Genomic DNA, 227,230 nt, shown 5'->3' on the forward strand with positions numbered 1-227,230 from the left:
CGGTCAAGCTCAGAACTTGCTGGTCCCAGTCCGGCGTTTCGCCGTAATGGATGGTGGCCCAGGCGCCCAGTTGGCGGGCACGTTCCAGCTTGGCATGCGAGGAGGAGGTGACGATGACACGAGCCCCGACCGCAGCGGCCAGTTGCAGGCCGAACAGCGCCACACCACCGGTGCCTTGCACCAGCACCGTCTCGCCGGCCTTGACCTGGCCGCGCTCAAACAAGGCATGCCAGGCGGTCAAGCCGGCACAGGGCAGGGTGGCGGCTTCTTCATCGCTGAGGTGCGCAGCGGGTGCCACCAGCGACTGAGCCGACACCAGCAGCTTCTGGCTCAAAACCCCGTCGGTGTTGCCGCCGCCCAGGGCCTCTTGCAGATGGGCAGGGTCAAAACGGCCATCCACCCAGGCCGGGAAGAAGTTGGGGCTGGCGCGATCGCCCACCTGCCATCCCTGCACGCCGTCGCCTACGGCCAGCACCGTCCCGACGGCATCAGACAGAGGCACAAGGCCATCGCGTGCCGCCCCGCTGGCAGCGCCTTGCAAGGTGAGCAGGTCGCGGTAGTTCAGGCTCGCCGCGCTCACCTGCAGAAGCACCTGGCCGGCAGCGGGCTCGTGATGGGCTGCGCCGGTATGCGCCTGCAGCTGCGCTTTGGCGTCCTTGATGCGAATTTGAAATTGCTGATTCATGATTTCCGATTTATGTAGTGATCGATACATAAATAGTAGCGTTCGAAAGCCGGTCGCGGTGTTCCGCGTGGCGAAAGACTGAATTGCTCGCGCCTGCAATCTCCGCACTGTCATTTGTGTAGGGATCAATACAATTCATCCATGCCTAAGCCGAGATCAGCCACCACCTCTACCCATGACTCAGAGGGCAGCCGCCTGCCTGGGCGCCCGCGCGGCTTTGATCGTGCCGCGGCCCTGGACTTGGCGCTGGATCTGTTCTGGCGGCATGGCTACGAGGGCGTGTCCACGGCCACGCTGGCGAGTGCGATGGGCATCGCGCCGCCCAGCCTGTATGCGGCCTTTGGCAACAAAGAATCGCTCTATCGCGAATGCCTGGATCTCTACGCGCAACGTCATGGCGCTTTTCTCGGCGACGCCCTGCTGTCCGATTTGCCGGCGCATGCTTGCATGGAGCAGGCCTTGCGGGCGGCCTGTCGCCAGTACACCGACCCTAGCCACGTCGCCGGCTGCATGGTGTCGGCCGCCGGCCTGCAGGGTGCGCCCGCCCATGCAGCTCAGCACGCACAGACCGAAGCCATGCGTCTGCAGGCCAGACAAGCCATCGAGCAAAGGCTCAAGCGCGCTCGCGCCGAGGGTGAGTTGGCCGCAGGCACCGACTGCGCGGCCCTGGCCGGCTACTTTGCGCTGGTGATCCAGGGCTTGGCGATCCAGGCGCGCGATGGCGCCAGCACCAGCAGCCTGCTGCGCATGGTGGACGTGGCCATGGCGGCCTGGCCGGCAGAGGCGAACACAGGTTCTCTCGGCCGCTAACTCGGGGTTTCCACACGCAGTCTTGCGTACGCCCGAGTTGCGGCCGCCTAAGAAAAAAAAAGGGCGCCCCAGCTGGGGCGCCCTGTGGCGAGAGCTCGTCTGAAGTCAGGCCTGTATGTTCACAGACCCAGATCACTCAGCGAGGGGTGATCATCCGGGCGGCGGCCTTGGGGCCAGTGGAACTTGCGCTCTTCGGGCTTGATGGGCAGGTCATTGATGCTGGCATGGCGCACCGCCATATAGCCCAGGGCATCGAATTCCCAGTTCTCGTTGCCGTAGGCGCGGTACCACTGGCCCGAGTCGTCGCGCCATTCGTAGGCGAAGCGCACGGCGATGCGGTTTTCGCTGACGGCCCACAGTTCCTTGATCAGTCGGTATTCCTGCTCCTTGGCCCATTTGCGTTCCAGAAAGGCCTGGATGGCCTCGCGGCCCTGGAAGATCTCGGCCCGGTTGCGCCATCGGCTGTTGGCCGTGTAGGCCTGGGTGACGCGCTTGGCATCGCGCGTGTTCCAGGCGTCTTCGGCCGCGCGGACCTTTTGAATCGCCGTCTCGCGGCTGAACGGGGGCAGAGGGGGGCGCGGCGCGTCGGGGGATGTGGTGCTCATGGTGCTCGCAAAGCTGGGGTGGAGAAATCCGGCGGCGGTGCTTGCGGCGCCAGCCACAAGCAAGTCCCGCCGGGTGAGATCGGGGTGATGGGTGTTGTTCATTCTTGAGGACTGGGGCGCCACAGGCCCGGCATGTCCACATGGCCAGGCAGGGCCTGAATGCGAGCCAGCCAAGCCACCAGATGGCGGTGCGGAGATAGATCCAGGCCGCCCTCGGGTGCGAGGGCGATGTAGGGGTAGACGGCCAGGTCGGCGATGCTGGGCTGATCGCCCTGCACCAGCCAGGGCTGATCGCGCAACTGCGCATCCAGCAGCTTGAGCAAGGCCTGGCTGCGCTGCGTGGTGGCCTCCAGATCGATGGGGCGGCCGAACTTGCGGTGCATGCGCATCAGGGACGGCCCATGCGCCACCTCATTGGCGGCCGTGGACAGCCAGGCTTGAATGGCCGCCAGGCGGACCGGGTCCGCCGGCCACCAGGCCGGGCCGCCGTAGCGAGCCGCGAGATAGACCAGGATGGCCTGGCTGTCACGCACCACCACCTCGCCGTCCACCAGCACCGGCACTTGGCCGAAGGGATTCAAGGCGAGGAACTCGGGCTGCTTGTGCGCGCCGCCGGTGGGTACTTCCGCCTCATGGGGCAGCCCCAACAGGGACAGCATGAGGCGCACCTTGTGTGCATTGCCGGACAGGGGGAAGTGGAACAGCTTCATGATCATCCTCAGGCGGCATGGACAGGATGGAGAGCTCGCTGAACAGCGGGCCGACTTGCGATGCGCTGGAGCCAGTCCTGCACCGCGGGGTAGGGTTCGAGCCGGACGCCGGCATAGTCGGCCACGCGCAGCCAGCCGAAGTGGGCAATATCGGCCACCGAAAAGCTCTCGCCGGCCAGCCACCTGGCTTCTTGCAGCCGTGTCTCCAGCACGGCAGTCAGGCGGCGCGATTCCGTCTGATAACGCTCGATGCCCACGGTGATTCGCTCGGGCTGGCGCATGAACCATCCTGCTTGCCCGAACATGGGGCCGACGCCGCCGACCTGGAAAAACAAGTACTCCAGCGCACGAATGCGCTCCCTTGGATCGGCAGGCATCAAGCCGCCAAATTTGTCGGCGAGGTAGAGCAGGATGGCGCCGGACTCGAACACCGACACCGGCTCGCCGCCCGGCCCATCGGGGTCGACGATGACCGGGATGCGGCCATTGGGATTGAGCGCCAGAAAGTCCGGGCGCTTTTGCTCTTCACGGCCCAGATTGACGGGCACGAGGCGATAGGGAGCGCCCAGCTCTTCGAGTGCGATGGGGATCTTCACGCCGTTGGGCGTGGGGGCGTAGTAGACGGCTATCATGGTTGACGGTGTTTGGGAGGTGATCAATGGGTGGCACTCAAGCGCCCGGTCCGCAGTCCTGGCAACGTTCCACGGGCGGTGGGCCCATGCGCAAGTCGCGCTGCAACAAGCGCAGCGCGGTGCGCAGGCCTTCTTCGATGACCGGGTGGTAGAAGGGGCTGTCCACCATCTGCTGCACGGTGTCACCGCGCTGCACCGACCAGGCGAGCAGATGGGCGAGATGTTCGGCGCGTGGCCCCAGCATTTCTGCGCCCAGCAAGCGCCCGCTGCCCACTTCGGCGTAGACATGCAGCGCGCCGCGGTTGACGCCCATCACGCGGCTGCGGCCCTGGTCGGCAAAGGACGCCTGGCCGGCGAGAAACGGCGTGCCCGCCGCCTGCAATTCGGCGTGGCTGCGCCCGGCGATGGCCATTTGCGGATCGCTGAACACGATGGCCAGGGGCGCACGGCGTGGCCGCACGCGCACATCGGGCCAGCGGCCGGCGTTGTCGCCCGCAATGCGGCCTTCGTCGGCGGCCTCATGCAGCAGCTCCCGCTCACCATTGGCATCGCCAGCGATGAAGATCGGGCTGTTGCCGACCTGCCCGGTGTGGGGGTCGAAGGGCAAGCGTCCATCGGCTTGCAGGGGCAGACCGCTGTGCTCCAGCCCCAGGCCCGCCAGCCGCGGACGGCGCCCGGCGGCAGCCAGGGCATAGTCAAAGCGCTCCACACGCCCGTCCAGTTCCAGCAGGACTTCGTCGCCCTCGCGCCGCAGACGGGGCGTGGCTTGGTTCAGCGACAGCGCCAGTTCGCTGCTGAACAGCTCGCCTGCCAAGGCCTGCAGTGCCGGGTCGGTCAGCGGGCCCACGCGCTGGCTGCGGCCGAGCACGCGCACCCGAACACCCAGGCGATGCAAGGCCTGGGCCAGCTCCAGCGCAATCACACCGGTGCCCAGCACCAGCACCGCTTGGGGCAGGGTCTGCCAATCGAACAGTTCATCGTTGCGGATCAGCCGGTCACCCAGCGCTGCCGACCAGGTCGGCTCGATATGAGGCTCGGAGCCGGTGGCGATGACGATGCGCGCCGCATGCACCCGATGCAGCTCGCCGTCATGGCCTTTGACTTCCAGTGTCTGGGGTGCGGTGAAGCGCGCCCAACCGTGCAGGCGGTGTTCCGGCGCCCAGGCCTGTACGGCTTCGGTGACAAAGCCCACAAAGCGATCGCGCTCGCTGCGCACCCGGGCCATCACGGCCGCGCCATCGATACGAGCAGGCCTGTCGATGTGCACGCCAAAGCGCCCGGCCTCGGCCACGGCATGGGCCGCCTCGGCGGCCGCGATCAGCAGCTTGCTGGGCATGCAGCCCACACGGGCGCAGGTGGTGCCGTAGGGGCCGCCTTCGATGGCGAGCACGCGGGGGGTATGTGCCAAGGCTGCGCGGTAGGCGGACATGCCGGCCGTACCGCTGCCGATGATGGCGACGTCGACATGGTGCTCACGCATGCAGCATTCCTTTGGAGGGCGAGGTTGTCAGCCAAGCGCCAGCCGCTCGGCAAGGCCTCCACTGTGCGCAGTTGTCGCCCTCAAGAGAAGCCCCATTGCAGCGAAGTCACTGCTACGCAGAGCGGAACAATGGCTGGCTTGAGGCTGCCGCCGTGCAATCCGTGCGCCAAAGACTTGCCGGCATTGTTCCGGTGACGGAAACACTGTCGTCAGCTCCGCGTGGATTCACAGACCGACCGAGTTCGCGCACAGTGGCAGGCCTCACCATGCCAGCCGCCAGGGCTGTCTCACCCCTACTGCTGCTGAAGGACCCCTCATGAGCCGAGCCTATTCCGACCTCGCATTCACGCCGACCGTGCGGGCCATGCAAACCCGCATGGGCAGCCGCTCCGCCTACGAAGCCCTGGATCACACCGAGGATCGCCGCGACGCACTCACTGAGCGTGAGGCTGAGTTCATCCATGCCCGCGATGGCTTCTATCAAGCCACGGTGGGAGAAACCGGCTGGCCCTATGTGCAGTTCCGCGGCGGGCCTGCTGGCTTTGTCCAGGTGCTGGACGCCAAGACCCTGGGCTATGCCGACTTTCGCGGCAATGTGCAGTACATCAGCGTCGGCAATCTGCAGGGCAATGACCGCGTTTCCATCATCCTGATGGACTACGCCCATCAACGCCGGCTGAAGATCCTGGGGCGCGTGAGGCTGGTGACGGCCGATGAAGACCCGGCCCTGCTGGCCCGGCTGGCCCTGCCGCAGTACGAGGCGCGTGTGGAGCGCGCCATGCTGATCACGGTCGAAGCTTACGACTGGAACTGCCCCAAGCACATCACACCCCGTTTCACCGAGGCCGAGGTGAATGCAGCGGTGGAGCCGCTGCGCGCCGAGCTGCTGCAAGCCCGCGAGGAATTGAAGCGCTTGCGCGAGGCGGCCTCTGCATCAGGCGCCGAACCGGCGCGCGGAGCCGAGCCTCTGGCTTGATGCTGCAGCGGCGTGCGCCGCCTCACCGGCGGGGCCGCTTTCAGTCCAGCGCCTTGCTGGCGCGCAGACGCTCGATCGCCAGATCCAGGAAAGCGCGCGCCTTCTGAGAGGCATGGCGGCCCTCGCGGTGCACCAGATGCACGGGCAAAGGCGCCGTTTCAAACTCGCTCAGCACAATCTGCAGCCGCCCCGCTTGCACATGCTCGGCCACCTGGTAAGACATCAGCCGGGTGAGACCAAAGCCGGCTACGGCAGCCGCCACGGCAGAGTCATTGGTGGTGGTGCTCATGCGCGGCTGCAGCTTGACGAGCTTGGGCGCGCCGTTCTCCACCAGACGCCATTCTGGCGTTGGGGTGACACCGCTGGCCGACACGATGGTGTGTGCTGTCAAATCGTCCGGGGTTTGCGGGGCACCATGGCGCTTCAGATAGCTGGGCGCCGCACAGATCACGCGGCGCACCCGTCCCACCCGGATCGCTTGCAAAGAAGAGTCGGGCAGTTCGCCGATGCGAACGGCGATGTCTACGCCCTCGTCGACCATGTTCACCACCCGGTCGAGGAACCAGCAGGACGCTGTCACCTCCGGGTAACGCTGCAAATACTCGGTCACGATGGGGGTGACGAACAGCGCCCCAAACAGCACCGGTGCGGTCAGCGTCAGGCGGCCGCGTGGCGCGGCGTGCAAGCCGCTCACCGATTCATCCGCCTCGGCCAACTCCGCCAGGATGCGGCGGCAGTCCTCCACATAACGCGCCCCCGCCTCGGTCACACGCACCACGCGGGTCGTCCGTGTCAGCAGGCGCACGCCCAGATGAGCTTCCAGCTCGCTGATGGCGCGGGTCACAGCGGGCGGCGAGATGTTGAGCTTGCGCGCAGCGCCCGCGAACCCGTTCGCATCGACCACCGCGACGAAGACATTGATCAGGTGCAATCGGTCCACTGTTTCTCCTCGCGCAATGGTGTCTTGAATTCCCGGGTGATTCTAAATGCCGGGCGATTCAAGGACAGTTCACCCATTCGCTGAAACCGCAGCGAATCGATCCCCAACCCTGTCACCCCAAGCCACTCAAAACCGGAGTTAGACCATGTCCCGTCTCAGCATTCCCAGCCTTGAAACCTCGCTCGACGCCGCCAAACCACTGCTGGCCGCCGTGCAGCAGCAACTGGGTTTGGTGCCCAATCTGATGAAGCTCCTGGGCCACAGCCCTGCCGCATTGGAAGGGTATCTGTCCTTGAACTCGGCCCTGGCCAAAGGCAAGCTGAGCGTGCAACTGCGCGAACGCATTGCCCTCGCGATCGCCGAATTCAATGCCTGCGACTACTGCCTGTCCGCGCACAGCTACCTCGGCACCCACGTCGCCAAGATCAGTGCTGCAGAAATCAGTGCCGCCCGCGATGGGCACTCGGAGGATGCACGCAGCGCTGCGGCTCTGCGCTTTGCCCTCCAAGTGGCCGAGCAACGGGGCCGCGTCACGGACGCTGACCTGGCCGCCTTGCGCGCCGCTGATTTCGATGAGGCCAGCGTGCTGGAGATCGTGCTCCATGTGGCCTTGAACGTCTTGACCAACTATGTCAACAACGTCGCGGCCACGGACATCGACTTCCCTGTGGTCCAAGCCAAGTCAGAGCAAGGGCGCTGAGGCGAGCCGATTGTGGCGACGGACGGCTGGCTGGCCGCCGAGCCCGCAAGCCGTGCCTGAGTCACTCCGGGCCGGCAATCGCGTCCGCCCAGTCGAGCACCAAGGCCTCGATCTGGGCGCGGTCCAGACCCGGCTCCAACTCCTGCGCGCTCGCGCGCTCCCCGGTGGGAACGGCCCGCAAGTCCTGGTCAGCGTGGGTCCACACAAAGCGTGCTGAGCAGGCCGGGCAGCCTAGGTGATCACCGGCACGCACCGCGCGTGTGCGGACCAGCGTCGGCCCGCATGCCGGGCAATGTTGCAGAGGGATGCCCTCGTCACTGTGGCCGACGATGGCGTCGAAGGCAGCGTCGCGCCCCATGCGAACAAACAGGGCTCCGAGGGACGGGTCGAACTGCCTGCCGAGTTCGGACTCGATGATGTTGAGTGCCTTGAAGATGGGCATGCCTGCACGGTAGGGCCGCGTGCTCGTCATGGCGTCGAACGCGTCGCAGATGCCGACCAGGCGGGCATCCAGAGGTATCTCGGCGCCCACCAAACCCATGGGGTAGCCCAGACCATTGGGCATTTCATGATGGTGGTGGACCACGCCGACGACCAATTCCGCCAAGGGGTGGCCGGACAAGATGCGCGCCCCGACCCGAGGATGCGTCTTGATCGTTTCGAACTCCGCTTCAGTGAGCCTGCCCGGCTTGCGCAAAATGGCGTCAGGAATTCCAACCTTGCCCAGATCGTGCAGAAAGCCGGCCATGGCGATGCGGCTGGCTTCGCGCGGTGCGCAGCCGGACTCGAGGGCCAGGGCATGCGCCATGCGTGCCACCCGCCAGAGGTGCCCGCCTGTGTAGGGGTCTCGCGCTTCGACCACCCAGGCTGAAACCAAGAGGCTGGCCAGCAGCGCCTGCCGTTGAGCCGCCAACTCCTGGCGGAGGCCACCCAGTTCATCCTGTTTCGCTTCCGAACGGGTCATTGCGTACTCCTCCCGGTGGTGAGCCGGGCATGCTGGCATGGTATCTCCAAGGCTTCGCGAACGGAGGAGTCCTTCGAGCCCGAGTTCAACGATGGCGACGGGCAAGGCGAGCTCTTGTTCGCCGGTGAGCCCGGTATGGCGCCCGTCATAATCGTGAGCCCGTTACCCTTCGTGTTTGAGTCGCCTCTCCTACTTCATGGACAAAACTCTGCTGCAGCAGCAGGTGCTGGATCGGCTGACCGAAGACCTGCTGCAAGTGGAGCAGGCGGCGCGGGCAGCGCATGAGACGGCGACTCACGAAGAGAACATCGCCGAGAACAAGTACGACACCCTGGGTCTGGAGGCCGCCTATCTGGCCACCGGCCAAGCTCGACGCGCCGAAGCCATCCGCCAGGCGATGCTCAGCTGGCACCGCTTCCGCCCGCAGCCCTACGACGCCGGCAAAGGTGTCCAACTCGGCGCCTTGGTCTGCCTGGTCGATGTCGAGGACGCGCGGCAGCAACGGCTGCTCTTTCTCGGCCCGGCAGGCGGCAGCATGACCTTGCTTTGTGGCGAGCAAAGGGTTCAGGTCATCAGCAGCGACGCGCCCCTGTGCAAGGCGGTGCTGGGCAAGTTCGAAGGCGATGAGGTCTCTCTCCAGATCGCTGCGCTTCGCCAGCACTTTGAGCTGCTGTGGGTGCAATGAACCGCAAGCCGGCTCAGGCCGAGCTCTGCAACCGCAGCGCCCCTCCCTCGTTCGGTTCAGATCGGGAGCCCCTTGCCCAAGGCCGGCAGGCCGTGAAAGAGGACAATCGCGCCCTCGACAGCCCCTGGTCGGATGGACATCCTGCCTCCATCGCCAGTTGGCGCCGTCAGGCCGCCCCATGACCGACGTCTCATCCCCCTACACGACCCTGCCGCTGTGGCCCAAGGCCTATGCGGCCAGCGGTGCCAGCGCCACGCTGAAGCTCCTCAACGAGGACTTCACCGTGACCGAACTGCCGCTGCAGCTGCCCTCGGGGGCGGGCGAGCACATCTGGCTGGACGTCGAGAAGAATGGGGCCAACACCGCCTTCGTCGCGCAGCAGCTGGCCGCGGCCGCAGGTGTGCAGGAATGGGATGTGGGCTATGCCGGGCTCAAGGACCGCTACGCCATCACCCGCCAGTGGTTCAGCATCTATCTGCCCAAGGGTGAGACCCCTGACCTGACCCAGCTCCAGCACCCCGAGTTCAAGGTGCTGAGCCAGAGCCGCCATGTGAAGAAACTGCGCCCCGGTGATCTTCAGGGCAACCGCTTCCGCATCGTGCTGCGAGATATGGTGGGCGATCGTGCCGCCATCGAAGCCAATCTGCAGGCTGTGGCCTCTCAGGGTGTGCCCAATTACTTCGGCGCGCAGCGCTTCGGCCATGAGGGCGGCAATGTCGAGCAGGGGCGGGCCATGCTGGCGCGCGAGATCCGCGTGCGCAATCCGAAGAAGAAAGGCATCTACCTGTCGGCGGTGCGCTCTTTTGTCTTCAATGAAGTGCTGGCCCTGCGCATCCAGCAAGGGATTTGGGGTCAGACCTTGCCTGGCGATGTGTTGGACGCCGCGGGCCGGCCGACCGGGCCGCTCTGGGGCCGGGGCCGCGTGAGCAGCAGCGAACAAGCACAGGCACTGGAGAACGGCGTGGCCGCCCGTCATGCCGCGCTGTGCGAGGGCATGGAGCATGCGGGTTTGGATCAAGAGCGCCGCGCCCTGGTGGCGAGCCCGGGTGAGCTGTCATGGGATTGGCCGCAGGCCGATCAGCTGGTGCTCAGCTTCAGCTTGCCCGCTGGAAACTATGCCACCTCGGTGCTGAACGAGATCCTCCACACCACGGAGCCCGAACGGCACACCGAGGGCGAGCCGTCTGCGGCGGTTGAGTGAGCGTCGTGCCGCCGCAGCCATGGCCGGCATGGGCGGCTGATAGTGCTCAGCATTCGGGTAGTCTTGCTGCTTCAACCTCATCGGAGAACTGACATGGCTTACGTCGATGGATTCGTGGCTTCCGTTCCCACCGCCCGGCGGGCTGACTTTCTGGCGCATTCGCAGCAAATGGGCCAGATCTTCAAGGAATACGGCGCGACCGCTGTTGTCGATTGCTGGGGCGACGATGTGCCGCAGGGCAAGCTGACTTCGTTCCCGATGGCCGTGCAGTGCCAGCCCGAGGAGACGGTCGTGTTTTCCTGGATCACCTGGCCCTCGCGCGAGCTCCGCAATGCCGCCTGGGACAAGGTCATGGCCGATCCACGCATGGCCGCCGCGGGCGAGCCACCCTTCGACGGCAAGCGCATGATTTTTGGCGGGTTTGAGGTGATCTCGGAGTCCTGAGGCACGGCCTCCTCGCTGGCGCCAGCGCGAGGCCGGGTTCGGGGTCGCTTGCCGCTCAGGCGGCGGCCGCCTCGGCTGCCGTTTCTTCCCAGCCCGGATAGGGGTCGGGCAGCTCACGCCACGCGGCCATGCCTTTTCGGGTTTCGGTGAAGTTGAGCAGGCAGCGGTCCAGTGCGGCGCTCAGGGCCTGGCGGTCGAGTTGCTGGCCGATGATGACGAGCTCTTGCTTGCGGTCGCCGTAGGGCTCGGTCCAGTGGGCGAGGATGGCTTGGCGCGTGGCTTCGTCTTCCGGCCAGCGGCTTCGGGGCGCAGCGGCCCACCAGCGGCCGACGGGCTGCACATCGCACATGCGGCCAGCGCCCGAGACGCAAGCCACCCAGTCCGGTCGGCTCGCCAGCCAGACATAGCCCTTGTAGCGCAGCACGCCGGGCAGGGGCGTGGCGAGCAAGTCATGCAGGCGCTGGGGGTGGAAGGGTTTGTCCGCGCGGTAGACGAAGCTTTCGATGCCGTAGGTGTCGGCCTCCGAGTCGTGGTGGCCCTCCAGCTCCTGGGCCCAGCGCGGCATGGCTGCGGCCTTGTCGAGGTCGAAGAGGCCGGTGCCCAGCACTTCGTCCAGGTCCACCGCGCCGTGGCGCGCGTCGATGATTTCCGCCTCGGCGTTCAGGGCCTTGATCAGCGCATGCACCTGATCGAGTTGCTCCAGGCTGACCTGATCGGTCTTGCTGACGACGATGACGTTGGCGAACTCGATCTGCTCCACCAGCAGGTGGACCAGACGGCGTTGGTCCTCCTCGCCCGCAGCTTGGCCGCGGTCGGCCAGGAACTCGGCGCTGCTGTAGTCGCGCAGGATGTTGAGGGCATCCACCACGGTCACCATGGTGTCGATGTAGGCCACATCGTTGAGGCTTTCCCCCGCCTCGCTGGTGAAGTCGAAGGTGGCGGCAATCGGCATGGGCTCCGAGATGCCGGTGGATTCGATCAGGAGGTGATCGAAGCGGCCCTCGGCGGCCAGGCGCCGGACCTCCTGCAGCAGATCGTCGCGCAGGGTGCAGCAGATGCAGCCATTGCTCATCTCCACCATCTTTTCCTCGGTGCGGGACAGGCCCACGCCGGCGGCCCTGGCGCTGTCGCGGACCAGGGCTGCGTCGACATTGACTTCGCTCATGTCGTTGACGATCACGGCCACGCGCTTGCCTTCTCGGTTGCGCAGGATGTGGTTGAGCAAGGTCGTTTTGCCGGCGCCGAGAAAGCCGGACAGCACGGTGGTGGGCAGGCGCTTGGGGGCGGAGTGAGACATGCAGATCACCTTTGCGGGTCGTGTGGAATGGCGTGAGCGTGGCTGCCGCTCAGTGCAGCCAATGGCCCACCACGGGAACGCAGGCCAGGCCGGCGCTCAACATGGCGGTCTGAGCCAGGAAGCCGTCTTGCCGGTGCCGGCGGTGCAGGGCTGGCAGCAGATCGGCCACGGCGATGTAGAGAAAGCTCGCCGCGGCCACGGCCAGCACATAGGGCAGGGCGGCCTGGGCGCTTTCCAAGGCCAGCCAGCCCAGCACACCGCCCACGAGCGAAGCCAGGCTGGACAGGCCATTGGCCAGCAAGGCCCGCCGCTTGCTCCAGCCGGCCGACAGCAGCAGGGCAAAGTCGCCCAGCTCCTGCGGCACTTCATGCAAGGCCACGGCCAGGCAGGTGCTCAGGCCCAGCCAAGGGTCAGCGAGGAAGGCGGCGGCAATCAAGACCCCGTCGACCAGGTTGTGCAAGCCATCGCCCAGCAGCACCACCCATGGGGTGCCAGTACGGGCCGAGCCCGGCTCGCCAGCATGGGCGTGACGCCACAAGGCCAGGCGCTCCAGCAAGTAGAAGCCGATCAAGCCGGCCAGCAGCGTGGCCAGCACGGCCTCGCTGTGGCCGGGCGCCAGGCTCAAGGCCTCGGGCAGGATGTCCAGCAGGGCCGCGGCCAGCATGGTGCCGGCGGCAAAGGCAATCAGGCGATGCAGATGCCGCCCCTGCAGCCGAAAGGCCAGGATGGCGGCCAGCAGCAGGCTGAGGAGCCCACCCGCAATGCAGGCGGCGAGGATGGCGGCAAGGCTGGACATGGGGTGGCGAGAGGTGGCTGCGGTGAGAGGGTGATGGGCGGTGTTGAAGGGCGCCGAGGGGGCGTCCATGGGGCTTGAGTGCGCTCGCTTCCGAGGGCCGTGGCGCCTCCTCAGGCTCCGGCCTTTTCATGCTTGGCATTGATTTGATTTTGCAAATGATAATTCATTCGCAATAATGACGTCATGCCACGTCCACGTTTCTGCCCGCCCTCAAGCCGCCCCTCCACCTGCCGCCACGCGTGTGTACGCACGCTCGCTGGGCGCGCGGTCGGTCGGCATTCCTGAGCCTTCTCGCTTGAGGCCCTGCCATGCCCTGGCCGGGCTTGCCGAATTGGGGCTGTTTACCTGAGCTGGCCTTTTCTTTCCTCCTCCTGTTCTTTCTTCTCCCCACCCTCTTCGTGAGCCGCTTCCCCATGCTGACCCATTTCTGCCCGGCGCCTGGCGCCCGTCTTCCCTTGCTGCTGGCGCTGGCCAGCTGCTTCGCGGCCAGCGCCCGCGCCCAAACGCTGGCGCCCGAACGCGCGCCGGCTGAAGCCGCCCAGCCTGCGCCGACCGCTCCGGCTGCCAAGAGCGCCCAGTTGCCCGCCGTCAACGTGGTCGGCCGCGCCGAATCGGGCACCTACCATGCGGCCGATGCCGCCGGCGCCAAGACCGAGCTGGCCCTGCGCGAGCTGCCGCAATCGGTGCGCATCGTCACCCGTCAGGCCATGGACGACCTCGGTGCCACCAAGCTCGACGATGTGCTGGATTACGTGGGTGGCGTCTCGCGCCAGAACAGCTTTGGCGGCCTGTGGGACAACATTGCCATTCGTGGCCTGCCGGGCAACGAGAACACCGGCATGGCCACCTTGCTGAACGGTTTCTCATCGAACCGCGGCTTCAATGCCCCGCGCGATCTGGCCGGTGTCGAGCGCATCGAGTTCCTCAAGGGAACAGCCGCTGCGCTCTACGGCAGCAGCGAGCCGGGCGGCACCTTGAACATCGTCTCCAAGCGCCCGCTCTGGCAGGCGGCCCATGCGGTGGAAGCCTATCTGGGCAGCTATGGCCTCAAGCGTGGCGCTCTGGACAGCACCGGCCCCTGGGGTGAGAACTTCGCCTACCGCCTCAATGTGGCGGTGGAAGACCGCAGCAGCTTCCGCGACCATGTCAGCGCCCGGCGCGAAGTGCTCGCCCCGGCCTTCACCTGGAAGCTGGGCCCTGCCACCCAGCTCGACTATGTCGGTGAAGCCCTGCGCCACGCGACACCCCTGGACCGTGGTGTGGTGGCCGTCAACAACCGCCTGGGTGCGGTGCCGCGCAGCCGCTTCCTCGGCGAGCCTGCCGATGGGCAGGTGACCGTGCGCAACCAGACCCACCAGCTCATCCTCTCGCACGAATGGAGCACTAACTGGCGCAGCCGTCTGGGCCTGTCCTACCGCGAGACCGGGGTGAATGGCTATTCCACCGAGCCCACGGCGCTGCGCCCCGATAACGTCACGCTGACGCGGCAACGGCGCCATCGCGACTACGACTCCAACGATGCCGCCGTGCAGGCGGAGCTGCAAGGCCTGGTCAAGCTTGGCGCGGTCGAGCATGAGCTGCTGATCGGTCTGGAGAGCTTCCGCTTCCGCATGGATTCGGTGATGCGGCGCGTCAACCCCAGCGCCGGCAAGCCCTATGCCATTGACATTCAACAGCCGGCCTACGGCCAGGCGCCGCCCGAGCCGGGCCCCAACACCAGCACCCTGGAGCATCAGCGCAACACGGCCGTCTATCTGCAGGACGCCATCAAGCTGGCCCCCGCCTGGCGTCTGGTGGCCGGCCTGCGTTTCGATGACTACCGCCAGACCCTGGCCAATCGCCTGAACAGCACCACGGCAGGCCAGCAGCCGAGCTCCCGCTCGCCCCGCATCGGCCTGTCCTGGCTGCCCTCGCCGCAATGGACGGTGTATGCCAATGCCGGCCGCTCCTTCCGCCCCAATGTCGGCGCCGATGTCGCGGCCCAAGGCTTCAAGCCCGAGACCGGCCGTGCTCTGGAGCTCGGCAGCAAATGGGAAAGCGCGGACCGCCGCATCGGTGCGACCGCTGCGCTCTTCGACATCCGCAAGCGCCAGGTGCTGACCGCCGACCCGGCACATGCCGGCTTCTCGATCGCTGCCGGCGAGATCCGCAGCCGAGGCCTAGAGTTCGACCTGGCCGGACAGCTCAGCGCGCATTGGCGCCTCAACGCCAGCCTGGTGCTCAACGATGTGGAGGTCAGCCAGGACAACACCCTGGAGCGCGGCGGCCGCCTGCTCAATGTGCCCAAGGTCAATGGCAGTGTGCTGGCCGTGTACGAGGCCAGCCTCTCGCAGGGCCAGCGCTACAGCATCGGCGGCGGGCTCACCCATATGGGCGCCCGCTTGGGCCAGGCCCGCACCCAGGCCGAGGCCAATGCGGGCACGCCGGCCTTCGAGTTGCCCGCCTACACCACGGCCAAGCTGGTGGCCTACTGGCGCGTCAGCCCGACGCTGCGCTGGACGCTCGATGTCGACAACCTCTTCGACACCACCTACTACACCAGCTCCTACAGCCGTTTGTGGGTGACGCCGGGCACAGCCCGCAGCTTCACCCTGGGCCTGCAGGCCAAGTTCTGACGCGAGGCCCGCCATCATGAGCGAAACCCTGAACCCTGATCCACCCGCCGCTGCGGCAGTGCCCCCTGCGCTGGAGGCCCGCGCGGTGGTGGCGGGCTACCGCGAGCGCACCATCTTGCGCGGCCTGGACCTGACCGTGCAGCCAGGCGAGATCTACGCCCTGCTGGGCGCCAACGGCGCCGGCAAGACCACCACCCTGAGCCTGTTCCTGGGCTTTGTGCGGCCGGCCAGTGGCCAGCTGCGCGTCCAGGGCATCGACCCGGTGAACGAGCCCAGCCGCGCGCGCCGCCAGATCGCCTACATCCCCGAGAACGTGGCGCTGTACGAGCACCTCAGCGCCCGCGAGAACCTTGCCTACCTGCTGCATCTGGCCGGCCAGCCGGCCAGCGCGCAAGCCATCGATGAGGCCTTGTCCGCAGCCGGGCTGGATGCCGCGGCCCATGGCCAGCGCGTCGCCGGCTTCTCCAAGGGCATGCGGCAGAAAGTCTCGATCGCACTGGCCTTGGCGCGCCATGTGCCCGTTCTGCTGCTGGACGAGCCCAGCTCCGGCCTGGACCCACAGGCCAGCAGCGAGCTCAGCCGCCTGCTGCGGATGCTGCGCGGGCAGGGTGTGGCCATGCTGATGGTGACGCACGATCTGCTCGGCGCCGCCGATGTGGCGGACCGCATCGGCTTCATCGAGGCCGGCCGGCTGATCGAAGAGGTGGCCGCCACGGGCGAAGAGCGCTTTGACGTGCGCGCGCTGCACCGTCGTTATGCCGGTGCGGGGGCTTCATGAGGGCGAGCGTGTTCCGAATCGCCGTCGAAGAATGGCGTTTGCTGCGCCGCGATCGCGTCGCCGCGCTGGGCCTGGCTTTGTTGCTGCTGCTGAGTGCCGTGGCCTGCTTCACCGCCTGGGAGCAGCGCAGCAGCGCGGCGGCCGCACGGGCCCGCTACCAGGCTCAGGTCGATCATGAGTTCGAGTCCCAGCCCGAGCGTCACCCCCACCGCATGGTGCACTACGGCCACTTTGTGTTCCGGCCCCTGAGCCCGCTGGCGGCTCTGGATGCCGGTGTGGATGCCTACACCGGGCACACCCTCTACCTGGAGGGCCACCGCCAGAACAGCGCCAACTTTGGCGACGTGCGGCAGTCCTCGCTGCTCCTGCGCTTTGGCCAGCTGACGCCGGCCTTTGTGCTGCAAGTGCTGGCGCCGCTGCTGCTGATTTTCCTGGGCCATGGCGCGCTGGCGCGCGAGCGCGAATCCGGCACCTTGCGCTTGCTGCTGGCCCAGGGCATACGCCCCTGGCAGCTGGTGGCCGGCAAGGTCCTGGCGCTCAGCGGCGTGGCCGCGCTGGCCCTCTTGCCCGCCTGGCTGGCTTTGCTGTGGATGGCGGCGGCCACATCGGCCTCGGGCATCTTGCTGCTGACGCTGGCACTCGGCTATGGCCTGTGGCTTCTGCTCTGGGCCCTGGGCATCGTCGCGCTGTCGGCCTGCCTGGCCCGCGCCCGTGACGCCCTGGTGGCCTTGCTGGCCGTCTGGTCCCTCGGCGTGGTTTTGCTGCCGCGCTGGGCGCCCGAGCTGGCGTCTGCTTCGCTGGCCCTGCCCACCCGCTTTGAGACCGACATCGCGGTGGCGCGCGAGCTGGCGGCGCTGGGCGACAGCCACAACCCCGATGACCCCTACTTCGCCGAGTTTCGCAAGCAGGTGCTGGCCCGTTACGGCGTGGCCCGCGTGGAAGACCTGCCGGTCAACTACAAAGGCTTGGTGGGCATGGAGGGCGAGCGCCTGAGCAGCGCGCTGTTTGCACGTTATGCCCACGCCAGCTTCGAGCGCCAGGCCGCGCAGCTGCAGCAGCTCGACCGCTTTGCCTGGTTGAGCCCGGTGCTCGCGCTGCGTCGACTGTCCATGGCCGCGGCGGGCACCGATCTGCATAGCTTCCGCCGCTTTGTCGAGCAGGCTGAAGCCCATCGCTACCAGCTGGTGCAGTCGCTCAACCGCTTGCAGGCCGAGAAGTTGAAGTTCGCCAGCGACCGCTCCAGCCGCGACAACCGCATCAGCGCCACGCATTGGCAGGGCATGGCCGGCTTCGAGTACGAGCCGGTGCCACCGGCCGAGGCCTTGCAGCGCGCGGCACCGGCCGCCGTGGTGCTGCTGAGCTGGCTGGCCGCCTTGATGGGCGCTCTGGCCTTGGCGACGCATCATTTGGGGAGACGCACGCGATGAGCGCGATGGCATGGATGACACCGCCCGCAAAGCCGAAGGAGCCGAGACCCGCAGACGCCTGGCGGCATGAGCTGCGCTTGCTGCTGCGCTCGCGCCTCGTGTGCGTGGCGCTGGCGCTGCTGTTTCTGCTGGCCTCGCTGGCGGTGTGGTCGGGCCTGCGTGAGGTGACCCGCCAGCAGCAGACCATCGCCCGCCTGGCCGATCTGCAGCAGCAAGACCTGGCGGCCCAGGCGCTCAAGCATGGGCGCAGCGGTGATGCCGGTTCGGCCGCGTACTACACCTTCCACAGCAGCTGGGACCCGCCGTCACCCGCGGCCTTCTTGGCGCTGGGTTTGCGCGATGCCGTGCCCTATGTGCTGCGCATCCGCGCTCTGGCCCTTCAGGCCCAGCTGCACGAGGGTGAGAGCTTCAACCCCGAGCTGGCGCTGGCCGGGCGTTTCGACTTCGCCTTTGTGCTGGTCTATCTGGCGCCGCTGTTCCTGATTGCGCTGCTCTACGAGCTGGTCTCGGGCGAGCGTCGCGCCGGCCGGCTCGGCACCTTGCTGGCCCTGCCCGGCGGCGGCCGCGGCCTGTGGCTGCGCCGTGCAGGCCTGCGCGTGGGCTTGGTCTTCGCCTGTCTGGTGCTGCCGGTGCTGGCCGGCGCGGCATGCAGCGCCATGCCTCTGCCTGCCCTGGCCAGTGTGCTTCTCTGCACAGCGGCCTACCTGGCATTCTGGAGCGGCCTGTCGCTGTGCCTGGCCGCGGGCGGTCGCAGCTCGGCCGCCCAGGCGCTGTCGCTGATGGGCTGCTGGGCGCTTCTGACCCTCGTTCTGCCGACGCTGGCTCAGGCCGTGCTGGCGCGGGCTGTGCCTGTGCATCAGGGGGTGGACTTGATGCTGGCGCAGCGTCAGGCCGTGCATGGCGCCTGGGATCTGCCGCGCGAGGCCACCCTGGCGCAGTTCTTCCGCAGCCACCCCGAGTGGCGGCAGACGGCGCCCTTGCCGGCGGGCTTCCATTGGAAGTGGTACTACGCCTTCCAGCAGCTGGGCGACGAGCGTGTGGCGCCCCAAGTGGCGGACTACCGCCAGGGCCTGATCGCGCGGCAGGCCTGGACCGAGCGCCTGGGATGGCTCTTGCCCGGCGTGGGGGTTCAGGCTGCGCTGCACCGTCAGGCCGAGACCGACCTGCGCGCCCAACTGGCCTATCAGGACGCGGTGGCTGAGTTCCATGCCCGGCTGCGCGCCTTCTACTACCCCTTCCTGTTTCAGGAGCGGCGCTTCACACCCGAGGACTTTGCGGCGCAGCCGGTGTTCCGGCCGCGGCCTGCGGACTCGTCGTGGCCGGCCGGCTCTCTGCTGGGCCTGGGCTTGATCGCTGGCCTGGCCTTGGGTTTGGCGCTGCGGGCCTTGGGCCGGGTGCGCCCAAACCGGTCTTGATCCAGACTTGATCCAGGCGTGTTCAGTGCGCTTTCAGGGCGCCCTGGTCGCGGATCTCCTGTTGCATCGCCCGTACCGTGACGGCAGAACAGAGCCAGGCCTGGGCTTCGCTGAAGCCCAGTGCCAGCAGCTCGGCGTCGGGCGCTTCGCGCGCCGGTGCGCGGCAGGAGGCATGCACCTCGTGCACCCCGGTCGCGGCCAGCAAGCCGGCCACGTTGTCGGGCCGAATGCCGCTGCCGGCGAGGATGCGGATGCGGCCCTGGCTTTGGCGGACCAGGGCCGCCAGCTGCGCGGCGCCCCCCGGGGCGGTGGGGGCGCCGCCCGAGGTCAGCACGCGCTGGAAGCCCAGTGCGATGGCCGCCTCCAGCGCCGCGCCGGGTTCGCGCACCAGGTCGAAGGCGCGGTGCAGGGTCAGCTGCAAGCGCCCGTCTGCCGCGCGGATCAGCCGCTCCAGCAGGGCGAGGTCCAGCTGGCGTTCGGGCGTGAGCGCGCCAATGGCCACGCCGGCCAGGCCCAGCTCGGCGGCGCGGGCGATGTCGTGCTGCATCATGCGCGCCTCGGCCTCGCTGTAGACGAAACCACCGCTGCGCGGGCGGATCAGGGCGATCACCGGCAGGCTGCGCCGGGCGGCTTCGGCCATCAAGCCGGCCGAGGGCGTGAGCCCGCCGCAGCCCAGGCTGCTGCAGAGCTCGATGCGATCGGCGCCGCCTTGCTGTGCGACCTCCAGGCCGGCGATGTCGTCCACGCAGACTTCCAGCACACAACTCATGGGCGCTCCTCCGGGTGGCTGGTCTCGGGCTCGAAGGCCAAGGCGGCGCCGATCAGGCCGGCCTGGTCGTTCAAGACACTGGGTCGCAGCAGGGGCAGGTCTTCCGCGTCGCGGCGCAGGATCTGCCGGCGCACGGCGGCATCGAGTGCTGCGATAAGGGGTGTACAACGGCTCAGCCCGCCGCAAACCGGCACGACGCTGGCGCCTGTGACATTGAGCACCAGGGCCAGCGGGCCCGAGAGCAGTTCGATCCAGGCGGCGACCGTGGCGCTGGCCGCGGGCTCCCCGGCTTGCCAGTCGATCAGCAGCTGATGGCTGTTGCGGGGCGCGCCGGCGTTCAGCGCCAGATGCAGGCGTTCCAGGCCGCGCGCGCCGCCCACGGTGTCGAGGCAGCCGATTTGCCCGCAGCCGCAGGCCCAGCGCGGCAGCTGCACGGGCTGGTCGTGGCCGTTCCACAGCGTGGTCTCGCGCAGGATGGGCCCATGGCCCCATTCGCCACACAGGCCGCCCGCGCCCCGCACCAGCTGCCCGCGCACCACCAGGCCACCGCCGACGCCGGTGCCCAGCACGGCGCCGAACACCACCTCATGCCCGGCGCCCACGCCCACCCGGGCTTCGGCCAGGGCGGCGCAATCGGCGTCGTTGTAGGCCTGCACCGGCAGGCCCAGCCGGGCCGTCAGCTCCCGCGCCAAGGCATGGCCGCGCAGCGCGGGCAGGTTGGCGGCCTGGACCTCGCCGCTCGCCGGCGAGACCACGCCGGCGATGGCGATGGACAGGGCGCTGTGCGGGCCGGCGTGCGGCGCCACGGCCGCGTGCAAGGCATCGCAGAAGGCCGACCAGTCCTGCGCCGGTGTGGCCCTCTGATGCAGCAGCTCGCAGTGGCTGCCGCCGAGGTGGCGGGCGATGCGGATGTGCGAGCCGCCGATATCGGCCACCAGCAGCTCGTGCGGCGGTGTGGCGTGGATCGAGCTGGGCGCAGCGGCAGCAGAAGAGGCGGCGGCGGGGAAGGAGAAAAGGGGCTTCAAGCTCATGGATCGGGGCTGTTGCACAGCGGCGCCCGCCGCTTCTGCGGCGCAGAGGAAGAGGGGGCCTGGCGCGCAGTCTAGGACCCGCTGCGCGGCCGCGTCCAGGCCGAATCGCCCCATTTCATGCGCTGTCGCAAGACCGCCTCGTTTCGTTTACTAAACAAAACTAAACTGAATCCAAACTGTGAAAGTTTGTTGAAGGCGTCTGCCATCCTTTGTATAAATTTCCCTGGGTGGAATGCACTGCCCAGCGAGAAGTCAGCGGTTTTTGCGTCGTTTAGTAAATCTACAGGGTTCTCCCGAAACTGCGCCGGGCGCGCCCTGAAAAACGAGCCGCAGCTGCTGCCGATCCCAGGCCCCGGCCTGGTCTGCTGGACCTTGCATCGAACTAGGAGTTGGAGAGCTCGCGTGCTGGAGTCATTGAGCGCCGGGCTGCCGAAACTTTTTATGCCTTGGGAAGCGAGGCGTGCCGCCGGGCCCGCTGGCGATGTGGATCTCGCTTCCGCCAATCAAACAAAGCCCGCCACAAGGGCACGATCAGGAGACGACAGACCATGACAAGCAAGAACACGTACGAATCTCGACAGCGTCGCTGGGCCTTCACGGCGAAGACGCCGATTGCCTCGGCCGCCACCCTGGCTTTGCTGGCCCTTGCCGGCGGTGCACAGGCGCAAAGCGCTGCGGCCGACAAGCCCGCCGACAAGAAAGCTGAGGCCAAGGCCGCGCCCGCCCAGATGGACACGGTGGTCATCACCGGCTACCGCAGCTCGATCGAGAAGAGCCTCGACCAGAAGCGCAATGCCAATGCCATCGTCGAGGTGGTCAATGCCGAAGACGTGGGCAAGTTCCCCGACAAGAACGTGGCTGACGCACTGCAGCGCGTGCCCGGCGTGGTGGTGGACCGCAGCGGCGGCGAAGGCAAGAACGTCAGCGTGCGTGGCCTCTCGTCCGAGCTGACCCTGACCCAGCTGAACGGCAACTACATCGCCACGGCCGAGTCCAACGGCGACCCGACCCGCTCCTTCAATTACATGCTGATGCCGGCGAACATGCTGTCCAGCGCCGAGCTGTTCAAGTCGCCGGAAGCGCGGCTGGACGAAGGTGGCGTCGGCGGCACGGTGATCCTGCACACCCGCCGCCCGCTGGACATGAAGTCGGGCAGCGGCTTCTTCACCGCCGAGGGCACCTGGGCTGACACCACGCACAAGACCGACGGCCAGTTCTCCGGCCAGTACGCCTGGCACGACGAGGCCAGGCGCTTCGGCGTGCTGGTGGGCGTGACGCAGCAAAAGCGCACCACCCGCACCATGGGCGCCAGCACCGAAAACTGGCAGTGGTACGGCGACAACTACAAGACCCACCCCGCTACCGATGTCAACGGCAAGCCCTCGGGCATGAGCAGTTACTGGTGGGGCCAGTCGGGCTTCTACGACCAGAGCGGCAAGTACTACCAGAACTTCATGATGCCGACCTCGGTCAACCTCAACGTGAAGAGCGAAGAGCGTGAGCGCCAGGGCGGCCAGCTGACCCTGCAGGCCAAGCCCATCGACCGGCTGACCCTGACCGGCAATTACTTCCGCTTCAACCTGTCGCAGAACTCGCAGACCAACATCCTCAAGGTGCCCGAGTGGAACCTGGCCCGTTACGACGGTGATGGCAACTGGCCGAGTGGCCGCCTGCTGGATCGCCTGACTTTTGATCCCAGCGGCACCATCGTGACCGGAGCGCAGTACAGCGCCCACCCCGGCAAGACCTATTACTGCAGCGAGGCCGCCGCGGCGGCGGGCGGCCAGAAGCCCGGCGGCTGGGGCCCGGACGATTGCACCGTGCCCACGCCGCAGATCACCGGCAGCTACAACCGCGAGAAGGCCTTGTCGCAAACCGCCGACATCGCCGCCGAGTGGAAGGGCGACAGCATCGACGCCAGATTCAAGCTCGGCCGCACCTGGGCCAAGGGCGGGCCGGACATGCAGTTCACCATGCCCATCAAGCCGCGCCTGCAGAACGCCAACGGCAGCTGGACCATGGGCAACACCGCCAGCGCCTGGAGCCTGGTCGGCACACCGACCATGACCTTCGCGCCCGAGCTGATGGCCAATCTGCAGAAGGGCATTGGCGAGATCGACCTGGGCTCCACCTCCTCGTCCTGGACCAAGAACGGCACCGAGCAGAAGTACGCCCAGGCCGACTTCACCTGGCGCCAGGACAGCGAGTGGCTCGACTCCCTGCAGTTCGGCCTCAAGTTCCGCGATGGCGGCACGCGCCGCAGCACCGGCAACAACTACTGGGTCTGCCAGGGCGCCGATCCGGCCAACTACGACAAGCGCTTCCAGAACGGCTGCGATGCCACCGCCTCCAAGTTCCAGTCCTCCTTCCTGTACGGCGACTCGCTCAGCCATCTGGCCGGCGGCCTCAATGCCAGCGCCTTCCCGGCGATTGACTACCCGGCCTACATCGCGCACCTGAACAAGACCTACGGTGCGATGCAGACCCGCCAGGAAGACAACTTCGTCTACAACGTCGGCGAGAAGATTTCGGCGGCCTACCTGCAAGCCAATATCAGCACCGATCGCCTGCGCGGCAATATCGGCCTGCGTTTCGTTCGCACCAAGCAGCATGCCGATTCGACCGACCAGGTCGATTACTACAACGACTACTTCTTCGACGGCCCGGATGGCAACCCCGCGCCTTGCCTGCCTGGCGGCCTGCCTGCGGCCGGTGCACCGGCAGGCTCGGGCTGCGTCAGCGGCTTCACCAAGCTGCCGGACAGCAACAGCAACCCGGCCACCGGCCATGTCTCCTCCTTCGTGGTCAGCTCGCTGGACCGCAGCTACACCGATGTGCTGCCCAGCCTCAACCTGGCCTATGACCTGAGCAAGAACCTGCTGCTGCGCGCTGCGGCGTCCAAGGTGGTGGCCCGCCCGAGCTATGGCGACATCGCCACGCCCGGCGGTCTCAAGTCCTACAGCCAGGAGTACGTCAATGACCGTCGCCTGATCGGTGGCGCTGACAAGGTGGGCTGGTTCGGCCAGGGCAGCAACAAGAGCCTGGAGCCCTACAAGGCCACGCAGTACGACCTGGGGCTGGAGTGGTACTTCCATCGCGGCTCGGTGCTGGGTGCCGGCGTGTTCCGCAAGAACGTCAGCAACTTCTCGGTGCCCGTGGTGCGCGATATGGTGATGGACGTGGGCGGCACCAGCGTCACCGTGCAGAACTACGCCACCAGCGCCGGCGGCCGCGATGCCGTCTCGCAAGGCATCGAGCTGTATGGCCAGCACACCCTGGACTTCGGCCTGGGCTTCCAGTTCAACTACACCTACAACAAGACCAACCAGGCCGAGATCACCCTGGCCGATGGCAAGGTGATCGGCAAGTCGCCCCTGGTGGGCAGCGCCAAGAACCAGGGCAATCTGACCGTGTTCTACGGCAACGACCAGTACCTGCTGCGCGCGTCCTACAACCGCCGCGGTGTGGTGGTGGGTGGCCTGATGAACGGCCTGAACGTCTACGAAGATCCCTACAGCCAGATCGACCTGAACGCCGCCTACAACGTCAGCAAGGCGCTGAGCCTCACGGCCTCGGTGCTCAACCTGACCAAGCAGGAAGCCCGCTCGCACCTGGGCAATGACACGCAGGATCGCTTCTACGGCAACAGCTACGCTGGGCGCGTTGCCTATGTGGGCTTGACCTACAAGTACTGACGCACCGGCCGATTTGACGATGTTCCTCGACCCCTCGCGCTGACCTCGTGAGGGGGCTCCCGGTCGGCATGGGCTGCAACCCAGGCCGACCTTTTTCTTTGTGGGTCCGGGCGTGTGCCGCGCTCGTGCCCGGCAGAAGGGTTCTCCAGCATGAGTGAGAGCAGCAGTCTCGACAAGGACGGCAGCAGCCGCAGCCCATCGCCGCCCCACGGCCCCATCCGCCGTGTGGTGGTGGTCGGTGGCGGCAGCGCCGGCTGGATGGCCGCGGCCACCCTGGCCACCTACTTGGGCCGGCAGGCCTCGGTGCGGTTGATTGAGTCCGAGGAGATCGGCATCGTAGGCGTCGGCGAGGCCAGCGTGCCGCACATCCGCATGTTCAATGGCCAGATGCTGGGTATCGACGAGATGGAGTTCGTGCGTCGCACCCAGGGCACCGTCAAGCTCGGCATCGAGTTCCGCGACTGGGCCCGCATCGGCGACCGCTACACCCACGGCTTCGGCGTCATCGGCCGCTCGCGCGGGCCGCTGCCGTTTCACCAGTTCTGGCTCAAGCTGTTCCTGGCCGGCCGCGCCGGGCCCATCGGCGATTACTCCCTGCAGACCGTGATGGCGCCGCAGGGCAAGTTCATCCCGGGCGACCCCAATGCCGCGCCAGACTCGCCCCTGGCGGACATCGCCTACGCCTACCATTTCGACGCCAGCCTCTACGCCCGCTTTCTGCGCGAGATCTCCGAGCGCCGCGGTGTGCAGCGCATCGAAGGCAAGATCGTGCGCGCCCTGCAGCGCACTGACGACGGCTTCATCGAAGCCGTGCAGCTGGAAAGCGGCGAGCGCGTCGAGGGCGATCTCTTCATCGACTGCTCGGGCTTTCGCGGACTGCTGATCGAAGAGACCCTCAAGACCGGCTATACCGACTGGTCGCATTGGCTGCCTTGCGACCGCGCCCTGGCTGTGCCTTGTGAAGGTGTGAGTCCCATAACGCCCTATACCCGCGCCACCGCCCAGGCCGCCGGCTGGCAATGGCGCATCCCGCTGCAGCACCGCATCGGCAATGGCTATGTCTTCTCCAGCCAGCACCTCAGCGAGGACCAGGCCGCCGCCACCTTGATGGCCAATCTCGACGGCAAGCCCTTGGCCGACCCGCGCCTGTTGCGCTTCACCACCGGCATGCGCAAGCAGGTCTGGAACAAGAACGTGATCGCCCTGGGCCTGGCCAGCGGATTCCTGGAGCCGCTGGAATCCACCAGCATCTACCTCGTGCAATCGGGCCTCAGCCGTTTGCTGAGCCTGTTCCCGGGGCGCGAATTCAACCCGCAGCTGGCCGAGCGATTCAACCGCGAGACCGCGTTTGAGTACGAGCGTGTGCGCGACTTCCTGATCCTGCACTACCACGCGACCGAGCGCGACGATTCCGATTTTTGGAACGACTGCCGCACCATGTCTGTGCCTGACAGCCTGCGCGAGGCCATGGACCTGTTCCGCGCCGACGGCCGCTACTTCCGCCACGGCGAGGATTTCTTTGCCCTGCCCAGCTGGGTGCAGGTGATGCTGGGCCAGCGCATCCTGCCGCGCAGCTACCACCCCATCGTCGACGACATGCCCGAAGACCGCCTGCACGCTTTCGTGGAGGGCACGCGCCACATCCTGAGCGATGCCGTGGCCGCCATGCCCACTCACCAGCAGTGGCTTGAGCGTTACTGGAGGGCCGCATGAAGTTTCAGAACTTGCTTCGTCGCGCAGCCTGTTTCTTGTCCATGCTCTCGCTGGCCATGCCCGCCTCCGCCGCCGAGCTTCTGCCCCTGACCCAAGCCTGGCAGTTCCGCCTCAGCCCCGCCAGCAGCAAGGCTGCCACCCATGCCGCAGCCACCGCCTGGCGCCCGGCCCAGGTGCCCGGCACGGTGCACACCGACCTGCTGGCCGCTCAGCTGATCCCCGACCCTTTTTTCGGCGCACCCGAGGCAGCCCTGCAATGGATAGGCCTGGCCGATTGGGAGTACCGCACGCGCTTTGATGTGCCGCGCGCCCAGCTGGCGCAGGTGCGACAGGAGCTGGTCTTCGAAGGGCTGGACACCTTTGCCGAGGTGCAGCTCAACGGCCGCAGCTTGCTCCGTGCCGACAACGCCTTCCGCCGCTGGCGCTTGCCGGTTGAGAAGGGCCTGCTGCGTGCGTCTGGCAATGAGCTGAGCATCGTCTTCCGCTCGCCGATCAACAAGCTCCTGCCCCAGGTGCAGGCCATGCCGGTCAAGCTGGCCGGCAACTACCCCTCGCCCTACGGCGACGAGCCGCCCGATGCCATGACGGGCAACTTCGTCCGCAAGCCGGGTTACCACTACGGCTGGGACTGGGGCCCGCGCTACGTCACTGCCGGCATCAGCCAGCCGGTGACCCTGCGGAGCTGGAGCGGCCTGCGCATCGAATCGCTGCAGCTGCTGCAGGATGAAGTCACGGCCGAGCGGGCCCGCTTGCGCGCCATCGCCACGCTGGAGCTGGCGCGCGCCGGGCACTATCAGCTGCGCCTCTGGCAGACCGGCCCCGACGGCCGCCGCCAGCTGGCCGCCGAGCAGCGGGGCCAGGCCGCGGAGGCTGGCCTGCAGAAAATCGAGATGCCTCTGCAGGTCGAGCAACCGCGGCGCTGGTTCCCTAACGGCTACGGTGAGCAGGCCTTGTACCGCTACGAGCTGGAGGTTTTGCAAGCCGGCCGGCGCGTCGATGCGCTGAGCCAGCGCACCGGCCTGCGCAGCGTGGTCTTGAAGCGCGAGCCCGACGCGCAAGGCCGCGGCTTCCACTTCGAGGTCAACGGCATCCCCGTCTTCGCCAAGGGTGCCAATTCCATTCCTTTCGACATGTTCCAGCCGCGCGTCAGTGCTGCGCAGCTGCGCCGGGTGATGCAGTCCGCGCGTGATGCCAACATGAACATGATCCGCAGCTGGGGCGGCGGCTACTACGAGAGCGAGGCTTTCTTCGACCTGGCCGATGAGCTGGGCCTGATGATCTGGCAGGACTTCATGTTCGGCGGCGGCATGCAGCCGGCCTACGACCCGGCCTTCCGCGCCAGTGTGGTGGTCGAGGCGCGCGAGCAGGTGCAGCGCCTGCGCCACCACCCCAGCCTGGTGCTCTGGTGCGGCAACAACGAGCAGGAGATCGCCTGGAAGTACTGGGGCCATGGCCGTGACATGAAGGCCGCCGACCCGGCCCTGGCCGAGCGCGTCTGGCAGGGCTATGTGCAGCTCTTCGGCCGCGATCTGCGCCAGGTGGTGGCCGAGGAGGGCGGTGGCATCGCCTACTGGTCCAGCTCGCCCGGTGATGACCTGGCCGAAGTGGCCAACACGCCCGCCAGCGGCGATATGCACTACTGGGAGGTCTGGGGCAACCCGGCCCACCCGGTCAGCAAGTACCTGGAGATCACGCCGCGCTTCATGTCCGAATACGGCCTGCAGGCCTGGCCGGTGCAGGCCACGGTGGATGCGTTTGCGCCGCGCAGCGAGCAGGCCATCCACGCGCCGCTGATCACCGCGCACCAGAAATTCATGGCCGGCCAGGGCAATGAGCGGCTGTTGAAATACATCCGCGAGGAGTTCGGCGAGCCGCGCGATTTTGGCGACTTCATCTACCGCAGCCAGCTGATGCAGGCCGAGGGCATCCAGCTCGCCGCTCTGCACCACCGCGCCAGCCGGCCCTTCACCATGGGCTCGCTGTACTGGCAGCTCAACGATGTCTGGCCCGGCGCGTCCTGGTCCAGCATCGACCATGTCGGCCGCTGGAAGGCGCTGCACTTCCAGGCCCGGCGCTTCTTCGCGCCGGTGGCGGTGGCGGCGCTCCGCGAGGCCTCGGGCCAGACCCGGCTGCATGTCATCAACGACCGCACCGAGGCCCACCGCGGCGAGCTGCGCCTGCGTGTGATGACGCTGCAAGGCCGCACCCTGCGCGAGGAGCGCCAGGCCCTGACCCTGGCCCCGCTCTCGTCCCAGCTGCTCACGCGTTATGCCGATGCCGATTTGCTCGGCGATGCCGACCCGGCCTCCGCCGTGGCCGTGTTCGAGCTGCAGGCCGAGGGCGAACCGCCTTCGCGCAGCGTGGTGTATTTCAAGCCCGCCAAAGACCTGGCTTGGCCACAGGGCTCGGCCGTGCAGGCCCAGGTCGAGCGCGTGGGCGGCGAGCTGCAGCTGCATGTGCAAGCGCGCAATCTCGCGCGTGGCGTCTGGATTGATTTCGAGGGCTTGGACGTGGATGTGGCTGACAACGCTTTGACGCTGCTGCCCGGCGAGTCGCTGCGCCTCAAGCTCAAGCTCAGCGGAAACGGCAAAGCCACCGTGGAAGACCTGCAGCGCGCCCTGCGCCTGCGTGTGCTGGGGAGTGCGGCGCTGTGATGATCATATGGAGCCCTCTGTGCGCCGCGGCATTGCTGCTCGCCGTGTTCGCACCGCTGCCTGCCGAGGCGGCCCCGCGCAGCCTCGGCCCGGTCACGCAGTCCAGCCTGCGCGAGGACGGCGTGGATCTGCGCCTGGCGCGTGGCGCCCGGGCCCGCATCAGCTTCGTCACGCCCGAGGTGCTGCGCGTGCGCATCAGCCCCAGCGGCGCGCCTTTCGAGCCCGACACGGCCAGCTACGCGCTGACTGAATCGCCGCCGCAGGCCAAGGCGGAGCTGCGCCGCATTGGCCCGCAATTGCTGGAGTTGCGCTCGGCCAGCGGCACGCGGGTGCAGATCCGCCGCACCCCTGAGCTGCAGCTGAGCGTGTTCGACAGCGCCGGCCGCCTGATCAGCGCCGATGACCCGGCCCGGCCCATCGTCTTCGATCCGCAAGAGGGCAGTGTCGAGGTCACCAAGCGCCGCGACGACTACGAGCTCTACTACGGCTTTGGCGAAAAAGCCCTGCCGCTCTCGCGCCACCAGCAGCATCTGGTGATGTGGAACGCCGACGTGCCCGACTACGCGCCCGGCCACGACCCGTCCTACCAGGCCATCCCCTTCTTCATCGCCCTGCACCAGGGCCTGAGCCACGGCGTCTTCCTCAACAACAGCAGCCGCAGCTGGTTCGACATGGGCAAGACCGAGCCGAAGCGCTGGCGTTTCGGCGCGGCGCGTGGCGAGCTGGATTACTTCGTCTTCACCGGCGGCCCGGAGCGCAGCCCGGCCCGGGTGCTGCAGGACTACACCGCGCTCACCGGCCGCGGCCCGCTGCCTCCCGTCTGGGCCCTGGGCTATCAGCAATCGCGCTGGTCCTACAAGACGCAGGATGAAGTTCTGCGCGTGGCGCGGGAGTTCCGCCAGCGCCAGATCCCGGCCGATGTGCTCTACCTCGACATCGACCACATGGACGGCTTCCGCGTCTTCACTTGGAACCCGAGCACCTTCCCGCAGCCGCGCGAGATGCTGGGCCAGCTGCATGCGCAGGGCTTCCGCGCCGTCACCATCGTCGACCCCGGCATCAAGCGCGACGAAGGCTTTGCCATCTACCGCAGCGGCCGCGAGGCCGGCGTGTTCATGCGTGGCGCCGATGGCCAAGAGCTGCATGCCAAGGTTTGGCCCGGCATCTGTGCCTTCCCGGATTTCACCTCGCCGGCCGCGCGCGACTGGTTCGGCCAGCTCTACGCCGCGCCGCTGGAGCTGGGCGTCGATGGCTTCTGGAACGATATGAACGAGCCGGGCGTGTTCGCGCCCGATGGCTTCAACCAGCCGGAAATCTCGCTCGGCCCGCAAAAGACCCTGCCGCTGGACGCTCGCCATGCCGGCGACGGCCGGCCCGGTGATCATGCGCGTTATCACAATGTCTACGGCCTGCAGATGGCCCGCGCCAGCTTCGAGGGCCTGCGCCGCCTGCGCCCCGAGCAGCGGCCCATGGTGCTGACGCGGGCCGGTGCCGCCGGTGTGCAGCGCTATGCGGCGGTCTGGACGGGCGACAACTCGCCCACCTGGACGCATCTGGCGCTCACCATTCCCATGCTGAGCAATCTGTCCATCTCGGGCGTGCCGTTTGTGGGCGCCGATGTTGGCGGCTTCATGGGCAGCCCCAGCGCCGAGCTGCACAGCCGCTGGCTGCAGGCGGCCGTGCTCACGCCCTTCTTCCGCACGCATTCCAACGATGTCTCGGCGCCGCGCGAGCCCTGGGCTTTTGGCCCCGAGTTCGAGCGCATCAACCGCGCCACCATCGAGCTGCGCTACCGCCTGCTGCCCTACCTCTACAGCCTCTTTGAGGAGAACGAGCGCAGCGGCCTGCCGCCGCTGCGGCCGCTGTGGTTCAACTTCCCGCGCGATGTGCGCGCCAGCCTGGTGGACGATCAGTTTCTTCTCGGCCGCGACCTGCTGGTGGCGCCGGTGCTGCGCGAGGGCGAGCGCCAGCGCCGCGTCTACTTCCCCGCCGGCGAAGCCTGGCTGGACTGGTGGACCGGCCGCCGCTTCGAAGGCGGCAGCGAGGCCACCGTGGCCGCGCCACTGGACCGCCTGCCCCTGTTCATCCGCGTGGGCGCCGCCGTGCCCACGCAAGCGCTGCTGCAGCACACGGGCGAGATGCGCGCCGCGCCGCTGGCCCTGACCGTGGCCTGGGGCCGCAGCGGCCGCAGCGAGGTGTTTCAAGATGCCGGTGAGGGCTATGGCTATCGCCGGGGGGCGGCACGCCGCATCGGCATCCGCCAGGATGGCCAGGGGCTGACGCTGGAGCTTGATCTGCCCCCGAACGCTGGATTTCAGCGGCTGGCGCGGCTGGAGATTCTGGGCCTGGATCGTGCATCGCCCTGGCGTTTCGACGGCCAGCCGCTGCCTGCTCAGAAGGACGAGACCGGCCGGCTGCGCCTGGAGCTGCCCGCCGCGGCAGATGAGGGCCTGCACCAGCTGCGGCTGGCACACTGAGGCCAACGGCCGAATGCCGAGAGCAACACGACGACAAGATTGAGGACGACGATGCGAGCCATACGCCCGATGTTCAACAAAGCCCACCTGGCCGGCGTTCTGCTGGCGACCCTGGCCGCCCTGGCGCCCAGCCTCGCCCTGGCCGCGCCCACCGAGGGCTGGAAGCTGCGCTACCAGCGCAGCTACAACGGCAAGCCGGTCGAGGGCCAGGACCCGATCTGGGTGTTCGCCGCCAAGGGCGAGGCCTTGATCAGCTCCGAGGCCATCCTGGCCGGCAAGGCCGGCTTTCCCTTCGAGCAGCAGTTCATCAAGCCCGCCGCGCAAGAGCTGCTGCAGCTGGCCCGCCTGAGCCCAGGGGAGGGCATCGCCACCCTGGACCGCGAATCCCTGTCCAAGCAAAGCTACGAGTTCAGCGAAGAGACGCGCACCATCCTCGGCTACCGCTGCAAAAAGGCCAAGACGGTGGTGAACTCCAACACCATCGAGCTCTGGTACACGACCGAGCTGCCCGCGGCCGGCGCGCCCACCGTGCTGGGCCACCAGCTGGGCCTGGTGCTGGAGCTGGTGCGCAACGGCAACTTCGTCATCAGCGCCACGCAGATCGAGCCTTTCCAGGGGTTGGATCTGGCCGAGATGGCCCAGGGTGGAAAGCTTGAGGCCGCGCCCCTGCTCGACGGCCTCAGCTACAAAGACCGCGTCTGGCGCAGCCGCTTCACGACCATTCCGGTGTTCCAGGACCAGATCGTCAACTTCTCGGGCGAGGACCGCGAGCCGCGCGAGGGCGTGACCCGTTACGCAAACGGCACCGTGGTGCTCAAGACCGTGCAGCTGCCCGAGATCGCGCCGGGCAGCCAGGTGTTTGTGGACCTGCTGGCCCGCTCCAATGGCGATGCGTATGACCGCACCGGATCGGTCTTCGTGATTCCGCTGGGTACGAAGGAGTCAGAGAAGGGAAAGAAGGCCACGCGCAACTTCCTCGATGGCCTGCAGCGCGGCGTAGCCGCCCTGCCGGCTTATCAGAACGGCAATGGCCGGACCTACCGCGGCGTGGTCGCCACCGAGGGCTACGCGCCCCTGATCGAGCTGATGCGCTTCTTCACGCCCTTTGGCGTCAAGCACTACAACCACCTGCAGCTCAAGGGCAAGACCTGGCACGAGGCCGCGCCTTACCGCATGGACATCACCGACCTGGCCCAGCGCCTCTCGGGCCAGCAACTGGCCCTGGGCGTGTTCATCGGCAACTACGACAAGGGCGGCCACAAGCTGGACCTCAACCTCACCATCCACCCCAGCGATGCCGCCACCGCCATGTTCTCCAAGCCGGTGAGCCCGAGCACCGGATCTACGCCTGCCGCTTCTGCGGCAGCATCGGCACCGCGCCTGATCCCGCTGTTCAACACCACCAATGTGATGGAGATGGCCGAGCAGGACTACGCCACCATGTTCGACAAGCCCAAGGGCCTGGAGGTGGATTTCACCCTCGACCGCCCGCTCAAAAACGCCCGCCTGCGCTACATCAGCACCGGCCACGGCGGCTGGACCAATGGCGACGAATTCGTGCCCAAGAAAAACACCATCCTGTTGAATGGCAAAGAGGTGTTCTCCTTCGTGCCCTGGCGCCAGGACTGCGGCGCTTTTCGCCTCTTCAACCCCGCCTCCGGCAACTTCAACGACGGCCTTTCGTCCTCCGACATCAGCCGCTCCAACTGGTGCCCCGGCACCGCCACCAACCCGATCTACATCGACCTCGGTCACTTGAAAGCCGGACGGCACCGCATGACGGTGCGGATTCCGCAGGGGCCGCGTGAGGGGACGAGCTTCAGTTCGTGGAATGTGTCGGGGGTGTTGGTGGGGGAGTGAGGCAGCCGAAGGTCAGCGCTGTGCGCTGATCTGTGTGAACTGGGGTCAGGTATTGCCTCGAAATGCAAGGCCTGGCTCCGATGACTTGCGATCTAGCTCGCCCTGGCAAGCCGTCGCGCCCATCGGGTGCGCTCTCGCGGTATGTGATTCACCCAGGATTTCACCAAGGTCAGACCGCCGCCATCGCCCCTATCATCGGCGGCGATGGACACGCCGGCTCCCTCCCATTGCCCCAACTGCGGCAGCGCGCTGTCTCTCCCCAAGCCGCGTTATTGCGGCGAATGCGGTCAGGAAACGACCTTGCAGCCGCCCTCCGTCCCCGTGTTTGTTCGGGAGTTCACCGGCCAGTACCTGTCGACGCAAGGGGCCTTGCTGCGCAGCTTGCTCACCCTCCTGAGGCCGGGTGAGCTGACGCAGGAGTACCTGCGCGGGCGCCGTCGCCACTATGTGTTGCCCTTGCGCTTGTACATGGCCACCAGCATGGCAGCACTCCTCTCGATCTGGTTGATCAGCGTGCTGCTGCCCTTGCCCGAAAGCCATCGCCATGCCCGGACATATGACCCTCAATTTGCGCGGCACAACAACCTGGACCGACGCGAAGCCACCTACCTGACTTATGGTTTGATCGTGCAGGTGGGGCAACGTGCTGGCGAGTTTGTCTGCAGGGGCCTTCCAGCATCGCGTTGCCAGGATCTGCGCCATCAGTGGGAGCAAGATCCTCAGTCCCTCGCTCGCGAGCAAGCCCTGCGCACCACCCAGCTGAGCAAGCAGGCACACCTGCTGTTCTTGCTGCTGGTGCCATTTCTCGCCCTGGGCACCTACTTGGCCTACTTCAGCCGCAAGCTCAGCTATGGCACCCACCTGGTGGCTTCGCTGCATGTGCATGCGGCTGGCGCCTTTATTTCACTGACCTGGTCCCTGATCTTCCACATCACCGCCGCCTCGAGCAACGTCATCATGGCGGGCTCATTGCTGAGTAGCCTGCTGTACCTGACGCTGTCCTGCCAGCGCTGGCTAGGGGGGCGCAGGTGGGCCACGCTGATACGGGTCCTGCTGACCATGGTCATCTGGCAGATCAGCTACTTTGCCCTGTACTTGCTGTGGCTGGACGCCCTGTGGTGGCGCCCCATGTCCTGAGGCCAGGGCGGCCCCTCAGTCCGGTGCCTGCCGGGTCATGTCCATGGTCCAGTTCTGCACCCTGCTGCGCCCCAGGAGCGGAGGGTCACAGGAGCTGAGAACAGAGCTGAGCGAGCGGAGGGCCAAGCGAGCTGAGGGCCAGGGCCCCATGCCTGATCCGGTGCCGCACACGATCAGGGGCGGCGGCCGCAGGCGGTCGGTGAGATCACTTGCATGCTGGCAAGGCTCAGGCTGTGCGGCGATTGCAGCGCGTCCATGCTCAGCTCGAACATCATCAGCCCGGCAAAACCCTGGTCGCGGGCGAACTCGGCCTTGGCTTTCACCAGCGCCGGGGTTTCAAAGTAGGTGTGTCCCAGTTGGCCCTTGGCGAGCGGCGCGAGATCGGCGCCCATGCGGCTGAGGATGTCGCGATAGGGCTGGTCGCGCACCTCCTGCGTGCGGCCCTGGATGAACTCCTTGCCGTAGAAGGGCAAGCCCAGCAGGATCTTCTCGCGCTGGAAGCCGCGCTTCAGCAGATCCTGGGTGGCGGCCTTAAAGGTCTCCAGATCGGCGTGGTGTCCGACCGCCGAGCCCGACCAGGCGCCGGTGAAATCGTAGGACATCAGCGCCACATAGCTCACATGCTTTTGCAGCTCACTCAGGTACTGCGGGCCGATCCAGGGCCCGGCAAACACCGATGCGCTCAGTTCCACCGAGGCCGGCAAGGCGGCACGCAGCTCGGCCATCAGCTGCACCAGCATGGCGCTCTCCACCGGGTCATTGCCACCCTGGCCCAGCTGGTGCTGGCGGGTCCAATGCTCCCAGTCGATGTCAATGCCGTCGAGCTGCTGTGTGTCAACAAAGCGCCGGACCTGTTCGACAAACTTCTGCCGCTTGCCCGCATCGCGGCCCAGGGCCTGAAAGGCGTCGCCCACACCGTTCGCGCCACCGATCGAGACCCACAGCTTGCGCCCGTGCTTGCGCGTTTCCGCCCGCAAGCCCGGCAAGAGCTCGTCCAGCTCCTGGGTGCGCAAACCACCGTCTGCTGTTGGCAAGGCGAACACCAGGGCCAGATGCGTGAAGCGCTCCCAGGGTATGGCAGTCAGCGGCAAGGCCAGGGCCTTCCAGCTCGGGTAGACCGCGACCACCGGCCGGCAGGCTGCGGCTGGTGCGGCCGGCGCAGGCCCTGCTGCAGCGCGGGCCGAGGAGCCGGCTGCGAGGATCACGCATGCAGCCGCAAGCCCAAGGCTGCCGCTCAGCCTTGCGATGAAAGACAGCAGCCCGTCGGGTCTATGCAAGTGGTGCGTCATTTGAGTGCCTTCACTGGTTTGCGCTGCGAAAGGGTCGAGCGGAACCGTGCATGGGCCGGTGGGTGCCTTCAGGGCCGGTGGATTGCTCAACTCGCGCAATGTAGCGAGGCACCTGCTTTGCAGCGCCGGGAGGTGCGACAGACTGCATGCAGATGTGGATGGGCCGTTGATGGCATGGACGGGTTGCGCTGAAGCACGGGCCGGCAAGACCTGACCCTCGCCGTTCTTCAACCCGCCCGAACCCGGCACTCACCCGGCGTCACCCCAAAACGCGCCCGGAAGCTCCGGCTCAGATGGGGCTGGTCAAAGAAGCCGCAGTCCAGCGCCACCTCGCTGAGGCTGAGCCAGCTGTGGGCCAGCAGCTTCGCGGCGCGCTGCAGGCGGTGCTGGCGCGCGAAGTCGCCGGGTGAGCAGCGGAAGTGGTTGCAGAAGGCCCGCGCCAGATAGACGGGGTGCAGGCTCAGCTCCTGCGCCAGTTTGCACAGCCCATGTGTTGCCTACGGTTTATTGGCTTCGACAAGCCCAAGGCCCTGGAGCTGAGCTTCACCTCGACCGCCCGTTCAAGAACGCCCGCCTGCGCTACATCAGCACCGGCCACGGCGGCTGGACCAACGGCGACGAATTCGTGCCCAAGAAAAACACCATCCTGCTCAACGGCAAAGAGGTGTTTGCCTTCGTCCCCTGGCGCCAGGACTGCGGCGCTTTCCGCCTCCTCAACCCGGCTTCAGGCAACTTCAACGACGGCCTTTCGTCCTCCGACATCAGCCGCTCCAACTGGTGCCCCGGCACCGCGACCAACCCGATCTACATCGACCTGGGTAACCTCAAAGCCGGACGGCACCGGATGACGGTGCGGATACCGCAAGGGCCGCGCGAGGGGACGAGTTTCAGTTCCTGGAATGTGTCGGGGGTGTTGGTGGGGGGAGTGATACCGCAGGTGCCCTGCGGTGTGAACTCGTCTCGTAGTTGTAGCGGCAGGTCTTGCCTTGAAGCAAAAGGCCTTACGCTCTGACCTGAAGGCGCCGTTGTTGGCCGAGGCGAAACTTTTCTTGCACTGCAAGGCGTCTAATTGTGGCGTTATCCACATGGTGCATGGCATGGCTTTAGCGCGAGCAGGTGAGCACGCACTCATTGCCTGGCGCATAACTGTCGCTCGTATCAATCAGTCAAAATTGCACACATTGATGCATTTGAGGTTGGCAGATGCCGGTCGTCGTTTGTGATCTATCTGCCTATGTCGCATAACTGGCAATCAACTCAGTATTGCTGGAGCCAGGCGTATCCATCAGAGTGAAATCGTTGACGCAGCGTCACGACCGCGTCACGCCGACCTACCAATATCGGCCAAACAGACTCGGGAGCTCGCATGTCAGATCGGTCTCTTTTTTCGCACTGGAAGATTGCACTCTGTGCCGCAGCGTTTTTGCTCGGGCCCGGGCTAGTCCGCGCGGGGCTGCCCGTGCCGCTGAAGTCCGAGCATCCGCGCATTTTTCTAGACACGCAGAAGGTGGCGAGACTCCGCGCGATGCTTCCCCAGCAAGTTTCCTTTCCTTCCAAGGGAAGCCTGCAGTTCACGATCACACCTCGGCGGCCTTCCGAAGGTGAGGGCGGCGACCTTGGCGTCTTCGATGGCTACAGCGATCAGCGCAATCACATTTTCGTGCGCCACATTCGCAGCTATGACCGGCTGGACATTTCAACGCCGACCATTGGGTTCCAACTGGCCTTTCAGGCGGTCAGTCTGCCGTCTTATGTGGCCGTCGCGCGCGTGGACCTTCCTGTGGACCAACCGGTGCAGCTGCGCATCCAATGGGATGCCAACAAGCACCAGGCGGACTACGCAATCAACGGCAGAGTCTTTCCGCTGGTCTGGCGGACAACGAACGGCGTTCCGCTTGCATGGCAGCCCGATGGTCAGCTGATGGCTATCTCCGGACGTGCCGGTGAGAATGTCTCAGCTTTGAAACTGACCGACGAGCTCACCGGCCAGGTGCTGGCGGACTATCCAGAGCTCGATCACGAGTTGCTTCGCCAGTGGCGCAACACCCAGCGCGATGCCGAGGCTTTTGCGAGCATATTGAACACCTGCGCTGTTGCAACCGACCCGATGAGTTGCGGCAAGCCCGTAGTGCTGACCGGCCCGGAGAACACCCTGTCGCATCCGACAAGGCTGCAGGACATCGCACAAGTACTCGCGTTCTCGCACCTGATCACGGGCCAGATGCAGTACAGGAGCGCAGCCCTGAACTATGCCAGCCAGCTGTTGGCCACGCCCTGGGGCGAGGGGGGCGAGTTCCCCATGCGTGGCCGTGTGGCGGCGATGGGCATTCTGTATGACTGGCTATACCCCGTGGTCACGACGACCCCATTGCCAGGGGCTTCGGAAAGTATGTACGCGGATGCTCTGGCGCATGGCATCCAGAACACCATCCTGGCCCGGAATGCGGCGGGGACTTACCTGCTCGGCAGCTACATTTGCGGCCAGCAAGCGCTGAAGAACTTGCCCCTGCTGGACTGCGCAAGCAGACCCATGATCGAGAACTGGGATCCGATTCAGCATGCCCCGGTGCCCAGCATAGCGCCCTATTACATCAGCGGCCATCATCGAGGCGCAGTAGCAGCTATGGCCTTGGGCTTGGCGGCCATCGGCACCGAACATCCTCAAGTCGCTCCTTTGTTGAATCTTGCCTACGACCATTTCGACAAAGGCTTTTACAAGGCACGCAACTGGATCAACCAGAACGGCGGCACCCATCTCGGGTGGTCATACGGCGCCAGCAACCCAGGGCCCCTGGAGCTATGGCGTACGGCACTGGCCTGGGGCGATGCGCCTGCGACGCCGCCCGACTACGCCCGGCACGCCTTCCTGTTCTATCTCTACGGGGCGCGCGGCTCTACACAAGCCGTGTTTCCGGCAGCAGGTGACAATTTTGTGATCAATTGGGACGATCAGGTGGCCAGCATGGCCCTGTATGGTGCCCTGTACGGCAACGCGCACGAAGCCCCTGCTGCCCGTTGGCTCTACGAGCAACATGTAGCACCGGCCCGCGGAAGCGGCGGCCTGCTCGACATTCTGCTTTGGTCGCCGGGCAGCAAGAATGCTGCGTCGCCTGACGCGCTGAACCTACCTCTGTCCCGGCATTTCAAGGTCAGCGGCAATGTTGTGATGCGCGACAGCTGGGACTACAAGTCCGCAACACTGGCCGAATTCCACTCAGCGTCCTTCACCAGTGAGAACCACCAGCATTTCGACCAGAACAGCTTCTCGCTGTTCTACAAAGCCCCCTTGCTGCTGGACTCCGGCGTGTATGACTTCTACGGATCCGATCACTGGTGGAACTACTACATTCGCAGTGTGGCCCACAACACGGCCATCGTGACGGACCCGGCGGAGACTTTTTCCTATGCGGGCAAGACCTACGCCAACGATGGCGGCCAGTGGTTAGCGCCTTCGATGGCACGCTACCCAACCCTGGAGCAGGCCCAGGCAGGTCCGAACAAACTGGATGGCATCGTTCGCTTTGAGGCCGGCGTCGATTACAGCTATGCCGTGGGGGATGCCAGCAAAGCCTATGCCAGCACCAAGCTGGAACGCGAAGGTGGGTTCGTGCGCCAGTTGGTGTTTCTGCGACAGCCGGAATTCTGGGCCAAGCCCGTGCTCATCACTTACGACCAGATCAAGGTTGTGAATGGCAAGGAATCCCTGCCCAAAACCATCTTGCTGCACACGGCGAAGGAACCACTCGTAGCCAGCGACGGGCCGCAGCAAGCGGGCGTCACCAACATCGCCCTGGTCAACGGCCGCGCACCGCTGCTTGAGATCAGGAACGGCGGCGCCATGGCCTTTGTCGAAACCCTGATTCCGCTGGCCCCTCAGATGCGCAAGATCGGCGGCATTGCCTCATCCGGCAACAGCTACCGATTCGCTGTGCGCTCGCCGCAGAGCAATGTATACACCGGCTATGCGCCAGTGAACTACGGTAGCGGCCAAACGATGACTGAAGTGGAGTTGGACAAGGTTGAGGACGCGGGAAGCTGGCGCGTCGAGATCACTGACACGTCTCCGACCAAATTGGCGCGATTCTTGAACGTGATTAGCGTCGCTGATGACGGCAGCGTTGCGCCGCCAGCGGCCACGCACCTTCTCGCTGACTCGACAACCGAGGCGATCCAACTCGGCCGGACTGGCATGTCGCTGGTTCTGGTGCTGCCAAAGCAACCGCCACAAGTGAAATCCCATGGTTTGCGTGTTGCATATCCCTATGCGACTCGCTATCTCGTCACCGGGCTGATCCCGGACCAGTACTACAGCGTCTCAGTCACGCCTGTCGCGGGTGACCCAGTACCCCGGGTGTCCTTCGCACCCAGTGGAAGCATGACTCCCTACCGCAGCTCGGTGAACGGAGTGCTGAGCATTGAAAGACTGCCGCAGCCAAGCGAGCTGCGCTGAGTTTCAAGTCTCGTCCTCGCCTGACCCGAGCTTGAGCCAGGATAGGGTCGGCTCGGGGTCAAGGGTCGGCTCGGGGTCGGGTCGGCTCGGGGTCAGGCCTTAAACCTGAAAGCAAGACCTGACCCTTGCCGAGCTTCACCCCGCCCGAACCCGGTACTCACCCGCCGTCACTCCAAAACGCGCTCGGAAGCTGCGGCTCAGATGGGGCTGGTCAAAGAAGCTGCAGTCCTGGGCCACCTCGCTGAGGTTGAGGCGGCTGTGGGCCAGCAGCTTGGCGGCGCGCTGCAGGCGGTGTTGGCGCGCGAAGTCGCCCGGTGAGCATCGGAAGGGGCACTGAGGGTCAAAGGGGCACTGAGGGTCGGCACTGAGGGTCCGGCACTGAGGGTCAGACCTTAAATCTCAAGGCAAAACTTGACCCTTGCCGTTCTTCAACCCGCCCGAACCCGGTACTCACCCGGCGTCACCCCGAAACGCGCCCGGAAGCTCCGGCTCAGATGGGGCTGGTCGAAAAAACCGCAGTCCAGCGCCACATCGCTGAGGCTGAGGCGGCTGTGTGCCAGCAGGTTTGCGGCGCGCTGCAGGCGGTGCTGGCGCGCGAAGTCGCCGGGTGAGCAGCGGAAGTGGCTGCGGAAGGCCCGCGCCAGATAGACGGGGTGCAGGCCCAGCTCTTGCGCCAGCTTGCACAGACCATGGTTGCCGACGGTGTACTGGCTGTCATCCCGCAAGGCATCGCGGCATTGCAGCAGCCAGGGCGGCGGGCGGCCGTGCTGGCGCTCCTGGTCGCCGGCCACCGCTGCGGTCAGCTCGGCCGCCAGGCTGTCGAGGTCCAGTGCTTCACTGTCGGGGCTTTGAGTCAGGCGGAGCGCCCGGGCCAGCAGCTGCCGCGCCACCGGGCCCGACAAGGCTACGGGTTCGGGCGGCAAGACCATGGTCTGGCTGAGCGAGCCCCAGAGGCCAAAGCCCAGGTCCAGCGAGATGAAGCGTGCCTCGGCCAGCGGCTGCGAGGCGGCAAAGCAATCGGCGTGCACCGTGCCTGGCGGGTTGAACACCAGCAGGGGGTCGCCTTCGCCTTTGCCTGCGCCTTCGTCAGCCGCCCCGCGCGCTGTGCTGGCATAGCGGCCGCGTGCCACCAGCACGAACTGGGGCTCGATATGGCAATGCTCGGGGACCTCATGCGCGGCCAGCGAGGGCACGCAGTGGCTGAGCGCCAGGTCGTGGGCGTGCAGGGCGTTCAAGCGGTGGCCGATGGGTTGGGGCAAAGGCATGCGGGCCAGTATGTCAGCGGCGGTCACCTGGCCCAAAAGCCATGGGCCTGCCCTGCTAGCAAGCGAACAAGAAAACAAAAGAACAAGCACCCGCTCAGGTTGCTTGCGTACAAGCCAGCAGCTCAGGGCCTTTGCTAGGCTGGCCCCCAAGTTCAACGCCCTGGAGCCCTGTGTGAAGCGACCCGTCCATCTTGTCGTCCTGTCCTGCTCTTTGCTGTTCTTGTTGGTGTTCAGCGCGGAAGGCGCCTCCGCGCAGACGCCACCGCTGCAAGCGGCCGATGCCGCGGTGCGGGCCGGCCAGTTCCAGGCGATCACCAGCATCGTGATCGCCCGCAAGGATCAGCTGGTCTTCGAGGCCTACTACGACCCGGAGGGGCGCGAGGCGCTGCGCAACACGCGCTCGGCCACCAAGTCGGTGGCGGGCATGTTGCTGGGCCTGGCCATTGCCGATGGGCATGTGGCCAGCGTCAAGGCCAGCGTGCTGGAGCACCTGCCGCGCCAGGCCGAACACGGGCGCCGCGAGCCCCGCAAAGCGGCCATCAGCTTCGAGGACCTGATCACCATGAGCGGGCCGCTGGAGTGCAATGACTGGAACGAATGGTCGCGCGGCAATGAGGAGCGCATGTACCTGGTCGAAGACTGGGTGGGCTTTTTCTGGGAGCTGCCGATGCGCGGCTTTCCGGCCTGGGCCACCGCGCCCAAGGACTCGCCGCACGGCCGCGCCTTCAGCTACTGCACGGCAGGGGTCAGCACCGTGGGCGCGGCCTTGAGCGCGGCGGTGCGCGAGCCCCTGGCGCAGTACGCGCAGCGCCGCCTGTTCGAGCCGCTGGGCATCACGGCGGCCCAATGGCAATTCATGCCGGCCGTGCCGCAGCAGCAACCAGCCGGGCCTCCGATCCCGCAAGCCGGTGGCGGGCTGGGCTTGCGCAGCCTCGATTTGCTCAAGCTCGGCCAGCTCTACCGCGATGGTGGCCGTTGGCAAGGCCGGCAGCTGATGCCCGCCGCCTGGGTGGCGGCCTCGCTGAGCCCGCAGGCGCGCATGGAGGATGGCACGGACTACGGCTACCTGTTCTGGGGCCATCAGTTCCAGGTGGGCGAGCGCCGCATCCGCAGCTGGGCCATGAACGGCGCCGGCGGCAACACGGTGCAGATCATTCCCGAGCTGGACGCCGTGGTCGTGATCACCAGCAGCAACTACCAAGTGCGTAACGCCCCGAAGCTGACCATGGATTTGCTGGCCAAGCACCTGCTGCCGGCCTTGCTGGCGAATTGATGGAGGGATCGGGGGGGGGGCATTGAACCGCCAAGGCCTGGCGCGCCAGTGAGAGAGGGTCAGGTCTTGCTCAAGCCAGGGCTTGAGGCGGGAGGCCTGACGCTGGGCCAGGCGTGGTAACGCCGAGCTTGCGAGCCTGATCCCGGAGTGGGATTCGGCCGGCCCTCACACCTTGGCGAGAAACGCCGCCGCGTCGTCCGCTTCACAGGGCCAGTCGGCGAAGACACCGACCAGATTGCATTCCACGCAGTGGCAGCCGATGTAGTACCAGCGAACCTTGTGGCTGCCCTCAACCACGGAGACGCCGGACATCAGCTCGAACACCTCGTTCTCGCACACGCACTCGTGCGTCTCAGGCTGGGCGCCTTCCAGATGGTCGGCGCTGTCGCCCATCAGGTGTTCCTGGCCGCAGTCGGTGCAGGTGCGGATGGCCACGCCGGCTTCTTCATCGCTCTGCAGCGCGAAGCTGCGGCAGCCGCAGCTGCTGCATTTGGATGCGGCGAAACGAGTGGCCTCGTGGCGATTCGCGATGCTGTAGCTGCGCAGCTCGGCTTGGGTGTCACCCGAGGTCGTGCCGTACCAGAACTCGCCTTTTTTCGTCAGTGCCATGGATGCGGCTCCGTTCTTCGTTCGTTCATTTACTCATTCATTCATTTATTCAGGATGGGCTGAGCGGCGGGCCTGACGCCCCGCTTGCCCTGATCTGCCGGATTCTGCCTGGAGGCCCGGCGAATCGGCATCCAGGGCTCCCGGGGCGAGTGGTCGCCTGGCGGCGTGTCGCTGGATGATGAACAGAAAACCTGAAGGCGCGGTCCGCGGCCTGGCCTTCTTGTTCACGACGCAAGCCCTGCGCTGACGCCACCCCGCTGCGTCCAAATTCGCCTGTCGAGATTGAGTGCTTCGCGCTTGTTTAGTAAACCGCGCTAAAAACGCCTGTCTTCCGTCGCTTTGGTTGACGCTCAAAAAGGCGCTGGATATAAACATCACCCATGAACAAAGCCGGGTGAAGTGCCTTCGCCCGCGCCTTGCAAGCGCACGATGATGCGTTTATTAAACCCAAGACCGAGAACACCGGAGACACCGTGTTGCTGCTGAAGATGATTTCAGAATCGCCGCTGCTGGGCTTGTTGCGCGTTCGCGCAGCGCCGATCGGCGCGCCGTCTTGCCTGCTCCGGCAACCCGGAGTGCCGGCATGAGCGGAAACGGCAGCGGGGTCACCATCCGCGACATTGCCGAGGCCACGGGCTTGTCGATTGGCACCGTGTCGCGGGCGCTGAAGAATCAGGCCGGCATGACCGAGGTGACGCGCAACAAGGTGCGCGAGGCGGCGCAGCGTCTCGGCTATGACCTCTCGCAGTTGAAGAAGGGACGCATCCGGCGTATCGCCTTCCTGCTGCACAGCCAGCACAACACGCTGGCCTCCAGCCCCTTCTTCTCGCCGGTGCTGCATGGCGCCGAAGCCGCTTGCCGGCGCGAGGGGATTGCGCTGTCCTTCATCGTCGTGGGCCCGGCCGAGCCAGTGCTGGAGCAGGTGCGGGTGCATGCGCCCGATGCGATCCTGTGCGCCGGCTTCTTCGAGCCCGAGGTGCTGAGCGCGCTGATGCTGACAGGCAAGCCCATGGTGCTGGTGGACATGAACCGGCGCGGCATGTCCTCGATCAACCCGGACAATGTGCTGGGCGGCTACCTGGCCACGCGGCACCTGCTGCGCAATGGCAAGCGGCGCATCGCCATGCTCTCGGGCTCACCCGCGCACTACAGCATCCAGCAGCGCATCCGCGGCTTTCGCCGTGCGCTGTTCGAGGCCAAGGTGCATGCCGACCCCGAACTCGAAGTCATCGTGCCCACCATGGGCGAGGGCGACGAGGGCGTGATGGAGGCCATGCGCAGCCTGCTGGCTCTGCCCAAGCGGCCCGACGCCGTGTTTTGCTACAACGACAGCACCGCCCTGGTGGCGATGAAGACCTGCGTCAACGAAGGCTTGAAGATTCCCTACGACATCATGGTTGTCGGCTTCGACGACATCAGCAGCGCGGCCGTGGCCGTGCCGCCGCTGAGCACGGTGCATGTGGACAAGGAGGCGCTGGGTGCCTCGGGCGTGGAGCTCTTGCTGCGCCTCAAACCCGATGAGCCCCCCACCGAACTGGTTCTGCCGGTCGAGATGATCGTGCGTGAAAGCAGCAGTGACGATTGATTCATTCATGGACCCATTCCCAAGCATGCAAGGCATGGCCATGAAGCGATCGACACCCGCCTCACGCCTCTAACTTTTCAATTCACCACCATGTCCAATCTCCCCGACTTTCGCTCTCGGGCGGTGCTGCTCGCCCATGCGCAGCACAGCATGAGCTTCTACCACCCGCGCTGCATCGACTGGAGCGGTGGCATGTACCACTTCTTCAAGGACGATGGCCGGGTCTACGACGCCGAGCAGCGCCATCTGGTCAGCAGCACGCGCTTTGTGTTCACCTACGCCATGGCCTACCGCCATTTCGGCCAGCCCGAGTACCTGGACGGCCTGCGCCATGCGCTGAAGTTCCTGCGCGAGGCGCACCGCGACACCGAGTTTGGCGGGTACAGCTGGCTGCTGCGCTGCCACAGTGGCGGCCGTGAAGTGCTGGACGGCACCCAGCATGCCTACGGCCAGGCCTTTGTGCTGCTGGCCTACTCGCATGCGCTGATGGCCGGCCTGGAAGAAGCGCGGCCCTGGGTGGCCGAGACCTTCGAGCTGATGGAGCGCAGCTTCTGGGAGCCCGAGGCCGGCCTCTATGCCGACGAAGCCAGCCGCGACTGGCGCGAGCGCGGCAGCTACCGCGGCCAGAACGCGAACATGCATGCCTGCGAAGCGCTGCTGGCCGCCTACCGTGCCACGGGCGAAACGCGTTATCTGGAGCGCGCCTACACCGTGGCCTTCAACATCACCCAGCGCCAGGCCGAGCGCTGCGGCGGCCTGATCTGGGAACACTACGACAGCAACTGGCAGCCCGACTGGCAGTTCAATATCGAGGACCCGGCCAATCTGTTCCGCCCCTGGGGCTACCAGCCCGGCCATTTCACCGAGTGGGCAAAGCTGCTGCTGCAGCTGGAGTCGCTGGGCGGCGCCCTGGAGCGCGACCTGAGCTGGGCCCTGCCCACGGCCGAGCGCCTGTTCAAGGTGGCGGTGGAGAAGGGCTGGCATGCCGAGCATGGCGGCCTGTGCTATTCCATCTCGCCCGAGCTGAACATCTGCGACGCGGACAAGTACTTCTGGGTGCAGGCCGAGAGTGCGGCCGCCGCCGCCATGCTGGCCCAGCGCACCAAGCACCCCTTCTACTGGGACTGGTACGAGCGCCTCTGGGCCTACAGCTGGACGCATTTTGTCGACCACGAGCATGGCGCCTGGTGGCGCATTCTCGATGCGCAGAACCGCAAGTACAGCGACGAGAAGAGCCCAGCCGGCAAGGTGGACTATCACACCATGGGTGCCTGCTATGACATCGTGGCGGTGCTGGATGCTGCGGATGCGGCCGGGGAGCGAGGCCATGCATGACGCACCGCTGATGCTCTGCGCCGGCGAGGCGCTGACCGACATGATCCACCAGGGTGGGGCGCAGTGGCTGGCCCGCGTGGGCGGCTCCACCTGGAATGTGGCGCGTGCGCTGGCGGCGCTGGGCGAGCGCACGGCTTTTGCCGGGGCCGTCAGCGCCGACCGCTTTGGCGATGAGCTCTGGGCCGCCAGCGAGGCCGTGGGCCTGGACCTGCGCCTGATGCAGCGCGCGCCGCGCTCGCCCCTGCTGGCCATGGTGGAGCAGGGCGAGCCGCCGCGCTACTTCTTCATCGGCGACGACAGCGCGGACCTCTATTTCGACCCCACGGCCCTGCCCGAGGGCTGGTCGCGCAAGCTGCGCTGGGCGCACTTCGGCGGCATCAGCCTGGCGCGCGAGCCGCTGGCCGGCCGCCTGGTTGCCCTGGCCGAGCATTTGAAAGAGCAGGGCGTGGCCATCAGCTACGACCCGAATTACCGCAAGGTGATGGACGAACGCTACACGCCGACGCTCCATCGCATGGCCGCCGTTGCCGACCTGATCAAGGTCTCGGACGACGACTTGCGCGGTTTGTTCCCAGGGCTGGAACTGGATGCAGCGCTGCAGCGCCTGCGCGCGCTCAACCCCAGTGCGCTGTGCCTGCTGACCCGCGGCGGCCACGGTGCCAGCCTCTACCGTGGCGAGGAGCGCGTGGACGCCACAGCACCGGCCGTGGCGGTGGTGGACACGGTGGGTGCGGGCGATGCCAGCGCCGCCGGTCTGCTCTACAGCCTCAGCCGCCACCCCGATCGCCTATTGCAAGCCCATCTGCACGCGGCCCTGGCCGCCGGCTCCGCCGCCTGCCTGCAGTCGGGCGCCACCCCACCGACACCGCTGGCCATGGGCCAGTTGTTCGATCAGCTTCAAGAACAGCACGCGAAAGAGAAGGTTCCCTCATGAGTCACCATTTCTTGCCCTTGATTTCTTTGCCCTCGATGTCCTCGTCCTGGGTTCCGGCTCCGGCGCGCCGCGCGCTCAGCGGCCTGTGCCTGGCTGCCGTGGCCACCCTGGCCACCTCGGCCCAGGCCGCGCCGCTGCCCGCGCTCAAGCCCGTCAGCGAGGCCGAATCGGCCCAGCTGGCCCAGCGCGTCAAGGAAGAAACCCGCCACGCCTGGCGCGGCTACAAGCAGTACGCCTGGGGCCAGGACGCCCTCAAGCCCCTGAGCAAGAGCAGCCACAACTGGTACAAGAGCTCGCTGCTGATGACCCCGGTCGATGCGCTCAGCACCTTGCTGGTGATGGGCCTGAAGGAAGAGTCCGACGAGGCGCGCGAGCTGATCGCCAGCCAGCTGAACTTCGACCAGGACCTCTCGGTGCAAAACTTCGAGATCACCATCCGCCTGCTGGGCGGCCTGGTGTCCGCCTACCAGCTCAGCGGCGATGCCCGATTGCTGGCCAAGGCGGAAGACCTGGGCAAGCGCTTGCTGCCGGTGTTCGAGTCGCCCACCGGCCTGCCCTACACCCATGTCAATCTGCGCAGCGGCAAGGTCAGCGGCACGATCAGCAACCCGGCCGAGACCGGCACGCTGATCATCGAGTTCGGCATGTTGAGCAAGCTGACGGGCCAGCCGATCTATTTTGAGAAAGCCAAGCGCGCCCTGGTGGAAACCTACCGCCGCGCCTCACCGGACGGCGTGGTCGGCTCGGCCATCAACGTCGAGACCGGTCGCTGGGAGCGCACCGATGCCCACATCGGCGGCGGTATCGATTCCTACTACGAGTACCTGTACAAATGCTGGCGCCTGTTCGGTGACAACGAGTGCAAGGCCATGTGGGACCACAGCATTGCCGGCGTCAACAAGGTGCTGGGCGACGAGACCAAGACGGGCTTCTGGTACGGCCACGCCGACATGAACACCGGCCGCCGCACCAAGACCCAGTACGGCGCGCTGGATGCCTTCATGCCGGCCCTGCTGGCCATCGGCGGCGACATCAAGCGCGCGCGCAAGCTGCAGGAGTCGAACCTGCGCATGTGGCGCTTGCACGGCATCGAGCCTGAGTCCATGGACTACAAGACCATGAAGGTGTTGTCGCCCGAATACGCGCTGCGCCCCGAGATCGTCGAGTCGGCCTACTACCTGCACCAGCTGACCGGTGAAGCGCGCTACCGCGCCATGGGCCGCGAGTTCTTCGAGGACTTCGTGCGCCACTGCCGCACGGAAGCAGGCTATGCGGCACTCAAGGATGTGCGCACCAAGGTCCATGAAGACTCGATGGAAAGCTTCCTCTTCGCCGAGACCTTCAAGTACTTCTACCTGCTGTTCTCGCCGAAATCGGTGCTGGACTTTGACGCCGTGACCTTCAACACCGAAGCCCACCCGATGCGCCTGTCGGCGCCGGTGCAGGCGCGCTGAGCAAGGAGTTTGCCATGAAGCAATTGGCTAGGTTGTGTGTTCGGGTGCTACTGCGTGAGACGCAGGCTGGCGACGCACCCCTGCGACTCCATGTCCTCCGCCCGCTTCGCGGGCTCCCCCTTGACTTACGTCGCAGGGGCACGCCTCCAGCCTGCTTGGCGCCTGTAACAAACGGGGCTTTTGCGGAACGCCAGATGGTGGGCCGCGGCGGACGGTGGGTGGGTGCGGCCACGGAAGTCAAGGAGGAGGCCGCGGAGCGGCCGGGGGACATGAAGTGGACGTACCCAGCCGCCGTCCGCCGCAACGCCTGGCCTTTGCGCATGCGCAGCCTACTGGGCTTGCTGGCCGGCTTCTGCCTGCTGCCGGCCGCCGTGCCACTGCAGGCCGAGGCGGCACCGCTCAGCGTGGGCAGCATGCCCGTCAACACCTTTATCGGCACCCAGGACGACGGCAACACCTTCCCCGGAGCGTCCGCGCCCTTCGGCATGATCCAGGTCAGCCCGACCGGCGAACATTACGCCGGCTGGCGCTACAACGACACCCGCATCCGCGGTTTCGGCCATTCCTACCTGTCCGGCGCGGGCTGCTGGGAGCAGGGCGGCCAGCTCTCGGTGCTGCCGGTCACGGGGCGCATCGCCCCGGGCGGTGATTTCGACACGGCCAAGGTCGGCAGCTTTGACCACAAGCGCTACGCGGCCGAGTACACACATGCGGGCGAAGTGGGCCAGGCCGGTTACTACAAGGTGCAGCTGACCAGCTACGGCGGCATCACCGCCGAAGCCACGGCCCTGACCCGCGCGGCGGCCGAGCGCTACCGCTTTGCCGCGGGCGCGCCCACCGGCCATGTGCTGGTCAATCTGGGCCAGGCCAACGAGAAGCACTCGGTGGTCGGCAGCGAGCTGCGCGTGGGGGACGACCAGCGCAGCATCGAAGGCAAGATCACGACCAAGAGTTTTTGCGGCGGCGCTCAGTACACCACCTGGTTCCGCATGGTTTTCGACCGACCTTTTGTGGCCCATGGCATCTGGGACGGCGCCGGCGCCTGGCCCGGCGCCAAGGGGCCCAGCCACCAAGGCGAAGCGCGCCCGCACGGCGCCTGGCTGAGCTTTGATCTGCAAGGCGGCAAGTCGGCGGTGACGGCGGTCAGTGCCATCTCGCATGTCGATGCCGAAGGCGCCCGCATCAATCTGCGCGCCGAGGGCCTGGCCCCAGGCGGCGAGCCGCTGAGCTTCGACGCCATGCGTGCCAAGGCCGAGGCCAACTGGCAGCGTGAGCTGAGCAGCGTGCGCATCGAAGGCGGCAGCGTGGACGACCGCACCGTGTTCTACACCGCGCTCTACCACTCGCTCTTGCAGCCCCTGACCGGCAGCGATGCCGACGGGCGCTACCGCGGCTATGACGATGCGATCCACACGGCCAAGCATCACGGCAAGGACTGGACCTATTACGAGTTCTTCTCGCTCTGGGACACCTACCGCACGCAGAACCAGCTGCTGGCCCTGCTGCGGCCCGAGCGCGCGCGCGACATCGCCTACTCGGTGCTGAAGATCCGTGAGCAGGGCGGCTGGCTGCCGCGCTGGGGCTATGCCAATTTCGAGACCAACATCATGACGGGCGATCCGGTGACGCCTTTCCTGGTGGACCTGTGGCGCCTGGGCGCGCTCAAGGGCCGCGAGCGCGAGGCCTACGCTGCCCTGCGCGAGAACGCCTTTGGTGTGCCGCCACACGGCATTCGCGCGCAGGGGCGGGCGGGCAACCCCAGCTATCTGAAGCAGGGCTTCGTCCAATACGACCGTGGCTTTGTCTCCAAGGGCATGGATGTGGACCCGCACCACGGCGCCTCGTCGACGCTGGAATACGCGCTGGCCGATGGCGCCCTGGCCGAGATGGCCCAGGCCCTGGGCCACAAGCAGGATGCCCAAGTGCTGGCCCAGCGTGCCCTGAACTGGCGCCGCATCTGGGACGAGCGCGTGCTGGATGCGCCCACCGGCCAGCGCGGCTTTCCGCGCCCGCGCCGTGCGGACGGCAGCTGGTTCACCGAGTTGAACGGCGGCTATGACCCGCGCTCCGAGCGTGGCTTCCACGAGGGCACGGCCTGGCAATACCAATGGCTGGTGCCGCAGGACATCCCCGGTCTGGTGTCGGCCATGGGTGGCCCGGCGGGGGCGGCGCAGCGCCTGGACCACTTCTTCGACTACGAGGCCCTGCTCGCCGATCCGGCGGCCGCAGTGCGCAAGTCCTGGGTGGTGGGGCCGTACAGCTATTACAGCCAGTTCCGCTACAACCCGAACAATGAGCCCGATCTGCATGCGCCCTGGGTCTACACCCTGATCGGCCAGCCCTGGAAGACGGCCACCGTGCTGCGCGCCGCCGAGACCTTGTTCGGCAATGCGCCCAACGGCGTGACCGGCAATGACGATCTGGGCACCATGTCGGCCTGGTATCTGTTCAGCGCCCTGGGGCTTTACCCCGATATGCCGGGCAGCGGCCGCTTCCTGCTGCATGCGCCGCGCTTCGCCCGTGCGGAGATCGACCTTGGCAGCAGCGGCCGCAGCCTGCGCATCGAAGCGCCGGAGGCGAAACCGGGCGAGCGCCGCTTTGTCGAGGCCGTCACATGGGCGGGTGGCGCACACCATCCGGTATGGCTCTCATGGGAAGCCCTGCAGTCGGGTGCTACCCTGAGCTTCAAGCTGAGCCCGCAGCCCGACCCACAAGGTTGGGGCACGCGCGCCCGCGATTTGCCCAAAGCGCCAGCAGGGCTCAAGCCCTGAGCCCTGGCTCCGAGCCTGGCGCTCGGAGCCCGCAGCGATCCACACCACAAGCCACACCCGACAAGACCCACAACAGGAGACAGATTCAATGGCAAACATGGCACACCACAGCGCGCCTCAGGCGGCGGACATCCAGGGAGGCAGCGGCGCCGAGCCCGGGCAGCACACCAGCGCCCTGGTCATCGTCACCCTGCTGTTTTTCATGTGGGGCCTGATCACCTCGCTCAACGACGTGCTCATCCCCCACCTCAAGGCCATCTACACCTTGAGCTATGTGCAGGCCATGCTGGTGCAGTTCTGCTTCTTCGGCGCCTACTTCATCGTCTCGCTGCCAGCAGGTGCGCTGATCCGCCGCATCGGTTACCAAAAGGGCGCGGTCGCCGGCCTTTTGATCGCGGCCTGCGGCTGCGCGCTGTTCTACCCGGCGGCGTCCAGCGGTTACGGCGTGTTCCTGTTTGCCTTCTTCGTGCTGGCCTCGGGCATCACCGTGCTGCAGGTGGCGGCCAACCCCTACGTCACCGTGCTCGGCCCGGCCCGCACGGCGTCCAGCCGCCTGACCCTGACGCAGGCCTTCAACTCGCTCGGCACCACCATCGGGCCGGCGGTTGGCGGCCTGTTGATCCTGTCGGCCGTGGGCACGGCGGCCGATGCGGCCACGGTGCGCGGCCCCTACCTGGGTCTGGCAGCGGCCCTGGCCTTGTTGGCCGTGCTGTTCTGGGCCGCCAAGCTGCCGCAGATCAGCGACAGCGAAACCGTCAGCACCGGCGCGGAAGACAAGGCTTCGGCCTGGTCGCACCGCCACTTGGTGCTGGGTGCCATCGGCATCTTTCTGTACGTGGGCGCCGAGGTCAGCATCGGCAGCTTCCTGGTCAACTTCCTCGGTGAATCGCACATCGCCGGCCTCTCGCATGGCGACGCTGCGCATTACGTCAGCGTCTACTGGGGCGGCGCCATGATCGGCCGTTTCATCGGCTTTGCGGTGATGCGCACGGTCAGCCCGGGCAAGACCCTGGCTTTCAACTCGCTGGCGGCCATCGCCCTGGTGCTGGCGGCCGTGTTCGGCAAGGGCAGTGTGGCCATGTGGGCCATCCTGGCCGTGGGCCTGTGCAACTCCATCATGTTCCCCACCATCTTCAGCATGGCGCTGAACGGCCTGGGCAAGCACACCGGCCAGGGCTCGGGCATCCTCTGCATGGCCATCGTCGGCGGCGCCCTGGTGCCGTTTGCGCAGGGCGCCATGGCCGATGCCATGGGCGTGCAGACCTCCTTCCTGCTGCCTGCCGCCTGCTACGCCTTCATCCTCTACTTCGGCGCCAAGTACGCGTCCATGTACGCGGCCAAGTGAGGCGCGCGCACTGAACCGGCGGGGCGAGCGAACATCGCCCCGAGCTGGAGCAAAAAAGAAGAAGCCGCCGCGCGGGGCACCGCGTCGGCGGCTTTCTTTTTTGCGCGGCGTGACTGCATGACTTTCGACCCACCAGGCGCGGCACGGACGACCTTGGTGGCCTGACCGACTGTCCCCGAGATTTGCCGCTTGATCCGCGGATTTGCGAGCTCTGTCTCGTGCCGGCTGACGCGCACCGATGCTCTGCGTAACTTGATGCTCCCCCGGTGCGCTGCCTGGCTGTCGTTCGGCCGCGCTGGGGCGTCGTCCTGGAGTACGCATCATGTTGTTGAAGTCACCCACCCTCCGTGCCGCTCTCGGCGCGCTCATGCTCTCTGCAGTCAGCTTGTGCGGGGCGCCCAGCGCCCGAGCCTCGGCACTGACGCCCGAGCAGGCGGCGCAGAGCGGCCGCCCGTCGGTCTGCCCGGCAGTGCAGGAGCAGCTGGCCGAGTTGCTGGCCAGCAGCCAGCAACGCAACGGCCGCGAGGCGGATTTGAGCGCCGAGTTTGAAGTCGATGCCCAGGGCCGCGCGCGTGCGCTCACGGTCCAGGGACCTCGGCGTTATCACAGCCCTGTGCGCATCGCCGTGTCCAGCCTCGACTGCCAGGGCGGCCGGCCGCAGCGCTATGCCCTGAACCTGCGCTTTGCGGACAGCTTCAGCGCCAAAGCCGACAAGCGCTGAATCCGGCGCAGCGCTTCACCAGGGCACGGCCTCGAAGCGCGCCACCAGAAAGTCCAGCAAGGCCCGCAGCGCCGGCGAGAGGTGGCGGCGCGAGGGGTAGAGCGCGTAAATGCCCATCTCGGGGGGCGACCAGTCCGGCAGCACCTCGCGCAGCCGGCCGCTGGCCAGGTGCGGGTTGGCCAGATAGCGCGGCTGCAAGGCCAGGCCGCCGCCGGCCAGGGCGGCCTGCAGCAGCGAGGTGGCTTCGTTGGCGCTGAAATGGCTGCGCAAGGTCACGGCGCTGCGTTCCTCGCCGCGGCTGAGCAGCCAGGTGCTGCGGCCGAAATTGGCGTAGCTCAGGCACAGGTGGCGCTCCAGATCGGCGGGCTGCTGCGGTTCGCCCTGGCGGGCAAGGTAGTCGGGCGAGGCCACCAGCACCGAGGCGCAGGGCGCCAGGCGCCGGCCGATCAGGGCCGGGTCGGGCTCGGCGCTGATGCGGATGGCCAGGTCGATGCGTGCTTCGACCAGATTGAGTGCGCCCTCGCTGGCATTGAGATCGATCTTGAGCATGGGGTGTTGGCGCAGAAAGTCCACCACCGCTGCCGCGAGCTGGGCGTAGGCGAACGACATGCTGCAGGTCAGGCGCAGCTGGCCGCGCAGCTGGCCGCCGCGGCCGTCCGGCCCGTCGCCGAGGCCGCTGGTTTCTTCTTCCACATCCTGCTGCAGGGCCAGCATCTGCTGGCTGCGGCGCAGGCAGTGTTCGCCCGCATCGGTCAGGGTCAGGCTGCGCGTGGTGCGCTGCAGCAGACGCGCTTCCAGCCACTCTTCCAGCGCCGCCACATGGCGGGTGACCATGGCGCGCGACATCTCCAGCCGCTCGGCTGCGGCGCTGAAGCTGCCGGTGTTCACCACCTCCACAAACACCTGCATGGCGCGCAGTCGATCCATGATTTGCTCGAAACGTGAAACAGTGATGTGAAGTTTAGGTGGTTTATCTGATCGTTTTGCGAAATTAAAGTTCGTTTCATCGCGTAGAGGCCCGGGCCCAACCCGGTCCTCGCCGCTTTCGCTGAACCTCAGACCCCCGCGGCCCCGGCCGCCACCGATTGGAGAACCCACCATGAACTTCCGCAGCACCGTTTTGGCCACCGCCACCGCCCTGAGCCTGGGCGCCACCGCTTCGCTGGCCCAGGCCGCCGATGTCAGCCCGGCCAGCACCCCGGCCTCCGCCCCGGCTCTGAGCCTCAAGGTCTACAACGCCGACAGCCGCAGCTTCAACGTCAACTCGACCCTGATCTACGGCGAGAAAGAGGCCATGGTCATTGACGCCGGCTTCACCCGCGCCGACGCCTTGCGCATCGCCGCCCAGGTGCTGGACAGCGGCCGCAGCCTGCGCACCATCTACGTCAGCCAGGCCGACCCGGACTACTACTTCGGCGTCGAGACCCTGAAGCAGATCTTTCCGCAGGCCGAGGTGCTGAGCACGCCCGCCGTGCTGGCCAAGCTGGCGCCCAAGATGGCCGGCAAGCTGGCGTTCTGGGGCCCCAAGATGGGCGCCAATGCGCCGAGCCAACCGGTGCTGCCGCGTGCCATCGAGGGCAACACCTTGACCTTGGACGGCCAGTCCATCGAAATCCGCGGCACACAAGGCCTGCTGGCGCACCGCCCCTACGCCTGGATCCCATCCATCAAGGCCATCGTTGGCAATATCGCCGTGGTCGGCCAGATGCATGTCTGGACGGCCGACACCCAAAGCGCCGCTGAGCGCGCCGCCTGGGTGGCCCAGCTGGACGAGATGGCCGCCCTGAAGCCGGCCCAGGTGGTGCCCGGTCATATGGCGGCCGGCACCCCGCTGGATGCCAGCGCCATCCGCTTCACCAAGGACTATCTGCTCAGCTTCGAGAAGAACCTGGCCGCCCACACCCAGAGCGCCGATCTGATCGCGGCCATGAAGAAGGCTTACCCCAACTTGAGCGAGGGCGCGCTGTCCCTGGACATCGGCGCCAAGGTCAACACCGGTGAAATGAAATGGTGAGCCGCGGTGCAGCCACGGGCCTGAGTCTGCACTACCTGTTCGACCCCCTGTGCGGCTGGTGCTACGGCGCCGCGCCCTTGATCGATCGCCTGGCGGTGCATTTGCAGGGCGTGCCGGGCACCGGCCTGAGCCTGGCGCCCACGGGCTTGTTCAGCGGCAGCGGGGCGCGCCGCATGGACGCCGGCTTTGCCGACTACGCCTGGGCCAACGATGTGCGCATCGAGCAGCTCACCGGCCAGCGCTTCAGCGAGCGCTACCGCCGCGAGGTGCTGGGCCAGATCGGCGCCAGCTTCGATGCCGGGCCGGCCTACCTGGCCTTGAGCGCCGTGGCCCTGACAGCGCCCGAGCGCGAGCTGGAGGCTTTGCGCCACATCCAGCAGGCCCGCTATATCGAGGGCCTGGACATCACCGCGCGGCCGCCGCTGATCGACTTGCTGCAAGCACACGGTTTGCATGCCGCGGCCGAGCGGCTGCAGGAGGCCGATGCCGATCTGTTGGCGCTGGAGGCGCAGCGCCGCGAGCAGATCCAAGCCCTGATGCGCGAGCTGGGCTTGCACGGCGTGCCGGCCCTGGTGTGCGAAACGCCGGCGGGCCGTCGCGTGATCCGCGGCCAGGCGCTGTACGGTGAGTTCTCGGAGCTGCTGGCCGAGCTGGGGCTTGTGCAGGTTTGACGGGCTTGCGCCGGGGAACCGGGGGCAGGGACGGGGTCAGTGCCAGCCCCGCACGAGCTGCCCGATGCGCGCCCGGCGCGGCAGCTCGGAGCTGCGGTGCCGGTAGGGGTTGCGCTCGTGGGCGTGGCGCTGGCGCTCGCTGAGCCGGCTCAGGGCGACCCGCCCTTCCCAGCCGCATTGCCGGTCGCGGCAGCGGTAGCGCCAGGATGGCACCAGCCAGCTCCAGATCCGGTCCAGGGAGCGGCGGCTGACACGGTGCACGCCGCTGTTGCAGCAAGGGCAGCGCCAGGCTTCGTTTTCGCAGGGAGCGAACTGGGTGTCTGAGCTGAACGAGAGCTTCATGGGGCTGCTTTCCTGGGCGGTGTGTCTGCGCGAGGGGCGGGGCCGTGCCTGGAGGCCATGCCCGTGCTGACGATGGATGCAACGATAGTCCGCGCGGCTCATGCGGTCTGTGCGTTTCGTCACAGATGCCATGCGGCCTTTTCCCACGCGCCACCGGGCTTCACGGCGCTTTGCTGCGGCTTTTGACCCCGGTCACAAGTCCGCTCTGGCTTTGGCGTATCGTGCCGGCATGAAGGAAAAGTCACGCAGCGAGGCGCCGGGTTCTTTTCGCGGCAACAAGGCCAGCCTGCCGTCCAAGCCCTGCCTGGCCTGCGGTCGGCCCATGAGCTGGCGCCGCAGCTGGGCCAAGAACTGGGCCGAGGTCAAGTACTGTTCCGAGCGCTGCCGACGCAGCCCCGCGAAGGCGGGCTGAGTCACCCGGCCACCCCGAGCGAAAGACGCTTTCACCATGTCCCGCTTGTTCCAGAAGCTCCCAGGTTTTCACAAGGCCGCGCCGGGCCTGGAGCAGCGCATCTGGCGCCGCCTGCCGGCCCTGCTGTTCTGGGGCACGGCGCTACCGCTGCTGGCCCTGGGTGCTTTGTGGCTGGCCAGCTGGTCCTCGGTCGATGCGCCGGCCGGCCCGGCCGAGCGTGCGCTGGGCCTGTGGATGTACGGCCTGCTGGGCTGGCTGTTGCTGCACTGGAGCTTGTGGATTGCTGTGGCCACTGGATGCTTTGTGGTGCGGGTGATGAAGGGGCCGGCCTATGTGGCCGATGCCTACCCCTTGCCGGATGCCGCGGCCATGGCTTCGGTCGACGCGCCACCCAAGGACTGACGCCCGGGCGGCGAGAATGCCGCCCATGCAAGCGCTTCTCCACGCCATCGCCCAGATGGCTTCTCTGCCCAGCGAGGCCCAACGCCTCTTCCATGGCCGCGGCGGCCTGTTCCCCGGATGCGAGCAATTGTCGCTCGATGCTTTTCCGCCCGTTTTTGTGCTGACCAGCTTCGCGCCGGCCGGTGAGGACCAGCTGGCCGCCGTGCATGAGGCCCTGGCCCGACGCCTGGCCGAGATCGCGCCCGGGCAGGCGCTGAACTGGGTCTACCAATGCCGGGCAGAGGGCCAGCTGGAAACCCGGCTGATGGCCGGCCAGGTGCCCGAGCCCCATGTGGTCAGCGAAGGCGGCCTGCGCTACCTGGTCCATGTGCTCAAGGGCCAGAACCACGGCCTGTTTCTGGACATGGCCGAGGGCCGGCGCTGGTTGGCCGAGCAGGTGGCGGCACAGCCTCAGCCCGAGCGCCTCAAGGTGCTCAATCTGTTTGCCTACACCTGCGCCTTCTCGGTGGTGGCCCTGCGTGCCGGGGCCGGCCAGGTGATCAATGTGGACATGAGCGACGGTGCCCTGGCCACCGGCCGGCGCAACCATGTGCTCAACGGCCTCAGCAGCGGCGCCAGCTTTCTGGCCCACGACATCTTCAACTCCTGGGGCAAGATCGGCCGTGCCGGCCCGTATCCGCTGATCATCTTGGACCCGCCCAGCTACCAAAAAGGCAGCTTTGTCGCCACCAAGGACTACGCCCGCCTGATGCGCCGCCTGCCTGATCTGCTCACGCCTGGGGGCCAGGTCTTGCTCTGTCTGAACACGCCCAAGCTGGGCATGGCTTTTTTGCAGGATCAGATGGCCGAGCTGGCGCCGGACCTGCGCTTTCTGCGCCGGCTTGAGAATCCCCCCGCTTTTGCCGATATCTCGGACGAGCGGGCGCTCAAGGTGCTGGTCTACCAGGCGCCGGCCTGACACCTGCCGCTGCTACCATCGCCGCGCCCATCCTGACCGAACCGGCCCGTCTCCCGGGTTCCTTGATCTTGCCAGCCTTGCTTTCCTGTCCGCGCCGGCTTCGGCCCGCGCTTCTTGTGGCCTCGCCCTGCGAGCCCCTGTGTTGTGTGGGCGCCTGCGCCCCAAGCCGCCTCGGGGGGCGTGGCGCGCTGGCGCCGTGCCTGACGGTATGAAGGGCAAAGACAGCCTGCAGGGCGAAACGCCCAGCCTGGCCGCGCGCCTGACTGCGATCAAGCGCACGTTTCTGGAGCGCCTGTGGGGCGGCCTGCTGGTGATCGCCGGCATCGGCATGCCGTTGTCGGTGATGCGCAGCCTGGGCACGGGTTGGTTGCCGGTCTACTGGCTGCACATCCTGCTCGGTGCCTGCGTGCTGGCCGTGTATTGCTGGCGCAAACGGCTGTCTGAAACCACCTTGTCGGGCCTGTTCATCGGCCTGTGCTGGGTGGTGGGGGTGTCGGGGGTGTTCAGCTTCGGCATTGCCGCATCCAGCATCTTCTGGCTGGTGCTGAGCTGCCTGATCGCCGGCATCGTTCACTCGGTGCGCATCACCTTGATGCTGGCTTTCAGCTTGGTGTTGGTGCTGTCGGTGGCGGGTGCCGGCCATGTCGGCGGCTGGTTGCAAGCGTCCATCAATCTGGAGCGCTACCAAACCCTGCCATCGGCCTGGCTGAGCTTGATCTTCGTCAGTCTGATCTTTGTGTACTTCATCATCCGCGCGGTCGGGGCGCAGAACGCCGCCTTGCTCGACCTGCTGGGCGAGCTGGAGGCGCAGCGTCAGGTGATCGAACGCAGCGCCACACACGACCAGCTGACCGGTCTGCCCTCGATGCGCCTGGTCGAAGACCGCATCGGCGTGGCCATGCACCAGGCGCGGCGCAGCGGCGGCAAACTGGCCGTGCTGTTCGTCGACCTGGATGGCTTCAAGGCCATCAACGACAACCACGGCCACCCGGTCGGCGACCAGGTGCTGCGCGAAGTGGCGCAGCGCATGCGTGGCTGCCTGCGGGCCCAGGACACGGTGGCGCGCATCGGTGGCGATGAGTTCCTGGTCATCCTGCCGGCCATGAGCGAGCTTGGCGCAGCGGCCAAGGTGGCGCAGAGCCTGATCGCGGCCGTCTCCCAGCCCTGCCCGATCGAAGGCCGGGTGCTGCAGGTGGGCGCCAGCGTGGGCATTGCCGGTTTCCCCGACGATGCCGACAGCGGCGCCGAGCTGCGCCGCAAGGCCGATGCCGCCATGTACCGCGCCAAACGGGAAGGCAAGGGGCGCTATCGGTTTTTCTCGCAAGGCTAGCCGCCGGTCTACACGGATTGCACACGACGTGAATCCTCGGCACCACAGCCCGGCTTTTCCTTGGGAATGGATCCTCGCCTGCTCGTATAGTTGAACGAGCCTCAGCCCAACTTGCTTGAGAGGATGCCCTGCATGCCTTTGCTCCGCGCCCTTGCGAATGGCTCCCGCTCCGCGGTGCCCGTTGTTCCGAAGACGGAGCGGCGCCAGAGTCTGCGATGGGCCGGCGCTGCGGTGTTGGCGGGAAGCTTGGGCCTGCCTTTGAGCGCCTGCCGCGCGCCGCAGCCGCCGCTGCGGGTGGGCAGCATCGTCTTCCCAGGCTATGAGCTCTTGTTTCTGGCACGCGAGATGGGGCTGCTGGACGAGCACCTGCTGCGTCTGGTGGAGCTGCGCTCCAACACCGAAATCTTGCGCGCCCTGGCCACGGGTCAGTTGGAGGCCGCCGCACTGACCCTCGATGAGCTGCTCACGGCACGCGCCGATGGTGTCGATCTGCGTGTGGCTCTCGTGCTGGATCAGTCGGCCGGGGTTGATGTGCTCATGGTCCGGCCCGGCGTGGATCAGCTCAGCGCCTTGAAGGGTCTGCGCATCGGCGTGGAAGACAGCGCCACGGGGGCGGTGATGCTGGGTGCTGTACTGGATGCCGCGCGGCTGCGCATCGACCAGGTGCACAAGGTGAGCATGACGCTGGGTCGCAGTGTTGATGTGTACCTCAGTGGTGCGGTCGACGCGGTGATCAGTGCCGAGCCCTGGGCCACGCGCCTGGAGCAGCAGGGGGCCCTGCGCCTGTTTGACAGCAGTGCCATTCCCGGGCGCATCATCGATGTTCTGGCGGCGAAGGGCGCTGTGTTTGAGCAGAACGGTCAGGCCTTGCGCCGCTTGATCGACGCGCATTTCGCGGCGCTGGCGTTTTTTCGCTCGGAATCGGCGCAGGCCTTTCCCCTGCTGGCGCCGCGGCTGCAGTTGCCTCCAGACCAGGTGCACAGTGCCTTTCGCGGCATGTTGTTTCCCGACTTGCTTGAGAACCGCCGACTGCTCAGCGCGGGCGGCTTGGTGCAGCAGGCGGGGCGCGGTCTGATGACGGTGATGTTGCAGCAGGGCTTGCTGGCCAAACCACTCGACCTGCAGTCCTTGGTGGATCTGCGAGGCTTGCCGGCGTCATGACCCGGCTCAGCAGCTCTTTGCGTATCACGCTGCCGCTGGCGGTGCTGGCGGTCTTGGTGCTGGCGCTGGTGCTGGCCTTCGCCGACGCGGTCTCGCGCGGGCGCGAAGCCGCGCTGGAGCGGGCTCGGCAGGATGCCATCCAGCGGGCCGCGGCTTTGGCCCGTGCGGCTGAACAAGACTGGATCGATCGACCCGACCATGTGGCCTCCGATCTGTCGGTGGAGTCGGCAGAGCCGCGCATCGCGCAGTTGGCTCTGGTCGATGCCTCCGGCATGGTTCGCCTGGCTCATCGTCTGGCTTGGCAAGACCGGCCAGCCAGCCAAACCTTGCCCGGCTTTGACGCAGTTCGCTTTCAGCGCGTGGTGGACAGCCGTCGGCCTGATCTGGCGGTGTCGGCGGATGGTTTGCGGGTGTCGGTCATGCAGCCCTTTGCTTCGGGGCGTGACGCGAACCAGTTGCGCGATCTCGGCCGTGGTGTGATCTGGCTGGAGTATCAACTCAGCCATGAGTACGCCCACATGAAATACCAGGCCATGCGGCGCTTCTGGCCGCAGGTGGGCGTGTCGGTCGGCTTGATGCTGCTTTTGGCCTGGCTCTTGCACCGACGTGTGATTCAGCCTCTGGCGCGCCTGGAAGAGGCGGCATTGCAGTTTTCGGAGAGTGGTGACATCAAACAGCCAGTGCCGGAAGCTGGCTCGCGCGAGGTCATGCGCCTGGCTCAGAGTTTCAACACCATGACCGAGCGCATCCGCGAGGCGCGACAGGAACTGGAAGACGGTCGTGCTCGCCTTGCAGCCATCTTCAACACGGCCATGGATGCCATCATCACGGTGGACGCCGAGCATCGCATCACCTTGTGCAATGCGGCTGCTGCACGGATGTTTCGCTGCGAGGAGCATGAGCTGATCGGGCTCGCGATTGATGAGCTCTTGCCAGAGCGGTTCCGTGCGGGCCATGGCGCGCAGATGGATGCCTTTGCCATCAGTGGCCAGAGTGCGCGAGCGATGGGGCGATTGACGGTGGTCTACGCCCGGCGATTCGACGGCCAGGAGTTCCCGGCGGACGCTTCGATTTCTCACATGACCGTCAAGGGTGAACGCTTGTTCACCGTCATCTTGCGTGATGTCACCGAGCGGCAGCGGGCCGAAGATGAGATTCGCGCGTTCAACACCGAGCTGGAGGGCCTGGTCGCGCAGCGCACGGCCCGGTTGCAAGAGACTGCAGCCGCGCTGGAGGCCGAGCAGAGCCGGCTGCGCCTGGCATCGCAGGAGCTGGAGGCCATTTTCGAAACCGCCTCGGTCGGCATCGTGCTGGTCAGCGAGCGCCGCATGCTGCGCTGCAACCGGCGTTTTGAAGAGATCTTCGCATGGGAGCCTGGCGAACTGATCGGTCAGTCCACACGCGCGCTCTATGCCAGCGAGGACGATTTTGAACACAGTGGTCGCGAGGTCTATCAGGCCCTGGCCGCGGACAGCTTGCATCACTACGAGATACAGATGGTGCGCAAGGACGGGCAGCTGTTCTGGGCTCGCATCGCCGGCAAGCGCTTCAGTCTGGGTGATGGCCGTGAGGGCGTGCTGGCCATCTTCGAAGATGTCAGCGCCGAACATGCCAGTGCCGAGGCCCTGCGTCAGGCCAAGGAGCAAGCCGAGCTGGCCAACAGCGCCAAGAGCACTTTCCTGGCCAATATGAGCCACGAAATCCGCACACCGATGAATGCCATCATCGGCATGACCCATCTGGTGCTCAAGACCGAGCTGGACAGCAAGCAGCGAGACTATCTGGGCAAGATCCAGTTGTCGTCCCACCACTTGCTGGGCATCCTCAATGACATCCTCGATTACTCCAAGATCGAGGCCAACAAGCTCAACCTGGAGCGCATCGAGTTCCAGCTCAGCGCGGTGCTCAGCAACTTTGCCAACCTGATCGCCGAGAAGGCGGCGAACAAGGGGCTGGAGCTGATCTTCGATGTCGCCCGCGACGTGCCCGATCAGCTGGTCGGCGACCCCTTGCGCCTGGGTCAGGTGCTGATCAATTACGGCAACAACGCCGTCAAGTTCACGGCGCGGGGCGAGGTGGCCGTGCAGGTGCGCAAGTTGCGCGAGAGCAGTGATGAGGTGCTGCTGAGGTTCGAGGTTCGCGACACCGGAATTGGCATGACCCCGGCGCAGATCGGAGGCTTGTTCCAGAGCTTCCAGCAGGCCGACAGTTCAATCAGTCGGCAGTTCGGAGGTACCGGCCTGGGCCTGGCCATCGTGCGCAAGCTGGTAGACATGATGGGCGGCGAGGTCGGCGTTGAGAGTGAACCCGGCCAGGGCTCAACTTTCTGGTTCACCACGGTGCTGAGCAAGGGCCAGCAAGCCTTGCCGCTGGAGGCCTCGCCCGTCGATCTGCAGGGGCGGCGCGTTCTGGTGGTGGATGACAACGACAGTGCCCGCACGGTGCTTCGAGAGGTCTTGGATGGTTTTGGTCTGCAGGTGGACGCCGTAGCCAGCGGTGGCGAGGCCTTGGCGGCAGTGGCGGCGGCTGAAGACCAGGCGCAGCCGTACGAAGTGGTCATGCTGGACTGGCAGATGCCCGGGCTCGATGGCCTGGAGACTGGACGCCGCATGCGGGCCGAGCAGCGCGGCAGGGCGCCGCATCTGATGCTGGTCACCGGCTTTGGCCGCGAGGAGGTGTTGCAGCAGGCGCGCAAGGAGCGCTTCGATGCCGTGATCGTCAAGCCCATCAATGCATCGGTGCTGCTCGACAACCTGATGTTGCTGCTCAGTGGTGGCGAGCGTAAATCGGTCGAGCGCAGCGCGGGCTGGAGCGAAAGCCCGGCGGCAGCCCGCCTGGCTGAGCTGCGCGGCGCGCGGGTGCTGCTGGTGGATGACAACGAAATCAATCTTCAGATTGCTGCCGAGCTGTTGCGCGAGGCTGGCCTGGAGGTCGATTGCTGCGACGATGGTGAGCAGGCCTTGCTGGCACTTCAAGCCCAGACGTATGCGCTGGTGTTGATGGACATGAACATGCCGCGCCTGGATGGGCCCGAGGCCACGCGGGCGCTGCGCGCCATGCCAGGCCTGGCCGATCTGCCCGTGGTGGCGATGACGGCCAATGTCATGGCCGCGGACCGTCAGACCTGCCTCGACGCGGGCATGAATGATTTTCTGGCCAAGCCGGTCGAGCCGGATCTGCTGTACCAAATGGTGGCCCGCTGGATTCAGCCGGGCGGGCGCGGAACCGCCCAATCGCAGCCCCATGACGCGCCGCCGCAGCAGCGGCTGGCAGAGCCGGATCCGCTTGATCTGCAGGCCTTGCGCGCCGTGCATGGCTTGCAGGCCGCCTTGGGCTTGAGCCGCACGGGTCAGAAGCTGGCGCTGTACCAATCGCTGCTGGCGAAGTTTGTGCAAGGGCAGGGCAAGGCGCCGGCCGAGATCCGGCGGCAGCTGCAGGCCGCGGACGGCCAGGCGGCGCGCATGCTGGCCCACACCCTCAAGGGCGTGGCCGGCAACTTGGGTGCGGTCGACGTACAGCAGCGTGCCGAGCTGCTGGAGCATGCGCTGCGCCAACGCGAGGAGGTGGACTTGTCCCGTGACGCTGAGCTGCAAGCCCTGTTGCTCGCTCTGGAGCAGGGCATGGAGCAACTCCTGGAGGGTTTGCAGGCGGCCATGCCCAATCTGCGGGCGAGCGCCAGTGCGCCTGTGACGCAGAGCACCGACGGGCCGGGCCTGAGCCAAAGCCAGTTGCATGAGCTGCGGGCCCACGGCCCCGTGTTGCTGCAACAGTTGCAGGATGGTGACCCCGAGGCGCTGGCCTTGCTGGCGGAATACGACACTTTGTGGCAGGCGGCTCTGGGCGCTGGCTTCGAGGCTTTCGCGCGCGAATTGCGGCAGTTCAACTTCGATCGGGTGGCGCCCATCTTGCAAGCGCTGTTGCAGCGGTATGGCCTGCTTGGTGGCAGAGCGGGTGCCCCCGCTGCTTGAAGCAAGACTGCAGGTCGCAAGTCGGATCAGGAAGGGCTCTCAGCGTGATCAGCATTCCCACCCTCCCCAAAGCCACGATCCTGGTTGTGGACGACACGCCTGACAACCTGGAGCTGATGTTCGGTCTGCTCAAGGACGAGTACCGCGTGACCGTGGCCAACAGTGGCGAGCGCTGCCTGCATCTGACCCAGGGCGCGCAACTGCCAGATCTGATCCTGCTCGATGTGATGATGCCCGGTATGGACGGCTACGAGGTCTGCCGTCGCCTCAAGGCCGAACCACGTTCGGCCGCCATTCCGGTGATCTTCCTGACTGCCAAGACCGAGGTGGATGACGAGACCCAGGGCCTGTCGCTGGGCGCAGTGGACTACATCACCAAGCCCATCAGCCCGCCCATCGTCCGCGCTCGCATCCGCACGCACCTGGCGCTCAAGGCGGCCACTGATTTTTTACGCAACCAGAGCGACTATTTGGCCGCCGAGGTGTCGCGCCGCACCCAGGAGATCGAGGCTCTGCAGGACGTCGTGGTGCTGGCGATGGCCTCGCTCGGCGAAACGCGTGACAACGAAACCGGCAACCACCTTCGCCGCACCCAGCACTATGTGCAATGCCTGGCGCGGCAACTGCAGACCCACCCGCGCTTTACCGCGCTGTTGACGCCGGAGAACATCCATCTGCTGTTCAAGTCGGCACCCATGCACGACATCGGCAAGGTCGGCATTCCGGACCGCATCCTGCTCAAGCCGGGCAAGCTCGACGAGGCCGAGTTCGAGATCATGAAGACCCACACCACTCTGGGTTTCGAAGCGATCGCCCGGGCTGAACAGGGACTGGGCCATGAGGCACCGTTTCTGCGCTTCGCCAAGGAGATTGCGCTTTCGCATCAGGAGAAATGGGACGGCAGCGGCTATCCCCAGGGCCTGAGCGGCGAGGCCATTCCCACTTCGGCCCGGCTGATGGCCCTGGCCGATGTCTACGACGCCTTGATCAGCCGTCGCGTCTACAAGCCAGCCTTCAGCCACGAAACCGCACTGAGCATCATTGCCGAGGGGCGCGGCCGCCATTTCGACCCCGATGTGGTGGACGCCTTCATGGCGGTGCAGGAGGAATTCCGCCATATCGCTGCGCGCTATGCGGACCCGGCGGCCGAGGAGGTGGGCTGAGGCGCAGCCAAGGCCTCGCGGGCCGGCTTACACTGGGCGCATGAACACCGTTTTCTGGCGCGCTGTTGTCGCCGCACTGCTGGCCCTGGCCTTGCCCTTGCAAGCGCTGGCGGGCCTGAGCCAGTGCGGCATGGCGGCGGGGCCAGCGATGGTGTCCGTGGCCGTGGAGGCTTCGGCCCCGATGGCGGCACCCGAGGCCATGCCGCCTTGTCATGAGATGGCATCGGCCGAAGAGGCCGGGGTTCATGAGGGCGCCTCTGCGGACGCGAACTCAGGCTCGGACACCGGCTGCAGCGCCTGCGCGGCGTCCGCCTGCTGCCACGCGCCGGCCCTCTTGCCCAGCCTGCCCAGCTTGCGCCTGCCGGCCCCTGCCTCGGTGCCCGTGAGCGCGCCCGCGGCGGCACGTGAGCGCATGCTGACCGGCGGCCTCGACCGCCCGCCCCGGCTCGCCTGAATCTGCTTCGGCCGCTGCCGCCCGCCTGACGCTGTGCCTGGATGCCACGTCGAAGGCCCGGCAGCACTGTTCGTTTCGATTCGATTCACGCTGCGAGACCTGTCGCATGAAACCCTTTTTGTTTGCCCCGCTGGCCGGCTTGCTGCTGGCCGCGTTCTCGCCCGCACAGCCCGCCCTGGCTGCAGATCGTGCTGCAGATCGTGCTGCCGATCTGCTGGCGCCCTTGAACCCGCAGGCCGCCGTGCCGCCGGTGGTCTACCGCCCCGTGCTGCCGCCGGCGCGCGCGCTCGACGAGCCCAGCGCCGGTGACTGGCCCGCCCTCAACGAACAGGTGCGCCGCGTCGGCGGCTGGCGTGCCTATGCCCGGCAGGGCTTGCCGCCCGCGGCATCCGTGGCCCCGCCAGCAGCCGCCAGCGCCGCAGCTTCGTCGGGAGGCCGACCATGAGGCCCCCTCACTTCTCTCGTAGCCTGCTGCTGGCCGCGGCCGCCGCCCTGAGCGGCTGCGCAAGCCTGGATCCCGAGGCCGCCTACGCCCCTTTGCGCGAGCTGGCCCAGCAGCAGAGCGGCCAGCCTTTGCAGCTCACCCGCGCCGCGGCCGACCAGGCCCGTGTCGATGCCCAGGTCGAGGTCTTGCTGGCCGCGCCGCTGACCATGGACGCCGCGGTGCAGCTCGCCTTGCTCAACAACCGCGGCCTGCAAGCCAGCTTGCAGGAGCTGGGCCTGGGTGAGGCCGAACGCGCCCAGGCCGGGCGGCTGGCCAATCCGGGCTTCAGCATCGCCCGCCTGCGCCGCGGCGATGAGCGTGAACGCGAGCTGGGCCTGGGCCTGAACCTGGGCCAGCTGCTGGCGCTGCCGCAGGTGCGCGAGATCGAGGCCCGGCGCTTGCGCGCCCTGCAGCAGCGCACCGGCCTGGCCCTGCTGGCGCTGGCGGCCGACACCCGCCGCGCCTGGGTGAGCGCGGTGGCGGCCGAGCAGGCCCTGCGCTACCAGCGCGATGTGCTGGAGGCCGCCGAGGCCGGCGCCGAGCTGGGCCGTCGCATGGTCGGTGCCGGCAACTGGAACCGCCTGCAGCTGGCGCGTGAGCAAGGCTTTGCCGCCGAGGCCGCCCTGGGCCTGGCCCGGGCCGAGCAGCAGCGCCTGCAGCAGCGCGAGCGCCTGGCCCGCCTGCTGGGCCTGTGGGGCGAGCCGCTGGCGCGCCTGCGTCTGCCCACGCAAATGCCCGATCTGCCGGATGGCTTGCCCGAGCGGGCCGGGCTGGAGCAGCAGGCGCTGGCCCAGCGCCTTGATGTGCAGGCCGCGCGTGCCCAGACCGAGGCCACGGCGCGCAGCCTGGGCCTGAGCCGCATCAGCCACTTCATCAATGCGCTGGAATTGGGCGTCATGCGCAACAGCAGCAACGAAGCGCCGCTGCAAACCGGCACGGAGCTGCACTTCGAGATCCCGCTCTTCGACTGGGGTGAGGCCCGCCAGGCGCATGCCGAAGCGCTCTACTTGCAAAGCGTGCACCAGGCGGCGCAGACCGCCATCCAGGGCCGCTCCGAAGTGCGCGAGGCCGAGCTGCTCTGGCGCAGCAGCTACGACATCGCGCGCCACCACCGCGACGAGCTGCTGCCGATCGCGCGCCGCATCTCGGAGGAAAACCTGCTGCGCTACAACGGCATGTTCATCAGCGTCTTCGAGCTGCTGGCCGACGCGCGGGCGCAGATCGCGGCCGTCAATGCCGCGCTGGCGGCCCAGCGTGATTTCTGGCTGGCCCAGGCGGCGCTGGATCAGGCCTTGCTGGGCCCCAGCTCGGCCGTGGCCGTGGGCGAAAGCCCTGTGTCCAGCGGCCTCGCGCCTGCTGCGCACTGAGCCTGCTTCGTCCATCCTTACTGAAAATTCCAACGGAGTCCCGACCATGGTGTCTCGACGCGATTTGTTTGTCCGCAGCGCCGGTGCCCTGGGCGCGGCGGTCTCGGCCACGGCGGTCAGCCGTGTGGCGATGGCCGCCTTGCCCGAGCCTGTGCTGCAAACCTCGGCCACGACGGCCCCGCCCCTGCTGCCGCCCAATGGCCGGCCCTATCAGCCGGTGCTCACCCTCAATGGCTGGACCTTGCCCTGGCGCATGAACCAGGGCGTGAAGGAATTTCATCTGGTGGCCGAGCCGGTGCTGCGCGAGCTGGCGCCTGGCATGAAGGCGCATCTCTGGGGCTACAACGGCCAGTCGCCAGGCCCGACCATCGAGGTGGTCGAGGGCGACCGTGTGCGCATCTTCGTCACCAACCGCCTGCCCGAGCACACCAGCGTGCACTGGCATGGCCAGCGCCTGCCCAATGGCATGGACGGCGTCTCGGGCCTGACCCAACCGGCCATCCAGCCGGGCAAGTCCTTTGTCTACGAATTCGAGGCGCGCCGGCCTGGCACCTTCATGTACCACCCCCATGCCGACGAGATGACGCAGATGGCCATGGGCATGATGGGCTTGTGGATCACCCACCCGCGCGGCCGCCACCCGCAGATCGACACGGTGGATCGCGACTTCTGCTTTTTGCTCAATGCCTTCGACATCGAGCCCGGCGCCGCCACGCCCCGGCCCAGCACCATGCTGGACTTCAACCTCTGGTGTTGGAACAGCCGGGTCTTCCCCGGCATCGATTCGCTCCATGTGCGCCAGGGCGACCGGGTGCGCATCCGCGTCGGCAACCTGACCATGACCAACCACCCCATCCATCTGCATGGCCATGAGTTCAGCGTCACCGGCACCGATGGCGGCCCGGTGCCGCGCAGCGCGCGCTGGCCCGAGGTGACCACCGACATCGCCGTCGGCCAGATGCGCCAGATCGAGTTCCTGGCCGATGAGCCGGGTGATTGGGCTTTTCATTGCCACAAGAGCCACCACACCATGAATGCCATGGGCCATGGCCTGCCCAATCTGATCGGCGTGGACCACAGCGGCTTGGCGCAGAAGATCCGGCGCCTGGTGCCCGAGTACATGGTCATGGGCGAGCGCGGCATGGCCGATATGGCCGAGATGGAAATGCCCCTGCCCGACAACACCTTGCCCATGATGACGGGGCAGGGGCCGTTTGGCGGTGTCGAGATGGGCGGCATGTTCTCCATCCTCAAGGTGCGCAAGGACCAGAAGCCGGGCGACTACAGCGACCCCGGCTGGTACGCCCAGCCCAAGGGCAGTCGTGCTTTCGAGTGGAGCGGCGCGCCTCTGCCCACACCGGCCCGCTTTGCCGCCGAGGGCGGCCAGTCCATGCCGCGCCAGCAGGCGGCGCCCGCCGCGAGCAATGGCCCGACCGAGCTGCGCGCGCGCAAGCCCCAGGGCGGTGGCCACGGCGGGCACAGCGGGCACAGCGGGCATTGAGCCCGACACCGGCCAAAAGAACGCATCACAACCCTTATTTCGAGACGCCTCATGAAATTCAATCCCTCGCGCGCTGCGCGCCACGCCTTCCCGGCCGCAGCCTTGCTGGCCTTCTCCTTCACCGCCCCGGCGGCCCTGGCCATGGACCATGCGGCCCATGCACCGGCTGCCTCCGTCCCCGCGGCCCCGGCGCCCTGGACCCTGGGCGAGCTGCGCAAGATCGACGCCGCCGGCGGCAAGATCACGCTCAAGCATGAAGAGATCGCCCATCTCGACATGCCGCCCATGACCATGGGGTTTCGTCTGCGCTCGCCGAGCTTGCTGGAGGGCCGCAAGGTCGGCGAACGGGTGCGCTTTCGGGTCGAGATGCAGGCCGGCGGCCTGGTGGTGACGGCGCTGGAGCCGGCGCCCTGAACCCGCCGAGCCTTGAGCGCATGCGGGCGCAGATCGCTCAGCGTTTGAAAAAGCTGCGCATTTCTGCCTTCCGGCTCGCGCGCGACTGCGGCTAGAATGTGTCTCGACGCGCTGGAAACAGGGCGTCACCGCCGATTTACCAACTACTTGCGGGCGGGCTAACAAATACGGCTAAAGCGTTGCGGCTCCGAGATGCCCCGGGCCGGCAACTGCCGGTGTCAGGGCTCTCGGAGTTTTTCATTCATCATGCAAGGTCTCGCTTCTTTCGACCGTTGGCTGACCCGCCGCGCCGCCGGCCACCTCAGCGCCGTTCGCACAACGCAGCCCAGCCTGCGCCATTTGGTGCCCGTCACCAGCCCTGCGCCTCAGCCTGCCACCCTCTCGTTCACCGCCCAGCCGGCGCCGGCCGCGCAACAGCACTTGCTCGGCCCCACGGGCGAGCACCTGGCCACGCTGCCGCGTGGCGCCAGCGCGGCGCAGGTCCTGCGTGCGGCCCTGGGCCTCAAGGCCGGTGACTGGATTGGCGTGCTGGCCGATGAAGGCCGCAGCCGCGGCCTGCAACAAGCCTGGCGCCTGGCCCTGCTGCGCCAGCAGGGCGCGGCGCTGCAATGGCTCAGCGAGCCCCTGTGGGCCCGCCCAGGCCAGCGCCCGGCGCAGCTCCAGCAAGCGGCCCAGCGCCTGGCGCTGCAAGCGCTTTGGCAGCAAGGTTTTCGCCTGCGCGACGCGACGTTTGCCCTCGACCTGCACTGATCCATCGGGGCGGCACAAGCCCCCAGCTTGAAGTCCGCCACAGGCTGGCTGGCGCGCTGTTGCCGGCCCACAATCGCCGGGCCGAAATGTCTCGGCCTTTGGAGATCGGGCCATCATGCGTGCATTTCGGAACGACAGCAGGACTTGGACGATGGCCCAGCGCGGCGCGCTCGTCGCCGCATTCACCGCCGCCCTTGCCGTGCCAGGCTGGACGCAAGCCGCCGTCGATTGCGGCATGTCGCCTGCGTTTGAGCAGAAGGACGGCAATGCCAAGGGCGGCCGCACCGCCGTCTGGGCCGATGCGCAGAACCAGGCGCTGATGTTCATCGACGGCCTCAACGTCAACACCGACGGCACCCGCCGCAGCTACAGCGTCAGCGATTTCTGGGGCGAGCGGGTGGCGCTGAACAACCTCTGCAATGCCATGAGTGACGCCTGCGCCGGCCTGGGCAAGGCTGGCCTGCAAGCGCGCCGCGAGCTGGTGCAGCAGGCCGCGGCCCAGGGCTGGCCGGCCGAGATGTGGAAGCGCAGCAAGCTCTCGGCCGACATCATCCCGCTCAAGAATGGCAAGCCCTGCCCCGAGGTCGATGGCTTTCTGGTCTCGGCCACGGCCTTGCGCAAGCCGGGTGTCAGCGATGCCTGTGACCTCACGGCTTACGCCGATGCATTGGTGACGCCGGCCCTGGTGCTGCCCAAGGGCCCGAAGCGCGGCCAGCCATCCGAGTTCGCGCAGCGCGGTGCCCGCATCGGCGATCTGGTGGTGGCGCTGCGGCGCGATGCCATGAGCCCGGTGTTTGCCGTGGTCGGTGATTCCGGTCCTTCGGACCAGCTGGGCGAGGGCTCGGTGGCGCTGAACGGCAAGCTGCTCGGCAAGACCGAGCCGCCGCTCAACTACCAGGAGCTGCGTGGCAAGGGCGCGTTCAAGGGCAAGGCCTGGACCGTGCCGCCCACCGTGGTGCTGATCTTCCCGGGCAGCCGCAATGCGGCCGATCCCTGGCTGACGCCCGATCGCATCGATGCCGCGGCACGCGAGCGCTTCGAGGCCTGGGGCGGACTGGCGCGCGCCCAGGCCTGCGCAGCGGCCTACCCGCGACCCTGAGCGGAGTCCAGTGAGCCCGCGGCCACGGTGCGCTGGTGCACAGTCGGCGCCGCGCCGAGGCTTGCATGATGGCGCCGATCACGCGGTTTTGCCCGCGTGCGGGGGGATCGTCCATGAACATGCCATCGCTTGTTTTGCCCACCGCAGGGCGCGCCCTCGGGCCGTCCTTGCCACCTCCAGCCGATCTGGAGGGCTGGAGCAACACCATGAGCCAGGCTTCGCTGCCCAGCTCATTTGGGGTGTTCAATCCGGTCGGCCATGTGATGGTGGGCCTGCCCAGCCAGGCGCAGCTGGAGGCTTTGGTGGATGCCTTCCATCACGCGGGCCGGCCGGCCAGCGGGCTGCTGCACTTTCCACCGCGTGACACGGTGGCCGAGTTGGCCGCCCTGGTCGAGCGGGCCGGGCCCCTGGCTGGCTTTGGCTATGAGATCACCTTGCTGCGTCGCTACCTGGCCTTGGCCGAAACAGGCCATCGCTGGCTTCTGGTCAAGGTGGACGGAGCGGCGCAGGCCGCCCTGGTGGCAGCGACCGCGCGAGAGGGTGGGGCCGATCTGGCAGTCCACTACCGCGACTGGGTGGTCGAGGAGTTGATCTGATGGCCGGGAAGCGTGAGGTGCCCGCATGAGCAGGACGGCGGTCATCGAAGGTCGGGTTGAGTTCCGTGAAGGCGATGGCCCCAGCATCGCCATCCGACCTGGCCTGTGCGAGGTGGAGCAGGGCTTGCAAGACGCCACGCTGAGCTGGGTGGAGGGCGACAGCCACGGCGCCGCTGCCATGCCGCTCAGTGATTTCAAGCGCTACCTGGTCAGTGCCGCCATTCGCTGGTGGGTGGATGCCCCGGTGCCGCCCACTGTCAATCGCGCGGCCTGAGCGCTGCGGCTTCAGCGGCCAGGTCCTTCGTACGGAGAGCGCCCGGGTTTGAGGGCGGCGACCCTAGAATGCGCGCATGCATTTCCGCTGGGTTCATCGTGTGTGGGTCTCCTGGGTCGCCTGTGCCGCGATCTTGTTGAGCGCGCTCGCGCCAGCGATCTCGCATGCGGTGGTGCAGCGCGATGCGGCCGATGTCTGGGTTGAAATCTGCTCGGTCACCGGTGCCAAGCTGGTGCGCCTGGACACGGACTCCGCCTCGGCTGTGGATTCTCAGCAGGCAGATTCGCCGTCACCGCACGAGTCCACCCCGGTCCACACCTACAAGCATTGCCCCTACTGCGCCATCCACAGCGATGGCCTGGGCCTGCCGCCGCCGGCCATGGTCGAGCCGGCCTTGCTGAGCCTGGGACACGCCGTCCCGGCGCTCTTTCTCCACGCGCCGCGAACCCTGTTCGCCTGGGCCAGCGCCCAGCCGCGCGCGCCCCCTCTGAACTCCTGACACCGCAGCCAGCCGGCCTGTGGCGACGCTGAAGCGCGTTGCCGCGGTCGCCATTTCTGTCTTTGTGTCGCGCACCCGCCGTGGGCCTCTTTGCAGGTGCTCAGCGCGGCTGCGCTGGAGTGATTCCATGTCTTCCTGGATCGAGCGCGTCCTGCGCGCCATGACGCATTTCAATGTCGGGGCCGCCTTGGCCTGCATCGCCTACGCGCTTGTGCAGCTCAGCGGAGGCCAGCCATGAACGAGCTGCCAGCCGATGCGTACGCGCAAGAGTTGGGCGCGGCCCTGCGGGCCATGCTGGGTTTTGCCGTCGTGCTGCTCGCGGCCGCGGCTGCGGCTTTGACCCTGACCGGGGCGGCGCGCCCCGATCGCTTCGATCGCATGCAGGCGCCCGCATCGGCCATGGCGCCGCATGCCTGCCCCTGCAGCGCCCCCAGCGGCTCACGCTGAGCCCCGTCGCGAGCGGGCGCCCCGCCGCGCCCGCTCGCGCTCCGCCTGGCGTTCCCATTTTTGTTTCTTTCTCTCCCCTCCTTTTTTCCTTTTCTCTCTCATGCCTATCTTGAAACCGATCGCCCTGGCCGTTCTGGCCCTGTCCTCCACCCAGTTCTGGGCCCGCGATGCCCATGCGCAGAGCTCGGCGCCGGAGGCGCAGCTGCTGGGCCGTGTCAACGTCAGTGGCGCCGCCGCCAGCCCGGCCCTTGAAGGCCCCAGCGGCAGCAGCTCGCGCCTGGCCCTGAGCCTCAAGGAGACGCCGGCCAGCGTCACCGTGATCGACCGTGAGGCCATCGAGATGCGCGGTGCCAGCAACACGCAGGAGATCCTCAAGAGCGTGCCCGGCGTGGTCTTCGCCGACCCCCCGGGTTCGGCCGGCAGCGTGTTCTACCGTGGCTTCGGCTCGGGCTCGCTGGCTCAGCTCTACAACGGCATCAGCGTGCAGTACGACGCCATCGCCGCCCGCCCGGTGGACAGCTGGATCGTCGAGCGCGTGGAGGCCATCGGCGGCCCATCCAGTTTTCTGAATGGCTCGGGCGCCGTGGGCGGCACGCTCAACGTCATCACCAAGACGGCCGACCGCAGCGGTGACATCAGCCGCCTCTACCTGGCCCAGGGCGACCGGGCTCAGGCCGCCGCCAGCCTGCAGCGCGATCTCAAGGCTCTGGGGGCCGAGGGTCAGGTCTTGCGGGTGGAGTTGAACCGCAGCGAGGGCGCACTCTGGACCCAGGGCCGCGACCGCAGCGCCTGGCAGGCCGCCGCCTCCTGGCTGGCGCCGCTGGGTGCAAACATCACCCACACCCTGGCCTTGGAGCGCCAGCATGAGAAGGTCTTGCAGCCCTACTGGGGCACGCCCATGCTGCGCGCGGCCGACGGCACCGTCAGCGGCGCCTTCCGCCTGGACCCGGGCACCTTCGGCATCAACTACAACGTGGTCGATGGACGTTATGAGCAGGATGTCAGCTGGGCGCGCTCCATGCTGGACTGGCGCCCGAGCGAGCAGACTGCGCTGCGCCACACCTTCTATCACTACGACGCGCTGCGCGACTACGACAATGTCGAGGTCTATAAGTTCGTGCAGAACAACAGCCAGGTCGAGCGTTCCAGCGCCTTGCTGCAGCGCCACGACCAGCAGGTCTGGGGCAGCCGCATGGAGCTGAGCCACCGCAGCCAGATCGCCGGCCACCGCTCTCACTTTGCTGCCGGTTGGGACTGGAGCTACAACCGCCAGACCCGTTTCCCGCTCTCGGTCAACGGCCCCTTCGATGTCACCAGCCCTTACACGCCGCGTGACAGCTATTTCCTGCAGACCCCCGGTGTCAGCCGCGTTTACACGCCCGGCGCCACCAATCTGCTGCACACCGTGGCGGCCTTCGCCGAGAACCGCACCGAGTTGGGCGAGGGCTGGGCCTTGGTAAGTGCCTTGCGCCTGGACCGAATCAGTCTCGATGTGCGCAACCATCGCACGGTCACCGCCACCAACCCGGCCCTGTTCCAGGCACGTTTCAAGCCGGTGACCGGTCGCCTGGGCCTGGTCAAGGACCTGTCCAAGGACTGGCAGGTCTACGCGCAAGCCAGCACGGCAGCCGATCCGCCGTCCGGCGTGCTGGCCACGGCCGGCTTCAATGCCTTGCGTGACTTCGAGCTCACCCGCGGCCGCCAGTTCGAGCTGGGCAGCAAGCTCAGCTTCGACCAGGGCCGTGGCTGGGCCACGCTGGCGGTCTACGACATCACGCGCAAGAACCTGTCCATCACCGACCCCAATGACCGCACCAAGGTCATCCCCGTGGGCGCGCAAAGCAGCCAGGGCCTGGAGCTGAACATGTGCTGGCGCGCCAGCAGTGCCTGGACCCTGGCTGGCCAGGCCAGCTACACCCGCGCCCGTTTTGATCGCTTCGTCGAGACCGTGGGCATGACGCCGACCTCGCGTGCCGGCAATCGCCCGGCCAATGTGCCCGACGTGATCCTGGGTCTCAGCGCTGACTGGCGCGCGAACGCGGCCTTGACCCTGTCGGCCGACTGGCGATATGTGGGCAAGCGCTATGCCAACACCGCCAACACAATCTGGGATGAGGCTTACTCCCTGCTGGGTTTGGGGGCGCAGCTGCACCTCACGCCGCAGCTGACGGCGCGCTTGCGTGTCGACAACGTCACCGATCGCCGTTATGTCGCCAGCCTGAGCAGCGATCTGCCATTCTTGGGCGCACCGCGCAGCCTGAGCGCTGCCCTAGATTGGCGCTTCTGAACGGGGCGCAGCCATGAAACGCTTCATCTACCTGCTGCACCGCTGGGCCGGCATTGCGCTCTGCCTGGTGATGGCGCTGTGGTTCCTGTCCGGCATGGTCATGCTCTACGTCGGCTACCCTAAGCTGACGCCAGCTGAGCAACTGCAAGGTCTGCCGGCGCTGGACGGGCAGGGCTGCTGCGTGCCGGTGGCGCAGGCCTTGCAGGCCTCGGGCCTGGAGAGCGCCAGCCAGTGGCGCCTGAGCAGTGTGGCCGGCCAGCCGCGCTACACCTTCAGCGATGGGCGCGGCAAGCACCTGGTGGCCGTGGATGCGCGCAGCGGTCAGCGCATTTCGAGCGTCAGCGCGGATCAGGCGCTGGCGGCCGCACGCCACTTTGCGCGGGATGCGCCGGCAGAGCTGCTGGCGCGGGTGGAGGAAGACGCCTGGACCCACTCCAAAGCCATGGACCCACACCGCCCGCTTTACCGCGTGGCGGTGGCCGATGAGGCGCAGCGCTGGTTGTACGTCAGCGGCGCCACCGGCGAGGTGGTGCGCGACGCCAGCTTCTCTGAGCGCAGCTGGGGCTGGCTGGGTGCCTGGCTGCATTGGCTCTACATCTTCCGCGGCGGCGCGGTGGATGCCTGGTGGACCGACATCGTCATCTGGCTGTCCATCGCCGGCGGTGTGCTGGGCCTCAGTGGCCTGGTGGTGGGCCTGTGGCGCTGGCGCTTCCGGGGCCGCTACAAGAGCGGCTCGCGCTCGCCCTATCGCGAGGGCTTCGCCCGCTGGCACCACATCCTGGGTCTGGGCGGCGGCGTGCTAGCCCTGACCTGGGTGCTCAGCGGCTTGTTCTCCATGAACCCCTGGAAGGTGTTCGAGCCCCCAGGCCCCAAGCCCGATCGAGCCGCCTATGCCGGTGGGCCGCTGCGGGCCGATCAGGCGGGCGATGTCGGCGCGCTACTGCGCCGCTTGGCCAGCGAGGGTCAGCCCGCGCGTCAACTCGAATGGCGCCGTGTGGCCGGCGAGATGCACGTGCTGGTGCAGACCGGTGCGGCCAGCTATGCGCTGGATCCGAACGGTGAGCGCCGGCCAGCCTGGAGCAACGCGGCCATGCGCGAGGCCGCGGCCCGCCTGCTGCCCCAGGCCCGCATCGTCGAGCAGGAGTGGCTGCAGCGCTACGACGCTTACTACTACAGCCGCGAGCCCCACACCATGACGGGCCAGCGCGAACGCCCCTTGCCGGTGCTGCGACTGCGCTTTGACGACCTGCAGTCGCACTGGGTGGTGATCGACCCGGCCAACGGCCACATCGTGCAGTTGAGCAGCAGCCGGCAGCGAACAGAGCGCTGGTTGTTCGCCTTTCTGCACAGCTTTGACCTGCCCTCCTTGCTGAACACCCGGCCCTTGTGGGATGGCTGGATGTTGGGCTTCAGCCTGGCCGGCCTGGGCCTGAGCCTCAGCGGTGTGGTGCTGGGCTGGCGACGGCTGCGTCGGCATGAGCCCGGGCGTAGCCTCCCGGTGTCTGGCCGATCAGGCACCGAAATGCTGCGCTGAAATGCGCCTGGTCGAAGAAGCCCAAATCCTGCGCCAGCGCCGCCCAGGAGATGGTTTCTCCGGCCTGCACGCGGGCCACCGCCTCGTGCATGCGGTAGCGCTGGATCACCCATTTTGGCCCGACGCCGACGTACTCTGAAAACAGGCGCTGCAGCGAGCGCAGGCTCATCTGCCAGCGAGCAGCCAGGGCCTCTGCGCTGTGCAGGCTGAGCTCCGCAGCCACGCTGTCGACGATGCGGCCGGCCAGCAGCGCCTGCGCGTCGGGCGCGGGCAGGCGGGCCCGCAGAAAGTCCAGGACGTGCGTGGCTGCGTCTTCCATCGCCTCCATCTCCAAGGCCGCATTCAGCGTTTGGGACTCAGGCCCGAACAGCTCCTGCAGTGGCCGCGAGCAATCGCTCAAGGCCGACACCGGGCCGCCCAGCCAGGGGCGGAAGGCGCCGGGCCTGAACTTGATGCCCAAGGCCAGCGATCGTCCCGCCAATTCACGGGACCAGCGCCGGCTGTGCACGCCCCAGACGGCCGCGGCTCCGGGCTCCAGCACCAGATGAATATTGGGGTGGGGCAAGGTTTCTTGCAGCTGCGGCGCCAGGCCTTCAAGATTCCAGCGCACGCGCCAGACATGCTCGATCCAATCGGCCAGGTCTTCGGGCGGCGCCAGGCGCTGGTGTTCGAACTCGCCGACCGGTACGCGGTGCAGCACGCCGCGCGGCGGGGTGCGCAAGGTGGGCAGTGCCGCGTGTCGTGTTTTTCCAATCTTGTCTTGGGACATGGCGGGTTCAATGGCGGCCGGATGGATTCGCACCGAATCAGCTTGAAAGAAAGTTCATCTTGCCATGAGGCCTCTGCACCTCTTCACCTCTATCCTCTGGGCTGCCGCGCTGGCTACAGGCAGCAGCCTGTTGCTTGCGCAAACCCAGCCAACCAAACCCGCAATTCAAACGGAGCGCGCCATGAGCGACCGCAGCAATTTCAGCCATCAAGTCAGCGGCCCCTTCGAAGTGAAGCTCGCGCCTCAGGAGATGAGCGCTGTGGCCGCCAGCAGCGGCCTGGGGCGTATGTCGCTGGACAAGCGTTTCCACGGTGCGCTGGAGGGCAGCAGCACCGGCGAGATGATTGCTTTCCGCAGCGCCGTCAGCGGATCGGCTGGCTATGTGGCCATGGAGCGGGTTCAGGGCACGCTGGACGGCCGCGCTGGCAGCTTTGTGCTGCAACACAGCTCCACCCTGGACCGCGGCGCACCGACCCAAAGCATCACCGTGGTGCCCGATTCGGGCACCGAGGCTTTGACGGGCCTGAGGGGCCGCATGGTCATCGACATCGCCCCGGGCGGCGCACACAGCTATCGTTTTGAGTACAGCCTGCCGGAGGCGGGCGTGAGTCCCTGATTCGGCGGGGATGTCGGTTCTCGGCACATTGCGGACCTCTGTGGGGTTGTCGTTCTCGCTGCGGTGTCTCGTCCCGCCGCCGGGCTCATGGTTCGCGGGTCGGCTCTATGAGCCGACTCCCCTCGGTGCTCACTCCGCGGCTCAGCGGCGCCAAACTCCCTCCGTTCGCTGCGCTCACTACGGTCAAACAGTGGCGCCGAGTCAGCGCTTGAAGCGCGCGGGTACGCGCGCCTGAGCCGCTCCGCTGCGCCCTCGGCCGCGAACAAATCGCCCATCGGCGGGCCGAGCCACCTCCGGATTCGGCGGGCTCCACCGTGGAAGGGGCACGTCGACCGCGATGCAAGCGCCCTGCAGCCCGTGCCGCTGCCGGGCGATTTGTGAAGGGCCGAGCAGCGCAGCGCCTCGGGGCGCACACGTACCCGTGCGCTTCAAGTTCTGACTTGGCGCTTCTGTCTGAACGAAGCGAACGCAGGGAGCGAAGTGAGTTATGCGCCAGCCCCGAGGCGCGAGCAGCGCAGGGAAGTCGGCCCGCCAGGGCCGACCCCGGAACCATGAGCCCGGTGGCGGCGCGGGCTGCAGGGCCTCACGAGCAAAACCACCAAAGGCTGCTTTGTGCCGCAAGCCGCTATCGCCGCCAATGCGAGATTCAGCGCTTGATGCGGCTGATCTTGGTGCCTTCGATGCTTAGGCTGGCCATCAGGCCTTGCTGGTCGGTGATGAAGGCGTAGGCGTCGTCTTTCAGGGTGGAGGTGCTGAGATTCTTGGCCACACCTTCGTTGACCAGCACCAGGCTGGGGCCGACACCGAACTCCCATCCCTTGGATTTGGCCAGGTAGCGCACCGCCTTGTCGCTCATCAGGAAGACGACGTAGGCGTAGGACTCGGCGCCGGCTTGCCAGCCCCAGGAGGCAGACACCGAGTTGTAGTACTCGCTGACGGCGCCGCTTTTCATCAGCACCCCTTCGCCGTAGCTGCCGCCGAAGACCAAGCCGGCCTTGACGATCTTGGGGAAGACCAGCACGGCACGCGCCTTCTTCGAGATGGTTTCCGCCACCGGATTGCTCTTGTAGAGCGCGGCGAGGGCTTGTTGGGCATCTTTGTTCAGATCTTCGGCGCTGGCCGCTGAGGCGGACAGGGGCGACAGCCCGCCCAGCACGCTGAGGCTGGCGGTGAGCATTGCCGCGCTGATGCGCAGGAAGGGGCGGCGGGTGGAGATGGATTGCGTATGGATCATGGCAGGCCTTGAGTTGGCGGCGGCGCGGCAGGGGCACCGACACAGTGCTTGTAGATTGCCTGGCTTGCGCGGTCTGTTCGCCGACGAACGCACAATCGAGGGTTTCGGTCCGAGGCGCTCGTCGTGTTGGGCCGGTTCTGTGCCCTGCCAGTCTTCTTGCGCCCCGAATGAGTCCTCTTGCCCTCGCCCTGGTGCTTGCCGCCGCCATCTGCCACGCCAGCTGGAATCTGATCGCCAAGCGCAGCGGTGGGGGCGGCAACGAGTTCGTGCTGATGAGCTCCATCCTGGTTGGCCTGGTTTGGGCGCCGGTGGTGGCATGGACTGGCGTCGAGGGTGTGGCGATCTGGGGTTGGCTGGAGTGGGCGGTTCTGGCCGTCAGCGCTGCCGTGCATGTGCTGTATTTCCGTTGCCTGCTCCATGGCTACTCGGTGGCCGACCTGACCGTGGTCTACCCGCTGGCACGCGGCAGCGGGCCCTTGTTGAGCTCGGTGGCCGCAGTCTTCGTGCTGGGTGAGAGTTTGAGTTGGCTGGGCGCCGCGGGCGCCTTGGCGGTGGTCTCCGGGGTGTTTCTGATCGCCGGCGGCCCGGCGCTCCTGCGCCAGCTGCTGGGGCGAGGCGAGGCCGGGGCCTTGAACGAGTCGCGCGCCTTTGTGCGCCAGCGCCTGCATCGCGGCCTGTTCTGGGGCGCATTGACCGGGGTGTTCATTGCCACCTACACCGTGATCGATGGGTACGCGGTCAAGGTGCTGCTGATCTCGCCCATCCTGGTCGACTACGTCGGCAATGTCTTGCGCATCCCGGTGATGGGGCCGTTCGCGCTGCGCGATCCGGCCCGCTTCAAAGCGGTCTGGCGGACGCAGTGGAAGCCCGCCCTGGCCATTGCCGTGTTGGGGCCGATGAGCTACATCATGGTGCTCTACGCCATGCAGCTGGCGCCGCTCAGTCATGTGGCGCCGGCGCGCGAGGTGTCCATGCTGTTCGCCGCCCTGGCCGGCGGCAGCCTGCTGGGCGAGGGCGACCGTTGGCTGCGCCTGCTGGGTGCCGCAGCCATTGCGCTGGGCGTGGCGGGCCTGGCGCTGGGGTGAAGGGCACGACAGGAGACGGCAAGGTGAACCTTGCTCTCCATGCGACAAACTGATGCGGGCCACCGCAACAAACTCAAGGCCAGCGCGCCGAACCGGGGGGGAAATCATGATGGAAGCGGTTCTTCGTTTGCTGGACAGGCTCCTGGGCTTGTCGAAACCGGTCATTCCGGAACCTCCACCGATGCCGGCCAGACTGAGCCCGGAGCGACAGGCGAGGTTGAGCGATCTCTACCTGGAGCTGGGTTCCGAGATGCGTGCCCTGCGGGCCACCGAGGCGTCCATGGCGTGCTTGTTCTTCACCGTGGTCGGTTTGCTGTTCGCGGGCGGTATCAGCTTGCTGGGCAGCGAGAAACTCAGCTGGGGCGTCAAGCTGTGGGGCATCGTCGGATCTTCGCTTTTCTTGCTTCTGTTCTGGTTCGCCCTGCATGCCCGGATCTTGCATGACCATGTGTCCTACAGCCATTTGATGAGTCGTCGCAGCTTCCTGGATGCGCAGTGGTTCTGGCCCGGGATGCCGGGCCGGCCGCCTCATCTCGCGACCGGTCACGGCGGCCCGGGGTATCGAAAGACGCAGGCCCTCATCGCCTTGTCTGCCTTGTCGGTGCTGATCCTGCTCTTTGTCATGCTGATCTCGGCCTACAGCGCGGGCGCTGAAGCGAAAGACAGCGGCCCGACACGGGATGGCGCGGCGCCACCCGGGGCAGCTGCGAGTGCCAGCGCCTCCGCGCGCCCTGCCAGTGAGGCTCCGGCACAGCCCACGGCCGCCGCCGCATCGCGCCCAAGCTCAGCGCCTGGCCAACCTGTTCGCGGCAGCTAGCCAGCGCCCAGGTCGTCGCGAGGCGCATTCGCCCGTTCTGTCGCTGCCCCTGTTTCAGGGGGCGGTGTTCGCACGCGACGGTGCTACAGTGGATCGAACTGCAGGGATCCACCCCCTCTGAGCCGCCGGGACAGGCAGCCAGGACGAGACAAACAGCCAAGACTGCGTGTCCGGCGCCTGCCGCCGGTCTGCGTGCTGCAGCGATGGACCCCGCCGACTTTCCCCTGTCCCGCCGCCGCCTCTGCGCCTGGGCTCCCTGCCTGCCTGTCAGCGCCTGCGCCAGCTGGGCTGCGACCAGCCACGCCGCCAGCGCGGCCGAGCCTGCGCCCTTGCGCTGGGTGGCCGGTGACCTGCCACCGTTTGCCTGGCAGAGCAGCGAAGGCCCGCAAGGTTATGCCTACGAGCTGGCTCAGTTGATGGCCGAACGCCTCGGCAGGCGCGATGCCGTGCAGTTCTTCCCCTGGGCGCGAGCGGTGCGCATGACCGAGGCGGGCGAGGCCTTGGGCGTGTTTCCGCTGGCGCGCACGCCGGACCGCGAGCACAAGTTCCGCTGGCTGATCCTGCTGATGCATGTCAGCTATGCCTTGGTGGGCCGGGCCGGTGGCGGCGCGCTGAGCCTGGAGACTCTGCGCAGCCGGCGCGTCGGCGTGCTGCGCGGTTCGCCCATCATCAAGAATCTGCAGGCCGAGCGCTTCAGCCAGATCATCGAGGCCAAGGACTACAAGGATTTGCTGCGCATGCTGCGCAGCGACATGCTGGATGCGATTTATGCCGGTGCGCCCATGCTCAATGCTGCCATCGAGTTGAATGGTTATGCGCGCAGCGCGTTCCGGACCCTCGCCCATCTGGGTGAGGCCGACCTCTACATGGGCTGTTCTCTGCATGTCAGCGAGGTTGAGACTGATCGCTGGTTGCACGCCTACCAGCAGCTGGTGGCCGACGGCAGCGTTGCCCGGCTGCAGCAGCGGTATTTCAGATAGGGGTCTGCGCCCAGCCCCGTTCGGGCGGCTTTGCGTTATGGTCCGGGAATCGCTGGCCGCAGGCGCAGCGTTTTTGACGCCGGTCGCTCCGCTCGTGAACTGTCTCGCTTCATCCCGCTTTCATCGCCGTTCGGCGGCGCTGAGTCTGCTGCTTTTGCTGGCCATGAGTTCAGCCTGGAGCGCGGGCTGCCGCCATGCTCTGCGCGTCACCCGTGCGAGTTGGCCGCCTTACCTGGTCAACCATGAGGACGGTCAGCACAGCGGCATGGATTTCGAAATCCTGCAGGCTTTGATGAACGAAAGCGGTTGTCGTCTTCAGTGGGTGGATCCGCTGCCGCGGCGGCGGCGCATCCTGCAGCTGCAAGAGGGCGAGATCGACCTGATCCTGGCCGCCACGCCCAAGAATCCGCCCGCCGCCGGCGTGCGATACACCCGCGTCTACCGCGAGGAAGTGCTGGGTGTGCTGGCCTTGCGCAGCCTGCAGGGGCGCGAATTGCCCGCGCCTGCCGCCCGCCTGAGCAGCTTCGAGGATGTGCTGCGCACGCGCACGCCGTTGCTGGTGCTCAACGCCGGGCGCCTGGGGCCGGACTTCGAGCCCTGGCGCGCACCGCTGCGCGAGGCCGGCCTGTTGGAGCTGTTCGAGACCCATGGCAAGGGCGTGGCCATGCTGCAGCGCCAGCGCGCACCCCTGATCCTGGGCGATGTGGCGTCCTTGCTGGATCTGGCCCGCAAGCAAAACATGGTGCTGCAGCTCATGCCCTTTGGCACGGTGCGCGGGCCGGTGGCCTTCATGCTGAGCGAGAAAAGCGTCAGCGAGGCCGATGCGCAACTGCTGGATCAGGCGCTGGGCCGGCTGGAGGCGCGTGGTGTGCTGCGCGAGATCCGGCGCCGCTACGGCCTGGATTGAGCGGAAGGCTCGCCAGGCCGCGCGCTGAGCGGCCGGGTTCAGGGCGCAGCGTTCTGCACCGGCAGGCCTTCGGCCTCCCATTCGGGCAGGCCGCCGCGCAACCAGTGCACCTTCTTGAAGCCTTTTTGCTGGGCCACGCGCGCGGCCTTGTAAGACTTCCAGCATTCCGCGCCGTTGCAGGCAAAGATCACAGCGCGGTTGACGTCGAGCTTGTCCACCTTGGCCAGCGCGCTGAAGTCGTCCTGGGCCGCATTGAAGGCGATGTCTTTCAGGCTCTTCTCGACATAGGGCACCCAGATGGCGCCGGGGATGCGGCGGGCCTGGAATTCTTTCTCGGTGCGGGTGTCGATCAGCAAGGCCCCCTGGCCTTGCAGCTTCTGCGCTTCGCGCGCGCTGACACGGGTCACGCCAGGCAGGCTGGTGGGCGTGAACAGGCCCAGCTCGGAGACGCGCTTGTACTCGCCGCTGTCGGGTTTGAACTTGGTGGGCGGCAGGCCCACAGCCGCAGGCGGCGCATTGAAGAAGCTGCTCAGACGGCCGCGCACGTCTGCCGGCAGGTCTTTTTTGATCACCACGCTCAGGCCGGCCGGGACGCCCTCGGTCTTGGCCAGCACGCGGCCGATTTGCGGGTTCTGCGCCGACCATTCATTCCAGTCGCTGGCCGTCACCACGGTGGCATCGGCCGCGCCCAGCATCAGGGCGGTCAGGCCGGCTTGCGGAAAGCGCTCATGGGCCACCTTCATGTCCTGCATGGACAGGCCGCCCTGGTTGAGCAGGCCGCGCGCCATATAGGTGTAGATCGAATCCTGCTGCGGCAGATAGATGCGGCGGGTCTTGAGCCCCGGGATGTCGGGCACTTCCTTGCGCACCACCAGCAAGAAAGGCTCGGATGCCTGGGTGGCACCCACCAGCTCGTAGCCGCGGTGCAGGGCCGAGGCGGCCACCTGAGCCGGGCCGATGAAGATGTCGAAGCCCGCGCTGCGGGTGGCGCGCATGACATCGGCCATGTCTTCGCTGGCGGTGGTGGCCACCGCTTGAGAGGCCGCTCGGCTGAGGGCGGCGTCGAGGGCGCTGTAGTGGATGCTGTAGCTGGCTTTCTTGGCGGTGGGTTCAACCGCGACCACGGCGCTCAAGCCGGCCTGGGCCGAGCCGCAGGCCCAGAGGCCCATCACCATGGCGGCGCGCCACATATTTGCAAGTGGTTTCATCGTCAACATCGGGCGGTTTTCTTGATAACAGGCTGGTCCGGCGTCTCAGTCCGGTTGCAGCCGCCAGAAGTCGTCGCCCCTCCCGATGGCGATGACTGGGACTCGGGCATCTTGCCCAAAGCCTGAAGTGTGCCCGTATTTCATGTCGTCACAGAGTCGAATGCAGAATGGGCGCGCGTCGCCCTCTAGGGCTATATCCTGAGCGGCGGCATGGCCGCCAGCCCCCAGAATGGCGCGCTTGCAAGAAAGATGCACCGGTTTCGAGCTTGCATTTCAGAGTCTGTTCTTTAGCCCAAACTTCCCTTCAAACACGCACCCCGGGAGACGATTGCATGAGCACGAAGAAGAACCCCTCCGCCCCCCTCCATGCCCGCCGCCAATGGCTGACTGGCACGGCTTCGGCCCTTGGCGCCGTCGGCCTGGGCAGTTGGATGGGCCCGGCCGCGGCCCAGACTGCTGCGGCTGCACCCGCCGCAGCGGCCGCCGCCAAACCGCTGCCGGCCTACGCCGCCTGGAAGAACGCCGCCCAGCTGATCCAGCACAGCAGCAGCACCCTGGAGACCCGCCGTTCGGCCTTCGGCACCAGTGTGATCACCCCGGCCTCGCAGCTTTACGTTCGCAACAACCTGCCCGCGCCCGACGCCGCCATCCTGGACGACCGCGATGCCTGGACCCTGTCGGTCGAGGGCGTCAAGAATCCGCGCAGCCTGCGTCTGGCCGAGCTCAAGACCCTGGGCCTGGAAACCGTGGCCACCGTCATCCAATGCTCGGGCAATGGCCGCGGCTTCTTCCCCAGCAAGCCCAGCGGCACGCCTTGGACCGTGGGCGCGGCCGGCTGCGTGCTGTGGAGCGGCGTGCCGCTGCGCAATGTGGTGACGGCGCTCGGCGGCGTGGCCGACGGCATGCTCTACATCACCGGCACCGGCGGTGAAAAGTTGCCCGAGGGCGTGGACCCGGCTTCGGTCATTGTCGAGCGCTCGGTGCCGATCAAGGCCTTGGAAGACGCGTTGCTGGCCTGGGAGATGAACGGCGAACCGCTGAGCCTGGCTCACGGCGGCCCGCTGCGCCTGATCGTGCCGGGCTACCAAGGCGTGAACAACATCAAGTACGTCAAGAGCCTGGCCTTCACCGCTCAGGAGTCCAAGGCTCGCATCATGTCGCACGGCTACCGCATGACGCCCGCCGGCGCCAAGGCCGCGCCGGACCAGCCCTCGGTGCTGGAGATGGGCGTCAAGTCCTGGATCAACGGCCCGCTGCCCGAGACCGGCCCGGTCAAGGAAGGCCTGGTGCAGATCCACGGCGTGGCCTTTGGCGGCACGCAGGCGATCAAGGGCGTCGAGGTCTCGGTGGACGGCGGCAAGAACTGGTACCCCGCCCGCCTGGTCGGCCCCGATCTGGGCCGCTTTGCCTGGCGCCAGTTCGTGCTGTCGGTACGCCTGCCTGCGGGCAGCTACACCCTGGCCAGCCGCGCCACCGACGCCCAGGGCCAGGTGCAGGCCGAGCTGCGCGAGGAGAACCTCAGCGGCTACAACAACAACAGCTGGCGCGACCATGCCGTCGCCATCACGGTGGTTTGAGTTGCGCGTCTGGCTTGGCTTGATCGGCGGCCTGGCCGCCATGCCGCTCGCGCTGGCGGCTGACGAGCCGCAGCAGCTGGCGCGAGGCAAGGCCTTGTTCACCCAGACCCAGCCGGCCTGTGCCGTCTGCCACACGCTGGCGGCGGCCGGCTCGGAAGGTCAGGTCGGGCCGGTGCTGGACGAGCTCAAGCCAGACGCCGAGCGGGTGCGCAAGGTCTTGCGCGCGGGCCTGGGCGCCATGCCCAGCTTTGCAGACAAGCTCAGCGCGGCCGACATCGAGGCTTTGGCGGTGTTCGTGGCCCGCTCGACCGGCGGCGCTGTGCAACCACCCAAAGCTGCCCCATGAAGCGCAGGGCCGCCGCCGCGATGCGGCAGAGCCTGATTCGCAGCTTGTGGGCGGTCGGCGGCCTGCTGCTGGCGGCTTCCGCTTCGGCCTGGCCGGACCAGATCTTTCTGGTGCGACATGCCGAGCGGGCGGGCGAGCCTGCGGCCGACCCGGGCTTGAGCGCCGCCGGCCAGGTGCGTGCCCAGTCCTTGGTTGAGGCGCTGGTCGCCGCTGGGGTGCGGGAGATCATCACCAGCCAGTTCCGTCGCACCCGTGAGACGGCGGCGCCGCTGGCGCAGCGGCTGCAGATCGAAGCCCGACCGGTGCCTGCCCGGCGCGGGGAAGGCGCCGCACATATCCAGGAGATCGTGGCGCTGGCCCGTGCTCAGTCCGGCGGGGCGCTCTTGATCGTCGGTCACAGCAACACGGTGCCGGCCTTGATCGCGGCCCTGGGAGGGCCGCAGGTGGCAGAGCTGTGTGAAAGCAGCTATCAGCACCTCTTCGTCTTGCGGCCGGCTGTTGCCGCAGGCGTTCAGGCTTCACTGGCGCAGCTGCGCTACGGCGAGCCGAGCCCGGCCGCGCAAGCGGGCTGTCTTTGAGCGCGGGTCAGGCGCTCACTTGCCGACCGAGGGCGTGCGCGGCAGACGCGGCGCCTTGATGCTGGGGCGGCCAGCGGCAGTCGGATAGGCGGCCATCACGCGGGTCGGATCCACGGTGTTCAGATAGGCGGCGTACTGGCGTTCGGTGCAGTCCAGGGTCTGGCCGGCGACATGCTCACCCTTGTATTGCCCCTTGTGATAGACAAACACGTACTCGTCGGTGTCCGACTTGGCGGCGGCGTCACGGGCCGCGTAGCCCGCGCTGTACTTCTGCGCGCATTCGCTGCGCAGTGCCAGGCCTTCGGGGCTGTCTTGCGGCGCGGCGGCGGCGTGCGAGAGGGCGCTGAGGCTGATCAGGCTGAGGGCGAGCAGGGTGGTTTTCATGGCGATTCCTTGCAATGGGCGGGTGCAAAACTGGTGCCGCTGCAATGCACAGCGAGAGTCCAGGCGATGCACGCAGCTTAGTCCTCGCCCGCCCGGCGCGCCAGCCCATGTCTGCGGGCCAGGTTTTCCCGATTTCGTGACATCGCTCACGAAGTGCGGCTGCCGCGCACTGCGGGCAGGCCCCAGGTGGCGCCCGGGCGCGCCGCGCTACATTTCAGCCTGCCCCGCCGAGCCTTGCCGGGCGCGAACGTCTGCCCGCCCCGCTTTCAATGCTCCGATTTCCCGCCTTAGCCACCGTGAATGCCCCGGCCCGAAGCGCTGGTGTTTCGGCCATGGCTGCGTGGCTTCAGCAGCCGCGTCAGCCGCCCACACGCATGCAGCAATGCCTGACCCTGGCCCTGCTGCTGCACGTGTTGCTGTTGCTGGTCTTCGGCAACACCCAAGGTGGCACGGCGCCGGCGGGTGAGGGCGTCTGGGGGCGCATCAATGTGACCTTGCGTGGCCCCCGCCTGGAAGCGGGTTCGGGCGAGGTCGGCGCCGGGGTGCCGCAGCAGACGGGTCCGGTGGGTCAGGCGCGACAGACTCGACACGGGGGCAGCGTGCGGCCCGAAGCGCCACGCGAGACGGGGCCGGGGGCGGCGCGACTGGGCGATTGGAACCCCACGCCGGCCGCGCAGGAGATGGAGCAAACCGGGCAGGACCAGGCTCGGCCGGTGGAGGGCCCCAAGCCTGCTCCCGAGCTCACGCCGGCCACCGCTCCCATGCCAAAGTCCGCACCCGCACCCGCACCCGCACCTGCGCCCGCGCCCGCGCCCGATCCAGCCCCGGCGCTGGAGCGCCTGCCCGAGCCGATGGCCTTGCCTTCACCGGACCCCACACCGCTGCCCGAGCCCTTGGCGGCGCGGGCGCTGAATCGATTGCGGGAAGCAGCGCCGCCCGTGAACCGGGCACGCGCCGAGCTCATTCCCTTGCAGTCCAGTGCCGAAGCCGCCCCCCTCGCGAGCTTGCCGGCCCAGGCGCCCGTGGCCTTCGTCCCGCCGGTGCAAACGCGCAGCCTGCCGGCGGCCAGCAGCCGCCTGAGTCGAGCCTCGGCGCAAGATCTGAGCCCCACCCAACCCCTGCCTGCCCCGGCACAAACGGTGCAGCCCTTGCCGGCCTTCGAACCGGTGACGGCGCCGGTTCGCACGCGCCAACTGCCCCAGCCGAACCCGGCTGCGTTGACAGCTCCCACCCGATCCGAGGCCCTGCCTTTGCCGCCGCAGCGGGCGCCGGTGGAAGCGGCCGCAGCGCTGCCTCAGCTGCCAGCGCTGCCTGTTAACAACCCTCAGATAGGCGGTGTGCCCAACACGGCGATCAGTGACGCCAAGGCCGAGCCCGCGGCCGCCCAGGTGCAGAGCAGCCCCAGCCCCAGCGCTCAGGCTGCCGACAGCAGCGCGGCCCGCAGCCCGGAGGCCGGTGCGCAGACTCAAGCCAAGCCCAGTGCCAGCCCGAACAACCCGGTCCACGCGCCCCCGGCGTCATCGAATGGCAGCAATGCCCAGCCTGGCAGTCCCGTCACGGCCACGCCCGCGTCATCGAGTCGCCCCGGTCAAGGCGCACCCGATGCCGGCGCGCAACTGGGGCACGATGTGGCGACGCCGGCCTCCACACCGCCCGATGCACCGCGCCTCAATCTCAATCTGCCGCGCGATATGCGCGGCGGCGCACTGCCCTCGCGCAGCAGCTCGGGCTTGCTGAACATGGTGCCGCCGCCGCCCGAGCGCAAATCCAAGCTGGAAGAAAGCATGGAGGCCGCCGGCAAGAAGGATTGCCGCAAGGCCTATGGCGAGCAGATGGGGCTGCTGGCCGTGATCCCGCTGGCCGCCGACGCGGTGCGCAAGAACGGCTGCAAGTGGTGAGCGGGGGCTGGATGCGCGCAGGCGGGCCCGCGGCCTGCTGCGGGCTTTCAGTCCTTGGGTTGGAACAAGGCCATGATGCAGGCCACCAACTGGGCCGGCCCGAAGGGCTTGGCCATGAATTCATCGGCCCCGACCTCATCCAGCTGCTGCCGCACCTGATCGCGCGGCTTGGCGCTGACCAGCAGCACCTTGGGCGGCAGGCCGTGGTCCAGGGTCAGCTGTTTGATACGGCGGCAGGCCTCCAGCCCGTCGAACTCGCCCGGCATCATGATGTCCATCAGCACCAGATCGGGTTTGATGATGGCCGCCTGTTCGACCGCGGTGACGCCATTGGTGGCCTCGTGGATCTCGAAGCTCTGGGCCAGGTCCAGGGTGGCGTGCAGCAGGGCCCGGATGTCGGGGTTGTCGTCAACGATCAGGATCTTTTTCATTGAGAGCAGTCCGGTGGGGCCGGAAGCGGCGGCGCCAAGCGCATGGCTGGACGGTAACTCAAGTGCGTGCGCCTCGGCAATGCAGATCTATCGGCCTGTGGCATATCAGGGAGTGCCGGCCCGTGCTTTGGGCTGGCGCAGGGCGGCCGCTTGCTGCTGGATGGCTGCGCGTTCCTCTGCGCTCAACCGCGTTGCATTGCGCACCTGCATGACCATGCGCGGGTTGGCGGCCAGCAGGGCTTCGTGGCGGATCAGAAAATCCCAGTACAAGGTGGTGAAGGGGCAGGCGCGCTCGCCGAGGCGCTCGGCCGGGTCATACGGGCAGCGCCGGCAGTAGCTGCCACTGCTCATGCGCTGGATGTATTTGCCGCTGGCGATATAGGGCTTGCTGGCCAGCAGGCCGCCGTCGATGAACTGGCTCATGCCCAGGGTGTTGGGCAGTTCCACCCACTCCACGGCGTCGACATAAACGGCCAGATACCAGGCATGGATCTGCGCAGGCGCCACGCCGTAGAGCAGGGAGAACAGCCCCGTCACCATCAGGCGCTGGATGTGGTGGGCGTAGCCATGGTCCAGGGTCTGGCGCAAGGCGGCGCTGACGCAGACCATCTCGGTCTCGCCGGTCCAGTACCAGGCGGGCAGGTCCTGCTTGGCCTGCAGGCTGTTGTGCTCCAGATAGCCCGGCATCTGCGTCCAGTAGACGCCGCGCACATACTCGCGCCAGCCCAGGATCTGGCGGATGAAACCCTCCACGCAGGCCAGCGGCGCGCGCCCGGCGCGGTACTCGGCCTCGGCCGCAGCCACCACCTCGCGCGGGTTCAGCAGCTTGAGGTTGAGCGCAGCGGCCAGATGGGAGTGGTAGAGCCAGGGCTCCTCGGGCCACATGGCGTCCTGGTAGTGGCCGAACAAGGGCAGGCGCTCGCTGAGGAACTCGCCCAGCGCCTGCAAGGCCTGTTCGCGCGTGACCGGCCATGCAAAGCTGTCCAGCCGGCCCGGGTGATCGGGCAGTTGGCGCTGGACCAGGGCGATCACCTCGCGGGTCAGTGCATCGGGGGGGAACTGGCTGCGGGCCGGCAGAAAGCCGGGGCCGGCGGCACCGAAGGCCTCACGGTTCTCGGCATCGAAGTTCCACTGCCCGCCCAGCGGGCGGCGGCCATCGGGCTCCATCAGCACACCGTGCTTCTGGCGCAGCTCGCGGTAGAAATACTCCAGGCGCAAGCTGCCGCGGCTTTGCGCGTGGGCGGCGAACTCACGCACGGTGCTGAAGAAATGCCGATCGTCGCGCAGCTCCAGCGGCAGGTCGGCCTCGGCGGCCACGGCGCGCAGGGCCTGCAGCACGCGCCAGTCGCCCGGCGCCGTCATGATCAGGCGCTGCGGCTGCAGCCGGGCGATGGCGGCGCGCAGTTCGCCGGCCAGGCTGCCCTGGTTGTCGGGGTCGTCGAGCCAGCGGTAGTGCAAGGGGCGGCCCAGGCGGCGCAGGGCCAGGGCGAAATGGCGCATGGCCGCCAGAAACATCACCGTGCGCGGCTTGGAGGACCAGACATGGGTCGACTCCTCGCGCACCTCGGCCATCCAGACGGCGTCTTGTGCCGGGTCGAAGTCGTCGAAGGCGGAGGCGTCGCTGTTGAGCTGATCCCCCAACACCAGAACCAGATGGCGCAGAGTTGCAGTCATGAGAGTCCGCCGGAATAAACCGTCATGTGCAGGGTGTCCAAGAGGTGCATGCGCGCAGCATACGCGCGGAAGATGTGCGCCGGGCAGAAAAAAGCCGGCGCTTGGGGCGCCGGCTTCTGCTTCGGGACGAAACGCCGATCAGCCAGCCTGGATGCGCTGCGCCAGATGGGCCAGGGCTTCTTCCACCTGGTCCACCAGCACCAGGCAGAGTTCGCCCGGCTGCAGGCGCGCCAGGGCGGCGTCGATGGCGATGAACTCGCCGCGGATCTCCTCGATGTAGCGGGTGCGGCTAGCGCCCTCCAGACCCTGGCGCAGCAAGGCCAGCACCTCGCCGTCCTCGCGGCCGCGCTGACAGGCGTCCTGGAACAGGATCACCTCGTCAAAGGCGGCGCCCAGGATGACGGTCTGCTCGCGGATGTCTTCGTCGCGCCGGTCACCGGCACCGCTGATCACGACCGAGCGCTTGCTGGCCGGCAGGGCTTCGACCGCAGCCACCAGGGCGCGCATGGCGTCGGCGTTGTGGCCGTAATCGGCAATCACGGTGGCGCCGCGGTAGTCCATCACATTGAAGCGGCCGGGCGCGTTGTCGGCGTCATTGGCGAAGCTGGCCACGCCGCGGCGGATGGTGTCCCAGTCCAGGCCCACGCCCCAGGCGGCGGCCACCGAGGCCATGGCGTTCTCGACCTGGAAGCCGATCGCGCCACCGCGGGTGATGGGAATGTCACGCAACGGGATGGTCTCGCGCCAGCTGCCCTGGGCGGCCACCAGCTGGTCGCCGTCCACATAGACGCAGCGCTTGCCTTGCGCGCGGTGGGTGGCCATCAGCGGATGGTGGCGGTCGGCGGCGAAGAAGATGATCTGGCCCGGGCAGGTGCCGGCCATGTTCGCAACGATCGGGTCGGCCGCGTTCAGCACGGCATAACCGCTCGGCGCCACGTTCTGCACGATCACGCGTTTGACCAGGGCCAGCTCTTCCACGGTGTTGAGGAAGTTCATGCCCAAGTGGTCGCCAGCGCCGAGGTTGGTGACGACGGCCACCTGGCAGCGGTCAAAGCCCAGGCCCTCGCGCAGCACACCGCCACGCGCGGTTTCGAACACGGCCGCTTCCACATCGGGATGCATCAGCACATTGCGGGCGCTCTTGGGGCCAGAGCAATCGCCGCTGTCGATCTGGCGGCCATCGACGTAGACGCCGTCGGTGTTGGTCATACCGACCTTGAGACCGCAGGTGGCGAACAGATGGGCGATCAGGCGCGAGGTGGTGGTCTTGCCATTGGTGCCGGTGACGGCGACCACGGGGATGCGGCCGTCCTCGCTCTTGTGGCCGTGGCCGTAGAGGTGGGCAATGATGGCCTCGCCGACATTGCGGCCCTTGCCGTAGGAGGGCGAGAGGTGCATGCGCAGGCCCGGCGCGGCGTTCACTTCGACGATGCCGCCGTTGATCTCTTCCAGTGGGCGCAGCACGCTCTCGGCCACCACGTCGACGCCGCAGACATGCAGGCCCACGACCTGCGCCGCGGCGATGGCGCGCGCCGCCACGTCCGGGTGCACGTCATCGGTCACATCGGTGGCGGTGCCGCCGGTGGACAGATTGGCGTTGTTGCGCAGGATGACGCGCTGGCCTTTTTCCGGCACCGAGTCGGGGGTCAGGTTTTGCTGGGTCAGGCGCGCCACGGCGATGTCGTCGAAGCGGATCTTGGTCAGCGAGGTGGCGTGGCCGTCGCCGCGCTTGGGGTCGGCATTGACCTTGTCGACCAGCTGCTTGACGGTCAGCACACCATCACCGATGACATGCGGCGGGTCGCGGCGGGCGGCGGCGACCAGCTTGTCGCCCACCACCAGCAGGCGGTAATCGCTGCCGGGCAGGAACTTCTCGACCATGACCTGGCCGATTTCATCGGCGGCCTTGTAGGCAATCTCCATGTGCTCGCGGGTGACCACATTGACGGTCACGCCCTTGCCCTGGTTGCCGTCCTGCGGCTTGACGACCACGGGCAGGCCGATCTCCAGCGCGGCCTCCCAGGCGTCGTCGATGGAGCTGACCGGGCGGCCGGTGGGCACCGGCACGCCGGCCGATTGCAGCAGGCGCTTGCAGAGGTCTTTGTCCTGGGCGATCGATTCGCTCACTGCGCTGGTCGCGTCCACTTCGGCGGCCCAGATGCGGCGCTGCTTGGCGCCCCAGCCGAACTGCACCAGGCTGCCCTGGGTCAGGCGGCGGTAGGGCACACCGCGGGCCACGGCGGCGTTGACGATGGAGCCGGTCGAGGGGCCGAGGCGCACGTCCTCGTCCAGGTCGCGCAGGGCTTTGAGGGTGGCGTCGGCATCGAAGCTGCCGCCATCACGTGCGGCTTCCACCAGCTTGCAGGCGGCTTCGAAGGCCATGCGGCCGACGTCTTCCTCGCTGTACTCCACCACCACCTGGTAGCTGCCGGGCTCGGAGGTGATGTGGGTGTGGCTGAAGGTCACCGGGCAGCCGGCCTGGGCTTGCAGGGCCAGTGTGGCTTGCTCCAGCACATGGGCCAGGGTGATGGGCGTGCGCTGGGCGCTGGCGGGGCGCAGGGCACCGATGCTGGGGAAGAGGGCGCGCAGCCGGGCTTCAAATTCGGGCATGTCGGCGATCGACTGCTCGGCCGGCGTGCAGTGCACGACCGCTTCGATGGCCGTGTGGCGGCTCCACATATTGGGGCCGCGCAGCGCGCGTGTGCGGGAAACTTCCATGGTGCGTGTTCCAGAGCTTGGAAAGGTATGGGGAGCGTCGCGCAGGCCGAGGTCAGGCCTGCAGTTCGAGAACAAAGGTGTCGAGGCCGGCCGAGATCAGCTCGGGCGGGATGCCCAGCGCCCAGGCCGTGGCCACGGCGGCCAGCACGGTGGCGGCATCGACCTCGGCGCCGGCGCCGGCCGGGCTGGCGGCAAAGCGGCGCAGCAGGGCGTCGACATTGGCGCCCACGGTTTCCGAGTGGCCTTGGGCCAGCACCGCGGCACCACCTTGCAGGAAGACGGCACGGCCGCCTTGCTCGCGGTGGGCCTTCAGGCTGTCGGCCGCGCCGTCCAGGGCGTAGAGCACGACCTCGCCGTCGCTGAGCTCGGCCATGTCCAGCAGGCGGGCGACATCGGCATTGAGCACCGCGGCGCCTTCCGACAGCACCACGTCCACCTGGGTGCGCAGCACCTTGTAGAGCTGGTCTTCGCTGTGCACATCGAATTCGGCCAGGCCTTCGATGCCGCCCATATCGGTGACCACGCCGACCTGGCAGCGGTCGTAGGCCAGGCCGTCGCGCAGCACATTGGCGGCGCTGTTCTCGATCACCACGGCGTCAACGCCGCGGTTCATCAGCAGGCGGTGGGCCGCGTCCCAGCGGTTGGAGGGGCGGCGCTCGACCCGGCGCGTGCCCAGGAACAGGCCGTCGCGGCAGGCCAGGCCGACATGGCGGCCGTTCAGGTGCAGCAGCCAGGCGACCAGGCGGCTGATGGTGTGGGTGCCGCGCGAGCCGGCCACGCCGACCACCGGGATGCGGCCGGTTTCGTCCTCGGCGAACAGGTGGTCGATGATGGCCTGGCCGACCGGCTGCGGGCTGCCCGCAGCCGGCTTCAGGTGCATCAGCAAGCCCGGGCCGGCATTGACCTCGACGATGGCGCCGCCGGTCTCGGCCATGGGCTTGGAGATGTCTTCGCTGACCAGGTCGACGCCGGCGATGTCCAGGCCGACCACGCGGGCGGCCAGGGCCACGGCATGGGCCACATCGGGGTGGACCTCGGCCGTGCAGTCGATGGCGACATTGCCGTTGCGCTGGATCAGCACCTGGCGGCCGGCGGCCGGCACCGACTCGGGGGTCAGACCTTGCCTTTGCAGATCGAGAATTACCACCGGGTCTTCGCCCAGGGTGATGCGGTTGAGCGGGAAGTCTTCGGTCAGGCCGCGGCGCGGGTCGGTGTTGATCTGGCTGTCGACCAGCTGGCGCACGGTCTGCTGACCGTCGCCGGTGATCCAGGCGGCCTCGCCGCGCGCGGCGGCCACCACCCGGCCGCCGACGACCAGGATGCGGTGCTCGTTGCCGCGGATGTAGCGCTCGACCAGCACCTCGGAGCCTTCTTCGTCGGCCACCTTGAAGGCGGCTTCGACATCGGCCTGGGTCTGCAGATCCAGGGTCACGCCGCGGCCATGGTTGCCGTCGCTGGGCTTGACGACCACGGGCAGGCCCAGGTCCTGGGCCACTTCCCAGGCCTCGGCCGGGGTCTTGACCGCCTGGCCCTCGGGCACGGGCACGCCCACGGCCTTGAGCAGGTTCTTGGTCAGGTCCTTGTCGCTGGCGATGCCCTCGGCGATCGCGCTGGTCATGTCGGTCTCGGCCGTCCAGATGCGGCGCTGACGGGCGCCATGGCCCAGCTGCACCAGATTGCCTTCGTTCAGGCGGATGTGCGGGATGCGGCGGTCGGTGGCGGCGGCGACGATGGCGGCCGTCGAGGGGCCGAGGTAGGAGTCATCCAGCTCGTCACGGATGCGCGCGACGGCGGCGTTGACGTCGAAGGGCTCGTCGTTGATGGTGGCCATCAGCAGGGCATGGCCTTCGGCCAGGGCGCTGCGGGCGACTTTCTCGTCCCGGGCGCGGAACACCATGCGGTAGACGCCGCGCTGGCTGGTCGAACGGGTCTGGCCGAAACCGGTGGGCATGCCGGCCAGATTGAGCAGCTCGATGACGATGTGCTCCAGGATGTGGCCGCACCAGGTGCCTTCTTCCAGGCGTTGCAAGAAGCCGCCGCGCTCGCCCACGCCGCAGTGGTGCTCGACCAGGGCCGGCAGGGCGGCGGTCAGGCGCGGGGTGAAGCCCTCCAGCAGATTGCTGGGGAACTCCTCCAGCTCACCCAGATCGAGCCAGACTTCCAGCACCGGGCGGTAGGTCCACATATTCGGGCCACGCAGGTAGTTGATGCGCAGCAGCTGGATGTCGTCTTTGCGGGTCTTGCTCATGGATGGCGGGCCGGGTCAGGGCCGAATGCTTTTGTCGGGGCAGATATGCAGCAGTGTGCGGCAGGCCGCAATTGTGCGCTCAGCGGGCGGCGGTCAGCCGGAAGCGGGGCTGGCGCGTTTCCTCGGGGCAACGCCCGGGTGCGGCCTCGGTCTGGCTGCTTGAGTGAGAGAGAATCCAGCTTTGGCCCGGGGCTTCTTCCGCATTTTTCCCCGGGCACAGCCCCGGGCTCCAACAACAATGCACGATCACGCTCACCCCGATTCCTCTTCTCAGCCCGCGCTGCAGCACCCGGAGTGGGCCGCCATGCTCGCGCGACTGCGTCCCGGAGAGAACGTCAAAGCCCAGCTGGAGGTTGACCTGGACGCCCGCATGCACTTTGCGCGCGGCCTGCTGGTCCTGACTTCCGAGCGGCTGCTGGCTTACGACCCGGCGCAGCGGAGCTGGGCGGAGTGGGCGCTGCGCCCCGATCTGGCCATGCGCATCCACGACCATGCTGGTGTTGGCAGCCTGGATCTGGTGGACGCCAGCGGCCGGCTGGCCCAGTGGCGCTTCACCCTGCAGATCAATCTGCAGGCACAGCGCTGGCAGGAGGCGTTTGAGAAGCGCGACGAGCCGCCCAAGACCGAGGTCGAGGAGCTGGAGTTCTGCCCCAGCTGCCAGGCGCCGCTGCCGCCCGAGAGCGAAGAATGCCCCACCTGCGCCCGCGAGCTGCACACGCCGCCCAGCACCTGGGTGCTCTTGCGCCTGAGCCGCTTCGCCAAGCCCTACCAAGGCCAGCTGCTGGCGGGTTTCCTGCTGATGCTGGGCTCCACGGCCGCCACCCTGGTCGGGCCGTATCTGTACCAGCCGCTGATGGACGAGGTGCTGATCCCCTTCCAGCAAGGCCACAAGATCGACCCCTGGCTGGTGGCTTTCTACCTGAGCGGCCTGTTCGGCGCCGGCCTGGTGTCCTGGCTGCTGGGCTGGGCCAAGACCTACATCCTGGCCCTGGTCTCCGAGCGCATCGCTGCCGATCTGCGCACCGCCACGTTTGAGCATCTGCTGAGCCTGTCGCTCGAGTACTTCGGCAACAAGCGCACCGGCGACCTGATGAGCCGCATCGGCTCTGAAACCGACCGCATCAGCGTCTTCCTGTCCCTGCACGCGCTGGACTTCATCACCGACGTGCTGATGCTGGTGATGATCACGGTGATGATGGTGTCCATCAGCCCGGCGCTGGCGGTGGCGACCTTGCTGCCCTTGCCCTTCATCGCCTGGATGATCCACCTGGTGCGCGACCGCCTGCGCACGGGCTTCGAGAAGATCGACCGGGTCTGGGGCGAGGTCACCAGCGTGCTGGCCGACACCATCCCTGGCATCCGCGTCGTCAAGGCCTTTGCCCAGGAAAAGCGCGAGGCCGCCCGCTTCAAGGAGGCCAACCAGAACAACCTCAAGGTCAATGACCGGCTCAACAAGACCTGGAGCCTGTTCGGCCCCACGGTGTCCCTGCTGACCGAAATGGGCTTGCTGGTGGTCTGGGCCTTCGGCATTTACCTGGTGGCCGGAGGCAGCATCACCGTTGGTGTGCTGACCTCCTTCCTGGCCTATATCGGCCGCTTCTACGGCCGCATGGATTCCATGAGCCGCATCGTCTCGGTGACACAGAAAGCGGCGGCCGGCGCCAAGCGCATCTTTGACATCCTGGACCACCAGTCGAATGTGCCGGACCCGGCCAACCCGGTGCCGCTGCAGCGGGTGACGGGCGCGATCCAGATCCAGGACATCGGCTTCCGCTACGGCAACCGCGCCGTCATCCGAGGCCTGAGCCTGGAGATCAAGCCGGGCGAGATGATCGGCCTGGTCGGCCACTCGGGCTCGGGCAAGAGCACCCTGGTCAACCTGATCTGCCGCTTCTACGACGTGACCGAAGGCGGCATCCGTGTCGATGGCGTCGACCTGCGCCGCATCGCCGTGGCCGATTTCCGCCGCCACATCGGCCTGGTGCTGCAGGAGCCCTTCCTGTTCTTCGGCACCATTGCCGAGAACATCGCCTACGGCAAGCCCGACGCGACGCGTGAAGAGATCGTCGCCGCCGCCCGCGCCGCCCATGCGCATGAATTCATCCTGCGCCTGCCCCAGGGCTACGACTCCCTGGTTGGCGAGCGGGGTCAGGGCTTGAGTGGCGGCGAACGTCAGCGCATCTCGATCGCCCGCGCCCTGCTGATCGACCCGCGCATCCTGATCCTGGACGAAGCCACCTCCTCGGTGGACACCGAGACCGAGAAGGAAATCCAGAAGGCCCTGGACAACCTGGTGCAAGGCCGCACCACGATTGCCATCGCTCACCGCCTGTCCACCCTGCGCAAGGCCGACCGCCTGGTGGTGATGGACCGCGGCCAGGTGGTGGAGGTCGGCCCGCACGACGAGCTGATGGAGAAGAAGGGTGCCTACTGGCGGCTGTACGAGGCGCAGGCGCGCCGTGTGGATGGGGCCGACGAGATGTCGGTGATCCCGCCCAATCTGTCCGCCCACACTGCAGGAGCCTGAGCCATGAGCAGCAGCCTCGACAAGACTTTTCAGAAACTCGAACGCGACAGTTTCGGCCGCCTGATCCTGACCGATGCCGCAGGCACGGTGCACGAGGGCGTGGTGCCGGTGCGTGCGCACCCGATCTCGGCGCCCGACGAGGGCCTGTCCCTGGTGGGCGGGGATGGCCACGAGCTCGCCTGGATCGCCCGACTTTCGGCCTTGCCGCCCGCCGAGCGCGAGTTGCTCGAAGCCGAGCTGACCAGCCGCGACTTCATGCCGCGTGTGCTCCGTTTGAAGAGCGTATCCACCTTCTCCACGCCCAGCCAGTGGACGGTAGAAACCGACCGCGGCGAGGCCAGCTTCATCCTGCGCACCGAAGAGGAAATCCGCCGTCTCGGCGAAGGTCGCCTGCTGATCGCCAGCAGTCACGGCCTGCAGTTCCTGGTCCAGGACCGTTTCGCCCTGGACCGTCACTCGCGCAAGCTGCTCGAGCGATTCCTGTGATCTCCTTCAACCCAGCAGATATTGGGCCAGGCCTGTGTAGAGCGGAATGCCGAACAGGATGTTGAAGGGAAACGTCAGCCCCAGCGACATGCCGAAGTAGAGGCCCGGGTTGGCCTCGGGGATGGCATGGCGCAGCACCGCCGGGACGGCGATGTAGGACGCGCTGGCTGCCAGCACCATCAGCAGGCCGGCGTTGCCGGCGCTGAGGCCGCACAGAGCGCTCAGGCCCAGGGCGATGCCGGCATGCCCCAGCGGCGCACCGAGAGCGTAGACGATCAGCAGCGGCGGCTGCTGGCGCAGGCCGCCCATATGGCGAGCGGCCAGCAAGCCCATGTCCAGCAAGAAGAAGGACAGCATGCCCTTGAACAGGTCACCGGCAAAGGGCTTCATGGCTGCCTCGCCGGCCGCACCGGTCATCAGGCCCACCAGCATGGCACCGATCAGCAGCAGCTGGGCACCGTCGGTCAGGGCCTCGTGCAGCACCTTGGACAGCGGCCCGGGCGAGCTCGCGCCGGCCCCCTGTTTGCGCCTGACCAGATTGGCCAGCAGCACGGCCATGATGATGGCGGGCGACTCCATCAGCGCCATGGCCGCGGCCATATGCCCGCCAAAGGCGATGCCCTGGCTGTCCAGGTGCTGGACGGCAGTGATGAAGGTGACCGCGCTGACCGAGCCGTAGGTCGCCGCAATCGCCGCAGCATCAAAACCCGAAAGCCAGCGGCGCAGCAGCAGATAGCCCATGGCCGGCACCAGCACCGCCAGCAGCAGGGCCAGGCCCAGGCTGATGCTGACCTCTGGCGTCAGGCCCGATTTGGCCAGTGCAAAACCTCCTTTGAGCCCCAGGGCCATGAGCAGATAGAGCGACAGAAAACGCGAGATCTGCGGCGGGATTTCGAGATTGGACTTGATCGCACCGGCGAACAGCCCGAAGACGAAAAACAGGATGGCGGGGTCGAGGAAGCTCTGCATGCGTGGGGGCTACTCTTTGCTGTTGTTGCTTTGAAAAATAGGGGTGAGCTCGGATCACCCGCCGGACCAGGGTCCCGGCAGGTATTGCCAGACCCAGCCCAAGGCCTGGCTGCCCCAGATCCACCCCATCACTGTCACAGCCAGGCCGAAGGCGGTGGCCAGCCCGGCCATCAACATCGCGAGCAACAGCACCAGACCGTCGCGTGCGGCCAGGGCCAGGCCCGCCAGCATCAAGGCCAGGGCCGGCAGCACATTGCCGAAAGGAATGGGCAAAACGATCAGCAGCGCCATCAGGCCGACCTTGGCAGCCAGCCATCGGGGCGCCGGCTCATGGCAGGCGGGGGTGAGCCGAGACAGGCGTTCGCGCAGCAAGCCTTGGGCGGCGCCATGGCAGCGCGACAGCAGTTGCAGCACGCGGGCGGCCCAGCGCTGCGGCAAATTGAGAGCAGCCACGCGTGCCGGCAGGGTCAGCGAGGCCGACTCGCCGCGCCATAGCAGGGTGGCCAGGGTCAGCAAGCCCAGGCCCAGCACCGTGCCCACGCCGGGTACGGGCAGCAGGCAGGGCGCGGCCAGCAGCAAGAGCAGGGAGCCTTGAGCGGCAGAACCCTGCAGGGCAGCCAACTCCTGCAGGGACAAGCCCTCGCTGGGCACCCGGGCTGCGGCCCGCCTCAGGCGCATCGCCGTGCGCCAGGGCGGTGCGCTCACAGCAAGGCCAGACTCAGGCCGGCCAGCGCGCCGCCGCCACCCAAGCCGGCCAGCAGCTTGGCATCTCGCCTGTTGTCCGCGAAGTACTCGTGGGCGGCGGCGTAGAGCACGGCGCTGGCCAGCAGGGCGATGCCGATGGCGATCTCAGTCATGTCTTGGGTCTTTCGTTGCGAATCAAGGTCATGGGGCAGTGCGGCTGCGCTCGGCTGCTGGCGCGCTAGGCCTCACTCTTGCGAGCTGCCGAATCCGAAAAGGCTCAGCAGCGCGCTGAAAAGGTTGAACAGCGAGACGAAAAGGCTGACCGTGGCCAGCACGTAGTTGGTCTCGCCGCCATTGACGATGCGGCTGGTCTCGAACATCAGCAGGCCGATGGACAGCAGGGCCACCATGCCCGACACGGCCAGGCTCAGCGCCGGCAGCTCGAAGAACACGGCCGCCAGGCCGGCCAGCAAGGCCACGACCATGCCGGCCATCAAAAAGCCGCCCATGAAGGACAGGTCGCGCTTGCTGCCCAGCACCCAGGCCGACACGGCCAGGAAGCTGGCGCCGGTGCTGGCCAGTGCCAGGGCGACGATCTGCCCGCCGCCCTCCAGCGCCAGGGTTCGGTTCAGCACCGGGCCGAGCGAGTAGCCGAGGAAGCCGGTCAAGGCGAACACCGCCAGCAGCGCCCAGGCGCTGTTCTGCAGCTTGTGCACCGCAAACAGCAGGCCGAAGCTCAGGCCCAGGCTGAGCAGCAGGCCCGGTCCGGGCAGCTGCAGGCTGGCGCTGGTGGCCGCCACGCCGGCGCTGAACAGCAGCGTCATCGCCAGCAAAGCGTAGGTGTTGCGCAGCACCTTGGTGCGCGCGGCCTCCAGACCGCGCGCGTCGGCGGCGCCGACGCCCTGCGCCACGAGGGGCAGCTCGCGCGGGGCGGTGGACGAGGGGGTGTGGGTGGTTTCCATGGCGTACCTCCTGAAGACAGGCTGTGGTGTAGGAGCACTGAGCTTAGGCAAAGAATCCATCTTTAAAAAGAAGAGGATTCAATAGGATTGCTCAGAAAAAAACGAAGTAACAGGGTGTCGTGATCGGGCCTCGGATCTGTCGCCTCCGTGCGCAGGTCAGTGCGCGGCCTCGCGTTCGAGCGGCACTGGGAGTTCATGCAGGCCCCAGTGTTCTGCCGCGGCCAGCAGCACCAGGGCCTCTCCGTCGGCGATCAGCTGATCGGCCTCGACCACGGCCACGCACAGGCTGAGCAGCTTGCGGCGCAGCGCGGGGTCGTCGACCTCTGCCATCAATTGCCCGAGGGTCTTGGCATCGAGCCGGCAGACCTCGGCCCAGCTCATGCGTTCCGCCTCCAGCAGGTCCTCGCAGAAGCCGTGCAGCACCTCTTCCATGCGCTCCCGGCTCAGCCCGAGTTGCTCGCAGGCGCCGATGCCGGCGATGGTGTCAATCTCGACGCGCGAGAGGTGGCCGTCTGACAAGGCCGCCAGCGACAGGATGCGGGCGGCTGCTTCGGGGCTGTTGCGGGGGTAGCTGCGCATGGTGAGGGCTCCTTGAGAGGGTTGCGTGTGAAGGGCTGGGAGAGCTTGAGGTTTCGACGGGTGGCAGGCCGTGGCTCGGGGCGCGTTCAATCCGCCGACGGTGCGGGCAAGTGGCGCTTGCCGTTGCTGCGCGGGTGGCTGCGCTGGCGCTGCCAGGCACGCACCAGGTTGCGGGCCAGCCGGGCCAGGGCCAGCTCGAAGCTGGCGCGCCAGGAGCTCGCGCTGGCGTGGATCACCAGATGCCCGGCGCCCTGCGTGTTCAAGGACAGGGTGCAGCGCTTGTCAATGCCGCCGCGCGGGCCGTTGGTGTCGCTCAGGCTGATGTGCGCGCTGGCCGGGCGCAGATCCACCCGGCGCAAGGCGAAACGCAGGCGCTCGATGACCAGTTCGCGCAGTTGCGCGCCCTCGGGATCTCGGGATTCAAAGTGCACTTGCATGGCAGACCTCCGGTTTGGGGACAAGGAGCTCGCAGACTAGGGCTCGCGTGTTTTCTTAAAAAGCAGACAATGCGGCAGAGTTGTTCACAGAAAACAGAAGTGATCGCATGCCTGACGGAGCGCGCCCATGAGTCTTGGTTTCAGCTACAAGCATCTGTACTACTTCTGGGTGGTGGCCAAGGAGGGCGGCATGTCGCGCGGCGCCGAGCGCCTGGGCATGGCCGTGCAAACGGTCAGCAGCCAGGTGCGCGAGTTGGAGCGCAGCCTCGGCCACGCCTTGCTTAAGCCGGCCGGCCGGGGCGTGGCGCTGACCGAAGCCGGTCAGGCGGCACTGCGCCAGGCCGATGCCATCTTTCAGCTCGGTGAGCAGTTGGAAGACGTGGTGCGCGATGCCGCCAGTGCGCCGGTGCTTCGGCTGGCGGTGGGCATTTCGGACGGTTTGCCCAAGCTGGCCGTGCGCCGGCTCTTGATGCCGGTGACCAGCGCGCCCAATCTGCGCCTCTATTGCCACGAGGATCAGTTCGAAGGCCTGCTCAGCGATCTGGCGCTGCACCGCCTTGATGTGGTGCTGGCCGACCGGCCGGCTCCGCCCAATCCCAGCCTCAAGGTCTACAGCCATTCGCTCGGCGCCTCGCCCCTAGCCTGGTATGCGCCCGAGGTCTGGTTCGAGCAGGCCTCGGCCAACTTTCCGGCCTCGCTGTCGCAGGTGCCGGTGCTGCTGCCGATTCACCATGCGGCGGTGCGGCCGCGCATCGACCAATGGTTTGAACGTCACGGCCTGCGCCCGCGCATCGCTGGGGAGTTTGAAGACAGCGCCTTGCTGGCCACCTTTGGCGCCGGTGGCCTGGGCGTGTTCCCGGCCGCCGAGCTGATGCATGAGAAGCTGACCGCCCGCTATGAGCTGCGTAGGGTCGGCCCTTGCGAGGGGGTGGAGGAGCAGTTCTTCGCCATCGCCGCCGACAAAAAGGTCAGTCACCCCCTGGTGCAAAAACTGCTGCCCAGCCGCGCACCGGCCAAGCCTTCCGGCGACTAGAATCTGCGTGCGGTTAACGTTTACGTAAACGTCAATCAAGCGATGTCCGAGCTGGCGCTGGTGCCGGTTCGGGGCCCGGCTTACCATGGCCGGCTGCCGCCCGGTCAGGCGCTCTCAAGTGCCGGCTGGGCCAAGCAAAAATGACTCTGACCCCATCGAGAGATCCTGGAGACACCCATGAATTTGCCCGGCCTGAATTTCCAACTTGGTGAAGACATCGACGCGCTGCGTGACGCCGTGCGTGACTTTGCGCAGGCCGAGATCGCGCCGCGTGCCGCCGAGATCGATCACAGCGACCAGTTCCCCATGGACTTGTGGCGCAAGATGGGTGATCTGGGCGTGCTGGGCATCACCGTCGGCGAGGAGTACGGCGGCGCGAACATGGGCTACCTGGCCCACATGATCGCCATGGAAGAAATCAGCCGCGCCAGCGCCTCGGTGGGCCTCTCCTACGGCGCGCACAGCAATCTGTGCGTGAACCAGATCAAGCGCAACGGCAACGAAGCCCAAAAAGCCAAGTACCTGCCCAAGCTGATCACGGGTGAGCATGTGGGGGCACTAGCCATGAGCGAGCCCGGTGCCGGCTCTGACGTGCTGAGCATGAAGTTAAAAGCTGAAGACAAGGGCGGCTACTACCTGCTCAACGGCAGCAAGATGTGGATCACCAACGGCCCCGATGCCGACACCCTTGTCGTCTACGCCAAGAGCGAGCCCGAGCTGGGCGCGCGCGGCGTCACCGCCTTCCTGATCGAGAAGGGCATGCCCGGTTTCAGCATCGCGCAAAAACTCGACAAGCTGGGCATGCGCGGCAGCCACACCGGCGAGCTGGTGTTCCAGAACGTGGAAGTGCCGGCCGAGAACGTGCTGGGCGCCGTCAACGGTGGCGCCAAGGTGCTGATGTCGGGCCTGGACTACGAGCGCGCCGTGCTGACCGGCGGCCCGCTGGGCATCATGCAAAGCGTGATGGACAACGTGATCCCCTACATCCACGACCGCAAGCAGTTCGGCCAAAGCATTGGCGAATTCCAGCTGATCCAGGGCAAGGTCGCGGACATGTACACCGTGCTGCAAGCCGGTCGCTCCTTCGCCTACACCGTGGCCAAGAACCTCGACCTGCTGGGCGCTGAGCATGTGCGCCAGGTCCGCAAGGACTGCGCATCGGTGATTCTGTGGACCGCCGAAAAAGCCACCTGGATGGCCGGTGAAGGCGTGCAGATCTTCGGCGGCAACGGCTACATCAACGAGTACCCGCTGGGTCGCCTCTGGCGCGATGCCAAGCTGTACGAGATTGGCGCCGGCACCTCGGAAATCCGCCGCATGCTGATCGGTCGTGAACTCTTCGCAGAGACCATGTGATGCGTCTGGACGCGCTGCACCTGAACACCCCGCTGCTGCGGGCGGCGCCGGGCTTGTTCCCTCAGGCCGAGGTCTGGCTCAAGATGGATGCGCTGCAGCCCAGCGGCAGCTTCAAGCTGCGCGGCGTGGGGCGGCTGGTGCAGCAGGCGGCGCAGAACGGCGCGCGTGAGATCGTCTGCGCCTCGGGCGGCAACGCGGGTTTGGCGGCGGTCTACGCGGCGCGAGCGCTGGGCCTGCCCGTCACCATCGTGCTGCCGGAAACCAGCAGCGCCGCCGTGGCCGAGATGATCGCCGCACGCGGTGCCCAGGTGCTGCGCCACGGCGCCGCCTGGGACGAGGCGCATCGCTTTGCCTCCGCCCTGGCCGAGGAACGCGCCGCCGCCTACGTCCATCCCTTCGACCACCCCCTGCTGTTCGAGGGTCACGCCAGCCTCATCGACGAGGTGCGGGATCAAGGCCTGGACTTCGACGCCGTGGTCACCGCCGTCGGTGGTGGTGGTTTGTACAGCGGCATCGTCCAAGGCTTGCAGCGCCACGGCCTGCACCAGGTGCCGGTGATTGCGGTGGAGACGGTCGGTGCCGACAGCTTCAGCCAAAGCCTGCAGGCCGGCCAGGCCGTCACCCTGCCGGCCATCACATCCATCGCCACCTCGCTGGGTGCGCGCCGTGTGGCCGATGAGGCCTTGCGCCTGGCCCAGGTTCACCCAACGATCAGCCTGACCGTCAGCGACGCCCAGGCCACTGCCGCCTGCGCCCGTTTTGCCGATGCCATGCGTGTGATGGTCGAGCCCGCTTGCGGTGCCGCCCTGGCCGCGCTGTGCGCCCATCCCGAGGTGTTTGCTCGCTTCCAGCGGCCGCTGGTGGAGGTTTGTGGCGGTGTTGCGGTTTCGGTTGCGCAGCTGACGGCCTGGGGTGCTTTCGCATGAGTCTTGAGCAAGGTCTCGAAACGCTGCCCATCCCCTGCTTGCAAGGGACTCGCGTGCGCCTGCGCGAGCTGCGGCCCGACGATGCACCGGACTTGCGCGAGCAGGCCGACAACCTGGCCGTCTGGCGCAATCTGCTGGAAGGCTTCCCTCATCCCTACACCCTGGCCGACGCCGAGGCCTGGTGCTCCGGTGCTTGGCGCCAGGGCGGCTGGGTCTGGGGCATTGAACATGAAGGCGCCATCATCGGCTGCATCGGTTTGCGGCCCGAGAGCGGTTGGCTGCGCTGCAATGCCGAAGTCGGTTACTGGATCGGCCAGCCTTTTTGGCGGCGCGGCATCACGACCGAGGCCTTGCGCCTGGTCACCGCCTGGGCCTGGGCCGAGCGCACTGAGCTGAGCCGGATCTACGCCCCCATCTTTGCCTGGAACGAGGGTTCGCAGGCGGTGGCTCGCAGCGCCGGCTACGCACTCGAGGCCCGCTGGCCGCAGAGCGCCTTCAAAGCGGGGCAGTTGATCGACCGTGTGGTCTGGGCGAGCTATCGCTCGCCTGCGAGCCCGACGTCATTCGATCCCCTGACAATCACGCCATGAGCACTGAACTTCAAGAACTGCTAGACAGCAACAAGCAATGGGCGGCTGACACGGAAACCCGTGAGCCGGGATTCTTCTCGCGCCTGCTCAAGCAGCAAACACCGCAATACCTGTGGATCGGCTGTGCTGACAGCCGGGTCCCGGCCAATGAGCTGGTCAATCTGCTGCCGGGCGAGTTGTTCGTGCACCGCAATGTCGCCAACGTCGTCGTGCACTCGGACCTGAACTGCCTCTCGGTCATGCAGTTCGCGGTGGATGCCCTCAAGGTCAAGCACATCATCGTGGTTGGCCATTCCAACTGCGGCGGCGTGAAGGCGGCGCTGCTGGATGCGCGCACCGGCCTGGTCGACAACTGGCTGCGCCATGTGCAGGATGTGCGCAATCACCACAGCGAGTGGCTGGAGAGCATTGCCGTCGAGCAGCGCGTCAACGCCCTGTGCGAGCTCAATGTGCTGGAGCAGGCCCGCAATGCTTGCCAGACCACGGTGGTGCAAGACGCCTGGGCGCGCGGCCAGGAGATCGTCGTGCATGGCTGGGTCTACGGCCTGCACAACGGCTTGCTGGAGGATCTGCGCATCACGGCCGCCTCGGCCGATCAGGTGGCGCCCGCCTTTCAGCGCGCGCTGGCGGCCGTCAAGCAACGCTACGAGGCCGCGCGCCTCCAGCCGGCGGCCTGAGTCGCCGCGGCGGCTTGCTGCACAGCCTCGGTCTTTTTGATTTTCTCGTCCCAGCCCGGCGCGCCCGTCCATGTTTCCGCAGAAGCTGACCGACGCCCGGGCCTTCGAGATCGCGCAGACCTTGCTGGGCGGTTTTGACCGCCACTACCAACTTTTCAGCGCCACCAGCGCCGCCGCCAAGCAGCGCTTCGAGCGGGCCGACTGGCAGGGCCAGCAGCGCGCGCAGGCCCTGCGCATCGAGTTCTACGAGCAGCGGGTGGACGAAACCGTGGCTCTGCTGGAGGCGCGCTTCCAAGCCAGCCAGCTGGCCATGGATGTCTGGCAGCAGGTCAAGCTGCACTTCATCGGCCTGCTGATCGACCACCTGCAGCCCGAGCTGGCCGAGACCTTTTTCAATTCCGTCTGCACCCGCATCCTGCACCGCGGCTACTTCCACAACTCATTCCTCTTCGTGCGCCCGGCTGTGTCCACCGAGTACATCGAGAACGAGGAGCCGGCCGCCCGCGCGACCTACCGCGCCTACTACCCGACGCCGCAGAACCTGCACGACACCTGGTGCCGGGTGCTGACCAATTTCCAGCTCGAGGTCGAGTTCGAAGACCTGGGCCGTGATGTGGATCTGGTGCTGCAGGCGGTGCAGCGCCAGCTCGGTGATTTCCGCTGGCGCGCCAACTTCCAGATCCAGGTGCTGTCCAGCCTGTTCTATCGCAACAAGGGCGCCTACCTGGTCGGCAAGATCATCAACGGCTTCACCGAGACGCCGTTTGCCCTGCCCATCCTTCATGCTGAGCGATCGGGCCTGCTGCGCATCGACGCCGCCCTGTTCGGCGAAGACGATCTCCTGATGCTGTTCAGCTTCGCCCGCGCTTATTTCATGGTGGACATGGCCGTTCCCAGCGCCTGCGTGCAGTTCCTGCGTTCGCTGATGCCGCGCAAGCCGCGCGCCGAGCTCTACAGTGCCATCGGCCTGCAAAAGCATGGCAAGAACCTGTTCTACCGCGACCTGCTCGCCCATCTGCGCCACTCCAGCGACAAGTTCCGCATCGCCCCCGGCATCAAGGGCATGGTCATGCTGGTGTTCGATCTGCCCAGCTACCCCTTTGTCTTCAAGCTGATCAAGGATTTCTACCCGCCGCAGAAGGAAAACACCACGCGTGAGCTGATCCAGAGCAAGTACCTGCTGGTCAAGCAGCACGACCGCGTCGGCCGCATGGCCGACACGCTGGAGTTCTCTAACGTCGCATTGCCACGCCATCGCTTTGACGAAGAGCTGCTGGCCGAGCTGCGCCATTTCTGTCCCAGCCTGCTGGAAGAAGAAGGGGACAAGCAAGGCGGCGAGCACCTGGTGCTGCGCCATGTCTACATCGAGCGCCGCATGGTGCCGCTCAACATCTATCTGCAAGAGGCCACGCCCGCGCAGCTGGAGCATGCGGTGATCGAGTACGGCAATGCCATCAAGGACTTGCTGGCCGCCAACATCTTTCCCGGCGACATGCTGTGGAAGAACTTCGGCGTCACCCGCCACGGCAAGGTGGTGTTCTACGACTACGACGAGATCGAGTACATGACGGACTGCAAGTTCCGCCACGTGCCCGCGCCGCGCAACGAGGAAGAGGAGCTGTCCGGCGAGGTCTGGTACGCCGTCGGCCCGCGCGATGTCTTCCCCGAGACCTTCGGCCCCTTCCTGCTGGGGCACCCCGGCGTGCGTGAGGTCTTCATGCGCCACCACGCCGATCTGCTCGACCCCGCGTTCTGGCAGCGCCACCAGCAGCGCACGCTGGACGGCCATGTGCACGACGTCTTTCCCTACGACCCGCAGCGGCGTTTTCTGCAGCAGCCACCGCCCACCCCGGCGGCGCTGCACTGAAGCGCTCGCGCCCGTTTTCTCTCGCTGTCCCCGTTCTTTTTTGTTTGTTGTTGTTGAACTCCCCAAGGAGCCTCTCATGTCCACTGAATCCATCGTTATCGTTTCCGCCGCCCGCACGCCCATCGGCGGCCTGCTCGGTGATTTCGCCGGCCTGCAAGCCTGGGAGCTTGCGGCCGTGGCCATCAAGGCCGCCGTCGAGCGCGCCGGTGTGCCGGGTGATGCCATCCAGGAAGCCTTCATCGGCAACTGCCTGATGGCCGGCCAAGGCCAAGCCCCCGCCCGCCAGGCCGTGCTCAAGGCCGGCCTGCCGCAATCGGTCGGCGCGGTCACGCTGAGCAAGATGTGCGGCGCCGGCATGCGCGCCACCATGTTTGCCCATGACACGCTGAAGGCCGAAAGCGCCGACATCCTGATCGCCGGCGGCATGGAATCCATGACCAACGCCCCGCACCTGATGTTCGCGCGCAAGGGCGTGAAGTACGGCGCCACCGCCATGTACGACCACATGGCCCTGGACGGCCTGGAAGACGCCTACCAGCGCGGCAAGGCCATGGGCGTGTTCGCCGAAACCTGCGTCAGCAAGTACGGCTTCACCCGCGAGGCGCAAGACGCCTTCGCCGTCGCCTCAACCGAGCGCGCCAAGCGCGCCAATGAAGACGGCAGCTTTGCTTGGGAAATGGCGCCGGTCACCATCTCCGGCCGTGCCGGCGACACCGTCATCAGCCGCGACGAGCAGCCCTTCAAGGCCAAGCTGGACAAGATCGCCGGCCTCAAGCCCGCGTTCGTGAAAGACGGCACCATCACCGCCGCCACCTCCAGCTCCATCTCCGATGGCGCCGCCGCCCTGGTGCTGATGCGTGAAAGCACGGCCGCCAAGCTGGGCCTGGCCCCCATCGCCCGCATCGTCGGCACTGCCGTGCATGCCAACGCCCCCGAGTGGTTCACCACCGCCCCGGTCGGCGCCATCCAGAAGCTGCTGGACAAGAACGGCTGGGATGCCAAGAGCGTCGACCTCTGGGAAGTCAACGAAGCCTTTGCCGCCGTCACCATGGCGGCCATGGCCGAGTTCAAGCTGCCGCACGAGATCGTCAACGTCAACGGCGGCGCTGTCGCCCTGGGCCACCCGATCGGCGCCTCGGGCGCCCGCATCCTGGTCACCCTGATCGGCGCGCTCAAGCACCGTGGTCTGAAGCGCGGCGTGGCCGCGCTGTGCATCGGTGGTGGCGAGGCAACAGCCGTCGGGGTCGAGATCCTGTGAATCTCGACCTAGGCCGTTGAGCTGTGGGCGTGGAACTGCCGTGAACCTCGGGACGGGCGGCTGAGCCTGCCTTCTTGAGCTGATCTGCGGTAACCCAGAAAATCAGCGGTAAACAAAAGCCAGTGGCCGGGAGGCCGCTGGCTTTTTTCTTTGCTGTGCGCGCTGGTGTGCGCGGCCCCTCCATCGCATCGATTGGAGCGCCTCAGCTCGCGCGTAGCCCTTTGCCTCGCAGCCTGACGCGCAAGCTCATCGGCACATACCACAGCGCTTCCGCCGCTGACATCTGGGGTTAACCAGATATGAATATCGCACACATATCTCCAATATATCTATTCCAGCGGTGCACATGCGCGGTGCTTTGAACCGTTGGTAGGCCTTGCGGAGCCGGCGCCGCAGCGCTGCGGGCCCAAGCGAGAAGCCAGTTGCGGCACAAGCGTGACTCGGCTTCTCGGCCCTTGGGCATACCCCCCACAACAACGGAGACAACCAGCAATGAAAACCCACCATCTGGCCGGCGTCAGCCTGGCCTTGGCGAGCTGCCTGAGCCTCTCGGCTCCGGCCCAAGCCGCCCCGCAACGTGAGGCGCTGCCCGCGTCCCATCTGGCCCCCCAGCCCAGCCTGGATGCGGAGCGCACTCCCGCCCGCAAGCCGCTCAGCGCCAAGGATCGCGCGCCCACGCCCAGCTCGCTCGACCACCTGCGTGACCACCACAGCCGCGATGCGCTGCGCAAACCCGCCGCCAAGACCGGCGCGGCCACGCTGGCCGCCTGCGACACCAGCATCTTCACCCGCAACTCCGGCTGGGCTCTGGTCGATGCGATCCGCGGCAGCACGATGGAGTGCGTCAACGAAACCTTCGGCTTCACCGGCAGCAATGCCCGCAGCGCCTTCAGCGAGGCGCAGATGCGCAGCGTGGCCGATGGCCTGCGCAGCTATGCCGCCAGCTACCCGGGCAACAACAGCCAGGGCGCGGCCAATCTGGTGCTCTACCTGCGTGCGGGTTACTACGTCCAGTACTACAACGCCGGCGATGTGGGCAGCTACGGCCCGGGCCTGAAGACCTCGCTGCAAGGCGCGCTGGACACCCTGTTCAGCAACGCCAACATCTTCCAGAACAGCGATGCCAACGGCGAGACCCTGTCCGAGGCGGTCATCCTGATCGACTCCTCGGTGCAGAACGCCCGCTACCTCTGGGTGGTGCGCCGTTTGCTGAACGACTACAGCGCCAGCTGGAACAGCTCCTGGAATATGCGCAACGCCGCCAACAACGCCTTCACGGTGCTGTTCCGCGGCCACCAGGAAAGCGATTTCCAGCAAGCCGTGCAGAGCGACAGCTCCACCATCTACGCGCTCAGCGATTTCGCCAGCCGCAACTGGAACCTGCTGGGCACCGGCAACGCCTTCCTGACCAAGAACGCCTCGCGAGAGCTCTCGCGCTTTCTGCAGTACGCCAGCCTCAAACCCACCGTGCGGCCGCTGGTGCAGGGCCTGACCACGCGCAGCAGCCTGAACACGCCCTCGGGCGGCATCTGGGTTGGTTTGGCCGACATGACCGACTACTACGACGCCGGCAACTGCAACTACTACGGCAACTGCAACTGGAAGGCCCGCACCGAAGCGGCCATCCTGCCCCTGCGCAAGACCTGCAGCCCCAGCCTGACGCTGCGCGCCCAGTCCATGACGGCGGCCGAGCAGACCAGCACCTGCAGCTCGGTGGTGAACCAGGAAAGCTACTTCCACGACAAGCTGCAAACCAATCGCCAGCCCGTGGCCAATGACTTCAACAGCAGCCTGGAGCTGGTGGTCTTCGACAGCCCCAGCGACTACGAGGACTACGGTGGCGCCCTGTTCGGCATGGACACCAACAACGGCGGCATGTACCTCGAGGGCGACCCGGCCGCGGCCGGCAACCAGGCCCGCTTCGTGGCCTACGAGGCCGACTGGCTGCGCCCCAGCTTCCAGGTCTGGAATCTGAACCACGAGTACACCCACTACCTCGATGGCCGCTTCGACATGTACGGCGACTTCAGCGCCAATATGACGACGCCGACCGTCTGGTGGAGCGAGGGTCTGGCCGAGCATGTGGCGTACTGCTACCTCAACCAGCGTTACGACGCGGCGCTGAGCATGGCCGGCAGCTACACCTACACGCTGAACCAGCTTTTCGACACCGACTACGGCAACCAGGATCGCGTCTACCGCTGGGGCTATCTGGCCGTCAGCTTCATGATGGAGCGCCACCGCGCCGACGTGAGCACCTTGCTGGGCTTCTACCGCAAGGGCGACTGGACGGGCGCGCGCAGCTTCCTCAAGAGCACCATCGGCAGCCGCTATGACGCCGAGTTCCGCAGCTGGCTGGGCACGGTCAACACCAACGGGGTGAACTGCGCCAACGGCACGCCGCCCGCTAATGTGGCGCCGACTGCCGGCTTCACCTTCAGCACCTCGGGCCTGACGGCCAACTTCACCGACACCTCGACCGACCCCGATGGCAGCGTCGCCAGCTGGGCCTGGAGCTTTGGTGACGGCAGCAGCTCCACCGTCAAGAACCCGAGCAAGACCTACGCCCAGGCCGGCACCTACACGGTCACGCTCACGGTCAAGGACAACAAGGGTGCCGCCAGCAACCCGCCCAAGACCCAGCAGGTCACGGTGAGGGTCGCGAGCAACCAGGCGCCAGTCGCCAACTTCAGCTGCACCGCCACGGGCCTGACCCTGAACTGCACCGACAGCTCCAGCGATGCCGACGGCAGCGTGGTGAGCTGGGCCTGGACCTTTGGCGACGGCAGCAGCTCCACGGCGCGCAACCCGAGCAAGACCTTTGCCGCCGCCGGCACCTACACCGTCACCCTGACGGTGAAGGACAACGCCGGTGCCAGCAGCAACCCGCCCAAGAGTCAGAGCTTCACCGTGTCCACCAGCACGCCGAATCTCTGCCCCGGCCGCAGCGATCAGATGAGCAATGGCTGCGTGCGCGCCGGCCTGGCCGGTGCCGCGGGGGATCTGCGTTACTACTACATCTACGTGGACAAACCCAATGTGCAGCTGAGCATCCAGACCAGCGGCGGCAGCGGCAACGCCGACCTCTACGTCAACACCCAGGGTTGGGCCAGCCCGAGCTCGCACAACTACCGCTCCACCAACAGCGGCAACGCCGAAACCGTGGTGGTGCCGGTCTACACGCCGGGCTATATCTACCTGACAGTGAGCGGCAAGACCGCCTTCAGCGGGCTGAGCTTGATCACCCGCTACTGAGCCTCAGCTCCTGCGCGGCGCCGCGATGGCGCCGCGTGAGAGGGCAGTGATGAAAAGCCAGCGTGCCGAAAAGGCCGCTGGCCTTTTTTTTGTGCGCCAGGGCTGCCCTGCCTTGGCTCAGGCCGAGCGCGGTGCGGGCCGGGTCGGCGCGTGCATCAGGCGCCACTGCGGTTTGCCCACCAGATCGGCCAGGTTGACGGCGTCCAGTTCGGCGAAGAAGGCCTTGAGGGCGCTTTTCAGCGCGCCCTTGAGCCGGCAGTTGGCGCCCAGCACGCATTTGTTGTCTTCGCCGAAACATTCCACCAGCACGGGCTCGCCTTCCATCTGGCGCACCACATCGCCCACGCCGATCTCGGCCGGGGCGCGTGCCAGGCGCAGGCCGCCGCCTTTGCCGCGCAGCCCTTCGACAAAGCCGCTATGGATCAGGCCGTTCACCACCTTGGTCAGGTGGTTGCGTGAGATGTCGAATCGCTCGGCGATTTCCTGGATGGTGGCCAATCGTTCCTCATTGCTGGCGAGGTAGATCAGCACCCGCAGGGCGTAATCCGTGTGCTGGGTGATCTGCATGCGCGCATGGTAGACCAGGGCCGAATGGTCTATCCCGGGGCGATCAGCAATGGCCCTGTTGGATTCAGGCTTAAAAGATGCATGCAAAATGCAACTTATAAATTCAAACCCAAGCCAAGAAAGCCCCCCATGTCATCGCTCGCACTCTCGTCTGCCCCCAGCTCTGCCCTGATCTCGGCCGCACCGGCCCGCCCCCCTTCACTCGTGTCCGGGCTCGTGGCCGCCGCTCCAGCCCCCGCAGCGGTGAATGTGCCCAAGGCCGCCAGCGCGCCAGCCTGGGAGGACCTCCGTGTGTTCGCCTGGTCGCGCCGGGCCATGGGCTATTCGGCCCTGGTGGTGGTGGCTGCCGTGGTGCTGGCCTACCCGCTGGCGCACAAGCTCTCGTTGCCGGCGCAAATCGTGGCCCACCTGGCCATTCCGGTGGCGGCCGGCGTGTTCAAGCTCGGCTATGTCGCCCGCCTTGCTGCGCAAGAAGCCCTGGCGCGCGTGGCCTGAGCCCGGCGCCGCCTGCAGCACCTTCAAGCCTCCGTTTCCTCTCACAAGCTCGACACTCTCATGCTCTCCACCACCGCACGCCCCTGGATCGAAGCCACCTTGCCCGTGGTCCTGGAACATGGCGAAGCCATCACCCGGCACTTCTACCAACGCATGCTCGGCCAGCACCCCGAGCTGAAGAATCTGTTCAACCTCAGCAACCAGTCCCAGGGCGATCAGGCCCAGGCCCTGGCCCGTGCGGTCTACGCCTACGCGGCGCACATGGACCAAGCGCAGCTGATCGCCCCCGTGCTGGAGCGCATCGCCCACAAGCATGTCAGCCTGGGCATCACGCCGGCGCAGTACACCATCGTCGGCCGCCACTTGCTGGCCAGCATCGGCGAGGTGCTGGGCGCGGCCATCACGGCCGATATCGCCAGCGCCTGGGACGAGGTCTACTGGTTGATGGCCTCCGAGCTGATCGCCCGCGAAGCGCGGCTCTACCAGGAACGCCACTGGGCCGTCGGCGGCGCCTGGCCCGAGCTGGAGGTCTGCGATCTGCAAGCCAGCAGCGAAGACACGCTCAGCCTGACCCTGCGCGCGCCAGACGGCAGGCCGCTGCCCGATTTCATCCCCGGCCAGTACCTCAGCGTGGCGCTGCCCCTGCCCGAGCTGGGCCTGAGCCAGATCCGCCAGTACAGCCTGTCCAACCGGCCTGGTGAGGGCGTCTGGCGTATCACCGTCAAGCGCGTGCGAGGCGAGGCGTCGAAGGAGGGCGAGCCGGCGGGCCGCCCCGACGGCCTGGTCTCCACCCGCTTGCATGAGCAGATTCGCGTGGGCGACTGCTTGCGCGTGGGCCCTACGGCGGGTGACTTCCAGCTCCGCCCGGGCTTGCAGCCCGTGGTGATGATCAGCGCCGGTGTGGGCATCACGCCCATGGTGTCCATGCTGCAGCACATCGCCCACAGCCAGCCCGAGCGGCCGCTGTGTTTTGCCTATGCCACCACCAGCCCCGCGCACTATCCGCTGCGCGAAGAGGTGGAGTCCACCCTGGCCCGCCTGACCCACGCGCGCTACCAGCTCTGGCTGGAGCAGGGCAGCCAGAGCCGCCCCGGCGCCGTGCCCGGCCGCATGGCCCTGGACGGCCCGCACGACCTGGGCGCCTGGCCCGCCGATGCCGACTATTACCTCTGCGGCCCCCTGGCCTTCATGCAGGCGCAGCGCCGCACCCTGCTGTCCCAGGGCATCGAGCGCAGCCGCATTCACTACGAGGTCTTTGGGCCTGATCTCTTCGGCGATCTGCCTTGAGCTCAGGCGGTCTCATGCAAGCGCCATGACCCCGATGGGCCGCGCGCCCCGCGGGGCATCGGCAGGGGTCAGCCGACGCTCGTGCGTCGCCCCGCCCGCAGCAGCATGAGGCCCACACCGGTGAACCAGACAATCTGGGTGATGCCGAAAACGGCGCCAAGATCGCGAAGCGGCGGCAGCAGGGTCAAGACACCGCAGCTGCCGCACAGCACGCCCAGCCAGGCCAGTGCGGATGCGCGTGATTCCCGCAGCCCGGCGATCGCCAGCAGCAAGACCCAGGCCCCGCCCACCACTTCAACCCCGCCCCCCAAGCCGTCCTGGAGGATGGTCAGCATCTGCCAGACAGTCATGGCTAAGGCGGGGTCCTTGGCGTGCAGGGTGGCCACGGCTGTCAGGCCCACGCTGGACAGCATGCCGCTGGCGATCACCAGGCCTGCCCAGATGTAGCCAAACGGCGAGGCCACACGCATCAGCGCTTCATTGCCCGATGCGCGAAAGCGTTCGTGCAGCGCGGAGCTGAGCAGCACCAGCGCCAGGCCGAAGGCGACATACACCAGCAGGTTCACGGCCTGAAATGCAGCCTGGCGCTCCAGCACAAAAGCCAGCCTGCGAGCCGCATCCCAGCCCTCGGCCTGCTCGGGCTTGAGCCAGGTCGTGATGGCCGCAAAGCCAACGATATAGCTCAGCGCCTCGAACAAGGCCGCCCCGCCGCCCCAGATCCACAGCCGCTTGTGCCTTGCGTGTGCCTCGGTGTTCATGTGCGCTCCTCTCGCGCCCGACTTGGATCCCGGGCTGCGTCCTGTCCTGATGGTTGAAGGAACCGATGGGCGCGCGCGATCACATGGCGCCCTAGTTCAGCGGCCGCATCTTGGCCGCCGGCCCGGCGCCGCGCGACGGTGCCGCGACGAACCGTCGAATCGCTGGGATGGGTTGCATCCGCCACGCTGCGCCGCGCGGTGCGCACGTTATGAAGAGAAAGCCGACATCCGCTTTGGTACTCGTGGCTGCAGGCTCCGTAACTAATCACGCCGAGGCCGGCTCCCGAGATCGGGGCTGCGTGGCTCAATACATGGCCGGCAGCAATGCAAGAAAACGCATGTGCAACGCTCGGCATCCCCAGGTGGCGTTCGAGCCGCTACAGGCTTGACCCCGTCGCCTCCTTCCCCGCATCAACAACAGATGGAGAAGCAGATGATGAAAGCGTTCAAATCCTTGCTGTGGTCGGCCGCTTGCAGCCTTTTGCTGGCTGGCCCGGCCCATGCCGCGCCCAACACCCCGTTCGCTGACAACAACGGCACCGTGGTGCCGCCGAATCAGTACAGCGGTCCCTTCTTCAAACTGAGTCATGACTACCCGGCCACGGCCCCGGTGCCCGCCATGCCCTGGCGCAAGGCCATCAACAACGGCCGCATCAGCACCCGCAATGCCAGCGCTTACGCCGAGGCCCTGAAGCAGGCCGTGGGGCCGGATATGCGAGTCTTGATTGAAGACTACGCCAACTGGAATGCGGCCCAACGCGGTTGGTACAACGAGCCCTGGATCGGCAATCTGCGCGAACCCATCCACGGCATGTATGTCGGCAGCCAGGAGCTGGACGCGTCCTTGTTCGCCAAGAGCGGGTTGACCAAGCCCATCACCACCTACGTCCTGACCTATTACGACCGCACGGCAGCCCCCACGCTCTACAACATCTGGGGCAAGACCGCCATGCAGCCCAATATCAACGCCCGCAGCACGCAGTTTGCAGAAGGTTCGGTGGTGGTCAAAGCGTCGTTCATCACGGCCGATGGCAAGGTCTGGCCGGCCATGGAGGGGGCCCTGAGCTGGCCGCTCTACATCAGCGTCGATGCCAGCACCAATCCACCGCCGGACTACACCGCCAGCCCGCCGGTGCTGATCAATGCCTCGTTCATGCAGTTCGACATCATCGTCAAGGACAGCGCCTCTGCGCCTGCGACGGGCTGGGTGTTCACCACCCTGGTCTACGACAAGCGGCTGAAGCGCGGCCCCAACGGCATCTGGGATCAGATGGTCGTGCTCGGTGCGCAATGGGGCAATGACCCGCAGGCCAAGGACCCCAGCAACCCACGGCCCAAGCTGCTCGAAAACTGGAACAACCCGGCCGCACCCTTGTACGGCGGAGAAACCTTTGGCTGGGGCGAGCGCCTGTCCGGCCCCAACGATGGCGCCATGAACGACTTTGCCTACAGCAGCGGCACCAACCCCGGTACGCGCGACACGGCCGCAAGCCGTGTCAAGGCCGATCAACTCAAGGTCGGGGCACCGGTCTATGTCACCAATGGCAAGAACTCCTCATGCATGAGCTGCCACAGCACGGCGCAATGGAACCCGAAGAATCCATCCTTGGGCATGGATTCCTTCCTCTTGCCCTTGCTGACGCCGCGGCCGCAGCTGCCACCGGGATGCAGCAACGCAAAAGACCCATGCGCTAACTTCCTCAACTCGCCCCTGCCGGGCTCTCCTTTGTGGATGAAGTGGTTCCAGAACCGCAAGGGCGATGTGCCGATGGACAAGGGCAGCATCGCCGCCGATTTCGACATGGTGCTGACCTTCAAATCCCTGCCCGCCTGGTATCAAGCCACGCAAGGCAAGCCCCACCAGTTGCTGTCGACGGACCGCAATGGCCGGGCTTATCCCAGCACCATTCGTTGAGGTGATGCCATGAGCCACAACTACCAGCGTTTCTTCGCCCGCCAAGCCGGCAGCGCCCCCGCGCCCTCAGCCCCGGCCGGCATCTCCCTGGGCTACCCGGTGCCCGGCCCGCAGAACACGGATGTCAACGAGATGGCTGCGAAGGCCTTCTTTGCCAGCTCCGCGCAGTGGGCCCAGATCCAGCAGCAGGCCTTCGACTTCATCGTCATCGGCACCGGCCCCACCGGTGTGGCGTTCATCGAGCAGGCGCTGCGCAACAAGCCGCAGGCCAGGATCCTGGTGCTCGAGCGGGGCGGCTTCGTCCTGCCTGTGCATTACCAGATGCTGCCCGTGGCCTTCCAGGCCTTCACCGGCTCGCCGCCCACCACCTACCCGTGGACCCGCAGCACGCGCATGAGCAGCACCGGCCCGGCCTTCTTCCAGGCCGGCTACATCCCCATCCTGGGTGGGCGTTCGACCTACTGGAGCGCCTGGTCGCCGTCTCCCACGCCGGATCTGATGCGCGATTGGCCGCAGGAGCTGGTTCAAGTCACGCTCAAGCCGGGCTTCTGGGAGCGCGCCCGCGGCTTTCTCCAGGTCACCTCGATGGACCGCATCGACGATGGCGTCTACGGCAATCTGCAAGCCCAGCTGGGCTGCCGGCTGAAGGACAACTTCAAGCGCTTCGTGCCGTCGGCGCAGAACGCCTACCCCGCGCCCATTGCCGTGGCCAACCCGGATTGGCAGACCGTCAAGTTCTACAAATACTCCACCGTGGGCACCTTGCTGGCTTTGCAAGCCAGGCAGAGCAGCTTGGCCGCGCAGGGGCAGGGCGCCGCGCTGCCGATCGTGGACCACTGCATCGTGGAGCGCCTCCTCCACGACGAGCAAGGCACGGTGACGGCGCTGCTCACCAGTCGTGGGCCCTTGGCTGTGGCCTCTGCCAAGGTCATCCTGGCCATGGGCACCATCCCGCCTGCCACGCTGCTGATGAACTCCTTCGGCCCGCGCTTGCCCAAGGCCGGCCAGCGCTACACAGGGCATTTCATGTCGCATGTTACGGCGAGGGTCCGGCGTTCGGCCTTCAAGAACGTGGCGCCGCTGGAGCTGGGCGCTTTGTATCTGGATGGCAAGGACGCGCAGGGGCAGCAGTACCACGTGCAGGTCAGCGCTTTCGCTTCCACCGATGCTGCGCGCGACCTGAGCACCATTGCCCACGAAGCCCCAGACGCGGCCGCCGTGGCCACGCCGCAGCAGCTGCAAAGCTCCGAAGACCACATCGTGTTCGTCTGCGCCACGCTGGGCGAGGTCAGCGAGAAGAACGCTGACAACTGGATCCGCCTCGACGACGGGCCGGACCCGACCAGCAACATCACCCTGCAGCTGGGTCTCAGTGAAGCCGATCAGCGCCTCTGGGACACCCTCGATGAGGCCACCTACCAGACGCTGGATGCCCTGGTGTCCAGCGACGGTGTGACCCCGACCGTCGAGTACTGGATCGAAGACGGCGCCAGTGCGGGCAGCTGGAGTGCACTGCGCCCTCCGCAGTCGCAGATCCGGCTCAACATCATCGTGCACGAGGCCTCGCCCTTGTGGATGGGCGCGGACCCGGCCGACTCGGTGGTGGGCCTGGACTATCGGCCGCATGGCGTGAGCAATGTCTACCTGACCGGCGGCGCCATCTTGCCCACCTCCGGCTCCTGGAACCCCACGCTCACCCTGTGCGGCTTGGCCCAAGACCTGGCCGACCGTTTGAGCTGAGGCCCGGCTTCAGGCCCGGTCACGTCTCGTCCCGCGCAAGGCGGTCATCGGCGTCCGGCGATCGGCTGTGCCTGCGGCGGCGCCGCCGGCACAGCTTCACCCGCCGCAACTCGCCATGCTCAGCTCCATGGCAGCCGCTGGGTCGGCGGTCTGTTCAAAGAAACTCATGCCTGACCTTGCGGGCTTGCTGCGGTGGGTCGACAAGTCTTGTGGAGAGGATCAGAATGGATTTGCAACCCGACCGAAGGAAGCTGCCATGCCCCGAGTCGACCGCTGGCTGCGCGCCAGTTTGTGTGCAGTGTTACTCGCCTGTTCGGGTCAGGTGGTTCATGCCAGTGATCTTTTGGGCGTGACCGAAGACGTCCCGCCTTTCTCGTACCTGGAAGACGGCCGCTACCTCGGCCTGGCCAACGAGGTTTTGGATCGCATCGTCAAGCGCAGCGGCTTGCGAATTCAGCGCGCCATTCAGCCCTGGGCTCGCGCGCAGATCACCGTTCAGGGGGTTCCCAACAGCATGCTCTATGTCACCGTTCGCGCCCCTGCACGAGAGAAGCTCTATCGTTGGGTGGGCCCGATTGATGACTGCGAGATCGCCGTGCTTGCTTTGGCCAGCAGCGGACGCAGCTTCACACCGTCCACTCCGGACGGGCAGGTTCTTCGTATCGGTGCGGTGCGCGGTTCGCCGGCCGGCAAATTGCTCAGGGAGGCGGGTGTGACAGAGCGCAGCATCTACAACACCCCGGGCAGTGAGACCTCGGCCAAGATGCTCTACGTCGGCCACCTGGACATGATTGCCGGCCTGACGCTGCCCTACGCATTTCAGGCCGCGAGGGCCGGCTACGATCCCAGTCAGCTGGTGCAGGTGCATGTGTTGCGCAAGGGCCTGGGCTGCTATTTCGCGTTCAACCTCAAGGTGGACGACGGTCTGTTCAGTCGTTTCGAAGAGGCCTTTGTCGCGATGCAAGCCAGCGGTGAGCTCAAGACCTTGCGGGAGCAGTACCTGCAGACGCCAACGCGACGGGCCGCGCGCTGAGCAGGTCCGCAAGACCAAGCGGCGCGACAAGCCAGGGCCGAGAGCCGGCAACCATTGGCGCGCCTTGTCTCGCTCGGGTGCTGAAGTTGGCGATCGCCTCTGTCGGGGAGCTTGGGCAAGACCGGCGATTCAATTCCCGAGGGACTTCATCGATGCATCCGCGAGGCCGGAATGGCTGCCGAACTCATTCCGAGTTCGGCGAGTCTGCGGAGGATGACGGAGTTGCATCCCTTCCGCCGAGCGGTCTCAGCGCGACCAGGGTGCCGCTGCGGCTTCTGCCAGGCGCTGCTCGCCCATGGCGCGCAGGCTCCATTTGAGCAAGCGGTCTTGCGCGTCGAACAGCAGCACCAGCTCCAGCTCCGGCGTGGGGCCGGTGCTGGCATCGGCTGCGGGCCAGCGATCCTGCGTGTAGAGCACCACCCGCAGGCCGCTGTCGTAACGCATCATCCCCTGGTCCTTGCCCAAGCGCGCTTTGAGCTCCTCCCACAGGCTCAGCTCGCCAGCCTGCAGGCTGCGGGCCGCCTCGGGCAAGGGGCCGGGAGCTTGCATCAGGGCCGGGTCGAGCGGCGCGGTGGCGGCGTCCTTGTCGATGCTTTCAAACTCCACCTGGGTGTCGTCGGGCCAGGCGCTGTCGCCCAGGGGCAGGCGGTAGAGCTGGTGTCGCAAGCTGTAGCTCCAGTCGAACACGGGCAGGCTCAGGCCTTCCAGATGGCCCATGCCGCCCAGCGCCATTTGGCTGAGCTGCTGCACCCGCTGGCCGTGCTTGAGCCGGATGCCGAACACCGGCGCATCGGCAAAGCTGCTCCAGCCAAAGCGGCTGCTGTCGCAACCATTGAGCAGCGGCTTGAGCAGGTGGATGAACAAGCCACCAGGCCCGGCCGTGCGGGCCATGCCGCTGAAGAAGCTGGCTCGGCATTGCAAGCGCAAATCGCCCAGGCGGCGCAGCTGCGGCGTGCTGCCTGGCGTGCGCACATCGGCCCGCCAGGTGACCTTGCCATCACGCAGGCGGCTGTGCAGCTCGGTGCCCGGCTCCAGCGTCCGCCAGGCCTCGTCCAGCGCAAAGCGGCCGTCGGCCTCCAGCGCGATCGGCAGCGCGCCCTGCGGCGCCAGCAGCACCAGATCCACCAGCCGCGAGGCCTCCGCTTCCTTGCGCCCGAACACTTTGAAGCGCAGCACACCGTCCGGCGCCAGGGCTCGCTCGGCCAGAAAGATCTGCTCGGCCTTGAGCAGATGGCTCAGGGTCTTGGCATCCCGCGCCGCCGTGCTTTGGCCCTGCACGGCGACGGGGGCCATGGTGGGCAGGGGCTGCGGTGGCGCTGGCGGGGTGAAGTCAGACGCTGCGGCGGAGGAGGCCGCGGCTTCGGCCGATGCCGATGCCGACGCCGACGCCGACGCCGATGCCGATGCCGATGCAGGAGGGGCGGCAGGCTCCGCGCTTGTTGAGGCCAGGGCCGCCCCCGTCAGAGCGGCCATGCAGATGGCTGCGCCTGTGGCCCGCCAGGCCAAGTGCATGGGTCGCCTTGTGGCGGGCTTGTTGTGCGTGGCAGAAAAGGCGGTGCTGCAAGGGCGGAAGCTCGATCGCATGGGGCTTGGCAGAAAGGCAAAGGGAATGAGAAGGGGAGAGAAACGCGGCGCCCGAGGGCTCGAACAGCTTCTGCGCCTGGCTCCATCAAAGCCAGCGCGCGGCGGCATGCTAGCGATTCGGGTGGCCTGCTGGCGCCCGGCTGCGGCGAATGGCTGAATGGGCGCGGCGAGCGGCGGCTCGGCTGGCACGGGCGGACGGGCGGGAAGAGCGCCACGGTGGCGGGCGCCGCTTCTGGCCGAAACGCGGCCCTCGGCCACGCCCCTCTTAAAATCGCGCATTCCCCGCCCGGCTTGATCGTTCGTTCGTCCGCTTGTTGGCTTGCTTGCTGCCGTGCTCGCTTGCCCGCTGTAAAGCCGAGCCCCGTCTCTTGTCCTTCCATCCTCTCCTGCAGTACCCCCTCATGCCCAAAACTACCCACAAACCTTTCGTCATCGGTGTCGCAGGCGGCAGCGGCAGCGGCAAATCGACGGTGACGCGCCAGGTGGTGGCTGCCATCGGGCCGGAGAACGTGGCGGTGGTGATGCAGGACGATTACTACCGCGACCAATCGCACATGCCGCCGGAAGACCGGCGCAAGCAGAACTACGACCACCCGGATGCCTTCGACTGGCCGCTGATGACCCAGCACCTGGCCGCCCTGCGCAAGGGCGAGGCGATCGCCATGCCGGTGTATGACTTCGCGGCCGACAACCGCTCCAGCGACACCATCACCGTGAAGCCCGCACCGATCATCGTGGTCGAGGGCTTGTTCGCCCTGTACGACACGAAACTGCGCAACATGATGTCGCTGAAGATCTACGTCGACACCGCCTCGGACGTGCGCTTCATCCGCCGTCTGCAGCGCGATATTTCGGAGCGGGGCCGCAGCACCGAGTCGGTGGTGAGCCAGTACATGGACACCGTGCGCCCCATGCACAAACAGTTCATCGAGCCGACCAAGCGCAACGCCGACGTCATCCTGCCCCACGGCGCCAACGGCCCGGCGGTGGACATCATCACCACCAAGGTGAGGAGCTTGTTGCAGGAGATGGGGCGGGACTGAGCGGATGCCCCCGGGGAGGGGGCTTCAATCTTGGGATGGCCGTGCGCTCGCGCTTTTGGCGCCGAAGTGATGGATTGAATCGGCCAGGCTGCGCTGCTAGCATTTCGCCGACCTCACTTGACCGACAGCAAGGAGTGCGCCCATGTTCAACGCTTCACGCAAAGTGCCGTGGCGGCCCACCGGAGCCCGCGCGATCGGTTTGCAGCTGGCTGTTCTTTGGTTCGGGCTGACTGGCAGCTGTGTTGCGGCGGGAAGCTTCGGCAACACGAGTTGGATCGGAGCGACGGTGAAGCAGGGCGCTTCGACCGTGTCGGTGGGCGAGCAGGTGTTTGCCTCCAGCCTGGACTTCAGCGTCGGCGCCGCCCAAGGCTTCAGCTTCGAAGCCCGTGGAACCTTTGGTCTCTATGACAAGGGGGTGCCCTATGTCTTTGGCGCCAGCATCAGCCCCTTGCTGAGTTTGCGGCTGACGAATTTCAGCTATGAATGCATGCAGCTGAGCTGCGAGGCCGCGGAGTTCCGGACCTACTTCTATGCCCGCGGCATCGGCGGCTATTTCGAAGACCCCATCATGACGGGCTTGTCGATGGATGGGTCGGGCTCCTTGCTTGGAGACTTCCGCCTGGAGGCCTACTTTGGCGGCTACGACGGTGGCTCCATTTCCCCCTTGCTGGTGGTGAATGGCAGCCTGTCAGGCGGGCCCTTCAGCTTCTCAAGCGGGATCTTGCCCAAGTACCGCGGCAGCGGCCAGCGCTTCGACCCCCTCACGCTCCAGCTCAGCCTGCCCAGCGCCACGCAGGGCCAGACGCTGGAGCTGCCCCACAGCGCGGCCGCTTCGATCAACACCGTGCCGTCCTTGGTGCCTGAGCCGGATGCGGTGTGGCTGATGTCCTTGGGCGCCGGGGCGCTGGGATGGCTGGCCCGGCGGCGGCAGCTCCGTGCTGCCGGAGCGCCGAGCTGAGTTGAGCGAGGGTTTCAGGCGGGGCTTCGCGCGCTTCGCGCAGCCAAGCCTGGGCCTTGCTTATTGGCGCCGGCGTCGAAGCTTGGTGCCCATGGCCAGGAGCCCCGCGGCCAACAGCGCATAGCTGCTGGGTTCCGGCACGGCCGGGGTCAAGCTTGCAATCTCGGCGCTGCTCAAAGCCTGGTCGTAGAAGGCGATGTAGTCCACTTTGCCGGGGCCGGCCTCACCCCCGTCGTCCATGAAAAATCGTGCGCCTGTGGCGACGAAGACGGCCCGGTCATCGCGGTCCAGAAAGCTGAGCTGCAACTGGCCGTCCAGATAGGTGTGCACCTGCTTGGTGTTGGCATCACGGCTGATGGTGATGCGCTTGAACTCATGGGTGCTGAACTGTGCGGCGCCGCGGTTGGGGCCGCCCATGTACAGATCGAGGTAGCCGTTGTGGCTGTACAAGCCGTTGTCGGTGCTGCCGTTCTTGAAGTCGAGCAGTCGGCGATAGCCGGCCAGCTCATAGGACTCGTAGCTGAAGTCGATGGTGTAGGTCCCGCCCAGCGCGCCCACAAAGCTCAGCCCCTTGTTGGCAAGGTAATTGAATCCGGTGTTGTCCACGGTTCCGCCTGCGCTTGCAATTAGATCAGCGCCTCCTTTGAGGTCATGCAAATCGCCATTGAGCAGGTAGAGATGGCTCGGTGTTGCGGCTTGTGCGGCGCAGGTCAGCAAAGACAAGACGCTCCATGCAAACGGAACCCTGATTTGTTTCATCGTCATCATCACGTGGGGCTTAGCTTCAAGTCAGCGAGGGGATGCTTCACTATGCCGCAATGCCGGGCGGCTCCGACCTTCACTTCCCCCCGATGCAGGGGCCCTCTGATGAGGGATGCGTTCTGTCACGGTGAAGGCGGACGTGGACGTGTTAGGGCTGACGACTGGCGCGAGCAAGGGCCACGTTCGGCGCGTGGCATGAGGCCAGGCCTGACCCTCATGCGCAGGGGCATGCGTGCGTGGGGCGTCCAGGCGGGGCCGTGATTGCCCAATGGGCGTGGCGGCCGATCGGCGCTTTCCTGACGCCCCTTTGGGTTCGCGCCCCGTTTCAGCGCAGGGGTGGGCGCAGCGCCACCAGGGTGCCGTCAAAGCGTGCCAGCAGCAGAAGCTTGGCTTCGCCCCACCACACCGCATCGAGCCAGGAGGCATCGCCATCGGGGCGCCCCAGGTGCTCCCAGCGCAGTGGTGCCTGCTCGTTCTCGCGGAGGTGGTACAGGGTCAGGTTGACGTTGGCCAGCGACACCGCGCGACCCTGCCCCAGATCCACCAGCCGACCCGCATGCGCGGGTGAGCCGGACACCCCATCCCAGAGCAGCAGGCGGCCCTCCAGCTCGGCCCGCACCGATTCGTAGCGGCCGACGCGCCAGCGCGGTCCTGCGCGCACCCCCCGTTCTTCGCGTTCGATGTTCTCAATGGCGGTGGCATCGGCCATCAGCTCGTGCCAGCCGATGGCCGAGGTGTTGCCATCGTCGCCCTCGAACCAAGGGGCGCCCTCCTGGACGCGACCCCGGCGCTGGGCCACCCGGGCCCAGCGTCCGTCGGCATCCGTACGGTACAGGCGCTGCTCGGCCTGCTCGCCCTTGATCCAGCGCGCCAGCACCTGGTCGCCCAGCCAGACCGCCGAGTAGACCTGCCAGCCCGTGCGTTGCTCAAGCGTTTGGCGGGCCTTGGGGTCCCATTGCGCGGTAAAGGGTCGCAGGCTCAGGGTGTCGCCCTGCCAGTTCAGGAACTGGGCCCGCGCGAAGTTGGGTGTGCTGCACACACCGGTGGGCCGTGGTGTGGGCCAGCGGGCGAGCACCTGGCCATTGCTGGCGTCGATCTGGTGCAGTTCGTCGCCTTGGTCCAGAAAGAGTTGGCCCAGCGGGCTCAAACCCCATCGGCGCGGCGATCTGTCCGGATGCGGGCGCTCGGAGGGCCAGTCGCTGCCATTGCAGCGGCCAGTGCGGGCTTCGGACCAGGCCTTGCGGGTGTCCAGGCCCAATGTCCACAGAATCTTGCCCGGCTGGGTGATGCGCTCCGCTTGGCGGGCCAGCGGCGCCTCATCGGCCTCGAGGCAGGGCGTGCTCGTGTTCGGCTCGCGTGGTGGCAGCGCGGCCACGGCGGGCGGCAGGGCCAGCTTGTGCCAGGGCTGCAGGCGCCAGGGGCTGTGGTCGTACGTTTCCCCGGAGCGATCCACGCCGGTGGCGCGGCGCAGCAACAGGCCTTGAGCATGGGCGTGCACGGCCACACCCTGGCTGCCCTGGGGCCGCGGCAGCACGCTGGTGTGCAGCGTGCGACCGGTTCGAGCGTCCAGCCACAGCAGGCTTTGGGATTTGGCCTGGCTTGGCGCCGTCAGCACGGCCAACCAGCGGCCCAGAGGATCCGCGGCCAGGCTTGCAATGGCAGCCTCGCCTTTCAGCGGCCAGCTGTGCGCGCGCACGGGGCAGCTGGTGTCCAACGCTTGCACTTCGCCTTCGGCGTCCAGCCAGAACTGCTGCCAGGCACTGGCGCTGTGCAGTTGTCGACTCAACTGGCCCAGTTCGCCCGGGCGCTGTGCTTCGTTCCACAGGGCGCCGCTGCGCAGATCCCAGCGGCTCCATTGCAGGCTGCTCGGGCCGGAGATGTCCTCCCAGGCCTCGCCGCGTTCTTGTGTGAGCACCGCCAGGCGCTGGCCATCGTCTTCAAAGCGCAGCGCCACGGCCGGATGCGCCGGCCACAGCGTGCGCATCGGCTTGTTCTTGCTGCTGCTGCGCAGATCCAGCACCTGAACGGAAGGATCGCCCTCCGAGCCACTGTGGGCCAGCCAATGCCCGTCGGTGGAGACAGTCAGCGCGCCGGAGAAGTAGCTGGGTGCGTCGTCGGAGCCGGCCTCGCTCAGGGCGGGGCACTTGACGCCAGGTTCGGCCAGGCGCTTGGGCGTGGGGCCGCGGAAGTCCACCTGCATGAGGCAGCCCTTCTCGCCCAAGACCCAGACCAGCAGGCCCGGACCATGGCTGGCCACGGCACGCACCCCGGGGCCGAGCTGGATACGCTGCACAGTCGGCTTGCCTTCCTGGGCCTCGCGCAGCAACTCACCCTGAGGGTTCACGCTGACACGCCAGGCGCTGTCGGCGGAGACCCAGACCGGTCGGTGAGAGAAGACATACGCGGCATGAGCCTCAGCCTCTGAGGTGGGGCCGGCTGCGTGCAGCGGGTGCAGGAGCCCGCCCAGCATCAGGGCGGTGCCGATCTTCAGGAAATGCATGGTGGGTGATCGGAGATGAGAGGGCTGACAAGTCCAGTGGCCAGGGCTTCCCCAGGCCTGTATCGCGTCCCAGAAGCGAGTTCACTCGACGTGGTGATGATGGTGGTGACGGAGGCAGGGCAAGACTCTCGCACCAAACAACTGCACATCACGACATGCCCGGACGAACATTCAGAAGAATGTCTCAGTGAACGTGGATTTACCCGCGATGTCTTCGACCACACCGGGGCAACTCCGAAGCGCTGCGTCGATCTTGGCAAGCTCAACATGAAGCCAGCCCTGCCCGCGATGATCGGATGCGGCGCGGCACAGAGGGCTTTCTGGAGCGGCGCCCGTCTCTACCACCACGGGTCGCCTTGATCCTGATGGGTGACTGGTGCGCTGAGCTGCGGCGCAACCATGCACTGAGAACCAAGTGCACGCTGAACTCGACGAGCCGGGAACTCAGTCTTGAGTGAAGAGGAGAACAAACAAGTGCGCGCTTGCGGTGCAGGGGCGCGTGTTTGTGACTTGCCGGGCTGCGAATGCCTGACCCTCATGCTCCAGGCTCGCGGCTGCGGCGCGCGGTGATGAAGTAGAGCAAAGGCCCGAAGGAGCCCACCACCAGCGAGAAGATCGCCCAGGGCCAGAACGGCCGCCCCTGGGCTTGCGCGTCGCGGCGCATGAAGACCAAGAGCAACACCATGACGATGATCAGATCGGCCATCACCTGCCAACCCTCGGGGATGCGCAGCAGCACTTGCACCAACTCCAGCACTCCGCCGGCATGCTGCACGGCATAAGCACTCAAGGCGCTGAAGAGCAGCAGCACAACGATCAACACGGGCTTGTTCATGGCTTGTTTCCTTCCCTACTCGCTGTCAAAAATCGAATGAAGAAGGGCAGTGTCTGAGTCGCGCACCAGCGCCGCAATTACCTCCCAGGTCATTGATAAGAGAAGAGAAGAGAAGAGAACAGAAGAGGCGGCCGCGCTGTGGTGGAATCCGCTCATGCTCGCCGCCAGCCCCTCACTTCGCGAAACCCTGCAAAGCGCACGCAAGGCGCGCCGCATCAGTCAGCTGGAGCTGGCCTTGCGCCTGGGGGTGAGCCAGCGCCATGTGAGCTTCGTCGAGAGCGGGCGGGCCCAGGCCAGCCGTGAGCTGCTGCTGGCCTGGTTGCAGGAGCTGCAAGCGCCGCTGGCCCTGCGCAACACCGTCTTGCAACAAGCCGGCTTTGCCGCCGCCTACAGCGGCCATGAGTTGGGCGCGGCGGTGCTGGCGCCGGTGCGCGAGGCCCTGACGCTGATGCTGGCGGCCCATGACCCGCTGCCCGCCATGGTGATGGACGCCGGCTGGAACATCTTGCAAATGAACCAAGGCGCCCGTTGGATGGCGCTGACGCTGATGCCCTGGCTGGCGGAGCAGCCCCCGGGCCAGGGCCTCAATATGCTGGACCTGCTGCTGCACCCCGAAGGCATGAGCCGCCACATCAGCAATCTGGACGAAGTGGCCCCCGCCCTGCTGGCCCATCTGCGCGACGACGCCTCAGTCGTGCCCGAGCTGCACCCGCGTGTGGAGCAGTTGGCGGCGCAGTTTCAAGCGCGCCTGGGCGGCCAAACGCTGGCACCCTGGACGCGGCAACTGGCCCCGGTCTTGACCACCCGCTTCGCCACCATCCACGGCGAGTTGGCCTTCTTCAGCATGTTCTCAACCTTCGGCACCCCGCAAGACATCACGCTGGCCTCGCTGCGGGTGGAGCATGTATTCCCGGCCGACGCCAAAACCCGTGCGGTGTTGGAGGCCGCGGCTTGATGAGCCTGTTTAGGGCCTGACCATCAGGCCCGCACGTTGAGAACCAAGTGCAGGGTGAGTTCGACGAGCAGGGAATGCGGTCTTGAGTGAGGAGGAGAACAAGTGCGCTCTTGCGGCGCAGAGGCGTGTGTTTGCTACTTGACGGGGGCAGCTAATGGGTGACCCTCATGCCCAATCCTCATGCCATGCCTCCGTCATGCCTCTTCAACACGTTGCTTTGCAAATTCTCGAACACGCTTCCGGAAGATTTGATATGACGGCAAACCGTTAACCGGACCTTGAGGATCAAGGTCGTACATCAGTCGTGCTCTCATTTCAGGGAACAACCTTTTGAACTTTCGGAGCTTTCCGCCTTCCGCGCCGGACGCTTCACACAAGGCTGATAACAAGAGTGTTTTGCTGTCTCGAACACTTTCTAAGTTGCGGATCGCAGGCATGCAATGGATGTTCTGCTGATAAGACTTTCGACCTGCGACAATTTTAATTGCCTGAGGATCAGTCAAAAGCCAAGTTTCAATCATGCAGATGGGAATGATTGGCACCACCCTATTTTCAACACCCACTGCAATCGCAGCATCATGGATTTCTTTTTCTCGGACGGCAATGTCAACATTATCGGAGTCGCGATGAACAAATATGATGTCAGTCGTGGGGTAGTGCTTAATTAATGCACCGATTTTCTCAGGAACGGATCGTCCCACCGGGGCAGGAAACATTGCTAGGTCTGGCGCCTCTCCGCTTACCTCCGAAAAACCCTCTTCAATGAGTACGGCCTGCAAGTGGTCCACAAGTCGCAAATCTGACGTGCCTTCGCCGGTAAGCAGAAACTTGACTTTCATAGATCACTCAACATCTAGGTCTAAGCTAATCTGACTATTTGGCGGAAGACTAAGATATGCAATGATAGATCCTTTCTCTATGCAGTCACTACTTCCGAATGTGCTTCTCCAACTGCCTTCCAAGCTTTTGCAGCGGATTGTTGAAGCGATTTTTCCGCCATCTGGGCCTCGCACTTTTACGACGTCCGTATAGATGAGATCGTCCGGTTCTTCGAGTTTCACCAGTACTGGGGAATGAGTTGCAATCAATATCTGACGCATCGGATTGTCATCGCCTGTCTCTTCGCAGGGGTCAACTGCCAATTCTTTGAGTAGGTTCAGCATCGCGGACATTTTTGCCGGGTGGATCCCGTTCTCTGGCTCCTCGAAACAGAGCAGACCTTTGAAGTCGGGGTCTTCGGCCATGATGCATAGAGCTAAAAACCTTAATGTTCCGTCCGATAGGGCCCGCGCAGGCAAAAACGCGCCTGAGCGCTCCTTGACTTCTAGAGTCAACAACTGCCTCACCGAATCTACATCAACGCGAATATCTGAAGTTGGAATTATTGCGGATAGGCGGCTGGCCACTCGTGAATAAACGTTCTCGTCACGTTTATATAGTTTGTATAGCGCAGCAGCCAGTTTGCCGCCGTCAGATCCGACATTGCCGTCTTCGTGAATCTTATTCGAGCGACGCATTGCGCTGGGTTCAAGTGACAGGAAACGCCATGATTGCATTTCCCGTCTAGCGGCCAATATTGTTGGCCACACCGCACTGTTCGTGTTGGCTACGACTGTTTTTGGGATGAACCTTGCCGGAATCTTCTGAGGCTGTCCTCCATTGCCGTCTTGGTGGAGATTGACCTCGATCACCCCGTCGTCTTCAATTTTTGTGGAAATGAAATCGGCACCTTTGCGCCGGTTAATTACTACAGTATCTCTGAATTTTTTTGCATTTAAAGGAAAGTGGAGTTTTTCCGCCGCCTCGCCCTTGTTGATGTGCGTGAGTTCTTCTCTTGCCAGGTATAAGCCCAATGAGCCGACAGCTTCCTCAGCAGGGTCTCGCGCTATTTCAACCTCATAACGAAGGAAGGTTGAGGTGGCAACGGCTTTTCGGCCAAAATCATCTACTATGTTGGGTTGAACAATCATTTCAACAGCCAACTTGAGACGATCCGCCCGAAAGGTGCCGTTCGTCCAAAATATATCTAGAGGATCGTTGGACTCTGAGTCTCTCACGCACAAAGCGGCCTCAATGATTGATCTGTCGCTCAATAGAGAGAGAAACTTTATGGCGTCGAAAATATTTGATTTTCCGACTCCATTTAGGCCTGCGACGCAATTAAACGGGCCAAACGACACCGAAAAGTCGAGGAGGTTTTTAAAGCCGTGAGCTTCCAATCGAGTCAGCATGACTACTTGCCTTTGAAGTGCTGAGTGATTCTACGGGTGGGGCATGCTGTTCCCATCGCTAGGGCAAGCCATTAGTTGTCAAGACCCTGGAGATTTTCGCCCGTTTTGACGAAGAATTCCGGGCAGTTGCTTGACCAGTCGCTAAGCTTTTGGTGGGGCGTCAGATGATTCGTAGCATGCGGCGCATTCTGCTTGTTTTTGGGTCTCGCAGTACGCACTCAGCCTCGCCACAAAGTAGCGCGGGGTCTGGCCTTAAATCTGAAGCGCCCCTGGATGAACAGACTTCGCGAATAAGCTGTCGATGCGCCCTCAATGATCAAAATGCAACCTCAACACCGCCTGCCCCGCCCCGAGGCTGGCGCTGCTGAGTTTGTCGGCCAGGTGGCGGATCAGGACGCCGGAGACGCGGGCCATGGCGGCGTCGAGCTGGCGTTCAATGTCCTCATCGCTGTCCATCAACGCATCCAAATCCAGCGGCGCTTCTGCCGTTGCAGCTGCGCCCGCTGAGCCATCCCCCGACCCCGCAGCCGACTCCCCCACCCGCAGCGGCTCGCCCTCATGCAGCAACTCCAGGTCGAAGTTGAACTCATCAAAGCTGCCGCGTATCACCAGCAGGCGTCCGCCGCCGGCGGCCTGGATCGCTTCGCTGGCTTCCAGTGCGGCCAGGGCGGCGCGGCGGACGATGTCCATGCGGGCGCCCCAGGCGGCGCCTTGGCGCTCGACGAAGGCGGTGAGCTGGTGATTGATCGAGCCTTGACCCGCGACTTGGCCCGGGTCCAGCTCGCAGCTGGCGCGCAAGCGGGTGCCGAGGCGGAACAACAAGTTCAGGCTCATCACGCAGACGCCGGTGACCACAAAGCCATCGCCGGCCAGCATGGCCACGCCCTCGGGCAGGCCTTGGCTCAGGCCCGGCATCAGCATGGTGGCCAGGCCGGCGCAGAGCGACAAGCCGACCATGAAGATGCCGCGGCTGTCGAGCGCGCGGGTGGCGATCATCTCGATGCCGGAGACGATCAGGTAGGCGGCGGCATAGAGCGAGATGGCGCCCAGCACGGCTTGCGGGATCAGCGTGAGCGCCATGGTCAGCAGCGGGCTCAGGGCCACCAGCAGCAGCAGGGCCGCGCAGGCCAGGCCGATGTAGCGGCTGCTGGAGCCGGTGGCGTGCACCAGGGCGATATTGGCTGAGCTGGGCGCGGTGGGGAAGCTGCCGAACAGGCCGCTCAAGAAATCACTCGCCCCGTTGGCGCGGATGCCGCGGCCCACCATCTGCATGTCGGCGCGGCGCCAGTCGGCGTTGTCGGTCTTGTCCATCACGATCAGGCAGCCGATGTTGTCCAGCTGGTTGAGCGTGGCGATCAGCACGATGGCGAAGATGATCTCGGGCCCGAGGTTGAAGCTGGGCGCAATCGGCTGCGGCAGGGCCAGCCAGGGCGCGCTGTGCAGCCACTCCAGGCCCAGCAGCCGGTCGCTGAGCGCGGCGATCAGCAGGCCCATCAGCAAGCCGGCCAACACACCCAGCAGCTTGAAGCGCCGCCCGCCCCAGACCGAGAGCACGACGATGCTGGCCAGGGTGGCGCCCGAGATGAGGGCGCTGATGCCGTCGATCTGCAGGGTTTGCAAGTCGGTGGCCGCGCCGGCTGAGGCTTCATGGATGCCCAAGGCATTGCGCATGGCCGGCTCCACCAGGCCCAAGCCGCCCATGCAGACCACCGTGCCCACCACGGTGGGCGGGAACAGGGCGCGCAGATGGCGCATCAGCGGGCCCACGCAGAGCGTGACGCCAGCGGCGATCAGGCTCACCTGCACCAGAGAGCCCAGGCCGTAGCTGGCGATGGCCGCGCCGGCCACGGTGATCATCATCGGGTCGGGCTGGAAGACCAGCAGGGTGCCGCTGCCCCAGCGCCCGCCCCAGGCCTGCAGGGCTGTGCCCATGGCCATGCCCAGCAGGGTCATGGCGACGATGGAGTGGGTTTGCGGCAGGCTCAGGCCCGCGATCTTGGCGGCGGCCAGCACATGGGCGATCAGGGCCAGCACCGTGGCCGCATGCTGCAAGGCCAGCAGGCCCAGGGCGCCGCGCGGCGGGCATTCATCGGCCGCGTAGATCAGCTCGAAGGGCCGGCGCACCGGCTTGGACGGGGGCAGCCAGCGGCTCAGAGCGTGGTGGATCAAGGTGTGGGACTCTCAGGTCTTGGTGGAGGGCTCTGCGTTGGGGCTGTCCAGCAGCAGCACATAGCGCCGCGCCAGCCAGACACAGCGCTCGAACACGGTGGTGGCGCTGAACACGGCCTGGCGCAGGCCGGCTTCCAGATCGCTGCCTTGCAGGCGGCGGCGGATGCCGTCCATCAGCTCCGAGCGGTCGTGGGTGAGGCTGCGCAGCAGCTCCAGGTCTTCGGCGTCGGGCTGGGCGCGGGCGGCGGTTTCGGCCAGGGCCTCCAGCATCAGGTGCAGGCTTTGCACCAGCTGGTCCAGCAGCTGGGCCACGGTGGCGCGGCCGGCTTCATCGACATCACGCTCATCTCCGCCGCTGGCCACCTGGGCGGCCTGGTGCAGCTCCACCAGCGATTCCTGCAGCGAGGCGAGCAGGCGGTTGCGGTCGCGCAGCACCATGCTGCGCTCCAGCACATCGCGGCTGCGCTGGCGGTCGGCCAGCTCCACCAGGAACTGCTCGCAGAGCTGCAGCACCTGGCTCTCGGCGGCCTGGCGCTGGTCCGCCGAGGTCAGGGCCGCGGGTGCGTCTTGACGCAAGGCGTCGAGGTAGGCGGGCAGGCAGGCGAGCAGGCGCTGCTGCTCCTTGTCGGCGAGCAGCAGGGCGGTTTCTGCTTCGTCCAGGGCCTCGTCGTGCACGAAATGCGGCTTGCTCAGGTTCTCTTGCAGCGAGGGCGCGGCCCAGGCCTCAAGCCAGCGCAGCGAGGGCGCCTCCAGCGCGCGGCTGGCCAGATCGCTGAGCAGCTGCACCACCATGTAGAAAGCCGCCAGCCGCGCCGGCAGGCCCATCTGGAACTGGTCCAGCAGGCGGCCAAAGGGGTCGTCCAGCAGCCAGCGGTTGCCGGCGTAAAACGCCAGCGTCAGCAGCAGGCCCTGCAGGCGCAGCAGCACCTGGAACAGCACCAGCTGGCGGGCGCTGCCCTGCAGGCGGCCGGCCAGGCTCCAGGCCGATGCGGCCGAGCCCAGGCCGGCGCCCATCACCAGCATGGCGCCGCCGTTCCAGCCGATCAGGCCGCCGGCCGCCAGGCTCATGGTGATGACGACCACGGTGGTGGACGATTGCGCCGCCCAGGCCACCGCCGCGCCGATGGCAAAGCTGGGCAGCAGCCAGACACCCAGTTCGCTGATGTGCAGGCGCAGCCAGGGTTCGGTGCGCAGCAGGGCGGCGCCGCTCTTGATGAAATCGGTGCCCAGAAACAGCAGGCCCAGGCCCAGCAGCGCGCCCACGGCATGGCGCCAGCGGGTCGATTGGTCGATCTGCCGGTAGTAGGCGATGCCAGTCAGCCCGACCAGACACAGGGCCAGGGCGTGCAGGTCGATGGCGGCCACCAGGGCCAGCAGCGAGGTGCCGAGGTTGGCCCAGCGGATGATGGGAAACGCGCGCTTGCGGTCCATGGCGCCGGCGGTGACCAGGGCCACCAGCACATGGATGACGGCGTTGACGCTCTGCATCACCGCGCCGGCCAGCAGGCCGAACAAGGCCAGCGAGCCCGGGCCGGTGACGGCGCGCGCGATCAGCTGGCGCAGGCGGCGGCCGATCACCTGGCGCAGATTGCTGCTAATCAGGCGAACGCCGATGAAGAACAGGCCCAGCCCGGCGAACAGGCTGATGAAGATGGTCATGGGGGAGCCGTGTGAATCCGCAGTCAGGCGTTCAGCTGGCGCAGACCCTCGGCGCGATCACTCACGCTGTCGATGATCTTCAGGAAGCCGCTGATCTCGAACACCTCGCGCACATGCTGGGGCAGGCCACAGAGCAGCAGGCGGCCTTGTGCCTGCTTGGCGCGCTTGGCCGCCATCAGCACCACGCGCAGGCCGGCGCTGGAGATGTAGTCCACGGTGGCGAAGTCCAGCAGGGCGCGGGCGCCGGGCGTGGCGAACAGGTCTTGCACGGCCAGCTCGAAGGCGCCGGCGGTGGCGCTGTCGATGCGGCCCTTGAGTTGAACCAGGCGGGCGCCTTGCTCATCGCTGCTGTGGTGTTCGAAGCTCATGGGGGTGTCTTTCTTCAGGTCGAATTTGGGGGCGCTGGAAATCAGCGTTAGCGCTTGAGAGTCTTCAGCAGGACGATCAGGTTGCCGCTGCCGTCGTAGAAGGCGCGCACCTCGTCCATCATGGTTTTGACCATGTGCACGCCCAGGCCGCCCACTTCGCGCGCTTCGACGCTGGCGTCGAGGCTGGGGGCGGGGGCTTGGACGAAGGGGTCGAAGGGCGGGGCATCGTCCTTGAGGATGATTTCCAGCCATTCGTCCGAGCGCGAGAGCCGCACATGGATGGGGCGGTCAGGCGCGCCGTGCAGGCCGTGCTGGATGGTGTTGGTGATCAGCTCTTCCAGGCAGAGGTTGACGGCAAAGGCCAGGTCGGGGCGCTCGGCCAGGGCCTCGTCCACGGCCTCGGCCAGGGCGGCGATCTCCTCGACGCGGCTGTCCAGGCGGTACTCCAGCAGCAGGGTCTTGTTCTTCAATTCCAGGGGGGCATGGCTCACGGTCAGAGCTCCTCGGGCTTGTGGGCTGGCGGGCGTGTCGGTGGAAGATGAAAGATCGGCCGGTGGCTCGCCCTGCGGCTTGCGGCAGAGCAGCAGGGCGGTCAGGTCGTCGCTGGGCTCGGCGCCGCCGACGAAGGCGGCCACATCGCGCACCAGGCTGGCCAGCTTGGCGGCGGCTTGGGGCTCGCGGCTGCTGCGTAGCCAGGCGATCAGGCGGTCGTCGCCGTAGGCCTGCTCGGCGGCGTTGAAGGCTTCGGTGATGCCGTCGGTGTAGAGCAGGAGGGTGTCGCCGCAGGCCAGGCGGGCATGCTGGCGGCTGTAGCTCATGCCGGGCAGCACGCCGAGGGCGATGTCGCGCGGGCAGTCCAGGGCCAGCACCTCGCCCTGTGCGGTGCGCAGCAGGGGGGCGGGGTGGCCGGCGCTGGCGTAGGCCAGGCTGCCGTCACGCGGGTCGTAGATGCAGTAGCAGGCGGTGACGAACAGCTCCATCGGGTTGCGCCCGCTGAGCATGTCGTTGGCGCGGGCCAGCACCTCCTCGGGGCTCAGCTCGTCTTGTGCCAGGTCTTGCAGCACCGTGCGCGACACCGCCATGAAGAAGGCCGCGCCCACGCCCTTGCCCGCCACATCGGCGACCAGAAAGCCCCAGCGGCCTTCGGACAGGGCGAAGCAGTCATAGAAATCACCGCCCAGCTCGCGCGCCGGGTGCATGCAGGCCTGCATGGAGAAGTCGGTCGTGTCCGGGAAATGCTGGGGCAGGATGGCCTGCTGCATGTCGCGGGCGGATTCCAGCTCTTCCTGCACACGCAGGGCGGCCAGATGCAGCTGGTCGTTCTTGTCGGCCAGCTCCAGGGTGCGCTGCTGCACCAGGCGCTCCAGTTCGCGCTGGCGCGATTCGTTCTGCTCGCGGATCACATCGAGCAGGCGCCCGACCTCGGAGGCCACGGTGTTGAAATTGCCCGCCACCAGGACCAGCTCGTCCTGCGTGTCGATGCGGATGCGGGTGTCCAGGCGGCCGGCGCAGAAGTCTTGCGTGCCCTGCGAGAGCTGGCGCAGCGAGCGCAGGGTCGAGACATAAATGCCGGCGAAGAGGTAAGCGATCGCCGCCATCGCCCCCACCAGCAGGGCACCCACCTGCCACTGGCTGCGGCGCAGCTGGGTCAGGCGCTCCTGCAGCAAGGCATCGGCCTGCACGGTGCTGGCTACCAGCAGGGCCTGGGCCTGGGCAAGGTTGGCGCTGGCGATGGGGCGCAGCTCGGCCAGGGCTTGGGGCGTGTCCAGCACCTTGTCGACGGCGTCCTGCTGGCGCTCGATGCGGGCCAGCAGCTCATCGAGCTGGGCCTGCAGGCCGGCGCGGTCGCCTGGGGCCAGCAGCTGCTGCATGCCGGCGCGCAGGGCCGGCGTGGCCTCGCTGAGCACGACCTGTGCAGCCACGGCGTAGCTGGCCATGCTGTCGCTGGACAGGGCCAGCGCGTCCTGCTGCTTGGCCAGGGTTTCCATCAGCAGGGGCAGGCGATGGCTGAGCATCTCAAAGGCCGCGTCCAGCGTCGGGTCGACATTGAGGCGGTGGGCGCGGGCGCTCTCGCGCATCAGGGCCAGCAAGGCATTGATGGTGCCGGTGTGGGCGGCAAAGCGGCGCTGCGCGTCGTCGTCCTGCGCGGCCAGGTCTTGCAGCTGCTGCCATTGCTGCTGCAGGCGCTGGGCCAGGGCGGGCAGGGTGCTGGGCAGGGCGCTGTTCGGCAAGGGCGGCGCGGCCGCCCAGTCCAACAGGGCCTTCAGCTCGGCGCTGTCGGCCTGCTTGTCGGCGCGTTCGGCCTTGAGTTCACCGCGCTGGCGCACCAGGGTGTTGAGCACGGCCGCCTGTTGCGCCAGGGCGGCCAGGCCGCGGCGCTCCAGCTCGGCGCTCTGCGCGTCTTGCCCGGCCTTGCGCAGCAGAGGCCAGCTCAGCAAGGCCAGGGCCAGCAGCATGACCGCGCCGACCAGCAGGAACTTGCGCGAAAAACTCAGCCGCCCCGACAACCAGCTGGCCGGCGCCAGCAGGCGCAGCCAGGAGGCCTGCTCCAGGCCGGGGTCGGTGGCGGCGGCTTTCATGGCCGGGTCAGTCCAGATTGGCGGTCAGCAGGACTTTCACGCCGGCGCCGTTGGGCTTGCGCGAGACATAACCGATGGCGCCCGGCGTGCTTTGCACCAGGCGGGTCACTTCCTCGTCGCTGTCCACCTGGCGCGGCGGCAGTCCCATGCCGGTGAAGCTCTGGCGCGCCCAGTAGGCGCGCAGCTGGCCGGGGCTGCGGCCGGTCACCTGGTCGTAGAAGCTCCGGCGCAGGCTGGTGCCTTCGCGCAGATCGATGGGCTGGATGGGCTGGCCGTCGGGCCAATTCTGCTGCTGGCGCAGAAAGATCTGGGTGACGCGCTCGGGGCTGATCTTGTCCAAGGCCACGTCCTTGTGGGCGATGACGATCAGCTCGGTGGCCGCCAGGGCCGGCTGGGGCGCGGTGACCCAGAACAGGGCCAGCAGGGCCGTCATGGGCAGGGCAACGCGTGGCAGCAGGGAGGAGAGCAGATTCAATTTCATGGTGGGGCCCTCCTCAGAACACCAGGTCCAGCGTGACGCTGAACAGCTGGAGCTTGTGCTTGAAGGGCAGGGCGGGCACGGCCAGGGGGCCGGGCGTGCCGGGGCTGGGCGTGCGCATCAGGTCAAGCTGGGTCTTGAGCGCCATGTTCTCGCGCCAGTCCCAGCGCAGGCCCAGGCTGAGCGAGCGGCTGCTGATGTTGGCGAACTGCTGGGCGGTGTTGAAGCCTTGCTGCAACTGCTGCAAGCCTCCGTCGAGCTGCGGGCTGAGGCCGGTGGCCGCCAGGGCGCTGGTGTCGAGCACGGCGCTGGAGCGCTTCATCTGGGCCACGGCGAGGTAGGGCGTGAAGTCACCGAAGCTGCGCGCCAAGGTCAGGCTGTAGCCGCGGCCGCGACCGACCAGGTCGTTGTGCGGGTTCATCCAGGTCAGCTCGGCCAGCACTCGCCAGTGCTGCCAGTTGCCGTCCAGGCCGATGCTGGTGTAGTCGGGCCGGTTGTCGAAGGGGTTGCGCAGGGCCGCCAGGCCGCGTGACTTGGCCTGCAGCGCCGCCAGCATGGGCGCCGGCAGCAGGGGGTTCTGGGCCAGTTGCTGCAGCGCGCCGTTGACTTGATCCAGGCCGCTGTTGAGTTGATCGACCTGGGCGGAGCGCAGCACATAGCGGTCGATCCGGGTGTGCGAGACGCGCAGGGTCAGGTCTTGCAGGTTGGCGCTGAGGCTGAAGCCCAGCAGGCCGCGCAGGCTGGCATCGGCCGAGATGGCGGGCGCGAAGTTGTTGAAGCGGTGGGTGTAGTCGTAGCGGCCACCAAACACTTGCGCCAGCAGGCTGGCATCACCGAGGTTGAGGCGCCAGTGCAGATCGGCGCCGTCCAGGCTGGCCACGCTGTTGGTCAGGGCGTAGATGGCCGGCGCCGGGCGCACGGTCAGGTTGGCATAGCCGATCTCGGCGATGCTGGAGTCGAAGAACAGTGGGCTGCGCAGACGGCCCAGGTTCAGGCTCAGGCCCTGGCCCAGCTGCTGGCGCAGGGCGGCGATGCGCAGGCGCGGCTTCATGTCCTCGCCGGCCCGGGCCACGCCTTGCACTTGCAGCGTGGTGCCTTGGGCGGGCTGCCATTCCAGCTGCAGACCCAGGGCCGTGTCCATATTCGCCGACCAGCCTTTTTGCACCGGCCGCAGCTGGGAGAAGGAGGTGATGACGCCGGCCGTGGCGTTGTCGTTGTGGGCCAGGCCCAGGGTGGCAAAGCCAGAGAAGCGCAGGGCGCTGCCCTGGCCGCCGCCCGCTGCAGCCGTTGTACCCGGTTCAACGGATTCGCCCGCTGCTTGCGCGCGGGCGTTGGCGCCAGCCAGCAGGCTGGTCAGGCCCGCGGCAGCGGCCAGCAGCCAAGCGGCGCGGCGCTGGCTGGCTGCGTGTTTTTTTCCTTGTGTCCGCATCAAAGCTTCCCCTCGCTGTGACCCGCGTCATGGCTGGCGGGTCTGAAACTGAGCGGGAGCTTGGCGGGTCAGCGTTGAATTTGCGTTGAATCGATCTCAGGCAAGGCCTGGCGCTGGGCGGCCGTGCGCTGCAGGAGCAGGCCCGCCCCCATGGCCTGGCCGGCTTGCTGGGCTTGATCGAGCGCCTGCTCGACCTCGGCGCGCGGGTCGCCCAAGGCCTCCAGCGCTTGGGCGCGCATGCGCCAGAGCTCGGGCAGCAGGTAGAACTCCTGGCGCTCGCGCGCCTTGGGCAGGCAGGCGTCCACTTGCGCCAGGGCCTCTTCGGCCTGGCCCAGGTTCAGCAGGGCTTCGATCAAGAAAGACAGGAAGGTGGCTTCGGTGCTGGGCATGGCCACGGCTGAAGCGCTGGCCGCCTGGCGGATGGGCAGCAGGCCGGCCGGGTCGCCGCCGGCCGCCTGGCTCCAACCCAGCACCAGGGCGCCCACGGCCTGCCACAGGGCCAGGCCGTGGCGCTGGGCCAGGGCCAGCAGCTCCAGGCTCAGCGGCAAGGCGGCCTCGGGCCGGCGCAGATGGCGCAGCAGCACCGCGTTCATGGCCAGGGCAAAGCCCAGGGTGTGGGCATGGCCGAGCTCGCGCGCCTGCTGCAGGCCCAGCTGGCTTTGTGCCAGAGCTTCGTCCACCCGGCCTTGCAAGGCCAGGGGCCAGCCCAGCATGGCGCGCGCGGCAATGCCGCCGTGCTCGCCGAAGCGCTGGGTCAGCTGCGTGAGCTGGCGGGCGGGCAGGCGATCACCGGCGGCCGCGGCCTCGGCCAGGGCCTCGCAAGAGGCCTGCAGCTGGCCGAGGAAGAAGAGGTTGTTGCCCAGGGCATAACGCGCTTGCACAGCGGCGGCCGCATCGCCGGTGTCGGCGGCCACGGCCAGCAGCTCCTGCGCCAGGGCCAGCACGGGGCGCTCGTCCGGGCCGCTGCGGCTGCCCAGCCACAGGCCCCAGAGCGCCTGGAAGCGCTGGCCCGAGCCGCTGCTGGCGCCGGGCTCGTCGCAGGCCTCCAGCGCCTGGCGGTAGCACTGGCGCGCGGCCGGCGAGCCATAGCCCTCCAGGGCCAGCAGGCCATGGCCCAGGCCCATCAGCAGGGGCAGGCGCAGGCGCTGCACCAGGGCGGGCGTGGCTTCGGGCAGCTGCAGGGCGGCCAGGCCTTGCTCGAATCCGTGGCGCGCTTCCTGGTGCGCCGATTGGGCGGCGGCGCGCTCGGCCGCCTGCAGCCAGTAATGCGCGGCCACCGGGTCGCCCGCGGCGTGCAGATGTTGGGCCAGGGCCTCGGGCGCATCGGCGGCCAGGCTGGCAAACGGGCCCATCAAGGCCTGGGCGGCGCGGCGGTGCAGGGCGCGGCGCTCGGCGGCGCTGAGGGTCTCCAGTGCCGCGTCGCGGATCAGGGCATGGCGGAACTGCCAGTGCTGCGGGCCGATGGCCTGCAGCAGATCGAGCCGCGCCAGCTGGGCCAGCTGTTGCTGCAGCGGGCCGGCGGGCAGCTGCAGCAGCTCCTGCAGCAAGGCGGGCGAGCAGCTGCTGCCCAGCAGGGCCGCACCCTGGGCCAGGCGCTTGGCCTCGGGCGGCAGTCGGTCCAGGCTGGCGGCCAGCAGGTCCCAGAGCGTGGCGGGCACTTTGTCCTCGGGGCGCAGGCGCAGCGATCGGGCCAGCTCTTCGGCAAACAGGGGCACGCCACCGGCGCGTTGCAGCACTTGCAGGCGCTGGGCCGGCGGCGGCGGGCTGCCGTCGAGCTGGTCGATCAGGCGGCCCATGTCTTCGGCCGGCAGGGGCTGCAGGTTCAGGCAGAGCTCGAGGCTGGCGCGCAGCTCCTCGGGCGGCGCTTCGCGCGAGCTGAGCAGCAGCAGGCCCGGGGCACGGCTTGCGGCGGGGCGCTGCAGATGCAGCTGTAAGAGCTCCAGCGTCGAGGGGTCAGCCCAATGCAGGTCTTCCAGCAGCAGCAGTTGCGGCCGGCCCTGGGCCAGGCCTTCGAACAGCTCGCAGAGCAGGGTTTGCAGCTCGCGCTTGTGCAGAGGTTCGCTGCCGGGCGTGGGGCTCTGGGCCTGCTGCAGCAGCAAGGGGCGCAGCAGGCTGCGCGCGGCAGCCTGCGCGGCCGGGGCGATGCCCGCGTGTTGCAGCAGCACGCCGAGCGCCTGCTCTGCTTGGGCTTCGTCGCCCTCCAGGGCCGCGCCCAGGCGCCGACGCAGGGTGGCGCGCACCGGCTGCAGCGGGGTGTGGCGGTATTCGGGGCGGCAGTGCAGCTGCGAGATCGGCGGGGCGGGCTGACCGTGGCCGCTGCTCAGCTGCTGGCGCAGGGCCAGCAGCAGCCGGGTCTTGCCCAGGCCGGGCTCGCCTTGCACCCAGACCGTGCGGGCGGCCTGCTGGGCGCGCGCCCATTCCTGCTGCAGCTGGGCCAGCTCGGCGCTGCGGCCGACCATGGGCTTGAGCGTGTCCAGGCGGCTGGCGGCCTGCAGCGGGCGGGCGCCCAGCAGCTCGGCGCTGCCGCCTGCGGAGCTGGGGGCGGTGAAGCGGTGGTGGCGCTCGCTTTGCTGCTGCAGCTCGGCGCTGACGTGGATGCGCCCGGCCTCGGCCTGCAGGGCCAGCTTGCGCGCCTGGCGCGAGAGTGCGCCCACGCTGTCGGGCGAGGCCTGCTCGGGGTCGGCATGGACCCAGCCCACATGCAGGCCCTGGCGCAAGGCCCAGGGCTCGTGTTCGGCGCTGTGCGCTGCCGCCAGTTCCAGCGCGGCGTCCAGGGCCAGGCGCGGTGCCTGCTCCTGCGCACGCGGGTGGCCGAAAAAGGCCAGCAGCTCGCCGCCCTCGGCCCGCTGCACATGGGCGCCGCGCGCCTGCAGCAATTGCCGGGCGGCGTGCATCCGGGCCTGCAGGGCGGCGGCCAGGGCCTCGGCCTCGCGGTCGGCCTGCTCGGCCGGGGCCTCCCATTCGCAGGCCAGGGCGACGACGCGGCGGCGCTCGGCGCGGGCGGCGGGGCCGGGCGGCGTGTGCGCGCCGCTGTGGCGCAGGCGCTCGGCCAGCTCCAGGGTGGCGGCTTGCGGCTGCAGCTGCAGCTCGGCCTGCAGCTGGGCGCGGAACTGCTCAAACAAGGCCAGGGCCTCGCCCGCCGCCGAGGGCGCCAGCATGCGCAGGCAGCGGCGCAGGGCGGGCTCGCACCAGGGGTCTTGGGCCAGGGCGCGGCGGGCGCAGGCCAGGGCGGCCTCGGTCTCGCCGGCGTCTTCATGCAGCTGGCCCAGGGCCTCCAGCAGCTGCTGGGCCTGGCGCAGCAAGGCCTCGCGGCGCGGCTGCAGCCAGGCTTCGAAGCCGGGCGCCTCGGGCAGCTGCAGGCCGTCCAGCAGGGGGCCGCGGTAGAGGCTCAGGGCTTGCTGCAAGGCCTGGCGGCGGGCCTCGGGTTGGGGCGTGGCGGCGTCCAGCTGGGCCAGGGCGAAGTCACGGCAGTCCAGCTGCCAGGCCAGGTCCTCGCGCAGCTGCAGCTGCTTTTTGTTGTCGCTGATCAGGGGCTCCAGCGCGGGCTGATCGGGCCAGAGCTGGGCCAGCACCCGGCGCAGGTCAAACAGGGCGCGGCGCAGATTGGCGCGCGCTTGATCCAGGGTCGAATCCGGCCAGAGCGTTTCGGCCAGCAGCTCGCGCGCCAGCGGCCCGGTCTGCAGCACCAGCATGGCCAGCAGGGCGCGCACCTTGTCGTAGGGCAGGGGCAAGACCTGGCCCTCGGGGCCGCGCAAGTCGAAGCCGCCCAGCAGGCGCAGCTGGGGGCGCGGGGCGTCAGGGGCGGTCCGCGCGGGGGCTGTGGGGCGCGGAGAGACAGGAAAGTCAGGGGACTGGGGCGGCATGGTGCAAAGAAATCAGGCGGGAGTATGCCCGCCTGTTGTGACAGCCGCCCGGGGCCGGGCGCGGGCCGCTCAATCGGGGAGGGTCTCTCCGCGCCGCAGGATGCGGCCCGCCACCCGGGCCCGCCACAGCAGCCCAACGCTCAGGCCCAGGCAGAGCAGCACGCTGGGCACGGCGCCCTCGGCCCCGAAGGCGCCACCGCTGAGCCAGGTCGGGCCGTCGATTTCGGCCTGGAACCAGGCCTTGGCTTCGAAGCCGGACATGGGCACATCGAACACCCCCGCCTGCGCAAAGTTCCAGCCGAAATGCAGGCCGGTGCAGAGCCAGAGCCGGCGCGTCAGCATGTAGGCGGCGGCGAACATCACGCCCAACTCCAGGCCCAGGGCCAGCGAGGTGTAAAGGCTGGCATTGGGGTTGAACTGGTGCAGCAGACCGAAGATCAGCGAGGAGGCCGCCAGCGCAGCCCAGGAGCCCCAGGCCTGCTCCAGCAGGCGGAACAGCAGGCCGCGCAGCAGCAGCTCTTCGGCGAGCGCCACCACCAGCATGGCCGGCAGCACCGAGCTCAGCGCCACCCAGCCCTGGGCGGCGTCGAGGCCTTGCAAACGGTAATGGCCGGTCACGGCCAGCAGGCCGACATACACCGCAATCAGCAAGGTGGCCAGGCCGGCACCGGCGGCGAACTCCCGGCCGGCGCCGCGCAGGCCCAGCTCCAGCGCCGGGCGGCGCTCGACCCAGTGCACATAGCCGGCGTAGACGCAGAGCATCCAGCCGCCGCGCAGCAGATTGCCGACGACGCGCCAGTCGGGGTCGGCGGGCAGGACGAGCTGGATCAGCTTGGCGCCAAGGGCGAAAGGGGCGCCGATCAGGACGAGGGCGAGCAGCAGGCGGAGCAGGGGATGGCGGGGCAGGGACATGGGGCGAAGGGTGAACAGGTGAACAGGTGAACAGGTGAGCGGGTGAACGGGTGAGCGGGTGAGCGGGTGAGCGGGTGAGCGGGTGAGGCGCGGGACTGGATTCGGGGAGGCTAGGGCTTGGGGCTACCATGCGCAATTCACATGGATGCATAGCTGGCGATGCAAAAACGTATGGATTCGAGCGAGCCGGCTCCGGCGGCGCGGCTGGACGCCCAGCAGTTCGACTGGGCGTTGTTGCGCGGCTTTCTGGCGATCTACCGGGCCGGCAGCGTGGCCGCTGCGGCGCGCAGCCAGCAGCTGCAGCAGCCGACGCTGAGCCGGCAGCTGATCGAGCTGGAGGCGCAGCTGGGCACGCGCTTGTTCGAGCGCAGCCGGCGCGGCCTGCACCCCACCGCGGCGGCCGAGCAGATCCTGGAGCACGCCCTGCAGATGGAAGAGGCGGCCAGCCGCCTGAGCCTGCGCCTGAGCGCGCGGCGCGAGCAGCTCAGCGGCACGGTGCGCCTGCACACCACCCAATTGCTGGCCGGCCTGCTGGTGCCTGAGGTCTTGCCGGGCCTGCTGGCGGCGCGGCCGGGCCTGCAGATTGAGCTGATCTGCGGCGATGCGCCGCCCGATCTGCTGGCGCGTGAGGCCGACATCGGCCTCTGGGTGGCCGAGCCGCCGCGGCCACTGGACCTGGTCTGCCGCCGCCTCGGCGAGTTTCAGATCCAGGCCTGCGCCAGCCCGGCCTATCTGGCGCGGCATGGCGAGCCCAAGGACCTGGCCGAGCTGCTGGCGCAGCAGCACCGCCTGGTCGGCCCGGACAAGCTGCCCGAGATGCGGCGCTGGTTCGAGCAGGTGGCGCCCGAGCTGAACCGCGCCCATTTCGTGCTGCGCACCGATGACAAGGCGGCCCTGCTGCAGGCGCTGAAAGCGGGCTTGGGCATCGGCTTTGCGGCCAGCTATCTGGTCGGGCCGGGCACGGGGCTGCAGCGCATCCTGCCGGCCCTGCCGCTGCCGCAGCTGCCGCTCTGGCTGGTGACGCACCGCGAGATCGTCAGCAACCCGCTGATCCGCAGCTGTTTCGACGGCCTGGCCGAGGACCTGGTGCGGCGCTTGTGAGCAGGAAGGCGGCGCGCAGGCTCGCCGGGGAGGCTGGGGCAGAATCGCCGCTCCCCTGTCCCCTTGGAAGTCTTGAACATGGCCTCAGTCTTGATCGTCGGCGCCTCGCGCGGCATTGGTTTGGAATGGGTGCGCCAGGCGCGTGCGGCGGGTGACCGGGTGGTGGCCACGGCGCGCGATGACGAGGGGCTGCAGCGCCTGCGCGATCTGGGTGCGGTGGCGCTGAAGTTGGACGTCATGAACACGGCCAGCGCCTCCGGCCTGGCCTGGCAGATCGACGGCTATGCCTTCGACCAGATCGCCCTTGTGGCCGGGGTCTTCGGCAGCCGAACCACGGGCATGCAAACGCCCAGCGAGGTGGAATTCAACACCGTCATGCAGACCAATGTGCTGGGCCCCATGCGGGTGTTGCCGCAACTGCAGGATGCGCTGGCGCCGGGCGCGCGCATCGCCATCATCTCCTCGCGCATGGGCTCGATCAGCCTGCGCAGCGGCAGCCACGGCTGGCTGTACCGGGCGTCCAAGGCGGCGGTCAATTCGGTGCTCAAGGATGCCTCCCTGCTGATGCAGGGCAAGGCCTGCTGCATCAGCTTTCACCCCGGCTGGGTGCGCACCGATATGGGCGGCGCCGATGGCGACATCGATGTGCAGACCAGCGTGGCCGGCATGCGCACGGTAATGGCGGGTTTGAGCGCGACCGACAACGGCAGCTTCATCAACTACGACGGCGAACGCCTGAGCTGGTGAGGGCGGCTCGCATGGCCATGACGACGAAGACCAAGACGGTGCTGCGGCGCCTGGCCTGGGGTGTGGGTGGGCTGTGCCTGGGCCTGATCCTGCTGGCCTTGGCCTGGCTGGCCAGCAACAACCGTTGGGTGGACGCCGAGGCGCAGCCGCGCCCGGCCGCGCTGCAGCCGCGGTCGAGCGAGCGGGCGCCCGAGGCCAATGTTTTCTTTGACCTGAGCGGCTTGTTCGCCGGTCCGCAGGCCCAGCCCTCGCGCGTGGGCCAGGCCTTGTGGGCCACGCCCACACCGGAGCAGGCCACCGTGGCCGATGCCCATCTCCTGCCTCAGCCACGCGATGCCGCCTGGAGCTGCAGCTGGGATCTGAACGACTGCCTGGGCCTGTGGCTGCAAGACAAGGAGGGCTTGCGCCTGCGCTTGGCCGAGCAGGCCCTGCTGCTGGAGCGCTGCACGGCCCTGGCCGATGGTCTGTTGGACGGGCGCCTGGGATTCGATGAACTGCTGCAGCAGCCGCGTGCGGAGCTGCGCCGCGCCAGCGACCAGTATCTGGGCCTGCCGGTGGCGCCGCATCTGCAGGGCGCGCGCGTCTGTGCTCGCGGCTTCCAGCTGCAGGCTGCCTGGGCGCAGTCCCAGGGCCAGGCCGAGGCGCTGCTGCAGGCGCTGGGCCGGGCCCAGGCTTTGTCTCATGCCCTGCTGCAGGGCAGCCAGAGCCTGCTCGCCAACACCCTGGCATGGAATCAGGAGCGCCAGCGCCTGCGCCTGTTGGCCGGCCTGATGGCCCTGGAGCCCGCGCTGGCTCCGCGCCTGCAGGCCCAGCTGGGGCCCATGCCCGAGCGCGCCCGCGATGCCGGTGCCTGGATGGCGGCCGAGTCCTTCTTCGGCGCCCAAGCCATGCAGGAAATGGCCCAGGTCTGCGGTCGCAGGGATGGCGGCCAGCTGCTGGAGCAGGCCGGCCTGATCGACCGCTGGCTTTGCCACTTCGGTTTCATGCCGCAGCGCACCCAGCAGGCCAACGACGCCTGGTGGTTGCAGCAGCATGAGGCCGCCAAGGCCGGGCCCGAGGCCTTGCTGAAGCATTTGCAGGCGCAGCAGGCGCGCGAGTTCTCGATGTGGGCTCTGCCTTGGCGCAACACCATCGGCGCCATGCTGCTCGCGGTGGCCCAGCCGGCTTTTGCCGACTACCCGGCCAAGCAGGCCGATCTGCTGCTGGACCATCGCGTCGCCCAGCTGGCGCTGGCCCTCGCCACACAAAACGTCCCCGTGGCTGAGCGTGCGGTCTGGCTAGCCAGGCAAGACCTGACCCCCAGCCAGCGCGAGCGCATCACGCTCAGCGAGGACGGGCTGAGCCTGCGTGTGCTGCCCTGGGCCAAGCCGGTGACGCCCAGCCCCGGCGGCCTCAGCCGCAGCTGGCCGCTGCCACCGCTCTGACGAAGCGAGGCATCGCGGCGCGCGATACCGCCCGGGCCGCCCCCTGAGTCAGGGGGGATTCGACGTTTGGCGTCGCTGGAGGTGCTGCCGGCCGGAGAAGCCCGATGGCATCGGGTCTGTGCGGCCTCGGGCCGGCAGACCGGGGCTCAAGTGCCAACTTTTTACACCCGTGCCTGCGGGGGTGAGGGCGGGCCGCTGCTCTTGAATAATCCGCTCCGCCCAGCGATCTGCGGTCGCGGTTTGGCAGGGGGGATCTGGACCGGAGTTGAGGGACAGATCGACGAGGTGGTTCATGGATTGAGAGAACGATGGATTCATTCATGCATGCATCCATTCATTCATTGCTCGGACGGACAAGACAAATGACGCAAACCAACAATCTGATTTCCAAAGTGAGCTTCGGCGCAGTGGCCCTGGCTCTGGCAGCAAGCGCCCAGGCCGGTGTGGTCGTGGGTTGGAACTTTGACAACGCGGCGCCCGGCCAGGCCGGCGGCGTCGCCGCATCGACGGCCGCAGCGGGCGTGAGCAACGCCAACTTCAGCACGGCCAACGCGGGCGTGTGGAACTGGGGTGCCCCCTATGGAAATGTCGTGGGGACGCAGTTTTTCGGCAGCAACAGCAACACGCTCTCGCTGAGCTTCACGCTGGCGAACTCGCTGAATGACCTGACCCTGTCCTTCACCCACTACCACAACCACAACTTCGGCAACACCAGGCCCAGCTACAAGTACGCGGTGCAGATCAACAGCGGCAGCGGCTGGACCGATCTGGCTGCCGACTTGACGGCCTCCTCCGCCACCACCAGCGCGACCGAGCACATCACGCTGAGCAGCGGCCTGGCCGCAGGCAGCTACTCCATGCGCTGGATCGGCTATGGCTTTGGCGCCGGCGGCCGCGACACCAACTCCGACTTCTTTGCCCTGAACGATGTGAGCGTGAGCCAGCGCAATCAGGTGCCCGAGCCGGCCTCGCTGGCCCTGGTGGGCCTGGCCCTGGCCGGCATGACCCTGGCCCGCCGCCGCAAGCAGGCCTGAGCGGAGCGGGTGCCCGCCCGATGGCGGGCGGGGGCAGACTGGCACAATCGCGGCGACGAAACTCGCCGTAACCGACCCATGCTGCTCAGTGAAGACCACCGCGCCATCCAGGACGCGATCCGTTCCTACGTCCAAGACCAGATCGCGCCCAAGGCGGCCGAGTGGGACAAGAGCCACCACTTTCCCGCCGCCGAGCTGAAGGGCCTGGCCGAGCTGGGCTGCTACGGCGTGGCCGTGCCGACCGAGTACGACGGTGCCGGCCTGGACTATCTGGCTTTGGCCATCATCCTGGAAGAGATCGGCGCTGGTGATGGCGCCACCTCCACCGTGGTCAGTGTCAACAACTGCCCGGTCTGCTCCATCCTGATGGCCTTCGGCAACGAGGACCAGAAGCAGCGCTTCCTCAAGCCCCTGGCGCGCGGCGACATGCTGGGTGCCTTCTGCCTGACCGAGCCGCATGTGGGCTCGGAGGCCGGCGGCCTGCGCACCACCGCCGTGCGCGATGGCGATGAGTACGTGCTCAACGGCGTCAAGCAGTTCATCACCAGCGGCAAGAACGGCGATGTCGCCATCGTCATGGCCGTCACCGACAAGGCCGCAGGCAAGAAGGGCATCAGCGCCTTCCTGGTGCCCACCAGCACGCCCGGCTACCAGGTGGCCCGCATCGAAGACAAGATGGGCCAGCACGCCAGCGACACGGCGCAGATCAATTTCGAGAACTGCCGTGTGCCGGCGGCCAACTGCCTGGGCGAAGAAGGCCAGGGCCTGAAGATCGCGCTCTCGGGACTGGAGGGCGGCCGCATCGGCATCGCCAGCCAGAGCGTGGGCATGGCGCGCGCGGCTTTCGAAGCGGCGCTCAAGTACAGCAAGGAGCGCGAGAGCTTCGGCCAGCCCATCTTCCAGCACCAGGCCATCCAGTTCAAGCTGGCCGAGATGGCCACCCAGATCGAGGCCGCGCGCCAGCTGATCTGGCATGCCGCCAGCCTGAAGGACGCCGGCCAGCCCTGCCTGAAGGAAGCGGCCATGGCCAAGCTCTTTGCCAGCGAGATGGCTGAGCGCGTCTGCTCCGCGGCCATCCAGGTCCATGGTGGATACGGTTATGTCAGTGATTTCCCGGTGGAGCGCATCTACCGCGATGTGCGCGTGTGCCAGATCTACGAAGGCACCTCCGAAGTGCAGAAGATCCTGATCGGCCGCGCCCTGGCCTGAAGATCGATGCCGCCGGGCGCGTGAAGCGATGCTTCTCGCCCGGCTTGCGCTCCGCGGGCATTGCTGGTTAGCATGACTTGCCCCGCCTTGCCTCGGGCCGCCCGACCGCCTTGCTGTCCCCCGTGTTCTGTTCTCTTTCTCGCTCCCCGGTCGGTGCCTGCAAGGCCGGAGGATGCGAAAGGAGCATCAGCCCCCGATGAACACGACTGCAACTCTCTCTGCGCCCGACTCTGAAGCCGAGGGCGATCGGCCTCAAACAGCCCTCAGTTTCAAGATCGCCGATCAGGCCTGGGAGTTCGAGGCCATCCACCGCCTCAACTACCGCACCTTCGTCGAAGAGATCCCGCAACATGCGCCCAATGCGGCGCGGCGCCTGGTGGACCGCTTTCACGACGAGAACACCTACGCCATCGCCCTGCACGAGGGCGAGCTGGTCGGCATGATCGCCGGCCGTAGCGCCCGGCCCTTCTCGCTGGACGGCAAGCTGCCCGATCTCGACCGCCATCTGCCGCCGCACCAGCGGGCAATGGAGGTGCGCCTGCTGGCGGTGGCGCCTGCCTTCCGCAACTTCCATAAGCACGGTGTCTTCGCACGCCTGTCGGGCGTGCTGGCTCGGCACTTCCGCGCCCAGGGCTGCGATCTGGCCCTGATCTCGGGCACGCTGCGCCAGACGCGGCTGTACCGCCATCTGGGCTTTCAGCCCTTCGGCCCGCTGGTGGGCAGCGCCGAGGCGCCTTACCAGCCCATGCTGATGCGCCTGCCCGATTACGCTGCGCATTGCGCGCATCTTGAGTTCCTGTCGGATGGCCGCCATGCCAGCTTTCTGCCCGGCCCGGTGGCCATGTCCGAGGCGGTGGTGCAGGCCCTGGCCGAACCGGCGCATTCGCACCGCGGGTCGCAGCATCTGCTGCGCCTGGCCCGGGTGCGTGAGCGCCTGTGCGCGCTCAGCGGCAGCGAGGATGCGCTGATCTTTCCGGGCACGGGCACCCTGGCCAACGACGCGATCGCCGGCCAGCTCTCGCTGCTGGACGGCGCTGGCCTGGTGATCAGCAACGGCGAGTTTGGTGAACGCCTGCTCGACCACGCCCGGCGCTGGCGCCTGCCGCACCAAGCCCTGCGGCTGGACTGGGGCCAGCCGTTCTCGGCCGAGGCGCTGGAGCAGGCCTTGCAAACGCAGCGCCCGGCCTGGCTCTGGGCCGTGCTCAGCGAGACCTCCACCGGCATGCGCAACGACCTGGGCCTCTTGCGTGCGGCTTGCCGCCGGCACGGCGTGCGCCTGTGCGTCGATGCGGTCAGCGCGCTCGGCCAACAGGCCTTGGATCTGCGTGGAGTCTGGCTGGCCAGCGCCGTCAGCGGCAAGGCTCTGGGTGCGTTCCCCGGCCTGGCCATCGTGCTGCAAGAGGGCGCACTGCAGCCTGAGGGGCAGTTGCCGCGTGCCATCGATCTGGCGGCCTTCGCGCCTGCGGACGGCGTGCCCTACACCCAGAGCTCCAATCTGCTGGCCGCGCTGGAGGCAGCACTCGGCATCGACTGGACCGCGCGCTGGCGCGCCGTGCGCAGCGCCGATGCCCAACTGCGCCGCGTCCTGGGTTGCAGCCTCTCGCCGTCGTCGACTCAGCCCTGGCGTGTGCTGGTGTCGTCCGAGCACGCCATGCCCGGCATCCTGACCCTGGCCCTGGCGCCGCATCTGCAGGCCGCTCGCATCGGCGCGCAGCTGGAGCGGGCCGGCTTCAAGCTGGCCTGGCAGAGCGCCTATCTGCAGCAGCGCAACTGGCTGCAGATCTGCCTGATGGGCGCCTGGGACGCAGCCGCGCTGGCCGTGCTGCCGGCGCGGCTGGCGCAGGCGGCGGGGGTGAGCTTGCCGGAGGCCTGAGGGCCTGGGCCTTGCTGCCGATGAGCCTCAGTCTGGGCTTGAGCGCCTGCGGCAGTGGCGACGGTGGCATTGACCGCCCAGGCCGTGGGGGACACCGGCAGCAGCGACAAGCGCGTAGAACACAAATTCCAGACCTATGCCGCCGATCTGGTTCTCGTGGGCCAGGGGCCGACCGAGCGCATGCCTTCGGGCGGCAGCTTTGCCTATGTGCTTGATCTGAGCAATGCCGGGCCCGATCCCGCGCGCAAGGTGCGCCTGGAATCGCTGCTGCTGGCCGCGGCCGACCGCATGCCGGTGCTGGGCGCCAAGACCTGTGTGGCCAGCGGCGGGGCCGTCTGCCCGGCCGATCTGCAGAGCAGTGCCCTGACCGATCTGCAACTGCCCAGCGGTGGCCGCCTGGTGATCACCTTGCCCTACCAGTTCGCCCCCGGCCTGAACTTCAACGCCACCGCCCTGGCCAAGGGCGACCCGAGCGCGCTCAACAACGCTTACACGTCGATCGCACGCTGAAGTTCGCCCGCTCCTGCCACCCACCATCACTTCTGGCGCTGGCGGCCCAGGGGGCGCTGCGTTGAGAATCCGGACCTTTGTGGTGGACCGATGGTGGTCCTGGAGAGTCCGATGAGGCCAAGCGTTCGCCCTCTGTGTTCCGTGCTGGTTTCGTTGCTGCTTGTGGCGGGCGGCAGCAGCCCCTTGCTCAGCCAGGCGGCGCCGCGGCCGCCGGCCAAGCAGCGCCTGGATCAGGCCGAGCTGCTGCAAAAGGCCGGTCGCGTCGATGAAGCGCTGGCCCTGGTGCAGGCCGATGTCAGCGATGAGGGTTTGCTGCTGCGCAATGCCTGGCCGCTCCTGCAGCTGCAGGCCGCGGCCGGCCAGCTGGACGCCGCCTGGCAGACCCTGGCCCGCATGGCCGACGAGCGCCAGATGGTGCCGGCGAAGTGGCTGGAAACCGCCCAGGAGTTGGCGCCCATGCGCGCCGACCCGCGCTGGCCGGATGCAGTGGCCCGGGCGCGGGCGGCGGATGCCTTGCGCGAGCGCCTCTACGGCGCTGCCGCGATTGAGACGCCGTTTCGTGAAACCTTGCCGCTCAACGAGCGCCTGGCCGGGCTGTCGCGCCTCTGGGCCGAGGTCAAGACCCACTTCGTCAATTTCGAGCTGGTGCCTGGGCTGGACTGGGACGCGCTCTATCTGCAGACGCTGGCGCGGGTCAGCCGGACCCCGCGCAGCGAGGACTACTACCGCGAGCTGATGCGCATGATGGCGCAGCTGCACGATGGCCACAGCGGGCTGGTCTTGCCCGAGCCTCTGCGGGACCGCATGCAGGCCCGGCCGGCGCTGCGCACGCGCTGGATCGAGGGTCGGGTGCTGATCACGCAGTTGCTGGACCCCGAGCTGTCTCGCCGCGGTCTGGCCGTGGGCCAGGAGATCACGGCCATCGACGGCCAGCCGGTGGCGGGCTATGTGCAGCGCCATGTCCAGCCCTTCACCTCGGCATCCACGCCGCAGGACCTGGCGCAGCGGCTCTACGACTACAACCTGCTGCGCGGCGATGCCCGGCGTGCGCTGCGGCTGACGCTGAAGGATGCGCAGACCGGCGCAAGCCGGGTGCTGCGGGTGCCACGGCTGGATGGCAAGGCGCGCGCGGCCCTCTTGGCCAAGGCGGACGACGCGAGCTTTCGCTGGCGCATGCTGCCGGGTGAAGTGGCCGTGGTCGAGCTGCGCAGCTTTGGCGACAACAGCGCGGCCCAGGCCTATCTCGCGGCCTTCGAGCAGATCGCCAAGGCGCGCGCCATCGTCTTTGATCTGCGTGAGAACGGCGGCGGCAACAGCAGCGTGGGCCATCGCATCCTCGCGACCCTGAGCCCGCAGGCCTTCGAGACTTCGCAATGGTGGACGCGCTCGCAGGTCTCGGCCTGGCGGGCCTGGGGCCTGCCCTTGACCATCGAGGGTGGCAGCCCGGAATCGGTGCAGCCCGATGCGCAGCGTCAGTTCACCGGCCCGGTTGCCGTGCTCACCAGTGGGGGCACCTACTCGGCGGCGGAAGACTTTGTGGCTGCGTTCAAACGCATGGCGCGCGGACCCGTGGTGGGCGAAGCCACCGGTGGCAGCACCGGCCAGCCCTTGTTCTTCAAGCTGCCCGGCGGCGGCAGCGCGCGGGTCTGCAGCAAGCGTGATCTTTTGCCCGATGGCACCGAGTTTGTCGGCAAGGGTTTGCAGCCCGACCTGCTGGCTCGGCCGACGCTGGCCGGCTGGCGGGCCGGCCGCGACGAGGTGCTGGAGGCCGCGCTGGCGCGCTTGCCCTCCAGCCCGCCGAGCGCCGGGCGCTGAGCGCCAGGGTTCGGCGCAAGGCGGGCTGTACACAACGTACACAGACAGCCTGACCTAGGGTTTCTACACTTGCGTTTCCAAATCTGAGTGGCGCCAAGCAGGTCGATGACCTGGCCTGAAAACCACTCAGCCCGCATCGCAAAAATCAGGAAAACCCATGTCTTCGCTGTCCACCCGTCTCGCTTCTGCTCCTCGTCTTCGTCCGGTCTGGGCGGCTCTGGCCTTGTCGTCTCTGGTGGCGCTCACCGCCTGTGGCGGTGGTGGCGGCGGCGGTGGTGAAGTCACGCCCCCGCCCCCGCCGCCGCCGACCCCTGCACCCGATCTGATGGTCACCATGAGCCTGCCGGACGCCCAGGTTCCCTCGGGCTACACCCAGACCATGGCCACCATCAAGCTGCGCAATGTCGGCAAGGGCGTGGCGGCCACCACCGATGTCAACATCGTCGCCGACGCGCTGCTCGAGGGCATGAAGGTCGTCAACTGCCAATCCGACAACGCCGGCACCGCCTGCCCCGCCACCGGGTCGCGCATGACGGTCAGCAACTTGCAACCGGGCGCCACGCTCACCTTTGATGTCACCGGCACCGTCAAGCTCGGCACCAGCGGTACGGTCAATCTGGAAGCCTCGGCCACCACCGGCACGGGCACCCAGCTGTCCAGCAGCAAGATGGGCGTGGGCTTCAAGGCCTACAGCGCCGATGTCGCCGTGCAGGCCACCGGCCCCAGCAGCGCCGTTCCGGCCGGCGGCAGCTTTGAGTATGTGGTGACCGTCAGCAACAAGGGCCCCGACGCGGCCAAGGATGTGCTGATCGCCAACCAGCTGGTCAGCTCGCCGAGCGAGAACGCCGCCACCCTGGGCACCATGAGCTGCAGCGCCAGCGGCGGCGCCGTCTGCCCGACCGAACTCAAGGCCGTGGGCATGACCGTGGCGAGCCTGCCGAAGGACGGCAGCCTGGTCTTCCGCCTGCCCTACAGCTTCGCTCCGGGCCAACGTGCCGGCCTGGTCTTCGAAGCCGCCGTGCGTGCCCGTGGTGACAGCGACAGCAGCAATGACCGCGCGCTTCTGATGACGCCTTGAACCCGTCTTCTTGATCCGCACCCTTTGAACAGGGCCGCATGCTGCGGCCCTGTTTGCGTTTTCAGGGCGCGGCCTGCACCTTGACTTCAAACTGCCGCCGCCCCACCCGCTGCAGGGAATCGGCGATCTCGACGGCGAGCTTGTGCTCGCCGCTGGGCAGGGCCGCCTTGCGGATGCGCAAGCCCTCGGCCGTCACTTCGGCCTGGGCCAGCACGCGCTGGGTGATGTCCAGCCCCATCCAGCCGTAGCGGATGCGCAGGGTCTGCGGCTCGATGCGGGCCTCGCCCTCGGCATTCCAGCGCAGCTGGATGTCAAAAGGGCTGGCCAGGGTATCCGGCTCGGGCTTGGGCTGCAGCAGCTCCAGCCGTGGTGCGCCCGGCGCGGGGCTGAACTTGGGGCTGGGCGGCGGCGGTGTGGCGCGTTCCTGCTTCCACTCCGTTTCGCTGATTAGAAAGCGTCCTGCGGCCGGGGCTGGAGCCCGGGGTGCGCTGTGGGCCGTGTTCATACTGATCACCCACAGCAGCGACCACAAGACAGTGCCGCTCGGCGCGGCCTTTCGGTACGGGGCGTTCAAGGCGTTCATCGTGAAGATCCTGGCAGGTCGGCGTGTGTCGAAGCCGGCGATCAGAGCTTGATCTGGTTGCCCAGGCCGGCGTAGGCAAACACCGGGGTCTGCTGCGGCATGGGGCAGTCACGTCGGCGCCGGCAGATGTCTCGCGATTGCTCGATCACCTTGGGTCGGATCTCCTTGACCACCAATTGCTCGATGGAGCTGCGCCCTTGGGCTGCGCGCAGGGCTGCCAGCATGTGTACCGTGAAGATGCCGCCTTTTGCGGGGGTGTCCCAAGACACCTCTTCGCTGCTGGCGGCGGTTACCACGGCAAAGGCCTTGCCGTCGCCGGCACCGAAGCCCTGGGCCACGCGATTGGCATCGGGGCCGCCGATGCCCTGGGCGGCTTGCACGCCCTGGGCCGAAATCTCGACAGTCACCAGATCACGGGCCGCATTGCCTGAGAAGCAGGTGTCGATCACCCACAGCACCTGCTGGCAGGGCAGCGATTTGCACAGGCTTTGCAGCTCCCAGAAGTCCAGGGCCGAAGCGTTGTCGCCGCTGCGCTTGAAATCGGACAGGATGGGCGCGCCATAGCCCGAGATTGAGATGTCCTTGGAGCCGCCATGGGCGGACAGAGCGAACACCACCATATCGTCCGGCGCCACCTGGCGAGCCAGTTGCTTGAGCGCGCGTCGGATGGCCTCGCTGGTGGCGTCGGCATTGCGCAGCACGGCCAGGTTCTTGCGTGGCATGCCCATGTCCAGCATGGCCTGGGCGAAGTTCTCCGTGTCCTTGGCCACGCCTTGCAGATCGCTGATTTCGATGCCCTCGCGCTGGCGCACGCTGGAGTAGTCGGAAATGCCCACGACCAGGGCCCAGCGCTTGCTGGGCGGCGGCAGGCTGAGGCTCGGGTTGGCTGCTGCGGGCGGCATGGGAGTGGGCGCCGGCGTTGGCGCAGCTGGGGGCGCAGCTGTGGGTGCCTGCGAGGGCGCCGGCGAAGGTACAGCTGGGGGCGCAGCGGGTGGCGGAGGAGGAGGAGGGGGTGGGGGTGGAGGCGCGGCTGGCGGCAGCTGTGTTTCCGGCGTGCTGATGGTCTGGCTGCTGGCCACCAGATCGGCGTTGCCGCCGGGCTTGACGGGCGCCATGCTGTGCTGGCGCAGGCGCTGGCCGGTGCGCTCGGCCAGATCGCGGGCGGCCTGGCGGGCGGCCAGCTCCAGGGCACGGCGCTCGCCAAACTCCTGCTGGCCATCCTCCAGCCGCGTGAACATCTGACCCCGACCTTCATCGGACACCAGGATCTGGCGGCCGACGAAGACGCGGGCCTGCAGCCGCACCTCGGCGATGCCGGCTTCCTGCCCGGGCACCGGGCGCAGATTGCGGTAGGCGCTGAAGACCATGGAGTAACCGGCATCTTCAGCGAAGGTGACGACCACGCCGGGGCCACCATCCATCAGCTGATAGACCTGGGCGCTGGGCTGCATCACGCGCAGGCCTTGCTGCTGGAAGGCTTCTTCCAGGGCCAGGGTGGCGGTCTGCACCACCGGGTCCAGCCGGGCCGAGGCACCGGCCGCCTCGCGGCGGTAGAGCACGGTCACGGGAAGGGCCTGGGGTGAGGGCGCCGAGCCGGCCGGCCGGGGCGCGGCCAGCAAGCCCAGGCCGGCCGAGGCCGTGCCCAGCGTGGCCAGGCTGGGGCTCAGGCCCAGGGCCGTGCTGCGCTGGATCAGCGTGCGCCGGCTCAGCTGCGGCAGGGGTGGTGGGGTGAGGCGGCGCTCCTTCATTCCATCCTCGCGCCGTTGTCCTTGGAGTACTCGCTGAGCACGGCATAGTCGCCCGGCTGCACCTGGTGCTGCGGGTGCTTGCGGATGATGTCGCACTGGCTGGTGTTGCTGCCCACCCCGTCGCAGCGAACCGCCGCCACGGGGATGGTGCTGCTGATCTCCTCTTTGCCATTGGGCAGGCGCAGGGTGCGCACGCGGAAGACCACCAGCTCATCCTTGCCCTGGAAGCCCTGGCGGATGCCGCCGAACAGGCCCATGGTGTCGCCGTCCAACGAGACCACCTTGCCCAGGGGGCGGAACACCTCCTGGATGCGCAGCGTGGCCTCCTTGAAGGCGCGGTGCATGGCCTTTTTGTAGTCATTGGCCAGGGCCTGTTGCACCTGGGGCTGGTTGGGCTTGTCCTGCGGTCCCAGCACGGTGCGGTCGCCGCTGCTCTGGCCGCTCTGGCCTTCCACCGAGATGGCGCGGTCCTGCAGCAGCTCGCCGGTGTAGAGGTCCTTGATCTGCAAGGACAGCAGCACGCGCGTCACCGCCACGCGACGACCGCCTTCCATGGGCTCCAGGCTTTGCCAGGCATCTTTGACCATGGCCGCCACCTGGAAGCTGGAGGCCTCGGCCGTGACGCTGTTGCCCATCTCCAGCACGTCGAAGCGGCGCGAGGCCAGGATGGTGTCCATGAGATTGCGGTTCATCTGCCGCTTGCTCAGGCCCACGGCCTGGGCCATCTCGGGCGGGAACAACAGCTTGGGGTTGCTGGGGTCGCCGATGCTTTCCATGCTCACGTAGAGCTTGGTGCGGGCGGCCTGGTCGATGGTTTGCAGGCCGCCGAGGTAGACGCCCGAGGGCATGCGGATGGCCCCCTGGCTGAGCTCGATCTTGTCCTTCTCGTGCGGGCTGGGCGGGTTGCTCTTGCAGCCGGCCAGGGCCAGCAGCAGGCAGGTCAGGGCGGCCGAGGCGGCTTGGGTGGGGGAACAGAGGCGAGGCATGGCGAAAGCTCCGTCGGTGAGTGGTGGGGATGGGGGGGAGGGGCGTTCAACGGCCGGTGAGCTGGGACTTGGCCGGCGTGCTGGCTGCGGGCTTGCCGCCGGCCGCCGTCTTGCCGCCGCTGGCCTTGTCCTTGTCCTGGCGGCTTTGCTCGACCTTGTCGCGCGGCTTGGGCGCGGGCGGCGCGGAGTTGCCTTGGTCCTCACCGGCGACGGGCGTGACCAGGCTGCGGCAGCCATCGACCTGGGCCTCGTAGGCATAGACGGCCTGCATCGATGGGACGGCGCGCACGCTGACGCGGCCCAGGTCCAGGCTGGCGCGCATGGCCGAGCCCTCACGGTTGGCGAAGATCAGGCGCAGCAGCTGGTCATTGCTCAGCTCGCGGCTGCGTTCGCTCACGCTGCGCTGGATCTGCGAGAGCGCACCGCCGCTGTCGTCGCTCAGCCGCCGGTGGTCGCGGCGCAGCAGCTTGTCGCCGAGCTCCAGCTCGCGGGCGTTGTCGGGCCGGCCGGAGAAGCTGGCCGCGAAGCTGAAGCCCTGAAGGTCCGCCTGTTTGAAGTAGGCCCGGGCCGCCAGGTCGCGCTGATCGGCGGGCATGGTGCGGTCCAGCATGCGGCCGGCCTCGGCCCGGTCGCAGAGGTAGACGCGGTAGATCAGGCCCAGCGCGTGGTCGCGGAACAAGGCCTCGCGCAGCAGGCCGCCGGCCTCGCTCTTGTCCAGCTCGGCCAGCACTTCGGCGGCGCTGCCCAGCTCCAGGGTCTGCTCGCCTTGGCTCAGGCGGAAGCGGGCCGGCCGCACGGCCTTGCCCAGGTCGGGGAAGATGCCCTGGGTGCTGACGTCCCAGCTCAAGCCCAGGCCCCGCTTGACCTCGACGCCATAGGCCAGCACCAGGGGCAGGGCGGCCAGCATCTCCTCGTTCTTCTTGTCCTTGTAGACGCGCAGCAACTGCCGCCCGAAGCCCGAGACCAGGCTGCCGAAAGCCGCGCCGCCCACCATGGAGCGCACATAGGCTTGCGTGCGCTTGCTGCTGCGGTCCACGCCGCTGCGGTAGTCGGCGTAGAGCGCCGGGTCGCGCTGACGCAGCAGGCGCAGGGCCAGGTTCTGCACGCCCATATCGTTGGAGAATTCCTTGAGGCTCAGGCTGTTGCGGCGCTGGGCCAGAAACTCCTGGTCCGCCGGGCTGAAGCCCGCGGCCTGGCTGGCCTTGCTGGCGCCACCTTGCTGCAGCAGCTCGTAGAGCAGACCTGCCGCCTGCTCGCGGCGCTCGATCAGTTTGAGGAAGTCGTCCTCGATGCCGGCAAAGTCCTTGCGTGCCTGGTCGAGCTGCTTGTTGCTCAGGCGCATGGCCACCAGCATGGCTGCCATGCTGACCAGGCGGCGCTTCTGCTGGGCATTCAGGCCGGCGCCCGAGGGCAGCTCGATCTTTTCGTCGGCCAAGGCCTGCTTGGCCTCCAGCAATGCGCCGAGGTATTGATCCAGCTCCTGGGCAGATCCATTGCTCTTGAGCATCTTGTCGAGCTGGCTTTCCAGCCCGCTCAGGGCGGCACCGATCGCCACACTCTGGAGTTCCGCAGCCACTGAGCTTTTGTCGGCGCCGCTGCCGGGCCGGGCCGCCAGGTCCTGCGCTCCCACCAAATCCATCCAACCGGCGCCGCTCTTGAGCTTGCTCGCGGTCTGGCGAATGGCGATCAGCTCAAACAACAGCTCTTCACCGCTGACCTGCTTTTTCTGGAAGAACTGGTCGATGAAAGCGTCGCTGATCACGGCCTTGCCACCTGCACCCACGGGTGGTGGCGCGATCGCTGGCCATCCGCTGTGGGTGCGCGAGGGGGGCGTGACGAAGGGCAGATCCGGCATGCTGTCCTTGATCTTCTGAATCGGATTGCTGGCGCAGCCGGCCAGCGTCATCAGGGCCAGCAGCAGCGGCAGACTCGGCAGGCGCAGCGCCCGGTGGGGCGCAATCGTTGGATGGCAAGGGTTCACGGGCTTCCTCCAGGGCGGGCTTTGGCGCCGCAATGCAGCGGCATGGAGGCAGGGACGGAGCGCCGGGCGATTCGTCAGGGGCAAATGACCTGGGGTTTTCACCGGGGTGTTTGTGATCCATCTGGCCCTGACGTTGGCTTCATCGCTACGTCTCTGGCTTGTGCTGGCGGCTTTCTGGCCCGGTAAGCGGCCTCAGCGCTGACAAGCTGTCGCAATTGCTCGTTAGACTCACTTTGTTACAAGAACCGGTGGGAGCAATCGGCGATATGGAACGAGAGGTGTTCAAGCGGGCCTGTGCGCAAGGAGGCGAAGACATGCGGCTCGCGTTTCGTCAGCTCTACGAGGACTATGGCCGCGCCCTGCTGCGCGAATGCAGCATGTGCCTGCGTGACCCGGAGGCGGCGCGCGATGCCTTGCAGAACGCGCTCTTGCGCATCTGGAAGTCCTGTGCCAGCTACCGTGGGGATTCCGAGTTGTTTCCCTGGCTCAAGCGGGTGGCGCGCTCGGTGGCCATCGACGAGTTGCGTGCCAGCGCGGTGCGCCCGCCCAGCAGCCACAGCCTGGCGGCGGCGCAGGAGCCCGATCCCGCCTTGCCCGACGAGTTGCCCGGGCCTGAGGCCTTGACCGCCTCACGCCTGGCCCTGGCGCGTTACCGCGAGTGCGAGGCCCGCTTTCGCGAGGCCGAACCTGAGGCCGCCGCCGTCATCCGCTGGATTGCCGAGGATGAGCTGAGCATCGAGGACGTGGCCCGACTGCTCAATCGCACGCCTCAGGCCACGCGGCAGTATCTGTACCAATGCCGTCGCAAGGCGCGGCACTATCTGGCGCCCTGGTATGCCGAGGTGGCCGGAGGAGAACGATGATGGCCGATCAACAAGACCCTCTGAGCCGCGCGCAAGAGGCCGAGCTGGACGCCTGGCTGTGCGGTTTGCGTGGCCAGCCAACGCCGGCGCCCGGTGCCGGCCCGCAAGCCCATGCCGAAGGTCAATGCCTGCAGCGCGCCGTGTCGGCCACGCCCACCGAGCTTCCCTTGTTGACCCCGCGCGAGTTGGAGGCGGTGCTGGCGCGCGCCGAGCGCGAGGGCCTGTTCCGTGCGGCGGGCTGCCAGCGCTGCCGGGTCTGGCGAGAGGACTTGCGAGAGGCCTTGCGAGGGGTCTGGCAGGCGCCCGCCTGGCGCTGGGGCGGAGCCTTCTCGGGCGCCCTGGCGCTGAGCTTGATGGTGTGGTTGGGCTTGCCGCACGATGCAAACTGGCCCAGCGATGAAGCGGCACAGCCCGCGGCCAGCGCGTCTGGCGAGAGTGAGGTGACCCGGGGCAGCGACGGCGTGCTGCAGCTGCGGGTGCCCGAGCCGCAGGCATGGCGCGAAGCATTGGCCCAGGATCTGCAAGCCCAGGGTCTGGAAGTCAGGCGTTATGAGCGCTTGGGCCGACTGGGTCTGGATGTGGAGTTGAGCGGCCTGAGCGCCGAACGTTTGCCCGTGGTGCAGGCGATTTTGAAACGCCGCAGCATTCCCTGGCCGAGCGACGGTGTCTTGATGTTGGAACTGAGCGCCGGCCCGGCGCCCGCTCGACCATGATGCGGCGCGGGGGTGTGGCGGCCTGTCTGCTGGCCATGGGCCTGCTGACCGTGCCTGCGTGGGCCGCAGCACCGGGCAGCCGAACCGAAAGCCGCGCCGTTCCTGAGACGAGCCGTCAGGCCTTGCTGACCCTGTGCGATGGGGCTCCCGCAGCCGGCGAAGCCCGCTGGCCCATGCTGGAGCAGCTGTTGCGTGAACCCGCTGTTGCGCTGGCCCGGGTCTGCGCCCAGCCCCCCAAGGAAGCGGTCGCCCTGGCCGTGGCCTTGCAGCAGGCCCGCATGGCCTGGCAGTTGCTGGAGCGACCCTTCAGCACCGAGCTGAAAGACATGCTGACCCGGCTGGAACCGGCGGCTGAGGCCCCGGGTTTCGAGGAGGCACGGGTCTGGTTCCTGATGCAGGCCGCGCGCGCCCTCCTGGACCGTGCCGCTCGTGACGAGGCCGTGCCCTTGGTGGCCGAGGCCCTGGCCCTGCAGTCCCGGCTTCCGGCTGCAAGCGCCGAGGGAGACGCCATGCGGGCTCAGCTGCGGCTGCTGGAGGTGGCCGCCAGCTGGCGCCGCCAAGCGCCGGGTTGGGTGGAGCGCAGCGAGGCCAGCCTGAGCGAAGCCGAGGCCTTGCTGCAGGGGCAAGGCCTGGCCGTCAGCGCGCTGATGGGTGAGATCCTGAATCTGCGCACGGTCGTCAGCCATGCCCAGGATCAGCTGGCCCTGGCCGCCGGCTATGCCGAGCAGGAGGCCGAGCTGCTGCGCCAGATGGGGCGCGGTGATGCGCCCGATATGCTGGATGCCCTGGCCTCGATGGCGGCGATCTACGGGCAGATGGAGCGCATGGACCGCTCGCAGCAGGCCCTGGAGGACGCGCTGCGCATCATCGAGCGCCACCCCGACGCCAACCCCTCGGCTCAGCTGGGCGTGTTCCACAACCTTTCGTCCAATTACCTGCACTACGCCCGTCTTGACGAAGCGCTGGCGTTGGCGCTGCGCGCCGTGGCGCTGGCCGAAGCAACGTTCGGGGCCAAGAGCCCGCGCGTGCTGCCCTATCGCATGACGCTGCTGAATCTGCGCATGAGCCAGGGCCAGCTGGGCGAAGCCTTGACGGCCAGCGAGGCCCTCGATGCCTTGCTGAGCCCGGACATGCTTGGCACGGTGGGTTTGGCCCGACTCATCCGTGCCCGCCATCTGCAGTCGGTGCTGTGGCTGCGGCTGGGTCAACCCCGGCGCGCCGCCGAGCTGTTGACGCCGCTCCTGTCCGAGAGCAAAGGGCGCAAAGACCTGGGCTACTGGCGATCGCGCTTGCTGCTCAGCCATGCGGCGGTGCAAATGCAGCTGGGCCAGCCGGCCCTGGCCGCCCGTGATTACGAACAAGCCCTGCAGGCCTTGCGCCAGATCGTCGGTGACACGCCCTCGCTGCTGCTGGAGGCGTACAACGGGCGATGCCGTGCCGCGGTGGCCCAGCGTGGCACGGGCTTGCCTTGCGAGGAACTGCAGCAGTTCCTGGCGCAACACCCCGATTACGACGGCCTGCCGCCGGCCGATCGGGCGCGCTCCCACAAGACCTTGGCGCAATGGCAGGACAGTCTCGCGGATTGGCCGGCCGCCTTGGAGCACCATCTGCGTGGTCTGGCCGCTGCGGGCAGCTATGCGGCGCCCGCCCCGCTGTGGGACAACCTCCATGGCCTGGCACGCCACTGGGCCTTGCGTGGCCGCGAGGACCTGGCCATGCAGCTGGGTCGCCAGAGCCTGGATCAGATCGAGCTGATGCGTCAGGACCTGCGCGGCAAGCGGCCGGGCCAGGAGCGCGGCTTTGTTCAGGAGCTGTCCTTTGTGTACCGCGACCAGGCCGCCTGGCTGGCACGTTCGGGGCGCATCGCCGAGGCGCAGGATGTGCTGCGCGACTGGTCGGCGCTGGAGCTCGACGAGTTCAGCGATGGCCAGCTGCGCGTGCGGCGCTCGGCCCGCTTGCGGGCGCCCGAGGCACTGCTGGGCTTCAGCCCCAGCGCCGCCGGCCTCGAACGTGGCGGGGCCGATGCACCGCCCGCAGCCTCGCCAGGCAGCGAGGTCTTGAGCCCGCGCCGCCTGGCGCAGTCTCAGCAGCAGTGGCGTGCCCAACGGGAAGGCGAAGCAATGAGGCTGCAGCAATGGCAGCAGTGGATGCAGCAGATGATGCAGACCCAACCCGCACAGCCCCTGGCGGCCAGGCCCGGGCTGCCGGCCGGTGCCAGGCGGCAGCGGCCTGCGGCCGGCGTGCTGGAGGTCTGGAGCATTTCGGGTCAGGAGCGGCTCAATCTGCTGATGGTTCATGCCGGCGGCCAGTCGCAGATCGAGCTGGCCTGGCCGGCGCGTCAGCTGGGCCAGGATGTGGCCGAGCTGCTGCGCAAGATCGAGGCGCGCGAGCCGGTCGATGCCGAGCTGCGCCACTGGTTCCAGCGCCTGGGCCATCCTCTGCTGCGGGCTGCCCGGCATGCCAAGGCCAAGCAAGTGGAGCTGGTTCTCGACGGTGCGCTGCGCTACCTGCCCCTGGGCCTGCTGCGTGGGCCCGAGGGCTATCTCGGCCAGAGCTTGCGCGTGGTGCAACGCCTGCCCGAGGGCGGCGCTCGTGAGCTTGCGGCCCGCTCGCCGCCATGGTCCGAGCGGCGCTTGCGTGCCTTCGGCAGCAGCCAGGCCGTGGCCGGTCTGCCAGCCCTGCCGGCCGTGGCGCAGGAAATCTGCGAGCTGGTGGCGGGCCCGATCGAGGGGCTGGGCACAGGCGTCTGCACGGGCGGGCCGGGTTTGTGGCGGGGCCAGGGCTGGCTGGATGCCAGCTTCACCCAGCGCACCTTGCAGGAGGAGTTGCAAGCGGCAGCTCGCAAGGAAGCGGGCGGCCTCCTGCATCTGGGCACGCACTTCACCTTGCGGCCGGGCGTGATGTCGCGCTCCTGGCTGCGCCTGGGGGATGGTCAGCGCCTGCACCTGGCCGAGCTGGCGCGCATGCCCTTCACGCACACCCAGCTGGTGACGCTGTCGGCCTGTTCCACGGGTCTGGGCGGTGGCGACGATGGATCCGGGGCCGAGGTGGCCGGGCTCAATGCCAGCCTGTTGCAGGCCGGCGCCAGCGAAGTCTTGTCCAGCCTCTGGAGCGTGGACGACGCCGCCACCCGGCGCTGGATGCGGGCCTTCTATGCCGCCCTGCGCCGCCATGGCGACAGCGCGCGTGCCTTGCAGTCGGCCCAGCGCGAGTTTCTGGCGCGGTCTGCGGGCGGGCAATCGCATCCTTTCTACTGGGGCGCCTTCTATCTGGCGCGTGCGGCCACGCAGCGCTGAAGCCGGTACGGGGCGCTGAGCCCGGGCGCCAGCCGCACCGGGTGCCGCGCCTGCTGGTAAGTCTGGCTGCAAGAACGGGCCCGAATGGTCTATGGTTCCAGGATGCTTGAAACCACCATGCCCGAACGTTCAGCGCAAGCCATGCAAAAAGGCCCGCTGCATTTCTATTTCGATTTTTCCTCGCCCTACAGCTACATCGCCTCGGAGTGGGTGGACGCGGTCGCGGCGCGCCATGGCCGGCGCGTGCAGTGGCATGCCATCTTGCTGGGCGTGACCTTCCAGGCGGCCGAACTCAAGCCGCAGATCGAGCACCCGCTCAAACGCGATTACGCGTTTCGAGATTTTGCCCGCTCGGCTGCTTTTGCCGGTTTGCCTTACCTGCAGCCCGCGCGCTTCCCGATTGCCACGCAGAACGCCGCCCGTGTGTTCTGGTGGCTGCATGAGACGCAGGGCGCTGCGGCCGCGGTGGCCTGGGCCCGCGCTGGACTGCGCGCCTATTTCACCCGCGGTGTGTCGTTGGACGACCCGGCCCAGCTCAAGGCCCTGGCCGCCGAGAGCGGCCTCGATGCCGACGCGGCCGAGCAGGCCTGGAGCGACCCGGTCTGGAAGGACAAGCTCAAGACCGTCAACAGCGCCGCGATTGCCGCCGGCGTGTTCGGCGCACCTTACTTCCTGATCGACGGTGAAGCCTTCTGGGGCAATGACCGCCAGGCGCAGATCGAGCGCTGGCTGGCCACCGGTCCCTTCAAGGGCCTGGTGTGAAGCGCGCCTGAATCAGGGCAGAGGCGTCAGCTGGGCCGCGCGCAGCAGGCGCCGGTAGCTGCCGTCCTGCTTCATGGCCTGGAAGGCCTGGTCGAAGGCCAGGCGCAGCGCTTCGCCCTCCGGGTGGCGGTGGCTGAAAGCCAGATAGGTGGGCTTGCGCTCCAGTCCCGGCTCCAGCCACTGGACCCTGGCGCGCAGCTCGGGCTCGCGAGCCAGCTGGTAGAGGCCGGCGGCGCGTTCGCCGAAGGCCAGGTCGATGCGCTCCTTGGCCAGCTTGTGGAGGTTGGTGTTCAAGGCGCTGGCCGGATCGAGTTTGAGACCGGGCTGGCGCAGCGCCTCGGGCAGGTAGCTGCCACGTTCAACGCCGATGCGCAGGCGCTGCAGTGCCTCGGGGCTGGCCACTGCCGGTTGCTCGCCGCGCCGCACGAAGAAGCCCAACTCCTGTTCCAGCAGCGGGGCGCTGTAGCTGAACAGCTGGTCGCGCGCGGCATTGCGCCAGATGCCCAGGATCAGGCAGCGGCCTTCTTCGCCCTCTTTCAAGATGCGTGCCCAGGGCATGAACTCGGCCTGCATGGCGTAGCCCGCGCGCTGGAAGGCCTGCTGCGCGAGATCCAGCACCGGGCCCATGCGCGGCAGGCGCGGGCTGTTGTAGGGCGGGAAATCGCCGACGCAGACGCGCACGGTGGGGCGTGTGGCGGTCGAATGTGTTGCGGGTGGCGCGCTGCCTTGCGCGAACGCAGTGCCACTCACGGCCAGCAGCCAGATGGCCAGCAGGCGCGCGCCCCAGGCCGGCGCATCAGCGTGGAGGATTGGGGCAGGGGGGCGAGACCGTATCGTCAACAACATCTGGGCCCACCCTAAGCCCAAATGCAGCCCGTCTCAATCGGGCTTGCCCCGGGTGCCTGTGACCTACTGCTTACAGCTCGGCCACGCCCTTGACCCGCGCGGCCGGTACCGGCATGGCCACCGCGGCCTCTTGCACGCGGCCGTGGAAGCGGTCCAGCAGCGCCTTCTGCTTGGCTCGGGCCGTCACGACGTTTGCATGCTTGACGTGGCCGTAGCCGCGGATCTGTTCGGGCAGGCGAGCCAGCTGCAGGGCGACATCCAGCTTGTCGGCCGTCAGGCCGGCCAGCAGCTCGTCCACCAGGGCTTCGTAGTCCTGGATCAGCTGGCGCTCCATGCGGCGCTCTTCGGTCTTGCCGAAGACATCGAGCGCGCTGCCGCGCAAGCCCTTGAGCTTGGCCAGCAGCTTGAAGGCCTGGAAGGTCCAGCTGCCCATCTCGATCTTCTTGGCGCGGCCATCGGGGCCCGGCTTGGAGATCAGCGGCGGCGCCAGGTGGAAGCTCAGGCGCTCCCAGTTCTCGAACTGTTCCTTCATCGCGCGCTCGAACTGGCCGTCGGTGTAGAGCCGCGCGACTTCGTACTCGTCCTTGATGGCCAGCAGCTTTGCGTAGTAGCGGGCCACGGCCTTGGTGAGGCGTTCGCTCTTGCCGGCTTCGCCCAGCTGGCCTTCGGCGCTGCGCACGCGCTGCACCAGGGCCAGGTAGCGCTGGGCATAGGCGCTGTTTTGATACGCCGTCAGGTGGGCGCTGCGGCGGGCCAGCAGGCCGTCCGGGCCGTCGAGCTTGTCGAAGTTCAGCACCTGCACGACCGCTTGGCTGCGGCCGGCCAGGCGGCGCAGGGCCTCGGGCGCGGCGATCGCCAGGCGGCCCAGGGCGAAGGCGGTCTTGTTGCCTTCCACGGCCACGCCGTTCAGTTCCATGGCCCGCATCAGTGCAGCTTCGGACAGCGGCACCAGGCCACGCTGCCAGCAGGCGCCCAGCATGATGATGTTGCTGGGCATGGTGTCGCCCATCAACTCCTGGGCAATCGCCTGGGCGTCGATGGTGCTCATGAGGCCAGCGTCGCCACCGACGGCATGCTGCATCTTGGCCAGCAGCGAGTCGGCCTGCAGGCTGGCATCGGGGTTGCGCACAAAGGCTGCGGTGGGCAGCTCATGCGTGTTGGCCAGGATGACGGTGCGGCCCGGCTTGACCGTGCCCAGCGCATCGGGGCTGGCGCCCACCACCATGTCGCAGGCCAGCAGCACATCGGCCTGTTGCGTGTCGATGCGCACCTGGTTGAGCAGGTCTTGCGTCGGCGCCACGCGCACAAAGGACAGCACCGAGCCGCCTTTCTGCGCAAAGCCCATGAAGTCCAGCACCGAGGCTTGCTTGCGTTCCAGATGCGCGGCCATGCTGATCAGGGCACCCACCGTCACCACGCCGGTGCCGCCCACGCCGGTGACCAGCAGGTCGAAGGGTCCCGTCCAGTTCCAGGGTTTGGGGGCGGCAATGGCGGCCAGCTCGCGCGCCAGATCGGCCGGCGTGTAGCTGGCGCCGGCCCGCTTCTTGAGCTGGGCACCATGCACCGAGACGAAGCTCGGGCAGAAGCCGTTGACGCAGGAGAAATCCTTGTTGCAGCTGCTTTGCTCGATCACGCGCTTACGGCCGAAATCGGTCTCCACCGGCACGACCGAGAGGCAGTTGCTGGCCTGGCCGCAGTCTCCGCAGCCCTCGCAGACCTGCTCGTTGATGAAGATGCGCTTCGGCGGGTCGACGAACTCTTTCTTCTTGCGGCGGCGGCGCTTTTCGGCGGCACAGGTCTGGTCGTAGATCAGCACCGTCACGCCTTCGATCTCACGCAGCTCGCGCTGCACCGCGTCCAGCTCGCTGCGGTCGTGGAAGGTCGTGCCCGGCGGGAAGAGGTTTTCGTGGCCCTGGTACTTCTGCGGCTCGTCGCTGACCACCACCAGGCGCTTCACGCCTTCGGCCTCCACCTGGCGGGCGATCTGGGGCACGCTGGTGGTGCCATCCACCGGCTGGCCACCGGTCATGGCGACGGCGTCGTTGTAGAGGATCTTGTAGGTGATGTTGGTCTTGGCGGCGATGGCCTGACGGATCGCCAAGTAGCCCGAGTGGTAGTAGGTGCCGTCGCCCAGGTTCTGGAACACATGCTTCTCGGTCGTGAAGCGGCTGTGCGCCGCCCAGTCCACGCCCTCGGCGCCCATCTGAATCAGGCCCGAGGTGCCGCGCTCCATCCAGCTGGCCATGAAGTGGCAGCCGATGCCGGCCAGGGCCCGCGAGCCTTCGGGCAGGCGGGTACTGGTGTTGTGCGGGCAGCCCGAGCAGAAATAAGGCTGGCGACGCACGCCATCAGCCGCGTTGGAGAGCAGGCAGGGGGTAAGAAAATCCACCACCAGATGGCGGCGGTCCAGGGCGGGGTTGAGGCGGGCCAGCCAGTCGGCCACCGTGTTCATGATGCGCGAGGGACGCAGCTCGCCGAGCGCCGAGAGCACGGCCTGGCCATGCTCATCGGTCTTGCCCACCACGCGCGGGCGTTGCGCGTCGGGCAGGTGGTAGAGCAGCTCTTTGATCTGGCGCTCGACGACCGGGGCTTTCTCCTCGATCACCAGCATATCGGTCAGGCCCTGGGCGAACTCGCTCATGCGTGAGCCTTCCAGCGGGAACACCAGGCCGACCTTGTAGACCCGCACGCCGGCGGCGGCCAGAGCGTTGGGGTCCAGGTCCAGGCGGCGCAGCACTTCCATGAAGTCGTAATGCGCCTTGCCCACGGTGACGATACCCAGGGTGGCGCGGGGGCTCACGACGATGTGCTTGTCGATGCTGTTGAGCTTGGCAAAAGCCTTGACGGCGTTCAGCTTGTGCTCGAGGCGGGTTTCCAGCTCCAGCGAGGGCAGGTCCACCGCGCGGATATGCAAATCCACCGGCGGCTTGTGGTCCACCGGCAGCTCAAAGTCCAGCGGCACGCTGTCCAGGTCCACCGTCATGCCCGACTCCACCACCTCCGAGATCGCCTTGAAGCCGACCCAGGTGGACGAAAAACGGCTCAGCGCCCAGCCGTAGAGCCCGAACTCCAGATACTCCGCCACATTGCCCGGGTGCACGATGGGCATGTGCCAGGCCTGCAGGGCCAGATCGCTCTGGTGTGGGGTGCTTGATGAGACACAGCCATGGTCATCGCCGCAGACCACCAGCACGCCGCCTAACTTCGAAGTGCCATAGACATTGCCATGCTTGAGCGCATCGCCCGAGCGGTCCACGCCCGGGCCCTTGCCATACCACATGGCGAACACGCCGTCGGCCGTGCGCTTCGGGTCCAGGGCCACGCGCTGCACGCCGAGGCAGGCGGTGGCGGCCAGGTCTTCATTGATGGCGGGCAGGAAGTTCACCTGGGCCGCATCGAGGAACTTTTTGGCCTTCCAGAGCTGCTGGTCCACCATGCCCAGCGGGCTGCCACGGTAGCCGGAGACAAAGCCGGCGGTGTTCAGGCCCTTGCTTTCGTCCTGCGCTTTTTGCGCCAGCAGCAGGCGCACCAGGGCTTGGGTGCCGGTCAGGAAGACTGCGCCGCTGTTCGCTGCGAGGTTGTCCGAGAGCTTGTAGTCCCGCAGTGCGGGCTCCTGGGGAGCCGCAGGGCTGACGGTGGGTGTTTCTGAACTGGACATGGGCTTTCCTCGCGAGACGAACGATGGCTGCCGGGGATTTTTCGTCAGAGGGCCAAGTGTTTGTTGCTCTGTTTGCCGCTGTCAAGCCAGTGAATGAGAGAATTCCTCTCAAAGGAGTCTCAAATGGAGATGGATCGTTTCGATCGGGCCACGCGCCAGATTCTCGAAGCCCTGCAGGCCGATTGCCGCCAGAGCACCCAGGCCCTGGCCGACCAGGTGGGCCTCTCGGCCACACCGGTCTGGCGCCGCATCAAGGAACTCGAAGACAGCGGCGTGATCCGCCGCCATGTGGCCCTGGTGGACCGCGAAAAACTGGGCCTGAATATCTGCGTGCTGGCCAATGTCTCGCTGGTGCGGCACAGCGAGGGCGCGGTGGAACAGTTCGAGCGCCTGGTCCTGGCCAGCCGCGAAATCATCGAGTGCCACGGCATCACCGGCGAGGCCGACTACGTGATCAAGGTCGTCGTGCCCGATATGAAGGCCTACGACGCCTTTCTGCAAAGCCAGATCTTCAAGGTCCCCGGCGTGGCCAGCGTGCGCAGCAATGTGGTGCTGCGGGAGGTGAAGTACGAGACAGCGTTGCCGGTCGGGTGAGCTCGGTCGCTCAATCGCGGCTCTGGTAGTTGCCGGGCGTGGTGGCGTGCCGTTTCTTGAAATGCCGCTGGAAATGCGACTGGTCGCTGAAACCGAGCTCCAGAGCCACCTCGCTCAAGGGCAGGCCTTGCTTGAGCAGGCGTTTGGCGCGGTTCAGGCGCAGGTCGATCTGGTAGGCGTGCGGTGTCAGGCCGAAGGCGTGCTTGAAGCGGCGTAGCAGCTGGAACTCGCTCCAGCCGCCAAGCTGCGCCAGTTCCTCGAGTGACAGGGCCTGGCTCATCTGCGTCTCGATCCGCTGGCGCACGGCTTGCAAGGCGGCATCGTCCGATGCAGGCGCGCCGGCGGCGAGCGGCGTCGGCGAGGCCTCAGGCGCTCGCGCCTGCAAGGCATGATCGGCGACGAAATTCAGCAACTGCTCGTTCAGCTCCAGCGGGTCCGGCGGGCACGGAGCCGCCAGGGCCTCGCAGATCAGGCTCAGGGCCGCGTAGACCTCGCGGGAGTCGCTGGCGTGCTGACTCAGCGGCAGGGCGCCTGTCTCTCCGCCCAAGGGCAGGAAGCTGCGATGCAGCCAACATGCATCGACATACAGCATGCGGTAGGACCAGGCCTGCGCTTCGCTGGGGTTGCAGGAATGCGCCAGACCGGGCTCCATCATCACGGTCATGCCGGCACGCAGGGGGCTGAGGGTTTCCTCGCCGCGCCCGTGGCGGAACAGGGCCTCGCCGGCATCGACGGTGCCAAAGGCGTATTCCTCATGGGTATGGGTCTGGTAGCAATCGCGACTGCCGCTGGCCAGGCGCAGCTCCAGATGGGGCAGCAGTGTCTGGTGGCGGACAAAGCGATGCGGGTGGGCGAGCGGCATGGGCCCCATGGTAGCGGGCGGGCTCATGCCTGCGGCCTTCGGACCCGCCACCTCAGCCGCCAGCCAGCATGCCGTAAATGGTCAGTAGCAGCAGGGCCGCCAGCAGCTGGTTGAAGCCGCGTTGGTAGGCCGGCCGCGCCAGCCAGCGCCGAATCCACATGCCCAGCGCCGCCCAGGTTGAAACCGAGAGCCAGCACACCAGCAAGGAGATGGCACAAAACAGCTGCAGGCGCAGCGCTCCCTCCGGCCCGCTCGGCACGAACAGACCCACGCCCGACAGCGCCACCAGCCAGGCCTTGGGGTTCAGGCCTTGGGTCAAGGCCCCCTGCAGCAGGCCATGCGTCCAGGCTCGCAGGGCGCTTGCGCCCCGTGGCGGCGCTTCTTCGGCCAGCGCTCCGGTCGGCGCTCCAGTCGGCGCTCCAGTCGGCGCACCGGGCGGCGCTGTGGCGATGCGCCAGGCCAGCAGCAGCAAATAGGCCGCGCCCGCCAAGGGCGCCAGTCGCGCCAGCTGTGGGTGAGCGACCAGGCTGATCTGCAGGCCGCTGCCCGCCAGCCAGACCACCGCGCCATAGCTCAGGCTCGCGCCCAGCACGAGCGGCATGGCCTGCACAAAGCCCTGCGCCGCCCCAGCCGCCGAGGCCATCACATTGACCGGCCCCGGTGAAATCGCGCCCGCCAGGGCAAACAGCACCATGGACATCCACACCGCGTTTTCCATCGCGCGCACCCTCCTCATCTCGTTTCATCTTGACGTCTCATATCGCTGTGCAGCCAGCACTGCGGCTGGGTTTGAGCCTGTTCAGCATGAGCGCGAGTGTGGTGAAGCGGGGCGGGTTTGTATTGGATGAAATTGCAGGGCGCCTTGCGGCGCGGCTGGCGCAATACAATAGGAACGCCTTCTGAATTGGATGAGCCGGAACGCTCGGATGCCTCGGCATCAGCCCCGGAAACTCGACGGTTCAGAAGGCTTTCTTTTGTCGTAGCGCTATGTAAATTCATGCGCTGTGTCTTGGTGACACGATGAACCAGCACCGTCACGACATCGTCAACGCTATCAATCGTGACTGGCGCACTGACTTCGATGCTGTCTAGTGCGCCGTCTGTTGCGCGAAGCACGGCAGTACTTTCCTCAAGCACGTCTTCAACGACAGAAAAAGTTGCGTACTGAATGGGGCAGCAGCTCCTTGTGACGCACGAAGCGATGCGGGTGGATGGGCGAGGTGGCTGAATGCAGTTGTGGCAAGCCGACCCCACGGCCCTGAATCACCAACTCCGGATCAGCCCACGAGACCCGGCAGGACTCGGGCGATGAGCGAGGTGAGCGCCAGGGCATACAGCCATTTGCAGGCCTTGGGCGCTGCCAGTGGATTCAGCCCGCCGACCTGGCCGCGTACGGCCTCGGGATTGAGAAGCGTGGCGAGCATGAAAGCGGTGATGGCGACGCCTCCGAGTACGCTTCTTGCATCAAAGCTTCGGGATTCCATGGCTGCAAACAGCTCGATGGCCCAGGTGAAAGCGAGGAAGAGCGAAAACAGGAGGACGGTGAGCCGCTGCTTGGTGTTGAGATTTTTCCAGTCGAGCATGATGGGTGTTGGGCGCGCGGCATTGAATTGAAAGAGACCTACGGCGCCTCAGTCTTCCTTGAGGGTTCAGCGCCCCACCACCTGCAGCCCCTGCGCCGCGGCACTGAACAACACCTTGCCGGCCTGCACGTTGTCCACGAAATCGAGCTTGAGTTGGTATTTGCCTTTGGGCGGCTTGAGCCAGGCTTCGGTTTCGCCGCCGGGGAAGTTGAGGACCTCGGTCTTGCCGCCGCCCTCGGGTGCGATGCTCAGGCGGAAGTGGCCGGTGCCGGGTTCTTGCAGGGCCTGGTGCGAGACGTTCAGCTTGGAGGCGTGGAACAGCACTTGAACGGGGCTGCCCTCGCGCGCTTCGTTGCTCTTATCGCCGCTGCCCGCCACGCGCAGGCTGATGCCGGGCTGGCTCAGGGAGTCGGGCTTGATGCCTTCGTTGAACTTGGTGACCGTGATCTTCAGCGGCTTGCTGTAGACGAAATTGGGCACATGGCGGTGGTCGGCCAGCACCAGGCGCAGGGTGTAGTCGCCCGGTTTCAGCGTCAGCACGGTTTCCATCTGGCCTTTGCCAAAGTGGATGTACTGCTCGTTGAAGGGCAGGGGCTGGTTGAAATCCAGCGGCAGGTCGCGGTTGATCAGGAGGTGGTGGTGGCCGGTCTTGCCCTGCGGCTTGGTGATGGGCGCAATGCCCATGCCGGTCAGGCCGAAGGTCACGAGAAACGGCGTCTCGATCTTGGCGCCGTCTTGCAGATTGGTGAAATGGGTCTGCTGCGCCAAGCGTGGCGCGGAGGCCAGCCAGGGGTGGGGCGCTGAGCCCGAGGAGGATTGGGCTGCAGCCGGCGCTGCACCGAGCAGGGTCAGGGACAGGAGCAAGCTCAGGCGCGCGAGCAGTGACGCGGCGCTGCCGGTCCGGGAGTGCTGGGTCTGGCGCGGCTTCAGTGTGTACATCGTCTTCATCTTCATCATCGACTTCTTCTCTACGAATTCTTCATTCTGCGAAAGCGGGCTGCCCACAGGGCGCCCGTCTGTTCGTGTCGGCGGAGTGGTGGTGGAGGGGGGACTGACTACAAACTGCGGGGTTCAGTGCTCCTCGCCGGTCGGGGCTGGCAGGGGTTTTGGTGAATCAGGCCTTTTTCAGGAATTCGGACTTGAGCATCAGGCTCACGCCGTCGATCTTGCAATCGACATCGTGGTCGCCATCAACGAGGCGGATGCCCTTGGCCTTGCTGCCCTTTTTCAGGGTGATGGACGAGCCTTTCACCTTCAGGTCCTTGATCAGGATGACGCTGTCGCCATCGACCAGAACCTGGCCGTTGGCGTCGCGCACCACTTTGGCGGCCTCGCCGGGCTCGTCGGCGGACGGGGCCTCGGACGACCATTCAAAGCCACAGTCGGGGCAGATGAATTGCGCACCGTCGGTGTAGGTGTTTTCGAGCGTGCATTGGGGACAGGCGGGCGGCGTGGACATGGCGGGTTCTTGGCTTTAGCTTTTCCCGCCGCGTGAACTGCGGGAGCGAGGGTTTCTTGCGGCTGGTTTGTGCGAATCGCGCGACACTGTAACCGAGTGCTTCAGCGCATGCGCTCCTGAAAGCGCTGCCGCGCATGCCTCAGTCAGGGGGGGGGGCACTGGCCGGTCGCCATGCCTTCCGGCATGGATTTGCGCTTGCGGCCATACTCTTGCCGGCAGCGCGGACGAACCGCAAGCGATCATCAAGGCGGGGCAAGGCCTCACCCTGCGGTTTCGCTGGACACGGCCCATTCACTCAAGCATCCCTTCGCTCGTTCATTGCGCGGGCGTCAGCTGTTTGGATGGCACTGTGGCGGTCGCCGCGCATCACCCCAAACCCGTGTTCACCGCTGACCTGGAAGACCTGCCATGACGATGACCCGCCCCTTGTCTCTGAGCCTGCGCCTGGCGCTGGCGACCAGTGCCGCCCTGTTTCTGGCTGCCGCGCCTGCCCACGCGGCGACAGACGCTGTTGCCAAAGAAGATGCGGCGCTGAAGGCCGCCATCGCCGGCAGCCACCGCACGCCGGCCAACGTGGCTCGCGACGGTGCCCGCCATCCTTACGAGACCCTGAGCTTCTTCGGCATCAAACCGACCCAGACCGTGGTGGAGCTCTCGCCCGGCGGCGGTTGGTACACCGAGATTCTGGCGCCCTATCTGCGTGACAAAGGTCAGCTGATCCTGGCCGGCGACGACCCGGCTTCCGAGGTGCCGTATTTCCAGCGCAGCGCCGCCCGCATGAAAGCCAAGCTCGAAGCCCTGCCGGCCGTGTACGACAAGGTGCAGGTGACGGTGTTCGCGCCTGGCGCGGGCAAGTTCGATTACGCCAAGCCGGGTTCGGCCGATCTGGTGCTGACCTTCCGCAATGTCCACAACTGGATCTCGGCGGGTGAAGGCAAGGCGCAGGCCGTGTTCAACAGCGCCTTCGCGGCGCTCAAGCCCGGCGGCGTGTTTGGTGTGGTCGAGCACCGCCGCCCGGTCGCGCAGGCCCAGGATGCCAAGGCCTCCAGCGGTTATGTGCACCAGGCCTATGTGATCCAGCTGGCCGAGAAGGCCGGCTTCAAGTTGGCCGCCAGCTCCGAGATCAATGCCAACCCCAAGGACACGGCCGACCACGAAGGCGGCGTCTGGTCCCTGCCGCCGACCTTCGGCCTCAAGGACAAGGACCGCGCCCGTTATGAAGCCATCGGCGAGAGCGATCGCATGACGCTCAAATTCGTCAAGCCCTGAGCGGGCCTGAGCTTGGCAGCAGCGAGCCGCTGAACGCCTTCATGTTCGAGCGCATCGCCTTCATCGGCGCAGGCCGGCTGGCGCGCACCCTGGCCCCGGCCTGGGCGGCGGCCGGCCAGCGGGTGGTGGCCGTGGCCAGCCGCCAGCCTGGCGCCGCGCAAGACCTGGCCCAGCACCTGCCGGGCTGTCAGGCGCTGGCACCCGAGGTGGCGGTGCAGGCGGCCGATCTGGTGCTGCTGACCGTGGCCGACGACGCCATCGCCTCGGTCGCTGCCCGCCTGCCCTGGCGCCCGGGGCAGGCGGTGCTGCACTGCAGCGGCGCCACCGAGCTGGCGGCCCTGGCGCCAGCTGAAGCGCTCGGCGCGCACATCGGCGGTTTCCACCCGCTGCAGATTTTTTCCGACCCCGCACGTGCGGCAGCCTTGCTCGCCGGCAGCACGGTGGGCATCGAAGCCAACGATGCGGCCTTGAGCGCGCGCCTGCACGACTTGGCCGCAGCCTTGGGGCTGAAGCCGCTGTCACTGCGCCCCGGCACCCGGGCGGCCTACCATGCGGCCGCCAATCTGGCCGCCAGCAGCCTGCTCGCGGTGTTGGCCGAAGCGCGCCAGGTCTGGTCCGCCATCGGCCTGCCGCCGGAGGCTGCCCTGGGCGCCCTGCTGCCGCTGGCGCGCGGCACGCTGGACGCGGCCGAATCGCGCGGTCTGGCTGGCGCGCTTTCGGGCCCGGTGGCGCGCGGCGATGCCGGCGTGTTGACCGCCCATCTGCAGGCCCTGGAGGGACTGGGCGCCGAGCATGCGGTGTTTTACCGCGCATTGCTGAGCCGCCAGCTGGATCTGGCCGCTGAAGCCGGCCGTCAGCCCGAGGCGCTGCTGGCCCTGCTGCGCCGTCAGCTGCAGCTGTTGCAGTCGCGCTAATTTCTTGTGCCGTCCGGGTGCGGGCGGCTCCTAGAATCCGGCATGCGTTTGGATGTCCCGACCCTGTTCGCTGTGGTAACGCTGGTGGCCTTGTTGATGGCCGGCTGGGTCAGCTTCATGGCCTGGGGCAAGCCCGCGCGTGATGCGCTCTGGGCCTGGGGTATGGCCCTGGTGTCCTACGCGGCCAGTCATGTGATTTTTGCCGTGCTCAATGTCGTGCCTTCGCCGAGTTTGGTGGTGGCCGGCAATGTGGCCTACGGCGTTGCGCTCTCGCTGATGCTCTTGGCCATGCGTCGCTTCGACGGTCTGGACAGCAATGCCGGCCCGCCGGTCTGGGTGCAGCTGCAGCTCTTGCTGCCGGTGCTGGCCATTGCGCTGCTCTACACCCTGTTGATGGAGCAGTACGCTGCCCGCGTGGTGATGGGCTCGCTGGTGTTCTGCTTGCAGATTGGCTTCATCCTGCGCGCCTTGCTGGACCCGCGCCTGCCGCGTCCGGGGCGTGGCCGCTACATCCTGTTGACGGCCTTCTTTGCCCTGCTGAGCTCGCTGCTGCTGCGCGCCCTGGCCGCGGCCATGGGCTGGATGAGCAGCAATAACGACGAGGCCGGGCGGCTCTGGCTGACCATGGTTTTCGTGGTGGCCTTGTGCGCGGTGATCAGCATCTCGCTGGGTTTCGTCTACATGACCATGGAGCGGGCCGAGCAGCGCAATTTCGAGCTGGCGATGAAGGACATGCTGACCGGCCTGTCCAACCGCCGCGCGATCAGCGACCAGCTGCACATGGCGGTCTCGCGCGCCCAGCGGCAGGGCCAATACCTGAGCGTGCTGATGCTGGACATCGATCACTTCAAGCGCGTCAACGATGGCTACGGCCATCAGGCCGGCGATGCCGTGCTGCGCGGCGTGGCCCGTACCCTGCAAAGCCGTCTGCGTGCGCAAGACCAGATCGGCCGTTTCGGCGGTGAGGAGTTCTTGCTCATGCTGCCCGACACCCATCTGGAGGGCGCCACCACCCTGGCCGAGGCGCTGCGCCAGGCGGTGGAGGCCTCGCCCACGCAATGGGGGGCACACAGCATTTCCGTCACCATCAGCATCGGTGTGGCGGGCGGCGTGATCAGCGGCGCGCACACGGTGGACGGCCTGGTCGCTGCGGCGGATGCTGCCATGTACCGCGCCAAGCAGGGCGGCCGCAACCGGGTGGAGCTGGCCGATATGAGCAGCCTGCTGCCGGGAGGCCAGGCTGCGCTGCCGCCGGCCGTGCCGCGCGACTGAACGCACCCCCTCGAGTTTTCCCCACCATGCTCACCGTCTACGGCCTCAACGGACGCATCTTCAGTGGCTCGCTCGAAGGGCTGCGCGAGCTGGGCCCGGTGCAGGCGGTGGCGCGCTTGCGCGCGGTCGAGCCGGTGCACCGTGATCAGGGGCCCAGCCTGCAGCGCGGCCTGCCCGCACCCGGGATGCCGGGGCGCAAGGCCGGCCGGCAGGGCGCGCTGGCAGCCTATTCCGAGGCCCAGCAGCAAGCCCAGCCTGCGGCCTCGGGTGCGGGGGCTCGTCAGCCCCTGACTTTGACCGAGCAGCTGATGAGCCGCAAATTGATCACCGTGCCGGTGATGGCCAGCGTGGCCCAGGGCCTGGATCTGCTGGCCGAGGCCCGCGTGGGCCAGGCGCCGGTGCTGAACCCGCAGCAGCGCCTGGTCGGCCTGCTGCTGCGCGCCGATTTGCTGCCGGTGCCGCGGGATATTCAGGATGCCGCCGCCTGGGCGCGCTGGTTCAGCCGGCCGGTGGGCGAGGTGATGTGGAGCCCGGTACCCGCGGCCCGGCCCGACACGCCCATCCGTGAGGTGGCGCAGGCCTTGCTCGATCTGCGCCTGCCGGGCTTGCCGGTGCTGGATGAGTCAGGCGAGCTGGTCGGCTTCATCTCGCGCAGCGACATCTTGCGCGGCCTGAGCCGGGAGCCGCCCCTGGATTTGTGGGGTTGATGCGGCAGCCGCGGCCGTCAAATTTGCAGATTTCGGCATCTTTTTGCCGACACCGTGCGGAATTGCGAGGAGCGCTGGGCGTCGGCAAGGCTTGGGGCTAATATTTCCGACCGCGCTGCCGAAAAGGTGATGTGCGCACGTCGCCCATCGGCGGCATTCAAGGGTCTAGGGAGTCGCTGCATGTCAGTTGTAGGTTCGGAGGCGCAGACCTCCATGCATCAGCAGCCGGGCTACCACGGCGCGGAGCATCCCGCAGTGGTGCTGCAGAAGGTGGTGCAGGAACTGCCCGACGCCTGCGAGCGCCTGGCTTATGTGCGACAGATGACCGAGCAGGCCGCCACCACGGTGCTGGGCCTGGTCGACACCGCCCAGGAGAACGCCGAGCAGGTGCGCCGCCAGGGCCATGACCTGTCCGACTCTCTGAGCCGCATGGCCGCCGCCCCCGAGCTCAGCGTCGAGCGCGCCCGCGCCATGCTCAAGCTCTGCGCGGCCTATGCCGCCACCGCCGCCGGTTTTGCCGAGCGCGAAAAGTCTCTGCACACCGAAATCATGATGGCCCAGGGCTTCCAGGACTTGTCCGGCCAGGTCATCAACAAGGTGATCGGCATGCTGGAGCGGGCCGAAAAGCCGCTCGAACATCTGCTGGCCGATTTCGACCCGCCCGCCAGCGACGCCCCGGCCGACGCCCAAACCCTGGCCGGCGTGCAAACGCCCGACAAGGCCTTGCAGCAGGATGATGTGGACGACCTGCTGGCTTCGCTGGGCTTCTGAGCCCGGCTTGCGGGCTCAGTGCCAGCTCAGCGGGTTGAGCTTGTAGAAGCTGCTCAGCTGCCCGTACAGCGCCGGGTGCGCCTGGGCCAGCTCGCCCGGCCGCTCGAAGAACAGCTCGCTGGTGACGGCAAAGAACTCGGCCGGATCGGTGGCGCCGTAGGCGTCGATCAGGCCGTCCTGCTCACCCCAGGCCAGGCGCTGGCGCAGCGCATCAAATTCGTTCTGCATCACCCGTGACCAGCGGCGGTAGGCCGCGGTGCTGCCCAGCAGGGGCGCGCCGTTGGCATAGCCCTTGGCCTGATCCAGCTGGTGGGCAAACTCGTGGATCACCACATTGCGGCCATCGCTCGGGTCCATGGCGCCGGCCAGCACGTCCTGCCAGGACAGCAAGACCTGACCCTGCACCCAGCTTTCGCCCGCCAGGGCCCGGCGCTGCTCCATCTGCACCTCGGCCAGGCCCGGCGCCTGGTGCAGGCGGTCGACCACAAAGGCGCCCGGGTAGAGCAGGATCTGCTTGAGCTGGGGGTAGTAGCCGCGGCGTGCGCCCAGCAGGGGCAGGCAGGCCTGGGCGGCGATGGTCACGCGCATCTCGTCCGTGACCGTGAGGCCGCCGCAGCCGATGATGGGTTTCTCGGCCAGAAAGACCTGCATCTCCTGCTTGAGCCGCAGCTGCAGATCGGCCGGCAGGCGCTGCAGCAGCGGAAAGCGACGGCGCAGGATGCGGCGCCAGGCCTGCGGGAACGCCTGCGCCCGCAGGCGCGCGCGGCGGCGGCGCTGCAGCCAGGGGGCGGCCATCAGCCAGACCATCAGGCCCAGTGCGGCGGCCAGGGTGAGCAGCAGGGTCAGGGCGGAGGTGGAACTGGGCATGGCGAAGGGAGGCAGTGTGGCTCTGCACATGCGCCCGCCGCCGCAAAACACAAGAGCGCACAAGAGCGACGCTGCATCTCGTTTACCCTTCGGCCATGACTGCCGCCCCTCCGACCCAGCCGCCCGTCAGGGCGGAGCTGCGGCCGGCCCAGGTCATCATCGGCGGCATCTGCGGCCTGGTGCTGACTGTGGGCCTGGCCCGTTTTGCCTACACGCCCTTGCTGCCGCTGATGCAGGCGCAGGCGGGGCTCAGCGATGCCGCGGCCGGCTGGCTGGCCGCCATCAATTACCTGGGCTATATGAGCGGTGCCTTGCTGGCGGCGCGCCTGGAGGATGGGCGTCTGCGCCATCGGCTCTACAGCATCGGCCTGTGCCTGAGCTTGCTGGTGACCCTGGCCATGGGCCTGGCGCCCAATGTCTGGCTGTGGGCGGCCTCGCGCTATTTGGGTGGCTTGTGCGGTGCGGCTGGCATGTTGCTGGGATCGGGCCTGGTGCTGGGCTGGCTGATGCGCCAGGGCCGGCGGCCCGAACTGGGCTTGCATTTCATGGGCCTGGGCCTGGGCATCGTGGTCTCGGCCCTGGGGGCCATGGCCATGGCGCCGCTGGACTGGGCCTTGCAGTGGCAGGGCTTTGCCTTTGCCGGCCTGCTGGCGCTGGCGCCCGCCTGGGCCTGGCGGCCGCCGGTGCCGCCCGCGCCGTTGGCGGCGGTCGTGCCGGCCGAGCTGCCTTCGCGGCGCTGGCTCTGGCTGATGGGGCTGATGTATTTCTGCGCCGGCTGGGGCTTTGTCATCAACGCGACCTTCACCGTGGCCATCGTCGAGCGCCAGCCTTTGCTGGCCGGCCAAGGGCCCTGGGCCTGGCTGCTGGTGGGCCTGGCCGCCGTGCCTGCGGTGTTCGCCTGGGACCGGGTGGCACGTCGCCTGGGCGAGCTCAAGGCCTTGCTGCTGGCGTTTGGCCTGCAGGTCATCGGCGTGCTGCTGCCGGCTTTGCACGGTGGCTTGTGGGCGGCCCTGGGCGGCGCCTTGCTCTACGGCGCCACCTTCATCGGCATCGTCAGCCTGACCCTGGCCCTGGTGGGGCGCCGATCGCCGGCCAACCCGGGCAAGGCCATGGCGCGCCTGACCCTGGGCTATGGTCTGGCGCAGGTGGGCGCGCCGGCGCTCAGCGGTCTCTGGGTTCAATCCAGCGGCTCGTTTCACGGCGCGCTGTGGCTGACCGCGGCGGTCTTGCTCGTGGGCATGGGGCTCTTGCTGGCCTTGATCCGCCTGGAGCATGAGCTGTGATTGCATCCAGTATCATGCGCCGGCTTCAGCACGGAGACTTTTGCCATGGACCTCACGCTTTGCAGCACACACCGAGACCTGATCGAACAGTTTTGGCGCACGGCCAATGACGGCGATTGGTCGGCCTTTGAGGCCTTGCTCAGCCCCGATGTGGTCTACCTGGTGCCGCAAACGCGCGAGCGCATCCGTGGGCGCGAGCACTTCGTCGAGTTCTTTCGCAGCTGGCCCGAGGCCTGGCGGGCCGAGCTGACGCGCTGCATCGTCGATGAGCGCGGCGCGGTGTCGGTGATCGATTTTCTGACCGCGCGCGGCAGTGAAACCGGCATCTCCTTTTTCGAACTGAGGGACGGGCAGATCACCGAGATCCGCGACTTCTGGCCCAGCGAATACGAACCGCCGCAGCGCATGATTGCCGCCGTCGAGCGCTATTGAGAGCGGCCTGCATAGCACTTGTGTGCAGTAGTTGGCGCGTTTTCGGCGGCGATTGTGGTGCGGATGCCGCCTGTCAGTTTTCTGTTTGCGAGGCTTTGCAATACTTGCCCTCGACCGTTGGGCCGGGCCGATGCGCAGACATGAAACCGGACGCAGCCGAGGCTGCGACACAAGCCTGACGGAGGGAGTGGAGGAGGGTGCGCGATGTCCGCGTGCCCTGGCTGTCTGGAAAGGACTGTCATGTCGCAGACGTCTCCTCGCTCCTCTTCGACGTCGGTGTCGCGCGCCGCTGCGTTGCCCCCTGAGTCCCACTCGGCCTCGCCCTGGCGCCTGGCGTTGCCAGGTCTTTTGGGCCTGGGTTTGCTCGCATTGGCCCTGGGCTTGTCTCAGCCAGCGCGGGCCCAGGATTTCGATTTCAAAGGCTTCGGCACCCTGGCCGTGGGCAAGGTGCTGAACGGTTCGCGTGACACGCCCTTGTTCGGTCGATTCGAGTGCCCTTGCGCCATCGCCGATTACGGCCATGGCGGGCTGTACCGCAAGTCCTGGAGCGCCTCGCCCGAGTCCAAGCTGGGCTTGCAGAGCACGGTCAAGTTTGGCAGCCAGTGGTCGGCCACCGGCCAGGTGGTGGTGCGCGATGTCGACGGCCTCAAGGCGGGCCTGGAATGGGCCTACCTGAGCTACACCCCCGACAGCCACTGGACCCTGCAAGCCGGGCGCAAGCGCCTGCCGCTGTTCTACTACTCGGACTTTCAGGACGTGGGCTATGCCTACAACTGGATCCGCCCGCCGCAAGACGTCTACGGTTGGGAGGCGATCAACTTCAACGGCTTCACCGCCGCCTACAGCACCCAGCTCGGTGACTGGTCGCTGCGCGGCAGCGCTTTTGCCGGCCGCGAGGCGACCAAGGACAACGACGCTGCCAAGATCTACTACGAGGCCCGCCAGGACATCACCTGGAAGCGCATCATCGGCGCCGATCTCGAGGTGGCCAATGACTGGCTGACCCTGCGCTTCAACATCATCAAGAACAAGGTCGATCAGTGGGACTACAGCGATGGTACGCGCACCCAGGTGACGCAAGACAAGTCGCAGCTGATCTATGGCGTGGCTGCCAACATCGATTGGGAAGACTGGCTGCTGCGCTCCGAATACAGCATCTTCGACCGCTCTGACTTCGCCTACAAGGCCAATGGTGTGGCCGTGGCGGTGGGGCGGCGTATCGGCAAGTTCACGCCCATGCTGACCTTCGGGCGTTATCGCGAGACCAACCGCTGGGCGCCGGACACCGTGCAGCGCGACGACACGCTGAGCCTGTCGCTGCGCTACGAGCTGGGCCGCGCTACAGCGCTCAAGCTGCAGTGGGACCGTTTCAAGGACAAGTCCGGCCCGGCACTCGATTTCGTCGGCAATTCCAAGCTGCTGTCCCTTTCGCTGGACACCGTGTTCTGAGCGTGCCCCGACTTCCATCGCAGGAGAAAACTATGAAACCAAACCTCACGACCCCCGTCTGCGCTCGCCCCGTCGCTCGCCTCTTGGCGGGCCTGCTGCTCAGCTTCAGCCTGGGCAGCGCCTGGGCCGAGATGGTCATCATCGTCAACCCGAAGAATCCGGTCGCCAATATGAGTGCCGAGCAGGTCAGCGCGCTGTTCCTGGGCAAATCGAACGTGATGCCCTCGGGCGGCACGGCGGCGCCGGTGGACCAACTGGAAGCCGGTCCGCTTTACGAAGAGTTCTACGCCAAGGTGGCCGGCAAATCGAGCTCGCAGGTCAAGGCGGCCTGGTCGCGCCTGACCTTCTCCGGCAAGGGCACGCCGCCGCGCGCCATGGCCAGCTCGGTCGAGATCCGCAAATTCGTGGCCAGCAATGTCGATGCCATCGGCTACATCGAAAAGTCCGCCGCGGATGCCAGCGTCAAGGTCGTGCTCTCGGTGAACTGAGCCCGGCGGCCCGGGGCCTGTTCGCTTTCGTCACTTCCGTCGCCACTGAGCTAGGGGTGGCGCCGCGCTGGCTTCGGCCTATGCTGCGGCCACCTCGGCATCGAAGAACGAGGAAGGACGCGGGCCATGCGAGTTCATTTCCTGTCGCGGCTGCTGGCCGCTTGCGTGTTGGTGTCCAGTGCGGCGGCCCAGGCCTTCGGGCCGCATGGGCATCAGACAGTCGGAGGCATTGCCGACCAGCTGCTGGCCGGCAGCTCCACGGCCAAGGCGGTGCGCGCTGTGCTGGGCTCCAATTTGCAAACCGCGTCCGTCTGGGCCGATTGCGCCAAAGGCGTGGGCCAGGTCAAGGCCGGCGCACCGTTTGCCTACGATGGCAGCGGCCCCTACCCTGAGTGCGATTACTACGAGAACCCGGCCAGCCAGGCGGCGCTGGTGGCCTTCGTCAAGCGCAATGCCAAGAGCTGCTACAGCAACTCCAGCGACGAGAGCTGCCGCCACAAGTCTTACCACTACACCGACATCTCCCCGCTGCGCGAGGCCTATGCTCCGGGCCTGGCGGGCAGCAGCGACCATGACATCGTCCATGCGGTGAACGCCTGCATCCGCGTGCTGCAAGGCCAGGACGCACCGGCGCCCTTCAACATCCGCAGCAAGAAAGAAGCCCTGCGCCTGCTCGCGCATTACCTGGGCGATCTGCACCAGCCCTTGCATGTGGTGTCGGCCTATCTCGACCCTGCCGGGTTCAGTTTCGACCCGGATCAGCCAGGGCAGGATCCCAAACGCGTGGCCAAAGCTTCGACCAAGGGCGGCAATCTCATCCTGCTCGGCAGCAGCAAGCTGCATGGCTTGTGGGACAGCATCCCGGGGCCGCTGGCCGTCAAGCTGCTGGCCGGCGAGGGGGCCAGCGAGGCGCGTCAGGTGTCGGCAACACCGGGTCCGCTCGATGAATGGGCCGAGCGCTGGGCCAGCGACACCTTGCAGTCGGGCCTGCCCGCACTGGCTGCGCTCAAGTTCGGCCCTCAAAATCCCGATGGGCGCTGGAAGGCCAGCTATGGCTCCAGCTACAGCCGCGAACGCAGCGCCTTGCAGCGCGCTCAGATCGTCAAGGCTGGCGCGCGCCTTGCAGAACTCCTGCGGGCGGTGATGCCCTGAGGGCCGGCTGGCACGCTCAGCCTTCGCGCTCGGCTTCCTCGTCGAGCTCCGTGCTTTCAGGGTTCTCGGGGGCGGCCAAGGAGGCATCGCGCTCCGCCCTTGTGGCCGGGCCCTTGAGGCGCTTGTTCTTGCGCGCCGCGGCCTTGGCCTGGCGGGCAGCCTCGCGCTCTTCGGCCACCGCGGCCCAGGCCTTGAACTCTTCGGGCGTTTCCAGCGAGATCGGGCCCAGCACCTTTTGCCGGAACTCGTACATCAGCACCTCGGCGGCCTTCTGCAAATTGACCCGGCCGCCGCCCAGCATGGCGCCCCGCTTGCGGCCGATCTCGGTCAGCAGCTGCTCATCGTTCATGCCCTCGACCTCGCCCAGCTTGTAGCGCGCCTTCAGCATGTCGAGGTAGGCCGGGTGGCGGCGCAGGTAGGCCAGCAGCTCCAAGGCCACCTCTTCTTCATCGAAGGCATTGCGGCCCACCGCGCCACTGGCGGCCAGGTTGTAGCCGCTTTCCTCGATGGCGATCTTGGGCCAGAGCATGCCGGGCGTGTCGAAGAGGTAGAAGTCCTGGTCCAGCACGATCTTCTGCTCGACTTTGGTGATGCCCGGCTCATCGCCGGTCTTGGCACTGCGCTTGGAAGCCAGCGTGTTGATCAGGGTGGACTTGCCGACATTGGGAATGCCGCAGATCAGCACCCGCAGGGGCTTGACCATCCCACCGCGCAGCGGCGCCAGCTCGCGGCAGGCCTTGATCAAGGCCTGGGCCGGCGCCTTGTTGCTCGCATCCAGGCCGATGGCGCGGGTGTCGGGCAGGCTGTTGTAGTGGGCCAGCCAGAGGGCGGTGCGCTCGGGGTCCGCCAGGTCCTGTTTGTTGAGTAGCTTGAGCGTGGGCTTGCCCGCCGTCAGCTGGGCCAGCAGCGGGTTGGCGCTGGAGCCGGGCAGGCGCGCATCGAGCAGCTCGATCACCACATCGAGCCCCGCCTTCATGCGATCGTTGATCGCATTGCGGGTGGAGTTCATATGCCCCGGAAACCAGTTGATCGCCATGCTTGTGTGCTGCTCTGAAGAAAAGGCGCGGCCCTGGCCGCGAGGGGGCTATTGTCGCCCGGGCGTTGCGCCGGCGCTGGCCTCTTGCGCCGCCAGCTCGCGCAGGCAGGCCAGGCACAGGCAGCTGGAATACATTGCCGCCAAGCGCTCACGCAAGGCCGGACTCAGGCGCAAGTCAAAGCAGTCGCAATGCGCGTCAGCGGCGCCGCAGTGAAAACCACCGCCGCAGCGCGGGCAGCGGTCGTTCAAGAGCGTCCGGGCGGGGTCAGGGGCGCTCATGCGAACAGGCCGGCATGCTGCTGGCGCAGCAGGTTTTTCTGCACCTTGCCCATGGCATTGCGCGGCAGCTCGGGCGCCAGCAGGATCTGCTTGGGCACTTTGAAGCCGGCGATGCGGGATTTGAGCGTGGCGCTGATGGCGGCAGGGTCCAGGCTGGCGCCGGGCTTGGCGATCAGCACGGCGACCACGGCTTCGCCAAAGTCGGGGTGGGGCACGCCGATCACGGCCGACTCGGCCACGCCGGGCAGTTCGTTGAGAAAGCCTTCGATCTCGGCCGGGTAGACATTGAAGCCGCCGCTGATGACGAGGTCCTTGCTGCGGCCAACGATCTTCACATAACCGTTTTCATCCACGCAGCCGACATCGCCGGTCTTGAACCAGCCGTCGGCGGTGAATTCCTCTCGGGTCTTTTCGGGCATGCGCCAGTAGCCGCCGAAGACATTGGGGCCGCGCACCTCGATCTGGCCGATGTCGCCGGTGGCGCAATCGCCGCCCTCGGCCGTGCGCACACGCAGGCTCACGCCGGGCAGGGCCGGCCCGACCGTACCGCCGATGCGCGCGCCATCGGCCGTGCGGCAGGGATTGGACGTGAGCATCAGGGTCTCGCTCATGCCGTAGCGTTCCAGGATGGTGTGGCCGCTGCGGGCCTGCCAGTCGCGGAAGGTCTCGATCAGCAGCGGCGCCGAGCCGCTGATGAAAAGCCGCATGCTGCGGCAAGCCTCCAGGTTCAGGCCAGGCTCAGCCAGCAGGCGCACATAGAGCGTGGGCACGCCCATGAAGACCGTGGCTTCGGGCAGGCGGCGCAGCACGGCGCGCGGCTCGAACTTGCTGAACCAGATCATGCGGCTGCCGTTGAGCAGGGCGCCATGCGAGGCGACGAAGAGGCCGTGCACATGGAAGATGGGCAGGGCGTGGATCAGCACATCGCCGGGCTGCCAGTCCCACAGGTCTTTCAGGGTCAGCGCATTGCTGAGCAGATTGCCGTGGCTGAGCATGGCGCCCTTGCTGCGCCCGGTGGTGCCGCTGGTGTAGAGGATGGCGGCCAGGTCCTCGCTGCGGCGCAGGGCGGGCGAGTGCTGGTCGGACATGGCGGCGGCGCGGTCCAGCAGGGTGCCGCTGCGGTCTTCGTTGAGGGTGAAGACGTTTTGCACCCCGGCCATGAAGGCCAGCTTGCTGGCCCAGCCGAAGTTCTTGCCGCCGCAAACCAGCACGGCGGGCTCGGCGTCCTGGATGAAGTAGCCCAGCTCGGCCGCCTGGTAGGCCGGGTTCAGCGGCAGGTAGACGAAGCCGGCGCGCAGCACGGCCAGGTAAAGCATCAGCGCTTCCACGCTCTTCTCGCAATGGGCGGCGATGCGGCTGCCCTCGGGCAGGTCCAGGCTCAGCAGCAGGTTCGCCAGCATGGCGGTGCCGCGCTCCAGATCGCGCCAGCTGTAACGCAGGCCCTCGCCATCGGCGCATTCGATGGCGCAGGCGTCCAGGTCTTCAGGGAAGGCGGCGCGCAGGGCGGCGAACAGATTGCCGGTGGCGGCTGCGCTGGGCGCGGAGGAGGTTGCGGAGGGCAGGGGGGCGGGGCTCTTCATGCTCCGCATTTTGCTGCAGGGCGCCCATGAGGCCCCGCGCGGGCGCAAGACGGCGCGTGCGTGTGCGCACCGTGATCGTTCGTGAAAAATACCGGGCGCTCGATTTCAGCGAGTTTCGCCCAGCGAACGCAGCCCGAGGCCGAACGCTTGCGCGGTTCGCTCAGCTGCTCATGCCCGGCAGCACCAGCCAGCGGCTCAGGTGCTGGCGCAGAGCGCTGAAATCCAGGGGTTTGGTCAGGTGCTCGTCCATGCCGGCGGCCAGGCTGGCGGCGATATCGCTTTCCAGCGCATGGGCCGTCAGGGCCAGGATGGGGAAGCGCGCCAGGCTGCCGGCTTCTTGCAGGCTGCGCAGGCGGCGGGTGCATTCCAGGCCGTCCATGCCGGGCATTTGAATGTCCATCAGCACCAGGTCCGGGGTGGCGCGCGTGCAGGCCTGCAGGGCTTCCTGGCCGTTGTTGGCCAGCAGGGACTCCACGCCCATCAGGGCCAGGAACTCCAGGGCCACGACCTGATTGATCTGGTTGTCTTCCACCAGCAGGACCAGGGGGCGGCGGGCTTGGGGCTGGGTTTCGGAATCGCCGCCGGGGCTGCGCTCAGGCGCCGCCGGGCGGGCGGGGCCTTGCGCGACCAAACGCATCCAGTTGGCCTGGATGGCGCGCTCGAAACCATGTGTGTTCATTCCCCGACCCCAAAACTCTGCGTCAACAACCATCAGCACTGCCGGGCTGACGGCTGCTTTTGCGGCAGCTCAGAGCCCTCCCTCGCGCAATTTATTCGATCTGCGCCTGCGCTCGCCAATCCTCGGGGAAATTCGACTTCGCTCGGTGATCTGTGCGCTGTTCGCCATTGTTGCCTGTGCGCAGAGCGAGCGCAACGCGGCAGGCTGCGCGGATGCCTGGGGTTTCCCCGGAGTGATCTGGACGGGCTCTTGACGGCCGGCACGCGAAAGGCTTGGCTTTTTCTCTGGTTTGACCGTGCGACCCTGCTGACAGCTTTGGGTCGGCCCCCTCCCTAGAATGCCTGCTCCCAGCGCAGCAGCAGGCACTCTCCATGTCCGAAGGCACCATCCGCATCCGCGGCGCCCGTCAACACAATCTCAAGAACCTCGATCTGGATCTGCACACGGGCGAGCTGACCGTGGTCACCGGCCCCAGCGGCTCGGGCAAGTCCAGCCTGGTGTTCGACACCCTGTACGCCGAAGGCCAGCGACGCTATGTCGAAACCTTCTCGGCCTATGCCCGCCAGTTCCTGGACCGCATGGATCGCCCGGCGGTGGACAAGGTCGAGGGCGTGCCGCCGGCGATTGCCATCGACCAGACCAACCCGGTGCGCACCAGCCGCTCCACGGTCGGCACCATGACCGAGCTGAACGACCACCTCAAGCTCTTGTTCGCCCGCTCGGCCCAGCTCTTCGACAAAAAGACCGCCCAGGCGGTGCGCCACGACACGGCGCAGACCATTTACTTGGAACTGCTAGAGCGCACCAAGGAGCACGACCCTCGCATCGTGCTGACCTTCCCGGTCGAGCTGCCGGCCACGACCAGCAGCGAGGAAGTGACGCAGTGGCTGTCGGCCAGCGGTTTCACGCGCGTGCAAGCCGAGCGTGAAGTCGCCACGCCCACCGGGCCGCGCAAGCTGCTCGATGTGGTGGCGGACCGTTTCCGCCTGCAGGGCGCCGACAAGCAGCGCGCTATGGAAGCGATCGAGCTGTGTCTCAAGCGCGGATCGGGTCGATTGAATGTTTACGTTCTGCCCGCAACTCCTGGCCCCTCGCCTGCGGGTACGCAGGCGGTCCCCCGAGGGGACGCGGCCGTTCTTGGGAGCGGCCCGGCGAACGGCCAGGACGGTGACGCCGTCCTGTGGCGTTACTCAACCGGCCTGCATTGCCCCGACAGCGATCTGCGCTACCAGGAGCCCCAGCCGGCGCTGTTCTCCTTCAATTCCGCCATGGGCGCCTGCGAGACCTGCCGCGGTTTCGGCCGCGTCATCGGCGTGGACTTGGGGCTGGTGATTCCGGACGAGAAAAAGACCCTGCGCAATGGCGCGATCAAGACGCTCTCGACCCCGGCCTGGAAGGACAGTCAGGACGACTTGCTGCGCTATGCCGGCGAGGCCGGCATCCCGCGCGACACGCCCTGGAACCAGCTCTCGCAGGCCCAGCGCGACTGGGTGATCCACGGCTCGCCGAACTGGACCGGCAACTGGAACAAGCAGTGGTACGGGGTCATGCGCTTCTTCGAGTACCTGGAGAGCAAGGCCTACAAGATGCACATCCGGGTGCTGCTGTCCAAGTACCGCAGTTACACCACCTGCGGGACCTGCGATGGCGCCCGCCTCAAGACCGAGGCCCTGCTCTGGCGCGTCGGCTCCAAGGAGCTGGCCGATTCGCTGTTGCCCCCGGCTCAGCGCCTGATGCCCAAGGGCGTGGACTGGAGCCGTGCCCAGCTGGAAGCCTTGCCGGGCCTGGCCTTGCATGACTTGATGCAGCTGCCCATCCATCGCCTGCGCAGCTTTCTGGATCAGCTGCAGCTGCCCAGCAGCCTGCTCGACGATGCTCTCAAGCTGCTGCTGGAGGAGATCCGAAACCGGCTCAAATACCTCTGCGATGTCGGCATCGGCTACCTCACGCTGGACCGCCAGAGCCGCACGCTCAGCGGCGGCGAGGTGCAGCGCATCAACCTGACCACGGCCCTGGGCACCTCGCTGGTCAACACGCTGTTTGTGCTGGACGAGCCCAGCATCGGCCTGCACCCGCGCGATATGAACCGCATCGTCCAGGCCATGCACCGCCTGCGCGATGCCGGCAACACCCTGGTGGTGGTCGAGCATGACCCGGCCGTGATGCTGGCGGCCGACCGGCTCATCGATATGGGCCCCGGCCCGGGCGAGAAGGGCGGGCAGATCGTCTTTGACGGCACGCCGGAGTCCATCCGCGCGGCCGACACCCTGACCGGCGCCTACCTCGGTTCGCGCAAATTCGTCGGCATGGGCCTGAAGCGCCCGGTGGAGGCCAGCACGCCCAAGCTGATTCTGGAGGGCGTGCGTGAGCACAACCTCCGTAACGTCAGCGTCGAGTTCCCTCTGCAGCGCATGGTGGTGGTGACCGGCGTGTCGGGCTCGGGCAAGAGCACGCTGATGCAGGACGTGCTGTACCCAGCCCTGGCCCGCCACTTCGGCCAGGCCACCGAGACACCGGGCCAACACGATCGCCTGCTCGGCGCCGACTGGCTGGCCGATGCCGTCTTTGTGGACCAATCGCCGATCGGCAAGACCGCGCGCTCCAACCCGGCTTCCTACGTCGGTGCCTTCGATGAGCTGCGCAAGCTGTTTGCCGCCACGCCGCTGGCGGCCGAGCGCAGCTATACGGCCGGCATGTTCAGCTTCAACGCCGGCGACGGCCGCTGCCCCACCTGCGGCGGCTCGGGCTTTGAGCATGTGGAGATGCAGTTCCTGTCCGATGTCTACCTGCGCTGCCCGGACTGCGATGGCCGGCGCTACCGCGCCGAGATGCTCGATGTGAAGCTGCAGCGCGCCGAGCGCGAGATGAGCGTGGCCGATGTGCTTGAATTGACCGTGAGCGAAGCGGTCCGCCTTTTCAAGGACGACCGCGAGGTGCTGGCCAAGCTGCAGCCCATCATCGATGTGGGCCTGGAGTATGTGAAGCTGGGCCAGCCCGTGCCCACGCTCTCCGGCGGCGAGGCGCAGCGGCTCAAGCTGGCCGGCTTCCTGGCCGAGGCGGCGAGCAAGCCGCGCCAGGCCGTGGCCAAGAAGGGCACGCTCTTCATGTTCGACGAGCCCACCACCGGCCTGCACTTCGACGACATCGCCAAGCTGATGCGTGCGCTGCGCAAGCTGCTGGCCATCGGCCATTCGCTGATCCTGATCGAGCACAACCTCGATGTGATCCGTGCGGCCGACTGGCTGATCGACCTCGGCCCCGAGGGTGGCGAAGACGGCGGTGAGCTGGTCTGTGTGGGCACACCGGAAGAGGTCAAGGAACACCCCACTTCGCACACCGCCCTGGCCTTGCGCGAGTACTCGGCGCAGATGGACCGCCCCGCCATGAAGGTGGAAGAGGGCCGGCCGCTGCAAAGCCTGATCCGCGCGCGCCGGCAGCCGGCCCATCTGGACAACAACATCCAGATCGTCAACGCCAAGGAACACAACCTCAAGTCGGTCAACGTCAACATCCCGCGCGGCAAGTTCAATGTGATCACCGGCGTCTCGGGTTCGGGCAAATCGACCCTGGCTTTTGACATCCTGTTCAACGAGGGGCAGCGCCGTTATCTCGAATCGCTCAATGCTTACGCGCGCTCCATCGTGCAGCCGGCGGGCCGACCCGAGGTCGATGCGGTCTGGGGCATTCCGCCCACGGTGGCCATCGAGCAGCGCCTGAGCCGCGGCGGCCGCAAGAGCACGGTGGCCACCACCACCGAGGTCTGGCATTTCCTGCGCCTGCTCTACGTCAAGCTCGGTGTGCAGCACTGTGTGCACGACGGCACGCCGGTTCGGCCGCAGAGTGTCGAGTCCATCGCCGCCCAGCTGCTGCGCGATCACAAGGGTCAGCATGTGGGCCTGCTGGCCCCCCTGGTGGTGAATCGCAAAGGCCTCTACACCGATCTGGCCAAATGGGCCAAGGGCCGCGGCTACACCCATCTGCGCGTGGACGGCGAGTTCACGCCCACCGCGCCCTGGCCGCGTCTGGACCGCTTCAAGGAGCACACGCTGGAGCTGCCGGTCGGCGACCTGGTCATCAGCGTGGACAAGGAGGCCGAGCTGCGCGAGCTGCTGGCCAAGGCCCTGGATTTCGGCAAGGGCGTGCTGCATCTGCTGACCCCGCTGGACGGCCTGCACGAAGCCATCGCTGCCGGCCGCTCGACCGCGGGTCTGGGCACCGTCAAGGTCTTCAGCACCAAGCGCGCCTGCCCGACCTGCGGCACGAGTTATGGTGAGCTCGATCCCCGCATGTTCAGCTACAACAGCAAGCATGGCTGGTGCAACAGCTGCGTGGGGACAGGTCTTGCCCTGACGCGCGAACAGCGCAAGGCGCTGGACGACTCGGTCGTCGACGACAAGGGCGGCCGTGAGCAGAGCTTTGCCGGCCAGGAGGTGGACATCGAAGGCCTGGCCGACCAGCCCTGTGGCGATTGCCATGGCACTCGCCTGAACCCTTCGGCGCGCGCCGTGACCTTTGAGTCGCAGGCCATCAGCACGGTGGCGTCCTGGAGCGTCAAGCAGGCGCGCGCCTGGGTCGACAGCCTGGAGCTGCTCGGTCGTGACGCCGAGATCGCTCGCGATGTGGTCAGCGAAATCCAGGGGCGCCTGGAGTTCCTGGAAGAAGTGGGCTTGGGCTATCTGACCCTGGACCGCGCCGCACCCACGCTCTCGGGCGGCGAGGCGCAGCGCATCCGCCTGGCCGCACAGTTAGGCTCGAATCTGCAAGGCGTTTGCTATGTGCTGGACGAGCCCACCATCGGCCTGCATCCGCGCGACAACCAGATCCTGCTCAAGGCCCTGGGCCGGCTCAGCGATCTGGGCAACACCCTGGTGGTGGTGGAACATGACGAAGACACCATCCGCCGCGCTGACCACATCATCGACATCGGCCCCGGCGCCGGTAAACGCGGCGGCCATGTGGTGGCCCAGGGCTCGGCGGCCGATCTGGCCTTGCAGACCGATTCGGTCACCGGCCGCTTCCTGGCGCATCCGCTGATCCACCCGCTGCAGGCACGGCGCGAGATGCTGGACGACGCCCCGCGCCTGCGCGTACTCGATGCCACCTTGCACAACTTGCAGAAGGTGAACATCGATGTGCCCCTGCACCGCCTGGTGGCGGTGACCGGTGTGTCGGGCTCGGGCAAGTCCACGCTGGCGCGGGATGTGTTGCTGGCCAATATGGCGGTGGCCGTGCCCCTGCGCAAGGCGCCGGCCCACTGGATTGGCTGCGCCGGCATCGAGGGCCACGAAAAGGTGGACCGCGTGCTGGAGGTGGACCAGACCCCGATCGGCAAGACCCCGCGCAGCTGCCCGGCCACCTACATCGGTTTCTGGGACGCGATCCGCAAGCTCTTCGCCGAGACGCTGGAGAGCAAGGCGCGTGGCTATGCGCCCAACCGCTTCAGCTTCAACACCGGCGAGGGCCGCTGCCCCGGCTGCGAAGGCCAGGGCATGCGCACCATCGAGATGAGCTTCCTGCCCGATGTGAAGGTGCTCTGCGACCAATGCCATGGCCAGCGCTTCAACCCGGAGACTTTGGGTGTCAGCTGGCGCGGCAAGAGCATTGGCGATGTGCTGGCCATGGAGGTGGACGAGGCGGTGGAGTTCTTCGCCGCCATGCCCGCCATCGGCCACCCGCTCAAGCTCTTGCAGGATGTGGGCCTCGGTTATCTGACCCTGGGCCAGCCTTCACCGACGCTGTCGGGCGGCGAGGCGCAACGCATCAAGCTGGTGTCCGAGCTGGTCAAGGTGCGCGACGAGGTGGGCCGCCGCGGCCAGAAGGCGCCGCACACGCTCTATGTGCTGGACGAGCCCACCGTGGGCCTGCACATGGCCGACGTCGAGCGCCTGATCCGCGTGCTGCACCGCCTGGTGGCCGGCGGCCACTCGGTGGTGGTCATCGAGCACGATCTGGACGTGATCGCCGAAGCCGACTGGGTCATCGACCTGGGCCCGGACGGCGGCACGGCCGGTGGCGAGGTGGTGGTGGCCGGCACGCCGGAGCAGGTGGTGGCCAAGGGCTCGCACACGGGGCAGGCGCTGCGGCCGGTCTTGAGCCGGAGCACCGCTTGATGCTTGCGCAGCGGCCCGGCCCGTGGGGTGGGGCGATCGCCGTTGCGCTTCTGTGTTTCTGGGCGAATCGGGCATGGGCGCAGGCCCCGGCGCTAGCGCAGCCGCAGTCCGGGGGATCTGTCCAGGCTTTTGTCTTTGCCGGCCTGAGCCTGGAGACCACTCGGGCTCAGCTCCGGCAGCGCTATCCGCAGGACTATGCAAACGGCCACACCCTGGAGGTCGCGCCCGAGCGGGCGCAGGCCCACATCCACCAGATCGAGATCGCGTCGCCGGACGGCAGCGGGCGTGGCCGATTGCGCTTGGGTTTCGAGCGACGCGCGCTGATATCGACCGATGGCCGGGTGCTGCGGCCCTCAGTCTATCCGCGCTGCGCCGTGCTTGAAAAACAGCTGAGATCGTTGTTCGGAGCGCCAGCAAGCAGCCGTGAGTTCATCGAGGGCGATACCGATGGCTTGATGAATCGCGTTCTCGTCTGGGAGCGGCGCCTGCCCCAGTTGCCGCCAGACCAGCATGTGGAGCGGCTGTATCTGCAATGCGGTCGCAGCAAGGGTGAGCGGCGCTTCTGGGCCTTCTCGATGGAAGTGTCCCGAAGCGCGCGCTAAGCCTGTGCGCTCGGGCCTGCGGTTCGCAGCCAAGCACACGGGAATGTGTCACGCCCGCGTCACAGCCTCCGACTAGCCTGCCGGGTTGATTCGTGATTTATTCACTCTCCGGGGCTCCTCGCACTATGCTGAACATCTCTTTGCGCGCCGTTTCGGCCGCCGTGTTGCTGGCCTCGGCCACCTTGGCCGCGCACGCGGCACCTTCTTTCGTCAACGGCCTGGCCCTCGACGGTGCCGCCTTGGATCTGTCCGGCGGCAGCAGCGTCAACAACGGCCGCCTCGGCTATTTCTCCGACATCTACTACGACACCAAGCGCAATGAGTGGTGGGGCTTGTCGGACCGCGGCCCGGGCGGCGGCACGCTGAACTACAACACCCGTGTCCAGCGCTTCACGCTCGATGTGGACTTCAACACCGGCGCGATCAGCAATTTCAAGATCGCCGAGACGGTGGTGTTCCAGAGTGCCGGCCAAGGCCTGAACGGCTTGGCACCCAAGCCCAAGAACCAGCTGGGCCTGGCTTTCGATCCGGAAGGCGTGGTCATCAACCCGCGCACCGGCACCTTCCTGGTGTCCGATGAATACGGCCCTTCGGTGCGTGAATTCAGCCGCAGCGGCGAGCTGATCCGTACCTTCAACACGCCGGCCAACCTGGTGCCGCGCAATGCCGCCACCGGCGTGGCCAACTATGCCGATGACACCGGCAACAACGCCGGCAAGCGCACCAACCGCGGTTTTGAAGGCCTGGCCATCAGCCCCGACGGCAAGTACGCCTATGCCATGCTGCAAAGCGCCATGCTGGATGAGGGCGGCGGCAATGGCTCGGTCAACCGCATCGTCAAGTTCGACACGGCCACCGGCGAAGCCGTGGCCCAGTACGCCTACCAGATGAAGCGCAGCGGCCAGGGCCAGGGCATCTCGGCCCTGGTGGCTATCAACGACCATGAGTTCTATGTGCTGGAGCGCAACAACCGCGGCATCGGTGTCGGCGCCGAGCTCGCCACGGCCGACAAAGAGGTCTACCGCATCGACCTGACGGGCGCCACCGATGTCTCTGGTTTGAACCTCAGCACGGGCAGCTACACCAAGGTCAGCAAGTCGGGCCAGATCCTCGATCTGGACGCCAACACTCTGGCCGCCCTGGGCGGCAAGTCGCCCGAGAAGTGGGAAGGCCTGGCCATCGGCCCCAAGCTGGCCAATGGCAATTACCTGATTCTGGCCGGTACCGACAACGACTACAGCGTGACTCAGAACGCCAGCGGCGAGCAGTTCGACGTCTACTTCCGCTTCAGTGATGCCAATCCTTACGCCACGTCCATCCAATGCCCCTTGGGCACGGTGATTGGCTGCACGGGCGCGGCCAGCAGCGTGCCGCAGGATGGCAGCTACCGCCTGCTGCCGGGTGTGCTGCATGCTTACACCATCAGCGAAGCGGAACTGGGCAACTACACCGCCCCGGTGCCCGAGCCGAGCAGCTGGGCCCTGATGGCCGGCGGCCTGCTGGCCCTGGGCGGGCTGGCGCGCCGCCGCAGCCAGAAGTAAGCCGAGCCGGCCCTGGGGACAAGGGATCTGGCGGGCGCCAGGCCCGCAAAGCAAACGGGCTCTGGATCGAAATCCAGAGCCCGTTCTTCTTGTTGTTGCGCGGGTCTTCGGCTGAAGCTCAGTTGCGACGTTCGGCCACCGTGGTGCTGCCATTCTGACGCAGTGCCAGCTGGGTGTAGCGGCCGTTGGCGTCGGCCAGGAACTCGACGGTGTTGCCGTTGCGACTCTTGACCTCGAAGCGCGTGCCGCGCAGTCCGATCAGCTCATTGGGTGCACCGGTGCGGCCACCGGCCGTCAGCACGCCGTCCGGGCGCAGCACGATATGGATCTCGTTCGTGCCGATGGCGTAGACACCGACCAGCTTGGACAGGAAGGCCGGGTCCTTGAAGCGCTTGTCGGGCAGGCGTTTGAACAGGGCGGGCTTGACCGAAGGCTCGATCTCGATGCGCAGCCCATCGACATCGCCTTCGAAGTTGGAAACAAATTGCACCCGGGTCTCGCTGAGCTCGCTCAGCTTGTTTTGGGGGGTCTGGAAAACTTCGTAATGCCAGTGCGGCAGGGCGGCTTTCAAGCCGTTGTACTGCAGCTCCAGCCCCGCCGAGCCGCCACCCACGGTGATGATGCCGTAGCCGGGATGCTCGTATTCACCGGCGTACTCGCTCAAGGCGAAGGCCGGCTGCGTGCCGGGCTTGCCGGTGTTGAGTTTCTGGGTTTCGGCCGCTTTCTCGGCCGCCAGGCCCTTCAGATAGTTGCCGTGCAGGCGGGCGCTCCAGTCCACCGGCGGCAGGCCCAGCAGCCGGTCCATGGCGGCGTAAAGGATGACGTCGCGCAGGGCGCTGTTGCCGATGTTGACCGTGGTGTAGACGCCGATATTGCGGCCCGGCACAAAGCCCAGGGCGGTGGCGGCGCCGGGCATATTGCCGCCATGATCGACCAGGGTGACACCGCGGTAATTGCTGACGAACCAACCCATGCCGTACTGCGGGCTGCTGCGTTCGGGCCAGAGGCGCGGGTCAGGCAGGGCCATCTGGCCCGTGGTCATGGCGCGCAGGTCGCTGGACTGGATGAGCGTCTTGTCCTTGAACTTGCCATCGGCCGTCAGCATCAGCAGGTACTGGCTCATGTCCCGGGCGTTGGAGTTCAGCGAGCCGGTCGGTCCCATGGCGTCGATGGGCACGTAGGGCTTGGGCTGTGCGACCTGGGCGTTATCGAGCGCGTAGCCGGTGCCATGGTCGGGTGCCTTGAGCAGGTCGGCAATGGCGAAGTTGGTGGACTTCATGCCCAGCGGGCTCAGGACCTGCTCACGAACCAGGCTTTCCCAACTGCTGCCCGCGACCTTGCCGCCGACATAGCCCGCGGTCATGTACATCAGGTTGTTGTATTGGAAGCGCGCGCGCGGCTCGGCACTCAGCTCGAAATGACGCACGCGTTTGATCAGTTCCTCACGGCTCAGCGTGCTGTTGAACCAGACCCAGTCGTGGCGCGGCAGGCCGGTGCGGTGGCTGACCATATCGCGCAGGGTGACAGTCTGGGTGGCGTAGTCGCTGTGCAGGCGGAAGTCCGGCAGGTACTCCCGCACAGGCTCGTCCCACTTGAGCTTGCCGTCGCGCACCAGGGTGGCCAGGGCGGCCACGGTGAAGCTCTTGGTCGTGCTGGCAATCGGTTGCACGGTGTTCTCGGTCATGGGCAGTTGCTTGGCCACATCACGCAGGCCGTAGCCGCGCGAGAGGATGACTTGGCCATCCTTGACGATGGCGATGGAGGCGCCCGGCACCTTCCACAGTGCGAGCTGTTGGGCCATGAAGGCGTCCCAGTCGGCAAACTCAGGCGGGAGTGTGGGCGCGCCTTGCGCATGGGCACTCAGACTGGCGAGCAGGGCCGTGCTCAGAATCAGGGATTTCATCCGTGGGGACCTTTCGTATCCAAAGCGAACAGGAAGCGGGCGCTCAGAAGACTGGCGCCCGAAGGGACTGCAATCCGTGCCGCCGAAGCGAGGCTCAGCTGGTTTCGGTGAGGGGAGAGCATGACATGGTTCATCGCTGCTCGGAGCTTGCGCGGACACAGGGCTCACTGTGCCGAGCGGGTTTCAACCTGGCGATCCGTGTGCGACAGAACGCAGCGTTGCGGGTTCGAGCTGCAGTTCCTTCGGTGATTCGTGGCGCTCATTGCGTCGCTTTCGAGCCAAGCCCTTGTGACCGCAGCCGCGCGAGCTCAGCGATGAGCCGGTCAGCTTCATCTGCCAACTTCAGGTCAGGTGGACCTTGGACGCATCTGCAGATCCGAGTGACAACCTGCTGCACAGACCACCCTGTCCGCCAGGCACCACAGGCTAGGGATTGAAAGTGCGTGCTTGTTGGGTGTTAGACCTTGCAGGCATCGGGGTATTTCTTGTGGTCGAAGAGGGCAAGTTGTCGTGTGCTGACAACGGCGATTTGGGCCGAAACGGCGGTTCGCCAAGGCCAGGGTCTCGGGAAAACAAGGCAGAAGGATTTCAACGCATCTGCTGAGGCCCTCGTCAGCAAATCAATGGTATTTCTACCAAGAAGGCCGAAAGGCACGCTCGATAAGACTCGCGCGCTGCGGTACTCAATTTTCAACCCCTATTTGCGTCCTCAGCGGCGCGTCTGGAGTGAGTTCATGTTCAAACAGAGAGTCATCAGCAAGGCGGTCTTGATCGCCTTGGGTTCGGCGGCAGTCGCACCTGCGTTCGCCCAGGAGAAGCTCGAGCGAATCGAGATCACGGGCAGCCGGATCAAGAAAGTTGACCTGACGGCGCCCAGCCCGATTCTGACCATCACGTCAGCGGAGTTGAAGGCGAATCAAGACATCACGCTGGACACGATTCTGAACACCCTGCCGCAGATCAATCCGGCCGGAACCACGACCTCGAACAACCCGCCCAATGGCGGCCAGTCCAATATCGACTTGCGCGGTCTGGGCGCCAACCGCAACCTGGTCCTGATCGACGGACGCCGCCCCATGGTGTCGCAATCGAACCAGACGGTGGACATGAACACCATCCCGGTGGCGCTGATCGATAGCATCGAAGTGATCACCGGCGGCGCCGGCGCCGTTTACGGTGTGGATGCCATCGGCGGCGTGGTCAACATCAAGCTGAAGCGGAACTTCCAGGGGCTCGAGATTCGTGGTGGCCTGTCCAATGCCGCCAAGGAACGCGATGCTGAAGAGAAAAACGTCAGCCTGACGCTGGGTGGCAATTTCGCTGACAACCGCGGCAATGCGGTGATTGCGATGGAGTACTCCAAGCGCGAAGGCTTGATCAAGAGCCAGCGCCCCTTTGCTGCCGTCGCCACGGCGACCACCGGTGCCTGGCCCGAAGGCGCCTATCGCCCCGGCGCGAACACGCCGAGTCAGGCAGCCATCGACGCGTTGTACGCGGGCTATGCGCAGACGCCTGCCGGCACCATCCCGCGTGGGTCCGCGCATTCGTTCAATACGGACGGCACCCTGTTCTATCCCGGTGTCTTCAACAACAAGACCCTGGACGTCATCAACTGGCGCTATCCGGTGGACTCGGGCGTGAACACCCGTCTGTTCCCCGATCTGTACTCGTACAACTTTGACGCGGTCAACATCCTGACCTTGCCCATGGAGCGTCGCTCCATCATGAGCAAGCTGAACTTCAAGGTCACTGACAAGACCGAAGTGTTCTCCAACTTCGGCTACACCCGTTATGAGTCGCGTACTGCACTGGCTCCGACGCCAGTTCCCACGATTGACGTGCTGAACCCGGCCAACGCCAAGTCCAACCAAGGCGCGAGCTCGCTGGTCGAAGTCGGCAAGTCGACGGGCAACCTGCTGCCCGTGCCTGTGACCAACCCCTTCATTCCCAAGGATCTCAAGACTCTGTTGGATTCCCGGACGGGCGACAACCCCAATCTCGTGGGTTCCGGCGCCACCGAGCCCTTCCTGATGAACTGGCGAACCGTGGCTCTGGGGCTGCGTGAAAACCGCTTCACCAATGAGGTGACTCAGGTCGTTGCCGGCGCCAAGGGCGAGCTTTGGTCCGATGCCTGGACCTGGGAGGCCTATCTGTCGGAAGGCCGCACCAAGATCATCAATGATGTGCGCGGCAATGTGGACACCAACAAGCTGATCAACGCCCTGGGTGCGGCTGATGGCGGCAAATCTCTGTGCGAAGGAGGTGTCAACCCCTTCGGTCGTCAGCCCCTGTCGTCTGCCTGCCAAACCTATCTGGCAGCCCCGGGCGGTCAACAAACGACCTTTGACCAGAGCATTGGCCAAGCCTTTGTGTCGGGTGAGTTGGGCGAGCTGCCGGCCGGCCCGGTGTCCGTGGTCGGCGGCTTGGAGTTCCGCAACTTCAAGTACAGCTTTGATCCGGGTGCAGGCGGTGGTCCGATCTCGGGCTTCAATGCCCAGAGCCCGGCTTCCGGCAAGAACTCCTTCAAGGACGTGTTCGCCGAAGTGCAGATCCCGCTGCTGAGCCGCGCGGCCTGGGCCCGCTCGCTGGACTTGTCGGTGGCGGCACGTCAGTCGACCTCCAAAGCCTCTGATCTGATCAAGGACAAGAGCACCGACAGCCGCAGCAGCAATGCCTTCTCGGCGAACCTGACCTGGGTGCCCACCACGGATCTGCGCGCTCGCTTCTCGATTCAGAAGGCGGTGCGGGCGCCCAATTTTGGCGAGCTGTTCGACGGCAGCGGCAGTGCACCGCAGATCTTCGACCCCTGCTCGGCAGGTTCCGTGGGACGGACCTCGGGTGCTGATGCGGCCAAGCTGAGCGCGCTGTGCCAGGCCACGGGTGTGGGTGCCTCGGTCTTGCCGACCTATGCACAGGCGCCGGGTGGTCAGTTGTCCGTGAACACCACAGGCAATATCGACCTCAAGCCTGAGAAGGGCAACAGCTTGACTCTGGGCCTGGTGTTTGCGCCCACCTCGGGACCGCTGCAAGGATTCACCGGCTCGGTCGATTACTACAGTTTCGATGTCAAGGATGCCATCCTCACCCCAGATGCCAACCAGCTGATCGCCAGCTGCTACAACTACGACGGCAGCAATGCGGCCTACAGCAAGGACCACGCCGCCTGCAAGGGCATCGTGCGTGGTGGCGGTGCCGACATCACCCGCTTGACCAACGGCTACGTGGCCGACGGTTTGTTCGCGGGCGGCAACGGCGGTCGACTGAAGACCAGCGGTCTGGACTTCTCGGCGGCTTGGGGTACCAAGCTTGGCCCGGGCCGTCTGGATCTGGGCGCCAACTTCAACGTGCTACTGAAGTACCAGTCCAAGACGGCTGCCTACCTCGAGAGCCAGGACTTTGAAGGCACTGTGGCCTACTTCGGCGCCGGGCTGGGTCAGACCTTCCCCAAGACCCGCGGCATCTTCAATGCCCGCTACAAGTGGAGCGGCTTCTCGGTGGATGGCCGTGTGCGCTACATCGGCGCCATGGACAACCGCATGGCAAAGAACTTCCCGGGCGAAGCCTTCGGTGGCGTGCCTTCGGTCGCTTATCTGGACCTGGGCGCCGGTTGGGAGTTCCGCAAGGACATGAGCATTCGCGTGGGCCTGAACAATGCCATGAACAAGCAACCGCCGGTGTACTCGCCCAATGTGCAATCGGGCACCGATCCTTCCACCTATGACGTGATCGGCCGCCGCTTCTACGTGCAAGCCCAGCTGCACTTCAAGTGATGGTCCTGACGGGGGCATGAGCCCCGTCTGACAGAACCCTGTGCATGTCACAGGGTTTTTTTTGCCTGTTTCATGTGGCTGCCCCTGGCTTGGAGACCCTGAGCCTCGCCGCTGCGCACGGGTTCAGGTGTTCAGCAATGCCAATGGACATGGCAATGGGGCGGCTGTCTCGCCGGCCCGGGCCTGCGCTCAGTGCAGATCGCGCCGCTTCTTCGGATCGAACTGCTTGGGTCGATAGACATTGCCTTCGCGGTCCACGTCTTCTCGCGCCTTGGCGCGGCGGATCAGCTCGGCCGCTTCGGCGGCGGCCTGCTTGCGGAGCTGGCGGTGGCTGCGCCAGTGGCGCAGCTGGGAGGCCAGCTCGCGCAGGCGCAGCCAGCTGCCGCGCAGCGCGGCGTCCACTTGGCGCTGGCGCGCGGCGGGCAGGGCCATGCGCAGGGCCAGCAAGAGGCAGGTCAGCAGACCGAGGGCGGCAAAGACGTTGGCGATCATGATGCCCCCGAGTTTCGCGCAAGTGCCGCAACGCGAACATCTGATTTGCAGGAGTTTCTAGAATGCGCGCTGCCCTGAACCGGGGCGTGTGCGGAGACTGGATTGTTCAAGAATCAACCTTCAAGACTGGCAGGCATGAGCTGCCTGCTGGCGGCCCTGCTCAGCGCAGCGAGCTTTTCCTTCACGGCGACGGCCGCGACCAGCGCGGCAACTGCCACCGCTTCTCCCCTGAGCCTGGAGCGCGTCTTCCGCGCCGAGCCCTACCGGGGCGAGAGCGCGCGTGAGCCCAAGTTCAGCCGCAGCGGCCGCTATCTGGCTTATCTGTGGAACCCGTTTGGCGAGCCGGGCACCGACCTGTATGTGCATGACAGCAAGACCGGCAAGAGCCTGCGCCTGACTTCGCCTGCCCTCATGGCCGCCTTCGACGCGCCCGAGGATTTGCAGCGTTTTGACAAGAAGCTGCAGCAAAAGCGCAGCGAGACCGCCGAGCGCCAGGCCCGCGAAGTGGCCCAAGCCGCCTATCTGCGCGGCGAAAACGTGGACCTGGGCCAATGGGAAGCCGCTCAGCTGGAGCTGGTGAAGAAGGAATTCGCCGCCAAGAAGGCCAAGGACGAGGCCCAGAAGGCCGCCGACAAGGCCGAGGCCGAAGCCGAGAAGAAGGCCGCGGCCGCACTGGAAGCCAAGCGCAGCGGCAAGCCCGTTCCCCCCACGGCAGAGGCTGCCGCATCGGCAGCGTCCGCACCCAGCGCCACAGCCAAGGCCGAGAGCAAGCCCGAAGCCAAGCTTGAAAAGGACAAGGAACTCTGGGAATGGCGCGACGAGCTGAAGAAAAAGCAGCTGCGCGACAAGCTCAAACCCAGCGACCTCTACCCCGGCGTGACGCAGATCGTCTGGGCCCACAAGGCCGATGAGCTGATCCTGCAGTACCGCGGCGCTCTGTTCCGCTGGGTCGCCGGTGACAGCAAGCTGCAGCCCTTGCTGGACTTGCAACGCAATCTGCGCGTGGTGGCCTACACCGCTGATGACGCCGGTTACGTCTTCATGGACGACAAGCGCGTGCTGCGCGCCCGCTTCAGCCAGGGTGGCGTGCAGGTGCTCAACCGCGAGCTGATCCACCCCGATGACGCGGACAAAAAGTACGCCATCGAATCGACCACGCTGAGCGAAGACAGCCGCTGGATGGCCTTGATTGGCCGCGCGCCCAGCAAGCCGGCCGGCGATGACGGCAAGCCCGTGCCCGAGCCCACCGGCCGTCAGGTCGAGATCATGGGCTACAACGAGCGCTTCGCCAAAGCCAAGAAGGTGGACCGCGAAGTCTCCGACGACAAACGTGTCAACAAGCCGCTGGCGCTGTACATCCGCAAGGTGCCGGCGCCGGGCGAGGCGCCGGCCAAGCAGTCGACACCTGTGTTCACCCATGCCGGTGGCGATGTCTGGTTCGAGATGAGCCCCATCGCCTGGGCGCGTGATGGCAGCCGCTATGCCTTCAGCACCTGGGAGCGTGAGAAAGAACTGCTGCGCGTCTACGTGGGTGGCGCTGATGAGAGCGTCAAGCCGGAGATGGTGCTGGAGCGCCGGGGCGATGTCGGCCACGAAGTGGTCAACGTGGTGCGCCCGCGTTTCACGCCCGATGGCAAACAGCTGGTGCTGGTGCTCGATGAGGCCGGCTTCCGTCAGCCCTATGCCTGGGATCTGAGCAGCCGCAAGCTGCGTCGCTTGGTTCAGGGCGAGTTTGAGGCGCACCAGGTGCTCGGCTTCACGCCCGACAGCAAGAGCATGTTCGTGGCGGCCAACAAGGACGATCTGGCCAGCATGAACCTGTTCCGCGTCAGCATGGCCGATGGCAGCATGCAGGCCCTGGGCGCGCCGGGCGAGTACCACCGCAATGCCGTGGTTTCACACGACGGCCAGTGGCTGGCGGCCAATGCCGGCAACTGGGTGTCGCGCCCTGAGCTCAAGTTGATCGAGGCCGGCGCCAAGCCCACGCTCAAGACCCTGACCGACAGCCACGACAAGGCTTGGGCCCAGGTCGATGTGCTGCGCCCCGAGCGCTTCAGCTTCAAGAACCGCCATGGCGACAGCATCCCGGCCTATGTCTTCAAGCCGCAGGGCTGGAAGGCCAGCGACAAGCGCCCGGCTGTGGTCTACATCTACGGCGGCCCGCTGAACGACCGCCACTCGGTCGAGAGCGACAGCTTCCAGCCCAGCGCCTACGTCTTCGCTATGTATATGGCGGCCAAGCATGGCTATGTGATGGTGACCATCGACTCGCGCGGCCACAGCAATTACGGCCGCCGCTTCTCGGACGCCAACTGGGAACAGGCCGGCCTGCCGCAGACCGAGGACCTGGAAGACCTGCACGCGCTGATGAGCAAGGACTTCGGCATCGACCCCGCGCGCGTGGGCCTGAATGGCTGGAGCTTCGGTGGTTTCCAGACCCAGTACACGATGTACAGCAAGCCCGATCTGTTCGCCGCCGGCATCGCCGGCGCCGGCCCGACCGAATGGGAAAACTACAACAGCTGGTACAGCGGCCGCACCATCGGCAAGACCGATCGCAGCAAGCCCAATCTGCGCAAGTTCTCGCTGATCCCCATGGCCAAGGGCCTGCGCAAGCCCTTGCTGTTGGTGCACGGCATGATGGACCCGAACGTGCTCTACCAGGACACGGTCAATGTCTACCGCGCCCTGCTCGAGTCTGGCAAGGAAGGCCTGGTCGACCTCTTCCTCGACCCCGAGGGCGAGCATGGCATGGGCGGCGCCGTCAAGACCGTGGGCTGGCACCGCAAGTACGAAGCCTTCTGGCTGCAGCATCTGGGCCACGTCGCGCCCTGATGCCTGTCGGGCCTGCCTTCGGGCAGCTCGCCCCTAGAATTGGGGCATGAAGACCCGCAAGCCCAGCGCCAGCCCGTCCGCCTCCGCCCGTGCCGCTCAGGAAGAGGCCTTGCAGGAGGCGCGACGCGAGCGCCTGTCGGCCCTGGGCCTGCGGGTCACGCCCAACCGTTTGGCCGTGCTGGCGGTGTTTGAGCAGGCGACGCGGGCCTTGAGTCATGCCGACATCGAGGCCGAGTTGCCCCAGGCCATCGATGCGGTCACCCTCTATCGCACGCTCGACGCCCTTGCCGAGGCGGGGGTTCTGAGCAAGACCGTGGGTGACGACCGGGTCAGCCGCTACGCCTTGATGCAGCAGGCGGCTCAGCACCAGGGCCATGCCCACTTCCACTGTGATGACTGCGGCCGCGTCTATTGCCTGCCGGCCAAGCCGCCGCGCCAACCCGCGGTGCCCGAGGGCTTTGCCGTGGCGGCGGTTGATCTGAATGTGCACGGCCAATGCGCCGATTGCGGCAGCCAGCCGCATGCCAAGACGCGTTGACCCAGCGCCTCAGAAGGGGTTGTTCGGCGCGATGTAGTGCATGTAAAGATTGCCCTGCGCATCGCGGCTGCTCAGGCGGGCGCTGAGCCACACGGGCAGGGCGCCGCTCGGCAGGCTCGCCTGGGGCACCAGCTCCGCGGGCCGCAGGCTGCCGCCGGTGGCTTGCAACTGGCGGGCGCTCAGCGGCAGCCGCAACTGGCCTTGGGCGCCGGTGTCGGGCTGGCCCCAGTGCAGTTCCAGCTGGGCGCCCACGAGCTGCTGTGAAGCGCTCTTGGGCGCTTGCCAGGCCCAGCGGTAATCCAGGGCCTGGGGCTGGCGCTCCGGGTCCAGCACGCGGGCGTAGAGCGGCTGCTGCGCAGGCTCCGCCTGCAGATCGAAGCGCGCAAACCACTGCGCGGCCTCGGCCAACAACTGCGCCGGCGGCGCGGGCGGGGCGGGCAAGCGCGCGGTTTGGGTGTGCAGCAGCCGGCCCTGGGCATCGAAGAAGCTGAAGCGGTAGACCTCGCCCAGCTGAGCCTTGGCCCAGTTCGCCTGGCAGAGGGCATGCTCGGCCGCGCTGCTGGCGCCGCCGGGGCAGCGGTCGGTGCGCAAGGCGTGCCAGTCCTGCTCCGGGCTGTCGGCCAGGCTCAGGTGCTCGAAGCTCTGCCCCGTGCTCGCGCGCACCAGGCTCAGGCCCTGCTCCGGCAGGCCGGTGCCCTGCACCCGCACCTGGCTGACGCGCGGGTCGATGCGGCGGGCGTCCACCTCGAATGACAGATGCTGGCTCACCTGGGCGCTGGGCATGGCCAGGAGCCGCGTGCGCTGGCGTGCCATCTGCAGGCGCTCCTGCCAACTGCCAGCCTCGGAGCGGTAGTGGGCCAAGAGGCCGAACTGCTCATTCTGCGGGCTGCCGTAGTCGAGCTGACCGCCGCTGGGCGCATCGCCCTGGCCGCCTTCGACGGCGCAGCGCGTGTCGGCCGCCTCCGTGGCGGCGCATCGCATGCCTGGCAGGGCCAGCAGCTCGCTGGCCTCGCGCGCCTTGGGCCCCAGGATGGAGAGATGGCGCAGGCGCACCAGGCCGGTCTGACCATCGCCTTCCCACAGCCAACGGTCGCCCTGCTTGCGCATCCACAGGGTCTCGCTGCGCGGCAGGGCGGGGGCCGGCAGGCTCAGCTGGACGCGCACGCGCAGCCGGTCGGCGCTGTCCACTTCCAGAAGACGCGGCCGCTCGAAGCGCACGCCGCGCAGGCTGCTGCCTGGCGCCTCGCCGGCTTCGGCTTGCAGCAGGACTTGCTCGACGAAGGCCGCGGCGTCCAGCCCGGTGTGGCGGAACTGCGGCGCCAGCCAGCGGTGCAGCTCGCGGGCCTCGGGCGCCTGGCTGCCCTGGAACAGCTGGCTGAACTGCGCCAGCGATTGCTCCAGACCTGGCAGGGCCGCCAGGCCCGCCCGCAGCGCAGCGGCCTGCTCGGCACTCGGGGCCGGCAGCACGGCGTCGACACTGGAGGCCACCGGGTCCACCTGCACGCCGGCCTGAGCGGCGGCATCGCTGCCCACGCCGCTCAGTCGATAGGCACCGGCCACGCGCTGCAGCTCGATCGACGAGGCCAGCGCGCCCAGCCCCTGGTGGGCCGACCCAGGCTCACCGTTGCGCAGATCGGCCGCGGCGCTGCTGGCCCCGGCGATAACGGCCCAGGAGCTCTGGACGAGATGGCGCACCCGGTCCTGGCTGCTGCGCAAGCTGGTGGCGTTGACGCGCATGAAGTCGAGGCGGCCCTGTTTCAGCAAATCCAGCGGCGCACCGCCGAGCACAAAGGCCGCCATCAGCTCGGTCAAGGGCGAGACCTGGACCGCGCGGTTGCCCACATCCACGGCCACGGCCAGGGAGTGCAGCTGCACCGGCTCACCGCTGCTCTGGCCGCTGACCTGCACCAGCAGGGCGCCGCTGAGCCCGGTGGTGGCGATGGCATAACGCCCTTGCGCATCGGTGCGGCCGCGCGCGGTCTGGCCCTTCGCGTCGACCAGCAGCACCTCGGCATCGGCCAGGGCCACGCCATCATGCGCCTGCCCCACCAGATGGCCCTCGCGGCAGGCCGAGCAAGGGGCGCCCACCAAGTCGTCAGGCAACAGCTTGAAGGAAGCCGGCTCGTCTACCGTGTTGCCACCACCACAGGCGCCCAGGCTCAGCGCCGCCGCCAGGACACTGAGGCGCAGCTGTGGCCGAAGCCGCCAACGTGGCGAGCTGCGGTGTTTCTGAGTGGGCATCAACGGAGCGTGTGCGCAGGGGCGGGCCATGGTTCAGTACCTCAGTTCGGCGCCCAGCTCGATGCTGCGGCCGGGCTCGGGGGCGTAGTTGCGCAGGAAGGAGGTGCTGTTGCGCACCTCCTGGTTCGTCAGATTGCGGCCCAGCACATAGCCGCTGAGCTGCAGGCCGGCTGGCAGGCGACCGGTCCAGCGCAGCGAGGCATGCCACTGGGTCGAGGCGGCGGTGGCGGTCTCGTTCTCGCCCGGGTGGCGCTGGGCCAGGCTGTGCATGCGCCGCAGCTCGGCCTGCCAGGGGCCGTGCAGCAGCTCCAGGCGCAGGCCCCAGCGCGGCGCCGGTTGCCGCGGCACGTCCTGGCCCAGGCGGTCGAGGCGGCCGCGCAGCCGGTCGCCCATCAGCGAGAGCTGCAGGCTGTCGCCCGCCGCGCCTTCTGCGCCCAGATCGAGCAGCTCCTGCTTGAGCTCGGCCTCAAAGCCGTGAAAGCGGGCCTGGTCCTGCTCGTAACGCGTCACCGGCAGGCATTGGTCCAGCTGCGCGCACAGGGCACGGAACTGCTTCTTCTCGGCGGCGAAGAACACACCCAGGCTGCGCTGGTAGATGTGGTCCTCGCTGTCGTAGCGAAAGGCATTGGCCTGTAGGCTCAGGCCGCCCCATTGCTGGCGCAGCGCCAGGTTCCAGCCGCGCAGGGTTTCCAGGCGCAGGGCGCTGTTGCCGAAGTCGTAGGTGCGGGTGGCGATGTGGGGGCCAAGCGCGTACAGCTCCTGCACATCGGGGGCGCGGCTGGCGCGCCAATGCGTCAGGCTCACACTGCCATCGCCGAGCTTGCGGCTCAGCGCCAGAGAGAAGTTGCCGAAGGTGAAGCGCCGCTCGGGCAACTGCACCTCGATGCCGAAGCTGGAGGCCTGAGGCTGGGGCCGGCTGCGGCGCCAGTCCGCGCGCAGACCCAGCTCCAGGGTCCAGGCTTCGTGCTTTAAGCCTTGAATGGCATACAGGGCCGCACTGTCGATGCGGGTCCGCGGTACAAAGGCCTCCAGGCCCAGGGCCGAGAAGCGGCGCTGCTGCAGATGCAGGCCGACCGTGCCCCAGTGCGCGGGGGCAAGACTGTGCTCCAGCTCCAGCCGCCCTTCCTGCACCTCGTTGCGAAACTCGGTCTCGCTCACGCCCTGGTTCAGCTCTTCATGGCGGTAGCGAGTGTCGGCCAGGTGCAGCTTGAGCTCCTGCGCCCAGGGGCTGCCGAGCTTGATCGCGCTCTTGAAATCCAGGCGCTGCTGCTGGGCCTGGATGCGAACGGCGGGTTCGGCCGGCTCACCCGGGGGCGGGCTGCTGCCGCCATGGTTGTGCGAATGGGCTCCTGGCGGCAGGCCGTAGTTGATGTGCAGGGTGGCGGCCGAAAGGCCGGCATAACCCGCATCGAAGACGGTGCTCAGGCCGGCGGCGGCGCCGCGGCTGCGAGCGTCGCTGTTCGGGATATGGCCCCAGGTGTTGCGGCCGCTGACCAGGAAGAACTGCTGCTTGACGGCCTCTTCATCGATGGCCCAGCCGGGGATGCGAGCCTCGTCCTTGCGCCGGCTATGGGCATCCAGATGCCAGGCCCAGCCATTCTTTGGCTTGGTGCTCTCCGGGCCGCCCGGCGCGGCAATCTCGGCCCAGCCGCCTTGGGCGCGCAGCAAACCCAGAGTCCCACCGCCGCCTGCGCGCGTTTCGGTTTGCAGCTTGAGGCCGGGCGGCAGCCGCTCCGGAATGCGCCCGTACTCGATCTCGACCGCGCCGCCGATGGCGTCACCGCCGTGACGGATGGCCGAGGGCCCGCGGTGCACGGTGATGCTCTGCGCCAGCGCGGATTCGACCATCACGCCATGGTCGGCGCTGAGGGAAGAGGCGTCGTGGGCGCCGCCGCCGCCCACCAGGGCCTTGACGCGCGAGCCGCCCTGACCGCGGATGATGGGCAGACCCACATTCGGGCCAAAGCTGGAGTTGGCCACGCCCAGCTCGTCCTGCAGGGTGGCGCCCAGGGTGGCCGAGGCCTTGTTGCGCAGCTCGTCGCCACTCAGCGCCGTGCTGGGGCCGGCCAATTCGGAGCTGCGCTGCTGGCGCCCTTGCAGCTTGACCGTGGGCAGAGCCTGGGCTTCGGTCTTGCTGGTTTCGGCTGCGGGGCTCTGGGCCCAGGCGGCCGCGGTGTGCAGGAGCAAGGCCCAGGGCATCAGCTGTGTTGCCCGGCGCGGTTTGGCGAGGTTGGCGGTCATCGAATCAGAAGGCGTCGGGCCCGGGTTGCACAACGAGCGGGCGCTTCTGCGGGAATGCGTGCTGTTGAGTTGATGGGTTACGTGCAAGCAACTTGCATTATTATATGCAACTCATTTGCATTCAATATCGATTTATGTTCGCTTGCGCCGTGTTTGCCCGCCTGCTGCGGGTCAGCTTGCTTGGCTTGCTACTGGCCGGCCTGGTGGGGGGCGCCTGGGCGCAGCATTTCGATGTCGAGCTGCGCACCGACAAGGGCCCGGTGGCGGGCAGCCGCATCGAGACCGACTTCTACGGCGACCTCGGCCTGGCCGGGCAGTTACCCATCGACGGGCTCACGGGCTATCGCCTGTTCCCGGCCTATTTTGGTGACTTTCCTGGCGGCAAATACGCCACGGCCAACCCCGGCTTTCAGGCCTTCACCGGATGGTTCGCGCCGGGGGAGCAGCTCCACTTTCGCGCCCTGGGGCGTTTGCAGCACTGGTCGCCAGCCAGCGGCAAATGGGGGGCGGCACCGGCGGGCGTCAAGATCACCTTGTTCGGCGGCATTCCTCCCGAAGTGGTGCTGGGCTACAGCACCAACCCGGCGCAATGGGCCGATCAGTACGCCTACTACGCGGCCGGCACACGCTTTGATTCGCAAGGCATTGCCGGGCCGCTGACGGCCTTGATCGATGAAACCAAGACGGGCGGCACTTTCCACTCCCACCTCGACTGGAAGATCTCGGCCAGCAGTGGCACGCCGCCGGTGGGCGCCTATCTGGTGACCTTGGAGCTGTGGTCTCCGGTCCTGATCGCGGGCCAGCCTAAATACCTGGCCTCGCAGCCCTTCCACGTCATCTTCGAGGCCGGCATCAACACGCAGCAGATGCAGCAGGCCTTTGCGGCCCGCATCAATCCGCCCTGCGCAGGCCAGACCTTGACTTGGTCGGTGGGTGAGGCGAGCTGCTTGGCCACCGTGGAAGAGGCGGCCTCGGGTGCCACGATCACCCTCGAGGACGCGGTGGCCCCGGCCACCGGCAGCGCGCGTTTTAGCTGCAGCAGCGGCCGCTGGGGATCGCCCAGCCAAGCCAGCTGCAGCCTGCCGCCTCCGCCAGCGTGCCCGGCGCAAACCCTGAGCTGGACGGTGGACGGCCAGAGCTGCAGTGCTGCCGCCCAGCGGACCGAGTCGGGGCAGAGCGTGTTGCTGAGCGACAGCCTTGCGCCCGCCGTGGGTGAGGCCCGCTTCAGCTGCCAGGCGGGGCAATGGAGTGCGCCCAGCCAAAGCCGCTGTGCGGTGCCGCCGCCGCCCGTCTGCGCGGCGCAGCAGCTGAGCTGGAGCGTGGGCGGCGTCAGCTGCACGGGCGCCGCCGGCGCTACGAACTCGGGCTCGAGCGTGCAGGTCGAAGACCGCCAGGCGCCCACCACCGGCGCGGCTCGCTTCGAGTGCCGCAGTGGGCAGTGGAGCGCGCCCTCAGCCGCCAGCTGTGCCCTGCCGCCGCCGGCGGCATGCACGGCGCAGAGCCTGAGCTGGACGGTGGATGGCCACAGCTGCAGTGCCAGCGCCGCCGCGGCGCCGTCGGGCGCAGAGCAGCAGCTGTTTGATCAAACGGGCCCCTCGGTGGGCGATGCCAGCTTCAGCTGCCAGGACGGCCGCTGGAGTGCGCCCTTGCGTGCCCGTTGCGCGCCGCAGGTCCTGGCCGCTTGCCCTGCGCAAGCCGTCAGCTGGACGGAGGCCGGTGCCAGTTGCTCGGCCCACTTGCTCGCGGCCGCCTCGGGGGCGACGCAAACCGCGCTGGACAGCGTGGCGCCGACAACGGGTCAGGCCAGCTACCTCTGCAGCGATGGGCGCTGGAGTGCCGCCGGCACGGCGCCCCGCTGCAGCGAAGCGCCTCCGCCCGCCTGCCCCAGCCGCTTGCTGAGCTGGGATTTGGGGGGCCTGGTCTGCAGCGCCGTCCTGCCCGAGACCGCGTCCGGCAGCAGCCGTGTGGCCGTGGATTCGCAGGAGCCGCTGACGGGTTCCGCCCGCTTTGCCTGCCAGCAAGGGCAGTGGAGTGGCGCCAGCGATGCCAGCTGTCAGGCGCCAGCGCCCAAGCCCTGTGCGGCGCAGGCCTTGAGCTGGGTGCAAGCGGGCGAGCGCTGCGAGGCGACGGCGCCCGCCAGCCCCTCGGGCAGCCAGCTGCAGTTGCTCGATGGCCTGCTGCCCAACACCGGCTCGGCCAGCTTCCGTTGCACCGACGGCCGCTGGAGCGAAGCGGCTGAGGCCCTGTGTCAGCCTCCGCCCGTCAAGCCCTTGCCGCCCGCGCGTGCGCCGACTTCGCCCTGGACGCCGTCGGTTCAGCTGCCCTGGGAGCGTCCGCGCCGCTGAGCCTGAGCGCGTGCTCTTGTTTTTTTGTTTGTTTGTTTGTTTGTTCGATTTGACTGACTGAGTGAGGAGTGAGGAGTGAGGAAGGGAATGATGAAAACAGGAAACCTGCTGCGAGGCTTGGGCGCCGGCCTTCTGGCTGCAAGCGCAGCGGCATCGGCCTGGGCGGCCGATCACCCTGGCGATGTGGCCGTGTTTGCCCGCGAGGGGCAGCTGAAGCTGGGCGGGCAGCGGGTCGAGGTTCAGGCCTCGACGGGCTTCAACATCTACCGCGCCGACCTCGGTGATCTCTTTCACGGCCCTTGGGCCACCAGCAACCCCGGCTTCCAGACCCAGGGCAGCGAGCGGCTCAAGCCCGGGGTGGAGATCGGCTTTGAAGGCCTGGGCGCGCTCGGCTTCTGGGACGGTGCCAGCTGGAGCCTGGCTGCGGCTGGCACCCAGCTTGCGGTGTCCGATTACCTGGAGGCGGAGAGCCTCTGGTCGTCCGCCGGGGTGAGCCCCGGGGCCAGCCAGTTGCTGGGTGAGACCAGCGCGTCCGGCAAGCTGCATGAGCACCTGGTGTTCTCGATCACCGAAGGTGCCGCGGTCGGTGCCTACCAGATCGCCATGCGGCTTAACTCCGCGGACTACCTGGGCTCGGACCCGTTCTACATGATCCTGAACCGCGGCCTGGATGAAGCGGCTTTCCTGCGTGCGCGCGAAGCCTTCATCCAGGCCTCTCCGGTCCCCGAGCCGGCCTCGGCCGGCGTCTGGTTCCTGGGTGTGCTGCTGCTTTGGGGCGTTTCGCGGCGCCATTCGGCGGGGCGCAGGGCGGACCCTTCAACTAGGGGGTGATGCGGTTCTTAAATGCAAGTGAGTTGCATAATTGACGGGTTGTTCCTGCCATCGGGTCGATCCACACCTTCCATCTGAAATCACTGCTAGGAGATTGTTCATGCTGAAGAAACTGTCCATCAAGCTGGCCTTTGCGGCCCTTGCCGTGCTGCCGGTCTGGGCCGCAGCGGGTGAAGATCATGCCGGCGACATTGCCGTCTCTGCCCTCAACGGAAAGCTGGTCGTTGGCGGCTCGCATTTTGAAACCCACGGGGTGACCGGCTTCAACATCTACGAGGCCGACTTCGGTGACCTCGCCAGCGGCCCCTGGGCCACCAAGGACCCCGGCTTTCAGACCCAGGCCGGCAGCCTGCTCAAGCCGGGCGCATTGATTTCCTTCGAGGGCTTGGGCGCCTTGAGCTTCTGGAATGGCGTGAACTGGGGCGCGCCGGCGGCCGGTCTTGGCGTGACCATCGCTGATGTCTATCAGGATGCACCGACCACCTGGAGCCTCGGCGGCGTGAGCCAGGGCGAGACTCAGTATGTCTCCGAGGTGTCCGCGGCCGGCACCATCCATGACCATCTGAAGATGTCGGTGACGCCTAACGCACCCGTGGGTGCCTACATGATCGAGCTGAAGCTGAAGTCGGACGACTACGCGGCCTCCGACTCCTTCTACATTGTCTTCAACCGCGGCCTGAGCGAGGCGGCGTATGAAAGCTCGGTCGATGCCCTGGTGGCTGCGCCGGTGCCGGAGCCCAGCAGCTACATCCTGATGCTGGCAGGCATGGGGGCGGTGGGTCTGCTGGTCCGCCGCCGTCGTTCGGTGGTCTGAGCCCCGGGGTGTTCTCGGGCATCATCAAGAGGGCCTGCCGGCATGGCGGGCCTTTTTTCTTTCGTGGCGGCGTGCTTGCGCGCCTGTTCAGGCCAGCGCCAGATCCAGGCTGCGCGCGGCTTGCCAGCGGTGCAGCTTGCCGTAGATGGCGCTGAGGCGGCGACCTACGTCCTCGCTGGCCAGGCGCCAGAGCTGGGCGATCTCGGCCGGCAGGCGGCCGAGGGCGATCAGGCTGAGCAGGTGCTGGTCGGCTCGGGTCAGCTCGTTGAACACCTGGTCGGGCTCGCAATCCAGGCCCGCGGCTGGGGTCAGGTCTTGCGCGGCGGACAGGGCCTGGGCGCGTTCCAGGCTGATGCGGCTCAGGCCCATGCTCTGCAGGGTCTGGCGCGCCAGCTCGGGTGACATCAGGGCCTGGCCGTCTTGCAGCTGGCTCAGGGCCTGAGGCAGGCTGCTGCCGCGTTCGCACTCGACCATATAGCCATGGGCGCCATCGGCCAGGGTGTCGAACAGCATGGTGTCGTGGGCGCAGGAGCTGAGCAGCAGCACCTTGGGCGCCTCGGGCAGGCGGCGCAGTTGCTGCAGCAGGCGGCGCACATGGCCATCGGCCAGGCGCAGATCGCAGGCCAGAAACTGGGCGCCGCTGGCGCGCAGGGCGGGCAGGCAATCGGTGGCGCGCTCGCTGCAGCCGGCGATCTGCCAGCGGCCATCGTCGGCCAGGGCTGTGCGCGAGGACTCGAGAGATTTGGACGCGCGGCGCAGCAGGAAAACGGAAGACATGGGCATCAGCAAGGGCAAGCGCTGCATTGTGCAGGCCTGACCCGGGGCAACAACCCCGCGATCCGGGGTGTTGAAAGCCGCTCCGGTGGCGCATCGCACAGTGGGCGGCGGCCGGCGATGCGCGTGTCGCACAATCGTCCGCCTCCACTTCCTTGATCGACCGTGAGCGTTTCCTTGCTGCCTGTGCTCTACACCTTCCGGCGCTGCCCCTATGCCATGCGGGCGCGCTTGGCCCTGCGGCAGGCGGGCGTGGCGGTGCAGGGCCGCGAGATCCAGCTGCGCGCCAAGCCGGCAGCCCTGCTGCAGGCCTCGCCCAAGGGCACGGTGCCGGTGCTGGTGCTGCCCGATGGCCGAGTGCTGGAGCAGAGCCTGGACATCATGCGCTGGGCCTTGGCGCAGAACGATCCGGCGGGCTGGCTCGGCGCGGCGCCGCTGGCCGAGCAACTGGCCTGGATCGAGCGCAACGACGGGCCTTTCAAGTGCTTGCTCGACCGCTACAAATACCCGCAGCGGCAGCAGCCACCCGATGCGCCCGAGGCGATGTTCGCAGCCGCACTGGCGCTGCAGCTGCAGCCCATGGAAGCGGCGCTGCAGCGCCATGCCTTCTTGTGCGGGCCGCGCTGCGGCCTGGCCGATATGGCTTTGCTGCCCTTTGTGCGCCAGTTCGCGGCGGTGGATCCTGAGGCCTTTGCGGCAGCGCCGGTGCCGGCCTTGCAGGCTTGGCTGCAGCGCTTGCTGGCCACAGCGCTGTTCGAGGCGGTGATGGAGAAGCTGCCCGTCTGGGACGAGAGCCCGATTGCGGGCTGAATCGATCCTGCTTCGACCCCGGGCCCCCCGATCCCTGCCTTTCGTCCCGGCCGGCAGGCCTGCTGCACAATCAAGCAGGGGTCCGGAGCTGAAGCTGGCTCAGCCGAGCCGCGTGCCGGGCCATCCTTCATTCATTTGGGAGCCTGAATGGCAGTGAAAAAGGTGTTTTCGGGCCTGTGGTGGGCCGTGGGCAAGTTCTGGTGGGTGCTGGACGCCAGCCGGCGAGCCCTGCTCAACCTCTTGCTCTTGCTGATCTTGGTCCTGATCGTGGTGAGCCTCGTCTCACGAGGCCCGGCACCTCTCGCGGACAAGACGACCCTGGTGCTGAACCTGCAAGGCCCGCTGGTCGAGCAGTTCTCGGGCTCGGCCCGCGACCAGGCCATGGCCCAGCTGCAAGGCAACCACCAGCGCCAGACCCGGCTGCGTGATGTGCTGAGCACGCTGGACGCGGCCGCGCAAGACCCGCAGATCGGCAGCGTGCTGCTGAGCCTGGATGAGTTCTCGGGCGGCGGCTTGGCCGGCTTGAGCGAGGTGGCTGCCGCGCTGGACCGCTTCAAGGCCAAGGGCAAGCCGGTGCTGGCCTATGGCGACGGCTACAGCCAGCGCGGCTACTTCCTGGCGGCGCGAGCCAGCGAGGTCTATCTGCATCCCTTGGGCGCCGTTCAGCTGGAGGGTTATGGTCGATACCGCGCGTACTACAAGGATGCCCTGGACCGCTTGGGCGTGAGCGCCAATGTGCTGCGTGTCGGCGCCTTCAAGAACGCGGCCGAGCCCTACTTTTCCAACAGTCCGTCCAAGGAAGCGTTGCAGGCCGAGGCTTATCTTTACGATGACTTGTGGGCGCGCTACACCGCGGCTGTTGAGACCGCACGCAAGCTGCCCAAGGGCAGCCTCGGCAAGAGCATCGACTCCCTGCCTGAAGCGCTGACCGCGCTCAAGGGCGACTCCGCGCAACTGGCCTTGCAAGCCAAGCTGGTGGATGGCCTCAAGACCCGCGACGAGATGCGCGAGCTGCTGATGGCGCGTGGCGCCAAAGACGACAAGGGCAAGAGCTTCCGCCAGGTTTCCATGGCCGAGTACCAGGCTTACATCAAGCCCAAACCCATGTTGGGTGATCGCGTCGGCGTGGTGGTGGCCGAGGGAGAGATCGTCGATGGAGATGCCGCTGCAGGCCGCATCGGCGGGGATTCCACCGCCCGCCTGATTCGCCAGGCGCGCGAGGACGACAAGGTCAAGGCCGTGGTGCTGCGCGTCAATTCGCCCGGCGGGAGTGCCTTTGCATCGGAAGTCATCCGCCGCGAGCTGGAGCTGACGAAGAAGGCCGGCAAGCCGGTCGTCATTTCCATGGGCGATGTGGCGGCCTCGGGAGGGTATTGGGTGTCCATGTCCTCGGACCAGGTGATCGCCGACCCGGCCACCATCACCGGCTCGATAGGCGTGTACGGCATGCTGCCCACGGGCGACAAGCTGCTGGACAAGCTCTCGGTGCACACCGGTGGCTACACGACGAACTGGCTGGCGGGCGGCTTCGATCCGCGCCGGCCGCTGGACCCGCGCCTGGCCACCACGGTGCAGCAAGGCATCAACCACATCTACGATGAGTTCACCAGCAAGACCGCGGCGGCGCGCAAGAAGAGCGTGGCCGAGATCCATGCCGTGGCCCAGGGCCGGGTCTGGACCGGCGCGCAGGCCAAGGAGCGCGGCCTGATCGATCGCCTGGGCAGTTTCGACGACGCCGTGCGTGCCGCCGCCAGCTTGGCCAAGCTCGAGGGGGTGCCCAAGCTCAGCTATGTCGAGCGCGAGATGGGTCGCTTCGAGCGCCTGCTGTCCAGCTTGGACCAGATCGTCGCGCCTTCGGTGGCTGCTGCAGTGCGTGCAGAGCTGGGCTTGGGCGACGGCGTGCTGGTGCCCAAGGCGCTGCAGCAGTTGCAAGGCGAGCTGGCTTTTGCCACCCAGATGGCCGAGCGGGGCCGACCGTTCAGCACCTTTGTGCACTGCATGTGCGCGGCGCCGTGAACCTGGGTGCCACTGCCTGGGCATGAAGGGCGGCCCTGGCGCTTGCCTATAATTGCCACTCAGCGCCGATTTGTTCCGAATTGCGGGCGCTCAAAAAATGCCGCTAAAGAGGGACTCCGCACCGCCGGCGTCCGCTTTCCCCCAGCGGCGCCGGTTTTGTTTTTTCAGGAGTCCCCCATGCCCCATGCAGGACAGCTCGGCCATGTCACCCCCCAGCGCATGGCCTTTGCTCAGCCCTTGCGCCTGCGCAGCGGCGCCGAGCTGCGCGACTACGAAATGGTCTACGAGACCTACGGCACGCTCAATGCCGAGCGCAACAACGCCGTGCTGGTCTGCCATGCCCTGAACGCCAGCCACCATGTGGCCGGTACCTACGAGGGCCAAGACAAGAGCGAAGGCTGGTGGGACAACCTGATCGGCCCGGGCAAGCCTCTGGACACCGACAAGTTCTTCGTCATCGGCATCAACAACCTCGGCTCCTGCTTCGGCTCCACCGGCCCCATGCACATCAACCCGGCCACGGGCAAGGTCTACGGCGCCGATTTCCCGGTGGTGACGGTGCAGGACTGGGTGGATGCTCAGGCGCGCGTGCTCGATGCGCTGGGCGTGCAGCAGCTGGCGGCCGTGTTGGGCGGCTCGCTGGGCGGCATGCAGGCGCTGGACTGGTCACTGCGCTACCCCGAGCGCATGCGCCATTGCATCGCGATTGCCACGGCGCCGGCCCTGTCGGCACAGAACATCGCCTTCAACGAGGTGGCGCGCCGCGCCATCATCACCGACCCCGATTTCCACGGCGGCCATTTCTACGCGCACGGCGTGGTGCCCAAGCGCGGCCTGCGTGTGGCGCGCATGATCGGCCACATCACCTACCTGTCCGACGATGCGATGGAGCAGAAGTTCGGCCGCGAGCTGCGCGCCGCCGAGCTGGGCTACAGCACGCAGGACATCGAGTTCCAGATCGAGAGCTATCTGCGCCACCAGGGCGACAAGTTCAGCGACTACTTCGATGCCAACACCTACCTGCTGATCACGCGTGCGCTCGATTACTTCGACCCGGCGCGAGAGCACGGCGGCAACCTCAGCCGCGCCTTCGCCAGCGCCCGCTGCAAATACCTGCTGGCCAGCTTCACCACCGACTGGCGCTTCTCGCCGGCGCGCTCGCGTGAGATCGTCAAGGCCTTGCTCGACAACAAGCGCGATGTCTCCTATGCCGAGATCGACGCGCCCCATGGCCACGACGCCTTTCTGCTTGAAGACCCCCGCTACCACGGCGTCTTGCGCGCCTACTTCCAACGCATCGCCGGAGAACAACAGCCATGAGCGCCATCCTGCAACATATTGCCGCGCTGGTGCCCGCTGGCTCGCGCGTGCTCGACCTGGGCTGCGGCACCGGTGAGTTGCTCGATCACCTGATCCGCCACAAAGGCTGCAGCGGCTATGGCGTCGAGCTCGACGATGCCAATCTGCTGGCCTGCGCCCAGCGCGGCGTGAATGTCATCCAGCTCAATCTGGAAGAGGGCTTGTCCATCTTCGAGGACCAGAGCTTTGATGTGGTGCTGCAGCTGGAAACCTTGCAGCATCTGCGCAATACCGAGGCCATGCTGCGCGAGACTGCGCGCGTGGGCCGCATCGGCATCGTCAGCTTCCCCAATTTCGCCCACTGGGCCAACCGCGCCCAGGTGCTGATGGGCCGCATGCCGGTGACCCGCGTGCTGCCCTACGAGTGGTACGACACGCCCAATATCCGCGTCGGCACCTATGCCGACTTTGAGGTGCTGGCGCGCAAGAACCGCCTGCGCGTGCTGGACAGCTTCGGCATCCAGAACGGCCAGACGGTGCGCAGCTTCCCCAATCTGATGGCCAGCATGGCGGTCTTCAAGTTCGATCGGGGCTGAGGAGAGGGAAATCGTGAGTCGCGAAGGATGGGCGTTGTTCGCCCAAGGCGGTGCTGACTCCCGATTTACGAATCGCGATTCAAGCTTCACTATTCACGGTTCCAACCCTTCCCCATGAAAGGCTCACCATGATTGGCTACACGACCCTCGGCACGAATGACCTGCCCCGCGCCACGGCCTTTTACGACCAGCTGTTCGCGGTCATCGGCATCCAGCGGCTGATGACCTTCGACCGCGGCTACGCCTGGGGGCGCAGCATGGACCAGCCGGGTTTTGGCCTGCTCACCCCATTTGATGGCCAGCCCGCCAGCGTGGGCAACGGCGTGATGATCGCCCTGGCCGTGGACAGCGAAGAGAAGGTGATCGCCCTGCACGCCAAGGCGCTGGAGCTGGGCGGCCAGGACGAAGGCGCACCAGGCCCGCGCGGCGGCGGCTTCTTTGCCGCCTACTTCCGTGATCTCGATGGCAACAAGCTCAATGCCTTTTGCATGAAGCCTGAGTAAAGAGCCGGGCTTGCGGCTCCGGTTCGACGAACCTCAGCCCTCCACCCGCCCCAGCCTCACCATGGTGTTGCCCGGCAGCCCGTGCTTGAGGCTGGGCATCACCAGCACCGTGTTGGCATAACGCGTTTTGAACACGGTGTCGCCGTCGCGGGCGAAGGCGGTGCCAGCTTCGGGGATGATGTCGAGGCCGCGTACCGGGCCCGGCAGGGTGAAGTGAAAGTCGCGGCTGATGGCGGTGATGGCTTCGTCCACCCGGATGGTGCGCTGGCGCTCGGGCAGAGGCAGGCGCAGGCGCGGCTCAGCCCAGTCGGCGCTGACCATGCCGGTCAGGCGCAGGAAGCGCACAAGGCCATCAACGGCCACCTCGGCCGAGCGCTGCTCCCAGTGCTGGCCGCATTCGATCAGCAAGGCGTTCTTCGGGCTGGCCGGGTCGCCAAAGCCGCCGCGGTCACGCATGCGCAGGCCCGAGGGGTGGCCGGTGTCGATCAGCAGCTCGCCGGGCATGCCCAGCTCGCGCGCGAAGGCGGCGCCCTTGTCGAGCAGGCCGCAGACCATCAGCGGCCGGCAGGCGTCCTGCATGGAGTGGATGTCGAACAGGTGGTCGGCGCTGTCCACAAAAGGCCGCAGGGCGCGGGCTCGGCGCAGCTCCAGCGAGTCTCTTGCGCCGAACAACTGCTCATCGCTCCAGACGCGGTTCAGGTCTTCGTCCACGCAGCGTGCGGCATGCGGATCGGCGGGGTTGAAGCGGGCGTAGGCCTCGACATTGCCGAAGCTCAGGATCAGCCGCCCCTGCAGCGGCTGCAGCGTGCGGCCCATGCCTTGCTGGAACAGCCAGTCCAGAGCGATGGCGCCGCAGAGCTCGTTGCCATGGGTCAGGGCTTGCACCATGACCGTGGGGCCGGGGCGGCCCGATTCCAGCACATGGACGTAGTCGACGCCGCTGGCGCCGCTGCCGTGCCGGTAGGGGCGGATGTCGGGTGGGCTCAGCTCGACCGGGGTGTCGCTGGCTGCTGTTGCTGCTGCTGCGGTTGGGGCGCTCATGCCGTGCTTGTCCATGCTCATTCCTTGCGGTGCAAGGTGCCCTCTTCGGTGCGTTCGTCGGCCTGGAACAGGCCTTCCCAGCGGTCGCCCGTGGGCCAGTGGAAAACGCCCTGGCCATGCTTGACACCGCCGACCCAGGCGCCGACGTAGCGCTCGCCGCTCTTCCAGAAATAGCTGCCCTGGCCCTGCGGCTTGCCGAGGTGGAACTCGCCCTCGTAGCGGTCGCCCGAGGCCAGCTCCATGCGCCCCTGGCCATGGGGCTGGCCGGCCTGGATGCTGCCCTCGTAGCGGTTGCCGTTGGCATAGCGCAGCACGCCGCGGCCCTGCGGTTCGGCGCGCACATAGTCGCCCTCGTACTGCTGGCCATTGGCCCAGCGGTACAGGCCCTTGCCATGCGGCAGGCCCTGGCTGATCTGGCCTTTGTAGACATCGCCGCTGGCAAAGCTCAGCTGGCCCACGCCCTCGGGGCTGCCGTCGACCACGCTGCCCTCGTACTGATTGCCGTTGGCAAAGCTGAGCTTGCCCTGGCCGGTGGCCTTGTCGGCCACCCAGTCGCCGACATAGCGCTGGCCATTGGCCCAGATGAATTCGCCCTTGCCCTGGCGCACGCTGCGCACCAGGCTGCCGATGTAGACGTCTCCGTTGGACCATTCGACCCGGCCATTGCCGCTGACCACCTGGCCCTCTTCGCGCACGAACTGTCCCTTGTAGCGGGTGTCACCGGCGCGGATGTCCATCTCCTGCGGCGCCGGCTTGGCTGCCTCGGGTGCATTACGGCTGGGTGTGGCCTCGGGGCTCGGGCTGCTGACGGCGTTCTTCACCGCACCGAGGGCGCCGCTGATGACGGCGCCCAGGCCGCCTGTGCTGGCCTCGCTGCTGGCGGCCGCCGTCGTTGCGGCCGTCGTGGCGGCTGCTGTTCCTGCGGCGCCTGCAGCACCCGCCACCTTGTTCGCACCCTGGGCGGGTGTGGCCGGGGCGGCCGCAACGGCGCTGGGCCGCGGCGCAGGCGGTTTGGGCAGCACGGACTGGAAACTGTCCGGCAGGGCCACGGCCGTCCAGGGCGTGCCGCGTTCGCGTGCCAGGGTCTGGATGAAGGCATTGGCGTTGTCCAGGGCCGCGTCCTTGCACAGGGTGGTGGCGCGCCGCCAGGCGGTTTCCGCGATCAGGGACTGAGCCTGGCGCTCGGTCACCGGCAAGCCGGGCGCTGCGGTGCGGAACTTCTGCGTGAACTCGCGCGCTTTCTCGAAGATGGGCGCGCAGTACTCGGCGTTGTGGGCGTCGATCTCGGTCTGCTCGCGGCGGCGCTGGGCGATCTGCTGCTGGCTGCCGGTGCAATGCTCGGCGGCCAGGTCCCACATGGTCTCGGCCTTGCTGTAGAGCGAGGCGGCATCGGCAAAGCGGCGTTCGCCAAAGGCCTTGGCCGCCAGTTCCTGCAGCGAGGCCGCATCGCGGTGCGAGAGCTCGCATTGCGAGCCGGCCGCCAGGCGCTCGGCCACCGCAGCGCGCTGGCGCTCGTTGTCGCTGAGGGCGCGCTGGGCGCGCTCCTGGGCCCGGCCGTTGCAGCCCAGGGCGGCCTGGGTCCATAGCGAGATGGCCTCTTCATAGGCCTTGGCCAGGTCTTCCAGCGCCTTGTTTTGGGCTTGCGCCGTGGCGGCGCGCAAATCGCTGCTCATGGCCTTGGCAGTCAGGGCCGAGCAACTGGGCGGCGGTGGCGCCGGAGGAAGGGCATCGCTTGCCGCCGAGGCAGCGCTGGCGGCTGGAGCCGCGCCGGCCGGCGCGCCCACGACCGGCGCCGAAGCGGCGGCCACGGCCGGTGCTGGCGTTGGGGCTGGCGCTGGCGCAAGCGCTTGAGCCAGGCAGGTGGCGCTGCACCAGGGCAGCATGGCCAGGCCGATGAGACGACGCACATCACCGGCGCGCAAGCGCGCGAGAGCGCGAGGGGGGAAACCGAGGGGCTGCGGCAAAGGATGCGTCATTTTTTGGCGGGGCCGGAGGCCATGGGCATGTCCAGCATGGCGTCGATCAGACCGCGTGCGAAGCGGCCTTGGTTCATGTCTTCAGGGCCCGAAAAGGAAAAAGCGGCGGGCGCCGAGGCGAGCGGCATGGCGCCGATCTCAAACAGCAGTTCCTCGGGCTTGAAGCCGTTGAGGATGGCTTGCACCTCGTAGCCCAGGC

188 protein-coding genes and 1 pseudogene (2 of these 189 cut by a window edge) are annotated in these 227,230 nt (G+C 67.2%); 115 read left to right on the forward strand and 74 right to left on the reverse strand.

Annotated elements, in window-relative coordinates; genetic code table 11:
* On the reverse strand, positions 1–685 hold the 5' portion of the coding sequence (locus tag OOB33_RS07235) for a zinc-dependent alcohol dehydrogenase family protein (protein WP_271008177.1). It extends 335 nt beyond the left edge of the window; only the first 685 of its 1,020 coding nucleotides appear in the window; its start codon is at positions 683–685; the stop codon falls past the left edge of the window.
* A 141-nt stretch (positions 686–826) separates the two neighbouring features.
* Between OOB33_RS07235 and OOB33_RS07240 the strand changes: the two genes are divergently transcribed.
* Positions 827–1,495 (forward strand): TetR/AcrR family transcriptional regulator, encoded by a 669-nt coding sequence (locus OOB33_RS07240; RefSeq protein ID WP_271008178.1) that lies wholly within the window; start codon positions 827–829, stop codon positions 1,493–1,495.
* Positions 1,496–1,614: 119 nt separating this feature from the next.
* Here the strand turns inward: OOB33_RS07240 and OOB33_RS07245 are convergent, their stop codons facing one another.
* The 4 genes from OOB33_RS07245 to OOB33_RS07260 all read right to left on the reverse strand — a co-directional run bounded on the left by OOB33_RS07245 (position 1,615) and on the right by OOB33_RS07260 (position 4,922).
* Positions 1,615–2,100: a nuclear transport factor 2 family protein gene (locus tag OOB33_RS07245; protein ID WP_102768218.1), complete on the reverse strand. Its 486-nt coding sequence runs from the start codon at positions 2,098–2,100 to the stop codon at positions 1,615–1,617.
* Between the two features lie 98 nt (positions 2,101–2,198).
* Positions 2,199–2,810 carry a glutathione S-transferase family protein gene (locus OOB33_RS07250; RefSeq protein WP_271008179.1) on the reverse strand — a complete coding sequence of 204 codons (612 nt, stop codon included), beginning with the start codon at positions 2,808–2,810 and terminating at the stop codon, positions 2,199–2,201.
* An 8-nt stretch (positions 2,811–2,818) separates the two neighbouring features.
* Positions 2,819–3,442 carry a glutathione S-transferase family protein gene (locus OOB33_RS07255; protein ID WP_271008180.1) on the reverse strand — a complete coding sequence of 208 codons (624 nt, stop codon included), beginning with the start codon at positions 3,440–3,442 and terminating at the stop codon, positions 2,819–2,821.
* A 37-nt stretch (positions 3,443–3,479) separates the two neighbouring features.
* The gene (locus OOB33_RS07260) at positions 3,480–4,922 is read right to left on the reverse strand and encodes a dihydrolipoyl dehydrogenase (protein WP_271008181.1); all 1,443 of its coding nucleotides are present in this window, start codon (positions 4,920–4,922) and stop codon (positions 3,480–3,482) included.
* A gap of 316 nt (positions 4,923–5,238) precedes the next feature.
* Between OOB33_RS07260 and OOB33_RS07265 the strand changes: the two genes are divergently transcribed.
* Positions 5,239–5,898 (forward strand): pyridoxamine 5'-phosphate oxidase family protein, encoded by a 660-nt coding sequence (locus OOB33_RS07265; RefSeq protein WP_271008182.1) that lies wholly within the window; start codon positions 5,239–5,241, stop codon positions 5,896–5,898.
* A gap of 40 nt (positions 5,899–5,938) precedes the next feature.
* Here the strand turns inward: OOB33_RS07265 and OOB33_RS07270 are convergent, their stop codons facing one another.
* Positions 5,939–6,838, reverse strand: a complete 900-nt coding sequence (locus OOB33_RS07270; protein ID WP_271008183.1) for a LysR family transcriptional regulator — start codon at positions 6,836–6,838, stop codon at positions 5,939–5,941.
* A gap of 145 nt (positions 6,839–6,983) precedes the next feature.
* On the opposite strand from OOB33_RS07270, the gene OOB33_RS07275 reads away from it, so the two are divergent.
* Positions 6,984–7,538: a carboxymuconolactone decarboxylase family protein gene (locus OOB33_RS07275; protein WP_271008184.1), complete on the forward strand. Its 555-nt coding sequence runs from the start codon at positions 6,984–6,986 to the stop codon at positions 7,536–7,538.
* Between the two features lie 61 nt (positions 7,539–7,599).
* On the opposite strand, the gene OOB33_RS07280 is transcribed toward OOB33_RS07275, so the two are convergent.
* Positions 7,600–8,502, reverse strand: a complete 903-nt coding sequence (locus tag OOB33_RS07280) for an HD-GYP domain-containing protein (RefSeq protein WP_102768211.1) — start codon at positions 8,500–8,502, stop codon at positions 7,600–7,602.
* Positions 8,503–8,698: 196 nt separating this feature from the next.
* Here OOB33_RS07280 and OOB33_RS07285 point away from each other — a divergent pair, with 196 nt between their 5' ends.
* The 3 genes from OOB33_RS07285 (at position 8,699) to OOB33_RS07295 (ending at position 10,832) form a co-directional block, all read left to right on the forward strand.
* On the forward strand, positions 8,699–9,187 hold the full coding sequence (locus OOB33_RS07285; RefSeq protein ID WP_271008185.1) for a GreA/GreB family elongation factor: 489 nt from the start codon (positions 8,699–8,701) through the stop codon (positions 9,185–9,187).
* Positions 9,188–9,365: 178 nt separating this feature from the next.
* Positions 9,366–10,388, forward strand: coding sequence for a tRNA pseudouridine(13) synthase TruD (gene truD / locus OOB33_RS07290; RefSeq protein ID WP_102768208.1), 1,023 nt, complete (start codon positions 9,366–9,368; stop codon positions 10,386–10,388).
* A 93-nt stretch (positions 10,389–10,481) separates the two neighbouring features.
* The gene (locus OOB33_RS07295; RefSeq protein ID WP_102768207.1) at positions 10,482–10,832 is read left to right on the forward strand and encodes a DUF1428 domain-containing protein; all 351 of its coding nucleotides are present in this window, start codon (positions 10,482–10,484) and stop codon (positions 10,830–10,832) included.
* 55 nt (positions 10,833–10,887) lie between these two features.
* Here OOB33_RS07295 and OOB33_RS07300 read toward each other — a convergent pair whose 3' ends face one another.
* Positions 10,888–12,129, reverse strand: coding sequence for a GTP-binding protein (locus OOB33_RS07300; protein ID WP_102768206.1), 1,242 nt, complete (start codon positions 12,127–12,129; stop codon positions 10,888–10,890).
* Positions 12,130–12,178: 49 nt separating this feature from the next.
* The gene (locus tag OOB33_RS07305) at positions 12,179–12,925 is read right to left on the reverse strand and encodes a ZIP family metal transporter (protein WP_271008186.1); all 747 of its coding nucleotides are present in this window, start codon (positions 12,923–12,925) and stop codon (positions 12,179–12,181) included.
* 413 nt (positions 12,926–13,338) lie between these two features.
* Here OOB33_RS07305 and OOB33_RS07310 point away from each other — a divergent pair, with 413 nt between their 5' ends.
* The 4 genes from OOB33_RS07310 to OOB33_RS07325 are packed head-to-tail and all read left to right on the forward strand — an operon-like array spanning position 13,339 to position 19,160.
* A complete protein-coding gene (locus OOB33_RS07310) occupies positions 13,339–15,540 on the forward strand; it encodes a TonB-dependent siderophore receptor (RefSeq protein WP_271008187.1) in 2,202 nt (733 codons plus the stop codon).
* A gap of 16 nt (positions 15,541–15,556) precedes the next feature.
* Complete coding sequence (locus OOB33_RS07315; protein ID WP_271008188.1) at positions 15,557–16,318, forward strand: ABC transporter ATP-binding protein; 762 nt, start codon at positions 15,557–15,559, stop codon at positions 16,316–16,318.
* Positions 16,315–17,745: an ABC transporter permease gene (locus tag OOB33_RS07320; protein WP_333780320.1), complete on the forward strand. Its 1,431-nt coding sequence runs from the start codon at positions 16,315–16,317 to the stop codon at positions 17,743–17,745. The genes OOB33_RS07315 and OOB33_RS07320 overlap by 4 nt, the downstream gene beginning before the upstream one ends.
* Positions 17,742–19,160 carry an ABC transporter permease gene (locus OOB33_RS07325; protein WP_271008190.1) on the forward strand — a complete coding sequence of 473 codons (1,419 nt, stop codon included), beginning with the start codon at positions 17,742–17,744 and terminating at the stop codon, positions 19,158–19,160. Before OOB33_RS07320 ends, OOB33_RS07325 begins: the two co-directional genes overlap by 4 nt.
* A gap of 22 nt (positions 19,161–19,182) precedes the next feature.
* Here OOB33_RS07325 and OOB33_RS07330 read toward each other — a convergent pair whose 3' ends face one another.
* Positions 19,183–19,929: a copper homeostasis protein CutC gene (locus OOB33_RS07330; protein WP_271008191.1), complete on the reverse strand. Its 747-nt coding sequence runs from the start codon at positions 19,927–19,929 to the stop codon at positions 19,183–19,185.
* On the reverse strand, positions 19,926–20,960 hold the full coding sequence (locus OOB33_RS07335) for an ROK family protein (RefSeq protein WP_271008192.1): 1,035 nt from the start codon (positions 20,958–20,960) through the stop codon (positions 19,926–19,928). The genes OOB33_RS07330 and OOB33_RS07335 overlap by 4 nt, the downstream gene beginning before the upstream one ends.
* Before the next feature lie 548 nt (positions 20,961–21,508).
* Here OOB33_RS07335 and OOB33_RS07340 point away from each other — a divergent pair.
* From OOB33_RS07340 to OOB33_RS07365, 6 genes are all read left to right on the forward strand, one after another.
* The gene (locus OOB33_RS07340; protein WP_271008193.1) at positions 21,509–24,655 is read left to right on the forward strand and encodes a TonB-dependent receptor; all 3,147 of its coding nucleotides are present in this window, start codon (positions 21,509–21,511) and stop codon (positions 24,653–24,655) included.
* A gap of 150 nt (positions 24,656–24,805) precedes the next feature.
* The gene (locus tag OOB33_RS07345) at positions 24,806–26,368 is read left to right on the forward strand and encodes a tryptophan halogenase family protein (protein ID WP_271008194.1); all 1,563 of its coding nucleotides are present in this window, start codon (positions 24,806–24,808) and stop codon (positions 26,366–26,368) included.
* Positions 26,365–29,022, forward strand: a complete 2,658-nt coding sequence (locus tag OOB33_RS07350; RefSeq protein ID WP_271008195.1) for a beta-mannosidase — start codon at positions 26,365–26,367, stop codon at positions 29,020–29,022. The genes OOB33_RS07345 and OOB33_RS07350 overlap by 4 nt, the downstream gene beginning before the upstream one ends.
* Positions 29,022–31,499, forward strand: a complete 2,478-nt coding sequence (locus OOB33_RS07355; protein WP_271008196.1) for a glycoside hydrolase family 31 protein — start codon at positions 29,022–29,024, stop codon at positions 31,497–31,499. The genes OOB33_RS07350 and OOB33_RS07355 overlap by 1 nt, the downstream gene beginning before the upstream one ends.
* A 51-nt stretch (positions 31,500–31,550) precedes the next feature.
* On the forward strand, positions 31,551–33,359 hold the full coding sequence (locus OOB33_RS07360) for a PNGase F N-terminal domain-containing protein (protein ID WP_271008197.1): 1,809 nt from the start codon (positions 31,551–31,553) through the stop codon (positions 33,357–33,359).
* 300 nt (positions 33,360–33,659) lie between these two features.
* The gene (locus tag OOB33_RS07365) at positions 33,660–34,496 is read left to right on the forward strand and encodes a DUF3667 domain-containing protein (protein ID WP_165794591.1); all 837 of its coding nucleotides are present in this window, start codon (positions 33,660–33,662) and stop codon (positions 34,494–34,496) included.
* Between the two features lie 173 nt (positions 34,497–34,669).
* Here OOB33_RS07365 and OOB33_RS07370 read toward each other — a convergent pair whose 3' ends face one another.
* Both OOB33_RS07370 and OOB33_RS24520 read right to left on the reverse strand, forming a co-directional pair.
* The gene (locus OOB33_RS07370) at positions 34,670–35,701 is read right to left on the reverse strand and encodes a glycoside hydrolase family 18 protein (RefSeq protein ID WP_271008198.1); all 1,032 of its coding nucleotides are present in this window, start codon (positions 35,699–35,701) and stop codon (positions 34,670–34,672) included.
* 311 nt (positions 35,702–36,012) lie between these two features.
* A complete protein-coding gene (locus OOB33_RS24520; protein ID WP_442953038.1) occupies positions 36,013–36,270 on the reverse strand; it encodes a helix-turn-helix transcriptional regulator in 258 nt (85 codons plus the stop codon).
* A gap of 8 nt (positions 36,271–36,278) precedes the next feature.
* Between OOB33_RS24520 and OOB33_RS07375 the strand changes: the two genes are divergently transcribed.
* Both OOB33_RS07375 and OOB33_RS07380 read left to right on the forward strand, forming a co-directional pair.
* Positions 36,279–36,797 carry a peptide-N-glycosidase F-related protein gene (locus tag OOB33_RS07375; RefSeq protein WP_271008199.1) on the forward strand — a complete coding sequence of 173 codons (519 nt, stop codon included), beginning with the start codon at positions 36,279–36,281 and terminating at the stop codon, positions 36,795–36,797.
* A 447-nt stretch (positions 36,798–37,244) separates the two neighbouring features.
* Positions 37,245–40,235 (forward strand): heparinase II/III domain-containing protein, encoded by a 2,991-nt coding sequence (locus OOB33_RS07380; protein ID WP_271008200.1) that lies wholly within the window; start codon positions 37,245–37,247, stop codon positions 40,233–40,235.
* Between the two features lie 135 nt (positions 40,236–40,370).
* Here the strand turns inward: OOB33_RS07380 and OOB33_RS24525 are convergent.
* Positions 40,371–40,547 (reverse strand): annotated as a pseudogene (locus tag OOB33_RS24525) (helix-turn-helix domain-containing protein); the annotation flags it as partial.
* Between the two features lie 116 nt (positions 40,548–40,663).
* Positions 40,664–41,500: a helix-turn-helix transcriptional regulator gene (locus OOB33_RS07385; RefSeq protein ID WP_271008201.1), complete on the reverse strand. Its 837-nt coding sequence runs from the start codon at positions 41,498–41,500 to the stop codon at positions 40,664–40,666.
* Between the two features lie 172 nt (positions 41,501–41,672).
* On the opposite strand from OOB33_RS07385, the gene OOB33_RS07390 reads away from it, so the two are divergent.
* Positions 41,673–42,773 carry a serine hydrolase domain-containing protein gene (locus tag OOB33_RS07390; RefSeq protein WP_271008202.1) on the forward strand — a complete coding sequence of 367 codons (1,101 nt, stop codon included), beginning with the start codon at positions 41,673–41,675 and terminating at the stop codon, positions 42,771–42,773.
* A 165-nt stretch (positions 42,774–42,938) separates the two neighbouring features.
* On the opposite strand, the gene OOB33_RS07395 is transcribed toward OOB33_RS07390, so the two are convergent.
* Positions 42,939–43,382 (reverse strand): hypothetical protein, encoded by a 444-nt coding sequence (locus tag OOB33_RS07395; protein WP_271008203.1) that lies wholly within the window; start codon positions 43,380–43,382, stop codon positions 42,939–42,941.
* A gap of 416 nt (positions 43,383–43,798) precedes the next feature.
* On the opposite strand from OOB33_RS07395, the gene OOB33_RS07400 reads away from it, so the two are divergent.
* The 8 genes from OOB33_RS07400 (at position 43,799) to OOB33_RS07435 (ending at position 53,527) form a co-directional block, all read left to right on the forward strand.
* Positions 43,799–43,969, forward strand: a complete 171-nt coding sequence (locus OOB33_RS07400) for a hypothetical protein (protein WP_171827374.1) — start codon at positions 43,799–43,801, stop codon at positions 43,967–43,969.
* Positions 43,966–44,967, forward strand: a complete 1,002-nt coding sequence (locus OOB33_RS07405; protein ID WP_102768186.1) for a LacI family DNA-binding transcriptional regulator — start codon at positions 43,966–43,968, stop codon at positions 44,965–44,967. The genes OOB33_RS07400 and OOB33_RS07405 overlap by 4 nt, the downstream gene beginning before the upstream one ends.
* A gap of 90 nt (positions 44,968–45,057) precedes the next feature.
* A complete protein-coding gene (locus OOB33_RS07410) occupies positions 45,058–46,302 on the forward strand; it encodes an AGE family epimerase/isomerase (RefSeq protein ID WP_271008204.1) in 1,245 nt (414 codons plus the stop codon).
* Entirely contained in the window at positions 46,295–47,236 is a 942-nt protein-coding gene (locus OOB33_RS07415; protein WP_271008205.1) for a carbohydrate kinase family protein, read from the forward strand. Before OOB33_RS07410 ends, OOB33_RS07415 begins: the two co-directional genes overlap by 8 nt.
* Entirely contained in the window at positions 47,233–48,690 is a 1,458-nt protein-coding gene (locus OOB33_RS07420; RefSeq protein WP_271008206.1) for a glycoside hydrolase family 47 protein, read from the forward strand. The genes OOB33_RS07415 and OOB33_RS07420 overlap by 4 nt, the downstream gene beginning before the upstream one ends.
* Positions 48,691–48,959: 269 nt before the next feature.
* Positions 48,960–51,461, forward strand: a complete 2,502-nt coding sequence (locus OOB33_RS07425; protein WP_271008207.1) for a GH92 family glycosyl hydrolase — start codon at positions 48,960–48,962, stop codon at positions 51,459–51,461.
* Positions 51,462–51,549: 88 nt separating this feature from the next.
* Positions 51,550–52,806 carry a sugar MFS transporter gene (locus OOB33_RS07430; protein ID WP_271008208.1) on the forward strand — a complete coding sequence of 419 codons (1,257 nt, stop codon included), beginning with the start codon at positions 51,550–51,552 and terminating at the stop codon, positions 52,804–52,806.
* Positions 52,807–53,128: 322 nt separating this feature from the next.
* Complete coding sequence (locus OOB33_RS07435; protein ID WP_271008209.1) at positions 53,129–53,527, forward strand: hypothetical protein; 399 nt, start codon at positions 53,129–53,131, stop codon at positions 53,525–53,527.
* A 15-nt stretch (positions 53,528–53,542) separates the two neighbouring features.
* Here the strand turns inward: OOB33_RS07435 and OOB33_RS07440 are convergent, their stop codons facing one another.
* Positions 53,543–54,454: a LysR family transcriptional regulator gene (locus tag OOB33_RS07440; RefSeq protein WP_271008210.1), complete on the reverse strand. Its 912-nt coding sequence runs from the start codon at positions 54,452–54,454 to the stop codon at positions 53,543–53,545.
* A 193-nt stretch (positions 54,455–54,647) separates the two neighbouring features.
* On the opposite strand from OOB33_RS07440, the gene OOB33_RS07445 reads away from it, so the two are divergent.
* Both OOB33_RS07445 and OOB33_RS07450 read left to right on the forward strand, forming a co-directional pair.
* Positions 54,648–55,541 carry an MBL fold metallo-hydrolase gene (locus tag OOB33_RS07445; RefSeq protein WP_442953039.1) on the forward strand — a complete coding sequence of 298 codons (894 nt, stop codon included), beginning with the start codon at positions 54,648–54,650 and terminating at the stop codon, positions 55,539–55,541.
* Positions 55,535–56,212 carry a DsbA family protein gene (locus OOB33_RS07450; protein WP_271008212.1) on the forward strand — a complete coding sequence of 226 codons (678 nt, stop codon included), beginning with the start codon at positions 55,535–55,537 and terminating at the stop codon, positions 56,210–56,212. The genes OOB33_RS07445 and OOB33_RS07450 overlap by 7 nt, the downstream gene beginning before the upstream one ends.
* A gap of 36 nt (positions 56,213–56,248) precedes the next feature.
* On the opposite strand, the gene OOB33_RS07455 is transcribed toward OOB33_RS07450, so the two are convergent.
* Entirely contained in the window at positions 56,249–56,554 is a 306-nt protein-coding gene (locus OOB33_RS07455) for a hypothetical protein (RefSeq protein WP_271008213.1), read from the reverse strand.
* Positions 56,555–56,783: 229 nt separating this feature from the next.
* Here OOB33_RS07455 and OOB33_RS07460 point away from each other — a divergent pair, with 229 nt between their 5' ends.
* The 20 genes from OOB33_RS07460 to OOB33_RS07555 all read left to right on the forward strand — a co-directional run bounded on the left by OOB33_RS07460 (position 56,784) and on the right by OOB33_RS07555 (position 77,654).
* Positions 56,784–56,966: a DUF2256 domain-containing protein gene (locus OOB33_RS07460; protein WP_171827384.1), complete on the forward strand. Its 183-nt coding sequence runs from the start codon at positions 56,784–56,786 to the stop codon at positions 56,964–56,966.
* Between the two features lie 36 nt (positions 56,967–57,002).
* On the forward strand, positions 57,003–57,368 hold the full coding sequence (locus OOB33_RS07465) for a hypothetical protein (protein WP_102768176.1): 366 nt from the start codon (positions 57,003–57,005) through the stop codon (positions 57,366–57,368).
* A 25-nt stretch (positions 57,369–57,393) separates the two neighbouring features.
* Entirely contained in the window at positions 57,394–58,326 is a 933-nt protein-coding gene (locus OOB33_RS07470; RefSeq protein ID WP_271008214.1) for a class I SAM-dependent methyltransferase, read from the forward strand.
* A 208-nt stretch (positions 58,327–58,534) separates the two neighbouring features.
* Positions 58,535–59,656: a GGDEF domain-containing protein gene (locus OOB33_RS07475; protein ID WP_271008215.1), complete on the forward strand. Its 1,122-nt coding sequence runs from the start codon at positions 58,535–58,537 to the stop codon at positions 59,654–59,656.
* Between the two features lie 174 nt (positions 59,657–59,830).
* A complete protein-coding gene (locus OOB33_RS07480; RefSeq protein WP_271008216.1) occupies positions 59,831–60,817 on the forward strand; it encodes an ABC transporter substrate-binding protein in 987 nt (328 codons plus the stop codon).
* Complete coding sequence (locus tag OOB33_RS07485; RefSeq protein WP_271008217.1) at positions 60,814–64,785, forward strand: response regulator; 3,972 nt, start codon at positions 60,814–60,816, stop codon at positions 64,783–64,785. Before OOB33_RS07480 ends, OOB33_RS07485 begins: the two co-directional genes overlap by 4 nt.
* 44 nt (positions 64,786–64,829) lie before the next feature.
* Positions 64,830–65,948 (forward strand): response regulator, encoded by a 1,119-nt coding sequence (locus tag OOB33_RS07490; protein WP_271008218.1) that lies wholly within the window; start codon positions 64,830–64,832, stop codon positions 65,946–65,948.
* Positions 65,949–65,988: 40 nt separating this feature from the next.
* Positions 65,989–66,402, forward strand: coding sequence for a hypothetical protein (locus OOB33_RS07495; protein ID WP_271008219.1), 414 nt, complete (start codon positions 65,989–65,991; stop codon positions 66,400–66,402).
* Positions 66,403–66,508: 106 nt separating this feature from the next.
* Positions 66,509–66,847 (forward strand): hypothetical protein, encoded by a 339-nt coding sequence (locus OOB33_RS07500; protein WP_102768171.1) that lies wholly within the window; start codon positions 66,509–66,511, stop codon positions 66,845–66,847.
* A complete protein-coding gene (locus OOB33_RS07505) occupies positions 66,844–68,253 on the forward strand; it encodes a TolC family protein (RefSeq protein ID WP_271008220.1) in 1,410 nt (469 codons plus the stop codon). Before OOB33_RS07500 ends, OOB33_RS07505 begins: the two co-directional genes overlap by 4 nt.
* A 46-nt stretch (positions 68,254–68,299) precedes the next feature.
* Positions 68,300–69,754 (forward strand): multicopper oxidase family protein, encoded by a 1,455-nt coding sequence (locus tag OOB33_RS07510; RefSeq protein WP_271008221.1) that lies wholly within the window; start codon positions 68,300–68,302, stop codon positions 69,752–69,754.
* Between the two features lie 51 nt (positions 69,755–69,805).
* Positions 69,806–70,168 carry a copper-binding protein gene (locus tag OOB33_RS07515; protein WP_271008222.1) on the forward strand — a complete coding sequence of 121 codons (363 nt, stop codon included), beginning with the start codon at positions 69,806–69,808 and terminating at the stop codon, positions 70,166–70,168.
* Positions 70,169–70,414: 246 nt separating this feature from the next.
* Positions 70,415–70,918 carry a hypothetical protein gene (locus tag OOB33_RS07520; protein ID WP_271008223.1) on the forward strand — a complete coding sequence of 168 codons (504 nt, stop codon included), beginning with the start codon at positions 70,415–70,417 and terminating at the stop codon, positions 70,916–70,918.
* Between the two features lie 115 nt (positions 70,919–71,033).
* Entirely contained in the window at positions 71,034–72,017 is a 984-nt protein-coding gene (locus OOB33_RS07525) for a hypothetical protein (RefSeq protein WP_271008224.1), read from the forward strand.
* 206 nt (positions 72,018–72,223) lie between these two features.
* On the forward strand, positions 72,224–72,613 hold the full coding sequence (locus OOB33_RS07530) for a hypothetical protein (RefSeq protein WP_271008225.1): 390 nt from the start codon (positions 72,224–72,226) through the stop codon (positions 72,611–72,613).
* Positions 72,614–72,638: 25 nt separating this feature from the next.
* Complete coding sequence (locus OOB33_RS07535; RefSeq protein ID WP_271008226.1) at positions 72,639–72,887, forward strand: hypothetical protein; 249 nt, start codon at positions 72,639–72,641, stop codon at positions 72,885–72,887.
* 76 nt (positions 72,888–72,963) lie between these two features.
* Positions 72,964–73,386, forward strand: a complete 423-nt coding sequence (locus OOB33_RS07540; RefSeq protein ID WP_271008227.1) for a DUF2946 domain-containing protein — start codon at positions 72,964–72,966, stop codon at positions 73,384–73,386.
* A 234-nt stretch (positions 73,387–73,620) separates the two neighbouring features.
* Entirely contained in the window at positions 73,621–73,833 is a 213-nt protein-coding gene (locus tag OOB33_RS07545; protein WP_271008228.1) for a hypothetical protein, read from the forward strand.
* Between the two features lie 100 nt (positions 73,834–73,933).
* Entirely contained in the window at positions 73,934–76,120 is a 2,187-nt protein-coding gene (locus tag OOB33_RS07550; RefSeq protein WP_271008229.1) for a TonB-dependent receptor, read from the forward strand.
* A 13-nt stretch (positions 76,121–76,133) separates the two neighbouring features.
* Entirely contained in the window at positions 76,134–77,654 is a 1,521-nt protein-coding gene (locus OOB33_RS07555; protein ID WP_271008230.1) for a PepSY domain-containing protein, read from the forward strand.
* Here the strand turns inward: OOB33_RS07555 and OOB33_RS07560 are convergent.
* On the reverse strand, positions 77,557–78,423 hold the full coding sequence (locus OOB33_RS07560) for a helix-turn-helix domain-containing protein (RefSeq protein ID WP_271008231.1): 867 nt from the start codon (positions 78,421–78,423) through the stop codon (positions 77,557–77,559). The two genes, OOB33_RS07555 and OOB33_RS07560, sit on opposite strands and share 98 nt — an antisense overlap.
* A 181-nt stretch (positions 78,424–78,604) precedes the next feature.
* Here OOB33_RS07560 and OOB33_RS07565 point away from each other — a divergent pair, with 181 nt between their 5' ends.
* Positions 78,605–79,039, forward strand: a complete 435-nt coding sequence (locus tag OOB33_RS07565) for a DUF3224 domain-containing protein (protein ID WP_102768164.1) — start codon at positions 78,605–78,607, stop codon at positions 79,037–79,039.
* Positions 79,040–79,685: 646 nt separating this feature from the next.
* Here the strand turns inward: OOB33_RS07565 and OOB33_RS07570 are convergent.
* Positions 79,686–80,273, reverse strand: coding sequence for a lipid-binding SYLF domain-containing protein (locus tag OOB33_RS07570; protein ID WP_271008232.1), 588 nt, complete (start codon positions 80,271–80,273; stop codon positions 79,686–79,688).
* Between the two features lie 167 nt (positions 80,274–80,440).
* Between OOB33_RS07570 and OOB33_RS07575 the strand changes: the two genes are divergently transcribed.
* The 4 genes from OOB33_RS07575 to OOB33_RS07590 all read left to right on the forward strand — a co-directional run bounded on the left by OOB33_RS07575 (position 80,441) and on the right by OOB33_RS07590 (position 84,062).
* Positions 80,441–81,358, forward strand: coding sequence for an EamA family transporter (locus OOB33_RS07575; RefSeq protein ID WP_271008233.1), 918 nt, complete (start codon positions 80,441–80,443; stop codon positions 81,356–81,358).
* A 52-nt stretch (positions 81,359–81,410) separates the two neighbouring features.
* On the forward strand, positions 81,411–82,175 hold the full coding sequence (locus OOB33_RS07580) for a hypothetical protein (RefSeq protein WP_271008234.1): 765 nt from the start codon (positions 81,411–81,413) through the stop codon (positions 82,173–82,175).
* A 203-nt stretch (positions 82,176–82,378) separates the two neighbouring features.
* Positions 82,379–83,155, forward strand: coding sequence for a substrate-binding periplasmic protein (locus tag OOB33_RS07585; protein WP_271008235.1), 777 nt, complete (start codon positions 82,379–82,381; stop codon positions 83,153–83,155).
* A 163-nt stretch (positions 83,156–83,318) separates the two neighbouring features.
* Positions 83,319–84,062 (forward strand): substrate-binding periplasmic protein, encoded by a 744-nt coding sequence (locus OOB33_RS07590; protein WP_165794585.1) that lies wholly within the window; start codon positions 83,319–83,321, stop codon positions 84,060–84,062.
* Between the two features lie 38 nt (positions 84,063–84,100).
* Here OOB33_RS07590 and OOB33_RS07595 read toward each other — a convergent pair whose 3' ends face one another.
* Positions 84,101–85,270: a rhodanese-like domain-containing protein gene (locus OOB33_RS07595; RefSeq protein ID WP_271008236.1), complete on the reverse strand. Its 1,170-nt coding sequence runs from the start codon at positions 85,268–85,270 to the stop codon at positions 84,101–84,103.
* A 332-nt stretch (positions 85,271–85,602) separates the two neighbouring features.
* On the opposite strand from OOB33_RS07595, the gene sorT reads away from it, so the two are divergent.
* Genes sorT through OOB33_RS07610 form a run of 3 tightly spaced genes read left to right on the forward strand, consistent with a single transcriptional unit; the run spans position 85,603 to position 87,771 of the window.
* Positions 85,603–86,847, forward strand: a complete 1,245-nt coding sequence (gene sorT, locus OOB33_RS07600; RefSeq protein ID WP_271008237.1) for a SorT family sulfite dehydrogenase catalytic subunit — start codon at positions 85,603–85,605, stop codon at positions 86,845–86,847.
* Positions 86,848–86,887: 40 nt separating this feature from the next.
* On the forward strand, positions 86,888–87,193 hold the full coding sequence (sorU, locus tag OOB33_RS07605; protein ID WP_223696735.1) for a SorU family sulfite dehydrogenase c-type cytochrome subunit: 306 nt from the start codon (positions 86,888–86,890) through the stop codon (positions 87,191–87,193).
* Positions 87,190–87,771 (forward strand): SixA phosphatase family protein, encoded by a 582-nt coding sequence (locus OOB33_RS07610; protein ID WP_271008238.1) that lies wholly within the window; start codon positions 87,190–87,192, stop codon positions 87,769–87,771. The genes sorU and OOB33_RS07610 overlap by 4 nt, the downstream gene beginning before the upstream one ends.
* A gap of 15 nt (positions 87,772–87,786) precedes the next feature.
* Here OOB33_RS07610 and OOB33_RS07615 read toward each other — a convergent pair whose 3' ends face one another.
* Positions 87,787–88,155, reverse strand: coding sequence for a hypothetical protein (locus tag OOB33_RS07615; RefSeq protein ID WP_102768154.1), 369 nt, complete (start codon positions 88,153–88,155; stop codon positions 87,787–87,789).
* 332 nt (positions 88,156–88,487) lie between these two features.
* On the opposite strand from OOB33_RS07615, the gene OOB33_RS07620 reads away from it, so the two are divergent.
* Positions 88,488–90,053, forward strand: a complete 1,566-nt coding sequence (locus tag OOB33_RS07620) for a hypothetical protein (protein WP_271008239.1) — start codon at positions 88,488–88,490, stop codon at positions 90,051–90,053.
* A 47-nt stretch (positions 90,054–90,100) separates the two neighbouring features.
* On the opposite strand, the gene OOB33_RS07625 is transcribed toward OOB33_RS07620, so the two are convergent.
* The 4 genes from OOB33_RS07625 to OOB33_RS07640 all read right to left on the reverse strand — a co-directional run bounded on the left by OOB33_RS07625 (position 90,101) and on the right by OOB33_RS07640 (position 97,124).
* A complete protein-coding gene (locus OOB33_RS07625) occupies positions 90,101–90,484 on the reverse strand; it encodes a response regulator transcription factor (protein ID WP_102768152.1) in 384 nt (127 codons plus the stop codon).
* A gap of 105 nt (positions 90,485–90,589) precedes the next feature.
* Entirely contained in the window at positions 90,590–92,158 is a 1,569-nt protein-coding gene (locus OOB33_RS07630) for a cryptochrome/photolyase family protein (protein WP_271008240.1), read from the reverse strand.
* A gap of 138 nt (positions 92,159–92,296) precedes the next feature.
* Complete coding sequence (gene cphA / locus OOB33_RS07635; protein WP_271008241.1) at positions 92,297–94,876, reverse strand: cyanophycin synthetase; 2,580 nt, start codon at positions 94,874–94,876, stop codon at positions 92,297–92,299.
* A 52-nt stretch (positions 94,877–94,928) separates the two neighbouring features.
* Positions 94,929–97,124: a cyanophycin synthetase gene (locus tag OOB33_RS07640; RefSeq protein WP_271008242.1), complete on the reverse strand. Its 2,196-nt coding sequence runs from the start codon at positions 97,122–97,124 to the stop codon at positions 94,929–94,931.
* A 238-nt stretch (positions 97,125–97,362) separates the two neighbouring features.
* Between OOB33_RS07640 and OOB33_RS07645 the strand changes: the two genes are divergently transcribed.
* Positions 97,363–99,651, forward strand: coding sequence for a cyanophycin metabolism-associated ABC transporter (locus tag OOB33_RS07645; protein ID WP_165794584.1), 2,289 nt, complete (start codon positions 97,363–97,365; stop codon positions 99,649–99,651).
* 3 nt (positions 99,652–99,654) lie between these two features.
* Positions 99,655–100,137: a cyanophycin metabolism-associated DUF1854 family protein gene (locus OOB33_RS07650; RefSeq protein ID WP_102768148.1), complete on the forward strand. Its 483-nt coding sequence runs from the start codon at positions 99,655–99,657 to the stop codon at positions 100,135–100,137.
* Between the two features lie 6 nt (positions 100,138–100,143).
* On the opposite strand, the gene OOB33_RS07655 is transcribed toward OOB33_RS07650, so the two are convergent.
* From OOB33_RS07655 to OOB33_RS07680, 6 genes are all read right to left on the reverse strand, one after another.
* Positions 100,144–101,106, reverse strand: a complete 963-nt coding sequence (locus OOB33_RS07655; protein WP_271008243.1) for a sodium-dependent bicarbonate transport family permease — start codon at positions 101,104–101,106, stop codon at positions 100,144–100,146.
* Positions 101,107–101,160: 54 nt separating this feature from the next.
* Positions 101,161–101,811 (reverse strand): exopolysaccharide biosynthesis protein, encoded by a 651-nt coding sequence (locus tag OOB33_RS07660; RefSeq protein WP_271008244.1) that lies wholly within the window; start codon positions 101,809–101,811, stop codon positions 101,161–101,163.
* Positions 101,808–101,963, reverse strand: a complete 156-nt coding sequence (locus tag OOB33_RS07665; RefSeq protein WP_171827411.1) for a hypothetical protein — start codon at positions 101,961–101,963, stop codon at positions 101,808–101,810. Before OOB33_RS07665 ends, OOB33_RS07660 begins: the two co-directional genes overlap by 4 nt.
* 72 nt (positions 101,964–102,035) lie before the next feature.
* On the reverse strand, positions 102,036–102,752 hold the full coding sequence (locus OOB33_RS07670) for a Bax inhibitor-1/YccA family protein (RefSeq protein WP_271008245.1): 717 nt from the start codon (positions 102,750–102,752) through the stop codon (positions 102,036–102,038).
* Positions 102,753–102,908: 156 nt separating this feature from the next.
* On the reverse strand, positions 102,909–103,331 hold the full coding sequence (locus OOB33_RS07675; RefSeq protein ID WP_271008246.1) for a TerB family tellurite resistance protein: 423 nt from the start codon (positions 103,329–103,331) through the stop codon (positions 102,909–102,911).
* A gap of 86 nt (positions 103,332–103,417) precedes the next feature.
* Entirely contained in the window at positions 103,418–103,768 is a 351-nt protein-coding gene (locus tag OOB33_RS07680) for an HPF/RaiA family ribosome-associated protein (protein ID WP_271008247.1), read from the reverse strand.
* A gap of 127 nt (positions 103,769–103,895) precedes the next feature.
* Between OOB33_RS07680 and OOB33_RS07685 the strand changes: the two genes are divergently transcribed.
* The 8 genes from OOB33_RS07685 (at position 103,896) to OOB33_RS07720 (ending at position 114,730) form a co-directional block, all read left to right on the forward strand.
* Positions 103,896–104,801 carry a LysR family transcriptional regulator gene (locus OOB33_RS07685; RefSeq protein WP_171827414.1) on the forward strand — a complete coding sequence of 302 codons (906 nt, stop codon included), beginning with the start codon at positions 103,896–103,898 and terminating at the stop codon, positions 104,799–104,801.
* A 177-nt stretch (positions 104,802–104,978) separates the two neighbouring features.
* The gene (locus OOB33_RS07690; RefSeq protein WP_102768141.1) at positions 104,979–106,157 is read left to right on the forward strand and encodes an isovaleryl-CoA dehydrogenase; all 1,179 of its coding nucleotides are present in this window, start codon (positions 104,979–104,981) and stop codon (positions 106,155–106,157) included.
* The gene (locus tag OOB33_RS07695; protein ID WP_271008248.1) at positions 106,157–107,083 is read left to right on the forward strand and encodes a pyridoxal-phosphate dependent enzyme; all 927 of its coding nucleotides are present in this window, start codon (positions 106,157–106,159) and stop codon (positions 107,081–107,083) included. The genes OOB33_RS07690 and OOB33_RS07695 overlap by 1 nt, the downstream gene beginning before the upstream one ends.
* Positions 107,080–107,673: a GNAT family N-acetyltransferase gene (locus tag OOB33_RS07700; protein ID WP_271008249.1), complete on the forward strand. Its 594-nt coding sequence runs from the start codon at positions 107,080–107,082 to the stop codon at positions 107,671–107,673. The genes OOB33_RS07695 and OOB33_RS07700 overlap by 4 nt, the downstream gene beginning before the upstream one ends.
* Positions 107,670–108,350 carry a carbonate dehydratase gene (can, locus tag OOB33_RS07705; RefSeq protein WP_102768138.1) on the forward strand — a complete coding sequence of 227 codons (681 nt, stop codon included), beginning with the start codon at positions 107,670–107,672 and terminating at the stop codon, positions 108,348–108,350. Before OOB33_RS07700 ends, can begins: the two co-directional genes overlap by 4 nt.
* Before the next feature lie 70 nt (positions 108,351–108,420).
* Positions 108,421–110,217: a bifunctional isocitrate dehydrogenase kinase/phosphatase gene (gene aceK, locus OOB33_RS07710; RefSeq protein ID WP_271008250.1), complete on the forward strand. Its 1,797-nt coding sequence runs from the start codon at positions 108,421–108,423 to the stop codon at positions 110,215–110,217.
* 76 nt (positions 110,218–110,293) lie between these two features.
* The gene (locus OOB33_RS07715) at positions 110,294–111,475 is read left to right on the forward strand and encodes an acetyl-CoA C-acyltransferase (RefSeq protein ID WP_102768136.1); all 1,182 of its coding nucleotides are present in this window, start codon (positions 110,294–110,296) and stop codon (positions 111,473–111,475) included.
* A 492-nt stretch (positions 111,476–111,967) separates the two neighbouring features.
* A complete protein-coding gene (locus OOB33_RS07720) occupies positions 111,968–114,730 on the forward strand; it encodes a collagenase (RefSeq protein ID WP_271008251.1) in 2,763 nt (920 codons plus the stop codon).
* 117 nt (positions 114,731–114,847) lie between these two features.
* Here OOB33_RS07720 and OOB33_RS07725 read toward each other — a convergent pair whose 3' ends face one another.
* Positions 114,848–115,297 carry an RrF2 family transcriptional regulator gene (locus OOB33_RS07725; protein WP_271008252.1) on the reverse strand — a complete coding sequence of 150 codons (450 nt, stop codon included), beginning with the start codon at positions 115,295–115,297 and terminating at the stop codon, positions 114,848–114,850.
* A 204-nt stretch (positions 115,298–115,501) separates the two neighbouring features.
* Between OOB33_RS07725 and OOB33_RS07730 the strand changes: the two genes are divergently transcribed.
* Positions 115,502–115,792: a hypothetical protein gene (locus OOB33_RS07730; protein WP_271008253.1), complete on the forward strand. Its 291-nt coding sequence runs from the start codon at positions 115,502–115,504 to the stop codon at positions 115,790–115,792.
* Positions 115,793–115,852: 60 nt separating this feature from the next.
* Positions 115,853–117,079 carry a globin domain-containing protein gene (locus tag OOB33_RS07735; protein ID WP_271008254.1) on the forward strand — a complete coding sequence of 409 codons (1,227 nt, stop codon included), beginning with the start codon at positions 115,853–115,855 and terminating at the stop codon, positions 117,077–117,079.
* Positions 117,080–117,147: 68 nt separating this feature from the next.
* On the opposite strand, the gene OOB33_RS07740 is transcribed toward OOB33_RS07735, so the two are convergent.
* Positions 117,148–117,837, reverse strand: a complete 690-nt coding sequence (locus OOB33_RS07740; protein ID WP_271008255.1) for a hypothetical protein — start codon at positions 117,835–117,837, stop codon at positions 117,148–117,150.
* A 433-nt stretch (positions 117,838–118,270) separates the two neighbouring features.
* Here OOB33_RS07740 and OOB33_RS07745 point away from each other — a divergent pair, with 433 nt between their 5' ends.
* From OOB33_RS07745 to OOB33_RS07755, 3 genes are all read left to right on the forward strand, one after another.
* Positions 118,271–119,752, forward strand: a complete 1,482-nt coding sequence (locus tag OOB33_RS07745) for a hypothetical protein (protein ID WP_271008256.1) — start codon at positions 118,271–118,273, stop codon at positions 119,750–119,752.
* Positions 119,753–119,761: 9 nt separating this feature from the next.
* The gene (locus tag OOB33_RS07750; protein ID WP_102768130.1) at positions 119,762–121,492 is read left to right on the forward strand and encodes a GMC oxidoreductase; all 1,731 of its coding nucleotides are present in this window, start codon (positions 119,762–119,764) and stop codon (positions 121,490–121,492) included.
* Positions 121,493–121,748: 256 nt separating this feature from the next.
* Positions 121,749–122,525 (forward strand): substrate-binding periplasmic protein, encoded by a 777-nt coding sequence (locus OOB33_RS07755; RefSeq protein ID WP_271008257.1) that lies wholly within the window; start codon positions 121,749–121,751, stop codon positions 122,523–122,525.
* Positions 122,526–122,771: 246 nt separating this feature from the next.
* Here OOB33_RS07755 and OOB33_RS07760 read toward each other — a convergent pair whose 3' ends face one another.
* Together OOB33_RS07760 and OOB33_RS07765 are read right to left on the reverse strand one after the other, a co-directional pair.
* The gene (locus OOB33_RS07760) at positions 122,772–123,818 is read right to left on the reverse strand and encodes a hypothetical protein (protein WP_271008258.1); all 1,047 of its coding nucleotides are present in this window, start codon (positions 123,816–123,818) and stop codon (positions 122,772–122,774) included.
* 37 nt (positions 123,819–123,855) lie between these two features.
* Positions 123,856–124,089 carry a hypothetical protein gene (locus OOB33_RS07765; protein WP_271008259.1) on the reverse strand — a complete coding sequence of 78 codons (234 nt, stop codon included), beginning with the start codon at positions 124,087–124,089 and terminating at the stop codon, positions 123,856–123,858.
* 421 nt (positions 124,090–124,510) lie between these two features.
* Between OOB33_RS07765 and udk the strand changes: the two genes are divergently transcribed.
* Both udk and OOB33_RS07775 read left to right on the forward strand, forming a co-directional pair.
* Entirely contained in the window at positions 124,511–125,152 is a 642-nt protein-coding gene (gene udk / locus OOB33_RS07770) for a uridine kinase (RefSeq protein ID WP_271008260.1), read from the forward strand.
* Between the two features lie 286 nt (positions 125,153–125,438).
* A complete protein-coding gene (locus tag OOB33_RS07775) occupies positions 125,439–126,110 on the forward strand; it encodes a PEP-CTERM sorting domain-containing protein (RefSeq protein WP_271008261.1) in 672 nt (223 codons plus the stop codon).
* Between the two features lie 60 nt (positions 126,111–126,170).
* On the opposite strand, the gene OOB33_RS07780 is transcribed toward OOB33_RS07775, so the two are convergent.
* Both OOB33_RS07780 and OOB33_RS07785 read right to left on the reverse strand, forming a co-directional pair.
* A complete protein-coding gene (locus tag OOB33_RS07780) occupies positions 126,171–126,833 on the reverse strand; it encodes a PEP-CTERM sorting domain-containing protein (RefSeq protein WP_271008262.1) in 663 nt (220 codons plus the stop codon).
* 364 nt (positions 126,834–127,197) lie between these two features.
* The gene (locus OOB33_RS07785; RefSeq protein ID WP_271008263.1) at positions 127,198–129,372 is read right to left on the reverse strand and encodes a hypothetical protein; all 2,175 of its coding nucleotides are present in this window, start codon (positions 129,370–129,372) and stop codon (positions 127,198–127,200) included.
* A gap of 90 nt (positions 129,373–129,462) precedes the next feature.
* Between OOB33_RS07785 and OOB33_RS07790 the strand changes: the two genes are divergently transcribed.
* Entirely contained in the window at positions 129,463–129,732 is a 270-nt protein-coding gene (locus OOB33_RS07790) for a hypothetical protein (RefSeq protein ID WP_271008264.1), read from the forward strand.
* A gap of 175 nt (positions 129,733–129,907) precedes the next feature.
* Here OOB33_RS07790 and OOB33_RS07795 read toward each other — a convergent pair whose 3' ends face one another.
* Entirely contained in the window at positions 129,908–130,207 is a 300-nt protein-coding gene (locus tag OOB33_RS07795) for a hypothetical protein (protein WP_171827432.1), read from the reverse strand.
* Between the two features lie 154 nt (positions 130,208–130,361).
* Here OOB33_RS07795 and OOB33_RS07800 point away from each other — a divergent pair, with 154 nt between their 5' ends.
* The gene (locus OOB33_RS07800; protein WP_271008265.1) at positions 130,362–131,162 is read left to right on the forward strand and encodes a helix-turn-helix domain-containing protein; all 801 of its coding nucleotides are present in this window, start codon (positions 130,362–130,364) and stop codon (positions 131,160–131,162) included.
* Positions 131,163–131,356: 194 nt separating this feature from the next.
* Here OOB33_RS07800 and OOB33_RS07805 read toward each other — a convergent pair whose 3' ends face one another.
* From OOB33_RS07805 to OOB33_RS07850, 10 genes are all read right to left on the reverse strand, one after another.
* The gene (locus tag OOB33_RS07805; protein ID WP_271008266.1) at positions 131,357–132,001 is read right to left on the reverse strand and encodes a hypothetical protein; all 645 of its coding nucleotides are present in this window, start codon (positions 131,999–132,001) and stop codon (positions 131,357–131,359) included.
* A 3-nt stretch (positions 132,002–132,004) separates the two neighbouring features.
* Positions 132,005–133,393, reverse strand: coding sequence for an AAA family ATPase (locus OOB33_RS07810; protein ID WP_271008267.1), 1,389 nt, complete (start codon positions 133,391–133,393; stop codon positions 132,005–132,007).
* Between the two features lie 309 nt (positions 133,394–133,702).
* Positions 133,703–135,562: a uracil-xanthine permease family protein gene (locus tag OOB33_RS07815; RefSeq protein WP_271008268.1), complete on the reverse strand. Its 1,860-nt coding sequence runs from the start codon at positions 135,560–135,562 to the stop codon at positions 133,703–133,705.
* 12 nt (positions 135,563–135,574) lie between these two features.
* A complete protein-coding gene (locus OOB33_RS07820; RefSeq protein WP_271008269.1) occupies positions 135,575–137,221 on the reverse strand; it encodes a Na/Pi symporter in 1,647 nt (548 codons plus the stop codon).
* A 23-nt stretch (positions 137,222–137,244) separates the two neighbouring features.
* Positions 137,245–137,589 carry an STAS domain-containing protein gene (locus tag OOB33_RS07825; protein WP_102768117.1) on the reverse strand — a complete coding sequence of 115 codons (345 nt, stop codon included), beginning with the start codon at positions 137,587–137,589 and terminating at the stop codon, positions 137,245–137,247.
* Between the two features lie 47 nt (positions 137,590–137,636).
* Positions 137,637–140,168: an ATP-binding SpoIIE family protein phosphatase gene (locus tag OOB33_RS07830; RefSeq protein WP_271008270.1), complete on the reverse strand. Its 2,532-nt coding sequence runs from the start codon at positions 140,166–140,168 to the stop codon at positions 137,637–137,639.
* A 7-nt stretch (positions 140,169–140,175) separates the two neighbouring features.
* Complete coding sequence (locus tag OOB33_RS07835) at positions 140,176–140,649, reverse strand: hypothetical protein (protein ID WP_271008271.1); 474 nt, start codon at positions 140,647–140,649, stop codon at positions 140,176–140,178.
* 13 nt (positions 140,650–140,662) lie between these two features.
* The gene (locus tag OOB33_RS07840; protein WP_271008272.1) at positions 140,663–142,075 is read right to left on the reverse strand and encodes a hypothetical protein; all 1,413 of its coding nucleotides are present in this window, start codon (positions 142,073–142,075) and stop codon (positions 140,663–140,665) included.
* 68 nt (positions 142,076–142,143) lie between these two features.
* Positions 142,144–145,938: an AAA family ATPase gene (locus OOB33_RS07845; protein WP_271008273.1), complete on the reverse strand. Its 3,795-nt coding sequence runs from the start codon at positions 145,936–145,938 to the stop codon at positions 142,144–142,146.
* Between the two features lie 69 nt (positions 145,939–146,007).
* Positions 146,008–146,850, reverse strand: coding sequence for a CPBP family intramembrane glutamic endopeptidase (locus OOB33_RS07850; protein WP_271008274.1), 843 nt, complete (start codon positions 146,848–146,850; stop codon positions 146,008–146,010).
* A gap of 171 nt (positions 146,851–147,021) precedes the next feature.
* Here OOB33_RS07850 and OOB33_RS07855 point away from each other — a divergent pair, with 171 nt between their 5' ends.
* From OOB33_RS07855 to OOB33_RS07895, 9 genes are all read left to right on the forward strand, one after another.
* Positions 147,022–147,951: a LysR family transcriptional regulator gene (locus tag OOB33_RS07855; RefSeq protein WP_165794581.1), complete on the forward strand. Its 930-nt coding sequence runs from the start codon at positions 147,022–147,024 to the stop codon at positions 147,949–147,951.
* 78 nt (positions 147,952–148,029) lie between these two features.
* Positions 148,030–148,698, forward strand: coding sequence for an SDR family oxidoreductase (locus tag OOB33_RS07860; protein WP_102768110.1), 669 nt, complete (start codon positions 148,030–148,032; stop codon positions 148,696–148,698).
* Between the two features lie 11 nt (positions 148,699–148,709).
* Positions 148,710–150,122 (forward strand): hypothetical protein, encoded by a 1,413-nt coding sequence (locus OOB33_RS07865; protein WP_102768109.1) that lies wholly within the window; start codon positions 148,710–148,712, stop codon positions 150,120–150,122.
* Positions 150,123–150,484: 362 nt separating this feature from the next.
* The gene (locus OOB33_RS07870; RefSeq protein WP_271008275.1) at positions 150,485–151,156 is read left to right on the forward strand and encodes a PEP-CTERM sorting domain-containing protein; all 672 of its coding nucleotides are present in this window, start codon (positions 150,485–150,487) and stop codon (positions 151,154–151,156) included.
* Positions 151,157–151,234: 78 nt separating this feature from the next.
* Positions 151,235–152,365 (forward strand): acyl-CoA dehydrogenase family protein, encoded by a 1,131-nt coding sequence (locus OOB33_RS07875; protein ID WP_271008276.1) that lies wholly within the window; start codon positions 151,235–151,237, stop codon positions 152,363–152,365.
* 196 nt (positions 152,366–152,561) lie between these two features.
* On the forward strand, positions 152,562–154,238 hold the full coding sequence (locus tag OOB33_RS07880; protein ID WP_271008277.1) for a GNAT family N-acetyltransferase: 1,677 nt from the start codon (positions 152,562–152,564) through the stop codon (positions 154,236–154,238).
* Between the two features lie 63 nt (positions 154,239–154,301).
* A complete protein-coding gene (locus OOB33_RS07885; RefSeq protein ID WP_271008278.1) occupies positions 154,302–154,748 on the forward strand; it encodes a hypothetical protein in 447 nt (148 codons plus the stop codon).
* Positions 154,749–154,889: 141 nt separating this feature from the next.
* The gene (locus tag OOB33_RS07890; RefSeq protein WP_271008279.1) at positions 154,890–156,563 is read left to right on the forward strand and encodes a S41 family peptidase; all 1,674 of its coding nucleotides are present in this window, start codon (positions 154,890–154,892) and stop codon (positions 156,561–156,563) included.
* 157 nt (positions 156,564–156,720) lie between these two features.
* Entirely contained in the window at positions 156,721–157,641 is a 921-nt protein-coding gene (locus OOB33_RS07895; protein WP_271008280.1) for a CARDB domain-containing protein, read from the forward strand.
* A 61-nt stretch (positions 157,642–157,702) separates the two neighbouring features.
* On the opposite strand, the gene OOB33_RS07900 is transcribed toward OOB33_RS07895, so the two are convergent.
* From OOB33_RS07900 to OOB33_RS07915, 4 genes are read right to left on the reverse strand one after another with little or no spacing between them, the layout of a single operon-like run.
* Positions 157,703–158,224 carry a hypothetical protein gene (locus OOB33_RS07900; RefSeq protein WP_271008281.1) on the reverse strand — a complete coding sequence of 174 codons (522 nt, stop codon included), beginning with the start codon at positions 158,222–158,224 and terminating at the stop codon, positions 157,703–157,705.
* 41 nt (positions 158,225–158,265) lie between these two features.
* A complete protein-coding gene (locus tag OOB33_RS07905; protein ID WP_271008282.1) occupies positions 158,266–159,972 on the reverse strand; it encodes a caspase family protein in 1,707 nt (568 codons plus the stop codon).
* Positions 159,969–160,958, reverse strand: coding sequence for a hypothetical protein (locus OOB33_RS07910; protein ID WP_102768100.1), 990 nt, complete (start codon positions 160,956–160,958; stop codon positions 159,969–159,971). Before OOB33_RS07910 ends, OOB33_RS07905 begins: the two co-directional genes overlap by 4 nt.
* Before the next feature lie 46 nt (positions 160,959–161,004).
* Positions 161,005–162,939, reverse strand: a complete 1,935-nt coding sequence (locus OOB33_RS07915; protein WP_271008283.1) for a hypothetical protein — start codon at positions 162,937–162,939, stop codon at positions 161,005–161,007.
* A 314-nt stretch (positions 162,940–163,253) separates the two neighbouring features.
* On the opposite strand from OOB33_RS07915, the gene OOB33_RS07920 reads away from it, so the two are divergent.
* The 4 genes from OOB33_RS07920 (at position 163,254) to OOB33_RS07935 (ending at position 168,573) form a co-directional block, all read left to right on the forward strand.
* Positions 163,254–163,802, forward strand: a complete 549-nt coding sequence (locus OOB33_RS07920) for an RNA polymerase sigma factor (RefSeq protein WP_165794578.1) — start codon at positions 163,254–163,256, stop codon at positions 163,800–163,802.
* Positions 163,802–164,515 carry a hypothetical protein gene (locus tag OOB33_RS07925; protein ID WP_271008284.1) on the forward strand — a complete coding sequence of 238 codons (714 nt, stop codon included), beginning with the start codon at positions 163,802–163,804 and terminating at the stop codon, positions 164,513–164,515. The genes OOB33_RS07920 and OOB33_RS07925 overlap by 1 nt, the downstream gene beginning before the upstream one ends.
* Positions 164,512–167,811: a CHAT domain-containing protein gene (locus OOB33_RS07930; protein WP_271008285.1), complete on the forward strand. Its 3,300-nt coding sequence runs from the start codon at positions 164,512–164,514 to the stop codon at positions 167,809–167,811. The genes OOB33_RS07925 and OOB33_RS07930 overlap by 4 nt, the downstream gene beginning before the upstream one ends.
* Positions 167,812–167,928: 117 nt before the next feature.
* Positions 167,929–168,573 (forward strand): 2-hydroxychromene-2-carboxylate isomerase, encoded by a 645-nt coding sequence (locus OOB33_RS07935; protein WP_271008286.1) that lies wholly within the window; start codon positions 167,929–167,931, stop codon positions 168,571–168,573.
* 12 nt (positions 168,574–168,585) lie between these two features.
* Here the strand turns inward: OOB33_RS07935 and OOB33_RS07940 are convergent, their stop codons facing one another.
* A complete protein-coding gene (locus OOB33_RS07940; RefSeq protein ID WP_271008287.1) occupies positions 168,586–169,323 on the reverse strand; it encodes a substrate-binding periplasmic protein in 738 nt (245 codons plus the stop codon).
* A gap of 166 nt (positions 169,324–169,489) precedes the next feature.
* The gene (locus tag OOB33_RS07945) at positions 169,490–173,077 is read right to left on the reverse strand and encodes an indolepyruvate ferredoxin oxidoreductase family protein (RefSeq protein WP_271008288.1); all 3,588 of its coding nucleotides are present in this window, start codon (positions 173,075–173,077) and stop codon (positions 169,490–169,492) included.
* Between the two features lie 123 nt (positions 173,078–173,200).
* Between OOB33_RS07945 and OOB33_RS07950 the strand changes: the two genes are divergently transcribed.
* Positions 173,201–173,671, forward strand: a complete 471-nt coding sequence (locus OOB33_RS07950) for an Lrp/AsnC family transcriptional regulator (RefSeq protein ID WP_102768093.1) — start codon at positions 173,201–173,203, stop codon at positions 173,669–173,671.
* 10 nt (positions 173,672–173,681) lie between these two features.
* Here the strand turns inward: OOB33_RS07950 and OOB33_RS07955 are convergent, their stop codons facing one another.
* From OOB33_RS07955 to OOB33_RS07980, 6 genes are all read right to left on the reverse strand, one after another.
* Complete coding sequence (locus OOB33_RS07955; protein ID WP_271008289.1) at positions 173,682–174,560, reverse strand: AraC family transcriptional regulator; 879 nt, start codon at positions 174,558–174,560, stop codon at positions 173,682–173,684.
* 25 nt (positions 174,561–174,585) lie between these two features.
* On the reverse strand, positions 174,586–175,251 hold the full coding sequence (locus OOB33_RS07960; protein ID WP_271008290.1) for a LysE family translocator: 666 nt from the start codon (positions 175,249–175,251) through the stop codon (positions 174,586–174,588).
* 14 nt (positions 175,252–175,265) lie between these two features.
* A complete protein-coding gene (locus tag OOB33_RS07965; RefSeq protein ID WP_271008291.1) occupies positions 175,266–175,649 on the reverse strand; it encodes a hypothetical protein in 384 nt (127 codons plus the stop codon).
* Positions 175,650–175,810: 161 nt separating this feature from the next.
* Positions 175,811–176,116 (reverse strand): hypothetical protein, encoded by a 306-nt coding sequence (locus OOB33_RS07970; protein ID WP_271008292.1) that lies wholly within the window; start codon positions 176,114–176,116, stop codon positions 175,811–175,813.
* 66 nt (positions 176,117–176,182) lie between these two features.
* Complete coding sequence (locus OOB33_RS07975; protein ID WP_271008293.1) at positions 176,183–177,055, reverse strand: DUF4399 domain-containing protein; 873 nt, start codon at positions 177,053–177,055, stop codon at positions 176,183–176,185.
* A 175-nt stretch (positions 177,056–177,230) separates the two neighbouring features.
* Positions 177,231–177,575, reverse strand: a complete 345-nt coding sequence (locus OOB33_RS07980) for a zinc ribbon domain-containing protein YjdM (RefSeq protein WP_102768089.1) — start codon at positions 177,573–177,575, stop codon at positions 177,231–177,233.
* A 408-nt stretch (positions 177,576–177,983) separates the two neighbouring features.
* On the opposite strand from OOB33_RS07980, the gene OOB33_RS07985 reads away from it, so the two are divergent.
* The 5 genes from OOB33_RS07985 (at position 177,984) to OOB33_RS08005 (ending at position 182,508) form a co-directional block, all read left to right on the forward strand.
* Entirely contained in the window at positions 177,984–178,844 is an 861-nt protein-coding gene (locus OOB33_RS07985) for a class I SAM-dependent methyltransferase (RefSeq protein ID WP_271008294.1), read from the forward strand.
* 41 nt (positions 178,845–178,885) lie between these two features.
* Positions 178,886–179,758: a Rossmann-like and DUF2520 domain-containing protein gene (locus tag OOB33_RS07990; RefSeq protein WP_271008295.1), complete on the forward strand. Its 873-nt coding sequence runs from the start codon at positions 178,886–178,888 to the stop codon at positions 179,756–179,758.
* Positions 179,759–179,800: 42 nt separating this feature from the next.
* Entirely contained in the window at positions 179,801–181,030 is a 1,230-nt protein-coding gene (locus tag OOB33_RS07995; protein ID WP_271008296.1) for a GGDEF domain-containing protein, read from the forward strand.
* Positions 181,031–181,056: 26 nt separating this feature from the next.
* Positions 181,057–181,737 (forward strand): CBS domain-containing protein, encoded by a 681-nt coding sequence (locus tag OOB33_RS08000; RefSeq protein ID WP_271008297.1) that lies wholly within the window; start codon positions 181,057–181,059, stop codon positions 181,735–181,737.
* A gap of 180 nt (positions 181,738–181,917) precedes the next feature.
* Entirely contained in the window at positions 181,918–182,508 is a 591-nt protein-coding gene (locus OOB33_RS08005; protein WP_171827475.1) for a protein phosphatase CheZ, read from the forward strand.
* 15 nt (positions 182,509–182,523) lie between these two features.
* Here OOB33_RS08005 and OOB33_RS08010 read toward each other — a convergent pair whose 3' ends face one another.
* A complete protein-coding gene (locus OOB33_RS08010; RefSeq protein WP_271008298.1) occupies positions 182,524–183,375 on the reverse strand; it encodes a zinc-dependent peptidase in 852 nt (283 codons plus the stop codon).
* A 95-nt stretch (positions 183,376–183,470) separates the two neighbouring features.
* On the opposite strand from OOB33_RS08010, the gene OOB33_RS08015 reads away from it, so the two are divergent.
* The 5 genes from OOB33_RS08015 to OOB33_RS08035 all read left to right on the forward strand — a co-directional run bounded on the left by OOB33_RS08015 (position 183,471) and on the right by OOB33_RS08035 (position 188,179).
* Positions 183,471–184,658: a YbfB/YjiJ family MFS transporter gene (locus OOB33_RS08015; protein WP_271008299.1), complete on the forward strand. Its 1,188-nt coding sequence runs from the start codon at positions 183,471–183,473 to the stop codon at positions 184,656–184,658.
* 45 nt (positions 184,659–184,703) lie between these two features.
* On the forward strand, positions 184,704–185,090 hold the full coding sequence (locus OOB33_RS08020; protein ID WP_271008300.1) for a nuclear transport factor 2 family protein: 387 nt from the start codon (positions 184,704–184,706) through the stop codon (positions 185,088–185,090).
* Positions 185,091–185,330: 240 nt separating this feature from the next.
* Positions 185,331–186,539 carry a hypothetical protein gene (locus OOB33_RS08025; protein ID WP_171827479.1) on the forward strand — a complete coding sequence of 403 codons (1,209 nt, stop codon included), beginning with the start codon at positions 185,331–185,333 and terminating at the stop codon, positions 186,537–186,539.
* Between the two features lie 32 nt (positions 186,540–186,571).
* Complete coding sequence (locus tag OOB33_RS08030; RefSeq protein ID WP_223696728.1) at positions 186,572–187,027, forward strand: hypothetical protein; 456 nt, start codon at positions 186,572–186,574, stop codon at positions 187,025–187,027.
* Between the two features lie 126 nt (positions 187,028–187,153).
* Positions 187,154–188,179 carry a S1/P1 nuclease gene (locus OOB33_RS08035; protein ID WP_271008301.1) on the forward strand — a complete coding sequence of 342 codons (1,026 nt, stop codon included), beginning with the start codon at positions 187,154–187,156 and terminating at the stop codon, positions 188,177–188,179.
* Positions 188,180–188,195: 16 nt separating this feature from the next.
* On the opposite strand, the gene ylqF is transcribed toward OOB33_RS08035, so the two are convergent.
* The 4 genes from ylqF to OOB33_RS08055 all read right to left on the reverse strand — a co-directional run bounded on the left by ylqF (position 188,196) and on the right by OOB33_RS08055 (position 191,753).
* On the reverse strand, positions 188,196–189,215 hold the full coding sequence (gene ylqF / locus OOB33_RS08040; RefSeq protein ID WP_102768078.1) for a ribosome biogenesis GTPase YlqF: 1,020 nt from the start codon (positions 189,213–189,215) through the stop codon (positions 188,196–188,198).
* Between the two features lie 48 nt (positions 189,216–189,263).
* On the reverse strand, positions 189,264–189,494 hold the full coding sequence (locus tag OOB33_RS08045; RefSeq protein WP_271008302.1) for a cysteine-rich CWC family protein: 231 nt from the start codon (positions 189,492–189,494) through the stop codon (positions 189,264–189,266).
* Positions 189,491–191,074 carry a malonate--CoA ligase gene (locus OOB33_RS08050; RefSeq protein ID WP_271008303.1) on the reverse strand — a complete coding sequence of 528 codons (1,584 nt, stop codon included), beginning with the start codon at positions 191,072–191,074 and terminating at the stop codon, positions 189,491–189,493. Before OOB33_RS08050 ends, OOB33_RS08045 begins: the two co-directional genes overlap by 4 nt.
* Before the next feature lie 160 nt (positions 191,075–191,234).
* Positions 191,235–191,753, reverse strand: a complete 519-nt coding sequence (locus OOB33_RS08055; protein ID WP_165794576.1) for a response regulator — start codon at positions 191,751–191,753, stop codon at positions 191,235–191,237.
* A gap of 371 nt (positions 191,754–192,124) precedes the next feature.
* Here OOB33_RS08055 and uvrA point away from each other — a divergent pair, with 371 nt between their 5' ends.
* From uvrA to OOB33_RS08070, 3 genes are all read left to right on the forward strand, one after another.
* The gene (uvrA, locus tag OOB33_RS08060; RefSeq protein WP_271008304.1) at positions 192,125–197,863 is read left to right on the forward strand and encodes an excinuclease ABC subunit UvrA; all 5,739 of its coding nucleotides are present in this window, start codon (positions 192,125–192,127) and stop codon (positions 197,861–197,863) included.
* On the forward strand, positions 197,860–198,465 hold the full coding sequence (locus OOB33_RS08065) for a hypothetical protein (protein ID WP_271008305.1): 606 nt from the start codon (positions 197,860–197,862) through the stop codon (positions 198,463–198,465). The genes uvrA and OOB33_RS08065 overlap by 4 nt, the downstream gene beginning before the upstream one ends.
* A 125-nt stretch (positions 198,466–198,590) precedes the next feature.
* On the forward strand, positions 198,591–200,006 hold the full coding sequence (locus tag OOB33_RS08070) for an esterase-like activity of phytase family protein (RefSeq protein WP_271008306.1): 1,416 nt from the start codon (positions 198,591–198,593) through the stop codon (positions 200,004–200,006).
* A gap of 118 nt (positions 200,007–200,124) precedes the next feature.
* On the opposite strand, the gene OOB33_RS08075 is transcribed toward OOB33_RS08070, so the two are convergent.
* Complete coding sequence (locus OOB33_RS08075) at positions 200,125–201,909, reverse strand: serine hydrolase (RefSeq protein WP_271008307.1); 1,785 nt, start codon at positions 201,907–201,909, stop codon at positions 200,125–200,127.
* A gap of 734 nt (positions 201,910–202,643) precedes the next feature.
* Between OOB33_RS08075 and OOB33_RS08080 the strand changes: the two genes are divergently transcribed.
* Positions 202,644–205,679, forward strand: a complete 3,036-nt coding sequence (locus tag OOB33_RS08080; RefSeq protein ID WP_271008308.1) for a TonB-dependent receptor domain-containing protein — start codon at positions 202,644–202,646, stop codon at positions 205,677–205,679.
* Positions 205,680–205,868: 189 nt separating this feature from the next.
* Here OOB33_RS08080 and OOB33_RS08085 read toward each other — a convergent pair whose 3' ends face one another.
* Positions 205,869–206,171 (reverse strand): hypothetical protein, encoded by a 303-nt coding sequence (locus OOB33_RS08085; RefSeq protein WP_271008309.1) that lies wholly within the window; start codon positions 206,169–206,171, stop codon positions 205,869–205,871.
* 135 nt (positions 206,172–206,306) lie between these two features.
* On the opposite strand from OOB33_RS08085, the gene OOB33_RS08090 reads away from it, so the two are divergent.
* Positions 206,307–209,006, forward strand: coding sequence for a prolyl oligopeptidase family serine peptidase (locus OOB33_RS08090; RefSeq protein ID WP_271008310.1), 2,700 nt, complete (start codon positions 206,307–206,309; stop codon positions 209,004–209,006).
* 46 nt (positions 209,007–209,052) lie between these two features.
* A complete protein-coding gene (locus tag OOB33_RS08095) occupies positions 209,053–209,544 on the forward strand; it encodes a Fur family transcriptional regulator (RefSeq protein WP_271008311.1) in 492 nt (163 codons plus the stop codon).
* A gap of 9 nt (positions 209,545–209,553) precedes the next feature.
* Here OOB33_RS08095 and OOB33_RS08100 read toward each other — a convergent pair whose 3' ends face one another.
* Positions 209,554–211,785 carry a hypothetical protein gene (locus OOB33_RS08100; RefSeq protein ID WP_271008312.1) on the reverse strand — a complete coding sequence of 744 codons (2,232 nt, stop codon included), beginning with the start codon at positions 211,783–211,785 and terminating at the stop codon, positions 209,554–209,556.
* 33 nt (positions 211,786–211,818) lie between these two features.
* Positions 211,819–214,026: a TonB-dependent receptor gene (locus tag OOB33_RS08105; protein ID WP_271008313.1), complete on the reverse strand. Its 2,208-nt coding sequence runs from the start codon at positions 214,024–214,026 to the stop codon at positions 211,819–211,821.
* Positions 214,027–214,160: 134 nt separating this feature from the next.
* Here OOB33_RS08105 and OOB33_RS08110 point away from each other — a divergent pair, with 134 nt between their 5' ends.
* The 3 genes from OOB33_RS08110 (at position 214,161) to OOB33_RS08120 (ending at position 218,016) form a co-directional block, all read left to right on the forward strand.
* Complete coding sequence (locus tag OOB33_RS08110; RefSeq protein ID WP_271008314.1) at positions 214,161–216,371, forward strand: hypothetical protein; 2,211 nt, start codon at positions 214,161–214,163, stop codon at positions 216,369–216,371.
* Positions 216,372–216,458: 87 nt separating this feature from the next.
* Positions 216,459–217,202 carry a hypothetical protein gene (locus tag OOB33_RS08115; protein WP_271008315.1) on the forward strand — a complete coding sequence of 248 codons (744 nt, stop codon included), beginning with the start codon at positions 216,459–216,461 and terminating at the stop codon, positions 217,200–217,202.
* 100 nt (positions 217,203–217,302) lie between these two features.
* The gene (locus OOB33_RS08120; RefSeq protein ID WP_271008316.1) at positions 217,303–218,016 is read left to right on the forward strand and encodes a PEP-CTERM sorting domain-containing protein; all 714 of its coding nucleotides are present in this window, start codon (positions 217,303–217,305) and stop codon (positions 218,014–218,016) included.
* 87 nt (positions 218,017–218,103) lie between these two features.
* Here the strand turns inward: OOB33_RS08120 and OOB33_RS08125 are convergent, their stop codons facing one another.
* Positions 218,104–218,793 (reverse strand): hypothetical protein, encoded by a 690-nt coding sequence (locus OOB33_RS08125; RefSeq protein ID WP_271008317.1) that lies wholly within the window; start codon positions 218,791–218,793, stop codon positions 218,104–218,106.
* A gap of 162 nt (positions 218,794–218,955) precedes the next feature.
* Between OOB33_RS08125 and OOB33_RS08130 the strand changes: the two genes are divergently transcribed.
* From OOB33_RS08130 to OOB33_RS08150, 5 genes are all read left to right on the forward strand, one after another.
* The gene (locus tag OOB33_RS08130; protein WP_271008318.1) at positions 218,956–219,600 is read left to right on the forward strand and encodes a glutathione S-transferase; all 645 of its coding nucleotides are present in this window, start codon (positions 218,956–218,958) and stop codon (positions 219,598–219,600) included.
* A 147-nt stretch (positions 219,601–219,747) separates the two neighbouring features.
* A complete protein-coding gene (gene sppA, locus OOB33_RS08135) occupies positions 219,748–221,616 on the forward strand; it encodes a signal peptide peptidase SppA (protein ID WP_271008319.1) in 1,869 nt (622 codons plus the stop codon).
* 177 nt (positions 221,617–221,793) lie between these two features.
* Complete coding sequence (gene metX / locus OOB33_RS08140; RefSeq protein ID WP_271008320.1) at positions 221,794–222,936, forward strand: homoserine O-succinyltransferase MetX; 1,143 nt, start codon at positions 221,794–221,796, stop codon at positions 222,934–222,936.
* Positions 222,933–223,511: a methionine biosynthesis protein MetW gene (metW, locus tag OOB33_RS08145; protein WP_102768058.1), complete on the forward strand. Its 579-nt coding sequence runs from the start codon at positions 222,933–222,935 to the stop codon at positions 223,509–223,511. The genes metX and metW overlap by 4 nt, the downstream gene beginning before the upstream one ends.
* Positions 223,512–223,639: 128 nt before the next feature.
* Positions 223,640–224,014 carry a VOC family protein gene (locus OOB33_RS08150; RefSeq protein WP_102768057.1) on the forward strand — a complete coding sequence of 125 codons (375 nt, stop codon included), beginning with the start codon at positions 223,640–223,642 and terminating at the stop codon, positions 224,012–224,014.
* A gap of 33 nt (positions 224,015–224,047) precedes the next feature.
* On the opposite strand, the gene OOB33_RS08155 is transcribed toward OOB33_RS08150, so the two are convergent.
* From OOB33_RS08155 to OOB33_RS08165, 3 genes are all read right to left on the reverse strand, one after another.
* Positions 224,048–225,055: a succinylglutamate desuccinylase/aspartoacylase domain-containing protein gene (locus OOB33_RS08155; RefSeq protein WP_271008321.1), complete on the reverse strand. Its 1,008-nt coding sequence runs from the start codon at positions 225,053–225,055 to the stop codon at positions 224,048–224,050.
* Positions 225,056–225,072: 17 nt separating this feature from the next.
* Entirely contained in the window at positions 225,073–226,962 is a 1,890-nt protein-coding gene (locus OOB33_RS08160) for an MORN repeat-containing protein (RefSeq protein WP_271008322.1), read from the reverse strand.
* 65 nt (positions 226,963–227,027) lie between these two features.
* Positions 227,028–227,230, reverse strand: partial view of a hypothetical protein gene (locus tag OOB33_RS08165; RefSeq protein ID WP_271008323.1) — the final stretch only. 1,132 nt of this gene lie beyond the right edge of the window; only the last 203 of its 1,335 coding nucleotides appear in the window; its start codon lies off the right edge, out of view; its stop codon occupies positions 227,028–227,030.

Source organism: Paucibacter sp. B51 (assembly GCF_027863535.1).
Classification (GTDB): Bacteria; Pseudomonadota; Gammaproteobacteria; order Burkholderiales; family Burkholderiaceae_C; genus Paucibacter_A; species Paucibacter_A aquatilis.

Bases quoted from the DNA above. Each gene is read 5' to 3' on its own strand.
- OOB33_RS07240 (WP_271008178.1), top strand. From the start codon at position 827: ATGCCTAAGCCGAGATCAGCCACCACCTCTACCCATGACTCAGAGGGC.
- OOB33_RS07245 (WP_102768218.1), bottom strand. From the start codon at position 2,100: ATGAGCACCACATCCCCCGACGCGCCGCGCCCCCCTCTGCCCCCGTTC.
- OOB33_RS07250 (WP_271008179.1), bottom strand. From the start codon at position 2,810: ATGAAGCTGTTCCACTTCCCCCTGTCCGGCAATGCACACAAGGTGCGC.
- OOB33_RS07255 (WP_271008180.1), bottom strand. From the start codon at position 3,442: ATGATAGCCGTCTACTACGCCCCCACGCCCAACGGCGTGAAGATCCCC.
- OOB33_RS07260 (WP_271008181.1), bottom strand. From the start codon at position 4,922: ATGCGTGAGCACCATGTCGACGTCGCCATCATCGGCAGCGGTACGGCC.
- OOB33_RS07265 (WP_271008182.1), top strand. From the start codon at position 5,239: ATGAGCCGAGCCTATTCCGACCTCGCATTCACGCCGACCGTGCGGGCC.
- OOB33_RS07275 (WP_271008184.1), top strand. From the start codon at position 6,984: ATGTCCCGTCTCAGCATTCCCAGCCTTGAAACCTCGCTCGACGCCGCC.
- OOB33_RS07280 (WP_102768211.1), bottom strand. From the start codon at position 8,502: ATGACCCGTTCGGAAGCGAAACAGGATGAACTGGGTGGCCTCCGCCAG.
- OOB33_RS07285 (WP_271008185.1), top strand. From the start codon at position 8,699: ATGGACAAAACTCTGCTGCAGCAGCAGGTGCTGGATCGGCTGACCGAA.
- truD (WP_102768208.1), top strand. From the start codon at position 9,366: ATGACCGACGTCTCATCCCCCTACACGACCCTGCCGCTGTGGCCCAAG.
- OOB33_RS07295 (WP_102768207.1), top strand. From the start codon at position 10,482: ATGGCTTACGTCGATGGATTCGTGGCTTCCGTTCCCACCGCCCGGCGG.
- OOB33_RS07300 (WP_102768206.1), bottom strand. From the start codon at position 12,129: ATGTCTCACTCCGCCCCCAAGCGCCTGCCCACCACCGTGCTGTCCGGC.
- OOB33_RS07305 (WP_271008186.1), bottom strand. From the start codon at position 12,925: ATGTCCAGCCTTGCCGCCATCCTCGCCGCCTGCATTGCGGGTGGGCTC.
- OOB33_RS07310 (WP_271008187.1), top strand. From the start codon at position 13,339: ATGCTGACCCATTTCTGCCCGGCGCCTGGCGCCCGTCTTCCCTTGCTG.
- OOB33_RS07315 (WP_271008188.1), top strand. From the start codon at position 15,557: ATGAGCGAAACCCTGAACCCTGATCCACCCGCCGCTGCGGCAGTGCCC.
- OOB33_RS07320 (WP_333780320.1), top strand. From the start codon at position 16,315: ATGAGGGCGAGCGTGTTCCGAATCGCCGTCGAAGAATGGCGTTTGCTG.
- OOB33_RS07325 (WP_271008190.1), top strand. From the start codon at position 17,742: ATGAGCGCGATGGCATGGATGACACCGCCCGCAAAGCCGAAGGAGCCG.
- OOB33_RS07330 (WP_271008191.1), bottom strand. From the start codon at position 19,929: ATGAGTTGTGTGCTGGAAGTCTGCGTGGACGACATCGCCGGCCTGGAG.
- OOB33_RS07335 (WP_271008192.1), bottom strand. From the start codon at position 20,960: ATGAGCTTGAAGCCCCTTTTCTCCTTCCCCGCCGCCGCCTCTTCTGCT.
- OOB33_RS07340 (WP_271008193.1), top strand. From the start codon at position 21,509: ATGACAAGCAAGAACACGTACGAATCTCGACAGCGTCGCTGGGCCTTC.
- OOB33_RS07345 (WP_271008194.1), top strand. From the start codon at position 24,806: ATGAGTGAGAGCAGCAGTCTCGACAAGGACGGCAGCAGCCGCAGCCCA.
- OOB33_RS07350 (WP_271008195.1), top strand. From the start codon at position 26,365: ATGAAGTTTCAGAACTTGCTTCGTCGCGCAGCCTGTTTCTTGTCCATG.
- OOB33_RS07355 (WP_271008196.1), top strand. From the start codon at position 29,022: ATGATCATATGGAGCCCTCTGTGCGCCGCGGCATTGCTGCTCGCCGTG.
- OOB33_RS07360 (WP_271008197.1), top strand. From the start codon at position 31,551: ATGCGAGCCATACGCCCGATGTTCAACAAAGCCCACCTGGCCGGCGTT.
- OOB33_RS07385 (WP_271008201.1), bottom strand. From the start codon at position 41,500: ATGCCTTTGCCCCAACCCATCGGCCACCGCTTGAACGCCCTGCACGCC.
- OOB33_RS07395 (WP_271008203.1), bottom strand. From the start codon at position 43,382: ATGGCACTGACGAAAAAAGGCGAGTTCTGGTACGGCACGACCTCGGGT.
- OOB33_RS07405 (WP_102768186.1), top strand. From the start codon at position 43,966: ATGAGCGGAAACGGCAGCGGGGTCACCATCCGCGACATTGCCGAGGCC.
- OOB33_RS07410 (WP_271008204.1), top strand. From the start codon at position 45,058: ATGTCCAATCTCCCCGACTTTCGCTCTCGGGCGGTGCTGCTCGCCCAT.
- OOB33_RS07415 (WP_271008205.1), top strand. From the start codon at position 46,295: ATGCATGACGCACCGCTGATGCTCTGCGCCGGCGAGGCGCTGACCGAC.
- OOB33_RS07420 (WP_271008206.1), top strand. From the start codon at position 47,233: ATGAGTCACCATTTCTTGCCCTTGATTTCTTTGCCCTCGATGTCCTCG.
- OOB33_RS07425 (WP_271008207.1), top strand. From the start codon at position 48,960: ATGAAGTGGACGTACCCAGCCGCCGTCCGCCGCAACGCCTGGCCTTTG.
- OOB33_RS07430 (WP_271008208.1), top strand. From the start codon at position 51,550: ATGGCAAACATGGCACACCACAGCGCGCCTCAGGCGGCGGACATCCAG.
- OOB33_RS07435 (WP_271008209.1), top strand. From the start codon at position 53,129: ATGTTGTTGAAGTCACCCACCCTCCGTGCCGCTCTCGGCGCGCTCATG.
- OOB33_RS07440 (WP_271008210.1), bottom strand. From the start codon at position 54,454: ATGGATCGACTGCGCGCCATGCAGGTGTTTGTGGAGGTGGTGAACACC.
- OOB33_RS07450 (WP_271008212.1), top strand. From the start codon at position 55,535: ATGGTGAGCCGCGGTGCAGCCACGGGCCTGAGTCTGCACTACCTGTTC.
- OOB33_RS07455 (WP_271008213.1), bottom strand. From the start codon at position 56,554: ATGAAGCTCTCGTTCAGCTCAGACACCCAGTTCGCTCCCTGCGAAAAC.
- OOB33_RS07460 (WP_171827384.1), top strand. From the start codon at position 56,784: ATGAAGGAAAAGTCACGCAGCGAGGCGCCGGGTTCTTTTCGCGGCAAC.
- OOB33_RS07465 (WP_102768176.1), top strand. From the start codon at position 57,003: ATGTCCCGCTTGTTCCAGAAGCTCCCAGGTTTTCACAAGGCCGCGCCG.
- OOB33_RS07470 (WP_271008214.1), top strand. From the start codon at position 57,394: ATGCAAGCGCTTCTCCACGCCATCGCCCAGATGGCTTCTCTGCCCAGC.
- OOB33_RS07475 (WP_271008215.1), top strand. From the start codon at position 58,535: ATGAAGGGCAAAGACAGCCTGCAGGGCGAAACGCCCAGCCTGGCCGCG.
- OOB33_RS07485 (WP_271008217.1), top strand. From the start codon at position 60,814: ATGACCCGGCTCAGCAGCTCTTTGCGTATCACGCTGCCGCTGGCGGTG.
- OOB33_RS07495 (WP_271008219.1), top strand. From the start codon at position 65,989: ATGAACACCGTTTTCTGGCGCGCTGTTGTCGCCGCACTGCTGGCCCTG.
- OOB33_RS07500 (WP_102768171.1), top strand. From the start codon at position 66,509: ATGAAACCCTTTTTGTTTGCCCCGCTGGCCGGCTTGCTGCTGGCCGCG.
- OOB33_RS07505 (WP_271008220.1), top strand. From the start codon at position 66,844: ATGAGGCCCCCTCACTTCTCTCGTAGCCTGCTGCTGGCCGCGGCCGCC.
- OOB33_RS07510 (WP_271008221.1), top strand. From the start codon at position 68,300: ATGGTGTCTCGACGCGATTTGTTTGTCCGCAGCGCCGGTGCCCTGGGC.
- OOB33_RS07515 (WP_271008222.1), top strand. From the start codon at position 69,806: ATGAAATTCAATCCCTCGCGCGCTGCGCGCCACGCCTTCCCGGCCGCA.
- OOB33_RS07520 (WP_271008223.1), top strand. From the start codon at position 70,415: ATGCAAGGTCTCGCTTCTTTCGACCGTTGGCTGACCCGCCGCGCCGCC.
- OOB33_RS07525 (WP_271008224.1), top strand. From the start codon at position 71,034: ATGCGTGCATTTCGGAACGACAGCAGGACTTGGACGATGGCCCAGCGC.
- OOB33_RS07530 (WP_271008225.1), top strand. From the start codon at position 72,224: ATGAGCCAGGCTTCGCTGCCCAGCTCATTTGGGGTGTTCAATCCGGTC.
- OOB33_RS07535 (WP_271008226.1), top strand. From the start codon at position 72,639: ATGAGCAGGACGGCGGTCATCGAAGGTCGGGTTGAGTTCCGTGAAGGC.
- OOB33_RS07540 (WP_271008227.1), top strand. From the start codon at position 72,964: ATGCATTTCCGCTGGGTTCATCGTGTGTGGGTCTCCTGGGTCGCCTGT.
- OOB33_RS07545 (WP_271008228.1), top strand. From the start codon at position 73,621: ATGAACGAGCTGCCAGCCGATGCGTACGCGCAAGAGTTGGGCGCGGCC.
- OOB33_RS07550 (WP_271008229.1), top strand. From the start codon at position 73,934: ATGCCTATCTTGAAACCGATCGCCCTGGCCGTTCTGGCCCTGTCCTCC.
- OOB33_RS07555 (WP_271008230.1), top strand. From the start codon at position 76,134: ATGAAACGCTTCATCTACCTGCTGCACCGCTGGGCCGGCATTGCGCTC.
- OOB33_RS07560 (WP_271008231.1), bottom strand. From the start codon at position 78,423: ATGTCCCAAGACAAGATTGGAAAAACACGACACGCGGCACTGCCCACC.
- OOB33_RS07565 (WP_102768164.1), top strand. From the start codon at position 78,605: ATGAGCGACCGCAGCAATTTCAGCCATCAAGTCAGCGGCCCCTTCGAA.
- OOB33_RS07570 (WP_271008232.1), bottom strand. From the start codon at position 80,273: ATGATCCATACGCAATCCATCTCCACCCGCCGCCCCTTCCTGCGCATC.
- OOB33_RS07575 (WP_271008233.1), top strand. From the start codon at position 80,441: ATGAGTCCTCTTGCCCTCGCCCTGGTGCTTGCCGCCGCCATCTGCCAC.
- OOB33_RS07580 (WP_271008234.1), top strand. From the start codon at position 81,411: ATGCGGGCCACCGCAACAAACTCAAGGCCAGCGCGCCGAACCGGGGGG.
- OOB33_RS07585 (WP_271008235.1), top strand. From the start codon at position 82,379: ATGGACCCCGCCGACTTTCCCCTGTCCCGCCGCCGCCTCTGCGCCTGG.
- OOB33_RS07590 (WP_165794585.1), top strand. From the start codon at position 83,319: ATGAGTTCAGCCTGGAGCGCGGGCTGCCGCCATGCTCTGCGCGTCACC.
- OOB33_RS07595 (WP_271008236.1), bottom strand. From the start codon at position 85,270: ATGAAACCACTTGCAAATATGTGGCGCGCCGCCATGGTGATGGGCCTC.
- sorT (WP_271008237.1), top strand. From the start codon at position 85,603: ATGAGCACGAAGAAGAACCCCTCCGCCCCCCTCCATGCCCGCCGCCAA.
- sorU (WP_223696735.1), top strand. From the start codon at position 86,888: ATGCCGCTCGCGCTGGCGGCTGACGAGCCGCAGCAGCTGGCGCGAGGC.
- OOB33_RS07610 (WP_271008238.1), top strand. From the start codon at position 87,190: ATGAAGCGCAGGGCCGCCGCCGCGATGCGGCAGAGCCTGATTCGCAGC.
- OOB33_RS07615 (WP_102768154.1), bottom strand. From the start codon at position 88,155: ATGAAAACCACCCTGCTCGCCCTCAGCCTGATCAGCCTCAGCGCCCTC.
- OOB33_RS07620 (WP_271008239.1), top strand. From the start codon at position 88,488: ATGGCTGCGTGGCTTCAGCAGCCGCGTCAGCCGCCCACACGCATGCAG.
- OOB33_RS07625 (WP_102768152.1), bottom strand. From the start codon at position 90,484: ATGAAAAAGATCCTGATCGTTGACGACAACCCCGACATCCGGGCCCTG.
- OOB33_RS07630 (WP_271008240.1), bottom strand. From the start codon at position 92,158: ATGACTGCAACTCTGCGCCATCTGGTTCTGGTGTTGGGGGATCAGCTC.
- cphA (WP_271008241.1), bottom strand. From the start codon at position 94,876: ATGGAAGTTTCCCGCACACGCGCGCTGCGCGGCCCCAATATGTGGAGC.
- OOB33_RS07640 (WP_271008242.1), bottom strand. From the start codon at position 97,124: ATGAGCAAGACCCGCAAAGACGACATCCAGCTGCTGCGCATCAACTAC.
- OOB33_RS07645 (WP_165794584.1), top strand. From the start codon at position 97,363: ATGCACGATCACGCTCACCCCGATTCCTCTTCTCAGCCCGCGCTGCAG.
- OOB33_RS07650 (WP_102768148.1), top strand. From the start codon at position 99,655: ATGAGCAGCAGCCTCGACAAGACTTTTCAGAAACTCGAACGCGACAGT.
- OOB33_RS07655 (WP_271008243.1), bottom strand. From the start codon at position 101,106: ATGCAGAGCTTCCTCGACCCCGCCATCCTGTTTTTCGTCTTCGGGCTG.
- OOB33_RS07665 (WP_171827411.1), bottom strand. From the start codon at position 101,963: ATGACTGAGATCGCCATCGGCATCGCCCTGCTGGCCAGCGCCGTGCTC.
- OOB33_RS07670 (WP_271008245.1), bottom strand. From the start codon at position 102,752: ATGGAAACCACCCACACCCCCTCGTCCACCGCCCCGCGCGAGCTGCCC.
- OOB33_RS07675 (WP_271008246.1), bottom strand. From the start codon at position 103,331: ATGCGCAGCTACCCCCGCAACAGCCCCGAAGCAGCCGCCCGCATCCTG.
- OOB33_RS07680 (WP_271008247.1), bottom strand. From the start codon at position 103,768: ATGCAAGTGCACTTTGAATCCCGAGATCCCGAGGGCGCGCAACTGCGC.
- OOB33_RS07685 (WP_171827414.1), top strand. From the start codon at position 103,896: ATGAGTCTTGGTTTCAGCTACAAGCATCTGTACTACTTCTGGGTGGTG.
- OOB33_RS07690 (WP_102768141.1), top strand. From the start codon at position 104,979: ATGAATTTGCCCGGCCTGAATTTCCAACTTGGTGAAGACATCGACGCG.
- OOB33_RS07695 (WP_271008248.1), top strand. From the start codon at position 106,157: ATGCGTCTGGACGCGCTGCACCTGAACACCCCGCTGCTGCGGGCGGCG.
- OOB33_RS07700 (WP_271008249.1), top strand. From the start codon at position 107,080: ATGAGTCTTGAGCAAGGTCTCGAAACGCTGCCCATCCCCTGCTTGCAA.
- can (WP_102768138.1), top strand. From the start codon at position 107,670: ATGAGCACTGAACTTCAAGAACTGCTAGACAGCAACAAGCAATGGGCG.
- aceK (WP_271008250.1), top strand. From the start codon at position 108,421: ATGTTTCCGCAGAAGCTGACCGACGCCCGGGCCTTCGAGATCGCGCAG.
- OOB33_RS07715 (WP_102768136.1), top strand. From the start codon at position 110,294: ATGTCCACTGAATCCATCGTTATCGTTTCCGCCGCCCGCACGCCCATC.
- OOB33_RS07720 (WP_271008251.1), top strand. From the start codon at position 111,968: ATGAAAACCCACCATCTGGCCGGCGTCAGCCTGGCCTTGGCGAGCTGC.
- OOB33_RS07725 (WP_271008252.1), bottom strand. From the start codon at position 115,297: ATGCAGATCACCCAGCACACGGATTACGCCCTGCGGGTGCTGATCTAC.
- OOB33_RS07735 (WP_271008254.1), top strand. From the start codon at position 115,853: ATGCTCTCCACCACCGCACGCCCCTGGATCGAAGCCACCTTGCCCGTG.
- OOB33_RS07740 (WP_271008255.1), bottom strand. From the start codon at position 117,837: ATGAACACCGAGGCACACGCAAGGCACAAGCGGCTGTGGATCTGGGGC.
- OOB33_RS07745 (WP_271008256.1), top strand. From the start codon at position 118,271: ATGATGAAAGCGTTCAAATCCTTGCTGTGGTCGGCCGCTTGCAGCCTT.
- OOB33_RS07750 (WP_102768130.1), top strand. From the start codon at position 119,762: ATGAGCCACAACTACCAGCGTTTCTTCGCCCGCCAAGCCGGCAGCGCC.
- OOB33_RS07755 (WP_271008257.1), top strand. From the start codon at position 121,749: ATGCCCCGAGTCGACCGCTGGCTGCGCGCCAGTTTGTGTGCAGTGTTA.
- OOB33_RS07760 (WP_271008258.1), bottom strand. From the start codon at position 123,818: ATGGCCCCCGTCGCCGTGCAGGGCCAAAGCACGGCGGCGCGGGATGCC.
- udk (WP_271008260.1), top strand. From the start codon at position 124,511: ATGCCCAAAACTACCCACAAACCTTTCGTCATCGGTGTCGCAGGCGGC.
- OOB33_RS07785 (WP_271008263.1), bottom strand. From the start codon at position 129,372: ATGCATTTCCTGAAGATCGGCACCGCCCTGATGCTGGGCGGGCTCCTG.
- OOB33_RS07795 (WP_171827432.1), bottom strand. From the start codon at position 130,207: ATGAACAAGCCCGTGTTGATCGTTGTGCTGCTGCTCTTCAGCGCCTTG.
- OOB33_RS07800 (WP_271008265.1), top strand. From the start codon at position 130,362: ATGCTCGCCGCCAGCCCCTCACTTCGCGAAACCCTGCAAAGCGCACGC.
- OOB33_RS07805 (WP_271008266.1), bottom strand. From the start codon at position 132,001: ATGAAAGTCAAGTTTCTGCTTACCGGCGAAGGCACGTCAGATTTGCGA.
- OOB33_RS07810 (WP_271008267.1), bottom strand. From the start codon at position 133,393: ATGCTGACTCGATTGGAAGCTCACGGCTTTAAAAACCTCCTCGACTTT.
- OOB33_RS07820 (WP_271008269.1), bottom strand. From the start codon at position 137,221: ATGACCATCTTCATCAGCCTGTTCGCCGGGCTGGGCCTGTTCTTCATC.
- OOB33_RS07825 (WP_102768117.1), bottom strand. From the start codon at position 137,589: ATGAGCTTCGAACACCACAGCAGCGATGAGCAAGGCGCCCGCCTGGTT.
- OOB33_RS07830 (WP_271008270.1), bottom strand. From the start codon at position 140,168: ATGAAAGCCGCCGCCACCGACCCCGGCCTGGAGCAGGCCTCCTGGCTG.
- OOB33_RS07835 (WP_271008271.1), bottom strand. From the start codon at position 140,649: ATGAAATTGAATCTGCTCTCCTCCCTGCTGCCACGCGTTGCCCTGCCC.
- OOB33_RS07840 (WP_271008272.1), bottom strand. From the start codon at position 142,075: ATGCGGACACAAGGAAAAAAACACGCAGCCAGCCAGCGCCGCGCCGCT.
- OOB33_RS07845 (WP_271008273.1), bottom strand. From the start codon at position 145,938: ATGCCGCCCCAGTCCCCTGACTTTCCTGTCTCTCCGCGCCCCACAGCC.
- OOB33_RS07850 (WP_271008274.1), bottom strand. From the start codon at position 146,850: ATGTCCCTGCCCCGCCATCCCCTGCTCCGCCTGCTGCTCGCCCTCGTC.
- OOB33_RS07855 (WP_165794581.1), top strand. From the start codon at position 147,022: ATGGATTCGAGCGAGCCGGCTCCGGCGGCGCGGCTGGACGCCCAGCAG.
- OOB33_RS07860 (WP_102768110.1), top strand. From the start codon at position 148,030: ATGGCCTCAGTCTTGATCGTCGGCGCCTCGCGCGGCATTGGTTTGGAA.
- OOB33_RS07865 (WP_102768109.1), top strand. From the start codon at position 148,710: ATGGCCATGACGACGAAGACCAAGACGGTGCTGCGGCGCCTGGCCTGG.
- OOB33_RS07870 (WP_271008275.1), top strand. From the start codon at position 150,485: ATGACGCAAACCAACAATCTGATTTCCAAAGTGAGCTTCGGCGCAGTG.
- OOB33_RS07875 (WP_271008276.1), top strand. From the start codon at position 151,235: ATGCTGCTCAGTGAAGACCACCGCGCCATCCAGGACGCGATCCGTTCC.
- OOB33_RS07880 (WP_271008277.1), top strand. From the start codon at position 152,562: ATGAACACGACTGCAACTCTCTCTGCGCCCGACTCTGAAGCCGAGGGC.
- OOB33_RS07895 (WP_271008280.1), top strand. From the start codon at position 156,721: ATGTCTTCGCTGTCCACCCGTCTCGCTTCTGCTCCTCGTCTTCGTCCG.
- OOB33_RS07900 (WP_271008281.1), bottom strand. From the start codon at position 158,224: ATGAACGCCTTGAACGCCCCGTACCGAAAGGCCGCGCCGAGCGGCACT.
- OOB33_RS07905 (WP_271008282.1), bottom strand. From the start codon at position 159,972: ATGAAGGAGCGCCGCCTCACCCCACCACCCCTGCCGCAGCTGAGCCGG.
- OOB33_RS07910 (WP_102768100.1), bottom strand. From the start codon at position 160,958: ATGCCTCGCCTCTGTTCCCCCACCCAAGCCGCCTCGGCCGCCCTGACC.
- OOB33_RS07920 (WP_165794578.1), top strand. From the start codon at position 163,254: ATGCGGCTCGCGTTTCGTCAGCTCTACGAGGACTATGGCCGCGCCCTG.
- OOB33_RS07925 (WP_271008284.1), top strand. From the start codon at position 163,802: ATGGCCGATCAACAAGACCCTCTGAGCCGCGCGCAAGAGGCCGAGCTG.
- OOB33_RS07930 (WP_271008285.1), top strand. From the start codon at position 164,512: ATGATGCGGCGCGGGGGTGTGGCGGCCTGTCTGCTGGCCATGGGCCTG.
- OOB33_RS07935 (WP_271008286.1), top strand. From the start codon at position 167,929: ATGCCCGAACGTTCAGCGCAAGCCATGCAAAAAGGCCCGCTGCATTTC.
- OOB33_RS07945 (WP_271008288.1), bottom strand. From the start codon at position 173,077: ATGTCCAGTTCAGAAACACCCACCGTCAGCCCTGCGGCTCCCCAGGAG.
- OOB33_RS07950 (WP_102768093.1), top strand. From the start codon at position 173,201: ATGGAGATGGATCGTTTCGATCGGGCCACGCGCCAGATTCTCGAAGCC.
- OOB33_RS07955 (WP_271008289.1), bottom strand. From the start codon at position 174,560: ATGAGCCCGCCCGCTACCATGGGGCCCATGCCGCTCGCCCACCCGCAT.
- OOB33_RS07960 (WP_271008290.1), bottom strand. From the start codon at position 175,251: ATGGAAAACGCGGTGTGGATGTCCATGGTGCTGTTTGCCCTGGCGGGC.
- OOB33_RS07970 (WP_271008292.1), bottom strand. From the start codon at position 176,116: ATGCTCGACTGGAAAAATCTCAACACCAAGCAGCGGCTCACCGTCCTC.
- OOB33_RS07975 (WP_271008293.1), bottom strand. From the start codon at position 177,055: ATGTACACACTGAAGCCGCGCCAGACCCAGCACTCCCGGACCGGCAGC.
- OOB33_RS07980 (WP_102768089.1), bottom strand. From the start codon at position 177,575: ATGTCCACGCCGCCCGCCTGTCCCCAATGCACGCTCGAAAACACCTAC.
- OOB33_RS07985 (WP_271008294.1), top strand. From the start codon at position 177,984: ATGACGATGACCCGCCCCTTGTCTCTGAGCCTGCGCCTGGCGCTGGCG.
- OOB33_RS07990 (WP_271008295.1), top strand. From the start codon at position 178,886: ATGTTCGAGCGCATCGCCTTCATCGGCGCAGGCCGGCTGGCGCGCACC.
- OOB33_RS07995 (WP_271008296.1), top strand. From the start codon at position 179,801: ATGCGTTTGGATGTCCCGACCCTGTTCGCTGTGGTAACGCTGGTGGCC.
- OOB33_RS08000 (WP_271008297.1), top strand. From the start codon at position 181,057: ATGCTCACCGTCTACGGCCTCAACGGACGCATCTTCAGTGGCTCGCTC.
- OOB33_RS08005 (WP_171827475.1), top strand. From the start codon at position 181,918: ATGTCAGTTGTAGGTTCGGAGGCGCAGACCTCCATGCATCAGCAGCCG.
- OOB33_RS08010 (WP_271008298.1), bottom strand. From the start codon at position 183,375: ATGCCCAGTTCCACCTCCGCCCTGACCCTGCTGCTCACCCTGGCCGCC.
- OOB33_RS08015 (WP_271008299.1), top strand. From the start codon at position 183,471: ATGACTGCCGCCCCTCCGACCCAGCCGCCCGTCAGGGCGGAGCTGCGG.
- OOB33_RS08020 (WP_271008300.1), top strand. From the start codon at position 184,704: ATGGACCTCACGCTTTGCAGCACACACCGAGACCTGATCGAACAGTTT.
- OOB33_RS08025 (WP_171827479.1), top strand. From the start codon at position 185,331: ATGTCGCAGACGTCTCCTCGCTCCTCTTCGACGTCGGTGTCGCGCGCC.
- OOB33_RS08030 (WP_223696728.1), top strand. From the start codon at position 186,572: ATGAAACCAAACCTCACGACCCCCGTCTGCGCTCGCCCCGTCGCTCGC.
- OOB33_RS08035 (WP_271008301.1), top strand. From the start codon at position 187,154: ATGCGAGTTCATTTCCTGTCGCGGCTGCTGGCCGCTTGCGTGTTGGTG.
- ylqF (WP_102768078.1), bottom strand. From the start codon at position 189,215: ATGGCGATCAACTGGTTTCCGGGGCATATGAACTCCACCCGCAATGCG.
- OOB33_RS08045 (WP_271008302.1), bottom strand. From the start codon at position 189,494: ATGAGCGCCCCTGACCCCGCCCGGACGCTCTTGAACGACCGCTGCCCG.
- OOB33_RS08050 (WP_271008303.1), bottom strand. From the start codon at position 191,074: ATGAAGAGCCCCGCCCCCCTGCCCTCCGCAACCTCCTCCGCGCCCAGC.
- OOB33_RS08055 (WP_165794576.1), bottom strand. From the start codon at position 191,753: ATGAACACACATGGTTTCGAGCGCGCCATCCAGGCCAACTGGATGCGT.
- uvrA (WP_271008304.1), top strand. From the start codon at position 192,125: ATGTCCGAAGGCACCATCCGCATCCGCGGCGCCCGTCAACACAATCTC.
- OOB33_RS08070 (WP_271008306.1), top strand. From the start codon at position 198,591: ATGCTGAACATCTCTTTGCGCGCCGTTTCGGCCGCCGTGTTGCTGGCC.
- OOB33_RS08075 (WP_271008307.1), bottom strand. From the start codon at position 201,909: ATGAAATCCCTGATTCTGAGCACGGCCCTGCTCGCCAGTCTGAGTGCC.
- OOB33_RS08080 (WP_271008308.1), top strand. From the start codon at position 202,644: ATGTTCAAACAGAGAGTCATCAGCAAGGCGGTCTTGATCGCCTTGGGT.
- OOB33_RS08085 (WP_271008309.1), bottom strand. From the start codon at position 206,171: ATGATCGCCAACGTCTTTGCCGCCCTCGGTCTGCTGACCTGCCTCTTG.
- OOB33_RS08090 (WP_271008310.1), top strand. From the start codon at position 206,307: ATGAGCTGCCTGCTGGCGGCCCTGCTCAGCGCAGCGAGCTTTTCCTTC.
- OOB33_RS08095 (WP_271008311.1), top strand. From the start codon at position 209,053: ATGAAGACCCGCAAGCCCAGCGCCAGCCCGTCCGCCTCCGCCCGTGCC.
- OOB33_RS08100 (WP_271008312.1), bottom strand. From the start codon at position 211,785: ATGCCCACTCAGAAACACCGCAGCTCGCCACGTTGGCGGCTTCGGCCA.
- OOB33_RS08105 (WP_271008313.1), bottom strand. From the start codon at position 214,026: ATGACCGCCAACCTCGCCAAACCGCGCCGGGCAACACAGCTGATGCCC.
- OOB33_RS08110 (WP_271008314.1), top strand. From the start codon at position 214,161: ATGTTCGCTTGCGCCGTGTTTGCCCGCCTGCTGCGGGTCAGCTTGCTT.
- OOB33_RS08115 (WP_271008315.1), top strand. From the start codon at position 216,459: ATGATGAAAACAGGAAACCTGCTGCGAGGCTTGGGCGCCGGCCTTCTG.
- OOB33_RS08120 (WP_271008316.1), top strand. From the start codon at position 217,303: ATGCTGAAGAAACTGTCCATCAAGCTGGCCTTTGCGGCCCTTGCCGTG.
- OOB33_RS08125 (WP_271008317.1), bottom strand. From the start codon at position 218,793: ATGTCTTCCGTTTTCCTGCTGCGCCGCGCGTCCAAATCTCTCGAGTCC.
- sppA (WP_271008319.1), top strand. From the start codon at position 219,748: ATGGCAGTGAAAAAGGTGTTTTCGGGCCTGTGGTGGGCCGTGGGCAAG.
- metX (WP_271008320.1), top strand. From the start codon at position 221,794: ATGCCCCATGCAGGACAGCTCGGCCATGTCACCCCCCAGCGCATGGCC.
- metW (WP_102768058.1), top strand. From the start codon at position 222,933: ATGAGCGCCATCCTGCAACATATTGCCGCGCTGGTGCCCGCTGGCTCG.
- OOB33_RS08150 (WP_102768057.1), top strand. From the start codon at position 223,640: ATGATTGGCTACACGACCCTCGGCACGAATGACCTGCCCCGCGCCACG.
- OOB33_RS08155 (WP_271008321.1), bottom strand. From the start codon at position 225,055: ATGAGCGCCCCAACCGCAGCAGCAGCAACAGCAGCCAGCGACACCCCG.